This is a genomic window from Rouxiella sp. T17, from assembly GCF_036663475.1.
Taxonomy (GTDB): Bacteria; Pseudomonadota; Gammaproteobacteria; order Enterobacterales; family Enterobacteriaceae; genus Rouxiella.
The window spans coordinates 1-168,064 of the sequence record NZ_JAWUEA010000010.1 but is presented as its reverse complement, the minus strand read 5'-3'; the positions used below and the strand labels follow the sequence as shown (position 1 = coordinate 168,064).

Here is a 168,064-nt window from a genome sequence, read left to right as displayed (position 1 = left end):
AGTGGCTGAAGGAGCACGCCTGGAAAGTGTGTATACGAGAAATCGTATCGAGGGTTCGAACCCCTCTCTCACCGCCAAATTAAACGAGAAGGCCCTGATGAAAATCAGGGCCTTCTTGCTTTTCTGCAATCTGTGATTTTCTCTTCTTTATTACTGCTGCTAACGCAATAAAAAAGGCGACCCGAAGGTCGCCTCTGAAATTCTCAAGTGATCCCAGAACGCTTATTAAGCTCTGAGAACGCTAATCAGCACTGAGAACGCTTATTAAACTCTGAGAACGCTAATCAGCACTGAGAACGCTTGGTGAATTTATTTACTTGTATCGAGCGCCGGGAAGCTCTTGACCAAATCGTCGATGGCTTTCATCTGCGCCAGGAACGGCTCCAGCTTGTCCAATGGCAGCGCTGAAGGACCGTCACACTTGGCGTTGGCCGGATCTTCGTGGGCTTCAATAAACAGGCCAGCAATGCCTACCGCCATGCCAGCGCGTGCCAGCTCGGCAACCTGCGCACGACGGCCGCCAGACGCTGCACCAAACGGGTCACGAGTTTGCAGCGCGTGAGTCACGTCGAAGATGACCGGATGACCGCCAGTGGCGTTAATCATCACGTTCATGCCCAGCATGTCGACCACGAGGTTGTCATAGCCAAAGTTGCTGCCGCGATCGCACAGAATAACCTGATCGTTGCCGCCTTCTTTAAACTTGTCGACGATGTTACCCATCTGACCCGGGCTAACAAACTGAGGCTTCTTGACGTTGATTACCGCGCCGGTTTTCGCCATCGCTTCAACCAGGTCAGTTTGACGCGCCAAAAATGCAGGCAGCTGAATCACGTCAACAACCTCGGCAACCGGCTGTGCCTGCCAGCTTTCGTGAACGTCGGTGATGATCTTCACGCCAAACGCGGCTTTCAGGTCCTGGAAAATCTTCATGCCTTCGTCCAGACCCGGTCCACGATAAGAGTGGATGGAAGAACGGTTGGCTTTGTCAAAAGAGGCTTTGAACACATAAGGAATGCCCAGTTTGTCAGTCACTTTGACGTAGTGCTCACAAACGCGCATCGCCATGTCACGTGATTCGAGCACGTTCATGCCGCCAAACAACACAAACGGCAAATCGTTTGCTACGTTGATATCCTTAATGCTAACCACTTTATGTTTCATGCTTTGGCCTTAATTAATAATAATTCATTGTTACAAGGTGATAGCCTGCCAGAGGCTGATTAATGCAACGTTACCCGTTTTTGTTCAATCGAGTGGATCTGTACTTTGATCACTTCCGATATCGGATCTTCCGGGCATTGTTCGACAAAATAGTTTAAATCAGAAATCGCGACATGATGACAGTCAAGCTGCGCATAAATCAGTCCGCGATCGCGAATTTCGTAAGGGTCATCGGGATCAAACTCTAGCACGGCTTCGCTGGTGCTAAGCGCCAGCTCCATCTGCTTCTCTTCCATCAGCGCCGCTTTTAACGTATCGAGCATTTTACGGATGATCATGGTGTGATCGGCCTCTTCGAGGTCATCATCTTCAATCTCGGCGCTGACGCCCAGATTACCCTTCAACCACACCTGTAAAATATGTTCGCTGAGGGTTTCGCCGTTAAGCGGATTCACCAGCCACATCTCTTCGTCGAGCCAGTCGGCGCGCACAATAAGCTGAGTCGGGAAAATCACCGGCATCAGAGGCAAATCAAGCGCGTGCGCAATGTGCAGAAAAATTACCCCCAAAGAGACCGGCGTGCCCTGACGCGAGGCCAGCACCTTGTCAATCCAGATGGCATCGGACAGGCGATACACGCCGCCTGCGCCGCCAAACCCCCAAATGTGATAAAAGAGGTCAATCAAAACTTCAAGCTGCTGATCCTGATTCAGTTCTTCAGGTACCTTGCTTCTGGCTTCTTCCACCAGAGCCTGCAACTGACGATTCACATCGTCGGCTTTAAAATCAAAGCGAATTGCCTGCGTGACAAGGATGACACCGGCGCTGAGCGGCGCGGCGTTAAATTCAAAATCAGCAATGGTATTCATAGTTATCCCATTAGCAGCGGTATTTTTGTTATGGCTAGCTTAACAATCAAATACAAACAACCCAAGGCAAGAATAAAGGCCACCCAGCGAGTTTTTTGACTGCGCGCTTTTTTCTTGCCTTCTCCCAATGCCACAAAACCCAGGGCGATATAGATAATAACGCCAAACAGCTTTTCGGTCAGCCATGAACCTTGTGGGGAAAAGGGGTAAAAATGGGTGATGACCACCAGCCAAATCCCGCTTATCAGCATAAAAGTATCAATGATGTGCGGCGCGATTTTTACCCAACGCTGCTGCACTATCTCGGCTTTGGCCCATTTCCAGAAAAAGCGCAGTATAAACAGAGCGATACTGGCAGTTATAAACACAATATGGAAATCTTTTACCCAAATATATGACGACATTGCAGCACCTTTCTTATTTTGGTCGCTTTGATAGCGCCTTATTAACCTACTTTTTACTGCACGCCAGACCACTGCCCCAAGGTCACGCGATCGTTATCGCCATAGTCCCTGATAGTTTCGACAGCGTTAAAGCCGACGCCAAGCAGGATATTTCGCACCGCTTCGCCCTGTTCCCAGCCGTGCTCCAGCAGCAGCCAGCCGAGCGGCTCAAGATAGTGCGGCGCTTGCTCAACAATCAGTTCGATGTCAGCCAGCCCGTTGTTATCGGCAATCAGCGCGCTCGCGGGTTCGAAACGCACGTCGCCCTGCGCCAGATGAGGATCGGCGGCATCAATATACGGTGGATTACTGACGATTACTGCGAAACGCTGCCCAACTACGGGCGTAAACCAGCTGCCTTGCAAAAACTGCGCATTGTTGATGGCCAGTTTGCTGGCGTTATAACGCGCCAGCGCCACGGCATCAGGCTGGAGATCGACGCCGATCACGTCGTAATCAGGCCGTTCGCTGGCGATCGCAAGGGCAATTGCCCCGGTTCCGGTGCCTAAATCCAGCACGCGCGCGGGTTGCGCGTTAAGACGGAGCAGCGCTTGCTCAACCAGGCATTCGGTATCGGGACGGGGAATCAAGGTGGCAGGAGAGACAGAGAGCGGCAAAGACCAGAACTCGCGTTCGCCAACGAGATAGGCGACGGGTTCGCCCTTCTCGCGACGGATTAACAGCGCGTCAAGCTGTGCCAGCGTCTGCTCATCAAGAAGCGTTTCGCCAAAGGCCAGAATATAGGTACGCGAACGGCCAGTGACGTGACCGAGCAAGATTTCAGCATCTCGCTTCGGGCTATCACTGGCCGCTAAACGCCCCACAGCCTGTTTCAGCCAGCGGGTAAAATCCATTATTCCTGCTCGGATAACGCGGCGAGCTGGTCTGCCTGATACTCCTGCACGATCGGCTGGATAAGCATATCAAGCTTGCCTTCCATCACTTCATCCAGACGGTAAATCGTCAGGTTGATACGATGGTCGGTCACCCTTCCCTGCGGGAAGTTGTAGGTGCGGTTACGGTCGGAACGGTCACCGGTGCCGAGCAGGTTGCGGCGGGTTGACGCCTCTTCCTGCTGGCGTTTCGCCACTTCGGCGGCACGAATACGCGCGCCCAGGACGGACAACGCCTTGGCCTTGTTTTTGTGCTGCGAACGTTCGTCCTGACATTCCACCACAATGCCGGTCGGCAAGTGGGTGATACGAATGGCGGAGTCGGTGGTGTTAACGTGCTGACCGCCCGCGCCCGATGAACGGAAGGTGTCGATGCGCAGGTCACCGGCGTTGATTTCCGGCAGTTCGGCTTCGGGAACTTCAGGCATTACCGCCACGGTGCAGGCCGAGGTGTGAATACGGCCCTGCGATTCGGTTTCTGGCACGCGCTGCACGCGATGGCCGCCGGATTCGAATTTAAACTGGCCGTAAACGCCGTCGCCGGAAACTTTGGCGATCACTTCTTTATAACCGCCGTGCTCGCCTTCGTTGGCGCTCATTACTTCAACGCGCCAGCGGCGAGTTTCGGCGTAGCGGCTGTACATGCGGAACAGGTCACCGGCGAAAATAGCCGCTTCGTCACCGCCGGTTCCGGCGCGGACTTCGATAAAGCAGCCGCGCTCGTCGTCGGGATCTTTAGGCAGCAGCAGGAATTGCAGCTGTTGCTCCAGCTCTTCGAGCGTAGTTTGACACTGTTTGATTTCGTCCTGCGCCATCTCGCGCATTTCAGGATCGTCGAGCATCTCCTGCGCGGCGGCCAAGTCTTCCTGCGCCTGACGCCACGTCAGAAAACAGGCTGATACATCGCTCAACTGAGCGTATTCGCGGGAAAGATTGCGGAATTTATCCTGATCGGCAATCACGGCGGCGTCGCCGAGCATCGCCTGAACTTCTTCATGGCGCTCTTGTAACACTTCCAGTTTGGCAACAATAGAAGGCTTCATGCGTAGTGTTTAACCCTGTGGTAATAAAAACTGTACCCGTCATCCGTGGGACGCAGGTGTGTTGGCCGCCTTCAGACGAAGGCCTTTGGGGTATCTTACTGATCTAGCCCGAGACTATCGCGTAAAATCTGCAAACGTTCAACGTCGCCATCGCTGGCGGCCTGCTGAAGTGAGCGGGTAGGGGCATGAATAAGGCGGTTGGTAAGTTTATGGGCCAGTTCGTGGATCACGCTTTGAACGTCGGCGCCCTGCGCAATCGCCGCGATGGCTTTGGCTTCCATATCGGCACGCACGGTATCGGCGCGAGAACGGTAATCGCGAATAATGTCGACCGCGCCCTGCGAACGCAACCAGGCCATAAAGTTGGAGCTTTCCTGCTCGACGATGGTTTCGGCCTGAATAGCCGCCGCCTTACGCTGGGCAAGATTTTGCTGAATAATGCTGTGCAGATCATCAACGCTATAAAGGTAGGCGTTGGCGAGTTTGCCGACCTCCGGCTCGATATCACGCGGAACCGCGATATCCACCATCAGCATCGGCTGATTACGACGCGCTTTCAGAGCACGTTCGACCATTCCCTTGCCGATAATAGGCAGCGGGCTGGCGGTAGAACTGATAATGATGTCGGCGTCGGCCAGGCGTTCGTCGATATCCGCCAGTGAAATCACTTCGGCACCGACTTCGTCGGCCAGACCCTGCGCGCGCTCGCGAGTACGGTTGGCAATCATCATGTGACGTACTTTGTGTTCACGCAGATGACGCGCGACCAGCTCGATGGTTTCACCCGCGCCGACCAGCAGCACATTGACATCGGAGAGGGATTCGAAGATTTGGCGCGCCAGCGTACAGGCGGCAAAGGCCACTGATACGGCGCTGGCACCGATATCCGTTTCGGTACGCACGCGTTTGGCGACCGAGAAGGATTTCTGGAATAAACGCTCAAGCTCGCCCGACACCGCCTGACCGTGCTGCGACTCGGCAAAGGCTTTTTTAACCTGTCCGAGAATCTGCGGCTCGCCCAGCACCAGCGAATCAAGGCCGCTGGCTACGCGCATCAGGTGACTAACCGCGTCGTTATCCTGATGCCAGTAAAGGCTCTTTTTCACCTCTTCCGCCGACAGCTTGTGGTAGTCACACAGCCACGCCACCAGTTGATCCTGCACGCTTCCCTTGCCCTTCAACTGCTCCTGCTGCTCGACGCTCAGATAGAGTTCGGTACGATTACAGGTAGACAGCACAACGCCGCCCTGCACCAGCGGTTGCTGAAGCAGACTCGAGAGCGCCTGTTCGATAGTGTCGGGGGAAAACGTCACCTTTTCACGTAGCGATACTGGAGCGGTTTTGTGATTAATGCCTAATGCAAGTAGGGTCATGGGAGCGATAGTCGAAAGAGACTTTTCTTTGTATGGGTTTACGTCTGGAGCGCATTCTACAAGATGCGCGAGATCAATAAAAGCCACACCGCACTATCTGTCCGGTTTTTATAAACGTGCGCTTCGTTTTTTATAAAAAGCTGTGATTTAGCGCACTTGCGTATTATGAGTAATTCTCATTTACCGATATTTCCGACTCATCGGGCTGCGTAAACTTCGGCTGGGATATGCTAGTATTCGCTTAATAAAGCGTACATCAATGAAAGGACCCAGCTCGTTATGTCAATGCATAAAGCTCATTTACTCCGCCTGCTTCCCCTCGCCAGCCTGGTACTGACCGCCTGTTCGACCTTCTCGCCGACCACAGGCCCTTCTACCAGCCCGACCGCGCCGCAGTGGCGCCAGCACGAGCAACAGGTTAAACAGCTACAGCATTATCAAACCCGTGGGGCCTTCGCCTATATTTCTGATAAACAAAAAGTTTATGCTCGCTTCTTCTGGCAGCAGTATTCGCCGCAAAGCTACCGCCTGTTGCTGACCAATCCGTTGGGCAGCACCGAGATGGAGCTGAAAGTGCAGGACGGCAATGCGCAGCTGACCAACAACGAGGGTAAACAGTTTACCAGTGACAATCCTGATGAAATGATTCAAAAACTGACGGGAATGTCGATTCCACTCGCCAACCTGCGCCAGTGGATGCTTGGCCTGCCCGGCGACAGCACCGATTTCAGCCTCGACAGCCAGTACCGTCTGCGCCAGGTTAATTACAAGCAAAAAGGCCTGAACGGCAGCGTGAGCTACCAGAGTTACGACACCACCGTGACGCCGCCGCTGCCTAACCGCCTCGAAATGACGCAGGGCGATCAGCGCATCAAGCTTAAAATGGACAGCTGGACGTTAAACTGAGATGACGCAATTCTGGCCATCTCCGGCTAAACTCAATCTGTTTCTGTACATCACCGGACAGCGCGCCAACGGCTATCACGACCTGCAAACGCTGTTTCAGTTCGTCGATTATGGCGACAAACTGGCGTTTTCCCTGCGCGACGACGAGAAAATCACACTTTCGCCGTCCGTTGACGGCGTACCCGACGAGCAGAATTTGATTGTTCGCGCTGCCCGTTTGTTAAAGCAGCGTCTTGAGCAGGACGGCAAGCCCGCGCCGCGCGGTGTCGATATCCAGCTTGAGAAAGTGTTGCCGATGGGCGGCGGGCTCGGTGGCGGTTCGTCAAATGCCGCGACCACGCTTATTGCGCTGAATTATTTATGGCAAGGCGAGTTGAGCGACGAGCAGCTCGCCGCGCTGGGCGTGAGTCTAGGTGCGGATGTGCCGGTGTTTGTGATGGGTCATGCCGCCTTCGCCGAAGGCATTGGCGAAGTATTAGTGCCCGTGTCGCCGCCGGAAAAGTGGTATCTTGTCGCACATCCGGGTGTCAGTATTCCAACGCCCGCGATTTTTGGCGATCCCGAGTTGACGCGGAACACGCCAAAACGCCTGATTGATGAGCTATTACATGCAGATTTCAGTAATGATTGTGAGCCTATTGCAAGAAAACGTTTTTGCGAGGTTGAACAGCTTGTTTCATGGCTGCTAGAATACGCGCCGTCGCGCCTCACTGGAACAGGTGCCTGTGTGTTTGCCGAATTCGACACAAAGGACGCCGCCGACGAGGTGCTGAACAAGGCTCCGGCATGGATTTCCGGTTTTGTCGCTCGAGGCGTTAACGTCTCGCCGCTGCATCAAACCCGTGCCGAGCTGATGAGAGCCGCAGCCAAAGTATAGAGCGTCACGGCAGTAAAGCAGTGTCACAGTAGTTAAGCAGTGTCGTAGTATTTAACAGTGTCAAAGTAGTCAAGAAGCGTTACTGTGCCCGCTCGCGTGTCTGTTCTTTGCCAGCCTCTCGGATTTTTGTTTTAAGCAGTATGCCCGTCGAACGTTCGCGCAGTGCAGCGCGCGGAGTGAAAATGGGTAAGATGTACGTATGTATATTGCTGTGGTTTCGCTCACCGCCCGGTGAAACCATGAGCCGTATCTTCTCTGGACGCAAGCCTGAGGTTCTTCTCGTGCCTGATATGAAGCTTTTTGCTGGTAACGCCATCCCGGAACTAGCACAACGAATTGCCAACCGTTTATACACCAGCCTAGGTGACGCCGCCGTTAATCGTTTTAGTGACGGTGAAGTAAGTGTGCAAATTAACGAAAATGTACGTGGCGGAGATATTTTCATTATCCAATCCACCTGCGCGCCTACTAACGACAACCTGATGGAACTCGTAGTCATGGTCGATGCACTCCGGCGCGCGTCTGCCGGCCGCATCACGGCAGTTATCCCCTACTTCGGTTATGCACGTCAGGATCGCCGCGTGCGTTCAGCGCGTGTACCGATCACCGCCAAAGTCGTTGCAGACTTCCTTTCCAGCGTTGGCGTTGACCGCGTATTAACCGTAGACCTGCACGCAGAGCAGATTCAGGGCTTCTTCGATGTCCCGGTTGATAACGTGTTCGGCAGCCCAATCCTGCTTGAAGACATGATGCAGCAAAATCTCGAAAACCCGATCGTGGTTTCTCCAGATATCGGTGGCGTTGTGCGTGCTCGCGCCGTTGCCAAACTGCTGAACGACACTGACATGGCTATCATCGATAAACGTCGCCCTCGCGCAAACGTTTCGCAGGTGATGCACATTATTGGTGACGTGACCGGTCGTGACTGTATTCTGGTCGATGACATGATCGACACCGGCGGTACGCTGTGTAAAGCCGCTGAAGCGCTGAAAGAACGCGGCGCCAAGCGCGTATTCGCTTACGCGACTCACCCAATTTTCTCTGGCAACGCCGTAGAAAACATCAAGCATTCCGTGCTCGATGAAGTGATCGTTTGCGATACCATCCCGCTGTCCGCCGAAATCCGCGCCCTGAAAAAAGTGCGTACTTTGACGCTGTCCGGCATGCTGGCTGAAGCCATCCGTCGTATCAGCAACGAAGAGTCAATTTCAGCGATGTTCGAGCATTAATCCCCATTTGTTCCGCTATTTATCTTTTGAATTTAACTGATAAGTTGCGGAACATGGTGTGATTAACGAGAAAAGCCCCGGCCGGGAAATCGGTCGGGGCTTTTTGTTTGCTCATCTTGATTTTTAACTATTTAATATAAATCGAAAACCTATCAAAATCAGGGATGACGATGATTCTTGCGGCAGCGGGCATCGTAATGTCGCACCCAGTAATAACGGTCGGCGACGGCTTCACGCCCCCCGACTCTGGCACCCACCAGCCACATTAATGCGCCGATAAAAATCGCCATAATCGCGCCCTGTGTTAAATAGGATGGCATACCAAGTTCCGATAACTGGCTCATTACCGCGCAGGCTATGCCGCCGATCATGGTCACCAACCCTACTCCCATCAATACGTTACCGCACACTGCTGCATTTTTGCGTCTCATACGTCACCTCCGGTCATCCTTTAAACAAAACTTTGCCGTTGAGCAAAGCGCGCCTCTGCGTCCTGATTAAATTATAGTCGCCGAGGTGCTGCCAAGTTGCGGGGACGATCACAGTGTCGAGAGACAAAATGACAAAACTTTACGCTTTGATAACTTATCTGTATGAAAAGCGAATAGTTTATAATTGTAACTATTCAATTCTGCATCAAATCGGTTTTCTTTCGCCCACGATTTGGCACATCGGCCAAGCACGGGTAAACTAGCGGCCAGATTATTTCCTCGAGAAGCGAAAAGAACGTGAGCAGCATTAAATTAATCGTTGGCCTGGCGAATCCAGGCGCTGAATATGCCCAGACCCGCCACAATGCCGGTGCCTGGTATGTCGATTTACTGGCGCGTCAGCATAACCAACAGTTAAAGGAAGAGAGCAAATTCTTCGGCTACACGGCGCGCTTGTCGCTGAATGGGCAAGACGTTCGACTGCTGGTGCCGACCACGTTTATGAATCTGAGCGGCAAGGCGGTGAGCGCGATGGCGAACTTTTATCGCATCGAACCCGCCGAGATTCTGGTCGCTCATGACGAGTTGGACTTCCTGCCCGGCACCGCCAAAATCAAGCTTGGCGGCGGCAACGGCGGTCACAACGGCCTGAAAGATATTCAGAGCAAACTGGGCAACAACCCCAACTTTTATCGCCTGCGCATTGGCATCGGCCATCCCGGCGATCGCAGCAAAGTGGTCGGTTTTGTGTTGGGCAAACCGCCAGCCAGCGAACAGCGCTTGATTGACGACGCCATCGACGAATCGCTGCGCTGCACCGAAATTTTAATGAAAGACGGATTATTGAAGGCGATGAATCGTCTGCACAGCTTTAAAGCCGAAGCCTGATAAAGCCGACGCGCCCCGCCAACCGCGATGCGGATCGAGTTCATTAGCTAAACTGTGTATAATGAGCGGAAATAAGGTCATTACATCGGGCAGAATTATTAACTGCCTGATTATCAAGCTATTAAGGTGATATAAACATGGGATTCAAATGCGGTATCGTCGGCCTGCCGAACGTCGGTAAATCAACTCTTTTCAACGCGCTGACCAAAGCGGGCATCGAGGCGGCCAATTTCCCGTTCTGTACTATCGAACCCAACACCGGCGTTGTGCCGATGCCTGACCCGCGTCTCGACAAACTTTCCGAGATCGTAAAACCTCAGCGCGTGGTGCCAACCACCATGGAATTCGTTGATATCGCCGGTCTGGTAAAAGGCGCGTCAAAAGGTGAAGGTCTGGGCAACCAGTTCCTGACCAACATCCGTGAAACCGAAGCTATCGGCCACGTGGTACGTTGTTTTGAAAACGACAACATCATTCACGTGAATAACAAGGTTGATCCGGCTGACGACATCGACGTAATCAACACCGAGTTGGCGCTGTCCGACCTCGACACCTGCGAGCGCGCCATTCATCGCGTGCAGAAGAAAGCCAAAGGTGGCGATAAAGACGCAAAAGCCGAACTGGCCGCGCTGGAAAAGTGCCTGCCACAGCTTGAGCAGGCCGGCATGCTGCGCGCGCTGGACCTCAGCGATGAAGACAAGGCAGCCATCCGCTACCTGAGCTTCCTGACGCTGAAGCCAACCATGTATATCGCCAACGTTAACGAAGACGGTTACGAAAACAACCCGTACCTCGATGAAGTGCGTGCTATCGCCGACGCCGAAGGTTCTGTTGTGGTTGCCGTGTGCGCCGCCGTTGAGTCTGACATCGCCGAGCTGGAAGATGAAGATCGCGCCGAGTTCATGGCCGAACTGGGTCTGGAAGAGCCGGGCTTGAACCGCGTGATCCGCGCTGGTTACGAGCTGCTGAGTCTGCAAACTTACTTCACCGCTGGCGTGAAAGAAGTCCGCGCCTGGACCATCCCTGTTGGCGCGACCGCTCCACAGGCTGCTGGCAAGATCCACACCGACTTCGAGAAAGGCTTTATCCGCGCCCAGACTATCGGTTTCGACGATTTTGTTGCCTATAAAGGCGAGCAAGGCGCGAAAGAAGCCGGCAAGATGCGTTCAGAAGGCAAAGAGTACATCGTGAAAGATGGCGATGTTATGAATTTCTTGTTTAACGTTTAATTGTTTTAAACGAACTCGACTCATTGCCCTCTGTTTTCGGACAGGGGGCATTTTTTTGTCTTCAGTAAATACCTCGCGTAACGACATAGCCTGTCTGGAATTTTGCCTTGCTGGCCTATTGATCAAAGAGGCCAGCACGCGCTACCGTTGGATCCGAAGATTCATCTGGAGTTTGGTTTGTTCGCATCTTCTCGAGCAACTAAGCCCCCTCTTGAAGGCTTCTCCAAGAATGAATTGGCAGCCTCCTGCTGATCAATATCTTATAAAACGAACCTCTGCTTACGGCACGCAGGTATTCGCAGGAGACCCAATGCGCACTCGTCCATCATCTCGCTTGATAATTCTTTCGCCAGAAAATCACGTTCTACTTTTTCGTTTCTGCCATACAGACGATGCTTTAAGTGGAAAGACATATTGGGCAACTCCGGGTGGAGGACTCGAACACAATGAATCTTATGAACAGGCTGCATTACGCGAATTATTTGAAGAAACCGGTTTGAAAAGAACAGCGACAGGACCCCAGATAGCTTCTAGAAGCTTCACAATGATGCTGCCAAGTGGGGAGACAATTCTCGCTGAAGAGCGTTTTTTTATTATTAATACAGATAAATCAGAGATCGACTGCTCAGGCTGGAGTAGTAACGAAAAGAAAGTAATTCGCGATCACTATTGGTGGGCAGTCGATGAGCTCAGAGAAACCAGTGAAACAATCTTCCCACGCGATTTAATCATCAACATACTTGAAGGCTAGTTAACCCGCTCTTAACACAAAGCACATCATAATTATTTACATGTACACTTTTGGCACTTAGATGACTTTTTCAGAATAAAGGGCTGCTTTCAGCGAGGAACAGACGTTATACAAACACCTTCTGGCGTAAAAAAACTGAAAGGATTTAAATGGGTAGAGCGGCCTATTACTTCACTTCGACATCAACGGGCGCAGGCCCTCGAAAAGCTCTACGCCATTCGCTTGGGCTGACACTGAATCTCGCTTTGAAGCTCTGGCGAAACGAGATTGGCGACTGAAAACCCACCATTTCGGATAGACTTTCAATGCTATTGTTCGTCGTTTCCAGTAACTCCTGGCTTCTTTGAAGGCGTTCCGAATTCAGCCAATCTCCAAGCGAAGTTCCGGTTGCCTTGATAAAATGACGCGTTAACGTTCGCCGACTCATGCTGACAAACCCGGCAAGTGAGTCGAGATCATGAGGCTTGTCCAAGTTACGGCGCAAATAGTCTATTAATTCGTTCATTTTGCTATCCCGAGTAGATACCGGGACCGGACGTTCAATAAACTGGGCCTGACCGCCTTCCCGGTAAGGAGGAACAACCATTCTTCTTGCCACCCGGTTAGCTATCGCAGAACCGTAATGGTCACGGATAATATTCAGGCAACAATCAATACCGGCGGCGGTACCCGCAGAGGTAATCAGACGCTCATCACTGGTATAAAGCGAGTTGCTATCTAGATGAACTGCAGGAAATCGTTTAATGAATTCCTGTTCGAACTCCCAGTGCGTCGCGGCACGATGCCCATCAAGCAAACCTGAATAGGCCAGGACGTAAGCACCGAGACAAAGCCCCACAATTTCTGCGCCGCGCTGCCAAGCGTTTATTAGCGAATCCAGCAGAACCTGAGAAGGCTTTTCTTCCGGATGATTCCAGTAAGGCACGATAACAATATCTGCGGTGTCCAGCAGCTCAAGTCCATACTCCACGTTGATGGACAGACCCATATCCGACAAAACGATGCCAGGGTTTTCAGCACAGATTTCGACGCGGAATAAATCCGGTTGCGGCATAGACTGCCCGAAAATAATACAGGGGACTGAAAAGTGGAATGGACTAAATCCGACCGTGGCAATCACGGCGACCGTCAGTGCAGACATAACGTTAACCTTACCGTAAATGATAACCACCAGCTCATCGGTGGCTAAGACGCTGATTTTAACTGACCAGACAATAACAGGTGACCCGTAGTAATGGAATTCCTCACCAGGTCAGGTGGGATGACCCATCAGAAAGCCATTGTCTCACCGTCTGCAGGAATCAGAACCTTATCTTCGATACCATGTTCAAGCGTGAACTCGCGAAGTTCCGCCCGGGTAAGAAGGCAATGATTAATCGATTCCATATGAGACGCCACGACGGTCGCAGTCGGCAACATTTTCAACGTGCGCAGTGTGTCCTCCTTGCCCATGATAATCGGACCGTAAAGATCATTTACCGCATTACCGGTGTTCAGCACCACAATCTCTGGTTTGAAACGCTGCAGGTTTCTTGCGTAAGGCTTAACCCAGACAGTATCACCCGCGATATACAGCGTTTTTTCATCATGGTGGGTGAAAACCAGCCCACATGCATCACCGAGTAACTCACCCCACTGGGCATCTGCATACAGTTCGTTGCTGCCATGCTGGCCGTCGGTTTTATAAATAGTCAGGCCGTCTACAAAATGATTTTCATCTTTCAGAACGCGAATGTTGAGAAAGCCCTGAGAACGGAGAAGCGCCGCATCTTTTTCATCCTGCGTGTAGATAAGCATCTCTTTGGGAACAGCCTGCTGGGCAGCCTCATCCCAGTGATCGGTATGGGTATGAGTCAGGATCACGGCATCAACCGCCAGTAAATCCTCAATGGCAACAGGCAACGCAACCATGGGATTACGCAGATGGGGGCGTGCATTTCCAGCAAAACCGTCCCAGGCTTCTTTTTCGGCCATCATAGGATCGATAAGGAATTTTTTACCGGCATATTCCAGTACCAGCGTGGCATTGCGGATTTGCGTTAATTTCATTGATTGCTCCCGTCATTAATCAGATTTATTCACCCACCCTATTGGCTGTTGTGCTGCCGGGAGGATGCGAGGGGGCTTATCATAAATGAGTAGGAAATCGGCCGTGACAGGCTCTCTGGTCATTAACCGATGAAATCAGGTCAATCGTAGCGATTGGCAAAATATTGCCGACCGCACACCGCGGCCGGTCGGTATTCCAATGATTAACACCATTCAAGAATTCATTGTCCCATTAACTTATTTACCCCGAGGATAGCTACTTAGTCAGTTCAACCGCTAACAGGAAGTCTTTTAGCGCTTTTCGATGCGGTTGATTACGCCACATGATGCCTAAAGGCCATGTATCAGAACCTGCGCGGACGGCGTTAAGCTCAGCGCTTGGCGGCATTAACATACGCATACTTTCAGGTAAAAAAGTTACCACGTTATCTATTGCGGTCCATGCCAGTGCAGAGTGAAACTCATTCGTTATTTGCCTGATCTGTGGCTCTATTTCCTTCTGCTGATAATAGTGCATTACCTGCAGGTAAAAATCGGGGGCGGCTTCATTTCCCATTAATACTAATGGAGATCTGATCAGGGATTTTACGTCCTCTGGTATACGCCCTCTGAAAATAAGCAGCAGTTGATCCTGTTGTAATACCTGCTGCTCCAACCCTTCACAGGACCGAATACGCATAAAGCCAACGTCAAGCTCACCTTCGTTGAGCCCTGTTAGCTGACCAGAACTTGAAATGTCACGAAGTTCGAGTGAAACATTTGGCCACTGCTGCCGAAATAAAGCTGCTGCCTTGAGCACCCGATTTATAGCCCAATAGCCAAAACCAATGCGAAGTTGATCTTTCTTACCGTGCAGCAATTGCTTGGCGGATCGCTCCAATCGGTCACATTGTGCAAGCGTATATTTAGCCTCGTCCAGCATTTTGAAACCAAATAGCGTTAGTTCGCTGCCATTACGTCCACGTATAAAGAGAGGCGCTCCCAACTGATCTTCCAGACGCTGCAATTGGCGTGTAAGCGTAGGCTGACTGAGTGACAATATCTTTGCTGACTGGCTGATATTACTTGTTTCAGCCACTGTGACGAAAGCACGGAGTAACTGCGTATCCATACAAGACCTGCATAATTTTTGATAAAAATTCATTATAACTATGGAAGAAAAGCTATTAAATTTCACCCATATTTTACTTCTGAGGAGAGTGACATGTGGGAGATTTTGACTGCATCTGGTTGGCGCAAGGGAACGATTAAAGTCGATGAGTCTGGCAGGATTGCAAATATTTCCCCAGCCAGAGGCAGGAGTCAGGGTTTTATTATCCCTGGGTTTATTGATTTGCATGTTCACGGCGGAGGCGGGAAGGACATTATGCAAGGTGGTAATGCCGTGAGCAGGATGAGCCAGATCCATGCGCAACATGGCACTACCAGCCTATTGGCCACTACCATGACAGCGAGCACTGAAGCACTGACTTCAGCGCTTGAAGACATCAGCCTACATATGCAAAACAAACGCGATGCCGGCGAATCTCGCGTGCTCGGCGTGCATCTCGAAGGCCCATTTATCAACCCGGATAAACTGGGGGCGCAGCCACCTTTCGCCAGAAAAGCCATCAAGCAGGAGTTGGATCAGCTTCTTAAGCTAGCTGACGTAAAACTCATTACCCTCGCGGCGGAATTTGAGGAAAATCTGGCCTTAATCCCCTATCTGACCGAGCGAAACATTCGGGTGCAACAAGGGCATACGCTTGCAAGCTATCAACAGAGTGTAAAAGCCATGCTGATGGGTGCCAGCGGATTTGCTCACTTGTATAATGCCATGAGTGGAAATGATCATCGCCAACCCGGCGTTCTAACTGCTGCGCTGGCACATGCTGACTATGCTGAAATAATACCTGATTTAGAACATGTTCATCGCGGAGCTATCCTTGCAGCACGGCGGGCTATTCCCAAACTTTATGGGGTGACAGATTCATGTTCAGCTGTCGGCATGCCCGATGGTGAATATCAGCAGGGCGAATACAGGATTTATAAATGCGCAGGTAAATCAGCTGCGCGCCTTGAAAACGGTACCTTGGCGGCCAGCACACTAACAATGGATCAGGCATTACGTAATTTCATTGAGCTGGGTCTACCGTTGGAAGAGGCGTCACTACGTTTATCACGATATCCCGCCGACTTTCTTGGCCTCGAGGATCGTGGTCGTCTTGAGGTTAACGCGTGGGCAGATTATGTCGTTATGGACGAAAAATACCATGTACAGCAAGTCGTTATCGAAGGAGTAAATGTACCTCGCAATTGAGTGTTTCCTTCCGCAGGTAATGATGAAAGAAAAATGACGGTCCTAATTCGAGCCGTCAGTAATTTCACCGCGTGCCAAATCACAAAATCAGAGAAGTAGGCAAGGGTAACTATAAGCGAAAAGCGGAAAATGACTTCGCCGCAAGCCGGGAAGATCTGAGCGGCAAGAGGAATCAGAATCATGCTCGAGTGAAATGGCCGTTTGTAAGACCGGCCATAATCGAATATCCAGTCTACTCTTTGTATCAGAAACTGATCAGCCATCCGTTGAACGGGTTAGTTTTTCCCATTGTTCTATTTCCTCTCCTAATGCCGCAAGCTTTTGCCGCACTAAACTTAATGCATCACTGCCTAACAATAAATGCGTTGGTGGGGTCTGGCTCTCAATCACTGCCAGCATGGCGTGGGCAGCCTTTACAGGATCGCCAAGTTGCTTACCGCTTTTTTCCTCACGAGCCCGGCGAATGGGGTCGAATAAAACGTCATAGTCCGGGATACTACGGGCACTGCGTACCATTGAGCGCCCTGCCCAGTCCGTTCGAAACGAGCCGGGTGCCACTGCGGTCACGTGTATGCCGAACGGGGCAAGCTCTTTACTTAACGTCTCTGATATCCCTTCCAGTGCAAATTTGCTGCCGCAGTAATAGCTGATGCCGGGCATGGTAATGAAACTGCCCATCGAGGTGATATTGATAATGTGTCCGCGACGGCGCTGGCGCATGCCCGGTAGCACGGCTTTGATCATCGCCACTGCGCCAAACACATTGACGTCAAACTGGCGGCGCATCTCTGCGAGCGAGGATTCTTCCAAAATGCCTTCATGGCCGTAACCGGCATTGTTCACCAGTACATCAACCGGACCGACGGTGGACTCAATCTTACTAACCGTCTCATCAATACGCTCAACGTCCGTGACATCAAGCAGGAGGCCATAAGCCCGCTGCGCATCGAGCGCCTCGAAAGCCTGCTGTGCTTCGCTGTTGCGCACGGTACCGATGACTTGATGGCCTACGGCGAGAGCTTCCCGCGCCAGCGCACGACCAAAGCCACTGCTGACGCCGGTGATTAAAATCTTTTTTCAGATGCCATAAAAAGAACTCCCATAAACAGTGAAGGTTGCATGGTATTCTTTGTTCTGCCGCATTTTTAGGCCTTATCTTCTCTTTTTCTTGCCTGATTTTATGAGGTGTTATGATGTCTGAAATGATTGCCCTGATGAAAGCACTTGCAGTGCAGGAGGGATACAACCTTACTGCCTTGCCTGATGTGCGAATTTTGCGTTCTGATCGCCCGCTTGCCAGAACGCCTGTGCTTTACGATCCGGGGATCGTGATAGTCTGTCAGGGCAGCAAACGCGGCTATTTCGGTCAACAGACCTATTTATATGATGAACAACATTATCTGGCGGTTTCGGTGCCGGTGCCGTTTGTGATGGAAACCGACGCGTCGGCAGAACATCCGTTGCTGGCGATTTATATGCATCTGGATTTTCAGCTTGCTGCTGAACTGATGTTGCAGATTGAACAGCATGGCGCCCCGCATCCTCCCGACGTACCGCAAAGCATGATGTCGAGCCCGATGGATGACATGGTAAAAGTAGCCGTGCTGCGCTTGCTTGAGATCCTGAACAGTCCGCTTGAGGCGGCTATCCTCGGTCCTGCACGGGTGCGTGAGCTCTATTTCCGCGTATTGACGGGCTCACAGGGCAACGCAATGCGTGCCGCGCTGGCCTTGCAGGGGCAGTTTGGCAAAATCGGCAAAGCGATACAGCGCATCCATGCCACTTACGCGGAGCCGTTAACGCTGACACAACTGGCGATGGAAGCCGGAATGAGCGTGCCGACGTTTCATCACCATTTCAAAGCGATAACCCAAATGCCACCGATGCAATATGTGAAATCGGTACGCCTGCACCAGGCGCGGATGCTGATGGTACGTCAGCAGATCACTGCCGCCGCCGCGAGTTACGCCGTTGGCTATGAAAGCCCATCGCAATTTAATCGCGAGTTCAAACGCCTGTTTGGCCTGCCGCCGGCTGAGGAGATAAAACGCCTGCAGCGTAACTTCGCCGTTCCGCCTGTGCAGCAAGCGTCGATATTTGTTTCATCGCATTGAAGCTTATACGGCATGGCTGAATATACCGTGAGGTATGTAACGTCCGCTTTTGGCTTTCAGTTCAATCAATGGAATACCGTTCTACATTAATGATGAGCAGACCTATTACGAGCATCTTTAATATTGACTTACTACACGAATTAAAAATGTAATAGGTAAACTCAGCTTTCAAAAGACAGGTGCTTAACGATGAAGTTTGCAGTCATATCGGATATTCACGGAAATATTTTCGCTCTCGACGCCGTGCTTCATGATATCGAAAACCAGAGAGTGGATTTTGTTGTCAATCTTGGCGATATTTTTTCAGGGGGTCTTTGCCCGGCGGAAACGGCAGAGAGACTTTTGCCGCTAAATTTTCCCACGATAAAAGGTAATCACGAACGACAGCTGCTTGAAATGCCACCTGAAAAAATGGGACTGTCGGATAGCCATGCGTACAGGCATCTTACACAGCAGCACTGGGATTGGCTGCGAAATATGCCTGCTGAGTTAACGCTTTATGATGAGATCCTCATGGTTCATGGGATCCCTGGTGATGACAAAGTGTATTTACTTGAAGAAGTCACCGATTCTGGCGTCAAGGCATCCTCTGTCACCAGAGTTAGCCAGTATGTGAAACATCAAACCGCGTCTCTTATTCTCTGTGGACACACTCATATTCCCCGAAGCCTTGAGCTGGACTCAGGATGCCTTATCGTAAATCCCGGTAGTGTGGGTTTACAGGCCTATGATGACGATGAGCCCTATTATCATAAAATGGAAAGCGGTTCACCGCATGCCCGCTATGCGATTTTGGAAAAATACGACGATAAATGGTCCGTAGTGTTCCAAAAAGTAGCTTATAACTGGGAAGAGGCCGCGAAAGTTGCCTTAACTAACAATCGTCCTGACTGGGTTAACGCGTTAAAAACAGGAAGAATGTAATAAATAATAGTGACAAGAAGAAGTAACAACGCTCTATCTGAACAAAGATTTATAGTGACCTAAGGCACGACAGTCCGCTTTTGGCTTTGAGTTCTTCCTGACGAACACTAGTGCCAATAAATGTAATAAACACGCAGCCGCTCGTGTTGACTGCCCTACTCCCGCATGACTATCGCTGAGGTTTGGCTCGGCCATTAAGTGCGGCTCGCATTATTGAACCTCTCACTTTCGTCATTTCTGCTGTCTCAAGCAGTTCATCTATACTCACTATTGCAGTTGTCATGTGCATAGGAGGTCGCGCCTTAATCAGCATTTTCTTTTTGCTAACAAAGTAAGTTGTGCATGGGCTGCCAAATCCTTATGGCATTGCAGGATGCAACTCAGCGTTCAAACGAAAAGCGTCTAAATTACGTGACCGTGTAAATGCGTTAATAAACAGAGTTTTCCTAGCTTACACCCCACTAAAGTTTAAAAAATAATAAACTTCGGTTTATCCGGGAGATCACTAATGAAAATAACTGGATTTGTTTATTCCGCTTTAATTGGCCTTGTCGCCAGCTGCCGTTCAATGACGCCAATGGCTACCCTCGCCGCAGCACGTCTTTCCCGGCGCAACACATCGGGCAGTCTGCTGCTGTTGAACCGCCCGCTATTTAAATACGGCGCGCTAGCGATGGGTGTAGGTGAGCTGTTTGGCGATAAGATGAAGTCAGCGCCAGATCGCACCGTGCTTTTGGGCTTGTCGGCACGTGTGGCCAGTGCAGGGATTGCGGGCGCCGCGCTGGCACCAAGCGGAGAAGAAAAAACGGGGGCAGCGATCGCTATCTCTGCCGCTGTGCCACTTGCCTATGTCACGCTTGCGGCACGTAAAAAAGCCATGACAGGAATGGGGCAGACCAAAAGTGGCTTGATTGAAGATACGCTCGTCGTCGCTCTCGGAGCAGCGGTGGTCTTCTTCGCAACACGCCCAAATCGTAAATAAACGTACTCACTCTTCAAAGGATGATCTCGGCGAGCCATCGTGAGTGGGTCAGTGATTGCTTCTGGCACACAGCAGCCGATTACGAATATGCAGGTCAGTTTTAGTCGAAAAGTGGGCGATACACCTAAAACATCGGTGTATGCAGTAGCCCGCTTTTATCCACATGAGCCTCATTATTTCTGACAAATAAGTCGAAATTTTTTAATAAAAATTCGGCAAGCAATTGTTTAAATTGTACTAAGTGGATAAAATTCGCTCTTTCGGATAAAGAAAATGTCTGTCACCGATTCACTTCTCGCTTTCTCCCTAGCCGCACTCTTGCTGACGATGACGCATGGTCTTGATACTGCCCTTATTCTTAGAACCGCCTGTGCCGAAGGGGGTAAAAAGGCTTTTCAGGCTGCTCTTGGGATTGATACCGGCTGTTTCATATGGGGAGGACTTGTCGCGCTTGGCCTAGGCGCGCTAATGGCGGTTTCAGAACTGGCTTATACATTACTTAAAATCTGTGGTGCGGCCTACTTATGCTGGCTGGGCTTGCAACTGCTGATGCGTCCGAGATCCTCTTTCAGTCACGGCGACGATAACCCATCTTCAAATGGGCATTGGTTTATTAGAGGAATGCTTGGAAATGTACTTAATCCCAAAATAGGTATTTTCTATGTCTCTTTCTTGCCTCAATTCATACCTGCCGGGCACTCTCCTTTAATATGGACGTTTATACTTGTCAGCATCCATGTCGCGATAGGCACAATCTGGTCAGTCATACTTATTTTATCCACGCATTACGCATCCGCCATATTGAAGAAAAGTAGTGTTGTGAGAGTAATGGACAGAGTGACGGGCGGATTGTTTCTATGCTTTGCGGCTAAACTTGCTCTCAGCTCAAGGTAGTCCGATCACTACTGGAAGAGCTGAAAACGTCCTTTTTTGGCTTTGCGTTCAATCAATGGAATTGATTTACTAAGATAGTTGAGAACGTTGAGCAGAAACTAAATGGCCTCGTGCCCGTAACGGACATTGCCGCTACGGGCCCTTCCACAGATACCCATTATTGTGAATAATCCCTAGGGTTTTCCGTTGTAACCATCCCAATACGTTTCAGTGGCTGATTTCAGGAGCAGAGCCGCCTGTTCGTTAGGTTGCTACGTGTCTCGCGTTTTTATCTACGCTTCCATCAGACACACATGCGTTTAATAGCACAGCAATTGAAATCGCTGATGCCGCCGATTTTATGTTCATTTTAAAATCCATTTAAATGGTGATCCTACGATTTATCGGATTGAGTATAACGAGCAACGTACTAAGTTTACAGGTTAAAAACAATTAACTTATCTTTGGATGATACGGAAATTTTCAACTTATATTGGCTTTACTGATGAAGCTACAGGATGACGACCGCTATTTTTATTTTCAGGCTCGAAAGTCACAATATCACCTAGGTTATAAATCTGCAGGCCACCAGCGAAGTTCTTAGCCTGCGCTATAAATTTTTTTCCATCGATTTTGCTAAGGATCATTGCGAATCCTTTAACTGTATCAAGGGAAATAATTCCTCCTTTATGACGAGTTTCAAGTAAAGCACTACTCAACCAGCCTTCGCTTTGATTTGAGTGAAGGTTTGACAATCCGGCAGGTAATTGTTTATTTTTCCAGAGCGCGTGGGGATTACATAACTCGTTCATTTTTTGTGTGTTTTCTATAATACTCAATAGCTTGAGATTTGAAGGATTAATCCATCTTATAACTTCAAGACATTTATAATAGTCGCGAGCAACTTTATTGATGGCCTGCTCTACACTGTAGGTTTTTTTAGAATGCCAAAGCGGTTCATGGTGGGATAACCGATTACGTAACGTATTGATATCACGCAAGTCAGCACCAATTCGATTGAGCGAGAGAGGATTACCATTTTTCTTGTCTAGCGCATAAGGGAAAACTTTAGGTAATAGATGTGGCCATAGGCTTAGATACGAAGCACGATCGTATTCATATTTTTTATCGACCATGGAAACCCAATAGCCAAAAGTCAGCTTGGCAATGAGATTTTCTGTCGTGTTTAGTTTTTCTTCTTTTTTTATTTGCCGTTTGGCATTTTCGATAGCGTTGTACGAATTACAATTATTGCTTTGTGTCATTACAGTAACGAACCACTGAGAATCTATTTGATCCTTTAATTTTGGCCAGTCGTGAAACTCACTTGTCTCCTCAATGACATTTTCCTCGTATTTTATTTTCGCTGTCCAAATTGCATTTCTCAACGAAACTTCAATAATTTGCAATGCAGGCAGAAATGCACCAGCAAGCTGTTTATTCCAAAGATAAACCCCAAGACACTCTTCCTCAGTAACTCCCTTAAATACCGATGATTGATATGTAGCAAACCGAGGTTGTGAAATAGAATTTAATATAGCGGCTATAGTCATCATTAATCCTTTAATTTCCAGCCACTATATATCCATATGCATTTTCAAGCCAAGGAAGTTTATACTTGACGGTGGCTTCAATCAGCATGATAATCCGCTCCAGAGACAGGATCTCTAACTGTGTGAGCGTTACTTGCCATCAGTGCCAGTACGTGAGATTTTAAAAAAGGCTTCCTTCGGGGGGCCTTTTTTGATCGCGAACATCCTAATATTGTTTTTAATCAAATTTTTTTAATCCACCCTGCCTTGTTATCATCACAGTCTTCTTTCATAGCGATTGAAAATTTTTAGTGTTGTTCTGAAGTTAATCCAAAATATTTATAAAATTGATCTTTCACGTTGTCTTTTATTTGTCAGATAAAAAACGGTCCGCGAAAGCGAACCGTTAATTTAATCAGTAATGAATAGCGTTTAACCCGCCAATTTTATTTTACGCTATTAGGTTACGACGATTTTTCCGTGGCCAGCTTGAGCGCATTTTCAGCGCGCGTTGCCGCACCAACTTCGCCTTTATCTTTCAATATTTGCACCAGCTGATGCAGCTGGCTGACGGTTAGGCCAACTCGCAGGCTGGCGCGCATGTGTGAAAGCAGTTGCGACTCCACGCCCGGCGTCGCGGCAAGTGCTCCGACAGTCGCCAGCTAGCGGCTCTGCCAGTCCAGATTATCGCGCTCGAAAATGTCGCCAAATAAATGAGTTTGCAGAAACTGATTGATAACGGGGGCAAAGTCCATCAGCGGTCCTTGTACTGGCGCACCGGAAATTTTAGTCTGATTGGCGGTGCCCACCTGACGTAACTCCTCCCCCACCGGAATTTTGCCAACAGGATCTTTCCCGGGCGCATCATCAATGCCACGCGCCTTTCGCGCCTCAACCACTTTCATCAACTCGTTCAAGGCATTCAAACTGCGCGGAAAGCCCGTGTAGGCATAGAGCTGAACGAGGATTTCCTTGGTTTCGCTGATAGACAGGCCAGCATCCAGCCCCTGATTCAGCGAGGCGTTGAGCTTTTCCATATTACTGGTCGCCATAAACGAAGCGATGAGGGGAATTGCCTGCTGACGTGCGGACAGTATTTGTGCGTTTGATTGTTGCTGATTCATTGCTGAATCTCCTTGTTTCACAGGTGCGGCATAAGAAACGGCGACCCCAGCGAACATGAGCAGGCTCGCCAAGGTCAATTTTTGAATGACTTTCATTTTTTGAATGACTGTCAGTTTCCAAATGACTTTCAATGTATGAATAGAGTTCATCTGTCACCTTTCTATGAATTTAACAACGAAAACATCCGTGGGACTTAATTGGCCGCAGCCGGCGTTTTTGCCGTTAAGGCAATCAATGCGCTGACGACGGCAAAGACGGCGATAATCCATGCCATGGTCCACGGCGTGCCGTCACTCATTAGCGCTAACAGTAATGAAGATATGATCCCGCTGCCGTACTGCAATGCGCCCATCAGAGCTGAAGCCGAACCGGCTACATTTGGCACGGCATCCAGTGCGGCGGCGGCGGAAGTTGCAGCAATCACGCCGTTCATTGAAAAGAAAATGAAAATCGAAACGATAATCAGCGCCATACCACCGACGTGCATTTTCACTGCGAAAGCCAATACCAGCGCGGCAATAGCCGCAACGGAAACAGCATATTTAAGAAGCTGTTCAAGCGGATAACGATTAACCAAACGTCGGTTGAGCAGACTCATGCCCATGAGTCCGACAATGTTCACCGCAAAAAGCCAGCCATAGTGCTGAGGTTCAACCTTGAAATAGGTGATGTAAACGAAAGGTGAGCCGGTGATAAACGCATAGGCCGCGACATAATAGGCAGTCAGGCAAAGGGTAAATCGCATGTAATGGATGTTTTTCAACAGCATAAAGTAATTATGAAAGGCGCTCGGCAAAGAGGCTTTGACGCGCTTCTCTTCCGCTAGCGTCTCTGGTAACCAATACAGCGAAATCAGCATTAAAATACCGATAACCGCCAGTAACCAGAAAATGGCGTGCCAAGTGGTGAATTGAATCATCTGACCGCCCAGCAGCGGGCCGGCAATCGGGGCAATCGCCATCACCAGCATCAACGTTGAAAGCATCTGCGCCGCACGATTACGGCTGAACAGGTCGCGGATCATCGCCCTTCCCAGCATCGGTCCCGTACAGGCCCCTAATGCCTGAAAGACTCGCCAGAAGACAATGTGCGTAATATCGTTTGAAAGCGCACAGCCTATCGAACCAATAATGAATAATCCCATGCCGATAAAGAGTGGTTTTCTACGCCCGTAGTGATCGCTAATAGGCCCCCAAATTAGTTGGGCGATACAAAAACCGATTAAAAAGCCGGTAATGGTCAACTCGACATCGCCGTGCAAATCTTTAGTCATCATCGGCATGGCAGGCAGATAAATGTCAGTAGAGAGTGAGGTAAACGCCATTAACGCGCTGAGAATAAAAACAAAAGCGAGCCCGGAGGTTTTAACTTTATTACTTGTGGAACTCACCGCTAATTCATTCATGAAAAGTCTTCTATATATTTATAATGACTATCATGATAACGGGATTAATTCATTGGATAATCCAGCGAAAAGATATAGCCTTTATGAATAGGATTCATTAATCATTTTTGTCTAAATTTATGATGACAAGTTCAGACGCAATTCAAGGAAGAGAACCATGCGGATATACAGGAAACTTACCAGCATTCCCAAGTGTCGAAAATCGACTCTGGTGACGTTACCACTGTTAATAACCTCGATATTCCTGCTGACAGGATGTCCCCCGCCACCGGATACAACCCAGTGGCAGCGACCTAATACGGATATTGACGGCGTGCGCGTCGCGATGGGTAAATGCGGCGTAAAACTGCCTGGCGCCGAGATCCCCAAAACGGATAATGAGACAGTTCTTTATTATCAGTGCATGGAGAATATGGGCTTTAGCCGTAAAAACGGTTTCAAGATTTGCAGCGTTTACCAAGATACGCCAGCCTGCATTACCCAAGAGCAGGGGCATCCATTGAGTCAGAATCAGCTCGACGCGCTGCCTTTTGTCGCGGACAGAGGGTTTCATCCCATCAAGCCGAATTCCGGCGTAAGCATGTTTTCGTTAATTAGTTGGCGTAAAGCGGGCGCCTCGCTGCATTATTCACATGAAGTCGAAAACGATAAGCAAGCATTGGCGGTGATGTATCAATGTGGTTATCCGCAACCTTTGGGCTCGACACCTTATGTGCCGACGCTGCGTAAAGCCGCGCATGTTCAACAATGCATGCTGGATAAAGGTTTCGAACCGAAATACAAACTCAATCTCGTCTGTCGCAATTATCCGCAGGTCACGGGCTGCCCGAAAACATAATGATTCCCTGCGAACATACCTCTAATAAACTGTATGCCGGAGGTAAACGGCATGCAGGAGATAAACGGCGGGAACCCAATATCACAGTACGCCCCGCAGAAATATGGCGAGTCTTTGCTTGATACTTTCATTTCGTGGCTGACGATGACTCGTGCCTTTTAGCCGCCTGCGCGGCAATAACGCCCCAAAAACAATGTCCATCAGCATGCCGGCATAGGTTTTGGCGTCATCAGTTGAAAGCTCGCCGAATGCGGGCGTCGAGTGTAGCCAGTCAATCAGGGCTTCACGTGAACGAATAATCTTATTTTCATACAGATAATCCGAAAGCTCCGGAAATTGTACTGACTCTCTTGCAATGAGATTTAATACCGCTTCGCGAACGCGTTCCTCATCGTCGCTGATATTCAGTCTAAAAATTGCCACTAAAGAGTCGAGGGGTTCAAGACTTTCGCCCTCAGGACGCGGCAGATCAAGGATCAGCGGTTGACACTCCGCGACCACGGCGGCAAACAGGGTTATCTTGTCGGCGAAAACCTCATAAATGGTGCGTTTCGACACTTTAGCCTTGGCCGCGACAATGGCCGTGGTGGTTTTAGCAAAACCTAACTCAACGAATGCCTCAAAAGCGGCGGCTATAATCTGTTGCCGCCTCGCCTCAACTGTTAATCCTCGCGGCCTTCCTCGTGCCAGTTCCGTTTTATCGGATTTCTCTTCCACCTTATCTCCCCGCTTTCAATTTGACAGCTCTCCCCATTTAAAATAGGGTACTGCGATAGTACCAAAAATTACATGCGGTACAAACTCACACTGCCACTAGGCGATGTGTACATTTTTTATGATATGAATCGAGAAGCCGTATGCCATCACGCAGAAAATTTATAATGACCGGTATGGGCGTCGGCGCGGCGGCATTCCTTCATCCTTTATTAGCACTAAGCGCCACAAAAAATGGCAGTTCGCTATTGGCAGGCGCATCTCGGCAGGAAATAGTCTTTGCCACGTCGCTGTTTCCATTGGATCAGTTTGCAGCGCAGCATGATCCGCTTGCCGTCAGAGTTTTATTACTCGATAACCGCAGTGAAAAAATCGCTATCGCCGTCATCGATTTGACCTCTATCTCCGACGAAACCGTTGTCGCCATGAAGGCAATTATCACTAAAATCAGCGGGATTTCGGCTAACAATATCCTTATTTGCGCCAGCCACAGTTTCTCGACGCCGCACGTGTTTCCTGCCGATCACCTGCCTGCGGGGTCCAATCTCGAGCACAACCACGCCGTACTGCAAGCTTACGAGAATGCGCTGCGTTCAGCCACAGAAAATGCCTTTAAAAACATGAGGCCAGCGAGTGTAGGTTATGGTGAAGGCGTAAGCCGGGTTGCCATCAATCGCGATGTTGAAACGCCGCATGGCTGGTGGCTCGGCTCAAATGATGCAGGCTTTACCGATACGGAATTAGGCGTATTGCGGATTAATGGCGCGGATGAGAAACCCATCGCCGTGCTGATGAATTATGCAGTGCAGTCATCGGTGTTGGATGGCTCAACCCTCAAAGATGGCACTCAACGACTCTCTTCAGACTTGGCCGGTGCGGCGTCACGTCACGTCGAAGCCTATTTTGGCCACGATGCCGTGGCGCTATTTTTGGTCGGTGCTGCGGGCGATCAATCGCCTTATCTGCAGGCCAATCGTCACGTAGTCAATCAGGATGGCAGCGTCGCTCGACTAGATATTCATGAAGCAGGTTTTAATCTTCTAGACTTGCTGGGCGAACGGCTTGGCAATGACGTTATTGACACGACGCGCAAGATTTCTACAGCCTCCCCCGAAAAACTCAAGGTGCTACGCATCAGCGTTGACGTCACCTCGCAAAATTTCTTGCCGGAGAATAAACCTGTCGGGCCGGTTACTCACTTCAACTATGAGTCAGGTGCCAAGGTTGCCGTTCCCGTCGTGCTCACATTTTTAGGTGATACCGTGATTGTTGGCCTGCAGGCCGAGTTGGCCGCCGTCGCTGGCGCTAACATTCGTGCGCAATCGCCCTATCCTCATACCATGGTCAACACGATGGTTGATGGCGCGGCCAAATATATGCCTGATGCCCAAAGCTACGATCGTTTTACCTATGAAGCCAGAAACTCGCCCTACGCCAAAGGGACCGCCGAGGCTGTAACCCGAGCCATTATTGGCACACTCAACAGTATAAAGAATAAGTAATAGAAGGAGTTAAATGATGGTCTCACGCAGAAACTTACTCATTATGGGCGCATGCGGCGGAGCATTAACGGCCGTCGGCGTGCCTGTTTTTGCCAAAGAAACCTCTGTCTCAGCTAAAGGCAATGTTACACCGCAGAGCGCCACCGCCATCACTGAAGTGTTTGGTGATGGGGTAAAATTTATCGCCGTGGCCGTCGAATATAATGCTGACATCGACTCGGCAAAACTGTCGGCGCAAAGCTTTGACGTAGCGGGCAGGTCAGTGCGAGAGGTCTTTACCAGTCACTCGACCAATCCGGCAGACCGCGCATCGCAAGGCCGATTTGTCATTATCACCCTTTCACCGCAAGACAGTAATGCGGCGTTAGCCGAAAAAGTTCAGCCCAAAGCGGGGCAATCTTCTTCTCCTATGGGCAACGGCGGACCCGGTAAAGCCGGTGACGTGCCATTTTACGACACGGCCTATAAAACGCCGGTGGCCGACGTCGTGCAAACGGGCAATCTGACTACCGCTGCGGGTAAATCTATCCCTAAAAATAGTGGCAACATCGCCACGACGCAGGTTGAAAATCTGATTGTCGATGATTTTAAACAGCTGACCTTTGACGATCCGAAAACCGGTAAAGTGCTGCACTATAACCTGTTCGTGCCCAAAAATTATCAGGCCGGAAAAAGCTATCCGCTGGTGCTCTTTATGCACGATGCCGGTGCCACGAGTGATGTCACCCGCACCACGCTGCTACAGGGTTTAGGCGCGGTTTCATGGGCCAGCAAGGAAGATCAGGCCAGGCATCCGAGTTTTGTGTTGGCGCCCCAATATCCTGAAATCATTGCCGATGATGATTCCCATACCTCAGTGTTGATGGATACCACCATCAATCTGATTAAGTCATTAAGCAGCCAATATTCTATCGATCCAAAACGCTTATACACCACCGGACAATCGGGCGGCTGCATGACGTCGATTGCGATGGATATTAAATACCCGCGCTTTTTTGCCGCTTCGTTTTTAGTGGCAGGACAATGGGACCCCGCGCTGACCGTTCCGTTGGCAAAGCAAAAGCTGTGGATACTGGTGTCGCAAGATGATGACAAGGCTTTTCCGGGACAGAATGCCATCACCGCCGTACTCGAAAAAAATGGCGCAACCATCAGTCGTGCAACGTGGGACGGAAGATGGTCAGAGGCAGAATTCAAGCAGGCGTTCGATGAAATCGAGGCTAAAAACAGCCCGATAAATTATGTCACATTCAAGAAAGGCACGGTTATTCCGGCAGGTGAATCAACGCAGGGCGCAAGCGGGCACCGTAACACTTGGCGAATCGCCTACACCATCGCGCCCATTCGCGACTGGATTTTCAAACAGCATCGTTAATTATCATTGAATCGCTGCCAAGAAATTTGCCCTTCTTGGCAGCCACTTTTCACCACGCCCTATCCCCTTCACAACGTGCATGACTATCGTAGTAATTGCCTTTTATGCGAGCAGAATTCTAGAGTGAACTAGAATTGTATCAACGCGCGCGCGTTAACCATTTATTGCAGATAACCGTGAAGACAACGGTTACTGAATTTTTATTACCTCTCTGACAACTTAGGGTTGTTGGCTGGATATAAGGGAAAAGCATGCCAACGATATTCGGTGAGTTATCGGGTGCTCCAACATGGGTGCCTGCTGTATTGCTCGTCACGCTATCATTCGTCGTGGGCTTTGTGGCCCGGTTTATACTTCTCAGGTTCATCCGCTACTGGCAGAATCGTGACAGAAAGCTGTTCAAATCGCTTGAAAAGCATCTTCGCGGATCAATTTTCCTGTTCATTCCGCTGCTATTAATAAACGTTGGGGTTAATTACATTAACCTTCACCCTGACTCCCTCTCTTTTGTTACCACCACCATCAATATATTTATTATATTATCGTTTTGTTCCGTGTTAATTCGACTGACCAATGTTGCGCAGGACATGCTTTTTCTACGCTATGACATCAATCTTTCAAATAATCTGCGCGCCCGTAAAATTCGCACCCAGATAATCTATGTAAAGAAGGTGGCCATCGTATTACTGGTGTCGTTCTGCCTGACTCTCGTGCTACTCAGTTTCCCGGGCGTGCGAAAGTTTGGCACAACAATATTGGCCGGTGCGGGCGTTGCCGGAATAATAATAGGCTTTGCGCTACAGAAGTCGCTTGTGAATCTGTTTGCCGGCATTCAGATAGCCTTTACGCAGCCTATAAAGATTGATGATGCCGTGGTGGTTGAGAATGAATGGGGCTGGATTGAGGAAATAAACCTGACTTATGTCGTGGTGCGTATCTGGGACCTGCGCCGGTTAGTGCTGCCTATTACCTACTTTACCGAAAATGCTTTCCAAAACTGGACGCGTAATAACGCGCAAATATTAGGCTCGGTATTTCTTTACCTTGATTACTCCATGCCGTTAGAACCTCTCCGTAAGCATTTTGAACAAATACTCAGTGAAACAAAGCTTTGGGACAAGCAGACTCAGGTGCTTCAGGTTACTGATACGACTGACAAAACCATGACTATCAGGTTATTGATGACGGCACAGAATTCCCCCACGGCGTGGGATTTACGCTGCCTCGTGCGCGAAAAAATGATTGAGTTTATTCAGCAGAATTATCCGCAGTGTCTTCCTCATGTAAGGGCTACGCTGACCGATTCCGCGGTTTGATAATATGAGAGGGAAATGATGACTCCCTCTCTTTTTCTCGAAATGTACGATAACGGAGGTCGAGGTATATTATGTCCGGATTCGATTTACATAAATTCCTCATTAACGATCAGTCTTACACCTTCCTCTTTGAAGTTATCGTGCGTGTCTTTATTGCGTACATTGTGGTATTCACTTTCCTGAAGGTGTCAGGCAGAAGAGGCGTGCAGCAACTTTCACTGTTTGAAGTTGTTATTATATTAACGCTGGGTTCCGCCTCTGGCGATGTCACTTTTTATGATGATGTGCCGGTGCTGCCCGTTATACTCGTTTTCGTTGTGCTGCTAATACTTTATCGATTCACTACGTGGTCGATGACCAAATCGTCGTTTATCTCATCATTAATTGAAGGGAATGTCGTTACCCTTATCTCGAATGGAAAATACGTATCGGCCAATCTTGATCAGCTTAATATCTCCGAAGATGAATTTTTGATGGAGTTACGTCTTAAAGGAGCGGAACACCTCGGGCAAATACGCTTAGGTTTAGTTGAAGTCGATGGCCAGCTTAGTCTTTATTACTTCAAAGATGACGAGGTCGTGCCCGGCCTTTCCGTGCTTCCAAAGGAATATCGCCCCTGTTTTACCCTTATTCCACATGACGGACTTTTTGCGTGTAATCGCTGTGGCGAAACCAAAATGATGACTGCTGGAGACAAAACATCCTGCCCCGTGTGTGGCCGTAAAATATGGTCCCTGGCCCTGCATTCTCTGCGCACATAAATCTCTATCTCGCCTTGGATATAGGGGACATGGGTTTGGATGAGTGACTTATCTGAATCAGATAAGAAGTTTCACGCAGGTTTCTTATACCTAATGAGTCGTTGAGCATCTGCGCAATTTCTTCCAATACCCAATGTGCATGAGATGGTTAAGTAAGCGTCTCATCCTGATTTATGGAAGGCTTTACTCTATGGTCCAGTTTTCAAATGGTTTTCTACTCAGTCTTTCGTTATGCCTCGATATAGGCATTGCGAACATCGCCATGATTACACTAGCCATGCAACGTGGATATTTTCATGGTTTCTGGCTTGGAATCGGCACCTGCGTGGGCGATTTAGCCTACGCGTTGATGGCGCTAGCAGGTATGGCCATATTGCTTCAATTTGAAGTCGTACGCTGGGTTTTGTGGATAGGCGGCGGCGCAATACTTTTGTGGTTCGCAATCAAAATGCTCATTGCCGCTTTGCGGCGCACTGCGCAATTCAATGCAAGCGCAACCCCACAAAGCCGCTCTCTATTTCGAGAGTTCGGACGAGGCGTTTTGCTCGCCCTCTCTTCCCCTACGGCTATCCTATGGTTTGCTACGGTGGGTGGCGCACTGATTTCTCGAATGGGCCAACACAGCGTTACAGCATCATCCTGGTTTTTAAGCGGCTTCTTTATAGCGGGCGTTTTCTGGACCTGCGTGCTGTGCTTGGTGGGCAGTTTTGGTGGACGACTGCTTGGCCATCGTTTGCTTAAATATTCCTACATAGCGTCCGCGCTGATATTTAGCTACTTTGCCTTTTATGTCATTGTTTCAGGTTATCGGGAATTTATAGGGGCCTGACTTTATTTGTGAAGCCTGGTATTTGTGAGGCCTGATATTTGTGAAGCCTAGTATTTGTGAAGCCTAGTATTTGTGAAGCATAGTGATGGGGCGTGGTTCCCATTACTTTTCGAAATGAATTGATGAAATGACTTTGATCATAAAATCCCAGCATTATGGCTGCGTCAAGGGGATGAACATTTCTGCGTAATAGATCGCGCGCCTGTTTTAGGCGCAGCTGCATGTGGTATTGCAAGGGAGGCAAGCCGGTGTATCGGGTAAAACAGCGCACAAGATGATACTTACTCATACCCGCCGTCTGCGCCAGTATCTCTAGCTGCGGTTTTACGTCGAGATGCTCGCGTAAATATTCAATGATTAACTTCACTCTCTGCTCGTCGTTTCCCTGCGAGAGAGTAGGCGTTTCGAGAAGCTCGCCGCAAAACAGTAATAACTCCTGCTCTTGATGAGTGTGGTGTTCCTGTTTGGCTGAGGTTGCAAAACGGCATAAAGCATCAAATAGGCGCGCATTATTGATTACGCCTTCTCGCAAAATAGGTGCTTCACGATCGCTGCTTATATTTTCCTCGTCTGCTAGCATTTTCATTAATGATTTGGGCAGATGCACGCTAATAAATTCAACGGGCTGACTGTCAAAACGCGAAGCTTGAATCGTGCCGGGATTGTATAAAGTGACCTGACCACTTTTAACGTAGGTCGTCTTACCAGACAGCCAGATTTCCTCAACGCCTGCCAAGTTTGCACTGATGACATATTCATCATGGAGATGTTTCGGGAATCCAGAATTACTGGCTTTTATCCGGGAGCACTCAATTCCGTTTCGGCTAAACCACTCTGCAGATTGTAACGGCAACGTTCGGCCCTCATGCACAAATAAAACGCTATGATTTTTCTATAAAATCACTTGATGGTGACATATTCAATATTTAATTCCTTCAAACGCACTCGCTTGAGCATCCGCTGTAGGAAATGTGTTGTCGACTCAGAGCAAAAGCGGACAAAATAACAGACTTGAAGTACTCTGCCAGGCAAGCTAGCCTGCTTGAATCATACGTAGAAATAGCTCTCTAACAGCTTTCTATAAAAGCCCTTAAAATAGGTAACGACGGCCATGGCACTGATCCCCAAAAACTATACGCGGCTGGAAAGCGGCTACCGTGAGAAGGCATTAAAAATTTACCCTTGGGTATGCGGACACTGCGCGCGAGAGTTTGTTTATTCAAACCTGCGCGAATTAACCGTCCATCATATCGATCACGATCATACCAATAATCCCGAAGATGGCAGCAACTGGGAGTTATTGTGCCTATTTTGTCACGATCACGAACACTCCAAATATACCGAAGCCGATCAGTACGGCACCCATGTTGTGGCCGGTGAAGACGCGCAAAAAGATATTGCGGCAGCAACCTACAATCCCTTTGCCGATTTAAAGTCGATGTTTAACAAAAAATAATTCGCTTTTGTCGCCTTCAAATTACAGGTTCAAGAGGCAGTATAGGCTGCTGGATATCTAGACTAGCAAGATCTGTGGCGGGAATTACCGCCGCATTTCACACTCCGTAACTCTTCCCTAGCAGCGCCATTCTCTGCGCGGCAACCTCAGGTTTATCGAGTAAACCGGCCTCATCGGCTAAACTGAAAACCTCACAATAGTGGGCAATACTGCGTGCGCTTTGCATTCCTCCCAGCATCGAAAAGTGATTTTGATGCCCATTCAGCCAGGCGAGAAAAACAATTCCCGCTTTATAATATTGCGTCGGAGCGGTAAAAATATGCCGGGCCAAAGGTAACGTTGGCGCCAAGATGGCGTGATATTTATCCGAATCTCCCACGGCCAAAGCATTAAGCGCGGCGGCGGCGGCAGGTGCTATCACATCAAAAATGCCCAGTAAAGCATGAGAATACCCTTTATCGTCGCCGGCGATTAGTTCGGGATAATTAAAATCGTCGCCAGTGTACATTTTTACCGTGGCAGGCAGCTGGCGCCTCATCTCAATTTCCCGCGCTTTATCAAGCAGCGAAATCTTTATCCCCTCAATCTTGCTTTGATTATTAACGATGACCGCCAAACAAATCTGCATCGCCTCGTCTATCTGCTCCTGCCCCCAATATCCTTTTAACGAAGGGTCAAACATGTCGCCGAGCCAATGCAGAATTACTGGCTCTTTAACTTGCCGAAGCACGGCGTCGTATACGCGAATATAATCTTCCGGTCCCTTGGCTATGGCGGCCAGCGCCCTGCTCGCCATTAAAATAATACGTCCGCCGCAGGCTTCAATCGCGGATATCTGCTGTTCGTAGGCGTTGATAACGTCTTGCAAGCTCAGGCTTGAAAAATCGGTAAGATGATCCGTTCCCGCCCCGCTCGCCACTGTCGCGCCCGGAAAATCTTTTGCCTGCAATACGCTTCGTTGAATAAGTTCGAGGCTGGTCGGCCAGTTCATGCCCATTCCGCGCTGCGCGGTGTCCATCGCCTCGGCGACGCCAAAACCCAGGCCCATCAGATGACGCCGATATTGCAGCGTGGCGTCCCAATCAATCGCCATATCTCGGGTTGGATCACGCATTTTTGCCGGGTCGCAGACGACGTGGGCCGCGGCAAAAACGTCACGATTAAAGCAGGCTTTTGATGGTACATCCCAGAGTCGTTCACCTTTCACCTGATAGCTATAGCTTTTGCCGTGTTGATCGAGCAGACGAAGTTGATTGCTTAGTGTCATAACTACCCCTTGAAAAGTGGCTGTTTCGCGAAGATTTTAAAAAGGTCTTTCAACATCAATGTTTCATCAAATAGCCTGCATCGGCCGGAGCTATTTCAGTGCTGTTCGCGGCGGTAATGGGTAATTTCTTTACCCCAAGCAAGATAAGGCTACTGAAAATAATCACTATTCCTGCTACCAACCACACCGGCTGCAAGGTGTAGCTCTGGGCAAAATATCCGGCGACAATCGGGGAAATACCGCCCGCCGCCATGCCTGCATTCATGACGAATCCAATCGCTGAACCACGAAGCGAAGGGGGAACCAGCTCGGCCGTGAAGGATAAAACTAGCGGCGTGATCGGATATCCCAGAAAACCCAGCAGCATCACGAGCACGATAACCAGCGGCGTGGAAAGATTAAGCACCATCGCCGACATCAATATTCCGCTGGCAATGGTGATGCCCATTAAAATCTTGCGCCGTCTGGCGAAATCGCCTTTATCGCAATATCTGCCAAGCAGAAATCCGCCCAATGCGCCCGTCAGCCCCAGCAGGCTTGCAATGGTGCCCGCCACGCCAATCGACAGATTCTTCACATGCATTAAATAGCTCGGTGCCCATAGCAGGACAATCCACCAGCCGGCCAAGAGGGCAAAATAGTAGACGGCCATCAAAATAATCGGCAAATGACTGAACAACATCCTTACCGGCACTTTGGCAACCTGCTGTTTTGCAAGCAGATCGGCAGGCTTGCGGTCGTTTTTAACCAGCACCGCGTAGAGTATTGCCACCACAATGCCCAAGCCGCCCGCGACAAAAAATACTACCCGCCAACCAAAGATGGGGCCAAGCATCGCGCCCATCCAGGTACCGAGAAAACCGCCGATCGGATAGCCCATCCAATAGAGCGACATAACCGTCGTGCGCTGCCGTTCACTGGTCACGTTGGCGACTTCCAACGAGGCCGCGGGCCAGAAAACGCCCTCGCCAATCCCCGTCAAGACGCGGTAAAAAATCAGGCTGGTCACGCTGCCGGCTGCGCCTGTCAAAAGTGTCGCGAAGGAGAACATCAGCAGGCCGAGAATAAGTACCGGCTTGCCGCTCAGCTTGTCGGCGATGATTCCGGAAATGAATAAAAACAGGATAAAGCCAAAGAAAAATGAGGAGAGCAGGATGCCAGTCTGGCCCTTGTCTAAATTAAAATCGTGTGCAATCAGTTCAACCGCAGACGAGACAGTCATGCGATCGACGGAATACATCATGTATCCCAGTCCGCAAAGCACCGTCACCAAAATCATCTTTCGGGTATCTGTATTCATATTTTCCTCGACATTGTCTCTCGACCGACGAAAACAGCCCGCAGGCTCTGTCAGATACGTGATAGGGAAAAGGGCTTAACCGTGTTCCTGATGTCGCGCTTTGCACACGCGCAGTACTTCATCGGGATCCCGCGTCCACCAGTTTGATTTTGAAAATATCTCTACCTCATGAAAACCGTCATATCCCAAAGCTTCCACCGCCTGCCTGAAACCGCGAATATCAATGACGCCGTCACCCATCATGCCGCGATCTTCGAGTAAATCCTGCGTGGGGTTGAGCCAGTCACAGATGTGAAAGGCCAGCAATCTTTTAAGACCCGCGCGGGTAATTTCGCGCTGAAAATTCGGATCCCACCAGGTGTGATAGAGGTCGACCGCCAGCCCAAGGCCGTCGTCGCCCAATTCGTCGCAGAGGTCGTTGGCCTGCGCCAGCGTATTCACGCAGGCTCGATCGGCGGCATACATCGGATGCAGCGGCTCTATGGCTAACGGCATGCCGCGCGGCCGAGAATATTCAAGCAGCGCGCTGAGTCCGTCACGAACCTGACTCCGCGCGCCGGCCAAATCTTTTGAACCGGCAGGCAAACCGCCGACCACCAGCACCAGACAGGCGGCATCGAGCTCCAACGCCTCGTCGACGGCGCGCTGGTTATCCTGCCATTGGCGCTGGCGATGGGCGGCATCAATGCCGGGAAACATGCCGCCACGACAGTAGCCGGTTACTGTAAGTTGGTGCTGTTTAATCAGTTGGCGAGTTTGCGATAAACCCAGCGCCGCCACCTGATCGCGCCAAGGAGAGATGCCTCGAATTTCATGGCGCGCGCAGCCTTCAATGATTTTATCCAGCGTCCACTGCTGGCGGACGGTGGCGGTATTTAATGACAGTTTCTGGGGATCGGGCTGATGCATGCTGGCTCCTTAACGCTCAAGTGACGGGACATCAATCCAGCGGCGCTCTTTCCAGCTTTGCAGCGCCAAATCAACCAGTTGCAAACCTTTAGCGCCTTCAAGCAGGTCCCAGCGATAGTCGCCCTCTCCCCAGACGTGACGCAGGAAAAGCTCCCATTGCACCTTGAAAGCATTATCGTAAACCTGCGTATCAGGCACGCTGGCCCAATCGTCGTAAAAGTTGTGGGTCTGTCGAACGTCCGGATTCCAAACGGGTTTTGGCGTGTTGACGCTGGCTTGGGTATAACAGTCGGTCAGGCCAGCGACCGCCGAACCTTTTACGCCATCCACCTGAAAAGTCACCAGATCGTCACGGCGAACGCGCACGCACCACGAGCTGTTGATTTGCACAATAGTCCCGTTATGCAGCTCGAAGGTGGCGTAAACGGCGTCGTCGGCAGTGGCTTTATAGGGCTGATTTTTTTCATCAAAACGAGTAGGAATGTGGGTGGCGCCCAGGCAGCTCAGGCTTTTTATCTCACCAAACAGATTGTCGATGACGTAACGCCAATGGCAAATCATGTCGAGGATGATCCCGCCGCCGTCCTCTTTTCGATAGTTCCACGAAGGCCGTTGCGTCGGCTGCAAATCCCCTTCAAACACCCAGTAACCAAATTCGCCACGCACGGAGAGCACGTCGCCAAAGAATCCTGATTTATTGAGCATTTGCAGCTTCTGCAAGCCGGGCAGCCAGAGTTTGTCCTGTACTACGCCGTGGCAAATGCCTTTCTCGCGAGCAAAATGATAGAGATCCAGCGCTTCTTCGAGGCTCATGGCTACGGGTTTTTCGCTGTAAACGTGTTTGCCTTTACTGATGGCTTTTTTCAGTAATCCCGGACGCGCCTGAGTGGTTGCCGCATCGAAGAAAATCGTGTCATGAGGATTATCCAACGCCTCGTCAACGTTCGTTCCCCAGCGTTCAATGCCGTATTCTTTGGCTAAAGCAGAAATTTTATCGGCATCACGGCCAATCAGAATCGGGTCTGGCATCAGCCGATCGCCATTTTTTAACGCTACGCCACCTTGCTCACGGATTTTTACGATGGAGCGGATAAGATGCTGATTTTTACCCATTCGTCCTGTTACGCCGTGCATGATAATGCCAACGGGAATTTGCGCCATTTTTGCCTCGTTAAAGTCAGGTTACGTTGAGTTTACGGATTACCGATCCGGCTGATGAACACAATATAGACAGCCGCGAAAATGATATCTTTGATCAAATTCACATAACCAACTAGTTAGTTGAAAATAACGCAAGCTTGTTTCAATTACATAAACTGGCACTATACTGGGATGTCGAGCATAAAATCTGAGGACAGGGATTTGGCCAAACGAATTGAAAAGGATAAAACGGAGTCAGCCGATCGACAGCTGCGCATATTGCAGGCGGCCCGTGCCGAATTTGCCGAAAAAGGGTTCGATGGTGCCCGCGTCGACAGTATTGCCGAGCGCGCGCAGGCGAATAAGCAGCTGATTTACTATTACTTTACCAATAAAGATGAGCTGTTTACCCGCGTGCTTGAGGATGCCTATCGCGATATCCGTCAGCACGAAGCGGCCCTCTCGCTGGATGATATACCGGCCCATGAAGCGATTCTTCAACTGGTCGATTTTACCTGGAATTACTACCTCAAAAATCCAGAGTTTATCCGCCTGCTGAACAGCGAAAATCAGCTCAAGGCGCGACATCTTAAAACGTCAGCCGACACGATAGCTATCAACCAAAGCTGGATTGGCATCTCGCAACGCCTGCTGGAGCGGGGATATAAAGAAGGCACCGTTCGCCCGAATATAGACGTTATGCAGCTCAATATTAATATTTCGGCGCTTGGTTTTTTTTATTTGATTAATCAGTCGACGCTCTCGATTCTTTATCAGCAAGATCTCGGCGAGCAAACCGCGCTTGATGAAAGGCTGCGAGTCATGAAGGAGTGCATCAGCGCATGGATAAAACCTTCATGACATTTCAAGGCAGTAAATAAACAACTCACCGATCACGGGAAATAGAATTTCTCGATGCGTGTTTTATTGGCGCCTAATTTAAGAGAAAGGTTAAAGGCAGCTTCTCTCATCACCTTCCCTGTTCCACTTTCGCGCTGAGATAAGGTTAACCGTGACGATGGACCGGTTAACGCCAGAGCGGCAAGCAATTTGTCGCCCTCGCCGAAGACGGGAAGTGAAAACGCAGCAATATGCGGATCGCGCACGCCGGAGGTGAAAATCGGTAATTCAGGCGCGTCTTTAAACAGCGACTCCTGTAATCCCCAGTGACGAAGCACCTGACCGATTGCTGAATTATCCAGCGGTAAAAACGTGCCCGGCAAACGGCTTTCGAACAGCCCTTCTGAAGGCTCTGCTCTGAACAGGCACAGTCGCTGGTTATCCTCGATAACATACCAGGTCGCGCTTTCATGCGTGGCGGTCGCCAAGGCATGCAATGCCGGCTGAACAATACTTGCGAGATGGAAGGATTGCTCATAGAGCTTGCCCAGATAGAGCAACCTCGGACCTAGCGTGTAAATACCGTTTTCTTTTCTAATGACATAATTCATCCGCTCCAGTGAGTTCATGAGGCGGTAAACCGTCGTTTTGTGATAACCGGATATTTTCGCCAGCTCGGTTAACGATAAAGATTCTTCTCCAGGCTTAAAGCAATCAAGTAAAGCCAACGCCTTTTCTACGGCAATAACGCCTTCGTTCCCCATCGATACATTCTCCTGTTTATGACGAGAGAGAGTTTACCCTGCAAATTGTGATTTACCTCTTGTTTACGTCAAAAATGACGGGTTAGTGCTGGTACGAACCAAATCAACACCGATATAGTAGTTTTATATCGTACAACATGGTTGTACTAGGTAAAACAAAGCGAGGTTTTTATGAATAATGCAGATAACACTTTCATCAACCGTGACATCGTTCGGATTTCACCCGAGCTCGTAAAACAGGCGGCCGAATTTCAGGCAGCTATTTTGGCTGACGTTGCAGGTCGCCGTGGAACCTTGCACGGCCGCATAAAGCCTGTCGCTTCCACCATGAAAGTCGCAGGCCCTGCCATCACGGTTGAAGTGCGTCCCGGCGACAATCTCGCCATTCATGCGGCACTAGCGATCGCACAACCCGGCGATGTGATTGTGGTCGATGGGAAAGGCGACATTAGCTGTGCATTAATTGGCGAAATCATGTCAACGCAAGCGGAAGCCTCTGGTATTGCTGGCATTATTATCGATGGTGCCGTGCGCGATGCCGACGCGCTTGCGGCTAATGGCTTCCCCGTATTCTCGGCGGGATTAAACCCTTGCGGCCCAACTAAATCCATTGCCGGTCGGGTCAATTATCCCATCTCTGCCGCAAGTGCGGCTATTCAGCCGGGCGACCTGATCATCGGCGATATCGACGGCGTGGTGGTGCTCCCACGTGAATCGGTGCCCGCCCTGCTTGAACTGGCGCAGAAAAAGCTTGATACCGAAACCAAACGGATCGCGGCCATACGTCACGGTGATATTCGTGCGCCCTGGCTGGAAAAGGCATTACTGGCCGCCGGCATGCTCAACGAGGGAGAAAAACTCTGATGAAAAATTCTCAACCCGTCATTCTGGTCACGGGCAGTGACCTGGCTCCGCAGGCGCTGGAGCTGCTGGCAGATTATGAAATTGTTTATGCAGGTAAGCAGCCTACGGAAGATGACCTGTGCCGACTTTGCGCGCAGCACGATCCGCTCGCTATTATTGTTCGTTACGGCAAAATCAACGCGCGGATCATGGATGCCGCGCCTCACCTGCGCGTTATTTCGAAACATGGCAGCGGTATCGATGTTATCGATCAGGACGCCGCGGCCAAACGTCAAATTAGCGTGCAGTCTGCACCCGGCTCTAATGCCTCTGCCGTGGCAGAGCACGCGTGGGCGATGATTCTCGCCAGTGCCAAATCCTTGGTTCCTCTCGAAAGTCGTATGCGTCAGGGTTACTGGGATAAATCGACCCACAAATCCCGCGAACTTGAAGGAAAAACCTTGGGCCTGATTGGGCTTGGCGCGATAGGCAGCCGCGTAGCTCAAATAGGAAAAGCCTTTGAAATGAAGGTGATTGCCTACGACCCTTTCGCTAAAAACTTTCCAGAAGGGTGTCAGTCAGCGTCTTTAGAGGTGCTGCTGCAAACCGCCGATGTTATTTCGTTGCACTGTCCGCTAACCGATCAGACGCATCAAATGATTAACCGTGAAACGCTGGCGCTGTGTAAAAAAGGGACGATTCTGGTGAACACTGCGCGTGGTGGCCTAATCGACGATGAGGCGCTGGTGCAGGCGCTTGATGAAGGCACGCTCAGCTGGGCGGCGCTTGACAGTTTTGCCGTCGAGCCTCTTACCGCACCACATCGCTGGCAGCATATTGAAAACGTTATTCTTTCTCCGCATATCGGCGGCGTAAGCGATGTTTCTTATATCAAGATGGGCGTCGCAGCAGCAAGCAATGTGTTGAAAGTTCTGGCAACTCCGTTAAAACATCAAGCAGCAATATCATAACGCGCTATTAATTCTTTAAACGTATTGTTCATTTCAACAAAACACGGTTATTCAGCGTTAGGATTATCTTTAATTATCGAATTAATTGCACCACGCGGTTTCAAAACTTACTGTTATAACTTCTCTTATTGATGTCAGTACAATACGTTTGTACTGACATTTTTTTATCTTCGCTTTTCTATCACTCCTTTTTATTAACCCTCTATCCTCCACCAGCAGATTAGACAACTGCCTATTCATTTTCATACCATTCAATTCCATACTATTAAATTGAGAGGAAATTATTAAGGGACTTATTTAGAGGCGAGAGGAAAAATAAAGGCAGGTAGCGTTTTGCCCCTGCCTTATAGAACATGACTGACTGAAAGAGATTACGGCTGAAAGAAACTATTTACCGATCGGTGAGGCGGCGTTATTCGCTTCGACCTTGAGCTGCTTCTTTCGCCCCATGATTAATACTGCAATACCTCCGACGCCGCAAAGAATAGCCAGCGGCACCATCGCTAACGTATGGCTTCCGGTGGCCTGATTAATAACGCCATAAACATTCACCATTAATCCACCGCCAATGAGATTTGCCATCGCGCCAATCGCAGCCAGACCTGCTGCAGCGGTAGTTGAGGACAACCATCCCGAAGCCAGCGCCCAGAAAGGCCCTTTCATCGAGTACGCGCCGACTAATACCAGTGACAAGATAACGACGCTGCCCGTCAGCGTGTTGGTCAGGAAGGCACAAAGCAGCCCGCCCGCAATCAAAAACAGGGTCAACGCCGTGTGCCAGCGGCGTTCGCCGGTTCTGTCGGAGCTGCGTCCCCAGAAAATCATCAGGATAGAAGCCAGGCCGTAAGGGATGGCGTTAACCAATCCGGTAGTGAAATTGTCCAACCCAAACGATTTTAACAGTTGCGGCGACCAGACGCTGAGCGTGGAGCCTGCCGCCGACGCGCCTGCGTAGATGAGCGCCATGACCCAAATATGCTTGTGGCGCAGCAGTTGCCATAAAGAAATGTGACCGATGGCTTTTTTGGTCGCGTTCTCTGCCTCAAGCGTGCTGTTAAGCCAATTTTTCTGTTCTTCGTTCAACCAGTTGGCATTGCTCGGACGATTGCTTAATACAAAAAACGCCGCGATCCCGAGTAATACAGCAGGCACGCCTTCAAGAATGAATAACCAGTGCCAACCTCTCATGCCATACCAGCCGTCCAATGACAGAATCGCACCGGAAATAGGTGAGCCAATAAAGTTTGCCGCCGGTATTGCTACCATAAAGGTGGCAATAACGCGGGCACGGTATTTACCGGGGATCCAATAAGTCAGATAGAGAATAACGCCCGGGAAAAAGCCGGCTTCGGCGGCGCCTAACAGGAATCGCAGAATATAAAGTGTATTGGCACTTTCGACGAAGGCGGTACAGATTGAAATAATGCCCCATGACACCATGATGCGTGAAATCCAGATCTTCGCACCTATTTTTTGCATCGCCAGATAGCTCGGCACTTCGAAGAGGAAATACCCCACGAAAAACAGGCTGCTCGCAAAACCGAATACGGCTTTGGTCAGGCCTAAATCTTCGTTCATTTGTAGCGCCGCCATGCCGATATTACCGCGGTCAATTATTGCGATCAGATAGCAAACAATCATAAAGGGCAAAATACGCCAAACCACTTTTTTTATTGTTTGCTGCTCAATATCGGAAGAGAAAGAGTTATGTGACATTTTCTCGGACATGATTTTCCTCACCTGTTTTTCATGGCATTACGAGAAAGACGAATCGTCTAATTTGTTGTACTGTGTAAAACCATGATGTACACAGTAAAATCATTATTGCGAGAATCTCGTCGTCGCGCCTGAAGAAGTCATGAGCTTGTGTTATCTGTCACAAAATGATGACAACTGCTTCGCGTTTCTGTGATGAGAGCACTATTTCTTATGGGCACAATCTTCCCAAATTCCGACGAGTGGATTTGAGATTAGTCTCCCTAAATTACTACCTCAAATCATTGAGCTACTATAATTACCCTGCAAAGGTAATTTACAGATGAGGTTGCGCACGAGTAATGACCTAATGCCAACCTGACCCATGACCATCAGGAGAACAACATGCAAAAGCGTAAAACTTTGAGAGGGCTGCTGGCCGTATCGGTAGTAGCAGCAATGTTCAATACTGTCGGCGTGCAAGCCCAGATGCCCACCAGCGCCGCGCAAAATGGCGCCGCAGGCCAGACCGCATCCAATGCCAAGCTCAGCGCTGGCGACGAAAAAGCGCTGAAGGACATGGCGCAGGCCGATATTAATGAAGTGGCCGCCGGCAAGTTAGCGTTGAGCAAGGCCAAAAGTAGCGAAGTCAAAGCCTTCGCTCAGCAGATGGTCGATGACCACGGCAGTGCCTTGACCAAAGTTCAGGCGGTCGGCGAGCAAAAAGGCGTGACGCTGCCGACTGAGCCGGATGCCAAGCACATGGCCATGGCCGCCAAGCTGGAAAAACAGAGCGGCAGCGCGTTTGACAAGATGTACATGGAAAACGCCGGAACCATGGATCACAAGATGGTGCTCTCCAAGCTGAAAAGCGACGCCAAGATGATTAAGGACCCCGATGTGAAGGCTCTGGCCGACGCGCACCTGCCTGTGGTTGAAAAACACTTGAAGTCAGCCGAAAAGATGTCGATGTAATCAGGCAATTTAGTAAGTAAGTCGATAAATTAATGAGTTAATGAGTTAATGAGTTAGTAGATTAATGAGTTAATAGATAAACAGTTCGTCCGGTGGGCACTCGGTTCTGCAACTTGAACGCCTCTTTGTTCAAAGTTCTGATGCCCACGCTAAAAGGGAAAGTGACGAAATAAATCGCCTTCATTATTCGCTGCCAACGACGAAAGCCATTCTCCAAAAACGATGCTTAAAGGCATTAAAGCACGCTGTAAATCTCGGAAATCACCTGCATGGTAGCGTCTTCGACAGTTCCTTCATTACGGCATAAAACCCAGCCGTGATGGGCAATTTCCCGCTCGAAAGCCTTGGTACAGGCGATATGCTCCTCCAGCTTATGAATCACCGTACTGCCTAGCCCACGCGATCGCGCTGCGGCCCTCGCCCATGAAATTTCAGGCGCAGTCACAACCCCGACATGCAGGTCTGGCGTTCGCACGTTGCGTTCAATGTTGAGCTGTAAAATCTCGGCAAATGGCACCGTTCGACGAAACGCGGCATCCGACGGATACCAGCGATCCATCAGAATAATGCTGTTCGATGGCTGTTTCGGCAGCACGTGTTGCGAGATCCAGGCACGGCTATCGGCAAGTCGCCTACAAACCTCCCATTCCAACTCCAGCGTGGGATTTCTGGCGAGCTGGTTAACGAGAGCCATCGTCTCCCCCCTAAAGGGATCGCTTTTTTTCTCGCAAAGTCGGATCACCTTCTTGTTGTCTGCCCTAAGTACTTTCGTAATGGCCTCCAACAGCGTGGTTTTGCCAGCTCCCTTTGGCCCATCCAGAGAAACGAACAAACTTTCCATGCTTCCTCCTGTTGTAAGCAACATGCAGGATATCGCACTATCAACGTGTTCATCCAGACCACATTCACCCAGAACAGACGGATTTTACTTGATACATTCCAAAAAAATACCGAACTGCCGTCAGAGCCGCAGTTCGGTAAGGGTGTCTGCTACTTGTTTGATTATTTTACGATAATCTGGGATGGCATCTTTAATAGCTCCCGCGTGTGCGTGGCGTCTTCCGTCGGCACGGCGGGTGCTGCGTTACCCCATGAGTTGCGGATATATGTTGCTACCGCCGCGGTCTGCTCATCTGACAATTTCCAGGCAAAACTTGGCATTGCGCCGCTGGTCGGATTACCCACGGTCACCGCGCCGCGCCCGCCCTGCATCACGGTAGTCAAAATGGATGAAGCGTCGACAGACATAATCGCCGGATTATTTGCCAGACTGGCAGCAAGGTTCGGGATCCCTTTGCCGTCACTATTATGACACGCGGTGCAATTCGCCTCATAAACATTGGCCCCCATTTTCATCTGCGCATCGTTAAGCACCACCGCCGCCGGTTTTTTATTATCCGAGCCGGGCTGTGACTTCAAATAAACGGCAATCGCCTGCAAATCTTGATCGGTGAGATGCTGAGTGGAGTTGGTCACCGCCTCCGCCATCGGCCCTGAAGCGACCGCCACGTGATTGCTGCCCAGCTTCAGATATTGAACCACCTGATCGTTGCTCCAATCGCCGATACCGGTATAGGTATTGCTGGTGATTTCAGGGGCAAACCATTCGCCGAGATTGCTGCCTTGCAGATAGGCACCGGTATCGCCCCCGATAATATTCTTCGGCGTGTGGCAGGCGGCGCAGTGTTCGAGCCCTTCAACCAGATAAGCGCCCCTATTCCACTCGGCAGATTTAGCCAGATCCGGCTTGAACGCTTCGTTTTTGAAGAACAGCAGGTTCCAGCCCATCATCGCCAGCCGGATGTTGTAAGGAAACGGCAAGTTGGTTTCCGGCACTTTATTGTTTACCGGTTTTACCGAACGCATATAGAGCCACAGGTCGTGCATGTCCCGATCGCTGACTTTCACATAGGCGTTATAAGGCATGGCTGGGTAGAGATTTCCCCCCTCTTTCCCCTTGCCATGACGCACGGCGCGGTAAAATTCCCTTTCCGTCCAGTTACCTATCCCCGTTTCTGCATCAGGCGTAATGTTGCTGGCAAATATTCCGCCAAACGGCGTACTGATCGAATACCCCCCCGAAAAGGCCTCTTTACTGCCCGGCGCCGTGTGGCAGGCGACACAGTCACCGGCAATAGCGACATAGCGTCCGCGAGTAATGGCGTCTGCATCCGACGGAGTTAACGGTTGATTCATCTTTATTTTATTGTCGGCAACATTGTCCGTGGACGTATTGCCGTTTTGATAAAGTAAAACCCCTGCGGCTACGGCGGCGACAACGATCACCCCACCCGCTGCTTTTATTTTATTCATCTTATACCTTCACCAATGGGCCAGGATTTTTCATGTACTGCTCGATAATGGCCTTGGCCGTCCAGAGGCTTAGCGCACCGATGGTGCCCGATGGGTTATAGCCTGCGTTGTTAGGGAATGATGAAGCGCCTAAAACGAACAGGTTGTGGGCATCCCAGCTTTGTTGATAACGGTTGAGCACGCTGGTTTTCGGATCGGTACCCATCACGGCGCCACCAATGGTATGGTCACTGGCAAAGTTGTAGGGCGAATAATCACCGGAGGCCGAATTGGTGCCCAGCACGATTTTTGCACCCATCGCTTTACCCAGCTCCACGCTTTTCTCTTCGATGAATTTGGCAGAACGACGATCGTTATCGTTGTAATTGAATGTCACGCGAAGCAGCGGATTGCCGTTGCTGTCGTTATATTCAGGGTCGAGATCGAGGTAGTAATCCTCATGCGAGAAGCTGGTGCCCTGACCAAAGATAAAGGTGCCGTTTTGGAAAGCGTGGGTGTAGGCTTTTTTCCAGTCCTTGCCCCAGCGAGGCGTGCCCGGAGGCAAGACGTCGGCATTACCAATAGGACGAGCTCCGCGCGCGACGACCAGAATGCCCGCGCCACCAATGAAATCCATGCCGGTATGGTCGAAGTTATCGCCATTCCAGTCATCGACCTGCTGGGAAAGCGCACCTGCGCCGATAAACTGGTTCAGGTTCTCGTCTTCGAAGAACAGGCTGGCACCCGACACGGTCTGGAAGCTGTAGGCACGGCCAACAACGCCCGTTTTGCTCACCGGATCGTAAGGCTTGCCGATTTTGGAAAGCAGCAGCAGGCGAACGTTCTGCATCTGGAAAGCCGACAGCACGACGATGTCGGCCGGCTGTTCCCATTCCTGACCGTTCCTGTCAAGGTAGGTCACGCCGGTCACCGTTTTGCCATCTTCGGCCTTGTTGACCCGCACGACGGCGGATTCGGTCAGCACGGTAAAGTTTTCACGCTGCATCAGCGCCGGGATCACGCAGGCATTCGGACTGGATTTAGAAAAGTTTCCGCAACCGTAATAGAGGCAGTAACCGCAATAGGTGCATGGCCCCATGCGCACACCCAGCGGGTTGACGTAGGCTTTCGACGCCTGACCGGCAGGCACCATAAACGGATGCTGGCCCAGCGATTTCGCGGCGTCGCGGAAAATATCGGTTAAACGCATGCCTTCCAGCGGGGGTAACGGATATTCGCTGCTACGATTGCCTTCAAACGGGTTGCCGTCTTCAATGACTTCGCCGTTTAATTTTCCAGCCTTACCCGATACGCCCGCGATTTTTTCGAAGCGATCGTAAAACGGCTCCAGCTCGTCATAGGTCACGCCCCAGTCCTGCAAAATCACACCCTTGGCAATCTGCTGCTTTCCGTAACGCTCAACGGTTTGGGTATAAGGTTGCAGATCAAACGGCGTAAAACGCCACGCCATACCGGCCCAGTGCGTGCCTGAACCGCCTACGTTGTAACCTAATTCGTTCAGGTTCCATTCACGCGTCGGCAGCGCTTTTTGGGTAATATTGTTGCGAAAAGTGGTGGTCTCTATCGCGGGCGGCAGCAACATACTGCGCCGCGTATCCCAGCGAAGTTCATCGGTATCAATTGAAGGCGGAAAATCGGTGGCGGTTTCAAACCACGGACCGCGTTCGATAGCCACCACGTTCAGACCCGCGCGCGTCAACTCTTCGGCTATCAGCGAGCCGCACCAACCCAGCCCGACGACAACGACGTCAGCTTTTGGACGAATATTTTTCATGATTAGACGCTCTAACTTGCTCAATTGCTTTAAATAATCAGCTTAAAGGGTGTTATCGATCAGGCTGGTTGGAATAATGTTCAGCTTCTGCCCTTTTTTACTCAGCAGATCGCGGAAGTCATAGCGCGCGCCCGGAAAACCGATCATTTTCCAGCTCGCCATGCCCTTATTGCCGCCATAAATCGGGTCGGCGAGAAAGCCCTCGCGCACGTTTTGCAGCAGCAGTTCGAAAAACACTTTAGTCTCGACGTCATTGCCCAGATTAAGCTGGCCGCTTTCCATGGCGTGCAAAACTTTGTCCTGATCTTCGCCATTGAGGTCGATAAATTTTTTACCGAATTTAACGAGCATGCTGGCATCAAGCGCCGCCAGACCTATCCGATAACGTTCGGCAGGCGTGCGGGATTCCTGCGGGCCTTGTTCGGCCGTGCCTTTGACGAAACGTCCGAGCCGATAACTGCTGGCTGCCTGACCAAAATAACCGGCGAGCTGCCGGTCGATAAATACCGCGCAACCAGCTTCTTTGCCGCTGATGCTCATCTCATCGGCAGGAATAAAGCGCTCGGCAATGGCTCCAACGGTGTCGAACTCGTGGGCCGTCAGATACTGCAATCCGCCTTTGCGCGGCTGTGCCAAAGGGCGAGTATCAACGTTTCCCGGCTCCCACGGCTGGCCGCCGCTGACTTCCTGCGCCTTGACCAGCGGTATGGAAGAAGTCACGCCCAGCACCGCGATGGATGATAAAAACTCTCTACGTTTCATGAAATTTCCCTGCTAAAAATTCGACGACCCAGTATCTAGAAAGGTTTAATAAAGGATTTACTAAAAAATATAATTACGGTAATTGGCGTGTGATCTTATTAAAATAAATAAGGAAATTAACTTTTAACTTTTAACAGCAAATAAAAAGAGCAAGCCTATTTATTTAATAAGCTGTTTTTTCATGGCGCTTCGCGCATTTATCTCTCTATATATTTATATACTGATATATCAGCACGGGAGGCGACACGTTAAAACGCGAGGATAGTAAACCCATTACAAATGTAGTGATACGTGAAAGTTGATGGTTTTCCATCAAATTCACACATCGATTTAACAGAATGATTCTTTATCATTCACTTTTTTAATATAGTATTCCAACACCCTTCTCAGGAAAAAGTCTGTGCTCTGAAAAGCGGCGCGAAAAAGACCGTTTAAATGGATACAGCCAGGACAACTCAATGAAAAAAAAGGTTAATCTCGAAACTCTCGCGAAAATGGCGGGCGTGGGCGTAGCGACTGTCGATAGAGTGTTAAATGAGCGCGGAGGCGTCTCTCATGAGACCACGAGATTAGTGCTGAACGCAGCCAGAGAAGCGGGGATCAGGCGAATCCTGCCAGATGAACATCGAAACCCCTGGCAGATTGAAGTTATTTTGAGCTCCAACGGCACCTATTTTTTTCAAAAGCTTGCGGAAGAGTTCAGTGTATTAGCCAACGGTTTAGGCTATCGCAGATTAACGCTGCATCGAACTCTTATATCGGAATCCCAGCCATTAAAATTAGCGCAACATATTATCGCTAGTACTAAGATGAATAAAAGAAACGGCTTTATTATCTTTGCGCCTAACCATCCGGCAATATATCAAGCATTGACGGCCTGTAAAGCGCGCGGAATACCCGTTATTACGCTGGCTTCCGATTTACCCGAAGCAGACAGGCTCTGTCACGTCGGCATTAATCAGCGTCAGGCGGGTCGCACCGCCGGATTATTGATGTCAAAGATGCTGCCGACACAGGGTGATTTGTTAATGGTCAGTGGCCGCGCCGATCTGCTCGCCCATCAAGATCGTATTGACGGTTTTAAGGCTGTAATAACCAAAAATAATCCGCTCATCAGGCAAACCGATGTCATTGTGGGTGAAGATGACAGCGAAAAGCTGCGTCGCTCTCTCGAGAAAAGCCTCAGTCAAAGTAAAAACGTGGTCGGGATATATAATACGGGGGATGTTAATACGGAGGTCAGTAATGGACTGGCGAGGCATAAACTTGCCGGGAAATGCTTATATATTACCCATGAGATTTACGATCTCACTCGCCGTTTACTACAGGAAAATATCCTCTCGTTTACGCTGGATCAGAATGCCAAACAACATGCGCAGTTATCGTTGGAAATATTACTCCGCACGTTGGAGACAAGTTTTCAGCCGGACATTTATCACGATGGAAAAGTAGAGTTTAAAATCGTCACCTCGGAAAATATCGATTAGGCGGATGACGTTTTATCGAGATATTTTTCCATATTTTCACGGCAGGCAGTGGCGATGTCGTAGAGATCGTATTCCCAACGGTTTGGGCTAAATAACTCGGCTGACCACAGGCCGTCGTAACCCGTGGCTTTTACAGCGTCGGTCCATGCCTGAATATCAAGCTCGCCCTCGCCGGGCATATAATTACGTAATACTAGCTGATCCCAGGCTTCACCCGCTTTTGGCAGTCGGCCATCGCAAAAATGTACGCCGTAAATATGATTTTTATCCAGTTGGGCAATCTCTGCGGGCGTTGAACCCGAGGCGTAAAGGTGCCAAAAGTCGATCACCATGCCAACATTATCGCGGCCTACGCGGCGTATCACCTCTAAACCCTGTTGCAGCGTTTTGAATTTGGTAAAGGCAATCACCTCAATCTGATAGCGAACGCCATACTCTTGTCCAATTTTTGCAATCGCATCAACGTTTTCGGTAATGATATCCATCACGACTTCATCGGGTTTATCGTCAATGCCGTTTAACGCCAGAATTTGCACCGTAGGGCAGTCGAGTTCCGCCGCCGCGCGCGTCAGGCGGGTCGCTTCAGCCAACATCTGCTCTCTGGCTTCCCCTTTGTAACGCTCAATCTCAAGCAAGGCATTAACACAGCCCACCGACAGGCCGTAGTCATCGGTTTTTTGTTTCAACGCGCGGGTTGTCCCGCCGTTATCGAGATAACGCACCAGCTTGCTGCTCAATATTTCCAGACTGTCGTACCCCGTATCTCTGGCAATCCGTGCATCAGTTAAAACATTGCAGTAATGCGTTGAGATTCCGTGTAAGGCCTTTTGCATGAGTAACTCCTGAGAGGTGTTTTTATGATTCCATAGGCCATAGGAAACATAAATTTCATATTTATTTAAATGAAATTTTTGATTGATTTACATCAAGCAGCCGCTAGTCCTCATGAAAATATTTGATTATCTTGAAGCCATAAACAAGCTTAATTATTCCAGGGATAAATAATGCTAAAACCCTCGTCTGAATATTTCATTAAACGTTGAGGGTAAAATCGATAAACGCCTGAACATCATCCACCGCTTCCCTATATTTTTCCTCGGACGGATAAATAATCAGGTGATCGGCATAGCCATTTAGCATTGCCGAAAGCTGCCTGACGACGCGTACCGTATCTACCTGACGAAAAGCGCCTTCTGCGATGCCTTCATTAATGATAGCGGCATTAAAATCGCCCCATTTTTGAATAAACGTGTCAACCAACTCAGCATAAATCGCCTCTTGCCCGGCCAGTTGCCAGAGAGAGCCATAAAGCTGCCAGACGGCATCGGGCGTACCCGGCGTGCCGGGCAGATAATTTTCGATCAAGACACTCAGTTTTTTCGCGGGGGGCAAATTGTCAGTGTCAGCAATAAACTGGTCCAAATCTTGTTGCATAAAACGCCTGAGCGCCTCGATACATAATGTCTGCCAGTCGCTGAAGTAATAATAGATATGGCTGCGCGAGATTGAGAGGCGTTCAGTGAGCTCGCGGGTGGTGACTTTCTCAATGCCTTTCTCTTTAAAAAGCGCCGCAGCGCCATCCAGAATACGTGCTTTCAGTACTTCCCTGCTTTCTTTCATAACTTGGCCTCATTGACATTGAGCAACTGCTCAAATAGACTCTTTCCTCAGTTTGAGCAATTGCTCAAATTAATTTTAACAGAAAACTCGCTAATGCAAACTCATGAAATTTTGAAACCCGCCAAAGTCACCGGCAGCGCACTCAACACACTCAAACGACTTGGCCATCGTCACCGGAAAAAGCTGTTCTTTACGCTGATGCTGGTGGTCGCCGAAAATGTCACCTATCTTCTTTATCCGCTTCTGGCGGGCTTTGCCATCAATGCCATAGTCGCAGGTCAGGCATGGCACGCAATTTTCTATGCCATGATGGTTTTCACGATGTGGGTGATCGGTGCGGCAAGGCGCAGTCTGGATACGCGAACCTTTACCAGAATTTATGCCGAGCTGGCGGTGCCCGTCATTCTGGCACAGCGCCGAGAGAAGCATAGTCATTCGACCATCGCCGCGAGGGTTGCTCTCTCCAGAGAATTTGTCGATTTCTTCGAAAAGCATCTGCCAATATTGATCACTTCCGTGGCCTCAATTAGCGGCGCGGCGTTCATGCTGCTCGCGATAGAATTCTGGACGGGGATTATCTGCCTGGGCATTCTAGTGTTCTTTACCTTCTTTCTGCCTGGATACACGCGCAAAAATGAAGCACTCTTTAACCGGCTAAATGACCGGCTTGAAAAAGAAGTCGGCTTTGTCAGGAATGCGCCCGTTGCGTCGCTCAGTCGACATTATAAAGTGCTGGCCGGTTTACGGATTCGATTATCAGATCGCGAAGCGTGGGGTTTCCTCTCCATTGGCGCGGTGACGGCCCTGCTGTTTGCTACCACCATTTTTAACATGGCATTTCGCGGCGGCGTCGATGCCGGTCATATCTATTCGGTGATGACCTACATGTGGATGTTCGCCATGAGCCTTGACGACGCTCCCCAGCTGCTTGAGAAATATTCTCAGCTTAAAGATATTGGCAAAAGAGTGAACATCGACCTTATCTAAGCGCGCTATTCACACTCTGCCTATTCGGTTTATACTTTATTAACTGCATACTGCTCTACTTTTTACTTCTCTCAGTTTTTTATTTCTCAAAGACGGTTCGCGTAGGAGAGTGATTTTGAAAAAAAACGAACTTCCGACCAAAGTCTGTACCGTTTGCGGACGGCCTTTCAGCTGGCGGAAAAAATGGGAAAAATGCTGGGACGACGTGCGTAAATGCTCGGAACGTTGTCGTCGCCAGTAAGATTTACTCTTGGGGGCACGTTACTCTGGAGGCAGTTAACGCTAATATTCCGCCTGCTATCAGAATGATTGCACTTGCGAAAAATGTGCTTTGATAGCCGTCCAAATCAAATATTACCCCGCCCAGCGTTGAGCCTAGTCCGATTGAAAGCTGGATTACGGCAACCATTAATCCCCCGCCCGCCTCGGCGTTATGAGGGATTTCAGCCAGCCATGTCCACCATCCAACAGGCGCGGCCGTGGCGACTAACCCCCAGAATCCAAGTAACAGGACGACTACGGCGACCTTATCGCCCGACAAGGCGAGTAAAACTGCGATAGCTGCCATCAAAAGAGGGATAGCGATAAGCGTTTTATAAACGCCATATTTTAAGAACTTGCCAATGAGTGCCGTTCCTAACAGTCCGGCAACCCCCATCAACAATAAAATCAGTGAAAGTGAGGCAACATTAATATGCGTCACCGTTTCAAGAAAAGGACGCACGTAGGTAAACAGCGTAAATTGCCCCATAAAGAAAGCCCCACAGCCTGCCACTCCCACTGCGATTTTCTTGTTTTTTAGCACCGCAATGACATTTCCAGACTGACGATTTTCTTTTTGGCTCTTCATCGCTGGCAATGCGAGCCACTGCCAGATAAAAGCACCGACCGAAATCGGTACCAGACAGAAAAATGCTCCCCGCCAGCCGATAGTTGATCCCAGCCAGGCGCCCAAGGGTGCCGCCACGACAGTTGCCAGCGCGCTACCGCTGTTAAAAATAGCCATTGCCTTTGGCACCTGATGTTTCTGGACCAGTCTCATCGCCGTTGCTACAGACAAAGACCAAAATCCACCCACAGCAACACCGACACATGCCCGTCCAAGCATATAAACGGCATAATTTGGCGCAGTGGCAATGACAATACCTGAGATTCCCATAAGCGCCGTTAAGGCCAGCAGCACCAGTTTGCGATCCCGACGTCCTGCAAATGTAGGGATGCACAGGCTTGTCAGAACCGCCAAAGCACCAGAAATAGCAATGCCCTGCCCGATCAATCCTTCACTTACCGACATATCGCTAGACATCGGCGTCAACAAACTGACCGGCATAAATTCAGAAGCCACGAGGACAAATGCACAAAGTGTTATCGCGAATACTCCTCCCCAATTTGCAGACTCATGCTCTGTTTGAGCCTGCACGCTAGCCTCAGCGTTGGCCTCTATACTTTTATCGTTTGTCATTTAATTTCCCTGAATACCATGCAAATCAATTAGCTAAGAACCTAGGTTAACTACCGAAAAAGTCTACCGAGTGAATAAAAGGCATAAGCGCCCCGCAATCTGGATCCCCCCTCTCGCACTGATTCGATAGTTAACGTGCATTGCACAATGATAACGCCCCTAATCTCATTAAATTAGTATCCTAATTAGGGATGCCATCATGTAGAATTTTCATATATTGAAGTCGAAGTCTGTTGAAGCTCTGTTTTTCAACGATGAAATGCGCGGCTTTGAAAATTATCTTTCGATAAATCAGTAGATTGCGATAAATACGCAGAGGGAGTTATTGATGGTCCGTGAAAATATAAACGACTTAATTGCATTTTTGGCAGTAGCCAGAGAACGAAGTTTTACACGCGCTGCCGCAAAAATAGGTATTTCGCAGTCGGCGCTGAGCCATACCATAAGAAATCTTGAGAAAAGGCTGGGAGTCAGATTATTCACGCGGACGACGCGGGCTGTTTCACCCACGGAAGCCGGAGAGAAACTGCTTCTGGGCATTGGGCCGCATTTTGATGAAATTGAAATCCAGCTTGATGCGCTTAACGAATTGAAAGATACCCCTTCAGGCATCATCAGGATTAATGCGTCGGATTACGCAATCAGCCATGTCATTTGGCCGAAGCTACAAGATTTCTTACCGCTCTATCCCGACATTAAAGTCGAGATTATTCTTGATAATGGGCTCTCCGATATTGTCACACAGCGCTATGACGCGGGTGTTCGCATGGGTGAGCAGCTTGCCAAAGATATGATATCTGCACGTATCAGCCCTGATTTCCGCTTTGCGGTAATAGGCTCAACGGCCTATTTTAAAAAGCACGCGCTCCCAGAAACTCCGCAAGATTTGATGAGCCATGCGTGTATTAATTACCGTTTTCCAACGTCGGGTGTAATTTACCACTGGGAATTCGAGGATAACGGCAGAGAGGTGAAAATACGCGTTGATGGTCAGCTCACCTTTAATAATATTTTTCACGTTCTGGATGCCGCACTCGCCGGACACGGCCTCGCCTATGTGCCAGAAGAAATAGCCCAACCCTATCTTGAAAAAGGAGAAGCAATCAGAGTATTGGAAAAGTGGTCACCCTACTGGGACGGATACTATCTTTATTACCCCAATCGACATCACTCATCGCCAGCCTTTAGACTGCTTACCGAAGCCTTGCGGCATCGTGGATGAATGTAATAAACCCAGTGATAAGGGGCGTAATGTGAGCGACTGGGCGATTTAAAATATTCTCAGTTCACGTTATATTCAGTTCACGCTATATTCAGTTCACGTTATAGTCAATTCACCTTATATTCAATGACCTATAAAAACAGAACTCCCAAGAGTCAGAGCCCGCCATGATGGATAAAATTGTTTATATCGTTGATGACGATCAGTCGGTAATCAATGCGTTACAAAACCTGCTCGGCTCGGAAGGTTATCTGGTTTCAACCTTTACCTCGCCTGCCGACTTTCTCAATCAAGCCGCTTACGTTACGCCTAGCTGTCTGATAGTTGACCTCAATATGCCCGGCTTCGATGGCTTCGATGTTTCACTGCATCTCACCGAACGAGGTTATGCGATTCCGACCATATTTCTCACGGGCCATGGCACGATCCCCATTACCGTAAGGGCGATGAAGGCCGGGGCGTTTGAGTTTCTCACCAAGCCCGTGATGCCCGACGATTTACTGAAAGTTGTTGCGGAGGCGTTGGCCCTTTCCGAAAAAAGCGCAGGCGCGGCGCAGGAAAAAGTCATGCTGACCGAGCGCTATCATTCCCTGACCCGTCGGGAAAATGAGCTGATGCAGCTGGTTATTCGCGGATTATTGAATAAACAAATTGCCGCTGAAATGGGTATTAGTGAAATCACGGCCAAAGTGCATAAACGCCGTGTTATGGAGAAACTGCAGGTGCGGTCGGTATCGGAATTAGTCAGAATGGCCGAAAAGCTCGGCCTTCTGCATGATAATTAAGCCTATTTAATTCCGCTTAGGCTTTTATTGCCGCCCAGCGGCAGCGTAAACCAAAATCGGCTGCCGCCTTGCTGTCGATTTTCGGCACTCAGCTTGCCGCCGTGCCGTTTGATAATCTCACTGCTGATAGTCAGCCCCATGCCCATGCCGTGGGCTTTGGTGGTGTAAAACGAATCGAATATCTTGCCGATGACTTCATCCGTTAACCCCGTGCCGTTATCGGCGACCTCAATGCGGATAACATCGTGGGCCGGATGGCTGGAAGAGATCCGCAAAACGCGCGCGCCTGCATTATCGGCCATTGCGTCGATAGCATTAATGACCAGATTAAGCAGCACCTGCTGGATCTGAACGCTTTCGCAAAACACCTCATCCCGTTCGGCGGCAAATTCCAGCTCTAGCGAAACGAAGCGACGTTCAAGCTCAAGGCGCGACAAACTGAGAATGTCGCGAGTAATCTGGTGCAGTCTGGCGGGCGAAAATTCGGCCACCTGATTGCGCGTGAGCGCCTGAAGTCCGCGAATAATATCGCCCGCCCGACGGCCTTCGCGAATGATCTCATCAATACTTTGACAGGCGTTTTCAAGGTGCGCCGGCTCACGCTTCAGCCAGCGCTGGCTCGCCCCCGCATTCGCCACAATCGACATCAGCGGCTGATTGATTTCATGGGCGATGGACGACGTCAATTGCCCCACCGTTGTGGCACGCGCGACGCGGGCGAGTTCCGCCTGCGCAATTCTGACGGCATCTTCGGCGTGACGCTGGGCGGTAATGTCGGTCAGCGTGCCGAAATATTCGGCCACCTCGGGCCAGTTCTCATTCGGCTCGCCAATGCCTTTAATATAACGACACTCGCCGTCATCCCGCACAATCCGAAATTCTGCCAGCATCACTTCGCCCTTGCTGGCGCAGGTTTCAATCAGCTCTCTCAGACTCGAAATATCGTCGGGATGAACGCGGCTTTGGAACTCGACCATCGAGGTAGTGGTCTGCTCGTCCGGCAGCCCCATAATGCGTTTATATTCATCGGAAATGTATTGAACGTCGGACTCAATCAGCCAATGCCACGTGCCGGTATGACTGATTTTTTCGCCCAGCACGAGTGAGGTTTGGCTGGCGCGCAGCTGTTTCTCGATTTTTCGACGCTGAATGTTTTCATCGACCAGTTCGGCATACAGGCGCGCGGTTTCCAGCGAGACGGCGGCCTGTGCGCCGAGCATCGCCACAATCCTTGAGTGCTCGGCGGTAAACACTTCCGGCATTAACCGATTTTCAAGATAAAGCACGCCCACCATCCGCGCCTGTTTGTACATCGGCACGCACATCACCGCCGCGCCTGATGCGATAAGATAATTATCCTGACTGAAGGGGCTGAAAACGTCGGGTTTTCCGGTGCGAATCTCCTGTCCGCTGCGAATCACCGCCGAAAGAATCGAGAGCGGGAGATCGGTGGCGAGCGGCGATTCGCGGACGATCTGCACTTTAACACCCTCGACCGTAGTGGAAGCTCTGGCCTGAATCTCTGGAATATTGCCATCGACGAGACGTATCAGCATGCAGCGCTGCGCGGAGGCGCGTTCCACCAGCAGCATCATCAAAATATGGATAATGCGGTCCGGATCAATCTCTTCCGTGAGCGCCCGCATCATGGTCACCATGCTCTGCAAATCGCCGATGGCTGCACTCTGTTCAAAGGCGACGGTGCTCAGCGCAGTCTGGGTATTATGATGCACGAGGGCGGGATACTGCGTTTCAAGCTGGCGAACTTTGGCTCCCGCTCCCCAACGTTCCCAGGCCGCCATCGCGCCTTTCATGTAGGCATCTCCCGCAAACGCCATGTTTTGCGCATAGGCCATTCGCGCCGCCAGCTCGCAGGCTACGCCATTAATATGCGGAAACTGCCCTTCGCGCGACAACGCGATAGCCATCTCATACTGCTCGTAGGCCAGCGCGGTTTCGCCTTTTAAACGAAACAGCTCCGCGCGCAGCAGCGCCTCTTTGTCTGCAAAAGTTTTAGCGTTTTCATTGGCCCACGTCACGATTTTGGCGAGATGCTGCTCAAGCTTGGTCACTAACGTTAAATCTGGCTGTGCAATCATCGCTCCTGAGGATAAAGGAATAGTGAGCGACAGCGCGCTGTACAGATGAAAGTCGAGCATGTGAACATGACCGGGGATCAAGTCGGTGAAAGGCGCGGCCGCAGTAAAATAGCGATGCGCGTCGTCATATTCGTTGGCAAAAAAGTGCGCCATTCCTTTATAAAGTCGCGACCAGAACTTCATCAGATACATCGGCTCTACGGCGTTTTCAGGCTCAACCACGGCGACCGGCAGAGCGCTATTACTATTACTATTACTATTACTACTAAAGTCATGACTACTAAAGTCATGACAACTGAAGTTATGTCCACTAAAGCTATCGCCGCGAGGCTGGCGCAGGAACAGCACATAATCGCGCTGCATCCCTAAAATCTTTTCTACGTCGCGATACTGCGCCTTTTGAACATACAAAATCGCCCGCGTGATTGAGGTATGCACGCCGTCGAGATGATCGCCACGAGCAAGATAATTCATGACAATATGCCGCAATGCCAGACAGGCTGACGTTCGGTCACCCGTTTCCACCGCGACGTCAAAAGTCGCTTTCGCCCGCTCGATGGCATAGGTCAGAGGCATGGTCCAGACGCTAACCTGATCCAGCGGCATCAGCGTTCGTGCTTTAAAGCTCGTAAAATCATGCTTATAAACCAGCTCGCGTGCCAGAAGCGTGCTGGAAAATCCTCGGCTGTATTCGTCATACTGATCGCCACACGCCACGCCATACCACGATAATGCAAGCGTAGACGCGCCGCTCAGCCCTTGGGCCAGAGTCAAATGAAGCAGCTTGCAGAGGATCATAAAATGCAGCCGCGGATTAATAAACGCGGCAAAGGTGCTGGCGCTGGCCATAAGATTCATGACCGCTTCGGTTTTCTTGGTGTCGATAAGCGGTAATGAACGAAATCGCGTATAGGGATTTTTGCCGACATCCTTTTTAAGCAGGAGTCGAGCTTCGTCGCACTCCGCTTTGTCGGGATTACGGTTCAGATGAATGCCGAATACCGCCAGCCAGGAGAGCGCAGTTTCGAGTGCCAATCGACTGTCGGACTGGCGCATGTGAATTTCGGCAATCAGGCAGGCGGCCTCGGCTTTGTCGGTAATCTCGCCGGGCGCGGACTGGATTTTGATGCTCAACTCCAGCGCGGCGGGCAGGTTGCCGTTAAGAAATTCGCACTCCGCCTGTTCAAGCAAAAACTCGCCCCGCTCGACCCTGCCCGCGCTGTCATTAAGCAGCCGCGCGGCGTGCAGATAACGCAGCGCCGAAACAAAATCGCCGGAGCTTTTTGCCCGCCGACTGGCCTTTAGCATCAGTTGGGAAAACGTCTCGGCATCGTGCATCAACAGCGCCAGATTTTTTATCGACAGCACATGATGCGCGGCTCTAAACAGCAGGACGTTGATAATATCGAGGCTGGATTGATGCATATAAAAGCAGGCGGCGAGGTAATGGAAGGCGTCCATCTCTTTAACATCGAGCAGCGTTAATGCCGCCTCGTGCATGCTGTCGTGCATAAAAGCATAATCCGTGTCATTCACGGAAATCAGCCGCGCCGCAATGGCGGGCTGAAGCATCAATACCATCTCGGACAGCGCAATATCGAGCATGTTGCCTAGCGTAATCAGCTCGCCTGCGCCGCCCTGAGTGGCTAATTTTGCCAACAGTTGACGAGTCGGCAGAGGCAGCGTCACTAAATGCTGCAGCACGCTGGCCGCCACGTTTGCCGTGTAGTGGCTATTTTTCAGCGCCTGTGAATCATAGGCCCAGCGTGACGGCGCATTGTGAGTGATCAGGCCGTCACGAAGCGCCTGACGGAAAAACTCGCGCGTGGCGAGCGGATTGCCGGCGGTTTTTTCATGAATAACCTGCGCCAGCTCTTCCGTTGCGGCACGTTTGGCATGAAACAGCCCGGCAAGCCAGCTGGCAATATTTTTCTCGGACATCGGCTCTGGCGTCACATCGGTAATGCGCGCCGCATGAGCCCGAATCCGGCTCAAATTGCCCGCCACCGTCGGACACGGCATAGAAACGCTGTCGCGATGGGTGATCACCAGCAGCAGCGGAATATCTTCACTGCCGCTCAGCACATTTTGCAGCAGAAGCAGCGTGGCCTGATCCGCCCAATGGATGTCATCAATCAGCATGACTAAGGGACGGCCCGGCGCGGCAAAGGCTTTAACCAGATTGCAAGCCACGAGATTAAAACGATTTTTTTCATCAAGCGCGAAGGTGTGCGTCTGAACGGCGGCTTTTTGATCCAGTGAGGAGTGATCGATCGACTTTTGATCCCGTGACTTCTGATTTAACAGCGGTTGATCCAATAACATCGCCAGCTCCGGCACCAGATTCACCGCCACTGCGGCATATTCGCCTAACAGTCGGCTGAGGTGCGTCTTCCAGCGGGTGAGCTCTTCGGCAGGAAGCCCGAGCACGTGAAGCGCCAGCGTTTTGAACGCGGCCGTAAAGACAGAATACGGTAGCACCGGCGAGTTTTTTTCGGCCTTAACCACGGTTAACAGCGCGACCTTGTTGCGCAGCAGCTTGACCGCCGAGGCGATTAAAGACGATTTTCCTGCGCCCGGTACGCCGCTTATCGCCACCAGACTGTGCTTGCCGCTTCTGCTCACCTCGTCGAAAGCCGCCAGAATATCCGTAGCCTGTGGATGATCGGTAAAGAGCGCATCGGTGGATAAATTCAGAGGCTGAGAATCCTGCATGCCCAGCGCGAAAGTGTGAATTGCTCCGTCCGGCACCAAATTATTGGCGCAGCGCTGGAGATCGGCCAGCACGCCCTCGACCGTCTGATAGCGATATTGCGGCGATTTGGCCAGCAGCCGCAGGATGATTGAAGAGAGCACCGCGGGCACGTCCGGACGCAGCAAATGCGGCGGCAGCGCCTCCGACGCAATATGATGATGGACCCATTCAGCGTGCCCGCCGTCGGCATTGCCATAAGGTAATCTGCCGGTCAGCAACTCATAAAGCACAATGCCGAGGCTATAAAGATCGCTTACCCGATTCACCGGATGGGCCGACCGCGAGGTGTGTTCCGGTGACATATAGGCCAGCGTGCCACCCGTTATCGGCAATTGAGGCTGCGGCGAGAGGTCACTGTTAACCGACGACAGGCCAAAGCCGCCCAGCCGAATAGCACCGTCTTCGTTATAGAAAAATTTCGCGGGTTTGATGTCGCCGTGAACCAGCCCCTGCTGATGCATCATGCTCAACGCATTGCAGAGCATCGCCGCACTGGCGAGAAACTCGGCAATACCGGCAGGCGGTGTACAGAGCATATCGGCGAGGGTGCGGTAATTAAAGGGCTTGTAAATCAGCGAGTAACGTCCCTGAAAATGCGTGTGCTGCACCGGTTTCAAAGACCAGCTATCCGCCAGCTTATCGCGAAGCGCGTATTCGTTTTTTAGCAGTGGCGTCACGTGAAAAACCGACTCTTCGCTGCCCGCCGTGGCAAGCACGAAGGTTTTACCCGTGGTCGCGTGCCGAGCCAGTAACCAGTCAACATTGCCCTCCTGCGCCAGCGGGCTGAAGGTAATATCGTCTGACAGCACGATGATGTCGTTTGCTGCGGGATTGACTGCCTGCGGATTCATACTCATGAGCGAGCTGCCCTTGCGGAAAACGCCTGACGGATGTGTACAAACAATGTATCTAATTCTATCGGTTTAGACAAAAAAGCTATCGCGCCCAGATGCTCGGCGTAGCGGGACATATCTTCATCACCGTTGCCCGAAATAATAATGCCCGCCGGATTAGTCATCCGTTGAGTGAGACTGATGAACAAATCGAAACCATTCATGCCTTTAAGTTGCACATCTATGATAAAAAGCGCGGCCTCGGCCAGAGCAGTCTCATCATCCAGAAGTGCCTCTGCCGACTCGAAGGCCTGCGTCAGATAACCTTCAGACTGGAGCAGGTTAGTTAACCCATTGCGCACAGAGCGTTCATCATCGACGACGACAATCCGCTGCGACAGTTGCATGCTGTATTCCTTAAATGACTGGCTGACCCGTTTCGAGCCAGCCAGCCGAGCCGATTAACGAATCGGTGCCGGAACCGGAGCCAGAGTACGGTGCTCGCTCTTTTGACGTGACGGCGCTTTATGCACCATGGTGTAGGCGTAATCGACGCCAATGCCGTAAGCGCCCGAATGCTCTTTGGCAATATCCATGACCGCGTTGTACGTCTCTTTATGCGCCCAGTCGCGCTGCCATTCCAGCATCACCTGCTGCCAGGTCACCGGAATAACGCCCGCCTGAATCATGCGTTGCATCGCGTAATCGTGCGCTTCTTTGGTAGTACCGCCAGACGCATCGGCCACCATGTAAATTTCATAATCGCCTTCCAGCATGGCGCAAAGTGCAAAGGAGTTGTTGCACACTTCGGTCCACAGGCCTGAAACCACCACCTTTTTCTTGCCGTTTGCCGCCAGCGCGTCACGCACTTTCTGGTCATCCCACGAGTTCATGGAAGTACGCTCGAGAATGTCCTGACCCGGCAGCACGTCCAGCAGTTCGGGGAAGGTATTTCCAGAGAAGCTTTCCGTCTCAACGGTAGTAAGAATTGTAGGAATATTAAAGACTTTGGCCGCTTTAGCCAAGGCCACCACGTTATTTTTCAACACTTGGCGATCCATGGATTGCACGCCAAATGCCATCTGTGGCTGCTGGTCGATAAAAATTATCTGGCAGTTGTGCGGCGTCAATACTTCAAGGTTGCGAGTCGTCATATTTTATCCCAATGAGGTTAATACTGTTTAGGGTGTACAAGCGGATGGTGTACAAGCGGATGGTGTAAAAGCAAATGATGTGAACCTAATGATGTAGATGCCTTTAAAGTTCAGGGCTCACTGTCTGATCGCAGTTTAAGAACCTTTTTTATTTCAGACTATTATCTATAGGTATAACTATACGAAGGTATACCTATCCCTTTGTATAACTAGACGCCTTTCAAATTTCGCGATCATAATTCCACCATCCTTTTAACCTGCGTTTTATGCAGGGCAGTTCGCTATCCGCGGCCATTCACTGCCGTTTCGGACCATTCGTTTCAGGAGGTTTCATGATTAACCCCGGTAAAGCCGACGTCATCTTCACTCATGGTAAATTTCACACCGTCGATCGAGAGAATCCGATCGCCGATGCCGTTGCCATTCGCGACGGTAAATTTCTGGCAGTAGGTACGCTCAACGAGGTGATGCAGTATCACGACGAAGGGACCAAAGTGGTTGATCTGAAAGGTCATACGGGCGTTCCCGGTCTGAATGACTCGCACCTGCACTTAATTCGTGGCGGCCTGAACTATAACCTCGAGCTGCGCTGGGAAGGCGTGCCGTCGGTGTTTGATGCGCTGCGAATGCTGAGAGAGCAGGCGATGCGCACGCCTTCACCCCAGTGGGTGCGCGTGGTGGGTGGTTGGACAGAATTTCAGTTTGCCGAACGCCGTATGCCGACGCTGGAAGAAATTAATGACGCAGCGCCAGACACGCCGGTGTTTATTCTTCACCTCTACGATCGCGCCCTGCTTAACCGCGCCGCGCTAAAAGTGGTGGGTTACACCAAAGATACGCCCAACCCGCCGGGCGGCGAAATCCAGCGCGACAGTAACGGCAACCCAACCGGCATGCTGATTGCAAAACCTAATGCGATGATTCTTTACTCCACGCTGGCGAAAGGTCCGAAACTTCCGCTCGAGCAGCAGGTGAACTCAACCCGCCAGTTTATGCGCGAGCTGAACCGTCTCGGCCTGACCAGTGCGATTGACGCGGGCGGCGGCTTCCAGAACTATCCGGAAGATTACGAGGTGATTGCCGAGCTGCATGAAAAGAAACAGATGACGCTGCGCATCGCCTATAACCTGTTTACCCAACGTCCGGGCCACGAGCTGGAAGATTTTGAAAAATGGACCGACATGCTGTCGCCGGGTCAAGGCAGCGACTATTTCCGTCATAACGGCGCGGGCGAAATGCTGGTCTTTTCCGCCGCCGATTTTGAAGATTTTCTCGAGCCGCGCCCCGATTTGGCACCGGGCATGGAAGACGAGCTGGAGCGCGTAGTGCGTCATCTGGTCGAGCACCGCTGGCCGTTCCGCCTGCACGCCACCTACGACGAATCCATTAGCCGCATGCTGGACGTGTTCGAAAAGGTCAATCGCGAGATCCCGTTTAACGGCCTGCACTGGTTCTTTGACCACGCCGAAACGGTGACCCAGCGCAATATTGATCGTATCAAAGAGTTGGGCGGCGGCATCGCCGTGCAGCATCGTATGGCATTTCAGGGCGAATATTTTGCCGAACGTTATGGCATCGAAGCCACGCGTCACACGCCACCCGTTACCCGAATGCTGGAAACCGGCGTTCCGGTCGGCCTCGGCACCGACGCGACCCGCGTTGCGAGTTACAACCCGTGGACCGCGCTGTTCTGGCTGGTGTCGGGCCGCACCGTGGGCGGCATGCAGATGTATGACGTCAACGCCCGTCTGGATCGCGAAACGGCGCTGATGCTGTGGACGCAGGGCAGCGCCTGGTTCTCCAGCGAACAGGGGAAAAAAGGCCAGATAAAAGTCGGCCAGCTGGCCGATATGGCGGTGCTGAGCAAAGATTATTTCAGCGTGCCGGAAGAAGAGATTAAAGGCATTGAATCTGTACTGACCGTGGTAGACGGCAACATCGTCTATGCCGCCGGAACGTTCAGCGATGAAGCCCCGCCGTCGATTCCCGTCTTGCCTGACTGGTCGCCGGTGATTAACGTGCCGGGTCATTATCGTAGCGCACCGCCAACCGCAGCCACGCGCGTCGGAATGCAGAAAATGCCTCACCAGTGCAGCGGCCCGTGCGGCGTTCACAGCCATTCTCATGACATTGCGCGCGGCGCCAACCTGCCTGTCTCCGAGGAAAACGCCTTCTGGGGCGCACTCGGCTGCAGCTGCTTTGCGTTTTAATCATCATGACTAACATGATAAATAACGTAATAGAGGAAGAGAAAGACGCTGATTCCCCGGCGGTTAGCGTCGAGGCTTCGTCACCGTGGCAGCCCCTGCGTCAGCCCGTTTTTCGCATGCTGTGGATAGCGACGGTGGTCTCGAATATCGGCTCATGGATGAATGACGTCGGCATTAACTGGACCATGCTGACGCTCAGCGCCGACCCGCTCAGCGTGGCGCTGGTGCAGGCGGCGAGCAGCCTGCCGATGTTTCTGTTCGCCCTGCCCTCCGGCGTGCTGGCGGATATCATCGACCGACGTAAATACCTGCTGTTTTCCCAGCTGTGGGTCTTTATTGCCGCCACGGGCCTGACGGTGCTCTCTTTTACCGGCCACATCACCCCGCCGGTGCTGCTGATTGCCGCCTTTTTGATGAGCGCGGGCGCCGCAATGAGCTCGCCGCCGTTTCAGGCCATCGTGCCCGATCTAGTGAAAAAGGAGGAGCTTGGCTCGGCCATTGCGCTTAACTCGCTGGGCATTAATATCAGCCGCGCCATCGGCCCGGCGCTCGGCGGCCTGATCCTTTCTTTTGCAGGGCCGTGGATGGTATTTCTGCTCAACGCGCTGTCAGTGTTGGGCGTCGCGTGGGTGCTCTATCGCTGGAAGGCGGAACCCAACGTCCAGCGTTTGCCGCCCGAACACTTTTTTTCTGCCGTGCGAGCTGGCGTGCGTTACGTCCACGCCGCGCCGGTGCTGAGAAACGTGCTGGTGCGTACCGTCGCATTTTTCGTTTTCGGCAGCGCGGGCTGGGCGCTGTTGCCGCTGGTAGCGCGTCGCGAGCTGAATCTGGGGCCGGGCGGCTACGGCATTATGCTGGCCTTTATTGGCGTGGGTGCCATCTGCGGTGCAATATTGCTGCCCCGACTGCGCAAGCTGTTCAACGCCGATCGGTTAATGGTGCTGGCGAGCCTGATGTTTGCCGCCACTATGCTGGCGCTGGCGTTTATCAGAAACTTTTGGCTGCTTAACGCCTTTGAGTTTTTCACCGGTTTTGCGTGGATTGCCGTGCTCTCTACGCTCAACATCGGCGCGCAGCGCAGCGCGGCGAAATGGGTAAAAGCGCGCGCTCTGGCGGTCTATCTTACCGTTTTCTTTGGTTCGATGACGGTAGGCAGCGCCATTTGGGGTCAGCTGGCTTCTCGCTACGGCATTCCGGTGTCACTCTGCGTCGCGACGCTGGGCATGGCGCTGGCCTGTCTCACGGTGCTGCGCTGGCGTCTGGATAAAGACCCGGATTTGAATCTGGATGTCAGCGAGCTTTGCGAACCGATCCCCGAGCTGGATATCCACCACGATCGCGGTCCGGTGCAGGTGAGCTATGAATATCTGATTCGTCAGGACGATGCGCGCGCCTTCACGCTCTGCATGCAGGACATGAGACGCGTTCGCCGTCGCGGCGGGGCCATCAACTGGGCGGTGTATGAAGACATTTTGCAGCCGGGGATTTTTGTCGAGACTTTTATCGTGGGGTCATGGATGGAGCATTTGCGCCAGCTTGAGCGTTACACCATGAACGATCGGAAAATTCAGGACCGAATTTATGCCTTCCATCAGGCAGATCCTCTGCCCGTCGTCCGCTATCTGGTTACGCCCCAGTAATGGCTGTTTATAATTGCTTTTTATAATTAATAGGTTATTGGCAAGTGACAGCAAAAGACCGGCATATCAGCCGGTCTTTCTTTGTTTACTTAACAGTTTTATTTAGGCCATCCATTTCATTAACTGGATAGGTAATCGGTCTACGCGATGAGTCGGTCAGCCTTCCTGGAGTGGAAAGCCTCCTTGATATGCAGGGCAAAAAATTCTTCTTTGTTATCCGCATCAATAAAAGCCTGATAAAGATAGCAAGGAATGGCAACGTATTGATAAGTTTCGCCATTGTGAAAATCTATTGCCAGTACATGCGTGTTTGAATCATAACTGAGGGCATCAATCTCAGACAAAACCACTTGGTCAGCCACGGATGGAACTCCTGTCGAATCAAGAATTTCTCTGGCACGCAGCGTTATTGTCGCCACGCCTTACGGCCTACTATTCAGGGCCTCACCCACTCTTCGAGGCTGCTTTGTACGACTATTTTCAAAGCATCTCGATAACACTCACATCGCTCTTCATCGGTTTCCAACTCCAGCCTGTTTATCAGGCCGAAGATAAGCTCATGCTTACTGACGCCTGCTTTTTGAGAGGAGTACCCCGTTGAACAAAGCTCCTGACAGGTTTCGGTAATGGCTTCCTGCCCGTTAAAAAAATGGTCTTTCGACTGAATAATCGAGGCCTTAAGCTGCTCGACGGCGGACAGGGATGATTGAGTCATAACGTCAACCTCTTCTGAAACGTTGGAATCGAAAAATTACGATGCTGGATAGTAAATATAGGTAAGATTTTGGGCATCAGTCAAATAATCTGCCCCTTTTTAATAAACACTAATTTCTCACCGCATCATAGAGAATAACATCAGAGCAATGCGCTTTGCCTATTGGTCTACACTCAGATTAAAAATTCGATGCGCGCAATATAACTTATTGGATTATCAACTTTTCTTCTGTAGTTATTTTTCAATACAGCGGTACGAAGATATTCGGAATTGATGCATCAAAGAAAATTCGTGTTCGACAAAGAGTAAAATTGATGTGAGTCCGGTAGGTTTTTTCACTATCCGCCGAAACGTTTCGCAATGAAGTGTAGGGCACTGAATAATGTAACGTGTAGATATTATCATTCATGGACCCATCTTCGACGGTGATACTTTCAATGAATACCTCGCCCTTGTACTCGATAAGAAAATCCAGATAGCCTGCATCGATAAGCAGAATGTCTAACAACTCCTGATTGCGGGCATGATTTTTGAAATAGCTTAATAAAATTCCGATTTGCACTTCGTTATTCAGCCCAACAGGCACTGAATGCAAAAATTCTTTTATCATGATAATCATCCTTGCCCAAGCAAAGCAATTTATGGTATGCCATTTCGAAGATGGAAATATAAGGTGCGTTGAAAACAAGATTTCTAGAAAATTATAATATAATTGCGGGCATGTATAGGACAAACATCACAAATCTACTGGTGATTTTAAAAAGTAAATTTTGCATTTCTTTATTTTTTTACCAAAAACTTAAAATATCTTAAATTAAATTGAAGTTATTTAAGTGTGACTATATCGAAGTAATTTAGCCTTCTATTTTTAGTGCATTGAGCACATGATTAATTAAAAAGTTCCTCACTAAAATTTTTGCTGGCAAACTTGCAACGAAAGCCAACTATAATTATAAGTATTTCATTTACTCTGGTGAGATATTGTGATGAAGATTGAAACCAATAACTTTTATTTCGTTGATAACATTCCTCCCGCGATTGCGGCCGATGGTTGGCATGGCAGTAGTTACCTTAATTTGTTTGACGTTAACTATTTGATAGGCCCAGCCGGAAGATTTAACCGATATCTCTGTGCAAAAGTGTGCGATGACTGCCTGATTTTAGGCTCTTCTAAATTTTTGTTTTCGACGATGAGAACGGACAGATTTGACTATCGGCAGATTGATAACGCGACGGGAAATTACTACGTACAAGGAAGAGCGTTTGCGCTAAAAGAAGACGGCGAAGAGTTGGACGAAAGGCATTCCGTGCTGTTTGCCTATAACTTACAACGAGGACGCAGCGAAGCGTGTTTCGAATTTTCAATATATTTTGACAAAAGCTTTCCTGATGCCGATCTTGCCGATAATAGCTTCGTGGCCATTTTTGGCGACAATCAACACTACGCGCCAGCAAATCCAGAATTTCTCGCCCATGAAACGAAGCTCAAAAAACTTGTCGCCTTCAAAGAATAATAGCTCATTCAAGCATCATAAAATGCAGATTTACTGATCATGAAAGGTAACAGGCCCGTTTAAAATATCTTAAACGGGCTGCTTTTATCACCGCGCCTTTTTCATCATCAGGGCGGTAACGGCGGAAAGCACACAGCCTGCCAGCAAATAAAGGGCTACGCTGTGCCAATCGCCGCCAGAAAACGTGACCAGCGAGGCGGCAATTAAAGGCGTAAATCCACCGCCCACTACGCTGGCGACCTGATAACCCACGCCCGCGCCGCTGTAGCGATAACTCGCGCCAAACATCTCGGTAAACATTGGCTGCTGCACGCAGACCACCATGTCATGGGCAACGTTCGCCAGCATAATGGCGAAGAAGACTATCCAAAACATTGAATGCGCTTCCAACGCCATAAAGAACGGGAAGGCGCTAAGCATGCCGACCAGCGCGCCGGTGATGTAAATTCGGCGGCGACCAAAACGGTCGGCCAGCCAGGCGAAGCAAGGAATCGTCAAGCAGCTCAGGCCGCCCACCAGCAAGCCGATGTTGAGGAACAGATCGCGCGGCAAGCCAAGATTCTGCGTGGAATAACTCAACGCAAATGTGGTGACGATATACATGGTCAGCAGTTCGCAAAGGCGCAGGGCGATAATCTTCAAAAACGCACCCGGATGACGCAGTAACGCCTCAACTACCGGCAGGCGCTGTTTTGCTTTCGCTTCAGGTTGCTTTTGAGTTTGCTGTTCAAATTCGGCGGATTCCACAATGCCATTGCGCACCCACAGCGCCGCGATAACCAACACGGTGCTGAAGAGGAAAGGAATGCGCCAGCCCCAGCTCAGAAACTGCTGGTCAGTGGTCGAATGGCTAATCAGCGACACCAGTCCGGTCGAGAGCAACAAACCAACGCCATAGCCAATCTGCACGCCGCTAGAATAGAACGCCTTTTTCTTCTCGGGCGCACTTTCAACCGATAGCACGGCCGCCCCGCCCCACTCGCCGCCGACGGCAAAACCTTGAATCGCTCGTAACGTCACCAGCAGCACCGGCGCCCACCAGCCAATCATGTTAAACGTCGGTAGCAGGCCGATTAGCGCCGTCGCCAGACCCATGATCCAGACGGTCATCATCAGCATGCGTTTACGGCCTAGGCGATCGCCAAAATGGCCGAAGATTATGCCGCCGAGTGGCCGGAACAGAAAACCGACGCCAAAGGTCGCCAACGCGGCAATCGAACCCATCGCGGGGCTGATTTGCGGAAAGAATTCACGGTTAAATACCAGGGCGGCGGTGATGCCATAGAGCAGAAAATCATACCAGTCTACGACGGCACCGGCGAAGCTACCCCAGGCAGCGCGGCGGGCACGGTTGAGGGAGGATGTCTCTTTACAGGGGGTAGTCGAAATGAGGGTGGAGTCCATACATGTCCTGTTTACACTGATTTTATTCTAGTTTTGTTCAAAGGTTGCTCACACTACGGCCGGCATTTTATGACGGTTCATGAGACTACCCTGTCAACAGGTGGGAGGAAACATAAATTTTATAAAAGAATGCCGCGTATCAACCGCTGTTGCTTTTTAGGCAACGCGGCATAGCCGAAATACGTTTACGGCTCTCCGGCGGCGAGTGCTAATCTTGTGACGTTGATCCCTGTTATCACCTGAAACTTGAGGAGCACTATGCCCATCGTTAATCCGCAAGGACTGAAAGCCCGCAGCTATTACAATCATGTCAAAATCAGGCCGGGAACGCCGGTATTTCCAACGGGACAAGTGGCGTGGGACGAAGAAGGAAATGTCGTTGGCATTGGCGATATGAAAAAGCAGGTCGAGCAGGTTTATGCCAATATCGATCGGCTACTGGCGGGATTGGGCGTCGACAGGGACAGCATTGTGCGCACCACGACCTATGTGACCTCTCTCGCGCTGGTGCCAGAAATTCATCCGATACGCGAACGCTTCTTTGCCGGTCTGGAGTTGCCCGCCAGCACGTTATTTCAAGTTGCTGGTCTGGCCGAACCGGAGCTCATGCTGGAGATTGACGTAATAATCATGATGCCGCTGTAACGCGGCATTTTTATTTCATTCCGTTTTACTAAATTCAGCAATTGTTAACTTGTTGATTGTAATGATTGTATTGATGGAATAAAAAGCCGTTTTCACTCGCGGACGATGCGACCTTCAATCGGATGATGAGGATCGACCGGACCCAGAGTGGAACTTTTTCCGGGTGAAACCAGCTGATCACAAAACGCATCATCTTCTGTCGACCACGGACAGTCGAGCGCCGCCATGCCGTCGCGCCACTGTTCGAAGGTGCGCGGACCGACCAAGGTGCTGGTGACCAGCTGATTGCGCATCACCCACGCCTGGGCGAAATGCGCGGGTTGCCGTCCGGTGCGTTCGGCATAGGAGGCTAACTCGCCTGCGACCTGCAACGACTCTGGCCGCCATTCCGCTTCCATCATGCGCGGATCCGCACGACCGGCGCGACTGTTGCTGTCGGGTGCGACGTCCTGACGATATTTTCCGGTCAAGATGCCGCGCGCCAGCGGGCTGTAGCAGACGGTGCCGACGCCAAAATAGGCGGCGGAAGGCAATATCTCGACCTCCGCCTCGCGGTTGGCAAGGTTATAAAGGGGCTGAGTGGCAACCGGTCCGGCGATGCCCGCTTCTCGCGCCAGCCGCACGGTTTCGGCCAAACGCCAGGCTTTGAAGTTAGAGACGGCAAAATAGCCAATTTTCCCTTCGCGAATCAAATCGGCGAAGGCGAGCACCATTTCTTCGAGCGGTGCCGCAAAATCGGCTTTGTGCATGTAGAGCACATCAATGTAATCGGTGCCTAAACGCTTCAGTGAGCCGTGTACGCCTTCGCGGATCCACTTGCGCGACATGCCGCGCTGATTCGGTTCGTCGCCCATCGGGTTGCCGACTTTGGTGGCGAGCACCCAGCGGTCGCGCTCTGCGGCGATGGCGCGACCCACCACGCGTTCGGATTCCCCCTTGTTGTATACGTCGGCGGTATCGATGAAATTGACTCCGCTGGCACGCGCGTCAGCGATAATGCGCTGCGACGTCGCTTCGTCGGTCACGCCGCCAAACATCATCGTTCCCAAACAGATTTCGGAAACCTTGAGCCCACTGCGTCCGAGATAACGGTATTGCATAGACCTATCCTTTCTAAACCGAGAGAGTGCAATTAATCGGGAATCACCGCCGTGGTGGCTATCTCGACCAGAAATTCCGGGCGAACCATTTCAAGCTTGACGCAAAAGCGTGCAGGCAGCAGCGCCGGGAAATAGCTGACGTAAATCTCGTTAAACTTATGGTAATCGTCGAGATTACGCAAAAAAATCTGGTTCATCACCGCGTGGTCCATACTGCTGCCCGCCGATTCAAGCACCACTTTAATGCTGTCCAGCACGCGACGGGTCTGCACTTCAATATCCCCCTCGCCCACGATGCTGCCATCAATCGGATCGGTTGAAAGCATACCGGCCACGTAAACATGATTGCCCGCTTTAATGCCCCAGTTAAGGTGATTGAGGCCGGTCGCGGTCTTGCCGATAATCCAGCCTTCGGGATTGATTGCCTGATTCATCTGTTTCTCCTGATGCGGGCCACAGCCCATAATTGTCTGTTTTACATAACTAAAAATCTTTAGCGTCCGGACCCTCGCAGGAAAGGACGGCCTAAATCATTGGGTGCCGCGCCTGCTCGACCCATCATGATCCAGGCGAGTAGTGCAACGACGAACGGAATAGCCATCAATAACGACGGCGAGATATTAATGCCAAGATATTGTCCCTGGAATTGCAGGGCTTCGAGCAGGCCCAGCAGCACTGCCACAAGTAATACCCGCAGCGGCATCCAGCGGGCGAAAATAGTGATGGCGATAGCCAGATAACCGCGCCCCGAGGTCATGTTGTCGACGAAGGTGCCGCCCGAGGCCACGATGCAAAGATAGGCGCCGCCGAGTCCGGCCATCAGTCCGGTGAATATCGCGGCCCCTAAACGCAGACGCAGCACCGAATGTCCGGCGGCATCGGCGGCGAGCGCGTTTTCACCCACCGCGCGCAGCAGCAGGCCGAGACGGGTCGCGCGGAACAGCCACCAAAGACCCAACGTAACCAGCAGCGCAAGATAAAATACCGGGCTTTGCGAGAACAGCGCCCTGCCGACGACAGGCAAGTCCGCCAGCCACGGCAGCTTGAGCATGGAAACCGAACGCATCGAACCCGCCGCCGGTGCGCCGCTCAACCAGAGTTGGCGAATCAGCGACGTCGCCCCAATCGCGAACAGATTAAAGCCGATGCCCATCACAATTTGATTGGCGCGAGCCAGCACCGTGCCCAGAGCCAGTATCGCCGCCGCGAGCAACCCGCCCAACACGCCAGCGAACAGCGCAACCACGGGCGAGCCGCTGAGCGCCAATCCTACCGCCGAGGCGCAGGCACCAAACAGCATCAACCCTTCCAGCCCGATAGTGAAGAGACCCGCGCGCTCGGAGACGGTTTCCCCCAGCGCCGCCAGCAGCACCGGCACACACAATCGCAAACCTCCGGCCAGAAACAGCGCCAGCGTTACAGTGTTGAATTCCATACCGGCCTCCCCTTAACGAGCATCACGCCGCTTAACACCGCCAGCAGCAGAATTGGCATGCCCGCCAGCACATCGGCCAGCGCTGCCGGAATTGAAAAGTTGGTTTGCAGCGCCAGCGCCGCGCTGTTTATCGCCCCAAAATAGAGCGATACAATCACCGCGCCGACAGGTTCGAGACCCGCGAGAAACGACACCGCCAGCCCTTCGAATCCTAGACCCGACGAGAAGCCGTCGATCAGCCGATACTGCACGCCGAGCACCTCAAACGTGCCCGCCAGCCCGCCGACCGCGCCGGAAAGCGCCATGCTGGTCAGCACCGTTTTGGTCGCCGATTGCCCCTGAAGTTGCACAAAGCGCGGACTTTGGCCGCTGGCGCGCAGCCTCAGGCCAAAGGCGCTATGTTTCAGCATGACCCAGACCGCCAGCGCAATCAGCAGCGCCAGAAAAACGCCCGCGTGCAACCGCGTTCCTTCAATGACGGAGTGAAACACGCCGTTCGGCGGCAGCTGCGCCGACATATTAAAATTGGATCCGACGGGGCGCATCGGCCCCTGCACCAAATATTTCAGGAAATAGATGGCGATGAAATTCATCATCAGCGTGACGATAATCTCGTCGATGCCGCGCCAGATTTTCAATACGGCAGGAATCGCGCCCCACAGAGCACCGCACAGCGCGCCGCTGAGAATGGCGAGCGGCAGCAGCAGCGGACCAATATCGCCAAACGCCAGAAACGGCAGCATCGCGCCAATCGCGCCCATCTGTAACTGCCCTTCGCCGCCAAGGTTGAACATGCCGCCGCGAATGGCGATCAGCGCGCCGAGCGCCACCAGCAGGCGCGGCGTCATAAACACCAGCGTGTCGGACAGCGCGCGGAGGTTGCCGAACGCGCCTTCAAACGCCACGCCGATCGCCGAATGAAGCGGCACGCCCATCGCGCTAATCAGCGCCAAGCCAAGAATCAGCGAGCCGACGAAGGCGCTTAGCGTCACCCACAGCGAGCGATAAGCGCCGAGCTGCGCCAGCACGCGGCGAAAAGAGGCGCTGGTTTCAGCCAGCGGTTTTATCGAGTCAGACATGATGTTCCCCTGCAACGTTGGACGATCTGCCCTGACTCGAGGTCATCAGGCTGCCGATTTTTTCGATGGTCATCTCATCACCTGACACTTCGCCGCTAATTCGTCCACCGTTCATCACTACGATGCGATCGGCGAGACGAATTAACTCTTCGATGTTCGAGGAGATGATCATCACCGTCGTACCCGCGTCGGCTGCGTCGGCGAGACGGGTCAGCACCGTGTCGGCCGCCGCCATGTCGAGCCCGCGCGTGGGTTGATAAACCAGCACTATCGACGCCGACTCGGCCATCGCCCGCGCCACGACAATCTTTTGCTGATTACCGCCCGACAGCGAACGCGCCGGGCTGGCGTGGGAATGGGTACGAATATCAGACTGCTCAATCATTTCCTGCGCGCGCGTGGCAATAGCCGCGTGATGCAGCAGGCCAAAGCGGCGGTATTCGCCCTGCATGATTTTTGGGTAAAGCAGATTATGAGAAACCGGCAGGTCCAGCGACAGGCCTTCGTGATGGCGATCCTGCGGGACCAGCGCCAGCGTGATTGCCGCGTGGCTACGGCGAAGCGTGCCGCTGTCAGCCTGACGCTGTCCGGCCAGCAGCTCGAAAAGTTCGGTCTGGCCGTTGCCTTCGACGCCCGCTACGCCAATCACCTCACCCGCCGACAGCACGAGATTGATGTCGTGCAATCCCGGCGATCCGCTCGAAGGGCGAAGGTTGACGGCGCTGACCCGCATCCGTTCATCACCCGCCTGACGATGCGCGCCAAGCCGCGTGCCAGTCGCCACGGCTCGGCCAACGATTTTTTCTACTAACTCTTCAGGCGTACAGCCCCGCGTCGGCCCGCTGCCGTTGGTTTTCCCACGGCGCAGAATGGTGTAACGATCGGCGTTGGCCAGCACTTCATCCACGTTGTGGGTCACGACCGCCACCGCCGTGCCCTTCTCGCAGATTCGGCGCACCGTGGCGTACAGCGCGGTGATTTCGGTTGGCGTAAGGATGGTCGAAGGTTCATCCAGCAGCAGCACGCGGGTGTCATTGACCAGCGCCTTAAGGATTTCCACCCGCTGCTGCAACGCCAGCGGCAGATGGCCGACGACGGCAGCGGGGTCCAGCTCTACGCCATAATTTTGCATAAAGGCGCGAATATCCGCCGGACGACGAAAGGCTTTGCGCCGATCGCCACGCGCCACCAGCGCCAGATTCTCGGCCACCGTAAACGAGGCCACCAGCTTGAAATGCTGATGAACCATGCCGATGCCGTTGGCAATCGCATCGGCCGGTCGACGGTGGATAACCTGACGGCCGTTCATCAGCACGCCGCCCTCTGTCGGTTCATGCACGCCGTAGAGAATATTCATCAGCGTCGATTTGCCCGCGCCATTCTCGCCCAGCAAGGCGTGGATCTCCCCCGGATAAAACGCCAGATTGACCTTTTCCAGCGCCAAAAATCCGTTGGGATAGCGCTTCGAGACGTGGTCGAGTTCGATGAGCGGGCTGGACATGAGGCTATTCCTCTATCTTGATCTTGCCGGATTTAAGGTCGTCGATGACTTTGAATACCTTGTCCTGCACGCCTTTATCGACATGGGCAAACGGCGTGGCAAGCGTCCAGCCTTGGGTCGCCAGATTTTCGGTGATGATGCGATTACCCAGCTGGTGATCGGTGAAATGTTTGCCAATATCGGCGTAAGATTTGTTGAAGTTCATGATGGTTGAGGTCATCACGGAATTAGGGAACGCTTTTGATTGGTCGGTGTAAGAGCCAATGGTGAGCACCTCGCCCTCGTCCGCCGCCTGCTGAATACCGGCATCGGCCGTGTCGGCGGCCGGTATCACAAAGTCTGCCCCGCGAGCGATAGCGCCGGTGGCAATTTCCTTGGCCCGCGCCACGTCGGTAAACGAGCCCACGTAGGCCGAATCAACCACTATTTTTGGATTGACGTAGGCCGCGCCTTTTTTGATGAATTGCACGGTGCGTTCCGCCGACGGAATCGGCTCGCCGCTTATCACCGCAATGTGACCGGATTTACTGGCCGATGCCGCCAACGCGCCCAGCACGAAGCCATATTCGTCCCAATCGACAGACCAGGCGGAATAGTTCGGCAGATTGGCGGTGGATCCCTCATAGGAATAAAGCACGAACTGGGTATTCGGGAACGACGGCGCTACTTCCTTAATAGCCGCCGAATAACCGGATGAGTGCGCGATGATCAGTTTCACGCCGTCCGATGCCAACTGCCGCAGCACCGCGGGCGCCGATTCATAGGTGGTATGCTCGAGATAGCTCGGCGTGAATCCTTCTTTGCTGGCCATGCTTTTGAACGCCGCATAGCCCGCCATGTCCCATGAACCCTGAGTGACGGTCTGGGTGAATAAGGCCGCCACGCGCGGTTTGCTGTCATCCGCATGAACCACGGCGCTGCAACCGAAAGCAGCAGATACTGCAATAGCCAACATCATCTTCAATTTCATCGCTCGACTCCTGGCAATCCGCATCGCGGGAAAAAGGGGGTAAAAGGAAAAATCAGGACTTCATGGTTTTCTGGTATGCGCGGGCGTTGGTCTTTACGCCGTTCATCTCCAGCACTTCCAGCACCTCGGTGCCGACCGTGCGTAAATCATCGATAAAATCGGGAACAATGACCGTGACGCCATCAAGCTGCGCGCCTTTGATAATGGCCGCCAGCTTGTTGCCGATAGTTTCCGGCGAGCCGACCAGCGCGGCGCGGCTCATCGAGTTACGCTGCTCCCCCTGAGAAACAAAACGCTGCGCCATGGTGTTGTGTTTAAAGCTTTTATCGCCGGAATATTCACGCGTCTGGTTATCCAATGCGATGGTATCCACGCCCGCGTCATACAGCGCGACTCGCTCACGCGCTTCGGCATCGGTGGCCCCCGGCACGATGGTAAACAGGCCATAAGTTTTGAAATCGGGCTTGTTCTGCTGAACCGCCAACTCTTTGGCGCGTAAGCCGGTTTTAATAAAATCGTCGTGATCGGAACCCAGCATGAAACTGGCGGTGCAATGTTCCATGGTGAACAAAAATCCGCGATCCGACGCTCCTGCGCAGATGATAGGCGGCGGCGTCACCGGTTTCGGATTCGACATGCAGTCGGTCAGCTGATAGTGCTTGCCCTGATGGTCGACGCGATCTTCAGTCCAAAGGCGCTTCAGCACCGTCAGCCATTCGGCGGCCAGCTCGTAACGCTCGGCGTGATCGAGATCCATCCATAATCCCATCTGGCCCTGATCCGACGGATTCGAGCCCGAAACAATGTTCAGCGCAAAACGCCCTTTCGATATTTGGTCCAGCACGGCCGACATCTTGGCGATCACCGCCGGATGATAAACCATGGTATGCACAGTGCCCCACACGCCAATTCGACTAGTTGCTTCGGCCAGTCCGGCCATGGTGGTCAGGCTTTCCAGCGTGGTATCCCAGTGGCGAGACGGGCCGCCGTAGCCGCGCCATTTCGCCATCGACAGCGCGAAATCAAAACCCAGCTCCTCGGCCAGCACTGTGACCTGCTTGTTATAGTCGTAGGTTGCTGGCAGCTGCGGGCTCGTGGTGGAGGTTATCCAGCCGCCATTACCTACTGGTAGAAAGACGCCAAATTCGACATTGCGATTTTCTTCACGGGTCATCAATAACTCCTGGATTCAGTAGGCAGACGGTTAATGCTCGCCATAAAGTCGCGCGCAATTTGATTAAATTCCGAAGTTTGCGTTTCCGAAAAACTGTGTCCACCCTGCGCCACGATTTTCAGCTCTGCGCCCGAAATAGCGCTGGCAAGCAGGCGGGACTGATAAGGCGGGGTCAAAATGTCATCCTGCGCACAGACCACCAGCGTAGGAGTTTGAATCAGAGGCAATAGCGCCGTGGCATCGTGCGCCATAATGGCGTCAATTCGGCTGAGAATGACCTCACGCGCCGGAAATCGGCTGGCTGACGCAAGCAGCGCGGGAGACAACCTTTCCGCATGCGAATTAATGTGTTCCGGCGGATAGAGAAACAGCGCGCTGCCGTGAACGTATTCCTCCAATGGGCTGCCGACCAGCAAGGCGCGCCGCATGCGAAAACACCAGTTGAAATGCAGATCGGATTTCGCCCAGCTGGCGTACTGTACCATTCCTGCAAGCAGCGTCGGGTAACGCGCGGCCAGAACTTGCCCAATCGCACCGCCGGTGGAATGACCGATCAGCACGGGATTTTCCAGCTTCAACGCCGTAATCAGCGCGTAAAGATCGTCGGTTAACGTTTCGATGCTGTAAGGCCCTGCGGGATGGTCGGAAAGGCCCGCGCCGCGCTGGTCGTAGGTCACCACGGTAAAATCGTTGGCAAATGCGTCGACCTGAGGTTGCCAGTAAGCCGCCGTGCCGCCCAGCCCGGAAACAAAAATAATCACAGGTCCGCTGCCCTGAATGTGGTACTGCGTCCGAATCCCGTTCGTCATGATGACTGGCATCGTGCTCCCCTCTTTAATCCTGTCGTTTTGCGATGACTGATTTTATGATGTTCAATAGATATCACGGGGTGGAGAGCAGGCTGTAATGCCGTATGCAGCACGCCGCGTTGCCTGTTTTAGAACACCGCAAACTGCATCGCCCAGCAGAGAAACGTCGAGTGACGGCGCGTGTTGGTCTGCACGTTTAGGGGGAGTTTTTCAGATAAACGCTCTGCAAAGGTGCTTGAGAAACTGATGCGCGGCAAACGACAGCGTGCGATCGCGATGCACACAAATTTCGATGGTCGCAGATTGCATGGCCTCGTTTTCGATAGGGATCGCGCACAGCGTATTCTGGGCAATTTCGCGCATGGCAATTTGTTTCGGCCCGATAGTCACCGTTCGCCCGGCAATCGCCATTGCCTTGGTCAGCTCAAGATTATTGGTATTCACAATCGATTGCGGAAGGAGATGCAGGCTGCGCGTCACCTTGTCGAAGGTCTGTCGCATGCCAAAACTGGAGACGGGCAAGGCGACCGGATAAAAGCAGATCTCTTCCAGCGTGACCGATTGGCGCTGGGCCAGAGGATGCTGCGGGGAGACGAGGCACTGAATTGGTGCAGAACAGCGCTTGACCACTTCAATGCCCGGGCGATCGTCCATATTAAACACGATGCCAATATCTATCTCGTCACGAATAATCGCTTCGATAGTGCGGTCAGAAGATTCACTGTTGATGGAAAACTGGATAGCCGGATAGTTTTCATTAAATTCGGTCATTATCTGCGGCAAAATGACCTGAACCACGGCTTCGATCACCCAGATTTTAACCTCGCCTTCCCGCAATCCCTTGAGGCTTTTTATCGACTCATGAATGCGGTCAAGGTCACGGCACATCTTGCGGGTAAAGCGTTCCAGCATTAAACCTGCGGGGGTTAATCGTATCCCGGTATTGTTGCGTTCAAGCAGCATCACGCCAAGGCTGTGTTCGAGCAGAGAAATTTGTCGACTTACGGCAGACGGCGCGACGTGCAAACGGTCCGCCGCGCGGCGAATCGAGCCCGTTGCCGCCACTTCGTTGAAATATTTATAAGTATTAAGATTCAATGCGTAACCTCAGGTGAATAAATAATGAAATTCACAACAGGAGGCTATGCAAGTTTGATACCACTGCGCGTAATTTTAAAACTATTGAATTAACTGAAAATCGAATCCTGATGCATTCAAATCACTGTGCTGGCCAGGCGCGCATGGCGGCAATCACCACGGCATCAAGTTCGCCGCGCGTTGCGCCATCCACCGCCGCAACGGATAAACCCTGTAAAACGGTGGCATAAAAACGGGCGAGCGAGGCGGGATCGGTGGTGTCTGGCAATAATCCAGCCTTGACGTCGTTTGCGATGCGAGTTTCTATCATATTGCGAAATTCTGCCCGCATTTGCCGTAACTCTGCCGCCATCTCCCGATTTTCAATGCCGACCATCAGCATGCCGCTTGAGATCATACAGCCAACAGGCTTATCAGGCTGAGTCACTTTTTCAACGCCACGTTCAAGCATTAACTGCACGGCATCTCGTGCAGAAGATGTTTCGGCTATCTCTTCGGCAGTCAGATTACCAGCGGCATAGAGTCGTAATACGTCGCGATAAAGGTCAGATTTGCTGCCAAAAGCATGATAAAGGCTCGGCGGCGCAATGCCGATCGCGAGACACAGTTCGGCAATAGAAACGCCTTCGTATCCGTGTCGCCAGAAGAGATCCAGCGCAGTATTGAGCGCGGCGTCGCGATCAAAAGTAGATTTTCGCCCGCGCGATTTTACCGCCTCGGATTTGGCGGTCACGCGTTTAGAGGCGGCGTTTTTGGAGAGTACAGTTTTGGAGGTCGATGTTGTCATGGCTTCATTATATGAGCTTGACAGCAAGGCACAAGTGTTTAATTTTTAGTGGTCACTAAATATAAGAAATTGGCCGATTTCTCCCTTAAACGTAATCAAGGAATGCAGTTTACTCATGCAAAATCAGCAAGTTGTTATCATCGGCGGTTCAGAAGGCATTGGCCTCGCCGTTGCCAAGGCGGCGCGTGAATTGGGCGCTAACGTTCTCGCTGTGGCAAGAACGCAAGAAAAACTCGAGGCGGCGCAACGGTCGGTTGAGGGTCTGGAGATTGCCGTTGCGGATATCAATAATCCCGCGTCGCTGAAGCGCGTATTTTCACAATTCGACGCGGTCGATCACGTTTATATCGCGGCGGGCAGCACCAAAACGGGCAGCCCTCTCGAGCCAGAATTGGAGGCGTTTAAACACAAGTTTGATGAGCGGCTGTGGGGATCGGTCGAGGTGGTACGCGCTGCGCAAAACCTTATGCGTCCCGGCGGATCCTTTACCTTTACCGGCGGCTTGTCGTCTGATCGTCCCGTCATTGGCGCGTGGGTTTCCGGCATTGCGACGATGGCAACGGAACAACTCGCCCGCGTGCTGGCGCTGGAGCTCGCCCCGCTTCGCTTCAATGCCGTCGCACCCGGTTACACCGATACGCCGATGTGGGATAGCATTTTCCCCGGTGATGGCGTGAAAATCCTCGATGAAGTGGTGAAGAAAAATCTGCTTCCTCGCTTAGTCACAGCCGAGGAAGTGGCGCAGGCCGTGATTCTGCTGATGCAAAATAAGGCCATTACCGGCGAGACTATTCACATCGACTGCGGGGCAAGGCTGGTTTAACGATTAAAAAACAGAGGATTATTGCAACGAATGATCTTCGAAATACGCAACATCTACACGCCTCGACAGGACGATTGCCATGAATATAGATAATTTTGAACATCGAAGGATTAAGGCGGGCGAGGTCACTCTGCACGCCGTCATTGGCGGAACGGGTTCCCCTCTCGTGCTGATCCACGGTTTTCCACAGACGTGGTGGGAATGGCGTCACGTGATGCCGCAACTGGCCGAGCATCACACGGTGATTGCCGTCGATCTTCGCGGTGCCGGACATTCCGACAAACCGCAGGGCGGTTATGACAAGCGTACGCTCGCAGCAGATGTTCACGCCGTCATGTCTGCCTTAGGTTATGAAAAGTATGCCGTTTGCGGTCACGATATTGGGGGGATGACGGCGTTGGCGCTGGCGCTTACGCATCGCGATGCCGTAACTCATTTGGCGGTGCTCGACGCCTCGCAGCCCGGCTGGAGCGGCTGGGAAGCGAATTCTCATAAGGAAAAAGTGTGGCATTTTGCCTTCCACATGCAGCGCGATTTGCCGGAGATGCTGATTCAGGGGCGAGAACGGGAGTACGTTTCCGCTTTCATCTATGACCGCGCCTATGATGTTGGCGCGCATCCCGCCGCTGATATCGACACGTTTGCGCAATCGCTAGCCCAGCCCGGCAACCTGCGCGGCGGCCTCGAATGGTATCGCACTTTCCCTCAAGACCATGAAAACGCCAAGCGTTGGAAACAGGATCCGCTAACGATTCCCGTGCTGGCGCTGGGCGGCGAGCATTCATATGGTGCGCGGATGGTTCCTATGCTCGAAGAGTTCGCCGTCGAGGTAAGTGGGGGCAGCATCAGCGGCTGTGGACATTGGCTGGCGGAAGAGCACCCCAACGAGTTAACAGAGCGGTTGCTGGAATTTCTGTCTCGTTAACGGCACAAAGATTCTGATAAATTCAGTTTGACCTTTTATTGGCCGCCTTCTGTTGCAACGTTTTGTCGCGGCACCAGAAATAACATCATCATGGAGAGCGCAGCAAACGCGCTCAGCGCCATAGGTGCGTCGATTCGTGCATAAAGCTGACCAAAAATAACCGATCCCGCTATTTGCCCGGCGGCCAGCGCGAAGAAAGCCGCCGCCACGCCAGACGCGGATGAAATCTTCGCCGTTGACGTCGCGCAAACCAGCAACACGCCCGATAAAATGACATAACCCGCGCCGACAAGCGCCACTGCAGGAAACAGCCACCAGGAAAATCCATGAAGCAGGGCAAAGAGGAGTAAAGGAGCCGCCATAAACAGTTGCGACAGCCGGTAAACATGTTTCATGCCGATAGCGTTGATCGCTGGCCCCGTCAATACAGCCAGGATCCCGGCGCCGCCGCCGATCAACCACAGCAGATTGGTGGTTGCCTCTTTCAACGCGAACTGATGGTGCATGATGTCAGGTCCAAAACTCCACCACGCCGCGCTGGCCGTGCCGCTGACAAAGGAAATCAGGATGAGACGTCTCATCGATCCTTCACTTATTATCTGATGCCAACCTGCTGTTTCAACGGACGAATGGCCCGTTTCCCCGGGGATAAAACGCATAATCGGCGGCAGGCAAAGCAGCGCCATGACGCCAAAAATTATGCAGGCGATACGCCAGCCACCCGGTACTAAAAACAGCACGATAACCGACGCGATAATGCCCGCGCTGGTTCCCGCATTGATCACGGTATTGGCGACGGTTTGCTGCTCGATGGGAATCGACCGGGTCACCGCCTCCGCCAGCACCGGAGAAGCCAGTCCCGAACTTAGTCCGCCAATAAACAGCCCGAATGCCAGCATTTGAGAGGATGAGGCGCTGGCGAGCAAGAATAGGCCCGCTGCGGCACTCAAGGCGGAAATCATAGCGGGGAGTCGTGGCCCAAAACGTCGTACACAAAACGACGCGGCTGCCATCGCGAGGCAATAAGCAACATAACTGCAGGCGGCAATCATGCCCGCAACGCGGGGCGAAAAAGGAATGTCCCGAATAATCGCGGGCATCATTAATCCCCACGAGAACCTTGCCATGCCGTAGGTGACGGCGATGAGCGAGAAGCCCGTGAGTCCGAGCGCGAAAGCCCTTTTCACAGCTGCTTCTCTTGAATATTCATCAATAACGCGGCCGCCTGCTCAGCTTGAAAAGCCGTTGCCGAACCCTGAATCACGGCGGCGGTGACTGCGCCTTCGAACAGCATCCAAATAGCGTTGGCGAGCGAATCATCCGACGTTTTAAAACGTTGTGCGATGCAGGCGGCGATGTAATCACGAATTGCATAGCGAAAATCCAGCGCCCGCGCCGCCAGCAAGGCATCCTGCTCGGCATATTCTCCCCACGCCTTGGCAAAAAAGCACCCTAACGCGCCCTGCTCACTCATCCATTTTTCGAGGACGGCAAAAAGTTTATTCACCGCCTGCGGATGATCCGAAGGATGAAGGTCGCCAAAAAATCGCGTCTGGCGCTCTTCCATCACACACTTCGTCAGCATTTCGCGCGAGGGAAAATAGCGATAAAACGTGCGCGTGGATACCCTCGCTGCCGCGCATATCTGGTCGGTACTGGTGGGGTGAAAACCGTGGGTGTAAAACAGTTTTTCGGCTGCCTGTAAAATATCATCGCGTTTATTCATATTTTTAAAAGTAAACCGATCGTTTTACTTTTGCAAATTTGTGGCGGTTGTTTAGTTTTATAGGGAGGTAAGCAAAGAAAATAGAGGGAAACTTAGGCTGCATATCATTAGTGCTTATATTCGTGATGACAAACATGGCTCCAGGCGTCCTCAAAAGAAAAAGATAAATTTCTTTGTGATAGCCCATAACATCCAGGTGGGTAAGCCTATCAAATAAAAAAGCCCACCTAAGTGAGCTTCTTTATTTGATTTTAACGCCATTAAATCTACTGGGAACGCTTTATAACCGCTCTTGGGCTGGTAACCGCTTGATGGTCGGTAAAGTCGCCTAGCTTTCGCTATCCTGTTCATACGACTTTGTTCACTGCTCGCAAATTACACTACAAATCGGCAGCTACGTCAATCATAAGTCGACACAGTAAAATGTAAGCGGCCCTATGTCGATAGGAAGTTCCCCCTTCTGCTTCATAAATTCAAATCCATGAAAGTTTAACTTATCTTGCTAGACTTTATTTTTGGCATCTAGTCTCAAATTTGAAAATTGTTTACCTTAGAAAACCGCTATTATCACAAACTGTTTTTTATATTCAGAAGCCATTCTTGAGCGCCCTGTATATTAAATGCCCGCAGGCCATACTCTTGATTCAAAAGCGGATCGGGTAGATATTCATCAAATTTCTCGTGGCACTTTGTCGCAATACTTTCGGCCAGCGTGGTTTCTGAAGGCAAGCCATTATTAAACAGGTTAGAGAGTACTTGTTTGACTTCCCATATGGTTGCTTTTTCAACCTCAATAATCCCTGATACCACGACGGTTTTAAACCCCTTCAGCATTAGCAAAGCCGAAAGTGTGTTTACTGTTTGATCCCCGAGCCAAGCAAAAATATAGACATTGGGTCCATCTTGAATAAAACGTTCCGTTGAGAGGTTATGATGACGGAACCAATATAATCCCTCATCAAATAGCGCTTTCGCCTGCGCGTCAGTAAAGTCCGCCTTCTTTTCATTAACGGTAATACGGTAATCACCCTGCTGATAAATGTCGAACATCTCTTGTCTGACTTTATCGTGGATAGACATTCCGCCGCCATTAAATCGAGGAGGCCGACCTCCCTTAGTCGCTTCGACAAAAATCACTTTTTTCAGCCTATCCACTTCAATAACCTTCCAGCGACGACCGCCGAAAATAATATGTTGATCGGGCATCAGTGGCGAGTCTACAGGTACGGAACCTAACGTTCTGCTGCCTGCCACAATACGAAACTCTTCTGGCGTATTAAACACGGCATAAAAACTATAATGACTGACCTGTTGCTCACCTTGAAGACCCAGTATAAATTCACCGCTGTTGAGTTGAATCAAGAAATGCTGTTCAGACATAAATCGCAGCAGTAATTTAAAGTCTTCGACTGTGACATTTTGGAACGGGCCTTGTCGGCATAACTGTGAAAAAAGCTGGTCTGCCCGTATCCCGCCCCATTGTGCAACCATTGATAAGATTTGATGAAACAGCGTGGAATAATGTTTTTGTCGCGTATTAGCCGGTTCAAACCACTTATTGTTTATAAGCAGTCTTATCATGGCAAATGACTGCACAAGCTGGAGTCTAAGTTGATCAATGATATTTGATTTGTGACTCAATTCATCTTCGATCACCATCATTCTTAATATAGGCGAGGCGCTACGTCGCCCCGAGCGTCCCATACGCTGGCGTAAACTGGCGACAGAATGTGGCGCTGTTACTTGTATTACAGAACTGACTTTACCTATATCAATCCCCAGCTCCAGCGTCATGGTACAAATAGCGGTAGTAGGCAGAGTGCCTTTCTGTAATCGCTGTTCGAGAGTTTCACGCAGATCTTTGGATAAAGAACCGTGATGCGGAAAAAATTCATTGGGAACAAAATTCTGCTCGCTGAGATCACCTAAGGTGGCCGCGATACTTTCAGTTCTCTCTCGGCTATTCGCGAATACCAGATGGGAATCGCCTCGGCAAAGCCGAAAAATATCCTGGCATATTTGCTGTTCAGCAGCGGGCAAAGACTCAGAATCTTTTTTCGGCGTGTTCGTTGGCTCTTGATATCCCCTTACTTGCACTTTTAAGGAGAGGTCATCCTGACTATCGGTAATAGTTTCGCACGTCAGTATTTGATTAGGTCTAAGAGAGAGAGGCACTTTTTCCAGCTCCCCCAATGTTGCACTCAGGGCAACTCTGGGGATAGGCGATTGTGATCTTCCCGTTATAAAATCTATTCGATTCAACAGTGAAAGCAGTTGCATTCCCCTTTCCGTGCCGATGAAAGCATGAAATTCATCGATAACAATATAAGCTAATTTAGAAAAGGCCTGTTTTAGCCATCCTGCAGAACGGATAAGCATCGCTTCGAGCGATTCAGGGGTAATAAGGAGAACCCCTGAAGGATTCTTTTTCGCCTTTGTTTTTCTGCTTTGCGCAATATCGCCGTGCCAGGGAGTAATGGCTATATCCAGCATTTCCCCGAGGCTTTCAAGCCTTCTATTCTGGTCATTGATCAAGGCTTTGAGCGGGCTGATATACAAGATTCCAAAACTATCCTGAATATCTGCAATGGCTGAGCAAGCCGGTAAAAAAAAGGCCTCCGTCTTACCTGCAGCCGTGCCTGCGCTAATTAACACGTCTTTTCCACCGGCTAAAATAGGCGGGATTGCCTTCTTCTGTAGCGCGCGGAGATCCTTCCAGCCTTGCTTGTAGATCCATTTTTGTACTCGCGGATCTAGCTGTTGATATTCATTCATACTCTAAAGTCTGCAAGAGAATCATCGTCGGCCCCATTAGCATCGACGATTTCATCCATATTACTTGGCCTATCCTCTTCTATGGCGAGCTTATTAATGAGCTGTGTCCAAAAAATAGACGGATTCTGTTCGAGTACGGCCAGCATATCCAAAAATGCCTTAATCGTATTACGTGGCGTGCGAAAGTAGGCATCGCCAATGGAATGACTACAGTGGCTTAGAAAGGCGGTAATCACTTCATCGGTAACCAGATAATTATCAGGATTTCCACTTGCGTAAACATGGCGCAGGTTTCTAAGCAGAATATAAAGCTCTTCAGGCGTCAAGCTGGCTAAATGTAGCGAAGGTGACGAATAGTCAATGACTCCGGCACGCTGGGCGAAACTATTTTCTGCCAATCTCGATTGAAGGGCTTCATAACTATATAATCCCTTGCGCGGATCAAAGAGGAACTCCGGCGTTCCTCCAAGTAGAAAACCTATATGTTCTGCCGACCCTTGTAGACAATCATTTAAGATACGCAGTATTTGCTCATAATTGGCAATGCGAGCCTGAGTATTACCGAGCTTATAAAGATTGACCATCTCATCCAGGCTGACGAGTAAACCTGCGTAACCCGCTTGGCGAACAAATAGACTCATTAACTTCAGAGAATCATAAAATGAAGCATCTGAAATAATAGTTCTCACACCTAAATCATTTCTTGCATCGGTTTTAGTGGTGTATTCGCCTCTTAACCAGCGAATAGCATTGGACATGATGTTTTCATTGCCCTGCTCATGCCCCTGCCAAAAAGCTTCAATCACTTTGGCAAAGTCGTAGCCTCCAACCATTTCAGACAAGGCCGCGAGTTTCTTGTGAATAACATGGGGTACAGTGAGATCTGAGTTATCGGCCTCTTTTATGGCTTCTGTGACGAAACGTTCAACCACGCTTTGCAAGGCATTGCCATCGGGCTTATTACGCGTGGAAAGATTCTTCATGAGTTCGGAATAAAGATTACGTGCTTGTCCCCCTGAAGCATGAAGGCGTCTATCAGGTGATAAATCAGCATTAAGTGTTACCAACTTTTTCTCCAAGGCAATCGAGCGTATAACGCTTAGAAAAAAGGTCTTACCTGAACCATATTCACCAATGATTAATCGAAAACCGGCACCGCCATCGACAATACGTTCGATGTCTTGATAAAGGGCTTTTATTTCATTGATTCGTCCAACCTGAATATGTTGAATCCCAACTTTTGGCGTAACGCCTGACTTCAACGATTGTATAATCGCATCTCTTTCTTTAGGTCGAATTCGTGTTGCTGACATAATTTACCCTTTTAGTTCTTCAACAATTTCAAGGTCAACCCAGATTTCGTCGGTATCATCGAGCACTGGGGCATCAACTTGTTCATAGGACCATTCATTAATGACTTCAACAGCGCCGCCCATTAATAAACCTATATTTTTGCATATTTCGGCGACCTCGTTTCTTTCCCATCGCTCTTTCTCAATCAGCCGTAGAAATAGTACGTTATGAGCTTCATCGAGACCCTTAACGGGCTGAGCCGACGGAGACGGTTTATCAGATTGGGTAAGATCGTCTTCAACAAAAATAGTGCTTAGCAAGCTTTGGACATCTTTCGTCGCAGACTCATGTTGTGATAACAGCGCGGCGTCTAAAGAGAATGAGGCTTTAACGCCGGGCTCTTTGAGAATACTCGTTGAAGAAGAATTTCCCAAGATAGAGAGACGATGAATATCGCTGGTTACAGCCTCATTGTTCAACCCGAGCATGAGATATATCTTCTCTAACAGCTTGATTTCAGAGGGGTCTATTTTACCATCAGCCCAGGCAATCGCGATAATTGACTGACTGATTGCACGTTTTTCACTTATACCAAGACTTTCAACTTTGACTTTAAGGCCAGACAAGCTGTCCGGACTATTAAGAAGCCAAATAAGATAAGCATGTAGCGATTTTTTTTCAGTGAGGGAAATCGACTCATCATGATCAATTATTTTATTGAGTGCTTCCCGTTCTGACGTATCAATAAGCTTATCTGCCTTCGAAATTAAAACGCCCAATTGCAACGTGACGGCCACGGAGGAAAATTCTGTCGAGGTCAGTAAAACTTCACCACTCTCCACGTTGAATAGCACAATATAACCCTCACTATCAGGCTTGGTAAAATGATGACGTAAATCTGGTGCAATCCCGTAACCGGCTCTTTGAGCAACATTTTGCATAAACTCTGCCTCTTTTTTATTAATTTTTTCAGCAGCCGTTTTATTCAGACATGTCCAAAACTCAGACACCAAAGCGAGTCCAGAATGTTGTGATATTTTTTCATCAGCCCAATATCTAAATTTATTAATTACTGTATCGGTATTTAGATTGATGAGATCGTCGGGTAAAAGCATAACCGCCTCAATATCGTCGCGGGAGGTCTCTTTTTTTCCGAGATAACGGCTGTAAGCCTCTAATTCATCTGTGCATTTTTCTGCAATTTGCATCAATTTCTGGACTGGTGATTTTAAAAAAACAGGATCGGGAAGATCCGGCGTTGCAATGTTAAGCCCTCGAAGAGAGCCGCTCGCGGGGAAATATTGTAATTCTAATCGTGATTTATTGGGTTTGACGAATAACCCGTTGCTAAAACTCTCCAGATAACGCTTTTCAAATAATAAATTAAATTCTTCAGCACAGCGACGAGCAGGAGTCCGTAATGTATATTCCGCATAATATTTTATCCACGCCAGTGCTAACGAGCCCGAAATCGGCAGACCCGAATTTACAGCCGAGGCAAGCCGGAATTTGAACAGTAAAGATTGGCCCGATGCAAAGTAGTCGCTTTCATTATTAACAGAACAAAGATGAGGACGGGTGAGTATCATCGCCTCTATTAATTGACAGGCATAATGCTGGAAAACCTCATGCTCATGATAACAAACGCTTAAACGTATAACCTCTTGAAATAATGACTGATATTCTTCATCTGAAACTTTGATACCGCTCCCCGCACTCTTTTTCTCCTCGACTTTACCATCAACAAAGATGCGGCGTTCCAAGCCGTAAAAATAGATAAATACGTAGCCAATTGGCGTGCTGATATCATTACGAGCGCTCGCCAACCAATTGAGATAAGCGCCTCGACATCGCGGAGATAATTTGAAAAATGATGGCCAGTAATCTAAAGAATCATCTTGATACGTTCTTGAGGCTGGTTGAATAGGTAAGGCTTCATTGACTAAAGAAGGATCGGGATCACTGCTACGAGTATAATAATCGCCGAGGTTTTCCGTGTTTAACTGCCCTCCAAAATAAAAATAGCCCCCTTCTATAGTAACTCCGGCAACCGAAATGTTTTCCTGATGAGTAATCCAACGCCCTTTTTTCTTATTTATTTCGGGGAGTAATTTGGTGGATGACTCATTATCTATTTGAAACTCTACGGTATCTCCACGAACGATTGAAAACTCCGTCAGCGAATCATCATAAGCTGCAGAGCTAAAAACTTGAGGTTGAGTTTCGACAATCGGACCCAGGAATATATCTAAAATCGGCATACCCATTTCATCAGTGACAGGATAGACCTCTTTATCAATGACTCTTAAGGTGACTTTATCGATAATGGGCCTGCCAAGCTCATTGGTAACTGGATAAACCTCTTTATCGATCATGTTTACTCCGTCAGTACTTGCTGGCATTGCGTCATCCAACTCAATGATATTATTATGCTTTGTCTTTCTTATCTTATTTTTTATCTTTAGAAGATAAAGCAGGTAAGCAAGTATGGCTACGGTGAAAATTATCCAGAATTCCATCCAGGCATCCTTGAGTATTGACGGCATATCTTGCATCGATTTAACAATAAATAAAAAACCTAACCTTGAAAAGAAGAAAGAAGGACAACGTTAGAATTCAAACCAAAAACCACGTTCAGGCATGGTTTTTTTGCATTTGTGAATTCCGCTCATAAGCCTAATTTGGGCAAATATTCCACCGAGATCTGAATTTAGTCTTATGCTATGTAAGGGTATTCGGTTCGAAGCGATTAAAACAATAAAACATCATCGGCTTACTCCCCTCTTTGAGACCCGCGTGGTTTTGCATCTCTCTATCAATAAATTCAAGTTATCTATAAATTCAAATTTTTAATAAATATAAATAAATTAGCACCTTGGAGGCAATGCATGAGCAACCATGACCCCAAACAGCAGAAGCTTAACGTTCGGCAGCTGGAAGATAATGACGGCGGACGATTTCCTCTCAGCCGACGGGATCTCATCAAGACCGGTGCGGTCTCAGCCGTGGCGCTGACGGCACCCGCCGCTTTTGGTATTACCGATCCGCCTGCCACTCCGCCACCTGATATCTCCCACCTTACCCTGCGCGTGAACGGCAAAACCCATCCGCTTGAACTCGATACCCGCACCACTTTACTCGACGCTTTACGCGAACATCTTCACCTCACCGGCACTAAAAAAGGTTGTGATCACGGGCAATGCGGCGCGTGCACGGTGATTGTTGAGGGGCGTCGAATAAATTCCTGCTTAACGCTCGCGGTGATGAATCAGGATGTGGAGATCACCACAATCGAGGGATTAGGCACGCCCGACGCATTACACCCGATGCAGGCCGCCTTTATAAAACATGATGGTTTTCAATGCGGCTACTGCACTTCAGGCCAGATTTGCTCATCGGTGGCCGTGCTTCAGGAGATGAAACAGGGCATTCCGAGCCACGTCAGCACCGATTTGCTATCGCCAACGCCGATTTCTGCCGCAGAATTGCGTGAAAGGATGAGTGGCAACATTTGCCGCTGCGGCGCGTATTCGAACATTCTTGCCGCCATTACCGACGTCGCGGGGAGCCAGACATGAAATCTTTCACCTACGAACGCGTGAAAACGCCTGCTGAAGCGGCAACCAGCGCGGCGCGTAATCCGGGCGCCAAGTTTATCGCCGGTGGTACCAACCTGCTGGATTTAATGAAGCTGGAGATTGAGTCGCCGAGTCATTTAATAGACGTCAATGGGTTAGCTTTAGATGAAATCCAGCCCACGCCGGAAGGTGGACTTCGGATTGGTGCGCTGGTGCGCAACACCGATTTAGCCGCCGATATGCGCGTGCGTCGCGATTACGCGGTGCTCTCTCGCGCCTTGCTGGCGGGCGCGTCGGGTCAGTTACGCAACCGAGCGACGACTGCCGGAAATCTGTTACAGCGCACCCGCTGTCCCTATTTTTACGATACTAATCAGCCATGTAACAAACGTTTACCCGGCAGTGGCTGTGCGGCACTGGGCGGATTCAGTCGCCAACACGCCGTAATCGGTGCCAGTGAAGCTTGCATTGCCACTCATCCAAGCGATATGGCGGTGGCGATGCGCCTGCTCGACGCCGAGATTGAAACCGTGGGGCCGAATGGACAGGTGCGCACGTTGCCCATTGCGGATTTTTATCGCGCGCCGGGCAAAACGCCGCATCTTGAAAACGCCCTGACTCGCGGTGAGTTGATCACCGCCGTGACACTGCCCAAACCTCTCGGCGGCGTGCATCTTTATCGTAAAGTCCGTGACCGCGCCTCTTACGCGTTTGCGCTGGTGTCGGTGGCGGCTATCGTGCAAGCAGATGGCTCGGGCCGCGTGGCGTTGGGCGGCGTTGCGTATAAACCTTGGCGAAACGAAGCCGCCGAAGCCGAACTGGCGCGCGGCGCAAAGCCGGTAGCCGAGCAGCTATTTGCCGACGCCAAACCCACACACGAGAACGAATATAAACTGATTCTGGCGCAGCGCACTCTGACCAGCACACTGATTGAAGCGAGGTCCTCAAGCCATGAAATTTGATACTCCAGCGGGCGAAAATCCGATCGATCAGCAAAAAGTTGTCGGCAAAGCGCATGACCGAATCGATGGTCCGTTAAAAACCACCGGCACCGCGCATTACGCCTATGAATGGCATGAACAGATTACCGACGTGGCCTATGGCTACGTGGTCGGATCGGCGGTGGCAAAAGGGCGAATCGAGTCGATGGATATCAGGGCGGCCCGCAACGCGCCGGGCGTGTTGGCGATCGTCACCGCCGAAAATGCCGGCAAGCTTGGGCAAGGTAAAATGAATATTGCCAAGCTGTTTGGTGGCCCGAATATTCAGCATTATCATCAGGCGGTAGCGCTGGTGGTCGCCGAAACCTTCGAGCAGGCCCGCGCCGCCGCCAATCTGGTTAACGTGCACTATCGCCGTGACCCGGGCGCTTATGATTTAGCAGCCATAAAAGCCAGCGTGAATCATGCCGAGAAGGACAAACCTGACGAGACGCTAGGCGATTTTGCCGCTGCCTTTGCCGCCGCCCCGTTGCAGCTTAATGAAACCTATACCACGCCAGATCAATCCCATGCCGCGATGGAACCTCACGCGACGCTCGCCGCGTGGGACGATGACAAGCTGACCGTCTGGACCTCCAACCAGATGATTGACTGGTGCCGCACCGAATTAGCGACCACGTTAAATATCGATAAAGATAAGGTCCGCGTGCTGTCGCCTTATGTCGGTGGCGGGTTCGGCGGCAAGCTATTTTTGCGTAGCGATACCCTGTTGGCCGCGCTGGGCGCGCGTGCGGCGGGCAAAGCGGTCAAGCTGGCGCTGTCGCGTCCGCTGATTGCCAACAACACGACGCATCGCCCCGCCACGCTCCAGCAGATCCGTATTGGCACCGATAAAGAGGGCAAAATCCTCGCCATCGCCCATGAAAGCTGGTCGGGCAATCTGCCGGACGGCAAGCCCGAAAATGCCGTGCAGCAAACTAATTTGCTCTACGCAGGCGCCAATCGCCTGACAGGTTTGCGTTTGGGCGTGCTCGACCTGCCCGAAGGCAACGCGATGCGCGCGCCGGGTGAAGCGCCCGGACTGATGGCGCTGGAAATTGCTATCGATGAAATGGCCGAGAAAGTCGGCTTGGATCCGATTGAATTCAGGATTCGTAATGACACGCAGGTCGACCCAGCTAATCCCGAACGGCCTTTTTCCAGCCGTAAACTTATCGAATGTTTGCGCCTCGGCGCGGAACGTTTTGGCTGGGATCAGCGTCACGCCAAACCCGGCACGCAGCGCGACGGTAATTGGCTGGTCGGCATGGGCGTGGCGGCCGGTTTTCGAAATAATCAGGTGATGAAATCCGCAGCCCGCGTGCATCTGGACGCTCAGGGCATTGTGACGGTGGAAACCGACATGACGGATATCGGCACCGGCAGTTACACGATTATCGCGCAAACCGCCGCCGAAATGATGGGCTTGCCGCTTGAAAAAGTGGTGGTCCGTTTAGGCGATTCCAACTTCCCGGTCTCGGCAGGGTCCGGCGGGCAATGGGGAGCCAACAGCTCCACGGCGGGCGTCTACGCGGCCTGCGTGAAACTGCGCGCGGCCGTGCTGCAAAAACTGGGTTTTGACGAAAAAGACGCCGTATTTGCCGACGGACAGGTCGTAGCGGGCAATCAGCACGCCGCGCTGACAGAGGCAGCGCGCGACGGAACGATTACCGCCGAAGATGAAATGGACTACGGCGACTTGGCGAAAAAGTTTCAGCAGTCCACTTTCGCGGCGCATTTTGTCGAGGTCGGTGTCGACATAGCCACGGGCGAAACCCGAATTCGCCGCATGCTGGCCGTCTGTGCGGCGGGTCGGATCTTGAATCCGAAAACCGCGCGCAGTCAGGTTATCGGCGCGATGACGATGGGCATTGGCGCGGCGTTGACTGAAGAGTTGGCGGTAGACAAACGGCTCGGATTCTTTGTAAATCACGATTTGGCGGGCTATGAAGTGCCGGTACACGCCGATATTCCGCAGCAGGACGTGATATTTATTGATGAAACCGATGCCGTCTCTTCGCCTATGAAAGCCAAGGGCGTCGGGGAGTTAGGGCTTTGCGGGGTCAGCGCCGCGATCGCCAATGCCGTGTACAACGCCACGGGCGTCCGCGTAAGAAATTACCCGCTGACGCTCGACAAACTGATCGCCCATTTGCCCGAAATCGTCTAAATGCCGGCTTCCTCATACTCCACAAGCCGCAACAGTTTGTATCAAAAGCGGCTGTAATTGCGCGTGAATCTGTTAATCGACAGGCGATTACTCACGCAATGTTTTCAGCCGCTACTTTATGCTGGACTCTGGGTCACAGCCTAAATTCAGGTTGCCCTAAAACTTTATGCGCGCTCGACATTTTCTGGCGCTGTTCGGCATTCACCTTGAGGAATTGTTTAGATGAAAGTGCAAAAAATTGGACAACCTGCGGCCATTGAAAAGTTGGAGTCTTGGGGCAGCGTTGAAGGATTACCCGAGACGGGGTCCGTCACCTTATCGGGTTTGCAGAAAATTATTCCTGGCAAGGAAGATATCGATACGGGCATTTTTGAATGCTCACCGGGCAGCTACCGCCGTTCAGTCAAGCAGGCCGAAATCATGCATTTTCTGGGGGGAAACGGCTCATTCACCCCAGATGGCGAAGAGACGTTAACCTTTACCGCAGGCGATTCGTTCTTCTTTGAAGCCAATACCGAAGGGACTTGGGTAATCGCCGAGCAGATGCGCAAACTGTACGTCATTTTCGACGCCAATTAATTTAGGTTTTAGCATTGAAGGTTTAAGCGTTAAAGGTTTATACGTTATAAAACTTCAGTTAATAAAACACCTATTAATAGAACACCACGTTAACGCGTGGTGTTCTATTGTATATCTCTAACTTACCGTGCGGCTTGGTATCTTATTGCCTCATTGAGTTGGCGTTATAAAGATTCCCTCCTCTCGGCGGCTCGGCAAAGTCGTTACCCTCATTTTGTACAAATACCTGTTGCACCGGAATAGCGAGTTTAATGCCCTGCTCCTCAAGTTTTTCCATCAGGCGAATATTTACCTCCTGCTGGATATCCATATATTTATTGTAGTCAGCGCTTTGCACGATATAGACCACTTCAAAAGTCAATTTGAAATCATCGAATGACAGGAAGTGCGCGCGGTCATAATTGGCATCGTCCATCGCGTCGATAATATCTTTAACGATCCCGCCCACTAAACGCAATTTTTCAGGCGGCGTCGTGTAAGCCAAACCAAAGCTGAATACAATTCTTCGGGTCTGCATACGCTTATAGTTGTGGATAGTCTGTTGCAGCAAAATAGCGTTGGAGCAGACGATTTGTTCGCCGCTTAGCGAGCGAATGCGGGTCGTTTTAAGGCCAATATGTTCGATGGTGCCTGAGATATCTTTGAACACCACGAAGTCACCGATGACAAAAGGTTTATCGAAGCCAATTGACAGCGAGGCTAATACATCACTTAAAACGGCCTGTACGGCGAGTGCAATGGCGATACCGCCGACCCCGAGACTAGCCACCAGCGCGGTAATATTGACGCCCATGTTGCCCAAAATCGACAGAAACATCAGCGTCCAGACCAGCAATCGCGCCATAACGCCTAAAATGACCAAGGTGACGGTATTGCGCATCGCACTAGGATGACCGGTCATTCTTTTTGACCAGGTGTGAATCGCGCTGTCAATCCATAGCGCAATTTGAATGGTTAGCACCAGAAACCAGGCGTGATCCAGCGCACTTTGCCAATTAGCAGGCAACTCGACAAAACGTAGACTGATTAATAATGAAATAAACAACACCAGAATTTTTTTGGTGTTGGCGAGCATATTCACGGCGACCAAATAAAGCCCACTGTGCTGCGTGGTGCTCCATTTTTGCACGCGGCGGCCGACCAAGGCGAGGGTTTGGGATATTACCCAATAAAGCACTAAAGTGGCGACAAATACGACGGTGATATTAACCCAGAAGTCGGTTGACATAATGATACGGTAAAAATTCAAGTTTCTTATTATTTCCATGCTATTACTCCTACTATTACTCCCAAAGCGAACCAAATAGCATTGATCTAACATCACGCTTGCAAAACAAAACGATTGAAAATCAAAGCAGCAAGACTCTTTACCTTAGCAGAAACTGGGTTTTTAGCCCGCGGGCTATTCTTATTTGCCTCAATAATTAGCAATTATAGTGATTTTACATCACCAAACGGCTCCATCAATAATCACCCTCTTCTCTTACGGAAAAGCGCCATTGAACAGGACGTTATCCACATTTTAATGACTCTTATTTTGCTTATTGAATGGACACGTTATGCAGCCCAAGCCTCTATTTTCGACATTGTCAGCAATTTCACTGATTATTATTGCTACCTTGAATCCGCTCTATGCCGCCGAAAATTCCACTGCCGAAAAACAGCAGCCTCAGCAGGGCGGCGATTTTGTTTGGGGCATTGAAACCAACCCCACGACGTTGAACCCGCAGTTTAATGGCCAAACCAAAGTTGAGCTGGTGCAGCGTGCGGCGTTTGAATCGCTGCTGGCGCGTAAGCCCGACGGCAGTTACATTCCGTGGCTGGCCACCGGCTACGAGATAAGCCCCGACCATAAGACTTACACCTTTAGATTACGCCATGATGTCACCTTCTCGAATGGCGAAAAATTCAACGCCGAGGCGGTGGCAGAAAACTTTCGCAACCTGAAAAACCTGACCTACTGTGCAGGCTCAACGATGTGCGTGATCGGCTCGCGCATCGCCTCAATTACCACTCCCGATGAGTTTACCGTTGCCGTCACTCTCAACGAGGTTTATAGCCCGTTTCTCTCTTATGCCAGCTGGTTAAAAATGATCTCCCCGTCATCTTACAAAGCGGCGGATCTTAAATCGGGCGGCACGGATATCGCCGGTACCGGCCCCTTCATCCTGAAACGCTGGGATAAGAATCAGCAGATCGTGTTTACCAAAAATCCAAATTATCATTGGGCGTCGGCCAACGCGGCGCATCAGGGGCCAGCCTATTTAAACAGTATTACCTATCGTATTTTGCCTGAATCCTCCGTGCGCACGGGCGCGCTGCTCTCGGGTCAGGTGGACGCCATTGAAGGAATTTCGGGCAACGACGCCGGAGAATTCGTTGATAATCCTGATTTTAGCTACCAAAGCGCGCCAAATACCGGCACGCCTTATTCGCTATTTTTAAACATCAATGACGGACCGACGAAAGAGCGCAATGTCAGGCTGGCGCTGTTGCAGGGTCTGGATGTCACGGGAATAGTAAAATCGATTTATCGCGGTCACCGCATTCGCGCATGGGGCGTGACTTCGCCTATCGACCCTTTGTACGATAAAAGCATCGAAGGCAAATATGGCGATAACCCGCAGCTCGCCAATAAATTGCTGGACGAGGCAGGCTGGTCGACCAAAGGAGCAGACGGCATTCGCACCAAAGACGGCAATCGTTTGAGTATTCTGATTGTTCAGTCGCAGGTCACCGTGCGCGACCAGCGCGACGTGCTGCTTGAAGCACTTCAGGCACAGGCGCGTCAACGCCTCGGCATTGAGTTAAAGATTCGCTACGTCGACCCGGGCACCTATTTCCAGTACATCAAAAACGGCAATTACGGCTCTATCGCCAACTCTCATGATGATACCGACGGCCTGGATCTCGAGAATCATTACCTGCCAAGAGATAAAGGTGGCGCAATAAACTACAGCCGTACCGAAGCCCCAGAAGTCACGGCGTGGTTAAACGAAGCGGCACATACTCTAGATGAACCTCAACGTAAGGCGATTTACAGCAAGCTGCAAGACTACGCGATTTTGCAACAGGCGCTGGCTTTGCCGCTGTACGCTCCCGACGACGAAATTGCGGCGGCCTCTTATGTCCATGGCATTGGCTTCCGCGCATTTAGGCAAATACCTGAAAATGCCTATGATGTTTGGGTCAGTAAACACTAAGATAAAAAATGCATCGACGGCGTGCCGCTTTGCTCGCCGCGTTTTTTGTTATTAAGGATAGGTTATTAATGATAGGTTCTTAACGATAAACGGGAGTACGTGCATGCGGGCCTGCTGTGGGCCTTTTGTTATCTTTAATTTTTAATTGGGGAATCATGACAAGTAAATCTGCTCATAAACAAAAGGTTGCCGTAATCGGTGCCGGAATTCTCGGGCTGTCCGTCGCCCGCCAGCTGGCGCAAAAAGGTGCCGAGGTAACAATTTTCGAACGCGATTACATTGGCGCAGGCACCAGCAGCACCACGTTTGCCTGGGTGAACTCCAACGGCAAAAGCCCTGACAGCTATCATCAACTTAACGCAACGGCGATAGACGAGCACGTCGAGCTCCAGCGCGAAGGCCAAGTTGGCGCGCCGTGGTTCCATCAAACCGGCACCTATGAATGGGCAACTGGCTCAGAGCTGCAACACCGGCTGAACGAACGCACAGAAAATTTAACCACGCTGGGCTATCCCGTCGAAAAGCTGTCGCGTGCTGACGTTCAGGCTCGCCTCCCTGAAATTCGTATTGATCCGCAGGCTGACGAACTATGGTTTTTCCCGACTGAGGCGATTCTTTATCCGTCAATTTTACTGGCTAAACTGTGGGCCGATGCCAAAAGCTCGGGTGCCGTGCTGCGCAATCACAGCGACATCGTTTCGCTCAATGAAACGGAGCACGGCGTCACACTGACGCTAGCCGACGGCGAGCAGTGGACAGGCGATCAAGTTGTGTTGGCGACGGGCCGCTGGTCGCGCGAACTAATGGCCAATATTGGTCTGGATTTGGCGCTGATTGATGCTAACAAAGCCGACAGAGTCGCCTGTGGATTCTTGGCTTACACCGCCCCGCTGCCGCTCCAGCTTGACGCAAATCTAATTACGCCCGAATTAAATGTTCGTCCCGACGGCGGCGGTCGTTTGCTGTTGCAGGCGCTCGACCTCGACCTTTACGTCAACCCTTCGCTGCTGCCTTCTACCGACGGTTTTATCGCCAAAGAGATGCTCCGCCGCCTGCGTCGTATTTTTGCCAATGTCGATCACGCTAAAATCGAGCGGATTGCGATAGGTCAGCGCGCACGCCCAGCTGACGGCCTGCCTGCCATGGGTTACGTTACGCCAGACAAGCGGGTATATCTGATGGTAACGCACAGCGGCATGACGTTGGGTCCGCTATTAGGAAGACTCTGTGCCGAAGAAATTATTGATAAGACGCGATCGGATTTATTGGCCGATTTTGCGCCGGATCGCTTAATCGGTAAAAAAGCCGAAGATTTCCCGCAAATCTCCTCCGTGTTTTACCCATCTGCACAATAATTCTTCTTGTTGCAGCCTTTTCTCCTTGTTTACTCCGCCAAAAATTTTGCGCCTTGGCGGAGTTACATCCTCTATCTCTTACCCCTCTCCTGCTCTTTCACGTTGCGAAATCTACACCCTTATTTTTCCAATTGCCTGAGTGATGACTCATTCTGGAATGCACCTCGAGAAGAATAGAATTCGCTCAAGATTTGAGTGAAAAGTTAGCGTTATAAATAACCGCTAGCGATAAGATCGGCTCCAATATTTCAACTTCAGGAGCCCACATGCCAGATAATCGCATTACTTCATCTACCCTCGAACGCCCTGCTATGGCAGCCACTTCTGTGCCACCGTTTTCATTGGCAACAACGTCAATAGCCACAACCTCAGCCCCAAATTTTGAGTTACAAAATGTCAACAATAGAGTCATCACCCTACCTCGCTCATTCAGCCCCGCGCGAATGCCGAATAGGTTGCCTCGAAACGAGAGAGTTGAAAGAGGCAACGGTGAATATAGCGGAACCGCTCAGACACGAATAGACATGCCCAATTGGCAAAACTCTCTCCATCCAGGCGCTTTCACACCCACCACTTCTCAGGCGACGGCCATGGTGCTGCCACATACATCATTCGAAACGGACACTCAGCACATTGAGAGAGAATTTCAGCGGGATAGTCAAACCGGGCAGATCTTACTCTACAGCGATTCATTGAGAATGCATTTTGATCATCTGCTGAACACGACACAAATGTATCGATCCGGCCTGTCGCAAACTGCAAAAAACACGGCGAATGCTCTGACGTTCAAGGTAAATAATGTTCTGGATCTGCTGCAGGACAACGCCGCTTTACTTCGTTCAACGCGACTATTAGAGATGAAAGAGACGGTTCACAAAATGGTGTACTCTTTTTTTCACGATAACAGTGAAGTTGAAATCCCCTCCTCTTTACTTGATGCCTCCGAAAGCCTTGCGAAAATTTCTTTGGCAATGCAGAACCTCACAACGCAAGAGGGAGAAATTCTTGCTCGACATAAAGTTGAGAGAAAGAAGATACAAGGCCCATTAGATAGTGCCCTTGAATTTCCTGGAACAGGAACTGAACGCTATGAGTTGGTAAAAAAACGTAGCTCTTTAGAAAAAGATGTTGAGCGCAAATTGTTTAATAACTCTGCCCTTATTGCAAGTCGTCTGCTGTTCATCATGACTAATGTTGATTTATCGCTCTACAAAAGATACGACCAGGCGCTTATGCTCTGTCAGCAATTTGATACAAGCAGCCATTTGCTGTCTCTTTTCAGATTGATGATGGAACAAACTGGCTTTTATGCGGCCGTTGATCGGCTTCGCGTGACATTACCGTCTAGACCCGTGGTCGATAATATTCAAATACTGGCAGACGACCTTGGGAAGGCCTTCAAAAAAGAGCGAAATATTCAGGCAGGATTAACCTATCTGGAAATTTCAAGGGCGATTGGCAGCTGGCTAACGAAAGTAAGTGACCATGAGAAAGTGTTTCGCGACCAGACCCTTAACTGGCGTAAGGAAGAAGAGTTAAGTGAAAAATATCAGCAGCGAGCATTCATGTTGATTGAAGAAAAAGCGCGTATGGAAATGCGGCAAGAAGAAAGGTTATGGGCAGAGGAAAAAATCAGCGTCGATATTAATGTTCACACTGCGGAATATCGTAGCCTAGAAGGTAATAACGAACATCAGGCGGCCATGACCGGCTTGGGAACCTCCACTGTACAGGTCAAAGTCCCGCGTGAGGAGCTGTATAAGTATTGGGAAAAAGAATCAAAAGGCGCCCACAGCCAGTCTACACAGATGATTCAGGAGTGGGTAAAACAGAAGCAAGCTTTTGTGCCGTCGTTTGATGCTCAAGGCTATTATCGTGATGCCGAGACAGGCGAGAATTATGGGGTACAAATAACCCGACAGGTGAATGCGATAACCGCCGCGCCGACCTGCGCGTCGCTTGGTTATAATCAAAACAGCATTCAGGATGCCCTAAAAGAGACCGTTGAGGCGCTTCATTTAACGGGCTCAATGCCAGCTAGCATTGCTCGGGCTGCCATATCTTTACCCCTTCCCCCAAGGCCTGAACGTCTAATTGCGCAATATAACGCAGGCGCGTTGTCGGCAAGGTCACGTGGGTATCAGCCGCCTGAAACACACGTTGAAATTTTTCAGCCCAGTTATCGGCAACTGCCCTCTTTTTCATCAACATTTAACGAGATTTCAGCACGCGCTCCTGTCTTCAATCCCATTAACAATCCGGCTCACAGTATCGTTCCTAATCTGCCTTTTCCCACCATGGCGCAGCAAACCTCGAGAACGGATAAAGAGCTGCAATCTTTGTTCAACGATATAAAAATCGCTGAAACCCGCTCTGCCCGAGACCTATTTTTTGGCATTGGGGCAACTAACCCTATCCCATTACCCAATTTCCCGCTTAATCCGGTTTCTGCTCCTCCTCTACCCCAGACTACGCCATTACGAGCTTTTGAAAGGCATGTGCCCAACACGCATGCTTATCGAGGAAGAAATGATACATGGGAAGAATATATGCAGTGTGAACAGCAGGCGCAAATTAAACATAGAGGCGTCAGTGTTTATAATTCACTTCCCAATCTCCGACCTGCCATCATATTGCTAAATAAAATCGTCACAGACGTTTATCATCAAATAATAAATCCACATACTTTTGCTCAAGTCAGGCAGGCTCTCGCTTATTGCACCGGAATACCCCCCGAAAGAATTACGGGTGACATCTATCATGACTTCTCGCGTCAAATATGTTCTCTAAGACAGCAAATTAGGACATTCCTCTCTGGCGGGGAAAATGAAAACCAGTGGGTTATCATCAAGACTCCTGAAGAAAGCCCCATATTCGCGGCCACAATGCCAACCGACCCCGAGTGTCGGATATGGTTATCGCAGTTTGTCGCCAGTTATACGCTGCCTAAATTAATTATGACGCTAACTCATGAATTCAGCCATATGTCAGCACTGGCCAAACCCACTGAGGATTATTTATACGTTACCAGTGAAAGTTACAATAGCTATAATATCGAAGACATTAACGCGTTAACACGCTCGCTGCTCGATGAAGTCTCTGCCATGGCCAACAATACCGGATTGAGAGCCGAATATATTCAGCAGACAAAAGATAATGCCGGTGAAAATTATTGCCTTGCCGAGCTGGCAAACACCTTTGGCGTTTCCAGTGCGAAAGGCGCAGCAAGGGCCGTAGAAAAAGACGACCGCCTTCGCTATGAATTAATACAAGGAACGGCAGATTTATTGATGTTAACTATTCTCAAGCTGGGAAATAAAGTCTTGCTTGCGGGTTTAACACCTCAAGAACGAAATGATGCCGATCCCCTAGCAGTATTAGCCGCAGTAGCCCATTTCAAAGAAACAGACAGGGCGCCCGCACGGCTGGAAAATATTTTTAAAGCCATTGATAATGCTGAGTTAGAGCTATTTGAGGCTCAAATGTTAATCATAAAACTAGCTACGGTCGCCTTACCTTATCCTGAATTAACCGCTAATTTTTTAGAAAAAAAGGGCCAGGAACTCCCGCAAATGATGGCGCGGCTTTATAAGCAGGATCCTGAAGGTTCGGTCATGGTTTTAGGTATGATTTATTGCCTTCTCACTACGTTGATGGAAAAAGGCAATCTGTCCGCGAGCTATGTGAAGCCCTGCATTTTTCCTATTCCTTATACCGTGAAGTTTTACTCTTCTGAATTCAATCCCTCTATTTGGCAAGATACGCTGATTAGTAACTGGGCCGATTTACTCTGTAGTTACCAACGTACATTCCCTCTTGCCTTACAAAATGAAAAACTGTTGGATCTGTTCGTAACATTAACTCACCAGTCTGGGAAATATAACCAAAAGATTTACACAACAAAATATTATCGTTTCTTGGCTGATGAATTAGCGCGACGCAGGAACGAAATGAATCACGACTTATCCTCTATCGATGAAATCATTATGGAGGAGCCTGAACCTAAAAGACGTAAAGTGTTACCGCAACCAATCGTTAATTATCAAGATGAGCAAACGCTGATTAACTTAGCCAGAGTACAGAATTGGTATGTTGTTATCGAAAATGATCAGGGCGAATTTTTACGAGCCTATAATCCGATGGGTCAAATTATTAGTTCGGCAGAAGCCGTAGATCCTGACAGAGTTGAAAAAAGTACCCATACTCAGCAGGTCTACTCATTGTGTATATTAAGGCAGCGACAACACGCGGTGGGTGAAGGTGAAGTTTATTATGATGCGGTAAATGAACAGGGCAACGTTATCCCTTGCGAAAATGATGATTATAATATTCTTCGCTCGGCCCTTACCGCGGTTAATTCAAATGAGCCGACCAATGAAACCATTAACCAGCTGATTCACGATTTACACCCCACTCGCTAAAATTGCGGCCAAATTCAGTCATTAAAACATTGGCTTAACAGGCTGGCTTATTTGGTTAAAAGTGGGCATTTAAGCTAGCCTGTTAACATCATTAATCTGGTTTAGGGAGCGAAAGATGCTGGCACGGCAGCGCGTTACAACTTTAGTCGCCATTCTATTTGTTGGGGTCGCGGGTTTATTAGGGTCTTTCAACGTTTTTGCCGACAATTTTAAGTTACATCAGCCGGTTCCGACCGTCAGCGTGATGAATCGCGGCGAACTGTTATTTGAAAACGGCAAACCCGTTTATCAGCCGTGGAGCAGTGCCAAACTCGGCGGCAAGGTCAGGGTGTTGCTGCATCTTGCGGGCCGAATAGCCGCTAAAAAAGAGAATCAGCCACTCACCGACGCCTTACAAAACGCGCATTTTCCGCGCGATCGTTATCAAACTACCCTCATTGTAAATACTGACGACGCGATCCCGGGCAGCGCGATGTTTGTGCGCGCCAGCCTGGAATCGAGTAAACAAGAAGCGCCGTGGTCGCAATTTATCATCGACGATAACGGCGCGGCGGCCAAAGCCTGGCAGCTTCGGCAGCAGGGCTCGGCGGTGGTAGTGCTGGACAAAGACGGCAAGGTGCAATTTGCCAAAGACGGTGCGCTGACACAGGCCGAAGTTCAACAGGTCATGAGTATGCTAAATAACCTGCTTGACGGATCAAGTCAGACTTAACGTCGCTATTTTGTTCTGCCACTTAACATTTTGGCGATAAATACCTATTTTTTAGCAGGGTAACGGGCAATTTCTGCATATTAATCTAGCCTTATCAATAAGGAACAAACGCTTTTCAGCCTGCGGCCCGTCGGAATGCGGCCTGAAATCCCCTTAAATTGCCATGAAGAGTGACCATGACAGTCTTTGCAGAAAAATCCCTGAATCAGGAAACCGAGCTGCTGGCGCTACGCGAGGCAGTTAACACCCGCCTCGAACAGCTGCTGCCAGCCGGAAATGAGCGGGATCGCGTGAGCGCGGCCATGCGTGAAGGTACGCTAACGCCCGGCAAACGGATACGCCCGCTTCTGCTGTTGTTGGCTGCCCAGGATCTCGGTTGTGATAAAAATAGTTCAGGTCTGCTCGATTTGGCCTGCGCCGTGGAGATGGTTCACGCCGCTTCGCTGATGCTCGACGATATGCCGTGTATGGATGATGCCCTGCTACGCCGTGGACGCCCGACGATTCATCGCCAGTTTGGTGAAGATGTCGCGATTCTCTCCTCCGTCGCCCTGCTTAGCAGCGCGTTTGGCATTGTGGCGTCGGCCGAAGGTTTGTCGGGTGCCAATCGGGCACAGGCGGTGGTCGAGCTTTCTGCCGCCGTCGGTTTGCAGGGATTGGTGCGGGGACAGTATCAGGATTTGAACGACGGCCCAGCCTGTCGCAACAGCGAGGCGATTGCCAAAACCAACGATTTGAAAACCAGCATGCTGTTTGACGCCACGCTGCAAATGGCCGCGCTGGCCGCCGATGCCACGCCAGCCGTGCGCGAAAAACTGCGCTGCTTTGCGCAAGATTTAGGTCAGGCCTTTCAGTTGCTCGATGACCTCGCCGATTGCCACAGCGGCACCGGCAAAGATATCAATCAGGACGATGGCAAATCCACACTGGTTGCTCTGTTAGGCAGCGACGAAGTTCACCAGCGCCTGCATCAGCATCTGCACAACGCCGATCAGCACTTTGCCTTTGTCTGTAAACAGGGCTTCGCCACCCGCCGCTTTATGCACACCTGGTTTAAGCAGCAACTTGCCGCATTCGGTTAATGGCCGAATAAAGCGAGAGGATGTGTTTTTACACGGAGAGCCACCAACGGAGAGTCAATGAAGGACGCGGAACTGATTCAGCGCAAGAACGATCACCTGGATATCGTACTCAATCCCGCACGCGCGCTCAGCAATATCAGCACGGGATTTGAACACTGGCGATTCGAACACTGCGCCCTGCCCGAGCTGGATTTCGACAGCATCGACCTGAGTCGTCCTCTTTTTGGTCGCACCCTGCGCGCACCGATTCTGATTAGTTCAATGACCGGCGGCGCGCGCCGTGCGCAAGATATTAATCTGCATCTCGCTACCGCCGCGCAACGGCTGGGCCTCGCGATGGGCGTCGGCTCACAGCGCGTGGCGCTGGAGAGTGAAGTCAATTTTGGACTCGACAGCAGGCTGCGCGAAATTGCGCCGGATGTCCCGCTGCTCGCGAATCTTGGCGCAGCGCAAATTACCGGTAATAAAGGGTTGGATTACGCCCGACGCGCGGTGGAAATGATTGATGCCGATGCACTGATCGTCCATCTAAATCCGCTACAAGAAGCTTTACAGCCCGGCGGCGACCGCGATTGGCGCGGCATTTTAGCGGCGCTGGAGCTGCTGGTGAAACAGGTAGACGCGCCCGTAGTGATCAAAGAGGTAGGCGCGGGAATTTCGCCGAAAGTTGCGAAACAGCTAGCCGAAATTGGCGTCGCGATGATTGACGTCGCAGGCGCAGGCGGTACCAGTTGGGCGGCGGTGGAAGGCGAACGCGCGCGCAATCCGCAGCAGCGCGCCGTGGCAATGGCCTTTGCCGATTGGGGAATTCCGACCGCCGAGGCGCTGTGCGGCATTCGCAAGGCCCTGCCCGAGATGCCACTCATCGCTTCAGGTGGCATCCGCGACGGCATTGATATCGCCAAAGCGCTGGCACTTGGCGCTGATTTTGTCGGTCTCGCCGCCGCGATTTTGCCGAGCGCCAATCTTTCCGCCGAAGCCGTCATCGACGCTTTCAACATACTGATTCAGCAGCTGAAAACTGCCTGTTTCTGCACCGGCAGCGCGAATTTAGGCGCACTGCGCCACGCTCCGCTTCACACTATTAGGTAGGTGCACCCAATGAGTCATTTTGCCGTGATCGCCCCGCCGCTTTTTAGCCACCTCCGCGCGCTTGAAGCGCTGTCGCAAACGCTGATTAATCGGGGTCACAAAATTACCTTTATTCAGCAGGCCGAAGCCCTGGATCTGCTGCGCGAACCGGCTATTGAACGCCAGCCGATTGGTGCTAAAACACATCCAAAAGGTTCGCTGGAACATACGCTTAAGCTCGCGTCAAAGCCGGGCGGACTGTCGATTCTCGGCCTGATTGAAGACATGGCGCGCACCACCGACATGCTGTGCGACGAGCTGCCCACCGTGCTGAATCATTTGGCGGTTGACGGCTTAATCGTCGATCAGATGGAGCCCGCCGGCGGTCTGGTAGCCGAGGCGCTCGGCATTCCTTTCGTCTCCGTCGCCTGCGCCCTGCCTGTCAATCGTGAGCCCGGATTGCCGCTGCCGGTGATGCCTTTCGAGTACGCCGACGACGAACGCGCGCACAAACTTTATCACTCCAGTCAGCAAGTTTATGACTGGATGATGCGCCGCCATGACAGAGTTATCGCCCGTCACGCACAGGATTTTGGCCTGTCGCCGCGCCACGGTTTGCAGGACTGTCTTTCGCCTCTGGCCCAAATTAGCCAGACAATTGCCTCGCTGGATTTCCCGCGCCACCAGATGCCGCCCGGTTTTCACTGCGTTGGCCCACTGCGTAAACCTGTTACCCACGAAAGCACGCCGTGGCCGATTGACCCGACTAAACCCTTTATTTTCGCCTCACTCGGCACGTTACAGGGTCACCGATACAAGATTTTCAAAACTATCGCCCGCGCCTGTCATAGTCTTGGCGTCCAGTTGCTCATTGCACACTGTGGTGGGCTCGATAAAACGCAGGAAGATAAGCTGCTTGGGCACGGCGCGACCTGGGTCACCGATTTTGCCGATCAAAATGCCGTGTTGCAGCAGGCGCAGGCGGTAATCACTCACGGCGGGTTAAATACCGTCGCCGATGCCATTACTCACGCGACGCCGATTCTGGCGATTCCAATTGCCTTTGACCAACCCGGCGTCGCGGCGCGCGTGGTCTGGAGCGGCATCGGTCGCAAAGTCTCTCGTTATTGCACCGCCGACACGCTCGAGCAGAGTCTCGATTTTCTGCTGCACGAGCCGAGCTATAAACAGCGATTGATAGGCATGCAGGAAGAACTGCGTCAGGCAGGCGGCGTCGAGCGCGCGGCCACGATTGTCGAGCAGGCGCTGTCTCCACAAAAATTGTCCCTCTCCAGAGCCGCGTCGTGAAGGCTTATGACCTGATTCTGCTTGGCGGCGGACTGGCAAACGGGCTCATTGCCTGGCGACTCAAACAGCGGCAACCTTCGTTAAATATCCTGATGCTGGAAAGCGGTGCGCAGGCAGGTGGCAATCATACCTGGTCGTTTCATCAGGGTGATTTAACCGCCGAACAGCACGCGTGGCTCGCCCCTTTTGTGGTCCATCGTTGGGCGGGTTACGACATTCACTTTCCCGCACTGACCCGCACGCTGCCCGGTGATTATCTGACCGTAACGTCAGAGCGCTTTGCCGAAATCATGGCCGCAACGCTGGGCAAAAATCTGCTAACCCATTGTACCGTAACCCGTTTTACGCCAACCAGCGTACAGCTCGCCGACGGACAGTGTTTCACGGCCAAGGCGGTAATCGACGGTCGCGGCTATCAGTCTGGCGAAAATCTGAAAATCGGCAGTCAGGCTTTTCTGGGTCAACAGTGGCGACTAAAATTTCCGCATGGACTGACGCGGCCAATTCTCATGGACGCCACGGTGGACCAGCTTGCAGGTTATCGTTTCGTTTATACATTGCCGCTAACCGCCGACTCCCTGCTGATTGAAGATACCCATTACATTGACGGCGCGGCGCTCGACGCCGAGGCAGCGCGTCAGCGTATTAGCGACTACGCGAATGAAAAAGGCTGGCAACTGGCAGAGTTGCAGCGCGAGGAACAGGGCAATCTGCCCATCACGCTGGCGGGTGATTTTCCGGCCTTTTGGCGACAGCGCGCGGAGCAGCCATGCAGCGGCATGCGCGCCGGTCTATTTCATCCGACAACAGGTTATTCGCTGCCTTCGGCGGTGAAACTGGCGAATTTAATGGCTGAGCAGACGCATTTTGATAGCGGCAGCCTCTCTGCATTAATCCGCCAGTTCGCGGCAAAACAGTGGCGGCAACAGCGTTTTTTTCGGCTGCTGAACCGCATGCTGTTTCTTGCCGGGCCGCCGGACAAGCGCTGGCAGGTGATGCAACGTTTTTACCGGCTAAACGATGGTTTGATTGAACGATTTTATGCCGGACAACCTACCGTGATTGATATGGCGCGGATCCTCACGGGAAAACCACCGGTTCCGGTGGGCGAAGCCGTGCAGGCCGTGCTGAAAAAAACTCCCAGACTGCGAGACTTTTAATGGACAGAACGATTGTAATTGGTGCCGGTTTCGGCGGTCTGGCGTTGGCGATTCGCCTGCAATCAGCGGGGGTCCAGACCCTGCTGCTCGAAGGGCGCGACAAGCCCGGCGGTCGCGCTTACGTCTATAAAGATAAAGGTTTTACTTTCGATGCAGGCCCGACGGTGATCACCGATCCGAGCGCTATCGAAGAGCTTTTTGCGCTCACCGGCAAGCGCCTTGAGGATTATGTCGAGTTAATGCCCGTGACGCCGTTTTACCGCCTGTGCTGGGAAGATGGCAAGGTTTTGGATTATGACAACGATCAGGCGAAGCTTGAACAGCAGATTGCCCTCTTCAATCCTCGTGACGTTGAAGGTTATCGCAAATTTTTGAGCTATTCGCAGGCGGTATTTAAAGAAGGTTATCTTAAGCTCGGCACGGTGCCGTTTTTAAACTTTCGCGACATGTTAAAAGCGGGTCCGCAGCTGGCGCGGCTTCAGGCGTGGCGCAGCGTTTACAGCATGGTCGCCTCATTTATCGAAGAAGATCACCTGCGGCAGGCGTTTTCTTTTCATTCGCTGCTGGTCGGCGGCAATCCGTTCGCCACCTCATCAATTTATACGCTGATTCACGCACTTGAGCGTGAATGGGGCGTGTGGTTTCCGCGCGGCGGCACGGGCGCGCTTGTGCAGGGTATGGTAAAACTGTTTGAAGATTTAGGCGGTAAAATCGAGTTAAACGCCAAGGTCAGCAAGCTCGAAACGCAGGGTGACAAGATTACCGCCGTGCAGTTGGCCGATGGTCGCCGCCTGCCGACGCCCGCCGTAGCCTCGAACGCTGACGTGGTGAACACCTATAAAAAGTTGCTGGCCGATCACCCGCAGGGCAAGGCGCGCGCCACCTCATTAAAGCGCAAACGTATGAGTAACTCGCTGTTTGTGCTCTACTTCGGGCTGAATCACCATCACAGCCAGCTGGCGCACCACACCGTATGTTTCGGTCCGCGTTATCATGAATTGATTCACGAAATTTTCAACACCAACAAGCTGGCCGACGATTTCTCGCTCTATTTACATGCGCCGTGCGTGAGCGACCCGTCGCTGGCGCCGGAAAACTGCGGCAGCTATTACGTGCTGGCCCCCGTGCCACATCTTGGTACTGCCGATATTGACTGGGAGGTTGAAGGCCCGCGCCTGCGCGACCGCATTTTTGCCTATCTGGAAGAGCGCTACATGCCGGGCTTGCGCGAGCAGTTAGTCACCCATCGAATGTTCACGCCCTTTGATTTTCGTGACCAGCTCGACGCCCACCTTGGCTCCGCGTTTTCCGTCGAACCGATTTTGACCCAGAGCGCCTGGTTCAGACCCCATAACCGCGACGATCGGATTGAAAATCTCTATCTGGTCGGCGCAGGAACGCATCCCGGCGCTGGCGTGCCGGGCGTAATAGGATCGGCGAAAGCTACGGCTGGCCTGATGCTTGAGGATCTCACCCCGTGAATCAACCCTTACTGAATCACGCCACCGAAACGATGGCGGTCGGCTCAAAAAGTTTTGCAACCGCCTCGAAGCTGTTTGATACCGAAACGCGGCGCAGCGCGCTCATGCTCTACGCCTGGTGCCGCCATTGTGATGACGTGATCGACGGTCAGGAACTCGGCTTTATTGCGCCCGCGCCAATCGATGCGCTCGTGCCTGTCGATACGCCTGAAAAGCGGCTGGAAACGTTGCGCGAGTTGACCCGCCGCGCCTTTGCTGGCGAGAAAATGCGTGATCCTGCGTTTGCCGCTTTTCAGGAAGTCGCGTTGGCGCAAAGCATCAGCGAGCGGCTGGCGTTTGACCATCTTGAAGGTTATGCCATGGACGTGCGCGGCGAAACCTATGACAAATTAAATGATACCCTGCGTTACTGTTATCACGTGGCGGGCGTTGTTGGATTAATGATGGCGCAGGTGATGGGCGTGCGCGACGAAGCGGTGCTGGATCGCGCCTGTGATTTAGGATTGGCTTTTCAACTGACTAATATTGCACGCGATATTGTCGAAGACGCGCACGCGGGCCGATGTTATGTGCCGATGCAGTGGCTCGCTGACGAGGGTCTGGATTTGCATAATTATGCCCTGCCCACGCATCGCAAACAGCTGGCGCGGATTGCCGCTCGGCTGGTTGAAGAAGCGGAGCCGTATTATCACTCAGCCAAAGCCGGATTGCCTGATTTACCGCTGCGTTCGGCGTGGGCGATTGCCACCGCGCGCGGCGTGTATCGCGAGATTGGGGTAAAAGTGAAACGGGCGGGCGACGCCGCGTGGGATAAACGTCAGGGCACCAGCAAAGCCGAGAAAATCGGTCTGCTGGTGGCGGGTGCAGGGTCGGCGCTTACTTCTCGACTGAAGTCGAAGACGACGCCGCGTCCGGCTGACCTGTGGCAGCGTCCTCGTTAAAAGATTTTTTATGCCGTTGGCGCAGCGTTTGTTGCAGCTTCGCCACCGGCGGCGCGTAAAGAAATCCGAAAGAGACGCAGTCTTCCTTGCCTCGCACCGCATGATGCAGCTTGTGCGCCATGTACAGACGTTTTAGATAACCTTTGCGCGGAATATAACGAAACGGCCAACGCTGGTGAACCAGCCCGTCGTGGACAATAAAATAGAGCGCGCCGTAAGTCGTCATGCCGGTACCAATCCATTGCAGCGGCCAATAACCTACGCTGCCAAGATAAATCAGCAAAATCGCCAGTCCCGCAAACACCACGGCGTACATATCGTTTAACTCAAGGCCGCCTTCGTGAGGCTCGTGATGCGAGTGATGCCAGCCCCATCCCCAACGGTGCATAATGTACTTGTGCGCCAGCGCCGCGATGACTTCCATGGCGATAACGGTGAGTAAAACGATAAAAGCGTTCACTAACAGATGCATAAAGGTTCGCTTATTGGTTGCAAGTGGTCAACGTGTACCAGTCTAAAAAGTGTAGCCGTGCTCAAAGCTTAATAGAAAATCTCTGTTTTAACAGTCTGTAACGGCAAAAAGACGGCTTCCCGAGGCAGTGAGTTTTTCATTGAGCAATTTCAGGACGGCGCGCACCTTGGGTTGCGCCTCACGGCTCTTGATCCATACGACGTTCATCGGCAGGCCGTCCATCGCCAGTTCGGGCAACACTTCCACCAGCTCGCCCGTGTCCAACTTATCTTTAACCAGCCACAGCGGCAGCTGCGCAATTCCGTAACCCTGCAACACCGCCATCATTTCCCCTTCGCCATCGCCCACGGCAATGCGCGGCAGAATAACGCGTCGTTCAATATCAGCCTGCTGGCGACCGGTAAAATACCACGGACTAACCCGCCCGTCGGTATCGCCATATCCCACGCAAGCATGCTGCTCCAACTCCTCGGCATTTTGCGGCGTGCCGTGCTGGGCGACATACTGAGGCGAAGCGCAAAACACCAGCCGCTGGGCGCCAAAAAAGCGATGACCCAACATGGCGGACCAGGCATCCGAACCGCCAATGCGCACTACAATATCGATACCTTCCTGAATCGGATCGACAAAGCGGTCGGAAAACGAAACGTGTGGCTGAAGCAGCGGATATTGTTTGGCGAATTCTAAAATCAGTGGCAAAACGTGCAGGCGACCATAGGAGGCTGGCAAATCGATACGCACTTTTCCATGCGGCTCTTTATCTTCCGTTAGCAGCGCCAGCTCGGTCTCTTCCAATTCTCCCAGCACGGCGGCGCAGGTTCGATAATAACGCTCGCCCGCTTCGGTTAGCGCAAGCGTGCGGGTAGTGCGAGTAAACAGTTTTTTGCCTAATCGCGCTTCAAGCCGCGCTACGTTTTTACTGACCGCCGAGTTGGTTAAGTTGAGCTTTTCTGCCGCCGCCGAAAAACTTCCGGCGTCGGCAACGCTCACAAAGACGCTGATGCCCTTAAGGTTCTCTTCCGTAAACATCGCCCGTTCCTTTAGTGAATTAAATTCCGATCATTCGGTAGTAAATGGCAATTATAGGCGTGAAATTCTCTAATACACTTAGTGGAAGGCAAAAAAGCACTATCCCAATTCATAAGACAAGGATTTTTCATGACTGACTTATTTGGCAAATTTACACTAGGTAATATCGACCTCACCAATCGCGTTGTGATGGCCCCGATGACCCGCTCTCGCGCGCCGCACGATATCGCCAACGAACAAATCGCGCTTTATTACACCCAGCGCGCTACGGCAGGCCTGATCGTTTCCGAAGGCACACCGATTTCTCGCGAAGGTCAGGGTTATTTGTTTAATCCGGGCATCTTCGGTGAAGAGCAGATTGCCGGCTGGAAACTGACTACCGATTCCGTTCACAGCGTGGGTGGCAAAATCTTCGCCCAGCTGTGGCACGTGGGCCGCGTTTCCCATACTTCTTTGCAAAAAGAGGGCGCCGCGCCAGTAAGTTCATCAAACAAACCGGCGGCGAAAGCCAAAGCGTTTGCCTATGACGAACAGGGCGAGCCGGGTTTTGTTGACACCTCGACCCCGCGCCCATTAAGCACCGAAGAAGTGGGTCGCGTGGTGAATGACTTCGCGCAGGCGGCAGAAAACGCTATCAAGGCGGGCTTCGACGGCGTTGAAATTCACGGCGCGAACGGCTATTTAGTCGAGCAGTTTATCAATCCAAAAGTAAACGATCGCGATGACAAATACGGAGCAAAAACGGTTGAAGATCGCCTGCGTTTCGTCTTTGAAGTGGTCGACGCTGTTTCTGCGAAAATTGGTAAAGAGCGCGTCGGCATTCGCATCTCGCCTTACGGCCAACTCTTTGATATGCCGCTATATGATGACATCGACGCAACCTATTCAGCCCTGTGCGAAGGTCTCGGCGAGCGCGGTATTGCTTACGTTCACGTGATGGATCAGACCAACTTTTTCTTCAGCGCAGACGATGCCGAAGCCAAAGACGAGGCGATTCAGAACCTGCTGAAAATCTGTCGTAAAGGCTTAAAACAGACCGCACTGATTCTGGCGGGTGATTTGACACGCGAACGCGCGCAGGCGTTTCTCGACTCCGACCTGATTGACCTTGCGGCATTCGGCCAGCCGTTTATTGCCAATCCAGACTTGGTTTATCGACTGGAAAATGATTTGCCACTCACCGAACCCGACCGCGACACTTACTACGGCGGCGATGGCGAAGGTTACATTGACTATCCACCTTATAAATCGGCATAACTTTAGCCATAATCTATCGAAAAAAACTCAAAAAAGCCGCACCCAAATGCGGCTTTATTTATGAAAAAGTAATGAGCAACTCACTTAAAACTCGCATCCTCAATCAGCGTTAACTCCCTGCCGCGCGTTTTGGCGTAAAGAATGTCGTAATCAGAAATCAACTACATCTAAGTTGTCCCTGACCCACTTGCCGGGCTGATAGGTTTAACGTTCGCGATATAACTTTAGGTTTTACTTTCAAGGCGTTGTAAGAAAACTCCATTTTAATGAACATAGTTAAGCCAAAAATGAAGAACTTAAAACACCCTGCTTCTTAATTTGCTCTGTCCATTCGCCAAACTCTTCTAGTAAAGCGTCATAAAGCTGTTCATCACTCATTTTTGCGAAATCATCGATGGCAAAAAAGTGTGTATTATCAATTCGCCGGTCGCTGAAGTTATCCAAGTTTTCTAAAATGCCGTAGTTATCTCCACCGAGACCGACAAATTTCCAGAAAATCGGATAATGCGCCGAGCGCCGAATCGCATCTTTGATAGCTTTTGTTTTGCTGATCCCACCATCGGTAATCATCACCACAAAAACGGGTAAGGTGCTACTTTTAAAGGTATCGATGATTTCTTCCATTACCGGCGGTTCGTTATTAGTACCGCCGAGGGAAGGTAAAATCTCAAAGCCACCTCTTCTTCCGCTTTGCTGGATGCTCTTTATATAGTCGTCGAGATTATCGAGGGTGACGTCGGGATATTTACGGTGCCTTTCGGCAAAGCCCCACATATCCATGCTGCCGTCGTCGTCAAACTGCACGGCTAACACGGCGATTCTGTCTAAAACGGCCTGCACGTTGCCCCATTTGAACTGATTCTTCATCGACCCTGAGGCATCAAGTACAAACGCAACTCTGGCTTTTACATGTTCGAGACGATGTTTGGTTAAGCTCACCGTGGCGTTTTTTGCCAGGCTGACCAGTCGCGGCGCTTTATCTTCCAAACGTTTCTCTAAGCTCACGGTGGCGGTGATCGTTTTAGGCGCTTCGGCCTTGGCTGGCGCGGAGACATCCACACCAAAATGAATCGCGAGCGGTGCTAATCCGCCATTAAAACCTTGCCCCAAGGCGCGGAACTTCCAGCCGCCGTTATGCCGATAAATCTCGCCTAAAATCAGGGCTTTCTCACTGAGTCCGGCCGTTGTAAGGGTAAAGGAGGCGATGCCTGCAATGCTCAGCTGGATATGCTGCAAACCCGAAACAGAATCAGCGCCGTCGACCACCAGTGTGATCGCGATTTTACTCAACTCGCTGTCTATTTTGCCGAGATCGATGGTAAACAGGCTGCCGCTGGCAGAGGGTTCGAATATCACGCTTCGGTTAGGTGTGATGGGCTGATTAAAGAAGATAAAGTCGGCATCGCCGCGCACTTTGTTTTGAGCATTAAGCAAGAAAGCGGAGGCATCTACCTCGCCTTTAAAGCCTGAACTTTGAGGATATTTAACGTTGATCGTTAACACACTTTGGTTAAGCGCAATATTCCGTCCGGACTGTAGCTCCATAACAAGGCCCTTTTTTGATAAAAAAAAGCCCCGATGCATCAACATCAGGGCTTTGAAAACTTATACGTTTTAGATATTTACGCCGTGCTGAGAAGCCAGCGCAGACAAGCCACCGGCAAAGCCCTGGCCTACTGCCTTGAATTTCCACTCAGCGTTGTGGCGATACAGTTCGCCGAACACCATGGCGGTTTCAGTTGAGGCATCTTCAGAGAGATCGAAACGAGCGATTTCTGTGTTGTTGTCATTGTTGAACACGCGCATGAAGCTGTTGCTCACCATGCCGAAGTTCTGTTTGCGGGTTTCTGCGTCGTAAATAGTGACGGCGAAAACCAGTTTCTTCACGTCGGCTGGCACTTTCGCCAAGTCGATTTTAACCTGCTCATCGTCGCCTTCGCCTTCGCCGGTGCGGTTGTCACCCATGTGAGTTACCGATCCGCAGGCGCTGGTTTTATTGTTGAAGAAGATGAAACCGGCATCGGAAAGCACTTTGCCGCTGTCGCCAACCATAAATACAGAAGCGTCGAGGTCAAACTCTGCGCCGTCGGTGACGCGCGAATCCCAGCCCAGACCTACCATTGCGATGTTCATGGTCGGTGCTTCTTTCGTTAACGAGACGTTGCCGCCCTTAGTCAGAGAAACTGCCATTTGAAAACTCCTGTATTGTTAGATTTTCCAATCATGTCGGGATAGGCTCGGCAGAAAGAATGCCTACCGAGCCGCAATATCATGTAAATAAACGCTTTATTATGAGGCGTTGATGCCGTACTGCGCGCAAACGGAGTTCAGGCCGCCAGCATAACCCTGACCTACCGCGCGGAATTTCCACTCGGCATTGTGACGATAAAGCTCGCCGAACAGCATTGCGGTTTCGGTTGAGGCATCTTCGGTCAGGTCGTAACGGGCCACTTCCTGCTGGTTTTCGTCGTTGACCAGGCGGATAAACGCGCCGGAAACCTGACCAAAACTCTGGCGACGCACTGTGCCATCGTGAATTGTCACCACGAAGACAATTTTATCGACGTCGGCCGGAATAGCGTCGAGCTTGATTTTCAAGGCTTCGTCATCGCCATCACCCGCGCCGGTACGGTTGTCGCCGGTATGTTGAACGGAACCTTCTGCCGATTTCAGATTGTTGTAGAAGATGAAGTCGGCATCGCTGCGAACCTTGCCATTGCTGGCTAACAGGAAGGCAGACGCGTCAAGGTCAAAATCTTGCCCGTCGGTAGAGCGGGCATCCCACCCCAGACCAACAAGCACATTTTTCATGGTCGGTGCTTCTTTGCTTAAAGAAACATTGCCGCCTTTAGAAAGAGAAACGCCCATAGTGATATCCTTAATTGTTACGTTGTTTAAAAATTTAGGCACGGGCCTTAGCCCTGTTTGCCTTGTTCGGTATCGTTTTTAGCCGGGAACATCACGCTAAGGACTGTTCCGACTGCCAACACGCCCAGAACCACCAGCAGGCTTGCATTGGCCGAAATATTGTAACCGTGATGCCAAATGTGGTCGGTTGCGTTCAGACCCAGCTTCACCGCGATGAAGAACAGCAGCACGATAACCGCTTTTTCAAGGTGAACCAGATACTGTTTCAGCGCTTCGAGCACGAAATACATGGTACGCAGACCCAGTATCGCAAACATCATGGCGCTGTACACGATCAACGGTTCACGGCTTACCGCGATAACCGCAGGCACGGAGTCGAAGGCAAACATCACGTCAGAGAGTTCGACCACGGCAAGACAGAGCATCAATGGCGTCGCGTAACGCGCTGCCTTACTGACGCGACCCACGGTCACATCTTTGTTCTCGGGCTTGGCTAATTCAACATCCACCTCTTTTTGGCTCAGCAAGAACGCGTTGCCGCGCAGCTTGGGCCAAATCGGGAAGAATCGTTTTACGCCGCGATAGGCAATGTGCTGAGAATAGTCTTCGATTTCATCATCATCACCGCCGCCTTTCAGCATCATCACGGCGGTCCAGCCGACGATAAGTGCGAAGACGATTTCAACCCACGGGCCGAGCGTTAACAGGCTGGCACCGATAGCGACGAAGATTCCACGGAACACAATCGCGCCGATTACGCCCCAATAGAGCACGCGGTGGCGGTAATTATCCGGCACGGCGAACCACGAGAAGATAGCCATCATGACAAACAGGTTATCGACCGACAGGACTTTCTCAAGCGCATAACCGGTGATAAACAGGCTGGCAACTTCCGCCCCATGATGAATATAAAGGAAGCCGGCAAAAGCCATGGCGACCACAATCCAGAAAACGGTCCATAACGCGGCACTTTTCAGCGAAATCGCCTGATCTTTGCGGTGCATGAACAGGTCAATCAAAATGGCCCCGACGGCCAGAACAACAAACACGATCACGGTTTCGGTAGGAAAACCGATGTGTGTATCTTCCATAGATGACCCTCAGAACATGACGTTGACGATTACGCCAACATCATGCTCATCATATTGATATTAAAGGCCGAACTCGGCAGGAGTGAAACCCAGTGCCAGCGCGATTTCACGCACGGCGGTCTGTTCGTCCTGATCGAAATCACCGTCACTTTTTGCAACCGCAATGCCAACGCGCAGTGCAAGCTGGGCCGCTTCTGGCTGATCTTTTAGTGCCAGAATGTATTTCATGGTTTCGCCTTTGCCGATTTCGTAATCGAAACTGAAATTAGCGACTAATTCGTTGAAGAAATCGATCACCTCTTTGGTTTCAAACACTTTTAACTCGGGAGAAGTTTGCAGAAAGCCGATCATTTTCTGCTTCTCTTCACTGCTCACGCCATTGCTGGAAACTGCAATACGCGCGCAGACGGCTACCGTGCCGTGCATGAATTTCTTGTTTTTGTAACGCCCGACCTGTTTGGTCAGCTCGCTGCGCCCAGAATTAATCGCATCTTTAACTCGATCGAAAATACCCATTGTATGCCTCTGATTATTAGAATTATTTGGATCCAGCTGTCCAGCGAAAGCCCCATCCCAGCGCGTTGTCCATCTCCTTATGGCCGGTGAAGAACTGGTTGATACGCTCTACTTTGATGGCTCCGTTTTCATTGACCAAACGGGCAATGGCGCACATGTTGTGGCGGTTAGAGCCTTCGGTTAAACGGGTTTCAATAGGCGGCTGGTCGGGAACGTGCAGCGTGACGACGCCGTCCGTTTTGTCCCAGCTCGCCGCACCTTCGTAAATAAAGGCGAAGATCAGTACCTGACGAATGTTTTTCCATTCGCGACCGTTAATGTGCATCCACTCGCCGCCGCTGACCTGGCCCGTGCGGTCATCGCCTTTCAGCTCGACAAAAGGTTCGTTGTTATAGTTGCCAAAACGATTACCCAGCGCCTGAATGACATCTTTTACGCCGTCTTGCTGCTCAACGAAGGCGCCCAAGTCGAGATCTACACCTTTGGATTTACTGAACATACCGAGCACGCCACCCGTGGAGCCGCTGCTGCCCTGATTCCAGTTGAGATTGATACGAATCTCGCCAAAGTTATCGCGCTTGGTGAGACTGATGGCCGGTTTTTCCTTGGTCAGCGTCACCTTGCTTAAACTGATTTTTGCAGGCTCTGGCGTAGGCGGAACCGGCGGTGCGGCAGCTGGCGTTGGCGCTGGATTGGCCGTTGATGAAGAAGCGGGTTCGGAAATATCAACGCCGAAATGCTCGGCCAGCGGCTGCAATCCACCGTTAAAACCCTGCGCTACAAAGCGGAATTTCCACTCTGCATTGCGACGGTAAATTTCGCCCAGAATCAGCGCGGCTTCCTGACGCCCGGTGATATCCACGTTGCCCGTCATTAATACCGTGCCGTTTTGCTCGACCTGAATCGACAGATTACGCAGGCCCGCGAGCGTGCCGTTATTGTCGCAGGTAGCGGTAAACGCCAGCTTTTGCACCTCTGGACGCAGGCGGTTAATGTCTACGGTAAACGCCGTATCCGTGCCCGCGCCGGTGAGTTTCACAGAGGAATCGTCATTAACCGGCTGGCCGTAAAACACCATATCGGCATCGCCCTGCACTTTGCCGGAGGCATATAAACGAAACGCGGAGGCGTCGATGGATACGCCGGAAAGCACGCGCACCGTCAGGAGTTGTGAAGGAATAGCGGCATTGCTGCCCGGCGTCATGGTCATTAGCGCACCACCGCCGCGACGATGTCGCTGTTCATGTCATCAATGGTGCGGCCGGTTGAGGCTTTGCCGTGCGCGGTGAAATCCCAGCTGCCGTTGTTGCGAGCCAGAGAGGCGATGATAATGCCGGTATGTGAACCCTGCTCGGTCAGCTTGTAACGCGCCAATTCGGCTTTGCTCGACTGGTCAACCACGCGACAAAAGGCGTTGTCGACTTCATTAAAAGTTTGTCCACGGAAGCTATTGACGGTGAACGCCAAATATTCGACCTGCGCAGGTAAACGGCCTAAATCGACGTTGATGACTTCATCGTCGCCGTCGCCTTCACCCGTCAGATTATCGCCCTGATGAATAACAGAACCACAGTTTGACTTTAATTTTCTAAACCAAATCGTGTCGAGCGTTTTACCGGATTTATCCAATAAGACACAACCCGCATCTAAATCTATGGAATCTTTACCACCACCGAACAGACCACCAAATAATCCTTTCTTTTTTAATGGATCCCACCCTAAACCAAATTGAAGATGATTTAAGGAAGAAGTTTGCTTGCTAAGTGAAACAGTTTGGTTTTTGGTTAAAGAAACCATTATTTAATTCCTCAGAGACGTCCCCAGAGACGTATTGATTGATTATTTTGTTAGAACATAATCCATGCTTTAAAAAATCATATCATGAGGGTGTTATCGCACAACCCTCTTTTTTTAGTAACAGCTGGAAATATATATAACTCACTGTTTTTAATGAAGAGTACTATTAATACTTTACATATACTGACGTTACTATACAGATTAAAAGCCAGATTTACTTTTCCAAAAAAGGTGATTTTATTTTAATCATAATATGATTGACATGTTGCAAGGCTCAACCTAGACTCGCGTTAATCCCTCCTTCGCTTGTCATTATTGGAAAATAAAAACAATGAGTCTGACCCTTTGGCTAATGGAAGGTTTGTCATCACAGCGTGACATTATTTCGAGCATTAAAACTTTCTGGGAAAAATCCTTTTGTAATAAAACCTTCATTAATAAAACGAGTAAATCTTTAACATTAATCGCGTCACACCGTAATCAGAGAAATGAAATACTTTCTTTGGCCGATATTGCACTTATTGAACCTCGGGAAGATGCGCAGCGTTTTCAATTTATTGTCGACACGGTTGAAGAATACGGTGTCAACGCGATTCACGCCGGACGTAATCCGCAGTGGTTCGAATCTCATCGTGCCGCCATCGAGGCGCTGGGCGTTTCACTGACTACCGGCGCAACCGACGCAAACTCTTTCGAACTTGCCGACGATAAAGTCGAATTTGCTGCCTATATGCAGCAACACGCGCTACCCGTGGTGGCTTCCGTGCAGATAAACAGTGCCGATCAACTGCGTGATGAGATTGCGCAAAATCGCCAGTTGCCGCAGCCCGCGAGGCTCTGTGTGAAACCCGTTACGGGTATTTATGGCATGGGATTTTGGCGTTTTGATGACAGCGCCAATCCGATGGCGGCGTTTACTCATCCAGATAATCGCAAAGTGCATCCCGATTTATATCTGCACGCTCTTGCGCAACAGGGTGAATTCGCGCCGTTGGTACTGATGCCTTATTTACCGGGGCCAGAATATTCGGTCGATATGCTGGTGAGTAAAGGAAAGGTGCTTGCCGCCGTCGCGCGTCGAAAAGAGGGTTCGTTGCAATATCTTGAGCAATCTGGCGAGGCTTACCAGCTGGCATTACGCTGCGCCGAGGTGATGCAGGGCGATGGATTGATCAACGTTCAAACGCGCCATAACGACGACGGCGTACCCGTGCTGCTCGAGATAAACATGCGTCCTTCAGGCGGCATTGGTTATACGCGTCATAGCGGCGTTAATCTGCCCGGCCTGTTTGCGTTATTTACTCTCGGCGTGTTGAGCGCAGCAGAAGTCACTGAAATAGCCAAAAACAGCTTTAGTCCTGCCGTGGTGCGTCCGCTAACCGAGGCCGTGCTTTACTCTGCCACGCTGGAAAACAGCCCGTCGAACAAGGTGAATGCATGAGCGAGATAATTTCACCGGTTATTTATCGCCGCGAGTTGGCTGGTGGCACGCTCACCGTCACGCCTACGGGCGGCTCGCTGGCGTTAGAGGCACTGTTTGATATCGCTGAACGACAGAATCCGAAACGCGCCTTCTTGTTTGTCAGCAAGGTTTTAGGCCGCCACATTCCCGTTTCTCCGGCCATCATGCGTAATGCCTACCGCCAGCTTGCCCAGCAAATTCCTGCCGATTTGCCACAGCCCGTGCTGTTTATAGGTATGGCTGAAACCGCGGTGGGCCTTGGTGCGGGCGTGTTTGACGAAGCAAAGGCCGCCTTTGCCGATGCCGTTTATCTCACCTCGACGCGTCATCCGGTGGACGGCGAGCTACTGTGCGAATTCAAAGAAAATCACAGTCACGCCACCGATCACCTACTTTATCGCCCTACCGATCCCGTTTTGCGTGACCGCGTGTTGCAGGCTCGTAGCGTGGTGCTAATCGACGACGAAGCCACCACCGGCAATACCTTTGTGAATTTGCTGCACGCGCTTCGGGTTGACGGCAATCTCCACCAGCTTGAGCGCGTGGTTACGGTAACGCTCACCGATTGGAGTGGTGACGCGCTGGCAACAACCTGCCCTTTACCCGTTAACGCCGTGTCGCTCGTGCAGGGTGATTGGCACTGGGAGAAAAATCCGCTCGCGCCTATCCCCTTGATGCCCAACGTGAATATCACCGCCAGTGGCAGCGTCAAGATTACCGGCAAGCAAAGCTGGGGACGTCTCGGCATGGCAACTTCCGCTGCCGATCTAGGCGCTGAGGTTCACGCCTTGCCCGATGAAAATATTCTGGTACTTGGCTCGGGAGAGTTCGTGTGGGAGCCGTTATTGCTGGCCGAAAGGCTCGAAAAGTCAGGCGCGAAAGTTAAATTCAGCTGCACCACGCGCTCACCGATTGCCCTCGGCTTCGCCATCGAATCAGCGTTGGCATTTAAAGACAATTACGGCCTCGGCATTCCAAATTTTGTTTATAACATCGCGCACCAGCAGTTCGACCGCATCCTGTTATGCGTCGAAACCGAAGCGAACAGCGTCGATCCACTGTTAATCGATGCCTTACAGCGCGTCGCCCCCGCCGTCGAGGTTATCTATTATGCTTAATTCCGCCAATGCCCCTGTCGTTTTTACCGACCTTGACGACACGCTGTTTCAAACGCGGCGTAAAATGGTCGACGAACTGGCGCTGCAGCCTTTTCGCACTGGCGCGCTTGACCGTTCCCTGTCGCCGCGCAGCTTCATGACCGAAGAGCAGTCGATGCTGGTCGATTGGCTGCTCGATCACGCCGACCTGATTCCTGTTACCGCGCGCGGCACCGAAGAGATAAGCCGCGTCGCGATCCCGTTTAAATCCTGGTCGATCACCACGCACGGCGCGGTAATTCTTGATGCGCATAAGCAGCCCGATCCCGTCTGGCGCGCGCTGATGCTCGACAAACTGACGCCCTATCGCGCGCGTTTGTTGCAGCTTCAGCAAGATATTACCCAATTAATGCATGAGCGTGATATCAACGGCTGGGCGCGCATTAACTATGAATACGGCGACACGCCGATTTACTTGGTGATGAAGCACACCGACAGCACGCGCCTAGACGAACTGAACGCCTTTGGTGATGAAATCGAACAGAAATTTTCTACAGCAGGTTTCTATATTCACCGCAACAGCAACAATATTGCGTGGCTTCCCGACCCCGTCGAAAAAGGCCTCGCCACCCGCTATCTGCTCGATAAATTGCGGGCCGAACGCGGCGTGTTTCCGGTTATCGGTTTAGGCGATAGCCTGAGCGATCACCGCTTTATGAAGCTTTGCACCTGGTTTGGCATCCCCAATCAAAGCCAGTTTGCCCAGCACATCAACGCCCGCCTATTTGGAGAATCTTAAGATGAGCGATTTTGTGCCTTTCTCCGGATCCTATCTGCCCCACGACGTACATTTTTTGCTTAAACCTGTCGAGCTGGAGATGACGCCCGTTGAAGAAAAAGAGCAACTGATTCAATCGGGTGCGCGGCACTATTCCGAGATGCTGAGTCAGGAACCCGAGCCGACCGCGTGGCATCTGGATCTCTTCGCGCGCGCATTGGCGGGCGGTGCCGAACGTCTGGCGATTGAAGTCGTGATGCTGGCAAAAGCGCTGGCAGCGCAGTTTGGCAGCACGCCCATTGTGCTGGTTAGTTTAGTGCGCGCGGGTGTGCCACTGGGCGTAATGTTGCAGCAAACGCTGCGGGAAATGGGCGTTGAATCTCATCATTACGGCATCAGTATTATCCGCGATCGCGGTATCGATGAAACGGCGCTCGGCTGGATTGAAGCGCGGCACGGCACCGAAGGCATCGTGTTTGTCGACGGCTGGACCGGCAAGGGCGCGATCACTGGCCAGCTGCAACGCTCGCTCGCCGGACGCGCAGGTTATTCATTTTCTTCTGTAAATTCAGGCTTTTTTACGCAACAGCTTGAGCAACCTCGACTCGTGGTACTGGCTGATCCGTGCGGCTGTTCATGGCTCGCCGCCAGCGACGACGACTGGCTAATCCCGTTTGGCATCATGGGCGCACCGGTTTCTGGGCTAATATCGCGCTCCATCTGGTCCGCAGACGGACTGCATGGCTGCGTAAAGTGCGATCATCTTAGTGAATTCGAATGCAGCAGGCTGCTGGTCGATACCGTCGCCGAATGCCGTCAACGCCTTGATCTCAATAAGATTGTCGCGAGTGCATGGCAGCCGAAGGATTATGCTCATCTTAAGGCGTTGAGCGAAAAAGTGATCGCTCAGCTTGCCGAAGACTATGACATTTCCAGCATCAATCGAATCAAGCCCGGTATCGCCGAAGCCACGCGCGCCGTATTACGTCGTGTACCGGAGCACGTTTTGGTGCGTTCCGTCGACGATCCCGACGTGGCGCTGCTAGTTTATCTGGCACGAGAAAAAGGCATCGCGATTGTAGAAGTCGGCGATCGCCTCGGCCAATATCGCGCCGTCACCATTATCAAGAAGGTGCATTGATGACAACGAGACTTTCACCTTACCGCCTCGGCGCAACGCTTTATATGCCCGCAACGCGCAATGACATCGCCGATATCGTGTTAAATAATCGCATTGAAGGCCTGCGTTCCCTAGTTATCGACTTAGAAGACGCCATCAGCGAGGCCGAAATTCCTATCGCCCTGACTCATCTCAGGCGCGTGCTGCAAAGGCTTTCTGCCGCAAAAAATGTGGCAAGCGGCAGCGAACGGCCGCTGGTGTTTATTCGTCCGCGCCATTTGGCGATGAGCAAACAGCTGATTGAACGCGAGGATTTAGGCTCGATCGACGGGCTGGTGCTGCCCAAATTTACCCTCGCCTCGCTGCCGGCGTGGTGGGAGATTATTCAGCACACGTCCCTGAATATTATGCCGACGCTGGAAACCGAAGAGGTGTTCGACGTCGCAAAGATGCGCGAGCTGGCCGTTGCGCTTGCCGAGCACCCTTGCCATGAGCGGGTGATCGCGCTGCGCATCGGCGGTAATGATTTGATGAACGTGATTTCCCTGCGTCGTCCGCGCAATCTTACCCTGTACGACGGCCCGATGGGTTACGTGATTAAAATGCTGGTCGCGGTGTTTAGCGCGCGTGACTTTGCCCTCACTTCGCCGGTGTGTGAACATATTGACGAGCAAAACGTGTTGGAAAGAGAGCTGGCGCTGGATATTGCCCACGGATTAGTCGGCAAAACGGCGATTCATCCGAATCAAATTTCGACCATTGAACAGGCGTTAAGAGTCTCATCGGCGGATCATGAAGATGCGCTGCGCATTCTAAACTCGCGGCAGGCGGTTTTCAAATCGCAGGGCGCAATGTGCGAACCCGCTACCCATCGCCGTTGGGCGTTACGCGTGCTTGAACAAGCGCAAATTTATGGCATTTGGCAAGACGGCGGACAGGACGGCGTTAGGCTGGTCAATCTCACGCAAAAAAACTGACTTTCTGAATTTTACGCTGTTTTAGAAAGCTGCCATAAAACTGAGCTTAAGGTTAATAGAGTGAACATCACGTTGATTTAACTCAACTTGATTTAACCAAGGTTGAAACTCACCTTGTTAACATTTGTCATTTACTAGAAACGCTAATGAACGGATTCAGAAATAACGGATTTAAAAGCGGCCGATTTAGAGATAAATCACTGTGGCAGCGCGGTCAGTTTCTGTTTAATCGTTATCAGAAATCGAACTTGTGCTTATCCGTTGGTGCAATTATCCGTTGGTGCAATAGCAGCCGTCCGTGCATTAGCGGCAACTCAACCCTTTTCGGGCGTTTGATAAATATGCAAATTAGTACACGACAAGCCCGAATTTTTCGCCTGGCGCTGTTATTGTCTTCTGGACATCCGGTGTCGGCAGCGAAAATTATCTCCCAGCTTGCCTGTTCCGAGCCGACGCTGACCCGCGCGCTGAAAGAGCTGCGCGACACTTACACGGCTGAAATTAAATACAGCAAGGCGGCGCACACCTATCAGCTGGTTGAGCAAGGTCAGCTGGATAAAAAAGCGCTTCGCTGGATGAGTGAGGCGCTCTCTGCAAACTCGGCGGCGCTCTCTTCCACTAGCGAGAAAGGCGTGTCGCTAAGCAAGGTCAAAAAGAAAGCCGTGTCGTTGTCACTCAGAACCTCGGTTTTGCGAAAAATCGACCAGCTTGCCATGCTTGCCAACACGACCCGCAGCGACGCCGTCGAACTGCTCGCCGACCGCTACATTGCCGAGTTGGCCGACGCTATCAAGGCCAACGCGGTCACCGTGCGAAAATAACTGCCTGTCTAAAAGCGATCGAATCGATAAGGCGCAGGGTCGATAAGCCAGGAATCTTATTAATCGGCCCGATCACCGCATTTGAATCTGGCGTCACATCAATGGTTCCGGCCCACGCATCGGCAATTTCTGCCTGCTGAAAAATCGGCCAAAAGTCCTAAGCCCCTGCCCGTCTGCCCCTTTAACCGGGCGGACAGGTTTTACCTTCAATTCAAGAAGTGCCAATCATGAAGTGCCAATAAATAACTGCCAATCAAGAAGTTTCCTTCGTTAACTTGCCATCCATAGCTTCCCATCCGATAGTTTTCCATCCGATAGTTTTCCATCGGTAACACCCTTATTCTTTCTACTACACTCAATGAAACACGTTATTGCGTAGACAAATTATCAAAGCACTGGTGATGGAAAGCACAAAGAGGGAGCGAGACGGAATGAAGAAAGAATTTGATTACGAACAGGATTTCAACACTATCGATTTTCGCAAAAATCCCGAGCTTTATCAGGTTGGGCGCGGCGAGCAAGGCGTGTTGATGGTTGAACCTTACAAGTCTGAAATCTTGCCCCATTGGCGTTTCAAAACGCCTGCGATTGCAGAAGTATCTGCGAAAGCCATCATGGCGCTGTTTGAGGAATACCGTAAAAAAGACGATTTTGTCGGCATGGACATGGCCAGAAAATTTATTCAGATGGGCTACACCCGCGCGCGCCGCTACGCCAACTATCCCGGCGGCCGAAAATATGCCGAAGACCGCAGCCTGCATCCACGCAATTTCGATGAAGAAAAAGCCGCCTCCGCCGCGATCTTCAAAGAATACTGGGACCGCCTGCGCGCCGACCAAGACTATCTAACCCGCAAAAAAGCGCACCAGAAAGAGTTTGGATGAAATTGCAACCGCCATAAAAAAACCCCGCCGAAGCGGGGTTTAAAGTTTACTAAACCAGACGATTAAGGTAATGCGTAGGCGATGACGTAGTCCCCACGGTTATCGTTGGTGCCGGTTCGGGTGGCGCCACCCGCGACAACGACGACGTACTGCTTGCCATCCTTATTCAGATAAGACATCGGTGCGCCCTGTCCGCCAACAGGCAGACGCCCGCGCCACAGCTCTTTACCGGTGGTGTTATCCAGCGCGCGAACATAATAGTCCAGCGTACCGTGGAAGAAGGTCAGGCCACCTTTGGTTACCAGCGGGCCGCCCATTGTCGGCATACCCAATGGAATGCGCACGCCCGGCACCACACCAGCAACCGGTGCATCTTGAATGCTGCCCATCGGCACCTGCCAGCGCGTTTTACCCGTCGTCAGATCAATGGCGGTCATTGAACCAAACGGCGGTTTAAAGCATGGAACACCCAGCGGTGAAACGAACATCGAACGCTCAACACCCCACGGCGTGCCGTTTTGAGCCGAGTATTCGCCTTCGGTGCTTGGCTTCAGGCCGACACGTACAGCATCTTCACGTTTAATGAAACGTCCCCACTGCGCCATGCGAATATCGTTCACAATCAGCGTGCCGGTAGACGCATCAATCGCGCCGCCGCCCCAGTTAAAGCCACCATAGTAGCCCGGATAAATCAGCGTACGTTTCTTGTCAGACAGCGGCGTAAATTCGCCTTCCCAACGCATCTCCTTGAATTGGATACGGCAATAGAGCTGGTCAAAGATAGACGCGCCCCACATATCCGACTCTTTAAAGGCCGTCGTACCCACAGAAAGCGCGGAATACGGCTGCGTCGGGGAGACTTTCATGCCCGGCATCGCATCGGTAGAAACTTTACGGTTTTCAACAGGGAAAACAGGTTTACCCGTGCGACGGTCGAGGACAAAAATCTGTCCGCGCTTGGTCAACTGGATAAGCACCGGCGTGGTGGTGCCATCTTTACCCGGCAAATCATACAGAATGGGCTGGGATGAGACGTCGTAGTCAAACTGGTCCTGATTGGCGGTACGGAAATGCCAGCGCTCTTTACCGGTTTTCAGTTCGATTGCAACCACGGAGTCGTTGTATTCATTAGAATACGGATGACGATTGCCCGTCCAGAAATCGGGAGTCTGGTTACCTGTAGGGAAATAAGCGAGACCCAGTTTTTCGTCGTAGGCCGCTGTTCCCCAGAAGTTTGGCGTTTCGATAGTATAAGTCTGGCCGTCGGGCAGAGGCGTACTGTCGCGCGGGCCACGGGAAGGATCCCACGCCCACAGCAGCTTACCGGTTTGCACGTCAAAGCCGCGCACAACGCCAGATGCTTCGCCCGTAGTCAGGTTGTCGTTTAACTTGCCGCCAACCATGATAACGCCATTGGCAACCAGTGGTGCCGAGGTCAGGAAGTAAGAATCTGGAGCCGTCGGGCCAAGGCCTTTCAACAGGTCAACATAGCCGTTGTCGCCAAAATCGGAACAGATTTTACCGGTTTCAGCATCCAGCTCGAACAAACGCGCGTCGATGGTAGTACTGATGATGCGTTTACGACAGGTCGCCGGAGCGGCATTCGCAGGAACGGCAGCACTTTGCTCAGCCGGTAACGTAGAAAGATCGGCGTAGCTGACGCCACGACAACGCTTCCAGTTTTTGTTGGCTGGCGTTTCTTTAACGCTCGGATTGTATTTCCATTTCTCTTGGCCCGTGGTTGGATCAAGCGCAATCACTTTGTTGATCGGCGTACAGAGATACACGGTATCGTCGATTTTAAGCGGCGTTACCTGATATTCGGCACCGTTGGTTGCCAAATCACCGGTACGATAGGTCCACGCGACTTTAAGGTCTTTGACGTTTTTGGTATTGATTTGATTAAACTGGGCAAAACGTTGTCCCATGGTGTTGCGACCATAGGCTGGCCAGTCGCTGCCGCTGTCATCACCTGCCGTATTCGCGATCACTGGCAAGGCGGCGTTATCACTGCCTTCGACTTCAGGATGCACGCGGAACATATTGGCAAAAATAGCGGCGATAGAAGCCACCAGCACCACGGAAAGCACGGCGCTGAATTTGCAATTAAGCACTTTGTTGCCGTTTGACTTTCTAAGCAGCGGCGCGCAAAGGGTCACTAATAGCGTGACGACCAGGAATGCCACGGTGCGCGGCACTAATTGCCAGAAATCGGTGCCGACTTCAGAGAAGGCCCAAATTAAGCTGACGATTAATAATCCCCATGTCAGCCATAATGTCCAGGCACGTTTTTTGATTAATCCCCATCCACTGCCTGCCATCGCAAGGCCTGCGAAAAGATAAAACCACGATCCACCTAATGTTATTAAATAAAGTCCTCCTGCTGCCAATATTAACCCTAGCAAGATGAGGACTACCCCGATTATATTAACCACAATACCTGTACTTCTTTTCATTATTGAAAAATGTCCTTAAAGAATTTCCCGTAATTGGGCCGTAGTTGCAGAAATAACGCACACTTCCGCCATCCTGTAATAGCAAATAGGAGAAATTGAGAAATTTAAGAAAATAACAGTTAACAATTCGGCACAATAGCAGATACATTTAGACAACAATAGAAACAGCAGACCTCAAAAAGACCTCAAATGAAATTCTCAATCAAGCAGATTGCCTTGCAAGCGGGTGTGAGCAAGGCCACGGTCGACCGCGCATTACATGGTCGAGGCGCAGTTCACGCGCAAACACAGCGTCGGATTGAGCAGGCAATCAAAGATCTGGAGTTGCAATTACACAACGGACTCGCCAGCGGCCGCACCATTATCATTGACGTCATCCTGCATACCCCGGCCCGTTTTAGTCAGATGGTGGTAGATTCGCTGCTGGGTGAAATGGGAAGTTTCGCGCCGTTTAAAATCTCGCTGCGCCTGCATATTTTTGAGGAAATTAGCGTCAAAGAAGTGACCAAACTCATGCTGCGCTGCGCAACCGACAGTCACGGCATCGTATTAAAAGCGTTGGATAATCAGGAAATTAAACACATTATCAGTCAGTTGCATCAGCAAAGGGTGCCGGTTATTACACTCGTCACGGATCAAAATCAGTGCGAACGTTTCCGTTATATCGGCATCGAAAACCGTTCTGCTGGCAGCACTGCGGCATATATGATGGCACGCTGGTTAAAAGAAGAGCAAATTTCGATTGCCGCCGTCATAGGTGCCGAACATTTTCACGGCGAAACCGAACGTGTTGAGGGTTTTTGTGAAACATTGAAGATAATGGCACCGCTTCTGGAAACAAAGCGTATCTATGGCGGCTTTGGCATAGATGCCCTTACCTACAACGTTGTTAAACATTCGTTAAAACTGAATCCGGATATTGCTGCCGTTTATAGCGTCGGTGGCGCAAATAACGCCATTCTTCGCGCATTTAGCGACCTTAATCGACCCGTAAAAATGTTTATCGGTCACGATCTCGACAGCGACAACCGTATTTTAATGGCGCAAGGAAAGCTAGATTTAATTATTCAACATGACTTAAAGCAGGATGCGAAAAACATATTTAAAAGCATTTTGGAATATCACGGATTTATACCGACGATGGCGACTGAACATAGCGAAGAGTTTTCCAGCGTAAGCGTAATCACGCCGTTTAATATGTCACTGTAACGGTGAGTTATCAGTAACGACTTTCAGCCTTAGATTTGAAATGGTGCTTAACATATCCCGAGCATGGGGGATTACTCCCCCACCTGACGTAAATAGTCAATATACTTGGCCATGCCTTCGCGCAAAGGCGTAAAGCTTGAGGTATAGCCCGCGGCACGTATCTTGCTGATATCAGCCTGGGTAAAGTATTGCGCGCTGTTTTTTAGCATTTCAGGAAAAGGCGCGAAGTCGATGTTCTGATGTTTTTCAGACAGTTCGAACGCCGTTTTGGCGATGGTCAAAAATGAATTAGCTTCACCCGTGCCGACATTATATATACCGGAGGGTGGTTTAGTCGCGAGCAACCATTTAATAACGTTAGTCACGTCATCGATATAAATAAAGTCACGCGACTGTTCGCCGTCGTCATATTCCGGCAAGTCAGATTTAAATAAGGTCACAGGTTTGTCATTTAAAACCGAATAACAAATTTTTCCGACAGAACTTTTTAAGGTTCCACCACGAAACTCGCCGGGGCCATAGACATTAAACAGTTTCAATCCGTACCAGTGTTCTGGCGTCTGAACATCTGGATTTTCAACATCGCGCGCCACGCGCAAATCGAACAGATTTTTGCTCCAGCTGTAGAGATTCTGTGGATTCAGCTTATTCAAAAAACGCGGCGATTGGTGATCTTTAAAGCCTCTGGAACCGTCGCCGTAGGTTGAAGACGAAGAGGCATAGATGAAGCTAACGCCGCGTTTAGCGCAAAATTCCCAAAGCTTAAGCGATCGCGAAACATTGTTTTCAAGAACGTCATCGGCATCCACCGCCGTGGTACAAGACTTAGCGCCTAAATGAATAATGGCATCAAGCTGCGGGCCTTTTTCAAGCTAGGATTCGAGTTTACCGAGGGGAATAAAGTCGCTGAACTCACAGTCTATTATATTGCGCCACTTATCGTCGCGGCCCATCGTGTCGCAAATAACCACGTCAGTAATACCGGCTTTATTTAACGCCAATAAGACGTTAGAACCAATAAATCCTGCCGCACCGGTTAATAAAATCATGCTAATTCCACATCGAGAATGACGTTATATGACTTTATAGGTTCATAATAAGTCAGAAGATTAAAAGGAAAGATATCACGACGCTTTTTTGGAAAAAATCAGCAATTTCTTAGAAAGACTCATTAATTATTCTAATCATTCCACGAATTGATCGAGATCAAGTTTTGTAGGTTAGGAACAAGATCCCCAGCGTCAAGCGTTTACGGCTCGAGGATCCTTTTGTGCGCTTATCCACCGACCCAGATCACAAACTGGTTACAATTAATAATCAGTACCTTGCCCATCCCTGTTGTTGTGCCCTATACCTCTCTTAGACCCCGATCCCTTTCACTAAATAGAGGCGGGCGGCGATTACAGGAGCTCGACATGGTTAATCAGTCACAGCAGGTTGACACCCAGCGTGAGCAGAAAATCGCGCGTATTCAAGGCTTAACCGAGACGCCAGTGGTTATTATTGGCGGCGGAATCAACGGCATCAGCACCTTTCGCGAGCTGGCACTGCAAGGCGTGCCGGTCATTATGGTCGAACAGGGCGATTGGTGTCAGGCGGCGAGCGGCGCACTCTCGCGGATGATCCACGGCGGCCTGCGCTACCTTGAAACCGGCGAGTTTTCACTGGTTAAAGAGTCGGTGGAAGAGCGTGACCGATTACTGAAAAACGCGCCGCATTACGTCGCCCCACTGCGAACCACCGTGCCCATCGACAGCTGGAGCGGCGGACTGGTCAACGCTGGCAAACGCTTCTTCCGTTTAACTGAACGCCCTTCACGACGCGGCGCGCTGATCATCAAAACCGGCCTGTCGATGTACGACCTTTATACTCGTCAATACGGCTCGATGCCGCGCCACCAGCTGAATGGCGAGCAGGCGACCCGCCAGAGCTGGCCTGATTTCGCCGAATGGGTCAAGTGCAGCGCCACCTATTATGACGGCTGGATCAGCGCGCCCGAACGGCTCGGCGTAGAGCTGGTGAATGACGCCGAGCAGGCCAATCCGCTTGCACTGGCGCTGAATTACACCCAGCTTATCGCCAGCGACGGCGAAACGCTGACCTTTAAAGATACCCTCGGCAATCAGACTTTCACCCTGCGCCCGCACGTGGTGGTGAATGCAACCGGCGCGTGGATCGACCGCGCCAACAGCACGCTCAGGCAAAATCCCGCCACTAGAAAGCTGATTGGTGGCACCAAAGGTTCACACCTGATTATCCGTCATCCCAAGCTGCTGGCGGCGCTTAACGGCGGAATGGTCTATTACGAAAATGAAGAAGGCCGCGTGTGCATTATGTTCCCGTGGTATGGCAACGTGCTGGTCGGCTCGACCGATATTCGTATCGACAACCCCGATGACGTGGTCTGCACCGACGAAGAACAGCGCTACATTCTGCAATCGCTGAAATTTGTCTTTCCCACTATCGACATTAAAGAAGAAGACGTGCTTTACACCTTCAGCGGCGTGCGCCCTCTTCCCTTCACCGACAGCGAAATCAATGGCCGCATCTCGCGTAATCACACGCTGGTGCTACTGCCTCCCGACGCCACGCGCTATTACTCGACACTTTGTCTGGTTGGCGGCAAGTGGACCACGTTCCGTAAATTTGGCGAACAGGCGGCGCATAAAGTGCTGAAACTGCTGGGCCGCACGCGCAAAATTTCAACCGAAGAGATGGCAATCGGCGGTGGCAAAGATTATCCGCAGCCGGAGAGAAAGGCCGCCTGGATCCAGCAAATCAGCAAGCAAAATAATTTGCCGATTGAACGTATCAGCCAACTGTTAACACGCTACGGCACGTTGGCGGCGCAGATCGCGGTTTACATTACTCAGCAACCCGACCAGCCGTTGAGTAGTTATGCCGAATACAGCCGCAACGAGCTGCGTTACCTGATTCATCACGAACAGGTGCAAACGCTGGAAGATTTGCTGGTGCGCCGCACGCCGATGGCGATCAGTGGGAACCTGACGATGCAAAGAATTGAAGAAATTGCCCAACTATTAGGTGAAGCATTGCATTGGGACGACGACCAGCGCGCGCAGCAGCTTGAAACGACTCTCTCGCGCCTCGCCAAACTGCACGGGTTAACCAGCATCAACGCACCCTCGCCGTCTAATTCATCACCTTCAGCGTCACCTCATTCGACGCTGGCGATTTCAGAAGGAGTCAGCCATGACAGCGCCTCATAAAGTCAGGCTCAACCGCCTGTTTAATAATGGAAAATGTCTCGACGTCGCGATTGACCACGGCATTGCTAATGAGCCGGACTTTCTCATCGGGCTGGAAGATATCGGCACGGTAATGAGCAATCTGATTGCCGCGCAGCCCGATGCGATTCAGGTCAATTACGGTCAGGCGGATTTGTTGCAAAATCAGCCGCAGAAAAAGCCGGCGCTGGTGCTGCGAACCGATGTTGGCAATGCCTATAACGCCGCGCGCCACCGCGAAATGTGGGCGGTGTTGCACAATCCCGATGCGCCAATCTTGGCCGCGCTGCAAATGGACGCCGCCGCCGTGGTGGTGAATTTATACATGATCCCCGACGAGCCCGGCATCTTCCGCCAGTGTGTCGAAAACATTGGTCGCCTGCGCCACGCCTGCGAAAAATACGCCATGCCGTTGATGATTGAGCCACTGGTCATGGCACCGGCGGGCGAAGGGGCGGCGTACGGTTCGCTCGGCGACGCGAGTAAAATCATTCCGTTAGTACGTTTGGCGCGCGAGCTGGGTGCAGACATTATCAAGGCGGATCCAACCGAAAACGTCGAGGATTTTCATCGGGTTGTTGAAGCGGCGCGCTGCCCGACGCTGGTACGTGGCGGCGGGAAAGGCGAGCTTTCCGCCGTGCTCGACAAAACGGCGGCGCTGATGGCACAGGGCGCTTCCGGCATGGTGTATGGCCGTAACGTGTATCAGCACAACAATCCGTCGCAGGTGGTCAAAGCGCTGATGGCGATAATCCATCAGGGCGCCAGCGGGCGCGACGCAATGGAGATTTACCACCAGTTCGGCGACTGAAAACGGAAGCGACCTATGAGCAAATGTTTACTCGGAATTGATGCCGGAAACACCATGATCAAAGCGGTGCTGTTCGACTTGGAGGGCAGCGTGCTCTCCGTCGCCGAATGCGCGGGGGAAACCCACCAGCCGCAGCCGGGCTACGCCGAACGGCCGATTGAAGATATTTATCACGGCGTGACGCAGGCCGTTCGCGCCTGTCTGGCTCAGGCTCCTCGACGGGATTTACAGGTGATTGCCGTCGGCGCGGCGGGTCACGGCAATGGGCTTTACGCGCTGGACAAACAGCGCCGCCCGCTGCTAGGCATTCAGTCGATCGACAGCCGCGCGACGGAACGCGTGCATCAACTCGAGCTGGACGGCAGCGATCGGCTGATTTATCAACGCTCACTGCAAAAACCGTGGCCCGCCGCGACGCCCATTTTGATCGGCTGGCTCAAACGCCACCAGCCCGAGGTTTATGCCAATATCGGCCATTTCTTGCTGGCTAAAGATGTGATCGCCCATTTTCTCAGCGGTGTTATCTCCACCGACTATTCCGACGCCGCCGGTGCCGGTTTACTTTATTACGCGTCGCGCGACTATGATCGCGAACTGATGGCGCTTTATGACATCGAAGACGCCCTGCCCCTGCTCGCGCCGCTTAACGAGTCATGCGACGTGGTCGGCAAAATCACCCCGCAGGCCGCCGCGCTAACGGGTTTACCCGTCGGCATTCCCGTGGTCGCAGGCATTTTTGACGTCGTCGCCAGCGCGGTCGGTTCCGGCGTGGTTAATACCGGCGAGGCCTCTATTGTGGCCGGAACCTGGAGCATCAATCAGGTGGTGGTCGACAGGCCAGACTATCTGCGCCCCGTGTTTATGAATTCGATAATCGAACGCGATCGCTACATGGCGATTGAGGCCAGCGCTACCTCGGCGGCCAATCTCGACTGGTTCCTGCGCGAGTTTGATGATGGCAGAGCCGGTCAAGGCGCGGCGCGCAGCAGCGATATCGTCGCCCACGTTGCCGCCAACGACCAGTTGCCGCTCTATCATCCGTATCTCTATTCAGGCCGAAAAGCGGGCGTATCCAAAGCCGGATTTTACGGTTTAGGCGGCTGGCACACTCGCGCCGACATGCTTTATGCGCTGTTTGAGGGCGTAACTTTCGCCCATCGCGCGCACATCGACAGGCTGCGCGCGGCGGGCATTGCCTTTGAACAGGCCACGCTTTCGGGCGGCGCGGCGCGCAGTTGCATCTGGCCGCAAATGTTCGCCGACGTATTAAACATTCCGATTAAGGTCACCGAATGCAAAGAGACCGGCGCACTCGGCGCAGCCATTTGCGCGGGCGTAGGCGTGGGTATTTGGCGCGACCTCGCGGCAGGCGTCAAGCAGGCGGTAAAGGTCACCGCCCAGCCGTTATTGCCGATTCCCGAGCAGGTCGCCTTCCACGAGCCGCGCTACCGATTGTTCAAAAAACTTGAAACCGCCATGTCGACTATTTGGGACGCCGACGAAGCTTTTCACTAGAGATTAAGTAAATATCAGTGAGATTTAAGGCAAAATCATTTGCATTTGGTTTGGGGAATTAGTCATGTTCAGCCACATTGTGTGGAATATAGGGCGCTTCAAGCTGGGCAATCTCTTCTGCGCTCAGCACCAAATCACTGGCCGCGACGGCGTCGTCGAGATGAGAAAATTTAGTCGCCCCAATGACTGGCGCAACCACCGATTTATGACGATAAAGCCACGCCAGCGCGACCTGCGCCTGTGAAACACCGCGTTCAGCGGCCACGGCGGTAACGGCTTCTATTACGCTGCGATCCGCTTCTGCCGTGGCGGAATAGAGCTGTTTCGCGAAGCGATCGTGCCCGTGGCGCAGAGAATCCGTCGGTTGCTGCCACGGACGCGCCAGTAAACCGCGCGCCAGCGGACTCCACGGCGTTACGCCAATCCCTTCACTTTCGCATAATCCCAGCATTTCGCGCTCTTCTTCGCGATAAAGCAGATTGAGGTGATTCTGCATGCAGATAAAACGCGTCCAGCCGTTATATTTCGCCACCTGTAGGGCTTTTGAAAATTGCCACGCAAACATCGATGACGCCCCCAAATAACGCACTTTTCCGGCTTTAACCAGGTCGTGCAGCGCCTCAAGCGTCTCCTCGAGCGGCGTGTCGTAATCCCAGCGATGAATTTGATAGAGGTCGATATAATCAGTACCGAGACGGCGCAGGCTGGCGTCACATTCGGTCATAATCGCCTTGCGCGACAATCCCTTACTGTTTGGTCCGCTGCGAATCGGATTATAAAGTTTGGTAGCAATTACCACGTTATCGCGGTTGGCAAAATCTTTAATCGCTCGCCCGAGAATCTCTTCACTGGCACCGTTTGAATACGAATTGGCGGTATCAAAAAAGTTAATGCCGAGCTCCAGCGCGTGACGAATAAAAGGCCGACTTTCTGCCTCATCCAGCGACCACGTATACCCGCTCGCCTCTTTCGGCGCATAGGTCAAACAGCCAAGACAAACCGCAGAGACTTCAAGGCCCGAATGGCCCAACTTCAACGTTCTCATCCTGTATCCCTTTCATTCGGCAACGAATATCGTTAATGACTCTCTCATCCCCGTTAACGGTGAATATCATCTACTCACCTCCCTTATTTTTAACAAGTTGCGTCTCTGCGGTGCAACTTTTTAAATCCCTGCTCCAAATAGGGCATTGCCTTGACTGAACCTTATCTGATTGATTCATGAATTTACAAAAGTTAAGCATATGAAAAATAGTGTTATTAAATTTTATTATCTGATTTTTTCCTGAACCATCGCGACATTGGTTCGATTTGTGCAATGCCTTGATGAGATCACGTTAACTACTAGGCGCACTGGATCATGTCTGCACCCTCTAAAGGCCAACATCGTGTCACCTCTTCCGCTAGCGCATTAGCGGCGGGCAATTCGCATTCGGCGCTGGAGCAACTGCGTCAGCTTATCGAGCAGCACCCGCACGAAGGTCAGCCGCTGCCGACCGAGCGTGACCTCGTTTTACGCCTCGGCGCGGGACGGCGCGAAATTCGTCGCGCGCTCGACGTGTTGGTTGAAGAAGGCCTTATCTGGCGCAAACAGGGAAAAGGCACCTTTATTGGTCCGAAAGCGCCCGCGCAGCCGCTGAGCCTGCAAGCAATGCCGAAGCAGTCGAACCTGCTGGAAGTGATGGAGGCGCGGCTGCAAATCGAGCCGGGTTTAGCGAAATACGCGGCCCTGCGCGCCACGCCCGAGCAGATTCAGCTGATGTGGCGACTGCTCGACAGAATGACCCAGCTTGACGCCGAAGATGCCGACCAGATTGAGCTGTGGGACAGCGCCTTTCACCGCGCGATTGCCGACGCCGCCGGAAATCGCCTGCTGCTCGGGCTGTTTGACGCCGTCGACGCGATTCGCCGCGACCCGAGCTGGCAGGCAGTGCGTGACAAAGCGCGCAATCAGGAGCGTCTCGATATTTACGACCATCACCATCGGCGCATTGTCGAGCACATCGCCGCGCGTCAGCCGCTCGAGGCCGCCAGGATGATGCGCGAGCACCTGCTGTTTTTGCAAAATGCATTTATCGCCACGTTGAATAATGACGATGAGGAACCCCTTTGATGATCGCCTCTAACATTGCGGCGCAGGCCGCACTCAAGACCACCGCCACGACAGCGACGCAGTCCGAGTTTGACTCTGCGTCGCAATCGGTACTGAAAATCGATGACCTCAAAGTGCAATTTCGCGGCAGTCCCGCCAGCGTGCTGGATGGCATTTCGCTAAACATTGCGGCGGGTAAAACGCTGGCGCTGGTTGGCGAATCGGGCTGTGGTAAAAGCGTGACTTCGCTGGCGCTGATGGGCCTGCTGCCGCAAAGCGCGCAGGTGCTACACGGCGAGGTAAATTTTGAGGGCCATTCGCTGCTGAAACTGACCGAGCGCCAGTACGCCGACCTGCGCGGACAGGAAATCGCGATGATCTTTCAGGAGCCGATGACCTCGCTCAATCCGGCCTTGACGCTGGGCGAGCAGATTAGCGAAGCCGTGATGCGTCATCAGGGCGTCGATAAAAACGAGGCGATGAAACAGACGCTGTCGATTCTGCAACAGGTGCAAATACCCGCGCCCGAACTCAGGATCAAGGCGTATCCGCATCAGCTTTCGGGCGGCATGCGCCAGCGCATCATGATTGCCATGGCGCTGGTTAATCGCCCGAAACTGCTGATTGCCGACGAGCCAACCACCGCGCTCGACGTGACGATTCAGGCGCAAATTCTGGCCCTGCTTAATCGCATGCAGGAGCAGAGCGATACCGCGATGCTGCTGATTACTCATGACTTGGGCGTGGTTGCCGAAGTGGCCGACAGCGTGGCGGTGATGTATGCCGGACAAATCGTCGAACAGGGCGAGGTGGCCGATCTGTTTAACGATCCGCAGCATCCCTACACCATCGGACTGATGGGGTCGATGCCGTCGCTGGCCTCGCGACAGGGAAAACTGTCGACGATTCCGGGTGCCGTGCCTTTGCCCGCCGATATGCCGAAAGGCTGTCGTTTCGCAACGCGCTGCCCGTTCGCTGACCTCAACTGTCATCAGCAGCGGCCAACACTCACCGCGCTTGATAGCGGCACGCATCAGGTTGCCTGTTTTAAAGCGCCGTTGGAGCAACATTTTTCTCTTCAAACCCATCAGGAGGCGCTGTCGTGAAGACTCCCCCACGCCCAATTCTCGAGGCCGTCGGCCTGAGCAAGGTGTTTAAAGGCCCCAGCTCGCTGTTTCGAAAAACCCCCGTCGTGCAGGCCGTCGACCGCGTGTCGCTGCGCGTTTATCAGGGCGAAACGCTGGCGATTGTCGGCGAATCCGGCTCAGGGAAATCGACCCTTGGACGCCTGCTGCTGCAACTTTTGCGCGCCTCGGAAGGCGACGTTTTTTATCAGGGCCAAAATATCAGCCATCTCTCTACCGCGCAGATGAAGCCGCTGCGTCGCGAGCTGCAAATCATTTTTCAAGACCCGTTTGCCTCTCTGAACCCGCGAATGACGGTCGAGCAAATCGTGGGGGAACCGCTGTGGCTGCACAACATGCTGCCTGACGCGGCGTCGCGTAAAGAGCGAGTGAGAGAGTTGCTGACTACCGTCGGCCTGCCCGCCGCCTTTAGCCAGCGCTATCCGCACGAGTTTTCAGGCGGTCAGCGGCAGCGTATCGGCATCGCCCGCGCGCTGGCTTCGGAGCCAAAACTGCTGCTTGGCGACGAGCCGGTTTCGGCGCTCGACGTCTCCGTGCAGGCGCAGGTGGTCAACCTGCTGGAAAGTCTCAAGCAGCAATTTGGTTTAACGATGATTGTTGTGGCGCACGGTTTGGCCGTTATTCGTCATATGAGCGACCGCGTGGCGGTGATGTATCTCGGGCAAATCGTTGAGCTGGCGAAGGTCGACGATATTTTTGACGCCCCGCTGCACCCCTATACGCAGGCGCTGATCGCCTCCGCGCCGCTGTTGACGCCGGGCGTAAAAAGGCCGGTGGATATGTTGCAGGGCGACATGCCGAATCCGGCCAATATGCCTACGGGCTGCCGTTTTCATACCCGCTGCGCGTACGCCAACGATCACTGTCGGCAGGTCGAACCTCGGCTGGAAAACGTCGACGAGTCGCGTCAGGTGGCCTGCCATCGCTGGTCTGAATTACTGCGTTCGCGCACGGCGGTATTGATCCCGCCCCCTTCTGCGGCTTTCACGCTGCGTCGCGCCCTCTTCGAGCAGGCCAGCACGCAGCTTGCGGCGACCAAAAATGCCGACGCTTTACTGAACGCGATAAAAATTACTTAACCAGCGCCTTATCTTAGAAAAATAGTCGTTATCAAAACATCAGTTAACAACGCATCAGTTAACAAAATTGATTAATGCCAATACCTTAAAAGGAATCACGCCATGAAATTTCGTCCTCGGCTCTCTGCTTCGTTAAGCGCTTTGCTGCTGTTAGGCACGGCCGGTTTTGCCCACGCCGAAAGCACCCTGCGCATTGGATTAGGTGCCGATCCCGATCAGCTCGATCCGGCCACCGCCCGCACCTATTATGGCCGCTTTGTGTTCAGCGCAATGTGCGATCGTTTAGTCGATGTCGACCAGCATCTGGCCATCGTGCCCGGCTTAGCCACTGACTGGAAATACAGCGACGACGGCAAAACGCTGAGCATGAATCTGCGTCAGGGCGTGGTGTTCCACGATGGCGAAAAGTTTGACGCCAACGCGGTGAAATATAACCTCGAGCGTTATCTGACGCTGCCCGGCTCGCTGCGTAAAAGTGAAATTTCTTCTATCGACTCGGTGGAAGTGACCGGCCCTTACAGCGTCAAGCTGCACCTGAAGAATCCAGACGCCGCGCTGTTAATGCAGCTGACCGACCGCGCTGGCGCGATGATGGCGCCTGAAGCGACCGCCAAGGGCAATGTCCCTGCGCATCCAGTCTGTTCAGGCCCGTATGAGTTCGTCAGCCGCGTGCAGCAGGACCGCATCGTGCTTAAGCGCTTCGAACAGTATTGGAATAAATCGGCCTATCATTTCGACAAAGTCGTGTTCCTGCCGATCCCTGACGCCTCCGTGCGCCTCGCCAATTTACAGGCGGGAGATCTGGATCTCACCGAAGGGATCGCCGCGACCGACGTCAATACTTTGCAAAGTAATCCGAAACTGGCGATGACCAAGGTCACCGGTTTGGGCTATATGGGCCTGACGGTGAATACCAATAACGGCACCGTAAATACCGGCTCGGCGCTGGCGAAAGAGGCCAAAGTGCGTCAGGCGCTGTCGCTGGCTATCGACCGTGACGCGCTGAATCAGGTGGTGTTCCAGGGGCAATATACGCCGTCAAATCAGGCATTTTCGCCGGTCAGCCCTTATCACGTCGACCTGCCGATTGCCGCGCGAAATATTGAAAAAGCCAAGGCGCTATTGGCCGAAGCCGGAGTGAAAACGCCGCTGAATATTGACCTGCTGGTCGCCAACAATCCGACCTCGCAGCAGGTGGCCCAGGTGCTACAGGCGATGGTGAGCGAAGCCGGCATCAATTTGAATCTGCAAATGACCGAGTTTGCGACCCTGCTCGATAAACAGCAGCGCGGCGATTTCCAGCTCTCCATGTCGGGCTGGTCGGGCCGTCCGGATCCTGATGGCAGCATTTATTCGTTCCTCGCCAGTAAAGGCGCGTTAAACGATGGGCGATACAGCAATCCACAGGTGGATCAGTGGTTGTTAAGCGCGCGTCAAACCAGCGACGTCGAGCAACGCAAGGCGCTGTATAAAAAAGTGGTCGAGCAGGAGAACATCGATCAGCCGCTGGTGTATCTCTATTTCGAGCCGCGCATTTTCGGCATGAGCAAGAAAGTTACCGGCTTTACGCCGTATCCAGACGGCCTGATTCGTTTGCAGGGCGTTTCGCTGACGCAGTAATAGGCGAGCGACAGGACTAAAAAGGGGCCACGATGCTTGAGTTAATAGTTAAACGTCTGATTTCTGCCGTGCCGACGCTGTTTCTGGTCACGCTGATGGTGTTTTCGCTGCAAAAATTGCTGCCGGGCGACCCGATTACCGCGATGGCCGGTGAAGAGCGCGATCCGGCGGTGATTGCCCAGCTGCGGGCGGAATATCATCTCGATGACCCGATCCCGAGCCAGTATTTTCACTGGGTCGGCAATGCGCTGCACGGCGATTTCGGTATTTCGCTGCGCACGCAGGAGCCAGTGTTGCAGCTGATCGCCAGCAAACTGCCGGTAACGCTGGAGCTGTCGCTGTGGGCGATGCTGATTGCGCTGATTATTGGCATCGGCATGGGCATCGTGGCGGCGGTAAATAAAGGCACCTGGATTGACAACGGGGCCAATTTTGTCGCGCTGTCAGGCATTTCGGTGCCGCATTTCTGGCTGGGCGTGTTGCTGATTATGTTCTTTTCGGTGAAATTGCAGTGGTTGCCCGCCTCCGGTTATGTGCCGTTTTCGGAAAATCCGCTGCAAAATTTGCGCACCATGATCCTGCCTGCCGCGGTGCTCGGGACCGGCCTCTCCGCCACGCTGATGCGCCACACGCGGGCGGCGATGATTGCGGTACTTAAAGCCGATTACATTCGCACGGCGCGCGCCAAAGGTCTGTTGCCGAAAAAGGTGATTTTTAAACACGCGTTACGCAACGCGCTGGTGCCGATTATCACCCTCACTACCCTGCTGTTCGGCGAGCTGCTGGGCGGAGCGGTGCTGTGCGAGCAGGTGTTCACGGTGCCCGGCTTCGGCAAGATGATCGTCGATTCCGTTTTTAATCGCGATTACGCCGTGGTTCAGGGCGTGGTGATGGTGGTGGCGGTCGGATTTTTGGTGATGAATCTGCTGGCCGACGTGCTGTACGTGCTGGTCAATCCACGTATGCGGAGGGGATAACATGAGCCAGGCTGTTTTACCGACCATTCAAACGCCGAGCGTTAGACAATCTAGTCGCGTCCTTAGCAAATTTTTGCGCAACAAAAGCGCGGTAATTGGCGCGGTGATTGTGATAGTTTTTGCGATACTCGCGCTGCTTGCGCCGTGGATTTCGCCGTTCGATCCGATCAAGGCTGATTTTATGGCGGTGCGTAAAGCGCCCTCTGCGCTGCATTGGCTAGGCACCGACGAGCTGGGCCGCGATATTCTGTCGCGTCTGTTTTGGGGCGCGCGCACCTCGCTGATGGCGGGCTGCGTGTCGGTGATTATCGCGATTGTCATTGGCGTGCCGCTTGGCCTGCTGGCCGGTTATTGGCAGGGCTGGATCGACAGCGTGATTTCGCGGGTAATAGAAGCGATGCTTTCCTGCCCGTTTCTGGTGCTGGCGATTGCGCTGGGTGCCTTCCTCGGCCCGAGTCTGGGCAATGCGATGATTGCTATCGGGCTCTCGGCGATGCCGATTTTTGCCCGCCTGACCCGTGCGCAGGTGATGAATATCCGCAACGAAGAGTATATAGAAGGCGCGCGGGCGATTGGTCTGCCCGATCGCTGGATTATTATTAAATACATTTTACCGAACGTGATGTCGCCGATCGTGGTGCAGGCGACGCTGGCGATTGCCTCGGCGATTATAACCGAAGCCAGCCTGTCGTTTTTAGGGCTTGGCCAGCAGCCGCCTTTCGCCTCGTGGGGCGCCATGCTAAACACGGCGCGCAGTTTCCTCGAGCAATCGCCGTGGATGTCACTGTTCCCGGGTTTGGCAATTTTTCTCGCCGTGCAGGGTTTTAACTTACTGGGCGATGGTCTGCGCGATGCGCTGGACCCGCGTGCCGATTAGCTTCGAGGCCGAAAAAGCCTTTACGTGATCAATGAATGACAGGGTTTTCATTTACAGGAGTGAGTATGTCCGAGTCTTACGATTTTAACGTGGGTTATCCGACTCTGCGTCCGAGCATGATGGGCGCGAACGCCGTTTCTGCCTCACAGCCGCTGGCCGCACAGGCTGGCATGAAGATGCTGATGCTGGGCGGCAACGCCGTGGATGCCGCCGTCGCCACCGCGATGGCACTGACCGTCGTTGAACCCAGCGGCAACGGCGTGGGCAGCGACGCGTTTGCGATTTTGTGGGACGGCAAAGAGATGCACGCGCTGAATGCCTCGGGCCGTTCTCCGGCGGCGTGGAACGCAGAATATTTTGCCGATAAAGACGCCATGCCGATGTACGGCTGGGATTCGGTCAGCGTGCCGGGCGCCGTCTCCGCGTGGGTTGAGCTAGCTAAAAAATTCGGCAGCCTGCCGCTTACCACGCTGGCTCAGCCCGCTATCGACTACGCGCGCCACGGGTTTCCGGTCTCGCCGCTGATTGGCCGTTTGTGGAAAATCGCCGTCGCCAAGCTTAAAGATCAGCCCGGATTTCTCGAATGTTTCGCCCCGCACGGCGTCGCACCGGAAGTCGGCGAAATCTTCCGTAATCCTGCGCTGGCCGACACGCTGGAACTGATCGCTAAAACCGAAGGCGAAGCCTTTTATCGCGGCGAGCTGGCAGAAAAAATCATTGCCCACTGCAAGGAAAATGGCGGCGCGATGATGCTGGATGACCTTGCGAATCACAAAGTCGACTGGATTGAAACTATGACCCAGTCGTTTGCGGGTGGCACAGTACACGAGCTGCCGCCAAACGGTCAGGGCATCGCGACGCTGATTGCGCTCGGCATCCTCGAAAAACTCGATTTTGGCTCGCAGCCGGTGGATTCAGTGCAGACAATTCACCTGTCGATCGAAGCGATGAAGCTGGCGCTCGCCGACCTCGACCAGCACATCGCCGACGTCGATCACATGCATTTCAGCCCCGAGCTGCTGTTAAGCGACGACTATTTGCAGCAGCGTGCCGATTTGATTGACCCGAAACGCGCCAGCGACGTGACCTACGGCTCGCCAAAACAGAGCGGCACCGTTTATCTGACCACCGCCGACGCCAGCGGCATGATGGTGTCGTTTATTCAATCGAATTACATGGGCTTCGGCTCGGGCGTAGTGGTGCCAGGCACGGGGATCAGCATGCAGAATCGTGGCTATGGCTTCGTGCTCGACCCCGCGCACGCCAACTGCGTTGCGCCGAACAAGCGCCCGCTGCACACCATTATTCCGGCCTTTGCCACCGACGCCGACGGCAAGCCGTTGATGTCATTTGGTTTAATGGGCGGGCCGATGCAGGCGCAGGGTCATTTGCAACTTGCCATCCGCGTGATGCTTTACGGACAAAATCCACAGGCCGCGATCGACGCGCCGCGCTGGCGGGTGATTGCGGGTCGTCAGGTTGCTATCGAATCGACGCTCGACACCAATACTCTCGCCGCACTGCGCGCCATGGGCCACGAACTGCTGGTGGAAGATCCGTTACAGGGTCACAACTTCGGCGGCGCGCAGGTGATTGTTCGTCATCCTGAAGGTCATTATCTGGCAGGCACTGAATCACGCAAAGACGGTCAGGCGCTGGTGATGTAAGCCGCAAGATGTGACAGCGCTTCAAGTTCTTGCGATAAAGCGCTGTAATTCTCTCCCTGCTATTTATAAAAATGAAACGTCGTTCTATAAATGAACGACGTTTTTCTTTTGACCTCTTCCTAGCTACCCCGGAGAACGCCCATGACCACGACTTTGTTCCACGGCATCATCCCGCCGGTTCCGACTCTGCTCAATGCCGACGAACAGCTCGATAAAGAGGCGATGAAACGTCTGATCGATTTTACTATCGCCGGTGGCGTTAACGGCCTGTTTTTCCTTGGCAGCGCAGGAGAATTTGCCCATATGTCCGACGCGCTGCGTCATGAGGTCGCGACTTTCTGCACTGCCTACGTCGATAAACGCGTGCCGGTGCTGATTGGCGCGGCGCATTCCGGCACTGAAGCGACGTTGAGTTTTGCAAAGCATGCCAAAAGCGTGGGCGCCGACGGCGTGGTGGTGGTCAATCCGTTTTATAACCCGCTGGCCGAAGAAAATATCTATCTGCATTACAGCTATTTAGCCGAAAACTTGGCGCTGCCGATCATTATTTATAATTTCCCGGCGCTGACGGGCCAGTCGATTCCAGTGGATGTCATCAAACGTTTAGCCGAAAAATATCCGAATATTGTCGGATTAAAAGATACCGTCGACAGTTTAAATCATATACGCGAGACCATTCAGGCCGTGCTGCCGGTTCGCCCTGATTTCGCCGTGTTTGCCGGTTATGACGAATACCTGTTTGGCACGCTAATTTTAGGCGGCGCGGGTTCAATACCCGCTAGCGCCAATTTTGCGCCCGAGCTGACCTGCGGAATTTATCAGGCGTGGCAGGAGCAAAATCTGGAGCAGGCCGTGGCGTTGCAGCAGCGACTCTCTTGGTTGCCGCCGCTTTACGCGCTGGACACGCCGTTCTATAACGTCATCAAATACGCCATTCAGCTGGTCGGCGTTGACGTGCAGGTTCACTCTTTGCGCCCTGCCCAGCCGTTAGCGGAAGAGAAAAAAGCCAAGGTTAAACAGATTTTGCAGCAGGCCAATCTGCTCTAATCGGCTCTGTTTTTGTTATTTGACTGTTAAGTACCTTGTTACATGCCCAAATGCGATGCGCGCTTTCAACGTCGCGCATCGCCCGCCCGAATCATTCTTTCCGTTAATAATCGCTTAGCAATCGATGCCTCATTAAATAGAAATAATTATTATTTCGCTGCGGATTTGCTACTCTGACGCCTCTTCTGATTGGGCAACTTGTTTATTGATTCAAAGACCATTGAAATGATGCAAACACTCTTCGACAGTTTCCGCGATGGCCCGATCCCCTGGGTTGGCGATCAGTTTCGTCCAATGAGCGACACGATTACCGATGCGCTGCCGCTAAGCCTGCTCGCCACCGAAGAGGGCTGCGCCAGCCTGCTGCAACAGTATCTGCGCGTTCATGCCGATGACGCCAGCCAGCCTGAAAAACGCCGCGCGCGGATCTCGATGTGGTCGCAGTGGTATTTCGCTAACCTGTTGCCGAGCTGGGTGATTATTTCGCTGAGCCATAACTGGCAGTTGCCGATTCATCCAGACAAGCTGTTTTTGAGCCTGCAAGAAGAGGGATTGCCGTGCCAGATTTACCTGCAAGGTGAAGGCGAGGCTTTTATCGCGCAGCCAGATGCGCCCTTTTATCGTTTTGAAGAAATGATCGAAAGTCACCTACGGCCCGTGTGTCAGGCGATGGCGGCTGTTTCAGGCCTCAAACCCGGCATTTACTGGGGCAACGCGGCGGTGCGCGTCGGCTGGGGAATTCAGCAGGCGGAATTGATCAACGCCGATATTCGCGAAGGCACGGCGCTGGTTGAAGCCCGTGAACTGTCGGCCGGCCGCAAGAATCCGCTGTTTCAGCCTCTACGCCCCGAAAATCCGTGCGACCCCGAAAGCCCACTCTTTCGCCGCCAATGCTGTTTGCGCTACGAGCTGACGGACGTGGCAATGTGCTCCTCCTGCCCGCTGCTGCTGGCCGAAAAACGTCGGCGTGTCCCGTCTCGTTAAGCTTTTCTCCTTTAAAACCCCTGAAATTAGCGCTCGATAGCAGGCAAATCATCGGCGAAATGCCCTGCTTTGGCTTAACTTAGTCGAAAAAAAGATTGGACCTCAGCGACAGAAAAATATAGTTATAAGGGGTAGTGTTGAATTAGTTATAAAGAGAACGTTCTTATAACGACCTACATAAACGATACAGAGACCAACGAGACTGTCACGAGGTACATACATGACGACACGCAAAACTGACGATCGCACAGCCTGGTATTCAGCCTCCGCGCTGAAAACCAATCTAAACGATCTGAACTCGCTGGCCGCAGGCGTGCTGAACACCCTGTCGCAACCCGTCAACCAAGTCTGGAACCACATTACCGGCAAACAGCAGCCGCTGAGAGCGCAGATTATTCATCGCTACGCGGTGCCTTCTTCGCGCAATGTCTGCGTCGCTGAAGGGTTCTTCGGTTTTATCCCGATCGAAACCTATGATAATGAAAAATATATTCTGGAAGTTGCCTATGGCGACCAGCAATATCAGGTTGAAGTGCCGCGTGCTTATTACCAGAGCAGCAATATTGGCGATGGTATCGATATTCACACGCTTTAATATTGCCGCTTTAGCTATATTTCGACATTTATTTCAGCGCTTCCCCCGATTATCGCCACGGATTGGCGATAACGTGATTATTGATACAAAAGTCGTGTTTATAAAAAAGTCGTGGGTAAGACAAAATTATCCGGGATAATACGGATTGTTCGCCATCCAGTTACCGACATTCTGCTTCGCTTCAATACTCCCTGAATAGCCGCGATTCATCCCTAAATCAAATAGACTGCCATCATTAGGATGCAGCGCACTATCCGCAGCTGAAAGCGAATCCCTTGCTGAATGACTCGGGAAATCATAATGTTGGGTAAGCATCCACCCGGCCGTTAAGCTGCCTATCGCTAGAAATCCCAGACAGGCGTTGACCCAACGCTTGCGATTCAATGGCGTGAGGCAGGCCTGAGTTTCCTTATGCTGAACATCTTCCGTAACGTTAATAATAGTTTCTTTATTGAGGCCTTTGGTCATCGCCATTGGCAGGGAAATATCATTCTCTGAGGTTAGCCGCGTCATTTCTACTGGTGAGCTATTAATACCTTTTATCGATTCGATTATTTTTCGATTATTACTGTTTTGATTGGCATCATTCCCGTATACCCAGCCATATAAAGTATGACCCGCTGCTGTGACATTCAACATTCCACTCCTCCCTGTTTAGTAGAGAGAGGATAATAGTTTGGATTTGAGTATTTATTGACTTGTATCATCTGTAAGTATCACAAAACGATCATCCGCACTCAATTTGTCAACTCTTTCTATCGCGCTCCTTAGCTGCCGTTGAGTGATTTCAAACGGCATGTTCGCCATGTCAGCGACCTTAAGACTTTGCGCCACAATAAGTTGAATATCTGCTTCATTCAGCGACGGCGAGAGCTGCGCCAACGCCACGGGAATATCACAGGTGCGGGCCAATTCCAACGCGGCCAACAGTTCGTTATCCGGGCGGTTTTCCAGCGCCAACAAACAAAGATTTCCGTAACCCACCAGCAAACCGTGCGCCACCTGCCGCGTTTTTTCACAGGCGGTAAAGCCGCCATACAGCGCGTGAGCAGCGCCGGTATGCGCGCCGCTGCTCATAATTGAGGTCAGTCCGGCGTAGAGAAAAATGGCGTCAAGGACCTGCTCCAACGCCATATTGGCCTGACCTTGGCGCACGGCAAGACAGGCATCGGCGGCGTAATGTTGAATTAGCGTAAAACACAGCTCGCTGTTGGTGCGCGCCACGCCCGACAACCCCGAAAGCTGATTGATGTCACTAATCGCCCGATATTCGTACCACTTTGCCAGCGTGTCGCCCAACCCCGCGGAAAGTCCGTTCAGCGGCGCGGTCGCTAACAAATCGGCATCGATCACCACGGCGGCCGGGCCGTAAGCCAGTGGAAACATGTCGCGAAACTGTCCGTTTGGATGATAACGAAACGTCAGCGGCGTGACCGCAGAACAGGTGCTGGCGATACTTGGCAACGTGACGACAGGAATATTACAGCGCACGCCCGCCGCCTTGGCGGTATCCAGCGCTCTACCGCCGCCGGTGGCAATCAGCACCTCGACGCCGTGACGTTTAAGGCTCTCGGCGAGTTTGTTTATCGCCTCTTCACAGCAGGGTCCGTCCAGAACTTCATGGCCGAGATAGCTGACCATCTGCTGATCGAGCTGATCCGCGACCCGCGCCTCCACGCTGGCGATACCGCGTTTCCCGCCCACCAGCAGCGCGCGCTGCCCGAGGCGTCCGCACATCGCGCCCAAATGATTAATCGCGCCACGGCCGCGCAGCACGCTGGCCGGAAAGACGAGTCGATGGGTAAACATAGTGCTCCCGCTGTCGTTAAATACTGTGAATAGCAATAACCTTGTAAACAGTATGGACGACGGGGCAATTTCCTGCCGAAATCTCCTTATTGGGCCATTTATAGCGCTTTATTAGCCTTTTGCGCCCCCTTTTTGCGCCCATAGATGCAAAAAGTCACTGCCGCACAAACGAGATAAAACAGCAGAAAAACCTTCATCGCACCCGCCGGTGAACCCGTTAATGCGAGCGATAAACCAAACGCCTGCGGGATGAAAAAGCCGCCAATCGCCCCAATGGAAGAGATAAAACCAAGCGCCGCCGCCGTGTCCGTAACCGCCTCACGCTGCGCCTGCTCGGGCGATTTTCCCGCCGCCAACGCGCGTTCGGCCGTGGTCTGGCGGAAAATCAGCGCGATCATCTGATAGGTCGAGCCACTGCCCAGACCGGCGGTCAGGAACAGCGCCATAAACAGTCCGAAGAAGGCAATAAAGTTGCCGCCCTGCCCGTTAACCGGCAAGGTGAGAAACAGCAGCGCGGCGAATCCGGCCATCATCATATAGTTGACCAGCGTGACCCGTACGCCGCCGAGCTTGTCTGACAGCATCCCACCAAAGGATCGCGCCAGCGCGCCAATAAACGGGCCGAAGAAGGCGTAATGCATAATCTCCACCGCCGGAAACTGGGTTTTGGTTAACACCGCAAAACCCGCAGAAAAGCCGATAAATGACCCGAACGCCGCCAGATAAAGCAGGCTCATGATCCACAAATCCCCGCGCTTTAGGATGGGCAGCTGCTGGCGAATCGAGGCTTTCGACGAGGCAATGTCATTCATGCTGAACCATGCCGCGAGCGTCGCGACCAGCAGGAACGGCAGCCAGATCCAGGCCGCGTTTTGCAGCCAGAGCATTTTTCCGTCGGCCAGCAGCTGTCCGTTGCTCAGTGAATGGCCTTGGCTACCAAAGAAATCGAACAAGGCAAAAGCAATGGCTAACGGCGCTACCAGCTGCATCACGCTGACGCCCAGATTACCCAAACCGCCATTGATGCCGAGCGCTGCGCCCTGTCTGGCTTTGGGAAAAAAGAAGCTGATGTTTGACATACTCGAAGCAAAGTTTGCGCCGCCAAAGCCGCAGAGCAAGGCAATAATCAGAAAGGTCGAAAACGGCGTGGCGCTGTTTTGCACCACAAAGCCGAGCCACAGGCAGGGGATGACAAGAAACAGCGTGCTGATGGCGGTCCAGCGGCGTCCGCCAAACAGCGGGATCATGAACGAGTAAGGCACGCGGAGCAGTGCGCCCGACACCGACGGAATAGCGGTCAGCATAAAGAGTTGCTCGGTGGAAAACGCAAAGCCGACCTTGTTGAGGTTCACCGCGACGGCGCTAAACAGCATCCACACGCAGAATCCGAGCAGCAGGCAAGGCACCGAAATCCACAGATTACGGCGCGCAATCTTCTTGCCGCGCTGCTGCCAAAATTCGGCCTCTTCGGGCCGCCAATCTTTAATTACGCGTGGCGATTTTTGCCCGTGCGTGGCGAGTGAATCCGTCATTGTTGCCTCAACCTGTTAATGTCATCTTATGAGGCCTGCACCTTATGCAGCGCGGGCCAGACGGATGTTGATGTGCATCAACCGCTGTTCAACTATTTCTTTAACTAATACTTTATGGGTATAGGGTTCATCTCGTTGATGAGAAAGAATGCGTCACCCGTTTGGCGCGCCAAGAGGAATTCGCGATCAAAACTGCATTGAATCGACTGTCACTGGTTAAACAAATCACCCTGCTGATGCTGCTTTCCGGCCTGTTAGGCATCGGCGGCATGAGCATGGCCTCGTGGATGGCGCAAAGTATTCAGGGCAACGCGCACGCGATTAACAAGGCCGGATCGCTGCGCATGCAGAGCTATCGCCTGCTGGTCGAGCTGCCGTTGAACGCCTCGGATCAAGGCTATCTGCGGCAGATTGAAGATGAGCAAAACAGTCAGGAACTGCTCGACGCCGTGCGCCGCGAAGGGTTGCAGCCCCAGTATCGTGCGCTGCAAGATGACTGGCTACACATATTGAAACCGCTGTTATTACAAGCGGATAACGCTCAAAAGGCCAAGCCCGCCGTGGTCGAATTCGTCACGCGGCTCGACGAGCTGGTCGCCGCGTTGGACCAAAAAACCGAGCGCCATTTAACGTTGATCAGCGCGATTCAAATCATCGGCGTGGTGATGACGCTCCTGGTGCTGCTGCTGACGGTCTATTTTTTGCGTTTACGCCTGCACCAGCCTTGGCGTCAGCTGCTGTTGCAGGCCGAGGCGATTACTCAGGGCGATTTCAGCCAGCGTTACCGCCCGCACGCCACGGCGCAAAATGAGATGGACCGGCTCGGCGAATCGCTCGACACGCTGTCGCAGGCGCTGGCGCAACGGGTTGAAAACCTTGCAAAATTGGTCGATGAGAAAACTGCCAGTCTGAGCGATAAAAACCAGACTCTCGATTTTCTCTATCGTGCCAGCCAGCGGCTGCACACCAGCCAGCCTCTGGGTCAGAAATTGCCGCCCGTATTGCAGGAGTTGCAGCAGCTGACCCCTTTGCGCGAGGTGCAGCTGCGGCTGTATGACACGCAAAGTGATGAGGTTTTCCACGAAATTGCCTCTCAGCCAGCGCCTATCGATAAACCCACTGCCGGGCAACACGTTGACGCGCTAAGCTGGCGTTTACGCGATGGCGAGGAGTATTACGGTTTGCTGTTGGCGCAGCGTCCGCTGGAGCAGCCGCTCTCCGAAGATCACCAGCAGTTGGTCAGCATGCTGCTCGAACAGCTGGCCGGTGCGCTGACGCTGGAACGGCAAACGGATAACCAGCAGCAGTTGATGCTGATGGAGGAGCGTTCGACGATTGCCCGCGAGCTGCACGATTCGCTGGCGCAATCGCTCTCCTGCCTGAAAATTCAGGTTGCCTGCCTGCAAATGCAAAATCCGCCGTTGAACGACGAAAATAACCTGCTTATCAAGCAAATGCGCGAGGAGCTAAATACCGCCTATCGCCAGCTTCGCGAACTGTTGACCACCTTTAGGCTCAAGCTCGACACGCCCGGGCTACGCGCCGCATTACAAAATACGGTGGATGAATTCTCTCGCCGCATTGGCGTCTGCATCCATTTTGATTACCAGCTGCCGCCGGGTCTGGTTGCCGCCCATCAGGGCGTACATTTGCTGCAAATTGCCCGTGAAGCACTCAATAATATCTATAAACACGCGCAGGCCAGCCGCGTGAGCTTGAGTCTTAAAAATCACGATGGCGAGGTGGAAATGCAGATAATCGACAACGGTTGCGGCCTGCCTGAAAACGCGCTGCGGCAGAATCATTACGGACTGATGATTATGCAAGACCGCGCACGCAGCCTGCACGGCGAGTGTTCTGTTACCCCAGCCGCTGGCGGTGGCACCCGCCTTGGCGTGCGTTTTCACCCAAGTTTAGAGCCTCTCACCCCCAAGGAATCCGCATGAACGATGTGACGCCCGCGACCATTTTACTGATTGACGATCACCCGATGTTGCGCAACGGCGTTAAGCAGCTGATTGCCCTCGACCCGAGTCTAAAGGTCATTGGCGAAGCCAGCAGCGGCGAACAGGGTGTGGAATGGGCTAAACGGCTTGATCCTGACCTGATCCTGCTGGATCTCAACATGCCCGGTTTACACGGCCTCGATACGCTGGATATTTTGCGCCAAACGCCGCTCTCGGGTCGCGTGGTGGTGTTTAGCGTGTCAAATAATGAGCAGGATGTGGTGAACGCCTTTAAACGCGGGGCCGACGGCTATTTATTGAAGGATATGGAGCCGGAAGATTTGCTGGTGGCGCTGCGTCAGGCCGCGTCGGGCAAGATGGTGTTAAGTGCCGAACTCACGCCGCTTCTTGCCGCCAACCTGCGTGAAACCAAGCCCACGGGCGTTCGCACGCTTGAATCATTAACGCCGCGCGAGCGCGATATTATCAAGCTGATTGCCGAAGGTTTGCCCAACAAGATGATTGCTCGTCGGCTAAATATCACCGAAAGCACGGTAAAGGTTCACGTCAAACATCTATTGAAGAAGATGCAGCTGAAATCGCGGGTTGAAGCGGCCGTGTGGATGCTGCAAGGCCATCAGCGTTAACACCATTTACTGGAAAGTATCGGCAACAAAACTAAACCGTGCGTCACCTTTAAGCCGTTATCACAAATAACTCTGAAAACTTTCAGGTAAAAATCAGTTATTGGCGTCGTTTTCAGTAATTGGCATTCGGGGAAGTGTTAAAACTCAGCGCGGGTTGCTGGGGTTGTGCGTCAAGCGGCGCGGCGACGGTCAAGGTTATCCAGTTTGAAGTGACGTGTTGCTGCTTGCTGTCGACGGCGGTCACCGACAGGCGATAACTGTTGCTTGCGCCCGGCGTGTCGTCCCATTTCGGTACTATCACCGTCCAGCCATCCGGATCGTTATTATTTTTAGCCGAGGTTAAACTTAACGCCTGAGTATCGCCCTGCCAGCTCAGCGCATCGAGCTTGTTAACCGCGCGAACATCCAGCTTAAGCGGCAGACTTTCGCCCGGTTGCAGCGTCCACGGCGGCGTGGCCAAAAATACCGACAGCGTTTTGCGCTGACGATACTCAAGCACCGGAATATTGTTGCGGTCCACGGCATCAAAACGGCTGCCGCGCAGCGAATGGCTTTCGGCAACGTAATCAGACGACAGCTGCTGGCTCAGCGGCACGCCCAGCTTGTAGGTTAAAGAAAGTTGCACGACATCCTGATTGTCGCCGCTTTGTCCCTGCTGGCGCTCGGCACTGACGGTAAACAGCGGCACTGGCGTGTAGTTGACGCCCAAAGAGAGCGCGGAAGGATTGCTCTGGTAGTTGCCATCACCAAACAGGTCGACGCGATCGCCGCGATACTGTTCATAGCTCAGCGTCGCGCCAATTTGTCGATAGAAAGGTAAATAGGCGCGCGAGCGAATATCGTAGCCTGCCGCCATACGGCGCATAGTGGCCGAGCCGTAAGACTGCGGATGAAAACCGGAAATCGGCTGATAGTAGTTGGCCGAAAGGTGTAGATAATCGGTCCACGCTTCCGCGCCCACGCTGCCGCGCTTTAATTCGCTAACAAAATCATCGTCGAGAAACGCGTTGTAACCCAGCATCCACGCACCGCGCGACCAGCGCTGTCCCAGCCCAAAATTACCCACATCGGCATCATCAAGATGCTGAATGCCAATCTGGCTGTAAGTCAGCAATGAAGAGGTCGTGTACAGCGGGCTCAGCAGCGAGGCCGAACTGCCGTCGAGATTACGTCCCGTGACATCAAAATTCATCGTGGTCGTGCCAAGCGGCGACAGCAGCGTTGAGGTTTTCTGTTTCACCACTCGCGCGGCCTGTTGCAACGCCAACTCTTCGGCCTGATCACGCAGCGGATCGTCCGTGGTGCTTTCACCAAACTGTTTGAGGGTTGTCGCTACCTTGGTTTCCAGCGCCTGCGTCTGCGAGTTCTGTCCGTTATTCAACGAACTGCCCAAATCGGGCAAGGCGTTTGGATTATTCGTCGCTGGCGGGCTGTTAAATAGAGAATTGCTGGCCGAGGCAGAGGCCGAATAGTTGATTCCCGGATTCAGGGTGAGCGCAGCATCCGTGACCAGCGCGTGGGCATTATGCGAATAACAGGCACAGGCGAAGACCACACCTAAAGCGAGCGCTGAAGGATAAATCTTCTTAATACTTAAAATGGAAAATTTTTCTGTGACGTTCGTCATAATCCACACATTTTGCCATCGAAGTGTGATCTTACCGAACGAGAGTAGAATTTCAAGTTTTGGGGCAAATTAGCGTGGCAAGCTCGTTAAAAGACGTTGAAAGCTAGTTGAGGCCAATAGAAGACGCCAAATTTTGGTGCAATTCGTGTGCTTTTTAGCCGCATATTTAGGCAACAAGTAGGTAACTAAAACAGACGGTTTTCCGCTAAATCCTTATTCTCTTCACCTCACGTAACCCTATCATTAGCAGGGATTTTTACCGAGATTTCACCCTACACTCCCTATGGCTTTATACGAAAAATAGCGGATAAGACACCTTTAAAAAAACATTTTACTTACATATATTCAACAAACTATGAGTTTCATTTACATATCTTTATATTCTATGCTTGCTTGGCAACACTGAGATTTAACGCCATCCGACTGACTTCATTATCAAGTCAGGTCGTTAGATTTCGTTTCCACCTTTTGACGTCAACACTCGTGATCCCTATCTGAATGCGCCATTAAAACGAATTAAAATCAGGGGAGCTTTATGACTAAAAAACTTTTGCCTGAAAGCAAAAAGTCCCAGCTTGGGAACAAAAAGACTTTACCGGGCATCACTCGGCGACAAATTTTGTCGTTTTCTGCCGCCACGGCGGTGTTGGGCGCAGCCAAAGCCGCACAGGCCGTGAATTTAAAGGGCACGCCCGCGTGGAGTCCGTTCGACAGCAGCCCACCGCCGCAAATCGAGACCGAAGGCTGGGTATTTTTTAATGAAGCAGAAGCGGCGGCGATTGAAGCCATCGTTGACCGAATTGTCCCCGCCGATGACCTCTCCGTGGGTGGCAAAGACGCAGGTTGCGCGGTATTCATCGACCGCCAGCTGGCCGGCTTTTACGGCAACTATGACCGACTTTATATGCAGGGCCCTTTCCAGCCCGGCACGCCGGAACAGGGTGACCAATCGCCCTTGGTGCCGCGCCAGCGCTATCGCATCGGCCTCGCCGCGTTGGAAGAATATACCCAGCAAAGCTTTAAAAAATCGTTTAAGGATCTGACCGGCGACCAGCAGGACGAGATCTTGTCTGGCCTTGAGAGCGGCAAAATCGCGCTGGATTCACCCAGCTTTAAAAATCGCATCGATTCGAAAATGTTTTTCACTATTTTGCTGAAAAACACCCAGGAAGGTTTCTTCGCCGACCCGATTTATGGCGGTAATCGCAACATGGTGTCGTGGAGAATGCTCGGTTTTCCGGGCGCGCGTTACGACTACCGCGAGCACATTGGCAAGCACAACCAGAAACTGGATCTCGAACCTCTCAGCATCTCCGGTGGCGATGCGTGGAAGATGTCAAAAAGCTAAGGGCTGATTTAACATGGCGAAGAAACTCCCCAAGACCGACGTGGTCGTGATTGGTCTCGGCTGGGCCGGATCAATTATTGCCCATGAACTGACCGAAGCCGGACTCGACGTGGTGGCGATTGAACGCGGACCGTGGCGCGATACGGCGCGTGATTTCAACGTGGCAACCGTTACCGACGAGCTGCGTTATAACACCCGCGAAGAGCTGATGTTACGCAACCGGCAAAATACTATCACTATCCGCAACAATCCGTCGCAAACCGCCCTGCCCATGCGCGAATGGGGCTCTTTCCACCCCGGAAACGGCACCGGCGGCGCGGGCAATCACTGGGCGGGGATCACCTTCCGCTTCCAGCCTAACGAGTTCCGCCTGCGCAGTTATCTGCTTGAAAAATATGGTGCGAAAGAGATGCCTGAAGAGCTGGTGCTGCAAGACTGGGGCACTGACTGGAGTGAAATGGAGCCGCATTACGCCTCTTTCGAGCGGCTGGCAGGCGTTTCGGGCAGAGCTTCAAATGTTAACGGCGAGCATCGTGAAGGCGGCAATCCGTTCGAAGGCATGCGCTCGATTGAATATCCAACCCGCCCGCTTGATCAACCTTACGGCCCGACGCTGTTTGCCGAAGCTGCGCGCAACATGGGCTACAAGGCGTTTCCGGTGCCGTCTTCGCTGATTTCCGAAGCCTATACCAATGCGCTGGGCATCAAAATGGGCCCGTGCACCTTCTGCGGCTTTTGCACCAACTACGGCTGTGCCAACTATTCCAAAGCCAGCGCCATTACCACTGTCCTTCCCGTGTTGATTCGCAAGGATAATTTCGAAGCCCGCACCAGCTGTGAAGTGATGAAAGTGGTGATGGACTCAACGGGGAAACGCGCCACCGGCGTGATTTACATCGACTCCTCCGGCGACGAATGGGAGCAACCGGCCGATCTGGTGGTCGTCAGTGCCTACACCTTTGAAAATGTGCGCCTGATGCTGCTCTCGGGCATCGGCAAACCCTACGATCCGGTCAGCAACACCGGCACCACGGGCCGAAATTACGCCTACCAGACCGCCAACGGCGTTCAGCTGTTCTTCGACGATAAAAACTTCAACCCGTTTATCGGCGCAGGCGCGGTCGGCATGGGGATCGACGAATATAACAATGACAACTTCGACCACAGCGGGCTAGGTTTCTTCGGCGGCGGCAGTATTCGCGTCACGCCAATCGGTGCCGCGCCCATCGGCTATCGTCCAGTGCCGCCCGGCACGCCGAAGTGGGGCAAGGAGTGGAAACAGGCGACGGTTAAAAATTATTTGAGCAGCATGTCGATTGGCTGCGAGGCTAGCAGCTACACGATTCGCACCAACTATCTCTCGCTGGACCCGACCTATAAAGATCCGCTTGGCCGCCCGCTGCTGCGCGTCACCTTTGATTTCCCACAGAATGATTTGAAGATGGCGGCCTATTGCACCGGCAAAGTGGGCGAAATCGCCAAGGCGATGAATCCGCGTCAGTATGTCGAAAATCCGACCAAAGGGCACTGGAACGGCACGCCTTATCAGTCTTCGCACGTGTGCGGCGGCTTTGTGATGGGCGCGGATCCTTCCACCAGCTCGGTTAATAAATATCTTCAGGTCTGGGACGTGCCGAATCTGTTTGTAGTTGGCGCCTCCGCCTTTCCGCAAAATCCGGGCTATAACCCGACCGGCACCGTGGGCGCGCTGGCGTTCAAGGCCGCAGAAGCCATTCGCGAACGTTACATGAAAAACCCGGGGGAGATGATCGTATGAAAAAACTGACCTCATTTTCGCTCGGATTACTGGCGCTGGCGGTCAGTTCGCTGGCCCACGCGGGTGGCGACGGCGACTACTCTTCTATCGAACGCGGGCGTTATCTCGCGACGCTCGGCGATTGCGCGGCCTGCCACACGTCGGGCGTGCAGGGCAGCAAACCTTACGCGGGCGGCGTAGCCATTGAAACGCCGTTTGGCCTGTTGATGGGGGCGAACATCACGCCGGATCCCGACACGGGGATCGGTAAATGGACCTTCGACGACTTCCAGCGCGCGATGTCGCAGGGCGTCGGCCACGAAGGCGTGAGGCTTTACGGCGCGATGCCGTTTACTGCCTACACCAAGGTCACCAAAGAGGACAATCGGGCGATTTGGGAATATTTACAGAGTTTGCAGCCGGTGCATAACACGGTGCAATCCAACCAGCTGCCCTTCCCGTTCAATATTCGTACCAGCTTAATTGGCTGGAACTGGATAAACTTTACCCAGGGCGAATATCAGCCGGATCCTAAAAAGTCGGTGGAATGGAATCACGGCGCCTATATTGTGGCCGGTTTGGGGCACTGCGGCACCTGCCATACCCCGAAAAATCTGCTGGGCGGCGATAAAAACAGTGAGTTTCTGCAAGGCGGCGTGGTGGAAGGCTGGATGGCACCGGATATCACCACCAATAATCACACTGGCCTCGGCAAATGGACGCTTGAAGATATTACCTCTTACCTGAAAACGGGCAGTAATCGCTATGACATGGCGACCGGCCCGATGGCGGAAGAGGTGAAAAATTCGTCGCAGCGCTGGACCGATGCTGACCTGAAAGCCGTGGCGGTATATTTAAAAGAGAGCGGTCACGACAGCGGCGCGCAGGCACCGGAGCCGATAAAAGCCGATGACAGCAGCATGAAGGCCGGCAAGGCGATTTATGCCGACCGGTGTTCCGCCTGTCATACGCCAAACGGTACGGGTCAACAGGGCCTGTTCCCACGACTCGCCGATTCGCCGTTGATTAATAGCGCAAATGCGACCTCACTGATTCACGTGGTGCTGGCGGGCAGTCGTCCGGTCGATACCGACGCCGCGCCAACCGCGCCGGGCATGCCGTCATTTGGTGGCAATCTCAGCGACGCCGACGTAGCTAACGTGGTGACTTTTATTCGCAACAGCTGGGGCAACGCGGCTACGGCGGTTTCAGCCGAAGATGTTAAAGATCTGAGGGAAAAACTGCGGCAGTAAAAGCGGGTAGCGTTATTAATCAGATTCAAAAGACTGACAAGGGCGCTTCCGAGCGCCCTTTGTTTTAAAATATTTGGCGAACATCAGCGCCCTTTCCACACGGGCAGACGCTTTTGCTGAAAGGCCAGCGCGCTTTCTTTTATATCATCGCTTTGTTGCAGCGTGTTTAATTCCCTTTCAGCGGCCACGGTAAAATCTTGCGCATCGCCATAAATCGCCTGATCAATCAGCGCGTTGGCGGCCTGCACCGCCAGCGGCGCACTGCGGTTAATTCGGGCGGCCAGATTTATCGCGGCGGGTAAGAGTTCTGCGCGTTCGACCACCTGATTGATCACCCCAAGGCTGGCCGCACGCTGCGCTGTCAGTGGGGCGGCGGTAAAAATAAGCTCTTTGATTAGCGGCGCGGGCAGCATTTTCGCTAGCTGGCTGATACCACCGCCGACGGGTAGTAAGCTGTGGCGCGTTTCGGGTAACGAGAGGCATACGCCAGATTCAGCAATAATCAGATCACAGTGCAGCGCCATCTCGAAACCTCCGCCGTAAGCGTGACCATTGAGCGCGGCGATCCACACTTTGCGGCGCGGCACTAAATGAAGCGGATTAAAGCCGCCGTGGCGATTACGCAAACCGCTTCCGCCATCGACCCACGCCTCCTGCAAATCGGCCCCTGCGCAAAAGGTTTTTTCGCCTGCCCCCGTTAGAATCACGACATTAATGTGAGGCGTTTGTTCTATCGATTCAATCACCTGCCCCAACTCGGCCACCATGTCGGCATTATAGGCGTTGTGCGCCTGCGGACGATTTAACGTCACCTGCGCCACGCCGCCTTCCCGTTGCTCGACAATCAGGGTGTCAAAAACGGTAGCAAAGAGATTGTCTGTTGGAGACATGATTTATCCATAGGTTAGGTTTTGAAATGAAAAGAGCGCTTAAGCCGAATCGACTAGCGATCCCGCCAGCCAGGCGCACAGTGAAAATACCGTCAGCAGCCCGAATGCGCAAGTGAAGCCCTCGCCGAGAGGAGCCCGACTGAAAATAATCGCCACGATACCCAATGAGCCAGTAAACCCGCTAACTAGCATGATAACACTGACTTTTCTGGCGGTTTTACGCCACGCTGGCGCAGTGACTTTATGCAGCGTTTGCCACAGCGTGGAGAGGATCACGCCATGATTCAGGCCCATTAAAACGGTGGTCAAATACGCCGATGCGGCCGCGTCATGATATTGCAGGCCAAGCCCCGCCACGCCGCTGATTAAGCCAAATTGTAAAACGTATCCAAGCGCTGTTTCATTACCTCTGGATAATTTCGTGCCAGCCCAAAAGGCCAGCGCCGCCGTCAAAAACAGCATTGTTAAGCCATAAAACGGATGCTGCATCATCAGTAAAATCAGCCCGCAGCCACTGCTGGCAGCATAAAAAGTGGCAATAAACTCGGCGGCGATGGTCTGAGGTTGAACGCGTAATCCCTTTGCCAGCAGTGGCGTAGGGCTATATTTTTCATTAATTATCAACAGGGTTATCAATACGGCAGCCACGCCGTTAGCGGTATGCGTTAATGGATTATCCAACCCCTTTCTCGCACAGCTTGCCAGTGCACACAGCAAACTTATCAACGCCAAACTTCCTAACGCGGCCGAAATTTTACTCAGCCATGACGCATTATCCCGCGCTTTTTCCTGCATCCGCGTTTTTGACTTAACTATCTTTGGTTCAATGAAGAGACTCATATCGGCTCCAACGGTTGTGAACGTCGAAGGCGGATAACTTAAATTCATCGCCTCGACATGATAGAGTCAGCTTAACGCCGCCCTATCAGGGCTGGCAAAGTCATAGATTTCAGCCAAGGATGAAAATAACTCATCATGCACGATAAACGCCTGCCGCCGCTCGGATCCTTAAAAGCCTTTGACGCCGTCGCCCGCTGTGGCAGTTTCAAACGTGCCGCCGAGGAGATTGGCGTGACGCCGACGGCCATTAGTCACCAAATCAGAGTGCTAGAAGAGGCTTTAAACACCGCCGTATTCATCCGCAGCGCGCGTGAAGTTATTTTAACTGAAGCGGGCGCGCGGCTTCAGCAGTCGACCCAGCGCGCTTTTGGCGAGCTACAGCAGGCGGTTAACGCCATTCACCGCGCCCAACTGCCGCCTGCGCTGACCTTGAGTACCACCTCAAACTTCCTGACCCATTGGCTTGTGCCTCGGCTCGCGGCATTGAAAACGGCGCTGCCCACGCTGGATTTACGGCTGCATACCAGCGTCGAGCTGGTGGATTTGGAGCGGGATTCGGTTGATGTCGCGATTCGCTACAGCATGACGCCGGATAAGCGGCTGGACTCAACGCTGCTGTTTGAAGACAGCTTTGTGCTGGTCGCCAGCCCGAGCTTGGAATTGACGCAGCGAGAAGATTTGCCCCTGATGACTCTGTTCCACGTCGAAAATCGCCACGTGCCACAGCCTGCGCCAGACTGGGCACACTGGCAGCGATTGCATGGTCCGACGGACTTGAATATTGGCGCGGGGCTGCGATTTACCGATGAAACCCACGCTATTCAGGCGGCGATTGCGGGTCAAGGCGTGGCGATCGTCAGCCGTTTACTGGCCGCCGATTTTATCGAAAAAGGCATGCTGACCGTGCCTTTTGAGCCACAGCTGCCCGGCGGAAACTACTACTTTGTGACCCCTCACGACAAGGCGATGGACCCGAACGTGCAGGCTTTAAGAGACTGGATTGCAGAGCGCATGCCGCGGGATTAATTGCCCCGCCCTAACTCGGTGCGCATGTAAAAGCCGGCAAGCAGGTAAAAGCCGGTGAGGATTTGCCAGCAGGTGATCGGGTAAACCGAGGCGCGTTCGATGAGGCCAATCGGGAAATATCCGCTGTTAATCAACGCCATGCTGACCAGTCCGAAAATCCCCGCCAGCAGGCTTAACGACCCGTAAATTCGTCGATGGCGTAAAATCCAGCCCGCGCTGATTAAGCAAAGGTTGCCCCCGGCAATCGCCATCACGGCGCCAACTTGATGCAGCGTGATGCCCGAACTTGCGCCGCCGCTGTGGAACAGCGCGATCATCACGCCACCGACGGCGTGAATCAGGCCGGTTGCCAAAAACACGCCGCGCAATGCGCCGCTAAAGAGCGAACGCAGCAGCCAGCAGGCGATGAAAAACAGCACGCCTTCTATCGCGAAGCCTAAATTCATTACCGCGTGCAGCGGCGAGCAAATTTCCCGCCCGTCCGCCGTCGCGCCGCACAGGGCAATGCCGAGGTCGCTGATGTAATTTTGACTGTAACGATAAACCGGCGCTTGCCAGCCGAGCGCGGTGATTTTCTCGGCCAGCAAATATTGCAATCCGCCGAGGCTGAAACAGCCCGCACCCAGCATTTTCAGGCGGCTGTTGTTCATTAACTTATAAGTCTTCATTAACTTAAAGGTGTTCAAGCGATCACGCTGCTTTTTCGGCAATCGGCGGATCGTTTTCCAAACGCTGACGACGACGCAGCCCCGGGAACATTTTCATCCATAGCGCGACAACCACCAGCGTCCCGATACCCCCCAGCGCGGCGGCTGGAACGGCACCCATCCACGCGGCCAGCATTCCCGACTCGAACTCGCCAAGCTGGTTGGAGGTATTGATAAAGATGGAGTTTACGGCGCTAACGCGACCGCGCATGTCGTCTGGCGTATCGAGCTGCACCAGCGAGCCGCGAATAACCATGCTGACCATATCAAAGCCGCCGAGCGCGAACAGCGCCAGAATCGACAGCCACAGGGTGCTGGAAAGCGCAAATACCAATGTTGCGACGCCAAAACCGGCCACGGAAGCGAACATGATCATCCCGACATTGCGGGTCAGTGCGCGGCGTGAGAGCCAGAAGCCGACTAACAGCGCACCGACGGCAGGCGCACCGCGCAGAATGCCGAGACCCCAGGGGCCGGTGTGCAGAATATCGTGGGCAAAAATCGGCAGCAGCGCCGTGGCACCACCGAGCAGCACGGCGAAGAGATCCAGAGAGATTACGCCGAGCACGTCGGGGCGATTACGAATAAAACTGATGCCCGCGAACAGCGTTTTGAAGGTTGCCGGTACGCGGCGCGGCGGAGCCTGCTCGTAACGTAGACGACTGACCATGATTACGGAGGTCAAATAGAGCAAGGCGCAGATAGCATAAACCACGTCGGCACCGGCAATGTACAGCACGCCGCCAAGCGCGGGTCCGACCATCGCGGCAGCCTGTCCAGCAACGCTGTTGGCCGCCATCGCGCGTGGCAAAACCTTCGGCGGCACCAACGCGGGCAGCATTGAGAGCAGCGACGGCCCTTCCATCGCCTTCGCTACGGAGGTGATAAACACCAGCCCGAGCACCACCAGCTCGTTGACATTGCCCGTGAGGGTTAACACGGCAAGCGCGGCAACGCCCAGCACTTCAACAAATTGCGCAATCACCACCACGCGGCGGCGATCGTACTGGTCGGCAATGTGTCCGGCAACCAGCGCCAGCGTGACGGAAGGCAGAAACTGCACCAGCCCGATCAGCCCGAGGTCGAAGGCGCTGCCCGTCAGTGAGTAGATTTGCCAGCTCACGGCGATGGTGATCATCTGGAAAGCAAAGCTTGAGGTCGCGCGAGCTATCCAGAAGGCGACAAATGAGCGGTGTTGTAAAAGCGAGTCCGTGCTTGCGGAGGTAGACGGCATAAAAATCCCTGAAAATCATTCTATGTAATAATAGTTACACAACTATACAAAACGGCGGGGATACGATAAATGCACTGAACCCCAAAACTTGGACACCTGTTTTTATTACAACTTTTCACTATGAACCCGGTATTCCACCGGGCTCAT

General features: G+C 51.9%; 145 protein-coding genes and 3 pseudogenes. 75 read left to right on the top strand and 73 right to left on the bottom strand.

Annotated elements, in window-relative coordinates; all coding sequences use genetic code 11:
• Positions 1–309: 309 nt before the first annotated feature.
• From kdsA to hemA, 6 genes are all read right to left on the bottom strand, one after another.
• Positions 310–1,164 (bottom strand): 3-deoxy-8-phosphooctulonate synthase, encoded by an 855-nt coding sequence (kdsA, locus tag SC206_RS03235; protein WP_332734107.1) that lies wholly within the window; start codon positions 1,162–1,164, stop codon positions 310–312.
• Between the two features lie 59 nt (positions 1,165–1,223).
• Positions 1,224–2,033: an invasion regulator SirB1 gene (gene sirB1, locus SC206_RS03230; protein WP_332734105.1), complete on the bottom strand. Its 810-nt coding sequence runs from the start codon at positions 2,031–2,033 to the stop codon at positions 1,224–1,226.
• 2 nt (positions 2,034–2,035) lie between these two features.
• On the bottom strand, positions 2,036–2,437 hold the full coding sequence (locus SC206_RS03225; protein WP_332734120.1) for a SirB2 family protein: 402 nt from the start codon (positions 2,435–2,437) through the stop codon (positions 2,036–2,038).
• Between the two features lie 53 nt (positions 2,438–2,490).
• Positions 2,491–3,330 (bottom strand): peptide chain release factor N(5)-glutamine methyltransferase, encoded by an 840-nt coding sequence (gene prmC / locus SC206_RS03220; protein ID WP_332734103.1) that lies wholly within the window; start codon positions 3,328–3,330, stop codon positions 2,491–2,493.
• Positions 3,330–4,412, bottom strand: a complete 1,083-nt coding sequence (prfA, locus tag SC206_RS03215) for a peptide chain release factor 1 (protein ID WP_332734101.1) — start codon at positions 4,410–4,412, stop codon at positions 3,330–3,332. The genes prmC and prfA overlap by 1 nt, the downstream gene beginning before the upstream one ends.
• A 95-nt stretch (positions 4,413–4,507) precedes the next feature.
• A complete protein-coding gene (gene hemA / locus SC206_RS03210; RefSeq protein WP_332734099.1) occupies positions 4,508–5,785 on the bottom strand; it encodes a glutamyl-tRNA reductase in 1,278 nt (425 codons plus the stop codon).
• A gap of 279 nt (positions 5,786–6,064) precedes the next feature.
• On the opposite strand from hemA, the gene lolB reads away from it, so the two are divergent.
• The 3 genes from lolB (at position 6,065) to SC206_RS03195 (ending at position 8,797) form a co-directional block, all read left to right on the top strand.
• Positions 6,065–6,691: a lipoprotein insertase outer membrane protein LolB gene (gene lolB, locus SC206_RS03205; protein ID WP_332734097.1), complete on the top strand. Its 627-nt coding sequence runs from the start codon at positions 6,065–6,067 to the stop codon at positions 6,689–6,691.
• A 1-nt stretch (position 6,692) separates the two neighbouring features.
• Positions 6,693–7,568 (top strand): 4-(cytidine 5'-diphospho)-2-C-methyl-D-erythritol kinase, encoded by an 876-nt coding sequence (gene ispE, locus SC206_RS03200; RefSeq protein ID WP_332734095.1) that lies wholly within the window; start codon positions 6,693–6,695, stop codon positions 7,566–7,568.
• 281 nt (positions 7,569–7,849) lie between these two features.
• Positions 7,850–8,797, top strand: coding sequence for a ribose-phosphate pyrophosphokinase (locus tag SC206_RS03195; RefSeq protein WP_332734119.1), 948 nt, complete (start codon positions 7,850–7,852; stop codon positions 8,795–8,797).
• 158 nt (positions 8,798–8,955) lie between these two features.
• Here SC206_RS03195 and ychH read toward each other — a convergent pair whose 3' ends face one another.
• On the bottom strand, positions 8,956–9,228 hold the full coding sequence (gene ychH / locus SC206_RS03190) for a stress-induced protein YchH (RefSeq protein ID WP_332734093.1): 273 nt from the start codon (positions 9,226–9,228) through the stop codon (positions 8,956–8,958).
• 297 nt (positions 9,229–9,525) lie between these two features.
• Here ychH and pth point away from each other — a divergent pair, with 297 nt between their 5' ends.
• The 3 genes from pth to SC206_RS03175 all read left to right on the top strand — a co-directional run bounded on the left by pth (position 9,526) and on the right by SC206_RS03175 (position 12,096).
• Positions 9,526–10,116 carry an aminoacyl-tRNA hydrolase gene (gene pth, locus SC206_RS03185; protein WP_332734091.1) on the top strand — a complete coding sequence of 197 codons (591 nt, stop codon included), beginning with the start codon at positions 9,526–9,528 and terminating at the stop codon, positions 10,114–10,116.
• 137 nt (positions 10,117–10,253) lie between these two features.
• Positions 10,254–11,345, top strand: coding sequence for a redox-regulated ATPase YchF (gene ychF / locus SC206_RS03180; RefSeq protein WP_332734090.1), 1,092 nt, complete (start codon positions 10,254–10,256; stop codon positions 11,343–11,345).
• A gap of 310 nt (positions 11,346–11,655) precedes the next feature.
• Complete coding sequence (locus SC206_RS03175; RefSeq protein ID WP_332734089.1) at positions 11,656–12,096, top strand: NUDIX hydrolase; 441 nt, start codon at positions 11,656–11,658, stop codon at positions 12,094–12,096.
• Between the two features lie 166 nt (positions 12,097–12,262).
• Here the strand turns inward: SC206_RS03175 and SC206_RS03170 are convergent, their stop codons facing one another.
• From SC206_RS03170 to SC206_RS03160, 3 genes are all read right to left on the bottom strand, one after another.
• Positions 12,263–13,237, bottom strand: coding sequence for a GlxA family transcriptional regulator (locus SC206_RS03170; RefSeq protein ID WP_332734088.1), 975 nt, complete (start codon positions 13,235–13,237; stop codon positions 12,263–12,265).
• A 128-nt stretch (positions 13,238–13,365) separates the two neighbouring features.
• Positions 13,366–14,145 (bottom strand): MBL fold metallo-hydrolase, encoded by a 780-nt coding sequence (locus SC206_RS03165; protein ID WP_332734087.1) that lies wholly within the window; start codon positions 14,143–14,145, stop codon positions 13,366–13,368.
• Positions 14,146–14,401: 256 nt separating this feature from the next.
• Positions 14,402–15,256, bottom strand: a complete 855-nt coding sequence (locus SC206_RS03160) for a LysR family transcriptional regulator (protein WP_332734086.1) — start codon at positions 15,254–15,256, stop codon at positions 14,402–14,404.
• 93 nt (positions 15,257–15,349) lie between these two features.
• Here SC206_RS03160 and nagA point away from each other — a divergent pair, with 93 nt between their 5' ends.
• On the top strand, positions 15,350–16,444 hold the full coding sequence (gene nagA / locus SC206_RS03155) for an N-acetylglucosamine-6-phosphate deacetylase (protein ID WP_332734085.1): 1,095 nt from the start codon (positions 15,350–15,352) through the stop codon (positions 16,442–16,444).
• A gap of 255 nt (positions 16,445–16,699) precedes the next feature.
• Here the strand turns inward: nagA and SC206_RS03150 are convergent, their stop codons facing one another.
• A complete protein-coding gene (locus tag SC206_RS03150) occupies positions 16,700–17,515 on the bottom strand; it encodes an oxidoreductase (RefSeq protein ID WP_332734117.1) in 816 nt (271 codons plus the stop codon).
• Between the two features lie 122 nt (positions 17,516–17,637).
• Here SC206_RS03150 and SC206_RS03145 point away from each other — a divergent pair, with 122 nt between their 5' ends.
• The 4 genes from SC206_RS03145 (at position 17,638) to SC206_RS03130 (ending at position 21,358) form a co-directional block, all read left to right on the top strand.
• Entirely contained in the window at positions 17,638–18,558 is a 921-nt protein-coding gene (locus SC206_RS03145; RefSeq protein WP_332734115.1) for an AraC family transcriptional regulator, read from the top strand.
• Between the two features lie 189 nt (positions 18,559–18,747).
• Positions 18,748–19,482 carry a metallophosphoesterase family protein gene (locus tag SC206_RS03140; protein ID WP_332734084.1) on the top strand — a complete coding sequence of 245 codons (735 nt, stop codon included), beginning with the start codon at positions 18,748–18,750 and terminating at the stop codon, positions 19,480–19,482.
• Positions 19,483–19,990: 508 nt separating this feature from the next.
• Positions 19,991–20,464: a hypothetical protein gene (locus tag SC206_RS03135; protein ID WP_332734083.1), complete on the top strand. Its 474-nt coding sequence runs from the start codon at positions 19,991–19,993 to the stop codon at positions 20,462–20,464.
• A 273-nt stretch (positions 20,465–20,737) separates the two neighbouring features.
• Entirely contained in the window at positions 20,738–21,358 is a 621-nt protein-coding gene (locus tag SC206_RS03130) for a LysE family translocator (RefSeq protein ID WP_332734082.1), read from the top strand.
• Between the two features lie 467 nt (positions 21,359–21,825).
• On the opposite strand, the gene SC206_RS03125 is transcribed toward SC206_RS03130, so the two are convergent.
• From SC206_RS03125 to SC206_RS03115, 3 genes and pseudogenes are all read right to left on the bottom strand, one after another.
• The gene (locus SC206_RS03125; RefSeq protein WP_332734081.1) at positions 21,826–22,893 is read right to left on the bottom strand and encodes an Abi family protein; all 1,068 of its coding nucleotides are present in this window, start codon (positions 22,891–22,893) and stop codon (positions 21,826–21,828) included.
• A 440-nt stretch (positions 22,894–23,333) separates the two neighbouring features.
• Positions 23,334–24,089: pseudogene (locus SC206_RS03120) on the bottom strand (carboxymuconolactone decarboxylase family protein).
• Between the two features lie 98 nt (positions 24,090–24,187).
• A complete protein-coding gene (locus SC206_RS03115) occupies positions 24,188–25,399 on the bottom strand; it encodes a multidrug effflux MFS transporter (RefSeq protein WP_332734080.1) in 1,212 nt (403 codons plus the stop codon).
• Positions 25,400–25,556: 157 nt separating this feature from the next.
• Here SC206_RS03115 and SC206_RS03110 point away from each other — a divergent pair, with 157 nt between their 5' ends.
• The gene (locus tag SC206_RS03110; protein WP_332734079.1) at positions 25,557–26,237 is read left to right on the top strand and encodes a hypothetical protein; all 681 of its coding nucleotides are present in this window, start codon (positions 25,557–25,559) and stop codon (positions 26,235–26,237) included.
• A gap of 81 nt (positions 26,238–26,318) precedes the next feature.
• Here the strand turns inward: SC206_RS03110 and SC206_RS03105 are convergent, their stop codons facing one another.
• Positions 26,319–26,954 carry a TetR/AcrR family transcriptional regulator gene (locus SC206_RS03105; RefSeq protein ID WP_332734078.1) on the bottom strand — a complete coding sequence of 212 codons (636 nt, stop codon included), beginning with the start codon at positions 26,952–26,954 and terminating at the stop codon, positions 26,319–26,321.
• Between the two features lie 164 nt (positions 26,955–27,118).
• Here SC206_RS03105 and SC206_RS03100 point away from each other — a divergent pair, with 164 nt between their 5' ends.
• From SC206_RS03100 to SC206_RS03080, 5 genes are all read left to right on the top strand, one after another.
• On the top strand, positions 27,119–28,453 hold the full coding sequence (locus SC206_RS03100) for a neutral/alkaline non-lysosomal ceramidase N-terminal domain-containing protein (RefSeq protein ID WP_332734077.1): 1,335 nt from the start codon (positions 27,119–27,121) through the stop codon (positions 28,451–28,453).
• 16 nt (positions 28,454–28,469) lie between these two features.
• Complete coding sequence (locus tag SC206_RS03095; RefSeq protein WP_332734113.1) at positions 28,470–29,828, top strand: peptidase; 1,359 nt, start codon at positions 28,470–28,472, stop codon at positions 29,826–29,828.
• Between the two features lie 251 nt (positions 29,829–30,079).
• A complete protein-coding gene (locus SC206_RS03090; protein WP_332734076.1) occupies positions 30,080–31,144 on the top strand; it encodes a mechanosensitive ion channel family protein in 1,065 nt (354 codons plus the stop codon).
• 71 nt (positions 31,145–31,215) lie between these two features.
• On the top strand, positions 31,216–31,905 hold the full coding sequence (locus SC206_RS03085; protein ID WP_332734075.1) for a YetF domain-containing protein: 690 nt from the start codon (positions 31,216–31,218) through the stop codon (positions 31,903–31,905).
• Between the two features lie 190 nt (positions 31,906–32,095).
• The gene (locus SC206_RS03080; RefSeq protein WP_332734074.1) at positions 32,096–32,734 is read left to right on the top strand and encodes a LysE family translocator; all 639 of its coding nucleotides are present in this window, start codon (positions 32,096–32,098) and stop codon (positions 32,732–32,734) included.
• Here SC206_RS03080 and SC206_RS03075 read toward each other — a convergent pair.
• On the bottom strand, positions 32,721–33,587 hold the full coding sequence (locus SC206_RS03075; RefSeq protein WP_332734073.1) for an AraC family transcriptional regulator: 867 nt from the start codon (positions 33,585–33,587) through the stop codon (positions 32,721–32,723). The two genes, SC206_RS03080 and SC206_RS03075, sit on opposite strands and share 14 nt — an antisense overlap.
• Positions 33,588–33,845: 258 nt before the next feature.
• Between SC206_RS03075 and yajD the strand changes: the two genes are divergently transcribed.
• Positions 33,846–34,190 carry an HNH nuclease YajD gene (yajD, locus tag SC206_RS03070; protein WP_332734072.1) on the top strand — a complete coding sequence of 115 codons (345 nt, stop codon included), beginning with the start codon at positions 33,846–33,848 and terminating at the stop codon, positions 34,188–34,190.
• Between the two features lie 97 nt (positions 34,191–34,287).
• On the opposite strand, the gene SC206_RS03065 is transcribed toward yajD, so the two are convergent.
• The 4 genes from SC206_RS03065 to SC206_RS03050 all read right to left on the bottom strand — a co-directional run bounded on the left by SC206_RS03065 (position 34,288) and on the right by SC206_RS03050 (position 38,827).
• On the bottom strand, positions 34,288–35,457 hold the full coding sequence (locus SC206_RS03065; protein ID WP_332734071.1) for a dihydrodipicolinate synthase family protein: 1,170 nt from the start codon (positions 35,455–35,457) through the stop codon (positions 34,288–34,290).
• A 55-nt stretch (positions 35,458–35,512) separates the two neighbouring features.
• Positions 35,513–36,757: an MFS transporter gene (locus tag SC206_RS03060; RefSeq protein WP_332734070.1), complete on the bottom strand. Its 1,245-nt coding sequence runs from the start codon at positions 36,755–36,757 to the stop codon at positions 35,513–35,515.
• 75 nt (positions 36,758–36,832) lie between these two features.
• Positions 36,833–37,666, bottom strand: coding sequence for a sugar phosphate isomerase/epimerase family protein (locus SC206_RS03055; RefSeq protein ID WP_332734069.1), 834 nt, complete (start codon positions 37,664–37,666; stop codon positions 36,833–36,835).
• A 9-nt stretch (positions 37,667–37,675) separates the two neighbouring features.
• Positions 37,676–38,827 (bottom strand): Gfo/Idh/MocA family protein, encoded by a 1,152-nt coding sequence (locus SC206_RS03050; RefSeq protein ID WP_332734068.1) that lies wholly within the window; start codon positions 38,825–38,827, stop codon positions 37,676–37,678.
• Positions 38,828–39,028: 201 nt separating this feature from the next.
• Between SC206_RS03050 and SC206_RS03045 the strand changes: the two genes are divergently transcribed.
• Entirely contained in the window at positions 39,029–39,667 is a 639-nt protein-coding gene (locus tag SC206_RS03045) for a TetR/AcrR family transcriptional regulator (protein WP_332734067.1), read from the top strand.
• 32 nt (positions 39,668–39,699) lie between these two features.
• On the opposite strand, the gene SC206_RS03040 is transcribed toward SC206_RS03045, so the two are convergent.
• A complete protein-coding gene (locus tag SC206_RS03040; protein WP_332734066.1) occupies positions 39,700–40,410 on the bottom strand; it encodes an IclR family transcriptional regulator in 711 nt (236 codons plus the stop codon).
• Between the two features lie 171 nt (positions 40,411–40,581).
• On the opposite strand from SC206_RS03040, the gene SC206_RS03035 reads away from it, so the two are divergent.
• Together SC206_RS03035 and SC206_RS03030 are read left to right on the top strand one after the other, a co-directional pair.
• Positions 40,582–41,274 carry an RraA family protein gene (locus tag SC206_RS03035; protein WP_332734065.1) on the top strand — a complete coding sequence of 231 codons (693 nt, stop codon included), beginning with the start codon at positions 40,582–40,584 and terminating at the stop codon, positions 41,272–41,274.
• Entirely contained in the window at positions 41,274–42,224 is a 951-nt protein-coding gene (locus tag SC206_RS03030; RefSeq protein ID WP_332734064.1) for a hydroxyacid dehydrogenase, read from the top strand. The genes SC206_RS03035 and SC206_RS03030 overlap by 1 nt, the downstream gene beginning before the upstream one ends.
• A 387-nt stretch (positions 42,225–42,611) precedes the next feature.
• Here SC206_RS03030 and SC206_RS03025 read toward each other — a convergent pair whose 3' ends face one another.
• Positions 42,612–43,952, bottom strand: a complete 1,341-nt coding sequence (locus tag SC206_RS03025) for an MFS transporter (protein WP_332734063.1) — start codon at positions 43,950–43,952, stop codon at positions 42,612–42,614.
• Positions 43,953–44,324: 372 nt separating this feature from the next.
• On the opposite strand from SC206_RS03025, the gene SC206_RS03020 reads away from it, so the two are divergent.
• Positions 44,325–44,894: a DUF4142 domain-containing protein gene (locus SC206_RS03020; protein ID WP_332734062.1), complete on the top strand. Its 570-nt coding sequence runs from the start codon at positions 44,325–44,327 to the stop codon at positions 44,892–44,894.
• A 235-nt stretch (positions 44,895–45,129) separates the two neighbouring features.
• On the opposite strand, the gene SC206_RS03015 is transcribed toward SC206_RS03020, so the two are convergent.
• From SC206_RS03015 to SC206_RS03000, 4 genes are all read right to left on the bottom strand, one after another.
• Positions 45,130–45,735 (bottom strand): dTMP kinase, encoded by a 606-nt coding sequence (locus tag SC206_RS03015; RefSeq protein ID WP_332734061.1) that lies wholly within the window; start codon positions 45,733–45,735, stop codon positions 45,130–45,132.
• A 161-nt stretch (positions 45,736–45,896) separates the two neighbouring features.
• On the bottom strand, positions 45,897–47,207 hold the full coding sequence (locus tag SC206_RS03010) for a c-type cytochrome (protein ID WP_332734060.1): 1,311 nt from the start codon (positions 47,205–47,207) through the stop codon (positions 45,897–45,899).
• A gap of 1 nt (position 47,208) precedes the next feature.
• Positions 47,209–48,981, bottom strand: a complete 1,773-nt coding sequence (locus SC206_RS03005) for a GMC family oxidoreductase (protein ID WP_332734059.1) — start codon at positions 48,979–48,981, stop codon at positions 47,209–47,211.
• Positions 48,982–49,023: 42 nt separating this feature from the next.
• Positions 49,024–49,743 carry a gluconate 2-dehydrogenase subunit 3 family protein gene (locus SC206_RS03000; protein ID WP_332734058.1) on the bottom strand — a complete coding sequence of 240 codons (720 nt, stop codon included), beginning with the start codon at positions 49,741–49,743 and terminating at the stop codon, positions 49,024–49,026.
• 458 nt (positions 49,744–50,201) lie between these two features.
• On the opposite strand from SC206_RS03000, the gene SC206_RS02995 reads away from it, so the two are divergent.
• On the top strand, positions 50,202–51,230 hold the full coding sequence (locus tag SC206_RS02995; protein ID WP_332734057.1) for a LacI family DNA-binding transcriptional regulator: 1,029 nt from the start codon (positions 50,202–50,204) through the stop codon (positions 51,228–51,230).
• On the opposite strand, the gene SC206_RS02990 is transcribed toward SC206_RS02995, so the two are convergent.
• Together SC206_RS02990 and SC206_RS02985 are read right to left on the bottom strand one after the other, a co-directional pair.
• Positions 51,227–52,063 (bottom strand): sugar phosphate isomerase/epimerase family protein, encoded by an 837-nt coding sequence (locus SC206_RS02990; protein WP_332734056.1) that lies wholly within the window; start codon positions 52,061–52,063, stop codon positions 51,227–51,229. The two genes, SC206_RS02995 and SC206_RS02990, sit on opposite strands and share 4 nt — an antisense overlap.
• 199 nt (positions 52,064–52,262) lie before the next feature.
• The gene (locus tag SC206_RS02985; protein ID WP_332734055.1) at positions 52,263–52,850 is read right to left on the bottom strand and encodes a TetR/AcrR family transcriptional regulator; all 588 of its coding nucleotides are present in this window, start codon (positions 52,848–52,850) and stop codon (positions 52,263–52,265) included.
• A 93-nt stretch (positions 52,851–52,943) separates the two neighbouring features.
• On the opposite strand from SC206_RS02985, the gene SC206_RS02980 reads away from it, so the two are divergent.
• Positions 52,944–53,837, top strand: a complete 894-nt coding sequence (locus tag SC206_RS02980) for an ABC transporter six-transmembrane domain-containing protein (protein WP_332734054.1) — start codon at positions 52,944–52,946, stop codon at positions 53,835–53,837.
• A 109-nt stretch (positions 53,838–53,946) separates the two neighbouring features.
• Positions 53,947–54,078 carry a DUF2256 domain-containing protein gene (locus SC206_RS02975; protein ID WP_332734053.1) on the top strand — a complete coding sequence of 44 codons (132 nt, stop codon included), beginning with the start codon at positions 53,947–53,949 and terminating at the stop codon, positions 54,076–54,078.
• 3 nt (positions 54,079–54,081) lie between these two features.
• On the opposite strand, the gene SC206_RS02970 is transcribed toward SC206_RS02975, so the two are convergent.
• Positions 54,082–55,299, bottom strand: coding sequence for an MFS transporter (locus SC206_RS02970; RefSeq protein ID WP_332734052.1), 1,218 nt, complete (start codon positions 55,297–55,299; stop codon positions 54,082–54,084).
• 328 nt (positions 55,300–55,627) lie between these two features.
• Here SC206_RS02970 and SC206_RS02965 point away from each other — a divergent pair, with 328 nt between their 5' ends.
• Positions 55,628–56,521, top strand: a complete 894-nt coding sequence (locus tag SC206_RS02965) for a LysR family transcriptional regulator (RefSeq protein ID WP_332734051.1) — start codon at positions 55,628–55,630, stop codon at positions 56,519–56,521.
• 170 nt (positions 56,522–56,691) lie between these two features.
• Positions 56,692–57,306, top strand: coding sequence for a response regulator transcription factor (locus SC206_RS02960; protein WP_332734111.1), 615 nt, complete (start codon positions 56,692–56,694; stop codon positions 57,304–57,306).
• A 2-nt stretch (positions 57,307–57,308) separates the two neighbouring features.
• Here the strand turns inward: SC206_RS02960 and SC206_RS02955 are convergent, their stop codons facing one another.
• The 3 genes from SC206_RS02955 to SC206_RS02945 are packed head-to-tail and all read right to left on the bottom strand — an operon-like array spanning position 57,309 to position 64,147.
• Entirely contained in the window at positions 57,309–63,017 is a 5,709-nt protein-coding gene (locus SC206_RS02955) for an ATP-binding sensor histidine kinase (protein WP_332734050.1), read from the bottom strand.
• Positions 63,014–63,400: a response regulator transcription factor gene (locus SC206_RS02950; protein ID WP_332734049.1), complete on the bottom strand. Its 387-nt coding sequence runs from the start codon at positions 63,398–63,400 to the stop codon at positions 63,014–63,016. Before SC206_RS02950 ends, SC206_RS02955 begins: the two co-directional genes overlap by 4 nt.
• 54 nt (positions 63,401–63,454) lie before the next feature.
• Positions 63,455–64,147, bottom strand: a complete 693-nt coding sequence (locus SC206_RS02945; RefSeq protein WP_332734048.1) for a hydrolase — start codon at positions 64,145–64,147, stop codon at positions 63,455–63,457.
• 332 nt (positions 64,148–64,479) lie between these two features.
• Between SC206_RS02945 and SC206_RS02940 the strand changes: the two genes are divergently transcribed.
• Positions 64,480–66,357: an amidohydrolase gene (locus SC206_RS02940; RefSeq protein ID WP_332734046.1), complete on the top strand. Its 1,878-nt coding sequence runs from the start codon at positions 64,480–64,482 to the stop codon at positions 66,355–66,357.
• Positions 66,358–66,371: 14 nt separating this feature from the next.
• Positions 66,372–67,997: an MFS transporter gene (locus tag SC206_RS02935; RefSeq protein ID WP_332734044.1), complete on the top strand. Its 1,626-nt coding sequence runs from the start codon at positions 66,372–66,374 to the stop codon at positions 67,995–67,997.
• Positions 67,998–68,137: 140 nt separating this feature from the next.
• Here the strand turns inward: SC206_RS02935 and SC206_RS02930 are convergent, their stop codons facing one another.
• From SC206_RS02930 to SC206_RS02920, 3 genes are all read right to left on the bottom strand, one after another.
• A complete protein-coding gene (locus SC206_RS02930) occupies positions 68,138–68,359 on the bottom strand; it encodes a KTSC domain-containing protein (RefSeq protein ID WP_332734042.1) in 222 nt (73 codons plus the stop codon).
• Between the two features lie 74 nt (positions 68,360–68,433).
• Entirely contained in the window at positions 68,434–68,712 is a 279-nt protein-coding gene (locus SC206_RS02925; protein ID WP_332734040.1) for a biofilm development regulator YmgB/AriR family protein, read from the bottom strand.
• Positions 68,713–68,953: 241 nt separating this feature from the next.
• Positions 68,954–69,322: a hypothetical protein gene (locus SC206_RS02920; RefSeq protein WP_332734038.1), complete on the bottom strand. Its 369-nt coding sequence runs from the start codon at positions 69,320–69,322 to the stop codon at positions 68,954–68,956.
• Between the two features lie 373 nt (positions 69,323–69,695).
• Here SC206_RS02920 and SC206_RS02915 point away from each other — a divergent pair, with 373 nt between their 5' ends.
• On the top strand, positions 69,696–70,226 hold the full coding sequence (locus SC206_RS02915) for a hypothetical protein (RefSeq protein ID WP_332734036.1): 531 nt from the start codon (positions 69,696–69,698) through the stop codon (positions 70,224–70,226).
• 87 nt (positions 70,227–70,313) lie between these two features.
• Here the strand turns inward: SC206_RS02915 and shiA are convergent, their stop codons facing one another.
• Positions 70,314–71,630 carry a shikimate transporter gene (gene shiA / locus SC206_RS02910; RefSeq protein ID WP_332734034.1) on the bottom strand — a complete coding sequence of 439 codons (1,317 nt, stop codon included), beginning with the start codon at positions 71,628–71,630 and terminating at the stop codon, positions 70,314–70,316.
• A gap of 258 nt (positions 71,631–71,888) precedes the next feature.
• On the opposite strand from shiA, the gene SC206_RS02905 reads away from it, so the two are divergent.
• A complete protein-coding gene (locus tag SC206_RS02905) occupies positions 71,889–72,275 on the top strand; it encodes a RidA family protein (RefSeq protein WP_332734032.1) in 387 nt (128 codons plus the stop codon).
• A 92-nt stretch (positions 72,276–72,367) separates the two neighbouring features.
• Here the strand turns inward: SC206_RS02905 and SC206_RS02900 are convergent, their stop codons facing one another.
• The 10 genes from SC206_RS02900 to SC206_RS02855 all read right to left on the bottom strand — a co-directional run bounded on the left by SC206_RS02900 (position 72,368) and on the right by SC206_RS02855 (position 82,228).
• On the bottom strand, positions 72,368–73,375 hold the full coding sequence (locus tag SC206_RS02900; RefSeq protein WP_332734030.1) for an aldo/keto reductase: 1,008 nt from the start codon (positions 73,373–73,375) through the stop codon (positions 72,368–72,370).
• A gap of 32 nt (positions 73,376–73,407) precedes the next feature.
• Positions 73,408–73,809, bottom strand: a complete 402-nt coding sequence (locus SC206_RS02895; protein ID WP_332734028.1) for a Rid family hydrolase — start codon at positions 73,807–73,809, stop codon at positions 73,408–73,410.
• Positions 73,810–73,868: 59 nt separating this feature from the next.
• Positions 73,869–74,810 carry an ABC transporter permease gene (locus SC206_RS02890; RefSeq protein ID WP_332734026.1) on the bottom strand — a complete coding sequence of 314 codons (942 nt, stop codon included), beginning with the start codon at positions 74,808–74,810 and terminating at the stop codon, positions 73,869–73,871.
• The gene (locus SC206_RS02885) at positions 74,792–75,889 is read right to left on the bottom strand and encodes an ABC transporter permease (RefSeq protein ID WP_332734023.1); all 1,098 of its coding nucleotides are present in this window, start codon (positions 75,887–75,889) and stop codon (positions 74,792–74,794) included. Before SC206_RS02885 ends, SC206_RS02890 begins: the two co-directional genes overlap by 19 nt.
• A complete protein-coding gene (locus SC206_RS02880) occupies positions 75,882–77,390 on the bottom strand; it encodes an ABC transporter ATP-binding protein (RefSeq protein ID WP_332734021.1) in 1,509 nt (502 codons plus the stop codon). Before SC206_RS02880 ends, SC206_RS02885 begins: the two co-directional genes overlap by 8 nt.
• 4 nt (positions 77,391–77,394) lie before the next feature.
• On the bottom strand, positions 77,395–78,360 hold the full coding sequence (locus tag SC206_RS02875; protein WP_332734019.1) for a BMP family protein: 966 nt from the start codon (positions 78,358–78,360) through the stop codon (positions 77,395–77,397).
• A gap of 52 nt (positions 78,361–78,412) precedes the next feature.
• Positions 78,413–79,534 carry an LLM class flavin-dependent oxidoreductase gene (locus SC206_RS02870; protein ID WP_332734017.1) on the bottom strand — a complete coding sequence of 374 codons (1,122 nt, stop codon included), beginning with the start codon at positions 79,532–79,534 and terminating at the stop codon, positions 78,413–78,415.
• On the bottom strand, positions 79,534–80,355 hold the full coding sequence (locus tag SC206_RS02865; protein WP_332734015.1) for an alpha/beta fold hydrolase: 822 nt from the start codon (positions 80,353–80,355) through the stop codon (positions 79,534–79,536). Before SC206_RS02865 ends, SC206_RS02870 begins: the two co-directional genes overlap by 1 nt.
• 198 nt (positions 80,356–80,553) lie before the next feature.
• On the bottom strand, positions 80,554–81,441 hold the full coding sequence (locus SC206_RS02860; RefSeq protein WP_332734013.1) for a LysR family transcriptional regulator: 888 nt from the start codon (positions 81,439–81,441) through the stop codon (positions 80,554–80,556).
• Positions 81,442–81,562: 121 nt separating this feature from the next.
• A complete protein-coding gene (locus SC206_RS02855; RefSeq protein ID WP_332734011.1) occupies positions 81,563–82,228 on the bottom strand; it encodes a TetR/AcrR family transcriptional regulator in 666 nt (221 codons plus the stop codon).
• A 115-nt stretch (positions 82,229–82,343) separates the two neighbouring features.
• On the opposite strand from SC206_RS02855, the gene SC206_RS02850 reads away from it, so the two are divergent.
• Positions 82,344–83,051, top strand: coding sequence for an SDR family oxidoreductase (locus tag SC206_RS02850; protein WP_332734009.1), 708 nt, complete (start codon positions 82,344–82,346; stop codon positions 83,049–83,051).
• A gap of 79 nt (positions 83,052–83,130) precedes the next feature.
• Positions 83,131–83,976 (top strand): alpha/beta fold hydrolase, encoded by an 846-nt coding sequence (locus SC206_RS02845; RefSeq protein ID WP_332734007.1) that lies wholly within the window; start codon positions 83,131–83,133, stop codon positions 83,974–83,976.
• Positions 83,977–84,011: 35 nt separating this feature from the next.
• Here the strand turns inward: SC206_RS02845 and SC206_RS02840 are convergent, their stop codons facing one another.
• The 5 genes from SC206_RS02840 to SC206_RS02820 form a co-directional block, all read right to left on the bottom strand.
• The gene (locus SC206_RS02840; protein ID WP_332734004.1) at positions 84,012–85,163 is read right to left on the bottom strand and encodes an MFS transporter; all 1,152 of its coding nucleotides are present in this window, start codon (positions 85,161–85,163) and stop codon (positions 84,012–84,014) included.
• On the bottom strand, positions 85,160–85,702 hold the full coding sequence (locus SC206_RS02835; RefSeq protein WP_332734002.1) for a TetR/AcrR family transcriptional regulator: 543 nt from the start codon (positions 85,700–85,702) through the stop codon (positions 85,160–85,162). The genes SC206_RS02840 and SC206_RS02835 overlap by 4 nt, the downstream gene beginning before the upstream one ends.
• Before the next feature lie 567 nt (positions 85,703–86,269).
• Positions 86,270–88,477 (bottom strand): DEAD/DEAH box helicase, encoded by a 2,208-nt coding sequence (locus SC206_RS02830; protein WP_332734000.1) that lies wholly within the window; start codon positions 88,475–88,477, stop codon positions 86,270–86,272.
• Positions 88,474–89,790, bottom strand: coding sequence for an ATP-binding protein (locus tag SC206_RS02825; protein WP_332733998.1), 1,317 nt, complete (start codon positions 89,788–89,790; stop codon positions 88,474–88,476). The genes SC206_RS02830 and SC206_RS02825 overlap by 4 nt, the downstream gene beginning before the upstream one ends.
• Before the next feature lie 3 nt (positions 89,791–89,793).
• Positions 89,794–92,289 carry a tellurite resistance TerB family protein gene (locus SC206_RS02820; protein WP_332733996.1) on the bottom strand — a complete coding sequence of 832 codons (2,496 nt, stop codon included), beginning with the start codon at positions 92,287–92,289 and terminating at the stop codon, positions 89,794–89,796.
• Between the two features lie 369 nt (positions 92,290–92,658).
• On the opposite strand from SC206_RS02820, the gene paoA reads away from it, so the two are divergent.
• The 4 genes from paoA to SC206_RS02800 all read left to right on the top strand — a co-directional run bounded on the left by paoA (position 92,659) and on the right by SC206_RS02800 (position 97,077).
• Entirely contained in the window at positions 92,659–93,348 is a 690-nt protein-coding gene (gene paoA, locus SC206_RS02815) for an aldehyde dehydrogenase iron-sulfur subunit PaoA (RefSeq protein WP_332733994.1), read from the top strand.
• On the top strand, positions 93,345–94,310 hold the full coding sequence (locus SC206_RS02810) for an FAD binding domain-containing protein (protein ID WP_332733992.1): 966 nt from the start codon (positions 93,345–93,347) through the stop codon (positions 94,308–94,310). The genes paoA and SC206_RS02810 overlap by 4 nt, the downstream gene beginning before the upstream one ends.
• Positions 94,300–96,498, top strand: a complete 2,199-nt coding sequence (gene paoC, locus SC206_RS02805; RefSeq protein WP_332733990.1) for an aldehyde oxidoreductase molybdenum-binding subunit PaoC — start codon at positions 94,300–94,302, stop codon at positions 96,496–96,498. The genes SC206_RS02810 and paoC overlap by 11 nt, the downstream gene beginning before the upstream one ends.
• 222 nt (positions 96,499–96,720) lie before the next feature.
• Positions 96,721–97,077 (top strand): cupin domain-containing protein, encoded by a 357-nt coding sequence (locus tag SC206_RS02800; protein ID WP_332733988.1) that lies wholly within the window; start codon positions 96,721–96,723, stop codon positions 97,075–97,077.
• Between the two features lie 142 nt (positions 97,078–97,219).
• Here SC206_RS02800 and SC206_RS02795 read toward each other — a convergent pair whose 3' ends face one another.
• Positions 97,220–98,344, bottom strand: coding sequence for a mechanosensitive ion channel family protein (locus tag SC206_RS02795; RefSeq protein ID WP_332733986.1), 1,125 nt, complete (start codon positions 98,342–98,344; stop codon positions 97,220–97,222).
• 292 nt (positions 98,345–98,636) lie between these two features.
• Between SC206_RS02795 and SC206_RS02790 the strand changes: the two genes are divergently transcribed.
• The 10 genes from SC206_RS02790 (at position 98,637) to crtB (ending at position 113,811) form a co-directional block, all read left to right on the top strand.
• On the top strand, positions 98,637–100,280 hold the full coding sequence (locus SC206_RS02790; RefSeq protein WP_332733984.1) for an ABC transporter substrate-binding protein: 1,644 nt from the start codon (positions 98,637–98,639) through the stop codon (positions 100,278–100,280).
• Between the two features lie 155 nt (positions 100,281–100,435).
• On the top strand, positions 100,436–101,635 hold the full coding sequence (locus tag SC206_RS02785; protein WP_332733982.1) for an NAD(P)/FAD-dependent oxidoreductase: 1,200 nt from the start codon (positions 100,436–100,438) through the stop codon (positions 101,633–101,635).
• A gap of 266 nt (positions 101,636–101,901) precedes the next feature.
• A complete protein-coding gene (locus SC206_RS02780; RefSeq protein ID WP_332733980.1) occupies positions 101,902–106,056 on the top strand; it encodes a hypothetical protein in 4,155 nt (1,384 codons plus the stop codon).
• Positions 106,057–106,171: 115 nt separating this feature from the next.
• Positions 106,172–106,768, top strand: a complete 597-nt coding sequence (locus SC206_RS02775; protein ID WP_332733978.1) for a YtfJ family protein — start codon at positions 106,172–106,174, stop codon at positions 106,766–106,768.
• Positions 106,769–106,944: 176 nt separating this feature from the next.
• Positions 106,945–107,850 carry a polyprenyl synthetase family protein gene (locus tag SC206_RS02770; protein WP_332733976.1) on the top strand — a complete coding sequence of 302 codons (906 nt, stop codon included), beginning with the start codon at positions 106,945–106,947 and terminating at the stop codon, positions 107,848–107,850.
• Between the two features lie 57 nt (positions 107,851–107,907).
• Positions 107,908–108,942, top strand: a complete 1,035-nt coding sequence (fni, locus tag SC206_RS02765; RefSeq protein WP_332733974.1) for a type 2 isopentenyl-diphosphate Delta-isomerase — start codon at positions 107,908–107,910, stop codon at positions 108,940–108,942.
• Positions 108,943–108,951: 9 nt separating this feature from the next.
• Positions 108,952–110,229: a glycosyltransferase gene (locus SC206_RS02760; protein WP_332733972.1), complete on the top strand. Its 1,278-nt coding sequence runs from the start codon at positions 108,952–108,954 to the stop codon at positions 110,227–110,229.
• The gene (gene crtY, locus SC206_RS02755; RefSeq protein WP_332733970.1) at positions 110,226–111,389 is read left to right on the top strand and encodes a lycopene beta-cyclase CrtY; all 1,164 of its coding nucleotides are present in this window, start codon (positions 110,226–110,228) and stop codon (positions 111,387–111,389) included. The genes SC206_RS02760 and crtY overlap by 4 nt, the downstream gene beginning before the upstream one ends.
• Entirely contained in the window at positions 111,389–112,870 is a 1,482-nt protein-coding gene (locus SC206_RS02750; protein ID WP_332733968.1) for a phytoene desaturase, read from the top strand. Before crtY ends, SC206_RS02750 begins: the two co-directional genes overlap by 1 nt.
• Complete coding sequence (crtB, locus tag SC206_RS02745) at positions 112,867–113,811, top strand: 15-cis-phytoene synthase CrtB (RefSeq protein ID WP_332733966.1); 945 nt, start codon at positions 112,867–112,869, stop codon at positions 113,809–113,811. The genes SC206_RS02750 and crtB overlap by 4 nt, the downstream gene beginning before the upstream one ends.
• On the opposite strand, the gene SC206_RS02740 is transcribed toward crtB, so the two are convergent.
• On the bottom strand, positions 113,747–114,283 hold the full coding sequence (locus SC206_RS02740) for a sterol desaturase family protein (protein ID WP_332733964.1): 537 nt from the start codon (positions 114,281–114,283) through the stop codon (positions 113,747–113,749). The two genes, crtB and SC206_RS02740, sit on opposite strands and share 65 nt — an antisense overlap.
• An 87-nt stretch (positions 114,284–114,370) precedes the next feature.
• Positions 114,371–115,312 carry a LysR family transcriptional regulator gene (locus tag SC206_RS02735; RefSeq protein WP_332733963.1) on the bottom strand — a complete coding sequence of 314 codons (942 nt, stop codon included), beginning with the start codon at positions 115,310–115,312 and terminating at the stop codon, positions 114,371–114,373.
• A 129-nt stretch (positions 115,313–115,441) separates the two neighbouring features.
• Between SC206_RS02735 and SC206_RS02730 the strand changes: the two genes are divergently transcribed.
• On the top strand, positions 115,442–116,569 hold the full coding sequence (locus tag SC206_RS02730) for an alkene reductase (protein ID WP_332733961.1): 1,128 nt from the start codon (positions 115,442–115,444) through the stop codon (positions 116,567–116,569).
• Between the two features lie 276 nt (positions 116,570–116,845).
• Here SC206_RS02730 and SC206_RS02725 read toward each other — a convergent pair whose 3' ends face one another.
• The 7 genes from SC206_RS02725 to SC206_RS02695 form a co-directional block, all read right to left on the bottom strand.
• Positions 116,846–118,114: a vWA domain-containing protein gene (locus SC206_RS02725; RefSeq protein WP_332733959.1), complete on the bottom strand. Its 1,269-nt coding sequence runs from the start codon at positions 118,112–118,114 to the stop codon at positions 116,846–116,848.
• A 69-nt stretch (positions 118,115–118,183) separates the two neighbouring features.
• Positions 118,184–118,759, bottom strand: a complete 576-nt coding sequence (locus SC206_RS02720; RefSeq protein WP_332733957.1) for a TerD family protein — start codon at positions 118,757–118,759, stop codon at positions 118,184–118,186.
• Between the two features lie 99 nt (positions 118,760–118,858).
• Positions 118,859–119,437, bottom strand: coding sequence for a TerD family protein (locus tag SC206_RS02715; protein WP_332733955.1), 579 nt, complete (start codon positions 119,435–119,437; stop codon positions 118,859–118,861).
• Positions 119,438–119,484: 47 nt separating this feature from the next.
• The gene (locus SC206_RS02710; RefSeq protein ID WP_332733953.1) at positions 119,485–120,528 is read right to left on the bottom strand and encodes a TerC/Alx family metal homeostasis membrane protein; all 1,044 of its coding nucleotides are present in this window, start codon (positions 120,526–120,528) and stop codon (positions 119,485–119,487) included.
• 60 nt (positions 120,529–120,588) lie between these two features.
• A complete protein-coding gene (locus tag SC206_RS02705) occupies positions 120,589–121,044 on the bottom strand; it encodes a tellurite resistance TerB family protein (protein WP_332733951.1) in 456 nt (151 codons plus the stop codon).
• Positions 121,045–121,066: 22 nt separating this feature from the next.
• Entirely contained in the window at positions 121,067–122,254 is a 1,188-nt protein-coding gene (locus SC206_RS02700) for a TerD family protein (RefSeq protein WP_332733949.1), read from the bottom strand.
• Positions 122,254–122,841 (bottom strand): TerD family protein, encoded by a 588-nt coding sequence (locus tag SC206_RS02695; protein WP_332733947.1) that lies wholly within the window; start codon positions 122,839–122,841, stop codon positions 122,254–122,256. Before SC206_RS02695 ends, SC206_RS02700 begins: the two co-directional genes overlap by 1 nt.
• Before the next feature lie 331 nt (positions 122,842–123,172).
• On the opposite strand from SC206_RS02695, the gene SC206_RS02690 reads away from it, so the two are divergent.
• The 6 genes from SC206_RS02690 to SC206_RS02665 all read left to right on the top strand — a co-directional run bounded on the left by SC206_RS02690 (position 123,173) and on the right by SC206_RS02665 (position 129,096).
• Positions 123,173–124,282 carry an ATP-grasp domain-containing protein gene (locus tag SC206_RS02690; protein ID WP_332733945.1) on the top strand — a complete coding sequence of 370 codons (1,110 nt, stop codon included), beginning with the start codon at positions 123,173–123,175 and terminating at the stop codon, positions 124,280–124,282.
• Entirely contained in the window at positions 124,279–125,421 is a 1,143-nt protein-coding gene (locus tag SC206_RS02685; protein ID WP_332733943.1) for a phosphoribosyltransferase domain-containing protein, read from the top strand. Before SC206_RS02690 ends, SC206_RS02685 begins: the two co-directional genes overlap by 4 nt.
• Positions 125,414–126,199, top strand: a complete 786-nt coding sequence (locus tag SC206_RS02680) for a hypothetical protein (RefSeq protein WP_332733941.1) — start codon at positions 125,414–125,416, stop codon at positions 126,197–126,199. Before SC206_RS02685 ends, SC206_RS02680 begins: the two co-directional genes overlap by 8 nt.
• A 1-nt stretch (position 126,200) precedes the next feature.
• Complete coding sequence (locus tag SC206_RS02675) at positions 126,201–127,319, top strand: cysteine protease StiP family protein (protein WP_332733939.1); 1,119 nt, start codon at positions 126,201–126,203, stop codon at positions 127,317–127,319.
• The gene (locus tag SC206_RS02670) at positions 127,319–128,275 is read left to right on the top strand and encodes an HpcH/HpaI aldolase/citrate lyase family protein (RefSeq protein WP_332733937.1); all 957 of its coding nucleotides are present in this window, start codon (positions 127,319–127,321) and stop codon (positions 128,273–128,275) included. The genes SC206_RS02675 and SC206_RS02670 overlap by 1 nt, the downstream gene beginning before the upstream one ends.
• Positions 128,276–128,616: 341 nt before the next feature.
• The gene (locus SC206_RS02665; protein WP_332733935.1) at positions 128,617–129,096 is read left to right on the top strand and encodes a tellurium resistance protein TerW; all 480 of its coding nucleotides are present in this window, start codon (positions 128,617–128,619) and stop codon (positions 129,094–129,096) included.
• A 40-nt stretch (positions 129,097–129,136) separates the two neighbouring features.
• Here SC206_RS02665 and SC206_RS02660 read toward each other — a convergent pair.
• Positions 129,137–129,247 (bottom strand): annotated as a pseudogene (locus SC206_RS02660) (NAD(P)/FAD-dependent oxidoreductase); the annotation flags it as partial.
• A 280-nt stretch (positions 129,248–129,527) separates the two neighbouring features.
• Here SC206_RS02660 and SC206_RS02655 point away from each other — a divergent pair.
• Complete coding sequence (locus tag SC206_RS02655; protein WP_332733934.1) at positions 129,528–129,980, top strand: DUF4385 domain-containing protein; 453 nt, start codon at positions 129,528–129,530, stop codon at positions 129,978–129,980.
• Between the two features lie 62 nt (positions 129,981–130,042).
• On the opposite strand, the gene SC206_RS02650 is transcribed toward SC206_RS02655, so the two are convergent.
• Entirely contained in the window at positions 130,043–132,436 is a 2,394-nt protein-coding gene (locus SC206_RS02650; RefSeq protein WP_332733932.1) for a membrane-bound PQQ-dependent dehydrogenase, glucose/quinate/shikimate family, read from the bottom strand.
• Positions 132,437–132,625: 189 nt separating this feature from the next.
• Here SC206_RS02650 and SC206_RS02645 point away from each other — a divergent pair, with 189 nt between their 5' ends.
• The gene (locus SC206_RS02645; protein ID WP_332733930.1) at positions 132,626–133,645 is read left to right on the top strand and encodes a LacI family DNA-binding transcriptional regulator; all 1,020 of its coding nucleotides are present in this window, start codon (positions 132,626–132,628) and stop codon (positions 133,643–133,645) included.
• Between the two features lie 71 nt (positions 133,646–133,716).
• Here SC206_RS02645 and rfaD read toward each other — a convergent pair.
• Positions 133,717–134,694, bottom strand: a pseudogene (gene rfaD, locus SC206_RS02640) (ADP-glyceromanno-heptose 6-epimerase).
• Between the two features lie 366 nt (positions 134,695–135,060).
• Here rfaD and SC206_RS02635 point away from each other — a divergent pair.
• The 3 genes from SC206_RS02635 to SC206_RS02625 are packed head-to-tail and all read left to right on the top strand — an operon-like array spanning position 135,061 to position 139,219.
• Complete coding sequence (locus SC206_RS02635) at positions 135,061–136,875, top strand: glycerol-3-phosphate dehydrogenase/oxidase (protein WP_332733928.1); 1,815 nt, start codon at positions 135,061–135,063, stop codon at positions 136,873–136,875.
• The gene (locus tag SC206_RS02630) at positions 136,859–137,704 is read left to right on the top strand and encodes a class I fructose-bisphosphate aldolase (protein ID WP_332733926.1); all 846 of its coding nucleotides are present in this window, start codon (positions 136,859–136,861) and stop codon (positions 137,702–137,704) included. Before SC206_RS02635 ends, SC206_RS02630 begins: the two co-directional genes overlap by 17 nt.
• A gap of 15 nt (positions 137,705–137,719) precedes the next feature.
• Entirely contained in the window at positions 137,720–139,219 is a 1,500-nt protein-coding gene (locus SC206_RS02625; protein WP_332733924.1) for an FGGY-family carbohydrate kinase, read from the top strand.
• A 58-nt stretch (positions 139,220–139,277) separates the two neighbouring features.
• On the opposite strand, the gene SC206_RS02620 is transcribed toward SC206_RS02625, so the two are convergent.
• Positions 139,278–140,264, bottom strand: a complete 987-nt coding sequence (locus tag SC206_RS02620; protein ID WP_332733923.1) for an aldo/keto reductase — start codon at positions 140,262–140,264, stop codon at positions 139,278–139,280.
• A gap of 315 nt (positions 140,265–140,579) precedes the next feature.
• On the opposite strand from SC206_RS02620, the gene SC206_RS02615 reads away from it, so the two are divergent.
• The 10 genes from SC206_RS02615 (at position 140,580) to SC206_RS02570 (ending at position 151,302) form a co-directional block, all read left to right on the top strand.
• Entirely contained in the window at positions 140,580–141,332 is a 753-nt protein-coding gene (locus SC206_RS02615) for a FadR/GntR family transcriptional regulator (protein ID WP_332733922.1), read from the top strand.
• Complete coding sequence (locus SC206_RS02610) at positions 141,332–142,417, top strand: ABC transporter ATP-binding protein (protein WP_332733920.1); 1,086 nt, start codon at positions 141,332–141,334, stop codon at positions 142,415–142,417. Before SC206_RS02615 ends, SC206_RS02610 begins: the two co-directional genes overlap by 1 nt.
• The gene (locus SC206_RS02605) at positions 142,414–143,535 is read left to right on the top strand and encodes an ABC transporter ATP-binding protein (RefSeq protein WP_332733918.1); all 1,122 of its coding nucleotides are present in this window, start codon (positions 142,414–142,416) and stop codon (positions 143,533–143,535) included. The genes SC206_RS02610 and SC206_RS02605 overlap by 4 nt, the downstream gene beginning before the upstream one ends.
• A 102-nt stretch (positions 143,536–143,637) precedes the next feature.
• The gene (locus SC206_RS02600; protein ID WP_332733916.1) at positions 143,638–145,155 is read left to right on the top strand and encodes an ABC transporter substrate-binding protein; all 1,518 of its coding nucleotides are present in this window, start codon (positions 143,638–143,640) and stop codon (positions 145,153–145,155) included.
• 32 nt (positions 145,156–145,187) lie between these two features.
• Positions 145,188–146,132, top strand: a complete 945-nt coding sequence (locus SC206_RS02595; RefSeq protein ID WP_332733914.1) for an ABC transporter permease — start codon at positions 145,188–145,190, stop codon at positions 146,130–146,132.
• Position 146,133: 1 nt separating this feature from the next.
• Positions 146,134–147,009, top strand: coding sequence for an ABC transporter permease (locus SC206_RS02590; RefSeq protein WP_332733912.1), 876 nt, complete (start codon positions 146,134–146,136; stop codon positions 147,007–147,009).
• 65 nt (positions 147,010–147,074) lie between these two features.
• Positions 147,075–148,676, top strand: a complete 1,602-nt coding sequence (locus SC206_RS02585) for a gamma-glutamyltransferase family protein (protein ID WP_332733910.1) — start codon at positions 147,075–147,077, stop codon at positions 148,674–148,676.
• A 141-nt stretch (positions 148,677–148,817) separates the two neighbouring features.
• Positions 148,818–149,723: a dihydrodipicolinate synthase family protein gene (locus tag SC206_RS02580; RefSeq protein ID WP_332733908.1), complete on the top strand. Its 906-nt coding sequence runs from the start codon at positions 148,818–148,820 to the stop codon at positions 149,721–149,723.
• Between the two features lie 225 nt (positions 149,724–149,948).
• Complete coding sequence (gene fhuF, locus SC206_RS02575; protein ID WP_332733906.1) at positions 149,949–150,707, top strand: siderophore-iron reductase FhuF; 759 nt, start codon at positions 149,949–149,951, stop codon at positions 150,705–150,707.
• 220 nt (positions 150,708–150,927) lie between these two features.
• Positions 150,928–151,302 carry a hypothetical protein gene (locus tag SC206_RS02570; RefSeq protein WP_332733904.1) on the top strand — a complete coding sequence of 125 codons (375 nt, stop codon included), beginning with the start codon at positions 150,928–150,930 and terminating at the stop codon, positions 151,300–151,302.
• A gap of 126 nt (positions 151,303–151,428) precedes the next feature.
• On the opposite strand, the gene SC206_RS02565 is transcribed toward SC206_RS02570, so the two are convergent.
• From SC206_RS02565 to SC206_RS02555, 3 genes are all read right to left on the bottom strand, one after another.
• Positions 151,429–151,941, bottom strand: coding sequence for a hypothetical protein (locus tag SC206_RS02565; protein ID WP_332733902.1), 513 nt, complete (start codon positions 151,939–151,941; stop codon positions 151,429–151,431).
• 51 nt (positions 151,942–151,992) lie between these two features.
• Complete coding sequence (locus tag SC206_RS02560; RefSeq protein ID WP_332733901.1) at positions 151,993–153,111, bottom strand: iron-containing alcohol dehydrogenase family protein; 1,119 nt, start codon at positions 153,109–153,111, stop codon at positions 151,993–151,995.
• Positions 153,112–153,209: 98 nt separating this feature from the next.
• Complete coding sequence (locus SC206_RS02555; protein ID WP_332733900.1) at positions 153,210–154,643, bottom strand: NarK family nitrate/nitrite MFS transporter; 1,434 nt, start codon at positions 154,641–154,643, stop codon at positions 153,210–153,212.
• A 236-nt stretch (positions 154,644–154,879) separates the two neighbouring features.
• Between SC206_RS02555 and narX the strand changes: the two genes are divergently transcribed.
• Complete coding sequence (gene narX, locus SC206_RS02550) at positions 154,880–156,589, top strand: nitrate/nitrite two-component system sensor histidine kinase NarX (protein WP_332734109.1); 1,710 nt, start codon at positions 154,880–154,882, stop codon at positions 156,587–156,589.
• Positions 156,586–157,236 (top strand): two-component system response regulator NarL, encoded by a 651-nt coding sequence (gene narL / locus SC206_RS02545; protein ID WP_332733899.1) that lies wholly within the window; start codon positions 156,586–156,588, stop codon positions 157,234–157,236. The genes narX and narL overlap by 4 nt, the downstream gene beginning before the upstream one ends.
• A gap of 112 nt (positions 157,237–157,348) precedes the next feature.
• Here narL and SC206_RS02540 read toward each other — a convergent pair whose 3' ends face one another.
• On the bottom strand, positions 157,349–158,863 hold the full coding sequence (locus SC206_RS02540) for a YchO/YchP family invasin (RefSeq protein ID WP_332733897.1): 1,515 nt from the start codon (positions 158,861–158,863) through the stop codon (positions 157,349–157,351).
• Positions 158,864–159,398: 535 nt separating this feature from the next.
• On the opposite strand from SC206_RS02540, the gene SC206_RS02535 reads away from it, so the two are divergent.
• From SC206_RS02535 to SC206_RS02525, 3 genes are read left to right on the top strand one after another with little or no spacing between them, the layout of a single operon-like run.
• On the top strand, positions 159,399–160,211 hold the full coding sequence (locus SC206_RS02535; RefSeq protein WP_332733895.1) for a gluconate 2-dehydrogenase subunit 3 family protein: 813 nt from the start codon (positions 159,399–159,401) through the stop codon (positions 160,209–160,211).
• Positions 160,212–160,224: 13 nt separating this feature from the next.
• Positions 160,225–161,988 (top strand): GMC family oxidoreductase, encoded by a 1,764-nt coding sequence (locus SC206_RS02530; protein WP_332733893.1) that lies wholly within the window; start codon positions 160,225–160,227, stop codon positions 161,986–161,988.
• Positions 161,985–163,220: a cytochrome c gene (locus tag SC206_RS02525; protein ID WP_332733891.1), complete on the top strand. Its 1,236-nt coding sequence runs from the start codon at positions 161,985–161,987 to the stop codon at positions 163,218–163,220. Before SC206_RS02530 ends, SC206_RS02525 begins: the two co-directional genes overlap by 4 nt.
• Before the next feature lie 83 nt (positions 163,221–163,303).
• Here the strand turns inward: SC206_RS02525 and SC206_RS02520 are convergent, their stop codons facing one another.
• A complete protein-coding gene (locus tag SC206_RS02520; protein WP_332733889.1) occupies positions 163,304–164,110 on the bottom strand; it encodes an enoyl-CoA hydratase/isomerase family protein in 807 nt (268 codons plus the stop codon).
• Between the two features lie 39 nt (positions 164,111–164,149).
• Positions 164,150–164,950 (bottom strand): hypothetical protein, encoded by an 801-nt coding sequence (locus SC206_RS02515; protein WP_332733887.1) that lies wholly within the window; start codon positions 164,948–164,950, stop codon positions 164,150–164,152.
• A gap of 135 nt (positions 164,951–165,085) precedes the next feature.
• On the opposite strand from SC206_RS02515, the gene SC206_RS02510 reads away from it, so the two are divergent.
• Positions 165,086–165,976, top strand: a complete 891-nt coding sequence (locus SC206_RS02510) for a LysR substrate-binding domain-containing protein (RefSeq protein ID WP_332733885.1) — start codon at positions 165,086–165,088, stop codon at positions 165,974–165,976.
• Here SC206_RS02510 and SC206_RS02505 read toward each other — a convergent pair.
• Positions 165,973–166,626, bottom strand: a complete 654-nt coding sequence (locus tag SC206_RS02505) for a DUF998 domain-containing protein (protein ID WP_332733883.1) — start codon at positions 166,624–166,626, stop codon at positions 165,973–165,975. The genes SC206_RS02510 and SC206_RS02505 overlap by 4 nt on opposite strands.
• Positions 166,627–166,666: 40 nt before the next feature.
• Entirely contained in the window at positions 166,667–167,917 is a 1,251-nt protein-coding gene (locus SC206_RS02500) for an MFS transporter (protein ID WP_332733881.1), read from the bottom strand.
• Between the last annotated feature and the right edge of the window lie 147 nt (positions 167,918–168,064).

Excerpts from the sequence above, each read along its gene's own strand:
- kdsA (WP_332734107.1), bottom strand. The coding sequence starts at position 1,164 with ATGAAACATAAAGTGGTTAGCATTAAGGATATCAACGTAGCAAACGAT.
- sirB1 (WP_332734105.1), bottom strand. The coding sequence starts at position 2,033 with ATGAATACCATTGCTGATTTTGAATTTAACGCCGCGCCGCTCAGCGCC.
- SC206_RS03225 (WP_332734120.1), bottom strand. The coding sequence starts at position 2,437 with ATGTCGTCATATATTTGGGTAAAAGATTTCCATATTGTGTTTATAACT.
- prmC (WP_332734103.1), bottom strand. The coding sequence starts at position 3,330 with ATGGATTTTACCCGCTGGCTGAAACAGGCTGTGGGGCGTTTAGCGGCC.
- prfA (WP_332734101.1), bottom strand. The coding sequence starts at position 4,412 with ATGAAGCCTTCTATTGTTGCCAAACTGGAAGTGTTACAAGAGCGCCAT.
- hemA (WP_332734099.1), bottom strand. The coding sequence starts at position 5,785 with ATGACCCTACTTGCATTAGGCATTAATCACAAAACCGCTCCAGTATCG.
- lolB (WP_332734097.1), top strand. The coding sequence starts at position 6,065 with ATGTCAATGCATAAAGCTCATTTACTCCGCCTGCTTCCCCTCGCCAGC.
- ispE (WP_332734095.1), top strand. The coding sequence starts at position 6,693 with ATGACGCAATTCTGGCCATCTCCGGCTAAACTCAATCTGTTTCTGTAC.
- ychH (WP_332734093.1), bottom strand. The coding sequence starts at position 9,228 with ATGAGACGCAAAAATGCAGCAGTGTGCGGTAACGTATTGATGGGAGTA.
- ychF (WP_332734090.1), top strand. The coding sequence starts at position 10,254 with ATGGGATTCAAATGCGGTATCGTCGGCCTGCCGAACGTCGGTAAATCA.
- SC206_RS03175 (WP_332734089.1), top strand. The coding sequence starts at position 11,656 with ATGCGCACTCGTCCATCATCTCGCTTGATAATTCTTTCGCCAGAAAAT.
- SC206_RS03170 (WP_332734088.1), bottom strand. The coding sequence starts at position 13,237 with ATGTCTGCACTGACGGTCGCCGTGATTGCCACGGTCGGATTTAGTCCA.
- SC206_RS03165 (WP_332734087.1), bottom strand. The coding sequence starts at position 14,145 with ATGAAATTAACGCAAATCCGCAATGCCACGCTGGTACTGGAATATGCC.
- SC206_RS03160 (WP_332734086.1), bottom strand. The coding sequence starts at position 15,256 with ATGGATACGCAGTTACTCCGTGCTTTCGTCACAGTGGCTGAAACAAGT.
- nagA (WP_332734085.1), top strand. The coding sequence starts at position 15,350 with ATGTGGGAGATTTTGACTGCATCTGGTTGGCGCAAGGGAACGATTAAA.
- SC206_RS03145 (WP_332734115.1), top strand. The coding sequence starts at position 17,638 with ATGTCTGAAATGATTGCCCTGATGAAAGCACTTGCAGTGCAGGAGGGA.
- SC206_RS03140 (WP_332734084.1), top strand. The coding sequence starts at position 18,748 with ATGAAGTTTGCAGTCATATCGGATATTCACGGAAATATTTTCGCTCTC.
- SC206_RS03135 (WP_332734083.1), top strand. The coding sequence starts at position 19,991 with ATGAAAATAACTGGATTTGTTTATTCCGCTTTAATTGGCCTTGTCGCC.
- SC206_RS03130 (WP_332734082.1), top strand. The coding sequence starts at position 20,738 with ATGTCTGTCACCGATTCACTTCTCGCTTTCTCCCTAGCCGCACTCTTG.
- SC206_RS03125 (WP_332734081.1), bottom strand. The coding sequence starts at position 22,893 with ATGATGACTATAGCCGCTATATTAAATTCTATTTCACAACCTCGGTTT.
- SC206_RS03115 (WP_332734080.1), bottom strand. The coding sequence starts at position 25,399 with ATGAATGAATTAGCGGTGAGTTCCACAAGTAATAAAGTTAAAACCTCC.
- SC206_RS03110 (WP_332734079.1), top strand. The coding sequence starts at position 25,557 with ATGCGGATATACAGGAAACTTACCAGCATTCCCAAGTGTCGAAAATCG.
- SC206_RS03100 (WP_332734077.1), top strand. The coding sequence starts at position 27,119 with ATGACCGGTATGGGCGTCGGCGCGGCGGCATTCCTTCATCCTTTATTA.
- SC206_RS03095 (WP_332734113.1), top strand. The coding sequence starts at position 28,470 with ATGGTCTCACGCAGAAACTTACTCATTATGGGCGCATGCGGCGGAGCA.
- SC206_RS03090 (WP_332734076.1), top strand. The coding sequence starts at position 30,080 with ATGCCAACGATATTCGGTGAGTTATCGGGTGCTCCAACATGGGTGCCT.
- SC206_RS03085 (WP_332734075.1), top strand. The coding sequence starts at position 31,216 with ATGTCCGGATTCGATTTACATAAATTCCTCATTAACGATCAGTCTTAC.
- SC206_RS03080 (WP_332734074.1), top strand. The coding sequence starts at position 32,096 with ATGGTCCAGTTTTCAAATGGTTTTCTACTCAGTCTTTCGTTATGCCTC.
- yajD (WP_332734072.1), top strand. The coding sequence starts at position 33,846 with ATGGCACTGATCCCCAAAAACTATACGCGGCTGGAAAGCGGCTACCGT.
- SC206_RS03065 (WP_332734071.1), bottom strand. The coding sequence starts at position 35,457 with ATGACACTAAGCAATCAACTTCGTCTGCTCGATCAACACGGCAAAAGC.
- SC206_RS03060 (WP_332734070.1), bottom strand. The coding sequence starts at position 36,757 with ATGAATACAGATACCCGAAAGATGATTTTGGTGACGGTGCTTTGCGGA.
- SC206_RS03055 (WP_332734069.1), bottom strand. The coding sequence starts at position 37,666 with ATGCATCAGCCCGATCCCCAGAAACTGTCATTAAATACCGCCACCGTC.
- SC206_RS03050 (WP_332734068.1), bottom strand. The coding sequence starts at position 38,827 with ATGGCGCAAATTCCCGTTGGCATTATCATGCACGGCGTAACAGGACGA.
- SC206_RS03040 (WP_332734066.1), bottom strand. The coding sequence starts at position 40,410 with ATGGGGAACGAAGGCGTTATTGCCGTAGAAAAGGCGTTGGCTTTACTT.
- SC206_RS03035 (WP_332734065.1), top strand. The coding sequence starts at position 40,582 with ATGAATAATGCAGATAACACTTTCATCAACCGTGACATCGTTCGGATT.
- SC206_RS03030 (WP_332734064.1), top strand. The coding sequence starts at position 41,274 with ATGAAAAATTCTCAACCCGTCATTCTGGTCACGGGCAGTGACCTGGCT.
- SC206_RS03025 (WP_332734063.1), bottom strand. The coding sequence starts at position 43,952 with ATGTCCGAGAAAATGTCACATAACTCTTTCTCTTCCGATATTGAGCAG.
- SC206_RS03020 (WP_332734062.1), top strand. The coding sequence starts at position 44,325 with ATGCAAAAGCGTAAAACTTTGAGAGGGCTGCTGGCCGTATCGGTAGTA.
- SC206_RS03015 (WP_332734061.1), bottom strand. The coding sequence starts at position 45,735 with ATGGAAAGTTTGTTCGTTTCTCTGGATGGGCCAAAGGGAGCTGGCAAA.
- SC206_RS03010 (WP_332734060.1), bottom strand. The coding sequence starts at position 47,207 with ATGAATAAAATAAAAGCAGCGGGTGGGGTGATCGTTGTCGCCGCCGTA.
- SC206_RS03005 (WP_332734059.1), bottom strand. The coding sequence starts at position 48,981 with ATGAAAAATATTCGTCCAAAAGCTGACGTCGTTGTCGTCGGGCTGGGT.
- SC206_RS03000 (WP_332734058.1), bottom strand. The coding sequence starts at position 49,743 with ATGAAACGTAGAGAGTTTTTATCATCCATCGCGGTGCTGGGCGTGACT.
- SC206_RS02995 (WP_332734057.1), top strand. The coding sequence starts at position 50,202 with ATGAAAAAAAAGGTTAATCTCGAAACTCTCGCGAAAATGGCGGGCGTG.
- SC206_RS02990 (WP_332734056.1), bottom strand. The coding sequence starts at position 52,063 with ATGCAAAAGGCCTTACACGGAATCTCAACGCATTACTGCAATGTTTTA.
- SC206_RS02985 (WP_332734055.1), bottom strand. The coding sequence starts at position 52,850 with ATGAAAGAAAGCAGGGAAGTACTGAAAGCACGTATTCTGGATGGCGCT.
- SC206_RS02980 (WP_332734054.1), top strand. The coding sequence starts at position 52,944 with ATGCAAACTCATGAAATTTTGAAACCCGCCAAAGTCACCGGCAGCGCA.
- SC206_RS02970 (WP_332734052.1), bottom strand. The coding sequence starts at position 55,299 with ATGACAAACGATAAAAGTATAGAGGCCAACGCTGAGGCTAGCGTGCAG.
- SC206_RS02965 (WP_332734051.1), top strand. The coding sequence starts at position 55,628 with ATGGTCCGTGAAAATATAAACGACTTAATTGCATTTTTGGCAGTAGCC.
- SC206_RS02960 (WP_332734111.1), top strand. The coding sequence starts at position 56,692 with ATGGATAAAATTGTTTATATCGTTGATGACGATCAGTCGGTAATCAAT.
- SC206_RS02955 (WP_332734050.1), bottom strand. The coding sequence starts at position 63,017 with ATGAGTATGAATCCGCAGGCAGTCAATCCCGCAGCAAACGACATCATC.
- SC206_RS02950 (WP_332734049.1), bottom strand. The coding sequence starts at position 63,400 with ATGCAACTGTCGCAGCGGATTGTCGTCGTCGATGATGAACGCTCTGTG.
- SC206_RS02945 (WP_332734048.1), bottom strand. The coding sequence starts at position 64,147 with ATGACGACTCGCAACCTTGAAGTATTGACGCCGCACAACTGCCAGATA.
- SC206_RS02940 (WP_332734046.1), top strand. The coding sequence starts at position 64,480 with ATGATTAACCCCGGTAAAGCCGACGTCATCTTCACTCATGGTAAATTT.
- SC206_RS02935 (WP_332734044.1), top strand. The coding sequence starts at position 66,372 with ATGATAAATAACGTAATAGAGGAAGAGAAAGACGCTGATTCCCCGGCG.
- SC206_RS02925 (WP_332734040.1), bottom strand. The coding sequence starts at position 68,712 with ATGACTCAATCATCCCTGTCCGCCGTCGAGCAGCTTAAGGCCTCGATT.
- SC206_RS02920 (WP_332734038.1), bottom strand. The coding sequence starts at position 69,322 with ATGATAAAAGAATTTTTGCATTCAGTGCCTGTTGGGCTGAATAACGAA.
- shiA (WP_332734034.1), bottom strand. The coding sequence starts at position 71,630 with ATGGACTCCACCCTCATTTCGACTACCCCCTGTAAAGAGACATCCTCC.
- SC206_RS02905 (WP_332734032.1), top strand. The coding sequence starts at position 71,889 with ATGCCCATCGTTAATCCGCAAGGACTGAAAGCCCGCAGCTATTACAAT.
- SC206_RS02900 (WP_332734030.1), bottom strand. The coding sequence starts at position 73,375 with ATGCAATACCGTTATCTCGGACGCAGTGGGCTCAAGGTTTCCGAAATC.
- SC206_RS02895 (WP_332734028.1), bottom strand. The coding sequence starts at position 73,809 with ATGAATCAGGCAATCAATCCCGAAGGCTGGATTATCGGCAAGACCGCG.
- SC206_RS02890 (WP_332734026.1), bottom strand. The coding sequence starts at position 74,810 with ATGGAATTCAACACTGTAACGCTGGCGCTGTTTCTGGCCGGAGGTTTG.
- SC206_RS02885 (WP_332734023.1), bottom strand. The coding sequence starts at position 75,889 with ATGTCTGACTCGATAAAACCGCTGGCTGAAACCAGCGCCTCTTTTCGC.
- SC206_RS02880 (WP_332734021.1), bottom strand. The coding sequence starts at position 77,390 with ATGTCCAGCCCGCTCATCGAACTCGACCACGTCTCGAAGCGCTATCCC.
- SC206_RS02875 (WP_332734019.1), bottom strand. The coding sequence starts at position 78,360 with ATGAAATTGAAGATGATGTTGGCTATTGCAGTATCTGCTGCTTTCGGT.
- SC206_RS02870 (WP_332734017.1), bottom strand. The coding sequence starts at position 79,534 with ATGACCCGTGAAGAAAATCGCAATGTCGAATTTGGCGTCTTTCTACCA.
- SC206_RS02865 (WP_332734015.1), bottom strand. The coding sequence starts at position 80,355 with ATGCCAGTCATCATGACGAACGGGATTCGGACGCAGTACCACATTCAG.
- SC206_RS02855 (WP_332734011.1), bottom strand. The coding sequence starts at position 82,228 with ATGACAACATCGACCTCCAAAACTGTACTCTCCAAAAACGCCGCCTCT.
- SC206_RS02850 (WP_332734009.1), top strand. The coding sequence starts at position 82,344 with ATGCAAAATCAGCAAGTTGTTATCATCGGCGGTTCAGAAGGCATTGGC.
- SC206_RS02845 (WP_332734007.1), top strand. The coding sequence starts at position 83,131 with ATGAATATAGATAATTTTGAACATCGAAGGATTAAGGCGGGCGAGGTC.
- SC206_RS02835 (WP_332734002.1), bottom strand. The coding sequence starts at position 85,702 with ATGAATAAACGCGATGATATTTTACAGGCAGCCGAAAAACTGTTTTAC.
- SC206_RS02830 (WP_332734000.1), bottom strand. The coding sequence starts at position 88,477 with ATGAATGAATATCAACAGCTAGATCCGCGAGTACAAAAATGGATCTAC.
- SC206_RS02825 (WP_332733998.1), bottom strand. The coding sequence starts at position 89,790 with ATGTCAGCAACACGAATTCGACCTAAAGAAAGAGATGCGATTATACAA.
- SC206_RS02820 (WP_332733996.1), bottom strand. The coding sequence starts at position 92,289 with ATGGAATTCTGGATAATTTTCACCGTAGCCATACTTGCTTACCTGCTT.
- paoA (WP_332733994.1), top strand. The coding sequence starts at position 92,659 with ATGAGCAACCATGACCCCAAACAGCAGAAGCTTAACGTTCGGCAGCTG.
- SC206_RS02810 (WP_332733992.1), top strand. The coding sequence starts at position 93,345 with ATGAAATCTTTCACCTACGAACGCGTGAAAACGCCTGCTGAAGCGGCA.
- paoC (WP_332733990.1), top strand. The coding sequence starts at position 94,300 with ATGAAATTTGATACTCCAGCGGGCGAAAATCCGATCGATCAGCAAAAA.
- SC206_RS02800 (WP_332733988.1), top strand. The coding sequence starts at position 96,721 with ATGAAAGTGCAAAAAATTGGACAACCTGCGGCCATTGAAAAGTTGGAG.
- SC206_RS02795 (WP_332733986.1), bottom strand. The coding sequence starts at position 98,344 with ATGGAAATAATAAGAAACTTGAATTTTTACCGTATCATTATGTCAACC.
- SC206_RS02790 (WP_332733984.1), top strand. The coding sequence starts at position 98,637 with ATGCAGCCCAAGCCTCTATTTTCGACATTGTCAGCAATTTCACTGATT.
- SC206_RS02785 (WP_332733982.1), top strand. The coding sequence starts at position 100,436 with ATGACAAGTAAATCTGCTCATAAACAAAAGGTTGCCGTAATCGGTGCC.
- SC206_RS02780 (WP_332733980.1), top strand. The coding sequence starts at position 101,902 with ATGCCAGATAATCGCATTACTTCATCTACCCTCGAACGCCCTGCTATG.
- SC206_RS02775 (WP_332733978.1), top strand. The coding sequence starts at position 106,172 with ATGCTGGCACGGCAGCGCGTTACAACTTTAGTCGCCATTCTATTTGTT.
- SC206_RS02770 (WP_332733976.1), top strand. The coding sequence starts at position 106,945 with ATGACAGTCTTTGCAGAAAAATCCCTGAATCAGGAAACCGAGCTGCTG.
- fni (WP_332733974.1), top strand. The coding sequence starts at position 107,908 with ATGAAGGACGCGGAACTGATTCAGCGCAAGAACGATCACCTGGATATC.
- SC206_RS02760 (WP_332733972.1), top strand. The coding sequence starts at position 108,952 with ATGAGTCATTTTGCCGTGATCGCCCCGCCGCTTTTTAGCCACCTCCGC.
- SC206_RS02750 (WP_332733968.1), top strand. The coding sequence starts at position 111,389 with ATGGACAGAACGATTGTAATTGGTGCCGGTTTCGGCGGTCTGGCGTTG.
- SC206_RS02740 (WP_332733964.1), bottom strand. The coding sequence starts at position 114,283 with ATGCATCTGTTAGTGAACGCTTTTATCGTTTTACTCACCGTTATCGCC.
- SC206_RS02735 (WP_332733963.1), bottom strand. The coding sequence starts at position 115,312 with ATGTTTACGGAAGAGAACCTTAAGGGCATCAGCGTCTTTGTGAGCGTT.
- SC206_RS02730 (WP_332733961.1), top strand. The coding sequence starts at position 115,442 with ATGACTGACTTATTTGGCAAATTTACACTAGGTAATATCGACCTCACC.
- SC206_RS02725 (WP_332733959.1), bottom strand. The coding sequence starts at position 118,114 with ATGGAGCTACAGTCCGGACGGAATATTGCGCTTAACCAAAGTGTGTTA.
- SC206_RS02720 (WP_332733957.1), bottom strand. The coding sequence starts at position 118,759 with ATGGCAGTTTCTCTGACTAAGGGCGGCAACGTCTCGTTAACGAAAGAA.
- SC206_RS02715 (WP_332733955.1), bottom strand. The coding sequence starts at position 119,437 with ATGGGCGTTTCTCTTTCTAAAGGCGGCAATGTTTCTTTAAGCAAAGAA.
- SC206_RS02710 (WP_332733953.1), bottom strand. The coding sequence starts at position 120,528 with ATGGAAGATACACACATCGGTTTTCCTACCGAAACCGTGATCGTGTTT.
- SC206_RS02705 (WP_332733951.1), bottom strand. The coding sequence starts at position 121,044 with ATGGGTATTTTCGATCGAGTTAAAGATGCGATTAATTCTGGGCGCAGC.
- SC206_RS02700 (WP_332733949.1), bottom strand. The coding sequence starts at position 122,254 with ATGACCATGACGCCGGGCAGCAATGCCGCTATTCCTTCACAACTCCTG.
- SC206_RS02695 (WP_332733947.1), bottom strand. The coding sequence starts at position 122,841 with ATGGTTTCTTTAACCAAAAACCAAACTGTTTCACTTAGCAAGCAAACT.
- SC206_RS02690 (WP_332733945.1), top strand. The coding sequence starts at position 123,173 with ATGAGTCTGACCCTTTGGCTAATGGAAGGTTTGTCATCACAGCGTGAC.
- SC206_RS02685 (WP_332733943.1), top strand. The coding sequence starts at position 124,279 with ATGAGCGAGATAATTTCACCGGTTATTTATCGCCGCGAGTTGGCTGGT.
- SC206_RS02680 (WP_332733941.1), top strand. The coding sequence starts at position 125,414 with ATGCTTAATTCCGCCAATGCCCCTGTCGTTTTTACCGACCTTGACGAC.
- SC206_RS02675 (WP_332733939.1), top strand. The coding sequence starts at position 126,201 with ATGAGCGATTTTGTGCCTTTCTCCGGATCCTATCTGCCCCACGACGTA.
- SC206_RS02670 (WP_332733937.1), top strand. The coding sequence starts at position 127,319 with ATGACAACGAGACTTTCACCTTACCGCCTCGGCGCAACGCTTTATATG.
- SC206_RS02665 (WP_332733935.1), top strand. The coding sequence starts at position 128,617 with ATGCAAATTAGTACACGACAAGCCCGAATTTTTCGCCTGGCGCTGTTA.
- SC206_RS02655 (WP_332733934.1), top strand. The coding sequence starts at position 129,528 with ATGAAGAAAGAATTTGATTACGAACAGGATTTCAACACTATCGATTTT.
- SC206_RS02650 (WP_332733932.1), bottom strand. The coding sequence starts at position 132,436 with ATGAAAAGAAGTACAGGTATTGTGGTTAATATAATCGGGGTAGTCCTC.
- SC206_RS02645 (WP_332733930.1), top strand. The coding sequence starts at position 132,626 with ATGAAATTCTCAATCAAGCAGATTGCCTTGCAAGCGGGTGTGAGCAAG.
- SC206_RS02635 (WP_332733928.1), top strand. The coding sequence starts at position 135,061 with ATGGTTAATCAGTCACAGCAGGTTGACACCCAGCGTGAGCAGAAAATC.
- SC206_RS02630 (WP_332733926.1), top strand. The coding sequence starts at position 136,859 with ATGACAGCGCCTCATAAAGTCAGGCTCAACCGCCTGTTTAATAATGGA.
- SC206_RS02625 (WP_332733924.1), top strand. The coding sequence starts at position 137,720 with ATGAGCAAATGTTTACTCGGAATTGATGCCGGAAACACCATGATCAAA.
- SC206_RS02620 (WP_332733923.1), bottom strand. The coding sequence starts at position 140,264 with ATGAGAACGTTGAAGTTGGGCCATTCGGGCCTTGAAGTCTCTGCGGTT.
- SC206_RS02615 (WP_332733922.1), top strand. The coding sequence starts at position 140,580 with ATGTCTGCACCCTCTAAAGGCCAACATCGTGTCACCTCTTCCGCTAGC.
- SC206_RS02610 (WP_332733920.1), top strand. The coding sequence starts at position 141,332 with ATGATCGCCTCTAACATTGCGGCGCAGGCCGCACTCAAGACCACCGCC.
- SC206_RS02600 (WP_332733916.1), top strand. The coding sequence starts at position 143,638 with ATGAAATTTCGTCCTCGGCTCTCTGCTTCGTTAAGCGCTTTGCTGCTG.
- SC206_RS02595 (WP_332733914.1), top strand. The coding sequence starts at position 145,188 with ATGCTTGAGTTAATAGTTAAACGTCTGATTTCTGCCGTGCCGACGCTG.
- SC206_RS02590 (WP_332733912.1), top strand. The coding sequence starts at position 146,134 with ATGAGCCAGGCTGTTTTACCGACCATTCAAACGCCGAGCGTTAGACAA.
- SC206_RS02585 (WP_332733910.1), top strand. The coding sequence starts at position 147,075 with ATGTCCGAGTCTTACGATTTTAACGTGGGTTATCCGACTCTGCGTCCG.
- SC206_RS02580 (WP_332733908.1), top strand. The coding sequence starts at position 148,818 with ATGACCACGACTTTGTTCCACGGCATCATCCCGCCGGTTCCGACTCTG.
- fhuF (WP_332733906.1), top strand. The coding sequence starts at position 149,949 with ATGATGCAAACACTCTTCGACAGTTTCCGCGATGGCCCGATCCCCTGG.
- SC206_RS02570 (WP_332733904.1), top strand. The coding sequence starts at position 150,928 with ATGACGACACGCAAAACTGACGATCGCACAGCCTGGTATTCAGCCTCC.
- SC206_RS02565 (WP_332733902.1), bottom strand. The coding sequence starts at position 151,941 with ATGTTGAATGTCACAGCAGCGGGTCATACTTTATATGGCTGGGTATAC.
- SC206_RS02560 (WP_332733901.1), bottom strand. The coding sequence starts at position 153,111 with ATGTTTACCCATCGACTCGTCTTTCCGGCCAGCGTGCTGCGCGGCCGT.
- SC206_RS02555 (WP_332733900.1), bottom strand. The coding sequence starts at position 154,643 with ATGACGGATTCACTCGCCACGCACGGGCAAAAATCGCCACGCGTAATT.
- narX (WP_332734109.1), top strand. The coding sequence starts at position 154,880 with ATGCTGCTTTCCGGCCTGTTAGGCATCGGCGGCATGAGCATGGCCTCG.
- narL (WP_332733899.1), top strand. The coding sequence starts at position 156,586 with ATGAACGATGTGACGCCCGCGACCATTTTACTGATTGACGATCACCCG.
- SC206_RS02540 (WP_332733897.1), bottom strand. The coding sequence starts at position 158,863 with ATGACGAACGTCACAGAAAAATTTTCCATTTTAAGTATTAAGAAGATT.
- SC206_RS02535 (WP_332733895.1), top strand. The coding sequence starts at position 159,399 with ATGACTAAAAAACTTTTGCCTGAAAGCAAAAAGTCCCAGCTTGGGAAC.
- SC206_RS02530 (WP_332733893.1), top strand. The coding sequence starts at position 160,225 with ATGGCGAAGAAACTCCCCAAGACCGACGTGGTCGTGATTGGTCTCGGC.
- SC206_RS02525 (WP_332733891.1), top strand. The coding sequence starts at position 161,985 with ATGAAAAAACTGACCTCATTTTCGCTCGGATTACTGGCGCTGGCGGTC.
- SC206_RS02520 (WP_332733889.1), bottom strand. The coding sequence starts at position 164,110 with ATGTCTCCAACAGACAATCTCTTTGCTACCGTTTTTGACACCCTGATT.
- SC206_RS02515 (WP_332733887.1), bottom strand. The coding sequence starts at position 164,950 with ATGAGTCTCTTCATTGAACCAAAGATAGTTAAGTCAAAAACGCGGATG.
- SC206_RS02510 (WP_332733885.1), top strand. The coding sequence starts at position 165,086 with ATGCACGATAAACGCCTGCCGCCGCTCGGATCCTTAAAAGCCTTTGAC.
- SC206_RS02505 (WP_332733883.1), bottom strand. The coding sequence starts at position 166,626 with ATGAACAACAGCCGCCTGAAAATGCTGGGTGCGGGCTGTTTCAGCCTC.
- SC206_RS02500 (WP_332733881.1), bottom strand. The coding sequence starts at position 167,917 with ATGCCGTCTACCTCCGCAAGCACGGACTCGCTTTTACAACACCGCTCA.